The sequence below is a fragment of the Pseudenterobacter timonensis genome (assembly GCF_900021175.1).
GTDB lineage: Bacteria > Pseudomonadota > Gammaproteobacteria > Enterobacterales > Enterobacteriaceae > Enterobacter > Enterobacter timonensis.
Genome location: NZ_FCOP01000011.1, coordinates 344,952 through 575,637 on the forward strand (window position 1 = coordinate 344,952; position 230,686 = coordinate 575,637).

At 57.6% G+C, this 230,686-nt stretch carries 201 protein-coding genes, 3 tRNA genes, 2 pseudogenes, 1 riboswitch and 1 other annotated feature (2 of these 208 only partly in view); of the genes and pseudogenes, 116 read left to right on the forward strand and 90 right to left on the reverse strand.

The window, feature by feature from the left end:
* Positions 1-2,786: the 3' portion of a trifunctional serine/threonine-protein kinase/ATP-binding protein/sensor histidine kinase gene (locus tag BN3796_RS07980; protein WP_061707836.1), read on the forward strand. It extends 2,800 nt beyond the left edge of the window; the window shows 2,786 of its 5,586 coding nt (coding positions 2,801-5,586); the start codon falls outside the window, past its left edge; its stop codon occupies positions 2,784-2,786.
* Here BN3796_RS07980 and BN3796_RS07985 read toward each other — a convergent pair.
* Positions 2,783-3,397 (reverse strand): response regulator transcription factor, encoded by a 615-nt coding sequence (locus BN3796_RS07985; RefSeq protein WP_061707837.1) that lies wholly within the window; start codon positions 3,395-3,397, stop codon positions 2,783-2,785. The genes BN3796_RS07980 and BN3796_RS07985 overlap by 4 nt on opposite strands.
* Before the next feature lie 241 nt (positions 3,398-3,638).
* Between BN3796_RS07985 and BN3796_RS07990 the strand changes: the two genes are divergently transcribed.
* On the forward strand, positions 3,639-4,238 hold the full coding sequence (locus BN3796_RS07990; RefSeq protein ID WP_061707838.1) for an ATP-dependent Clp protease proteolytic subunit: 600 nt from the start codon (positions 3,639-3,641) through the stop codon (positions 4,236-4,238).
* Between the two features lie 126 nt (positions 4,239-4,364).
* Positions 4,365-5,486, forward strand: a complete 1,122-nt coding sequence (locus tag BN3796_RS07995) for a ribosomal protein uL16 3-hydroxylase (RefSeq protein ID WP_061707839.1) — start codon at positions 4,365-4,367, stop codon at positions 5,484-5,486.
* A gap of 37 nt (positions 5,487-5,523) precedes the next feature.
* On the opposite strand, the gene BN3796_RS08000 is transcribed toward BN3796_RS07995, so the two are convergent.
* Entirely contained in the window at positions 5,524-5,709 is a 186-nt protein-coding gene (locus tag BN3796_RS08000; RefSeq protein ID WP_061707840.1) for a hypothetical protein, read from the reverse strand.
* A 222-nt stretch (positions 5,710-5,931) separates the two neighbouring features.
* Here BN3796_RS08000 and BN3796_RS08005 point away from each other — a divergent pair, with 222 nt between their 5' ends.
* Entirely contained in the window at positions 5,932-6,165 is a 234-nt protein-coding gene (locus BN3796_RS08005; protein ID WP_061707841.1) for a DUF2171 domain-containing protein, read from the forward strand.
* A gap of 298 nt (positions 6,166-6,463) precedes the next feature.
* On the opposite strand, the gene BN3796_RS08010 is transcribed toward BN3796_RS08005, so the two are convergent.
* On the reverse strand, positions 6,464-7,735 hold the full coding sequence (locus BN3796_RS08010) for a DUF445 domain-containing protein (RefSeq protein ID WP_061707842.1): 1,272 nt from the start codon (positions 7,733-7,735) through the stop codon (positions 6,464-6,466).
* A gap of 143 nt (positions 7,736-7,878) precedes the next feature.
* Between BN3796_RS08010 and BN3796_RS08015 the strand changes: the two genes are divergently transcribed.
* Entirely contained in the window at positions 7,879-9,237 is a 1,359-nt protein-coding gene (locus BN3796_RS08015) for an esterase-like activity of phytase family protein (protein WP_061707843.1), read from the forward strand.
* A 113-nt stretch (positions 9,238-9,350) separates the two neighbouring features.
* Here BN3796_RS08015 and yjiA read toward each other — a convergent pair whose 3' ends face one another.
* From yjiA to hpaG, 12 genes are all read right to left on the reverse strand, one after another.
* Positions 9,351-10,304 carry a GTPase gene (yjiA, locus tag BN3796_RS08020; RefSeq protein WP_061707844.1) on the reverse strand — a complete coding sequence of 318 codons (954 nt, stop codon included), beginning with the start codon at positions 10,302-10,304 and terminating at the stop codon, positions 9,351-9,353.
* A 237-nt stretch (positions 10,305-10,541) separates the two neighbouring features.
* A complete protein-coding gene (locus BN3796_RS08025; protein WP_061707845.1) occupies positions 10,542-12,695 on the reverse strand; it encodes a carbon starvation CstA family protein in 2,154 nt (717 codons plus the stop codon).
* Between the two features lie 592 nt (positions 12,696-13,287).
* Positions 13,288-13,797: a 4-hydroxyphenylacetate 3-monooxygenase reductase subunit gene (locus BN3796_RS08035; protein ID WP_061707847.1), complete on the reverse strand. Its 510-nt coding sequence runs from the start codon at positions 13,795-13,797 to the stop codon at positions 13,288-13,290.
* 17 nt (positions 13,798-13,814) lie between these two features.
* Positions 13,815-15,377: a 4-hydroxyphenylacetate 3-monooxygenase, oxygenase component gene (hpaB, locus tag BN3796_RS08040; RefSeq protein ID WP_061707848.1), complete on the reverse strand. Its 1,563-nt coding sequence runs from the start codon at positions 15,375-15,377 to the stop codon at positions 13,815-13,817.
* A 225-nt stretch (positions 15,378-15,602) separates the two neighbouring features.
* The gene (hpaA, locus tag BN3796_RS08045; RefSeq protein WP_061707849.1) at positions 15,603-16,493 is read right to left on the reverse strand and encodes a 4-hydroxyphenylacetate catabolism regulatory protein HpaA; all 891 of its coding nucleotides are present in this window, start codon (positions 16,491-16,493) and stop codon (positions 15,603-15,605) included.
* Positions 16,494-16,506: 13 nt separating this feature from the next.
* Positions 16,507-17,883 (reverse strand): 4-hydroxyphenylacetate permease, encoded by a 1,377-nt coding sequence (hpaX, locus tag BN3796_RS08050; protein ID WP_061707850.1) that lies wholly within the window; start codon positions 17,881-17,883, stop codon positions 16,507-16,509.
* Positions 17,884-17,950: 67 nt separating this feature from the next.
* On the reverse strand, positions 17,951-18,742 hold the full coding sequence (gene hpaI / locus BN3796_RS08055; protein WP_061707851.1) for a 4-hydroxy-2-oxoheptanedioate aldolase: 792 nt from the start codon (positions 18,740-18,742) through the stop codon (positions 17,951-17,953).
* A 10-nt stretch (positions 18,743-18,752) separates the two neighbouring features.
* Positions 18,753-19,556 (reverse strand): 2-oxo-hept-4-ene-1,7-dioate hydratase, encoded by an 804-nt coding sequence (gene hpaH, locus BN3796_RS08060; RefSeq protein WP_061707852.1) that lies wholly within the window; start codon positions 19,554-19,556, stop codon positions 18,753-18,755.
* 106 nt (positions 19,557-19,662) lie between these two features.
* Positions 19,663-20,043, reverse strand: a complete 381-nt coding sequence (locus tag BN3796_RS08065; protein WP_061707853.1) for a 5-carboxymethyl-2-hydroxymuconate Delta-isomerase — start codon at positions 20,041-20,043, stop codon at positions 19,663-19,665.
* 9 nt (positions 20,044-20,052) lie between these two features.
* On the reverse strand, positions 20,053-20,904 hold the full coding sequence (gene hpaD, locus BN3796_RS08070) for a 3,4-dihydroxyphenylacetate 2,3-dioxygenase (protein WP_061707854.1): 852 nt from the start codon (positions 20,902-20,904) through the stop codon (positions 20,053-20,055).
* A gap of 1 nt (position 20,905) precedes the next feature.
* Positions 20,906-22,372, reverse strand: a complete 1,467-nt coding sequence (gene hpaE / locus BN3796_RS08075; protein ID WP_061707855.1) for a 5-carboxymethyl-2-hydroxymuconate semialdehyde dehydrogenase — start codon at positions 22,370-22,372, stop codon at positions 20,906-20,908.
* Complete coding sequence (gene hpaG / locus BN3796_RS08080) at positions 22,369-23,658, reverse strand: 4-hydroxyphenylacetate degradation bifunctional isomerase/decarboxylase (protein WP_061707856.1); 1,290 nt, start codon at positions 23,656-23,658, stop codon at positions 22,369-22,371. The genes hpaE and hpaG overlap by 4 nt, the downstream gene beginning before the upstream one ends.
* 265 nt (positions 23,659-23,923) lie before the next feature.
* Here hpaG and hpaR point away from each other — a divergent pair, with 265 nt between their 5' ends.
* Positions 23,924-24,364 carry a homoprotocatechuate degradation operon regulator HpaR gene (gene hpaR / locus BN3796_RS08085; RefSeq protein WP_061707857.1) on the forward strand — a complete coding sequence of 147 codons (441 nt, stop codon included), beginning with the start codon at positions 23,924-23,926 and terminating at the stop codon, positions 24,362-24,364.
* On the opposite strand, the gene BN3796_RS08090 is transcribed toward hpaR, so the two are convergent.
* Genes BN3796_RS08090 through BN3796_RS08105 form a run of 4 tightly spaced genes read right to left on the reverse strand, consistent with a single transcriptional unit; the run spans position 24,365 to position 27,906 of the window.
* On the reverse strand, positions 24,365-25,621 hold the full coding sequence (locus tag BN3796_RS08090; protein WP_061707858.1) for an NAD(P)/FAD-dependent oxidoreductase: 1,257 nt from the start codon (positions 25,619-25,621) through the stop codon (positions 24,365-24,367).
* Positions 25,602-25,862: a (2Fe-2S)-binding protein gene (locus tag BN3796_RS08095; protein ID WP_061707859.1), complete on the reverse strand. Its 261-nt coding sequence runs from the start codon at positions 25,860-25,862 to the stop codon at positions 25,602-25,604. The genes BN3796_RS08090 and BN3796_RS08095 overlap by 20 nt, the downstream gene beginning before the upstream one ends.
* A complete protein-coding gene (locus BN3796_RS08100) occupies positions 25,859-26,962 on the reverse strand; it encodes an NAD(P)/FAD-dependent oxidoreductase (RefSeq protein WP_061707860.1) in 1,104 nt (367 codons plus the stop codon). The genes BN3796_RS08095 and BN3796_RS08100 overlap by 4 nt, the downstream gene beginning before the upstream one ends.
* A complete protein-coding gene (locus BN3796_RS08105) occupies positions 26,959-27,906 on the reverse strand; it encodes a 4-hydroxyproline epimerase (RefSeq protein ID WP_061707861.1) in 948 nt (315 codons plus the stop codon). Before BN3796_RS08105 ends, BN3796_RS08100 begins: the two co-directional genes overlap by 4 nt.
* A gap of 308 nt (positions 27,907-28,214) precedes the next feature.
* Between BN3796_RS08105 and BN3796_RS08110 the strand changes: the two genes are divergently transcribed.
* The 6 genes from BN3796_RS08110 to tsr all read left to right on the forward strand — a co-directional run bounded on the left by BN3796_RS08110 (position 28,215) and on the right by tsr (position 36,128).
* On the forward strand, positions 28,215-29,051 hold the full coding sequence (locus tag BN3796_RS08110) for an AraC family transcriptional regulator (protein ID WP_061707862.1): 837 nt from the start codon (positions 28,215-28,217) through the stop codon (positions 29,049-29,051).
* Positions 29,052-29,201: 150 nt separating this feature from the next.
* The gene (locus BN3796_RS08115; protein WP_061707863.1) at positions 29,202-30,122 is read left to right on the forward strand and encodes a dihydrodipicolinate synthase family protein; all 921 of its coding nucleotides are present in this window, start codon (positions 29,202-29,204) and stop codon (positions 30,120-30,122) included.
* Positions 30,123-30,138: 16 nt separating this feature from the next.
* Positions 30,139-31,740 (forward strand): aldehyde dehydrogenase (NADP(+)), encoded by a 1,602-nt coding sequence (locus BN3796_RS08120; protein WP_061708822.1) that lies wholly within the window; start codon positions 30,139-30,141, stop codon positions 31,738-31,740.
* Between the two features lie 18 nt (positions 31,741-31,758).
* Positions 31,759-33,360: an APC family permease gene (locus BN3796_RS08125; protein ID WP_061707864.1), complete on the forward strand. Its 1,602-nt coding sequence runs from the start codon at positions 31,759-31,761 to the stop codon at positions 33,358-33,360.
* A gap of 11 nt (positions 33,361-33,371) precedes the next feature.
* Positions 33,372-34,397: an Ldh family oxidoreductase gene (locus BN3796_RS08130; RefSeq protein ID WP_061707865.1), complete on the forward strand. Its 1,026-nt coding sequence runs from the start codon at positions 33,372-33,374 to the stop codon at positions 34,395-34,397.
* A 69-nt stretch (positions 34,398-34,466) separates the two neighbouring features.
* A complete protein-coding gene (gene tsr, locus BN3796_RS08135) occupies positions 34,467-36,128 on the forward strand; it encodes a methyl-accepting chemotaxis protein (RefSeq protein ID WP_061707866.1) in 1,662 nt (553 codons plus the stop codon).
* A 47-nt stretch (positions 36,129-36,175) separates the two neighbouring features.
* Here the strand turns inward: tsr and opgB are convergent, their stop codons facing one another.
* From opgB to BN3796_RS08170, 7 genes are all read right to left on the reverse strand, one after another.
* The gene (gene opgB, locus BN3796_RS08140) at positions 36,176-38,467 is read right to left on the reverse strand and encodes a phosphatidylglycerol--membrane-oligosaccharide glycerophosphotransferase (protein ID WP_061707867.1); all 2,292 of its coding nucleotides are present in this window, start codon (positions 38,465-38,467) and stop codon (positions 36,176-36,178) included.
* A 268-nt stretch (positions 38,468-38,735) separates the two neighbouring features.
* On the reverse strand, positions 38,736-39,215 hold the full coding sequence (locus BN3796_RS08145; protein ID WP_061707868.1) for a DUF2501 domain-containing protein: 480 nt from the start codon (positions 39,213-39,215) through the stop codon (positions 38,736-38,738).
* Between the two features lie 84 nt (positions 39,216-39,299).
* Entirely contained in the window at positions 39,300-40,037 is a 738-nt protein-coding gene (dnaC, locus tag BN3796_RS08150; RefSeq protein ID WP_061707869.1) for a DNA replication protein DnaC, read from the reverse strand.
* On the reverse strand, positions 40,034-40,579 hold the full coding sequence (gene dnaT / locus BN3796_RS08155) for a primosomal protein DnaT (RefSeq protein WP_061707870.1): 546 nt from the start codon (positions 40,577-40,579) through the stop codon (positions 40,034-40,036). Before dnaT ends, dnaC begins: the two co-directional genes overlap by 4 nt.
* 106 nt (positions 40,580-40,685) lie before the next feature.
* Positions 40,686-41,327 carry a TetR family transcriptional regulator gene (locus BN3796_RS08160; RefSeq protein WP_061707871.1) on the reverse strand — a complete coding sequence of 214 codons (642 nt, stop codon included), beginning with the start codon at positions 41,325-41,327 and terminating at the stop codon, positions 40,686-40,688.
* A gap of 66 nt (positions 41,328-41,393) precedes the next feature.
* The gene (locus tag BN3796_RS08165) at positions 41,394-41,867 is read right to left on the reverse strand and encodes a threonine/serine exporter (protein ID WP_061707872.1); all 474 of its coding nucleotides are present in this window, start codon (positions 41,865-41,867) and stop codon (positions 41,394-41,396) included.
* Entirely contained in the window at positions 41,858-42,634 is a 777-nt protein-coding gene (locus BN3796_RS08170; protein ID WP_061707873.1) for a threonine/serine exporter family protein, read from the reverse strand. Before BN3796_RS08170 ends, BN3796_RS08165 begins: the two co-directional genes overlap by 10 nt.
* 387 nt (positions 42,635-43,021) lie before the next feature.
* Here BN3796_RS08170 and BN3796_RS08175 point away from each other — a divergent pair, with 387 nt between their 5' ends.
* Positions 43,022-43,759 (forward strand): helix-turn-helix transcriptional regulator, encoded by a 738-nt coding sequence (locus tag BN3796_RS08175; protein WP_061708823.1) that lies wholly within the window; start codon positions 43,022-43,024, stop codon positions 43,757-43,759.
* A complete protein-coding gene (gene bglJ / locus BN3796_RS08180) occupies positions 43,756-44,391 on the forward strand; it encodes a DNA-binding transcriptional activator BglJ (protein ID WP_061707874.1) in 636 nt (211 codons plus the stop codon). The genes BN3796_RS08175 and bglJ overlap by 4 nt, the downstream gene beginning before the upstream one ends.
* Before the next feature lie 31 nt (positions 44,392-44,422).
* Here the strand turns inward: bglJ and BN3796_RS08185 are convergent, their stop codons facing one another.
* Positions 44,423-44,881 (reverse strand): YbaK/EbsC family protein, encoded by a 459-nt coding sequence (locus BN3796_RS08185; protein ID WP_061707875.1) that lies wholly within the window; start codon positions 44,879-44,881, stop codon positions 44,423-44,425.
* A gap of 328 nt (positions 44,882-45,209) precedes the next feature.
* On the opposite strand from BN3796_RS08185, the gene BN3796_RS08190 reads away from it, so the two are divergent.
* Positions 45,210-46,556: a PTS sugar transporter subunit IIC gene (locus tag BN3796_RS08190; RefSeq protein WP_061707876.1), complete on the forward strand. Its 1,347-nt coding sequence runs from the start codon at positions 45,210-45,212 to the stop codon at positions 46,554-46,556.
* Between the two features lie 90 nt (positions 46,557-46,646).
* Here BN3796_RS08190 and fhuF read toward each other — a convergent pair whose 3' ends face one another.
* Positions 46,647-47,435, reverse strand: coding sequence for a siderophore-iron reductase FhuF (fhuF, locus tag BN3796_RS08195; protein WP_061707877.1), 789 nt, complete (start codon positions 47,433-47,435; stop codon positions 46,647-46,649).
* Between the two features lie 94 nt (positions 47,436-47,529).
* Positions 47,530-48,594, reverse strand: a complete 1,065-nt coding sequence (locus BN3796_RS08200) for a GGDEF domain-containing protein (RefSeq protein WP_061707878.1) — start codon at positions 48,592-48,594, stop codon at positions 47,530-47,532.
* 215 nt (positions 48,595-48,809) lie between these two features.
* Here BN3796_RS08200 and BN3796_RS08205 point away from each other — a divergent pair, with 215 nt between their 5' ends.
* On the forward strand, positions 48,810-49,079 hold the full coding sequence (locus BN3796_RS08205; protein WP_061707879.1) for a DUF1435 domain-containing protein: 270 nt from the start codon (positions 48,810-48,812) through the stop codon (positions 49,077-49,079).
* Between the two features lie 37 nt (positions 49,080-49,116).
* Here the strand turns inward: BN3796_RS08205 and BN3796_RS08210 are convergent.
* The 4 genes from BN3796_RS08210 to rsmC all read right to left on the reverse strand — a co-directional run bounded on the left by BN3796_RS08210 (position 49,117) and on the right by rsmC (position 50,619).
* Positions 49,117-49,203, reverse strand: a tRNA-Leu gene (locus BN3796_RS08210).
* A 31-nt stretch (positions 49,204-49,234) separates the two neighbouring features.
* A tRNA-Leu gene (locus tag BN3796_RS08215) sits at positions 49,235-49,321 on the reverse strand.
* A gap of 27 nt (positions 49,322-49,348) precedes the next feature.
* Positions 49,349-49,435 (reverse strand) — tRNA-Leu (locus BN3796_RS08220).
* A 152-nt stretch (positions 49,436-49,587) separates the two neighbouring features.
* Positions 49,588-50,619 (reverse strand): 16S rRNA (guanine(1207)-N(2))-methyltransferase RsmC, encoded by a 1,032-nt coding sequence (gene rsmC / locus BN3796_RS08225; RefSeq protein WP_061707880.1) that lies wholly within the window; start codon positions 50,617-50,619, stop codon positions 49,588-49,590.
* A 102-nt stretch (positions 50,620-50,721) separates the two neighbouring features.
* Here rsmC and BN3796_RS08230 point away from each other — a divergent pair, with 102 nt between their 5' ends.
* The 8 genes from BN3796_RS08230 to BN3796_RS08265 all read left to right on the forward strand — a co-directional run bounded on the left by BN3796_RS08230 (position 50,722) and on the right by BN3796_RS08265 (position 57,165).
* Entirely contained in the window at positions 50,722-51,135 is a 414-nt protein-coding gene (locus tag BN3796_RS08230) for a DNA polymerase III subunit psi (protein WP_061707881.1), read from the forward strand.
* Positions 51,104-51,547: a ribosomal protein S18-alanine N-acetyltransferase gene (gene rimI, locus BN3796_RS08235; RefSeq protein ID WP_061707882.1), complete on the forward strand. Its 444-nt coding sequence runs from the start codon at positions 51,104-51,106 to the stop codon at positions 51,545-51,547. Before BN3796_RS08230 ends, rimI begins: the two co-directional genes overlap by 32 nt.
* A gap of 17 nt (positions 51,548-51,564) precedes the next feature.
* Positions 51,565-52,242 carry a pyrimidine 5'-nucleotidase gene (gene yjjG / locus BN3796_RS08240; protein ID WP_061708824.1) on the forward strand — a complete coding sequence of 226 codons (678 nt, stop codon included), beginning with the start codon at positions 51,565-51,567 and terminating at the stop codon, positions 52,240-52,242.
* A gap of 92 nt (positions 52,243-52,334) precedes the next feature.
* Positions 52,335-53,924, forward strand: a complete 1,590-nt coding sequence (gene prfC, locus BN3796_RS08245) for a peptide chain release factor 3 (protein WP_061707883.1) — start codon at positions 52,335-52,337, stop codon at positions 53,922-53,924.
* Positions 53,925-54,230: 306 nt separating this feature from the next.
* Positions 54,231-54,854 (forward strand): molecular chaperone OsmY, encoded by a 624-nt coding sequence (osmY, locus tag BN3796_RS08250; RefSeq protein WP_061707884.1) that lies wholly within the window; start codon positions 54,231-54,233, stop codon positions 54,852-54,854.
* A gap of 182 nt (positions 54,855-55,036) precedes the next feature.
* A complete protein-coding gene (locus BN3796_RS08255) occupies positions 55,037-55,198 on the forward strand; it encodes a DUF1328 domain-containing protein (RefSeq protein ID WP_003856556.1) in 162 nt (53 codons plus the stop codon).
* A gap of 126 nt (positions 55,199-55,324) precedes the next feature.
* Positions 55,325-56,386: a patatin-like phospholipase family protein gene (locus BN3796_RS08260; protein WP_061707885.1), complete on the forward strand. Its 1,062-nt coding sequence runs from the start codon at positions 55,325-55,327 to the stop codon at positions 56,384-56,386.
* A complete protein-coding gene (locus tag BN3796_RS08265; protein WP_061707886.1) occupies positions 56,383-57,165 on the forward strand; it encodes a TatD family hydrolase in 783 nt (260 codons plus the stop codon). The genes BN3796_RS08260 and BN3796_RS08265 overlap by 4 nt, the downstream gene beginning before the upstream one ends.
* Here the strand turns inward: BN3796_RS08265 and BN3796_RS08270 are convergent.
* The gene (locus BN3796_RS08270; protein ID WP_061707887.1) at positions 57,160-58,020 is read right to left on the reverse strand and encodes a YjjW family glycine radical enzyme activase; all 861 of its coding nucleotides are present in this window, start codon (positions 58,018-58,020) and stop codon (positions 57,160-57,162) included. The genes BN3796_RS08265 and BN3796_RS08270 overlap by 6 nt on opposite strands.
* A complete protein-coding gene (locus BN3796_RS08275) occupies positions 57,992-59,542 on the reverse strand; it encodes a YjjI family glycine radical enzyme (protein WP_061707888.1) in 1,551 nt (516 codons plus the stop codon). The genes BN3796_RS08270 and BN3796_RS08275 overlap by 29 nt, the downstream gene beginning before the upstream one ends.
* A 262-nt stretch (positions 59,543-59,804) precedes the next feature.
* Here BN3796_RS08275 and deoC point away from each other — a divergent pair, with 262 nt between their 5' ends.
* The 4 genes from deoC to deoD all read left to right on the forward strand — a co-directional run bounded on the left by deoC (position 59,805) and on the right by deoD (position 64,114).
* Entirely contained in the window at positions 59,805-60,584 is a 780-nt protein-coding gene (deoC, locus tag BN3796_RS08280; protein ID WP_061707889.1) for a deoxyribose-phosphate aldolase, read from the forward strand.
* 109 nt (positions 60,585-60,693) lie between these two features.
* Complete coding sequence (gene deoA, locus BN3796_RS08285) at positions 60,694-62,016, forward strand: thymidine phosphorylase (RefSeq protein WP_061708825.1); 1,323 nt, start codon at positions 60,694-60,696, stop codon at positions 62,014-62,016.
* A gap of 53 nt (positions 62,017-62,069) precedes the next feature.
* Positions 62,070-63,293, forward strand: coding sequence for a phosphopentomutase (gene deoB, locus BN3796_RS08290; protein WP_061707890.1), 1,224 nt, complete (start codon positions 62,070-62,072; stop codon positions 63,291-63,293).
* Between the two features lie 101 nt (positions 63,294-63,394).
* Complete coding sequence (gene deoD, locus BN3796_RS08295) at positions 63,395-64,114, forward strand: purine-nucleoside phosphorylase (RefSeq protein WP_061707891.1); 720 nt, start codon at positions 63,395-63,397, stop codon at positions 64,112-64,114.
* A gap of 87 nt (positions 64,115-64,201) precedes the next feature.
* Here deoD and lplA read toward each other — a convergent pair whose 3' ends face one another.
* Both lplA and BN3796_RS08305 read right to left on the reverse strand, forming a co-directional pair.
* Complete coding sequence (lplA, locus tag BN3796_RS08300) at positions 64,202-65,218, reverse strand: lipoate--protein ligase LplA (protein WP_061707892.1); 1,017 nt, start codon at positions 65,216-65,218, stop codon at positions 64,202-64,204.
* A 59-nt stretch (positions 65,219-65,277) separates the two neighbouring features.
* Entirely contained in the window at positions 65,278-65,925 is a 648-nt protein-coding gene (locus BN3796_RS08305; RefSeq protein ID WP_061707893.1) for a YtjB family periplasmic protein, read from the reverse strand.
* A gap of 117 nt (positions 65,926-66,042) precedes the next feature.
* Here BN3796_RS08305 and serB point away from each other — a divergent pair, with 117 nt between their 5' ends.
* The 4 genes from serB (at position 66,043) to BN3796_RS08325 (ending at position 71,061) form a co-directional block, all read left to right on the forward strand.
* On the forward strand, positions 66,043-67,011 hold the full coding sequence (serB, locus tag BN3796_RS08310) for a phosphoserine phosphatase (RefSeq protein ID WP_061707894.1): 969 nt from the start codon (positions 66,043-66,045) through the stop codon (positions 67,009-67,011).
* A gap of 74 nt (positions 67,012-67,085) precedes the next feature.
* Positions 67,086-68,468, forward strand: a complete 1,383-nt coding sequence (gene radA / locus BN3796_RS08315) for a DNA repair protein RadA (protein WP_061707895.1) — start codon at positions 67,086-67,088, stop codon at positions 68,466-68,468.
* Positions 68,469-68,500: 32 nt separating this feature from the next.
* The gene (nadR, locus tag BN3796_RS08320; protein ID WP_061707896.1) at positions 68,501-69,736 is read left to right on the forward strand and encodes a multifunctional transcriptional regulator/nicotinamide-nucleotide adenylyltransferase/ribosylnicotinamide kinase NadR; all 1,236 of its coding nucleotides are present in this window, start codon (positions 68,501-68,503) and stop codon (positions 69,734-69,736) included.
* A gap of 425 nt (positions 69,737-70,161) precedes the next feature.
* Positions 70,162-71,061 carry a LysR family transcriptional regulator gene (locus BN3796_RS08325; RefSeq protein WP_061707897.1) on the forward strand — a complete coding sequence of 300 codons (900 nt, stop codon included), beginning with the start codon at positions 70,162-70,164 and terminating at the stop codon, positions 71,059-71,061.
* A gap of 92 nt (positions 71,062-71,153) precedes the next feature.
* Here BN3796_RS08325 and ettA read toward each other — a convergent pair whose 3' ends face one another.
* On the reverse strand, positions 71,154-72,821 hold the full coding sequence (ettA, locus tag BN3796_RS08330; protein WP_061707898.1) for an energy-dependent translational throttle protein EttA: 1,668 nt from the start codon (positions 72,819-72,821) through the stop codon (positions 71,154-71,156).
* A 226-nt stretch (positions 72,822-73,047) separates the two neighbouring features.
* Here ettA and sltY point away from each other — a divergent pair, with 226 nt between their 5' ends.
* A complete protein-coding gene (sltY, locus tag BN3796_RS08335; protein WP_061707899.1) occupies positions 73,048-74,985 on the forward strand; it encodes a murein transglycosylase in 1,938 nt (645 codons plus the stop codon).
* Between the two features lie 56 nt (positions 74,986-75,041).
* Entirely contained in the window at positions 75,042-75,368 is a 327-nt protein-coding gene (gene trpR / locus BN3796_RS08340; RefSeq protein WP_061707900.1) for a trp operon repressor, read from the forward strand.
* Between the two features lie 114 nt (positions 75,369-75,482).
* Here the strand turns inward: trpR and yjjX are convergent, their stop codons facing one another.
* Entirely contained in the window at positions 75,483-75,998 is a 516-nt protein-coding gene (gene yjjX / locus BN3796_RS08345) for an inosine/xanthosine triphosphatase (protein ID WP_061707901.1), read from the reverse strand.
* A 49-nt stretch (positions 75,999-76,047) separates the two neighbouring features.
* Here yjjX and gpmB point away from each other — a divergent pair, with 49 nt between their 5' ends.
* On the forward strand, positions 76,048-76,695 hold the full coding sequence (gpmB, locus tag BN3796_RS08350; RefSeq protein WP_061707902.1) for a 2,3-diphosphoglycerate-dependent phosphoglycerate mutase GpmB: 648 nt from the start codon (positions 76,048-76,050) through the stop codon (positions 76,693-76,695).
* Here the strand turns inward: gpmB and robA are convergent.
* A complete protein-coding gene (gene robA, locus BN3796_RS08355; protein WP_061707903.1) occupies positions 76,692-77,561 on the reverse strand; it encodes an MDR efflux pump AcrAB transcriptional activator RobA in 870 nt (289 codons plus the stop codon). The genes gpmB and robA overlap by 4 nt on opposite strands.
* 212 nt (positions 77,562-77,773) lie before the next feature.
* On the opposite strand from robA, the gene creA reads away from it, so the two are divergent.
* A complete protein-coding gene (gene creA, locus BN3796_RS08360) occupies positions 77,774-78,244 on the forward strand; it encodes a protein CreA (protein ID WP_061707904.1) in 471 nt (156 codons plus the stop codon).
* A gap of 91 nt (positions 78,245-78,335) precedes the next feature.
* Here the strand turns inward: creA and arcA are convergent, their stop codons facing one another.
* On the reverse strand, positions 78,336-79,052 hold the full coding sequence (gene arcA, locus BN3796_RS08365) for a two-component system response regulator ArcA (protein ID WP_045911291.1): 717 nt from the start codon (positions 79,050-79,052) through the stop codon (positions 78,336-78,338).
* A 95-nt stretch (positions 79,053-79,147) separates the two neighbouring features.
* Here arcA and yjjY point away from each other — a divergent pair, with 95 nt between their 5' ends.
* The 7 genes from yjjY (at position 79,148) to BN3796_RS08390 (ending at position 85,977) form a co-directional block, all read left to right on the forward strand.
* Positions 79,148-79,288 carry a YjjY family protein gene (gene yjjY, locus BN3796_RS20695; protein WP_001541509.1) on the forward strand — a complete coding sequence of 47 codons (141 nt, stop codon included), beginning with the start codon at positions 79,148-79,150 and terminating at the stop codon, positions 79,286-79,288.
* 399 nt (positions 79,289-79,687) lie between these two features.
* Positions 79,688-80,374: a tRNA/rRNA methyltransferase gene (locus BN3796_RS08370; RefSeq protein WP_061707905.1), complete on the forward strand. Its 687-nt coding sequence runs from the start codon at positions 79,688-79,690 to the stop codon at positions 80,372-80,374.
* A gap of 210 nt (positions 80,375-80,584) precedes the next feature.
* Complete coding sequence (gene thrL, locus BN3796_RS20700) at positions 80,585-80,653, forward strand: thr operon leader peptide (RefSeq protein WP_148381800.1); 69 nt, start codon at positions 80,585-80,587, stop codon at positions 80,651-80,653.
* Positions 80,592-80,709: a sequence feature (Thr leader region), on the forward strand. It overlaps the preceding gene by 62 nt.
* Before the next feature lie 25 nt (positions 80,710-80,734).
* The gene (thrA, locus tag BN3796_RS08375; protein WP_061707906.1) at positions 80,735-83,197 is read left to right on the forward strand and encodes a bifunctional aspartate kinase/homoserine dehydrogenase I; all 2,463 of its coding nucleotides are present in this window, start codon (positions 80,735-80,737) and stop codon (positions 83,195-83,197) included.
* Position 83,198: 1 nt separating this feature from the next.
* Positions 83,199-84,128 carry a homoserine kinase gene (thrB, locus tag BN3796_RS08380; RefSeq protein WP_061707907.1) on the forward strand — a complete coding sequence of 310 codons (930 nt, stop codon included), beginning with the start codon at positions 83,199-83,201 and terminating at the stop codon, positions 84,126-84,128.
* A gap of 3 nt (positions 84,129-84,131) precedes the next feature.
* On the forward strand, positions 84,132-85,418 hold the full coding sequence (gene thrC, locus BN3796_RS08385) for a threonine synthase (protein ID WP_061707908.1): 1,287 nt from the start codon (positions 84,132-84,134) through the stop codon (positions 85,416-85,418).
* A gap of 247 nt (positions 85,419-85,665) precedes the next feature.
* Positions 85,666-85,977 carry a DUF2502 domain-containing protein gene (locus tag BN3796_RS08390; protein ID WP_061707909.1) on the forward strand — a complete coding sequence of 104 codons (312 nt, stop codon included), beginning with the start codon at positions 85,666-85,668 and terminating at the stop codon, positions 85,975-85,977.
* Between the two features lie 45 nt (positions 85,978-86,022).
* Here BN3796_RS08390 and yaaA read toward each other — a convergent pair whose 3' ends face one another.
* Both yaaA and BN3796_RS08400 read right to left on the reverse strand, forming a co-directional pair.
* Entirely contained in the window at positions 86,023-86,796 is a 774-nt protein-coding gene (gene yaaA / locus BN3796_RS08395) for a peroxide stress protein YaaA (protein ID WP_061707910.1), read from the reverse strand.
* A 66-nt stretch (positions 86,797-86,862) separates the two neighbouring features.
* The gene (locus tag BN3796_RS08400; protein ID WP_061707911.1) at positions 86,863-88,293 is read right to left on the reverse strand and encodes an alanine/glycine:cation symporter family protein; all 1,431 of its coding nucleotides are present in this window, start codon (positions 88,291-88,293) and stop codon (positions 86,863-86,865) included.
* Positions 88,294-88,549: 256 nt separating this feature from the next.
* On the opposite strand from BN3796_RS08400, the gene tal reads away from it, so the two are divergent.
* From tal to BN3796_RS08415, 3 genes are all read left to right on the forward strand, one after another.
* Positions 88,550-89,503, forward strand: coding sequence for a transaldolase (gene tal, locus BN3796_RS08405; RefSeq protein WP_061707912.1), 954 nt, complete (start codon positions 88,550-88,552; stop codon positions 89,501-89,503).
* 106 nt (positions 89,504-89,609) lie between these two features.
* The gene (mog, locus tag BN3796_RS08410) at positions 89,610-90,197 is read left to right on the forward strand and encodes a molybdopterin adenylyltransferase (protein ID WP_061707913.1); all 588 of its coding nucleotides are present in this window, start codon (positions 89,610-89,612) and stop codon (positions 90,195-90,197) included.
* Positions 90,198-90,314: 117 nt separating this feature from the next.
* On the forward strand, positions 90,315-91,622 hold the full coding sequence (locus BN3796_RS08415) for an MFS transporter (RefSeq protein ID WP_061707914.1): 1,308 nt from the start codon (positions 90,315-90,317) through the stop codon (positions 91,620-91,622).
* Positions 91,623-91,661: 39 nt separating this feature from the next.
* Here the strand turns inward: BN3796_RS08415 and satP are convergent, their stop codons facing one another.
* On the reverse strand, positions 91,662-92,228 hold the full coding sequence (gene satP, locus BN3796_RS08420; protein WP_061707915.1) for an acetate uptake transporter: 567 nt from the start codon (positions 92,226-92,228) through the stop codon (positions 91,662-91,664).
* Positions 92,229-92,521: 293 nt separating this feature from the next.
* On the opposite strand from satP, the gene dnaK reads away from it, so the two are divergent.
* From dnaK to nhaR, 4 genes are all read left to right on the forward strand, one after another.
* Positions 92,522-94,435 (forward strand): molecular chaperone DnaK, encoded by a 1,914-nt coding sequence (dnaK, locus tag BN3796_RS08425; RefSeq protein ID WP_061707916.1) that lies wholly within the window; start codon positions 92,522-92,524, stop codon positions 94,433-94,435.
* Between the two features lie 85 nt (positions 94,436-94,520).
* A complete protein-coding gene (dnaJ, locus tag BN3796_RS08430) occupies positions 94,521-95,663 on the forward strand; it encodes a molecular chaperone DnaJ (protein WP_061707917.1) in 1,143 nt (380 codons plus the stop codon).
* 170 nt (positions 95,664-95,833) lie between these two features.
* Positions 95,834-97,009 carry a Na+/H+ antiporter NhaA gene (gene nhaA, locus BN3796_RS08435; protein WP_061707918.1) on the forward strand — a complete coding sequence of 392 codons (1,176 nt, stop codon included), beginning with the start codon at positions 95,834-95,836 and terminating at the stop codon, positions 97,007-97,009.
* Positions 97,010-97,066: 57 nt separating this feature from the next.
* Positions 97,067-97,966 (forward strand): transcriptional activator NhaR, encoded by a 900-nt coding sequence (gene nhaR, locus BN3796_RS08440; RefSeq protein WP_061707919.1) that lies wholly within the window; start codon positions 97,067-97,069, stop codon positions 97,964-97,966.
* 58 nt (positions 97,967-98,024) lie between these two features.
* Here the strand turns inward: nhaR and rpsT are convergent, their stop codons facing one another.
* Positions 98,025-98,288, reverse strand: coding sequence for a 30S ribosomal protein S20 (gene rpsT / locus BN3796_RS08445; protein ID WP_002887965.1), 264 nt, complete (start codon positions 98,286-98,288; stop codon positions 98,025-98,027).
* Between the two features lie 108 nt (positions 98,289-98,396).
* Between rpsT and BN3796_RS21175 the strand changes: the two are divergent.
* The 6 genes and pseudogenes from BN3796_RS21175 to ispH all read left to right on the forward strand — a co-directional run.
* A pseudogene (locus BN3796_RS21175) lies at positions 98,397-98,465 on the forward strand (DUF2575 domain-containing protein); the annotation flags it as partial.
* Between the two features lie 151 nt (positions 98,466-98,616).
* Positions 98,617-99,555 carry a bifunctional riboflavin kinase/FAD synthetase gene (gene ribF, locus BN3796_RS08450; protein ID WP_061707920.1) on the forward strand — a complete coding sequence of 313 codons (939 nt, stop codon included), beginning with the start codon at positions 98,617-98,619 and terminating at the stop codon, positions 99,553-99,555.
* 33 nt (positions 99,556-99,588) lie between these two features.
* Positions 99,589-102,405 carry an isoleucine--tRNA ligase gene (gene ileS, locus BN3796_RS08455; RefSeq protein ID WP_061707921.1) on the forward strand — a complete coding sequence of 939 codons (2,817 nt, stop codon included), beginning with the start codon at positions 99,589-99,591 and terminating at the stop codon, positions 102,403-102,405.
* Complete coding sequence (lspA, locus tag BN3796_RS08460; RefSeq protein WP_061707922.1) at positions 102,405-102,905, forward strand: signal peptidase II; 501 nt, start codon at positions 102,405-102,407, stop codon at positions 102,903-102,905. The genes ileS and lspA overlap by 1 nt, the downstream gene beginning before the upstream one ends.
* 84 nt (positions 102,906-102,989) lie before the next feature.
* Positions 102,990-103,460: an FKBP-type peptidyl-prolyl cis-trans isomerase gene (fkpB, locus tag BN3796_RS08465; RefSeq protein ID WP_061707923.1), complete on the forward strand. Its 471-nt coding sequence runs from the start codon at positions 102,990-102,992 to the stop codon at positions 103,458-103,460.
* Positions 103,441-104,391 carry a 4-hydroxy-3-methylbut-2-enyl diphosphate reductase gene (gene ispH / locus BN3796_RS08470; protein ID WP_061707924.1) on the forward strand — a complete coding sequence of 317 codons (951 nt, stop codon included), beginning with the start codon at positions 103,441-103,443 and terminating at the stop codon, positions 104,389-104,391. The genes fkpB and ispH overlap by 20 nt, the downstream gene beginning before the upstream one ends.
* A gap of 52 nt (positions 104,392-104,443) precedes the next feature.
* On the opposite strand, the gene citB is transcribed toward ispH, so the two are convergent.
* The 6 genes and pseudogenes from citB to citS all read right to left on the reverse strand — a co-directional run bounded on the left by citB (position 104,444) and on the right by citS (position 111,720).
* Positions 104,444-105,133 carry a citrate response regulator transcription factor CitB gene (citB, locus tag BN3796_RS08475; RefSeq protein WP_061708826.1) on the reverse strand — a complete coding sequence of 230 codons (690 nt, stop codon included), beginning with the start codon at positions 105,131-105,133 and terminating at the stop codon, positions 104,444-104,446.
* 10 nt (positions 105,134-105,143) lie between these two features.
* Positions 105,144-106,755, reverse strand: a pseudogene (citA, locus tag BN3796_RS08480) (citrate sensor histidine kinase CitA).
* Between the two features lie 142 nt (positions 106,756-106,897).
* The gene (locus tag BN3796_RS08485; RefSeq protein WP_061707925.1) at positions 106,898-108,199 is read right to left on the reverse strand and encodes an oxaloacetate decarboxylase subunit beta; all 1,302 of its coding nucleotides are present in this window, start codon (positions 108,197-108,199) and stop codon (positions 106,898-106,900) included.
* Positions 108,200-108,210: 11 nt separating this feature from the next.
* Complete coding sequence (gene oadA, locus BN3796_RS08490) at positions 108,211-109,971, reverse strand: sodium-extruding oxaloacetate decarboxylase subunit alpha (RefSeq protein ID WP_061707926.1); 1,761 nt, start codon at positions 109,969-109,971, stop codon at positions 108,211-108,213.
* 17 nt (positions 109,972-109,988) lie between these two features.
* The gene (locus BN3796_RS08495; protein ID WP_061707927.1) at positions 109,989-110,222 is read right to left on the reverse strand and encodes an oxaloacetate decarboxylase subunit gamma; all 234 of its coding nucleotides are present in this window, start codon (positions 110,220-110,222) and stop codon (positions 109,989-109,991) included.
* A 157-nt stretch (positions 110,223-110,379) separates the two neighbouring features.
* Positions 110,380-111,720 carry a citrate/sodium symporter CitS gene (gene citS, locus BN3796_RS08500; protein WP_061707928.1) on the reverse strand — a complete coding sequence of 447 codons (1,341 nt, stop codon included), beginning with the start codon at positions 111,718-111,720 and terminating at the stop codon, positions 110,380-110,382.
* 254 nt (positions 111,721-111,974) lie between these two features.
* On the opposite strand from citS, the gene citC reads away from it, so the two are divergent.
* The 11 genes from citC to BN3796_RS08555 all read left to right on the forward strand — a co-directional run bounded on the left by citC (position 111,975) and on the right by BN3796_RS08555 (position 125,212).
* Complete coding sequence (citC, locus tag BN3796_RS08505; RefSeq protein WP_061707929.1) at positions 111,975-113,006, forward strand: [citrate (pro-3S)-lyase] ligase; 1,032 nt, start codon at positions 111,975-111,977, stop codon at positions 113,004-113,006.
* A 30-nt stretch (positions 113,007-113,036) separates the two neighbouring features.
* Positions 113,037-113,330 (forward strand): citrate lyase acyl carrier protein, encoded by a 294-nt coding sequence (gene citD / locus BN3796_RS08510; protein WP_061707930.1) that lies wholly within the window; start codon positions 113,037-113,039, stop codon positions 113,328-113,330.
* A complete protein-coding gene (gene citE / locus BN3796_RS08515; protein WP_061707931.1) occupies positions 113,327-114,196 on the forward strand; it encodes a citrate (pro-3S)-lyase subunit beta in 870 nt (289 codons plus the stop codon). The genes citD and citE overlap by 4 nt, the downstream gene beginning before the upstream one ends.
* A 10-nt stretch (positions 114,197-114,206) precedes the next feature.
* A complete protein-coding gene (gene citF, locus BN3796_RS08520) occupies positions 114,207-115,727 on the forward strand; it encodes a citrate lyase subunit alpha (protein ID WP_061707932.1) in 1,521 nt (506 codons plus the stop codon).
* Positions 115,727-116,263 carry a citrate lyase holo-[acyl-carrier protein] synthase gene (gene citX / locus BN3796_RS08525; RefSeq protein ID WP_061707933.1) on the forward strand — a complete coding sequence of 179 codons (537 nt, stop codon included), beginning with the start codon at positions 115,727-115,729 and terminating at the stop codon, positions 116,261-116,263. The genes citF and citX overlap by 1 nt, the downstream gene beginning before the upstream one ends.
* Before the next feature lies 1 nt (position 116,264).
* Positions 116,265-117,161 carry a triphosphoribosyl-dephospho-CoA synthase CitG gene (gene citG, locus BN3796_RS08530; RefSeq protein WP_073885199.1) on the forward strand — a complete coding sequence of 299 codons (897 nt, stop codon included), beginning with the start codon at positions 116,265-116,267 and terminating at the stop codon, positions 117,159-117,161.
* A 146-nt stretch (positions 117,162-117,307) separates the two neighbouring features.
* Positions 117,308-118,966 (forward strand): M14 family metallopeptidase, encoded by a 1,659-nt coding sequence (locus BN3796_RS08535; RefSeq protein ID WP_061707935.1) that lies wholly within the window; start codon positions 117,308-117,310, stop codon positions 118,964-118,966.
* 169 nt (positions 118,967-119,135) lie between these two features.
* Positions 119,136-119,957, forward strand: coding sequence for a 4-hydroxy-tetrahydrodipicolinate reductase (gene dapB / locus BN3796_RS08540; RefSeq protein ID WP_061707936.1), 822 nt, complete (start codon positions 119,136-119,138; stop codon positions 119,955-119,957).
* Between the two features lie 452 nt (positions 119,958-120,409).
* Entirely contained in the window at positions 120,410-121,558 is a 1,149-nt protein-coding gene (gene carA, locus BN3796_RS08545) for a glutamine-hydrolyzing carbamoyl-phosphate synthase small subunit (protein WP_061707937.1), read from the forward strand.
* Between the two features lie 17 nt (positions 121,559-121,575).
* Positions 121,576-124,797, forward strand: coding sequence for a carbamoyl-phosphate synthase large subunit (carB, locus tag BN3796_RS08550; protein WP_061707938.1), 3,222 nt, complete (start codon positions 121,576-121,578; stop codon positions 124,795-124,797).
* A gap of 181 nt (positions 124,798-124,978) precedes the next feature.
* Positions 124,979-125,212, forward strand: a complete 234-nt coding sequence (locus BN3796_RS08555) for a YgdI/YgdR family lipoprotein (protein WP_061707939.1) — start codon at positions 124,979-124,981, stop codon at positions 125,210-125,212.
* A 49-nt stretch (positions 125,213-125,261) separates the two neighbouring features.
* On the opposite strand, the gene BN3796_RS08560 is transcribed toward BN3796_RS08555, so the two are convergent.
* The gene (locus BN3796_RS08560; protein WP_061707940.1) at positions 125,262-127,871 is read right to left on the reverse strand and encodes an autotransporter family protein; all 2,610 of its coding nucleotides are present in this window, start codon (positions 127,869-127,871) and stop codon (positions 125,262-125,264) included.
* A gap of 745 nt (positions 127,872-128,616) precedes the next feature.
* On the opposite strand from BN3796_RS08560, the gene kefF reads away from it, so the two are divergent.
* From kefF to folA, 3 genes are all read left to right on the forward strand, one after another.
* Positions 128,617-129,147 (forward strand): glutathione-regulated potassium-efflux system oxidoreductase KefF, encoded by a 531-nt coding sequence (gene kefF, locus BN3796_RS08565; RefSeq protein WP_061707941.1) that lies wholly within the window; start codon positions 128,617-128,619, stop codon positions 129,145-129,147.
* Entirely contained in the window at positions 129,140-131,005 is a 1,866-nt protein-coding gene (kefC, locus tag BN3796_RS08570; RefSeq protein WP_061707942.1) for a glutathione-regulated potassium-efflux system protein KefC, read from the forward strand. The genes kefF and kefC overlap by 8 nt, the downstream gene beginning before the upstream one ends.
* A 114-nt stretch (positions 131,006-131,119) precedes the next feature.
* Positions 131,120-131,599, forward strand: coding sequence for a type 3 dihydrofolate reductase (folA, locus tag BN3796_RS08575; RefSeq protein ID WP_061707943.1), 480 nt, complete (start codon positions 131,120-131,122; stop codon positions 131,597-131,599).
* 39 nt (positions 131,600-131,638) lie between these two features.
* Here folA and apaH read toward each other — a convergent pair whose 3' ends face one another.
* The 6 genes from apaH to lptD are packed head-to-tail and all read right to left on the reverse strand — an operon-like array spanning position 131,639 to position 138,364.
* Entirely contained in the window at positions 131,639-132,487 is an 849-nt protein-coding gene (gene apaH, locus BN3796_RS08580) for a bis(5'-nucleosyl)-tetraphosphatase (symmetrical) ApaH (protein ID WP_061707944.1), read from the reverse strand.
* Between the two features lie 3 nt (positions 132,488-132,490).
* Entirely contained in the window at positions 132,491-132,868 is a 378-nt protein-coding gene (gene apaG, locus BN3796_RS08585; protein WP_061707945.1) for a Co2+/Mg2+ efflux protein ApaG, read from the reverse strand.
* 3 nt (positions 132,869-132,871) lie between these two features.
* Positions 132,872-133,693, reverse strand: a complete 822-nt coding sequence (gene rsmA / locus BN3796_RS08590; RefSeq protein WP_061707946.1) for a 16S rRNA (adenine(1518)-N(6)/adenine(1519)-N(6))-dimethyltransferase RsmA — start codon at positions 133,691-133,693, stop codon at positions 132,872-132,874.
* The gene (pdxA, locus tag BN3796_RS08595; protein WP_061707947.1) at positions 133,690-134,676 is read right to left on the reverse strand and encodes a 4-hydroxythreonine-4-phosphate dehydrogenase PdxA; all 987 of its coding nucleotides are present in this window, start codon (positions 134,674-134,676) and stop codon (positions 133,690-133,692) included. The genes rsmA and pdxA overlap by 4 nt, the downstream gene beginning before the upstream one ends.
* Positions 134,676-135,962, reverse strand: coding sequence for a peptidylprolyl isomerase SurA (surA, locus tag BN3796_RS08600; protein WP_061707948.1), 1,287 nt, complete (start codon positions 135,960-135,962; stop codon positions 134,676-134,678). Before surA ends, pdxA begins: the two co-directional genes overlap by 1 nt.
* Before the next feature lie 53 nt (positions 135,963-136,015).
* Positions 136,016-138,364: an LPS assembly protein LptD gene (lptD, locus tag BN3796_RS08605; protein ID WP_061707949.1), complete on the reverse strand. Its 2,349-nt coding sequence runs from the start codon at positions 138,362-138,364 to the stop codon at positions 136,016-136,018.
* Between the two features lie 238 nt (positions 138,365-138,602).
* Here lptD and djlA point away from each other — a divergent pair, with 238 nt between their 5' ends.
* On the forward strand, positions 138,603-139,418 hold the full coding sequence (gene djlA, locus BN3796_RS08610) for a co-chaperone DjlA (protein WP_061707950.1): 816 nt from the start codon (positions 138,603-138,605) through the stop codon (positions 139,416-139,418).
* 76 nt (positions 139,419-139,494) lie between these two features.
* Here the strand turns inward: djlA and rluA are convergent, their stop codons facing one another.
* From rluA to araB, 6 genes are all read right to left on the reverse strand, one after another.
* Positions 139,495-140,154, reverse strand: coding sequence for a bifunctional tRNA pseudouridine(32) synthase/23S rRNA pseudouridine(746) synthase RluA (gene rluA, locus BN3796_RS08615; protein ID WP_061707951.1), 660 nt, complete (start codon positions 140,152-140,154; stop codon positions 139,495-139,497).
* Between the two features lie 12 nt (positions 140,155-140,166).
* On the reverse strand, positions 140,167-143,073 hold the full coding sequence (rapA, locus tag BN3796_RS08620) for an RNA polymerase-associated protein RapA (RefSeq protein ID WP_061707952.1): 2,907 nt from the start codon (positions 143,071-143,073) through the stop codon (positions 140,167-140,169).
* Between the two features lie 129 nt (positions 143,074-143,202).
* Positions 143,203-145,554, reverse strand: a complete 2,352-nt coding sequence (gene polB, locus BN3796_RS08625; protein ID WP_061707953.1) for a DNA polymerase II — start codon at positions 145,552-145,554, stop codon at positions 143,203-143,205.
* Between the two features lie 155 nt (positions 145,555-145,709).
* Complete coding sequence (gene araD, locus BN3796_RS08630; protein WP_061707954.1) at positions 145,710-146,405, reverse strand: L-ribulose-5-phosphate 4-epimerase; 696 nt, start codon at positions 146,403-146,405, stop codon at positions 145,710-145,712.
* A gap of 86 nt (positions 146,406-146,491) precedes the next feature.
* Positions 146,492-147,994, reverse strand: a complete 1,503-nt coding sequence (gene araA / locus BN3796_RS08635) for an L-arabinose isomerase (RefSeq protein WP_061707955.1) — start codon at positions 147,992-147,994, stop codon at positions 146,492-146,494.
* A 10-nt stretch (positions 147,995-148,004) separates the two neighbouring features.
* Positions 148,005-149,714 carry a ribulokinase gene (gene araB / locus BN3796_RS08640; protein WP_061707956.1) on the reverse strand — a complete coding sequence of 570 codons (1,710 nt, stop codon included), beginning with the start codon at positions 149,712-149,714 and terminating at the stop codon, positions 148,005-148,007.
* Positions 149,715-150,049: 335 nt separating this feature from the next.
* Between araB and araC the strand changes: the two genes are divergently transcribed.
* Both araC and BN3796_RS08650 read left to right on the forward strand, forming a co-directional pair.
* The gene (araC, locus tag BN3796_RS08645) at positions 150,050-150,895 is read left to right on the forward strand and encodes an arabinose operon transcriptional regulator AraC (protein WP_061707957.1); all 846 of its coding nucleotides are present in this window, start codon (positions 150,050-150,052) and stop codon (positions 150,893-150,895) included.
* A gap of 127 nt (positions 150,896-151,022) precedes the next feature.
* Positions 151,023-151,790, forward strand: a complete 768-nt coding sequence (locus tag BN3796_RS08650) for a DedA family protein (protein WP_061707958.1) — start codon at positions 151,023-151,025, stop codon at positions 151,788-151,790.
* Here BN3796_RS08650 and thiQ read toward each other — a convergent pair.
* From thiQ to sgrR, 4 genes are all read right to left on the reverse strand, one after another.
* A complete protein-coding gene (thiQ, locus tag BN3796_RS08655; protein ID WP_061707959.1) occupies positions 151,787-152,497 on the reverse strand; it encodes a thiamine ABC transporter ATP-binding protein ThiQ in 711 nt (236 codons plus the stop codon). The two genes, BN3796_RS08650 and thiQ, sit on opposite strands and share 4 nt — an antisense overlap.
* Entirely contained in the window at positions 152,481-154,091 is a 1,611-nt protein-coding gene (gene thiP, locus BN3796_RS08660; RefSeq protein ID WP_061707960.1) for a thiamine/thiamine pyrophosphate ABC transporter permease ThiP, read from the reverse strand. The genes thiQ and thiP overlap by 17 nt, the downstream gene beginning before the upstream one ends.
* Entirely contained in the window at positions 154,067-155,050 is a 984-nt protein-coding gene (gene thiB / locus BN3796_RS08665; protein ID WP_061707961.1) for a thiamine ABC transporter substrate binding subunit, read from the reverse strand. The genes thiP and thiB overlap by 25 nt, the downstream gene beginning before the upstream one ends.
* 31 nt (positions 155,051-155,081) lie before the next feature.
* Positions 155,082-155,182, reverse strand: a riboswitch (TPP riboswitch).
* A gap of 36 nt (positions 155,183-155,218) precedes the next feature.
* Positions 155,219-156,874, reverse strand: a complete 1,656-nt coding sequence (gene sgrR / locus BN3796_RS08670; RefSeq protein WP_061707962.1) for an HTH-type transcriptional regulator SgrR — start codon at positions 156,872-156,874, stop codon at positions 155,219-155,221.
* An 86-nt stretch (positions 156,875-156,960) separates the two neighbouring features.
* On the opposite strand from sgrR, the gene sgrT reads away from it, so the two are divergent.
* Together sgrT and BN3796_RS08680 are read left to right on the forward strand one after the other, a co-directional pair.
* Positions 156,961-157,113 carry a glucose uptake inhibitor SgrT gene (gene sgrT / locus BN3796_RS08675; protein WP_061707963.1) on the forward strand — a complete coding sequence of 51 codons (153 nt, stop codon included), beginning with the start codon at positions 156,961-156,963 and terminating at the stop codon, positions 157,111-157,113.
* Positions 157,114-157,231: 118 nt separating this feature from the next.
* Positions 157,232-158,410 carry a sugar efflux transporter gene (locus BN3796_RS08680; protein WP_061707964.1) on the forward strand — a complete coding sequence of 393 codons (1,179 nt, stop codon included), beginning with the start codon at positions 157,232-157,234 and terminating at the stop codon, positions 158,408-158,410.
* A 39-nt stretch (positions 158,411-158,449) separates the two neighbouring features.
* Here BN3796_RS08680 and leuD read toward each other — a convergent pair whose 3' ends face one another.
* From leuD to leuL, 5 genes are all read right to left on the reverse strand, one after another.
* The gene (gene leuD / locus BN3796_RS08685) at positions 158,450-159,055 is read right to left on the reverse strand and encodes a 3-isopropylmalate dehydratase small subunit (RefSeq protein ID WP_061707965.1); all 606 of its coding nucleotides are present in this window, start codon (positions 159,053-159,055) and stop codon (positions 158,450-158,452) included.
* 10 nt (positions 159,056-159,065) lie between these two features.
* Positions 159,066-160,466, reverse strand: a complete 1,401-nt coding sequence (leuC, locus tag BN3796_RS08690; protein ID WP_061707966.1) for a 3-isopropylmalate dehydratase large subunit — start codon at positions 160,464-160,466, stop codon at positions 159,066-159,068.
* 2 nt (positions 160,467-160,468) lie between these two features.
* Positions 160,469-161,560 (reverse strand): 3-isopropylmalate dehydrogenase, encoded by a 1,092-nt coding sequence (gene leuB / locus BN3796_RS08695; protein WP_061707967.1) that lies wholly within the window; start codon positions 161,558-161,560, stop codon positions 160,469-160,471.
* Positions 161,560-163,131, reverse strand: coding sequence for a 2-isopropylmalate synthase (gene leuA / locus BN3796_RS08700; protein WP_061707968.1), 1,572 nt, complete (start codon positions 163,129-163,131; stop codon positions 161,560-161,562). The genes leuB and leuA overlap by 1 nt, the downstream gene beginning before the upstream one ends.
* A gap of 91 nt (positions 163,132-163,222) precedes the next feature.
* On the reverse strand, positions 163,223-163,309 hold the full coding sequence (gene leuL, locus BN3796_RS21180; RefSeq protein ID WP_073885160.1) for a leu operon leader peptide: 87 nt from the start codon (positions 163,307-163,309) through the stop codon (positions 163,223-163,225).
* A gap of 636 nt (positions 163,310-163,945) precedes the next feature.
* On the opposite strand from leuL, the gene leuO reads away from it, so the two are divergent.
* From leuO to mutT, 23 genes are all read left to right on the forward strand, one after another.
* Positions 163,946-164,890, forward strand: a complete 945-nt coding sequence (leuO, locus tag BN3796_RS08705; protein ID WP_061707969.1) for a transcriptional regulator LeuO — start codon at positions 163,946-163,948, stop codon at positions 164,888-164,890.
* Positions 164,891-165,202: 312 nt separating this feature from the next.
* Positions 165,203-166,927: an acetolactate synthase 3 large subunit gene (gene ilvI / locus BN3796_RS08710; RefSeq protein WP_061707970.1), complete on the forward strand. Its 1,725-nt coding sequence runs from the start codon at positions 165,203-165,205 to the stop codon at positions 166,925-166,927.
* Positions 166,927-167,418, forward strand: a complete 492-nt coding sequence (gene ilvN / locus BN3796_RS08715) for an acetolactate synthase small subunit (protein ID WP_061707971.1) — start codon at positions 166,927-166,929, stop codon at positions 167,416-167,418. The genes ilvI and ilvN overlap by 1 nt, the downstream gene beginning before the upstream one ends.
* A 176-nt stretch (positions 167,419-167,594) precedes the next feature.
* Positions 167,595-168,599 (forward strand): catabolite repressor/activator, encoded by a 1,005-nt coding sequence (gene cra / locus BN3796_RS08720; protein WP_061707972.1) that lies wholly within the window; start codon positions 167,595-167,597, stop codon positions 168,597-168,599.
* Between the two features lie 625 nt (positions 168,600-169,224).
* On the forward strand, positions 169,225-169,683 hold the full coding sequence (gene mraZ / locus BN3796_RS08725) for a division/cell wall cluster transcriptional repressor MraZ (RefSeq protein WP_061707973.1): 459 nt from the start codon (positions 169,225-169,227) through the stop codon (positions 169,681-169,683).
* Between the two features lie 3 nt (positions 169,684-169,686).
* Positions 169,687-170,628 (forward strand): 16S rRNA (cytosine(1402)-N(4))-methyltransferase RsmH, encoded by a 942-nt coding sequence (gene rsmH / locus BN3796_RS08730; protein ID WP_061707974.1) that lies wholly within the window; start codon positions 169,687-169,689, stop codon positions 170,626-170,628.
* A complete protein-coding gene (gene ftsL / locus BN3796_RS08735; RefSeq protein ID WP_061707975.1) occupies positions 170,625-170,990 on the forward strand; it encodes a cell division protein FtsL in 366 nt (121 codons plus the stop codon). The genes rsmH and ftsL overlap by 4 nt, the downstream gene beginning before the upstream one ends.
* Before the next feature lie 15 nt (positions 170,991-171,005).
* Positions 171,006-172,772: a peptidoglycan glycosyltransferase FtsI gene (ftsI, locus tag BN3796_RS08740; RefSeq protein ID WP_061707976.1), complete on the forward strand. Its 1,767-nt coding sequence runs from the start codon at positions 171,006-171,008 to the stop codon at positions 172,770-172,772.
* A complete protein-coding gene (gene murE / locus BN3796_RS08745) occupies positions 172,759-174,246 on the forward strand; it encodes a UDP-N-acetylmuramoyl-L-alanyl-D-glutamate--2,6-diaminopimelate ligase (protein WP_061707977.1) in 1,488 nt (495 codons plus the stop codon). Before ftsI ends, murE begins: the two co-directional genes overlap by 14 nt.
* The gene (murF, locus tag BN3796_RS08750) at positions 174,243-175,601 is read left to right on the forward strand and encodes a UDP-N-acetylmuramoyl-tripeptide--D-alanyl-D-alanine ligase (RefSeq protein WP_061707978.1); all 1,359 of its coding nucleotides are present in this window, start codon (positions 174,243-174,245) and stop codon (positions 175,599-175,601) included. Before murE ends, murF begins: the two co-directional genes overlap by 4 nt.
* Positions 175,595-176,677, forward strand: a complete 1,083-nt coding sequence (mraY, locus tag BN3796_RS08755; RefSeq protein WP_061707979.1) for a phospho-N-acetylmuramoyl-pentapeptide-transferase — start codon at positions 175,595-175,597, stop codon at positions 176,675-176,677. Before murF ends, mraY begins: the two co-directional genes overlap by 7 nt.
* A gap of 2 nt (positions 176,678-176,679) precedes the next feature.
* The gene (gene murD / locus BN3796_RS08760; protein WP_061708827.1) at positions 176,680-177,996 is read left to right on the forward strand and encodes a UDP-N-acetylmuramoyl-L-alanine--D-glutamate ligase; all 1,317 of its coding nucleotides are present in this window, start codon (positions 176,680-176,682) and stop codon (positions 177,994-177,996) included.
* A complete protein-coding gene (ftsW, locus tag BN3796_RS08765) occupies positions 177,996-179,240 on the forward strand; it encodes a cell division protein FtsW (protein WP_061707980.1) in 1,245 nt (414 codons plus the stop codon). The genes murD and ftsW overlap by 1 nt, the downstream gene beginning before the upstream one ends.
* Complete coding sequence (gene murG, locus BN3796_RS08770; RefSeq protein WP_061707981.1) at positions 179,237-180,301, forward strand: undecaprenyldiphospho-muramoylpentapeptide beta-N-acetylglucosaminyltransferase; 1,065 nt, start codon at positions 179,237-179,239, stop codon at positions 180,299-180,301. Before ftsW ends, murG begins: the two co-directional genes overlap by 4 nt.
* 55 nt (positions 180,302-180,356) lie before the next feature.
* Positions 180,357-181,832: a UDP-N-acetylmuramate--L-alanine ligase gene (murC, locus tag BN3796_RS08775; RefSeq protein ID WP_061707982.1), complete on the forward strand. Its 1,476-nt coding sequence runs from the start codon at positions 180,357-180,359 to the stop codon at positions 181,830-181,832.
* Positions 181,825-182,745 carry a D-alanine--D-alanine ligase gene (locus BN3796_RS08780; protein WP_061707983.1) on the forward strand — a complete coding sequence of 307 codons (921 nt, stop codon included), beginning with the start codon at positions 181,825-181,827 and terminating at the stop codon, positions 182,743-182,745. The genes murC and BN3796_RS08780 overlap by 8 nt, the downstream gene beginning before the upstream one ends.
* A gap of 1 nt (position 182,746) precedes the next feature.
* A complete protein-coding gene (gene ftsQ / locus BN3796_RS08785) occupies positions 182,747-183,580 on the forward strand; it encodes a cell division protein FtsQ (protein WP_061707984.1) in 834 nt (277 codons plus the stop codon).
* Between the two features lie 2 nt (positions 183,581-183,582).
* A complete protein-coding gene (gene ftsA / locus BN3796_RS08790; RefSeq protein WP_061707985.1) occupies positions 183,583-184,839 on the forward strand; it encodes a cell division protein FtsA in 1,257 nt (418 codons plus the stop codon).
* Positions 184,840-185,022: 183 nt separating this feature from the next.
* Positions 185,023-186,174: a cell division protein FtsZ gene (gene ftsZ, locus BN3796_RS08795; RefSeq protein ID WP_061707986.1), complete on the forward strand. Its 1,152-nt coding sequence runs from the start codon at positions 185,023-185,025 to the stop codon at positions 186,172-186,174.
* A 101-nt stretch (positions 186,175-186,275) separates the two neighbouring features.
* Positions 186,276-187,193, forward strand: a complete 918-nt coding sequence (gene lpxC, locus BN3796_RS08800; RefSeq protein ID WP_061707987.1) for a UDP-3-O-acyl-N-acetylglucosamine deacetylase — start codon at positions 186,276-186,278, stop codon at positions 187,191-187,193.
* A 261-nt stretch (positions 187,194-187,454) separates the two neighbouring features.
* Complete coding sequence (secM, locus tag BN3796_RS08805) at positions 187,455-187,958, forward strand: secA translation cis-regulator SecM (protein ID WP_061707988.1); 504 nt, start codon at positions 187,455-187,457, stop codon at positions 187,956-187,958.
* Positions 187,959-188,017: 59 nt separating this feature from the next.
* Positions 188,018-190,723, forward strand: a complete 2,706-nt coding sequence (secA, locus tag BN3796_RS08810; RefSeq protein WP_061707989.1) for a preprotein translocase subunit SecA — start codon at positions 188,018-188,020, stop codon at positions 190,721-190,723.
* 56 nt (positions 190,724-190,779) lie between these two features.
* Complete coding sequence (gene mutT / locus BN3796_RS08815) at positions 190,780-191,181, forward strand: 8-oxo-dGTP diphosphatase MutT (protein ID WP_061707990.1); 402 nt, start codon at positions 190,780-190,782, stop codon at positions 191,179-191,181.
* On the opposite strand, the gene yacG is transcribed toward mutT, so the two are convergent.
* Genes yacG through coaE form a run of 3 tightly spaced genes read right to left on the reverse strand, consistent with a single transcriptional unit; the run spans position 191,182 to position 192,749 of the window.
* Complete coding sequence (gene yacG, locus BN3796_RS08820) at positions 191,182-191,376, reverse strand: DNA gyrase inhibitor YacG (RefSeq protein ID WP_061707991.1); 195 nt, start codon at positions 191,374-191,376, stop codon at positions 191,182-191,184.
* Positions 191,377-191,385: 9 nt separating this feature from the next.
* The gene (zapD, locus tag BN3796_RS08825) at positions 191,386-192,129 is read right to left on the reverse strand and encodes a cell division protein ZapD (protein ID WP_061707992.1); all 744 of its coding nucleotides are present in this window, start codon (positions 192,127-192,129) and stop codon (positions 191,386-191,388) included.
* Positions 192,129-192,749 (reverse strand): dephospho-CoA kinase, encoded by a 621-nt coding sequence (gene coaE / locus BN3796_RS08830; protein WP_061707993.1) that lies wholly within the window; start codon positions 192,747-192,749, stop codon positions 192,129-192,131. Before coaE ends, zapD begins: the two co-directional genes overlap by 1 nt.
* A 225-nt stretch (positions 192,750-192,974) precedes the next feature.
* Here coaE and BN3796_RS08835 point away from each other — a divergent pair, with 225 nt between their 5' ends.
* Positions 192,975-194,018 (forward strand): GMP reductase, encoded by a 1,044-nt coding sequence (locus BN3796_RS08835; protein WP_061707994.1) that lies wholly within the window; start codon positions 192,975-192,977, stop codon positions 194,016-194,018.
* Positions 194,019-194,047: 29 nt separating this feature from the next.
* Here the strand turns inward: BN3796_RS08835 and hofC are convergent, their stop codons facing one another.
* From hofC to nadC, 4 genes are all read right to left on the reverse strand, one after another.
* Positions 194,048-195,241, reverse strand: coding sequence for a protein transport protein HofC (gene hofC, locus BN3796_RS08840; RefSeq protein ID WP_061707995.1), 1,194 nt, complete (start codon positions 195,239-195,241; stop codon positions 194,048-194,050).
* Entirely contained in the window at positions 195,231-196,616 is a 1,386-nt protein-coding gene (gene gspE, locus BN3796_RS08845) for a type II secretion system protein GspE (protein ID WP_061707996.1), read from the reverse strand. The genes hofC and gspE overlap by 11 nt, the downstream gene beginning before the upstream one ends.
* A 12-nt stretch (positions 196,617-196,628) precedes the next feature.
* The gene (ppdD, locus tag BN3796_RS08850) at positions 196,629-197,066 is read right to left on the reverse strand and encodes a prepilin peptidase-dependent pilin (RefSeq protein ID WP_061707997.1); all 438 of its coding nucleotides are present in this window, start codon (positions 197,064-197,066) and stop codon (positions 196,629-196,631) included.
* A gap of 163 nt (positions 197,067-197,229) precedes the next feature.
* Complete coding sequence (gene nadC, locus BN3796_RS08855; protein ID WP_061707998.1) at positions 197,230-198,123, reverse strand: carboxylating nicotinate-nucleotide diphosphorylase; 894 nt, start codon at positions 198,121-198,123, stop codon at positions 197,230-197,232.
* Positions 198,124-198,210: 87 nt separating this feature from the next.
* Here nadC and ampD point away from each other — a divergent pair, with 87 nt between their 5' ends.
* Together ampD and ampE are read left to right on the forward strand one after the other, a co-directional pair.
* Entirely contained in the window at positions 198,211-198,774 is a 564-nt protein-coding gene (ampD, locus tag BN3796_RS08860; RefSeq protein ID WP_061707999.1) for a 1,6-anhydro-N-acetylmuramyl-L-alanine amidase AmpD, read from the forward strand.
* Positions 198,771-199,625, forward strand: coding sequence for a beta-lactamase regulator AmpE (ampE, locus tag BN3796_RS08865; RefSeq protein WP_061708000.1), 855 nt, complete (start codon positions 198,771-198,773; stop codon positions 199,623-199,625). Before ampD ends, ampE begins: the two co-directional genes overlap by 4 nt.
* Before the next feature lie 18 nt (positions 199,626-199,643).
* On the opposite strand, the gene BN3796_RS08870 is transcribed toward ampE, so the two are convergent.
* From BN3796_RS08870 to aroP, 3 genes are all read right to left on the reverse strand, one after another.
* Positions 199,644-200,594, reverse strand: coding sequence for a glycoside hydrolase family 43 protein (locus tag BN3796_RS08870; RefSeq protein ID WP_061708001.1), 951 nt, complete (start codon positions 200,592-200,594; stop codon positions 199,644-199,646).
* Positions 200,595-200,604: 10 nt separating this feature from the next.
* A complete protein-coding gene (locus BN3796_RS08875) occupies positions 200,605-202,002 on the reverse strand; it encodes a glycoside-pentoside-hexuronide (GPH):cation symporter (protein WP_061708002.1) in 1,398 nt (465 codons plus the stop codon).
* Between the two features lie 161 nt (positions 202,003-202,163).
* Complete coding sequence (gene aroP, locus BN3796_RS08880) at positions 202,164-203,534, reverse strand: aromatic amino acid transporter AroP (RefSeq protein ID WP_061708003.1); 1,371 nt, start codon at positions 203,532-203,534, stop codon at positions 202,164-202,166.
* Positions 203,535-204,070: 536 nt separating this feature from the next.
* Between aroP and pdhR the strand changes: the two genes are divergently transcribed.
* From pdhR to BN3796_RS08910, 5 genes are all read left to right on the forward strand, one after another.
* Complete coding sequence (gene pdhR, locus BN3796_RS08890; RefSeq protein ID WP_061708005.1) at positions 204,071-204,835, forward strand: pyruvate dehydrogenase complex transcriptional repressor PdhR; 765 nt, start codon at positions 204,071-204,073, stop codon at positions 204,833-204,835.
* Between the two features lie 120 nt (positions 204,836-204,955).
* Positions 204,956-207,619, forward strand: coding sequence for a pyruvate dehydrogenase (acetyl-transferring), homodimeric type (gene aceE, locus BN3796_RS08895; protein ID WP_061708006.1), 2,664 nt, complete (start codon positions 204,956-204,958; stop codon positions 207,617-207,619).
* Positions 207,620-207,633: 14 nt separating this feature from the next.
* Positions 207,634-209,532, forward strand: coding sequence for a pyruvate dehydrogenase complex dihydrolipoyllysine-residue acetyltransferase (gene aceF, locus BN3796_RS08900; RefSeq protein WP_061708007.1), 1,899 nt, complete (start codon positions 207,634-207,636; stop codon positions 209,530-209,532).
* Positions 209,533-209,729: 197 nt separating this feature from the next.
* Positions 209,730-211,154, forward strand: coding sequence for a dihydrolipoyl dehydrogenase (gene lpdA, locus BN3796_RS08905; RefSeq protein ID WP_061708828.1), 1,425 nt, complete (start codon positions 209,730-209,732; stop codon positions 211,152-211,154).
* Between the two features lie 210 nt (positions 211,155-211,364).
* A complete protein-coding gene (locus BN3796_RS08910; protein ID WP_061708008.1) occupies positions 211,365-211,649 on the forward strand; it encodes a hypothetical protein in 285 nt (94 codons plus the stop codon).
* A gap of 76 nt (positions 211,650-211,725) precedes the next feature.
* Here BN3796_RS08910 and BN3796_RS08915 read toward each other — a convergent pair whose 3' ends face one another.
* Both BN3796_RS08915 and BN3796_RS08920 read right to left on the reverse strand, forming a co-directional pair.
* On the reverse strand, positions 211,726-212,517 hold the full coding sequence (locus tag BN3796_RS08915) for a DUF2950 family protein (protein WP_061708009.1): 792 nt from the start codon (positions 212,515-212,517) through the stop codon (positions 211,726-211,728).
* Positions 212,518-212,526: 9 nt separating this feature from the next.
* Positions 212,527-214,083, reverse strand: coding sequence for a DUF3300 domain-containing protein (locus BN3796_RS08920; protein ID WP_061708010.1), 1,557 nt, complete (start codon positions 214,081-214,083; stop codon positions 212,527-212,529).
* Between the two features lie 368 nt (positions 214,084-214,451).
* Here BN3796_RS08920 and acnB point away from each other — a divergent pair, with 368 nt between their 5' ends.
* The 6 genes from acnB to BN3796_RS08950 all read left to right on the forward strand — a co-directional run bounded on the left by acnB (position 214,452) and on the right by BN3796_RS08950 (position 221,789).
* Positions 214,452-217,049: a bifunctional aconitate hydratase 2/2-methylisocitrate dehydratase gene (gene acnB, locus BN3796_RS08925; protein ID WP_061708011.1), complete on the forward strand. Its 2,598-nt coding sequence runs from the start codon at positions 214,452-214,454 to the stop codon at positions 217,047-217,049.
* 182 nt (positions 217,050-217,231) lie between these two features.
* Positions 217,232-217,594 (forward strand): protein YacL, encoded by a 363-nt coding sequence (gene yacL, locus BN3796_RS08930; RefSeq protein ID WP_061708012.1) that lies wholly within the window; start codon positions 217,232-217,234, stop codon positions 217,592-217,594.
* Between the two features lie 181 nt (positions 217,595-217,775).
* A complete protein-coding gene (locus BN3796_RS08935) occupies positions 217,776-218,768 on the forward strand; it encodes a 2-keto-3-deoxygluconate permease 1 (protein WP_061708013.1) in 993 nt (330 codons plus the stop codon).
* Entirely contained in the window at positions 218,765-220,036 is a 1,272-nt protein-coding gene (dtnK, locus tag BN3796_RS08940; RefSeq protein WP_061708014.1) for a D-threonate kinase, read from the forward strand. The genes BN3796_RS08935 and dtnK overlap by 4 nt, the downstream gene beginning before the upstream one ends.
* Positions 220,026-221,009, forward strand: a complete 984-nt coding sequence (locus BN3796_RS08945; protein WP_081430648.1) for a D-threonate 4-phosphate dehydrogenase — start codon at positions 220,026-220,028, stop codon at positions 221,007-221,009. Before dtnK ends, BN3796_RS08945 begins: the two co-directional genes overlap by 11 nt.
* A 9-nt stretch (positions 221,010-221,018) precedes the next feature.
* Positions 221,019-221,789 (forward strand): DeoR/GlpR family DNA-binding transcription regulator, encoded by a 771-nt coding sequence (locus BN3796_RS08950; protein ID WP_061708016.1) that lies wholly within the window; start codon positions 221,019-221,021, stop codon positions 221,787-221,789.
* A gap of 20 nt (positions 221,790-221,809) precedes the next feature.
* Here BN3796_RS08950 and speD read toward each other — a convergent pair whose 3' ends face one another.
* From speD to BN3796_RS08965, 3 genes are all read right to left on the reverse strand, one after another.
* Positions 221,810-222,604: an adenosylmethionine decarboxylase gene (gene speD / locus BN3796_RS08955; RefSeq protein WP_061708017.1), complete on the reverse strand. Its 795-nt coding sequence runs from the start codon at positions 222,602-222,604 to the stop codon at positions 221,810-221,812.
* Between the two features lies 1 nt (position 222,605).
* Positions 222,606-223,460: a polyamine aminopropyltransferase gene (gene speE / locus BN3796_RS08960; protein WP_407681204.1), complete on the reverse strand. Its 855-nt coding sequence runs from the start codon at positions 223,458-223,460 to the stop codon at positions 222,606-222,608.
* Positions 223,461-223,591: 131 nt separating this feature from the next.
* Complete coding sequence (locus tag BN3796_RS08965; RefSeq protein ID WP_061708019.1) at positions 223,592-223,939, reverse strand: YacC family pilotin-like protein; 348 nt, start codon at positions 223,937-223,939, stop codon at positions 223,592-223,594.
* Between the two features lie 143 nt (positions 223,940-224,082).
* On the opposite strand from BN3796_RS08965, the gene cueO reads away from it, so the two are divergent.
* On the forward strand, positions 224,083-225,636 hold the full coding sequence (gene cueO / locus BN3796_RS08970) for a multicopper oxidase CueO (protein ID WP_061708020.1): 1,554 nt from the start codon (positions 224,083-224,085) through the stop codon (positions 225,634-225,636).
* A gap of 84 nt (positions 225,637-225,720) precedes the next feature.
* Here cueO and BN3796_RS08975 read toward each other — a convergent pair whose 3' ends face one another.
* The gene (locus BN3796_RS08975) at positions 225,721-228,111 is read right to left on the reverse strand and encodes a glucose/quinate/shikimate family membrane-bound PQQ-dependent dehydrogenase (RefSeq protein ID WP_061708021.1); all 2,391 of its coding nucleotides are present in this window, start codon (positions 228,109-228,111) and stop codon (positions 225,721-225,723) included.
* Positions 228,112-228,317: 206 nt separating this feature from the next.
* Between BN3796_RS08975 and hpt the strand changes: the two genes are divergently transcribed.
* Positions 228,318-228,854 (forward strand): hypoxanthine phosphoribosyltransferase, encoded by a 537-nt coding sequence (gene hpt / locus BN3796_RS08980; protein ID WP_061708022.1) that lies wholly within the window; start codon positions 228,318-228,320, stop codon positions 228,852-228,854.
* An 85-nt stretch (positions 228,855-228,939) separates the two neighbouring features.
* Here hpt and can read toward each other — a convergent pair whose 3' ends face one another.
* The gene (gene can / locus BN3796_RS08985; protein WP_061708023.1) at positions 228,940-229,602 is read right to left on the reverse strand and encodes a carbonate dehydratase; all 663 of its coding nucleotides are present in this window, start codon (positions 229,600-229,602) and stop codon (positions 228,940-228,942) included.
* A gap of 108 nt (positions 229,603-229,710) precedes the next feature.
* On the opposite strand from can, the gene BN3796_RS08990 reads away from it, so the two are divergent.
* Together BN3796_RS08990 and BN3796_RS08995 are read left to right on the forward strand one after the other, a co-directional pair.
* The gene (locus tag BN3796_RS08990) at positions 229,711-230,637 is read left to right on the forward strand and encodes an ABC transporter ATP-binding protein (RefSeq protein WP_061708024.1); all 927 of its coding nucleotides are present in this window, start codon (positions 229,711-229,713) and stop codon (positions 230,635-230,637) included.
* Positions 230,634-230,686: the beginning of an ABC transporter permease gene (locus tag BN3796_RS08995; RefSeq protein ID WP_061708025.1), read on the forward strand. 718 nt of this gene lie beyond the right edge of the window; only the first 53 of its 771 coding nucleotides appear in the window; it begins with the start codon at positions 230,634-230,636; its stop codon lies off the right edge, out of view. The genes BN3796_RS08990 and BN3796_RS08995 overlap by 4 nt, the downstream gene beginning before the upstream one ends.

Genomic DNA, 230,686 nt, shown 5'->3' on the forward strand with positions numbered 1-230,686 from the left:
TGATGCACCTTACCCTCGATCACGGCATTTCCGGCGCGTCCACCACCGCCATGGCCTGGTTTGGCGTGCTGATTGGTCATCGCTACGCCGAGTACCGGCTGGGGTTTGAGTACGGCACGCTGGCTCGCGAGCTGGTGACGCGGCACGGCTACGATGCGTTTGAGGCCAAAACGCTACTCCCGCTCGACCAACTGAGCGTCTGGACCCAGCCGCTCTCCTGGACCATCGACTGCGCGAAAGCCTGTTTTACCACCGCCGTCACCCACGGGGATACGACGATCGCCTGCTTCGCTATCTGTCACCAGATTATCAACTTCCTCTCCCGGGGGGATCACCTCGACGGCGTCCTGACCAGTATTGAACGCGGGCTGGCCTTTGTGCGTAAAACCCATTTTCAGGATGTGGAGAGCATTCTCACGGTGCAGCGCCGCTACGTGGAGTTTCTGCGCAGGCCGCCGGGCGGCGACTGGAGCGCGGCGAACATTCTGCCTGACACTCTGCTGGCCGTCTCGCCGGAGCAGAACGCCACCATGCTGTTCTGGTTCTGGCTCTACAGAGGGATGGCTCATTTTGCCTGCGGCGAATATGGCGAGGCGCAGGCGGAGCTGGAGCATGCCGGGCACTATGCCTGGTCGGCCCCCGGCCATATTCATCTGCTGGACTACCATCTCTACAGCGCGCTGGCGCTCTCCCGGCAGCTGACGCCGGAGACCTTTTCGGCCGATCTTCGCCGCCGTATCCATCAGCATTACGACAAAATCGCCCTCTGGGCGCGGATAAACCCCACCACCTTTGCCGACAAAGAGGCGCTGATCTATGCCGAAATTGTCCGGCTGGACGGCATGAACAGCATCGCGCTGGAGCAATATGAGAAAGCGGTCAGGCTGTCGCGCGAGGGGGGCTTTAACCCCCTTAACGCGCTGGCTCACGAGCTGGCCGGGCGGTTTGCGCTGGCCTGCGGCTACCAGACCGCGTCGGACGCCCATTTTCGCGGCGCCATCGCCGCCTGGGGACGCGCCGGGGCGCAGGCGAAGGTGCGCCAGATCGAGCAGGATTTCCCGCATCTGCAGGCCTCCGGCCAGGCCAGCCCTTACGACACGCTGGCTTTCGCCCGGGATGAAACCATCCGCGATCTGCAAAGCGTGATTAAAGCCTCGCGCGCCCTCTCGGAGGAGATCAACCTTGAGCGGCTGATCAAAAACCTGATGACCATTCTGCTGGAGCGAGCAGGCGCGCAACGCGGCCTGCTGCTGCGCGTCAGCGAGAGCGCGGTGCCGGAAATCGAGGCCAGCGCCTGGACCAGCACGGAAGGGGTGCGGGTGCGCATTATGAAAGAGACGCCGATGGCGACGGATATGCCGCTGTCGGTGCTTTGCGCCGTGATCCGAACCGGGCAGGAGATCCGCACCGGCAGGCCGGAGGCGTTTCACCCCTTCAGCCAGGATCCCTATCTGGTCACCTCCGGCGCGGCGGTGATGTGCGTTCCGATGTTTAAGCAGGCGCGGCTGGTGGGAGTGCTCTACCTTGAAAACCGGCTGATGCCGGAGGTCTTTACCGCAGAACACTCCCGCGTGGTCAGCCTGCTGGGGGCGCAGGCGGCGATCTCCCTCGAAACCGCCCGTCTCTACGCCGAACTGCTCGCGGAGAACCTTCAGCGTCGCCGGGTGGAGAAAGAGCTGCGCGCCAGCCAGACCTCCCTGATGCTGGGGGAGCAGATCAGCCATACCGGAAGCTGGCGCTGGGAGCTACAGCAGGATCTGATGTTTATCTCGGAGGAATACGCCCGTATTCTCGGCCTGCCCGAACAGCAAAAGATGATCTCCATGGCGGAGTTTTTGACCTTCGTCCATCCGGACGACTATGCCCGCATCAGCGCGCTGGTGACGGAGAGCGTGCGCGAAGGCCTGACCATGCGGGCGGAGTTTCGCATCATCCGCGCCGACGGTACCCCGCGCTACATTCTGGGCATTGGCGATCCGGTGGGAGTGGGCAGCGAAGTGAACGAGTACTACGGCATCATCACCGATATCACCAGCCAGCGGGCGGCGGAGGATGCGATGCGGGTGGCGCAGGCTGATCTGGCCCGCGTCTCGCGCGCCACCACGGTGGGGCAACTGACTTCCTCCATCGCCCATGAGATCAACCAGCCGCTGATGTCCATTGTCTCGAACGCCGGGGCGAGCCTGCGCTGGCTAAACCGCGATCCGGCCCGGCTGGATAAGGTACGCGACGGGCTGAAGGAGATTGTCGACGAAGGCGAACGCGCCGGGGAGATTATCCGCAGCCTGCAGGCCCTGACGCGCAAACAGGATCCGGCATTTTCGCGCATCGATCTGCATACTCTCATCCGCCATATTCTCTCTCTGTCGCGTAGCGAGCTGGAGCAGCGGCGCATTGTCGTCAACTATTCGCTGGCGGCCAGCCGCAGCGTTATCACCGGCGACAGCGTGCAGATCCAGCAGGTGCTGCTGAACCTGGTGATGAACGCCGTGGAGGCGATGGCGGAGATTGTAACAAGGCCGTGCGCGCTGGTGCTTTCAACCCGCAACGACGGGGCGGAGACGATCGCCGTGGAGGTCGCGGATACCGGCACCGGGATTGAACCTGGGCAGCTGGAGCGGATCTTTGATTCGTTTTACTCGACCAAAGCGCAGGGAATGGGGATGGGGCTGGCGATCAGCACCACCATTATCGAGCGGCACCGGGGCAAGCTCAGCGTGCGTCCGAACGCCCCCTTTGGTTCCGTGTTCTCCTTCACGCTGCCGCTGGCGCAGCCGGAGGATTAACGGTCAGGGCTGTGGATCAGGCGCTCCACAGCCCTGACCAGCTCGGCGACAGAGCGCACCTGCATCTTCTCCATTACCCGTCGGCGATGCACCTTCACGGTGATTTCGCTGACGCCCAGTTCGGCGGCGATCTGCTTGTTCAGCAGCCCACTGATCGCCAGCTGCAACACCTCCTGCTCACGCGGGGTAAGCGACTGATAGCGTTGTTTAAGGGCGTAATATTCCCGCAGCCGCGCACCGTTTTCCGCCGCCAGCGCCAGCGCCGTTTCGGTAGCCTCAATCAGCGCGTCCGCTGCTACCGGCTTGGTTAAAAACTCGCAGGCGCCCCCCTTGATGGCCCGTACGGACATGGGAATGGTGCCGTGGCCGGTCAGAAAAATGACCGGAATGTCGCGCCCGTTGGCCTTAAGGGCGTCTGCCACCTCAAAGCCGTTGATGGCGGGAAGTTGCATATCGAGGATCACGCAGGAGGGGATATCGGCAAAAGCGTGTTGAAGAAATGTTTCGGCCGAGGAGAAGCCCAGCGCGTTCAGGCCCGCCGACTCCAGCAGCCCGATAACGGATTGCCGCACCGCGCGATCGTCATCAACCACATATACAATGTGTTCCATTCATCGCCCCGGGAAGAGATCAATAAGGTAAAAAGTTGTCCTGCCGTCAGGGCAGGGTAAACCAGAATATATCCTGATGGTAACACACTCATTATCATTATTATTTAACAATATGGTAACTTTTTAGTGACGATTATCGACAGGAACGCCCTGCCGGCGAACGATGCGCACGGCAGATGGCTTTTCAGGAAAAAAACAGGCTACACTCTGGTTTTACGCGCTAATCGCTGAGGCAACACCTATGTACTACACCATGAAAGATAACGACACGGATAAAGCTGAATCCACCCCTGGCGCGGCGCTGCAGCAGAAGCTGCTGGAGTCACACTCGATTGTGATCTCCGGGGAGATCAACCAGGCGCTGGCAGAGAAAGTGATCACCCAGATGATCCTGCTGCAAAGCGTCAGCAACGATCCGATCAAACTCTACATCAATAGCCAGGGCGGCCACGTGGAGGCGGGCGACACCATCCACGACTTTATCAAGTTCATCCGCCCGGAAGTGCATGTGATTGGCACCGGCTGGGTCGCCAGCGCCGGGATCACCATCTTCCTTGCCGCGAAAAAAGAGCACCGCTACGCGCTGCCGAACACCCGCTTTATGATCCACCAGCCGCTGGGCGGCGTGCGCGGCCAGGCGACGGACATTGAGATCGAAGCCCGCGAAATCATCCGTATGCTTGAGCGCGTGAATAAGCTGATCGCTGACGCCACCGGCCAGCCGCTGGAGAAAGTGAAAAAAGATACCGATCGTAACTTCTGGATGTCTCCTGCCGAGGCGCTGGATTACGGGATCGTCGGCAAGATCATCAGCCACTACGACGAGCTGAAAATCGACTGACGCTCTCTGGCTGGCGTTCGCGCCAGCCATTTACTGACGCCCGCGCGCCGCGTTGACCCACGACAAAGTGACCGCTCTCCCCCTCTCTTATAATCGCGCCTGTCTACCCTCATACTGGTGTAACCCATGGCGTATCAACTCAATATAAACTGGCCGGAATTTCTTGAAAAATACTGGCAAAAGCAGCCTGTCGTGCTGAAAAACGCATTTCCCGACTTTGTCGATCCGATCACCCCGGATGAGCTTGCCGGCCTGGCGATGGAGCCGGAGGTGGATAGCCGCCTGGTGAGCCACGTGAACGGCCAATGGCAGGCCAGCCACGGCCCGTTTGAACATTTTGATAACCTGGGGGAGAGCGGCTGGTCCCTGCTGGCGCAGGCGGTCAACCACTGGCATCTCCCTGCCGCCGAGCTGGTGCGTCCGTTCCGCGTGCTGCCGGACTGGCGTCTCGACGATCTGATGATCTCTTTCTCAGTACCGGGCGGCGGCGTGGGGCCGCATATCGATCAGTATGATGTCTTTATCATTCAGGGGATGGGCCGCCGCCGCTGGCGCGTGGGCGACAAGCTGCCGATGCGCCAGTTCTGCCCGCATCCGGCGCTGCTGCATGTCGACCCCTTTGAGCCGATCATTGAAGAAGAGATGGCGCCGGGGGATATCCTCTATATTCCGCCGGGATTCCCCCACGACGGCTTCACCTTTGAAGCGACGATGAACTATTCGGTGGGCTTTCGCGGGCCAAACGGACGCGATCTGCTGAGTAGCTTCGCCGACTACGCGCTGGAAAACGATCTGGGGGGCGAGCATTACAGCGATCCCGATCTCACCTGCCGCGAGCACCCCGGGCGCGTGGAGCGCCACGAGCTGGAACGCCTGCGCCAGATGATGATCGATACCCTTAGCGAGCCGGAAAACTTTAAGAAGTGGTTCGGCAGCTTTGTCACCACCCCGCGTCACGAGCTGGATATCGCCTCGGCAGAGCCGCCTTATACCGCGAAAGAGGTGCGCGACGCGCTGCAGGGGGGCGAAAGGCTGACCCGTCTGAGCGGGCTGCGGGTGATCAACGTGGAAGACAGCTTTTTCGTCAACAGCGAGCCGCTGGAGGTGAGCGATACCGCCGCCGCCGATGCGCTCTGCCGCTTTACGGAGCTGGGGAGCGATGAACTGGGTAAGGCGGTCGAAGACGAACGTTTTATTGATGAGCTGACCACGCTCATTAACCAGGGCTACTGGTATTTTGACGAATAAAATAGTGGCGGCGTCAGCGCAAGCTGACGCCGATTTTTTAGATCAGCAAATTGCAGGCTTTCCAGTAATTTAACAGCCGATCGTCATCACGTTCTCGCTCCGCTTTAAACTTCATGGTGCGCGCGATATTTTCCCGCGACACGTCCTGCCCTTTTTGCACGATATCTAATACCGCTTCACCAAGAGCTAATGAAATTTCAGTACGATTATCACGTATTTCCATTAATGCCTCCTTGTTGAGTGCGTGTATTAATTATATGCCCATAATTGCTGCCGGTAACTAAATTCATCTGATTCTTATTTTTGTGCCGGAAATATTTCAGCGCTTCGTTAGAGATGTTTCAAAATAATAACAACAAGGCTGCCCCGGAAAATATGGTCTACAGTTAATCCCGTGTCCCAAAATAATATGTCACACCTCAATAATCGAAAGAGGAGAAACATCATGGTAGATAAGAGCCAGATTAAAGAACATTCTGAAGTTATTGCCAGCTGCGGTACTCACGTCGGCACCGTTGACCATATTGATGGCGAACGCATCAAACTCACCCGCAGCGATTCCGCATCCGGCGGTAAACACCACTATCTGCCGCTGAGCTGGGTGGATAAAGTGGAAGGCAACAAAGTGACCTTGTCGAAGGATCACAAAGAGGTTATGGCCGGGTGGCAGGAGGCGTAATTAAGCGCCCTGGTTACACCTGACAGTACCCGCCCGGCGGCATAGCGTCCGTCGGGTTTTGTTATTTCGTTATTCCCCGAAGCATTAATAATTCTTTCCTCCATTCTCTCTCTGACATCACCACGAAGCGATACTAAATATCCCTTTTATGCCGGGTGGCGGCTGCGCCTTACCCGGCCTACAAGTGATGTAAGGCATTGAGTGGTCATGGCCTTTGTAGGCCTGATAAGCGTAGCGCCATCAGGCATTAACGTTATCGCAGTATTTCCTGGTAAAAACCACACCGCCTCGCCTTTGTTTACAGCGGCAGCAGGACAGGGATCTGCGACAGTAAAAAGAGGATCAGCCCGATCGTGCCGCCCACCAGGGTGCCGTTGACGCGAATAAACTGCAGATCCTTGCCGATATTGAGTTCGATCTGCTGCGACATCTCTTTGGCATCCCAGCTTTTCACCGTATCGCTGATATGGCGGGTTAAAAATCCGGCGAACTCCGGCGCCACGCGCTGCGCGGCCTGCTCCAGATGCTCGTTAAGGGAAGCGCGCAGGCTGGCGTCGGCGATAAGCGTTTCCCCAAACCACTGCCCGGCGCTGGCGATGCGCTGCTTAACGCGCGACTCGTCGCTCTGCATATCCGCTTTGAGCCACTGGCGCAGATCGCCCCAGATCTCTCCCAGGTAGCGGTTAAACGCCTCATCGTTTTTCAGATAGAGCTTGATGTTATCGGTTTTGGCCGCCATCTCCGGATCGTTTTTCAGGTTATCGATAAATTTTCCCATGGCGCGATCGAACGCCTGGCGGATCTGGTGCGTGCGATCGTGGCTGATGTCATCCAGCAGGGTATTCACCGCGTTGGAGACCATCTCAGCGCTCTGATCCCCCAGCCACTCGGTGGGCAGCAGCTTCGCCTTGCGCGGATGCTCGGTCTTAAGCCAGTGAACAATCTGCGCGGCGATAAACTCCCGGCTGCTCTCCCGCTGCAGCAGGGCGATGAGGCGATGGATAATGGCGTCGAGCAGTACCTGGTGGCGGTTATTTTTAGTCATGCTCTCCAGCATCAGGGCGCTGGTTTGGGTGAGATCGACCTTGTCGATAGCCTTATGCACCGCCCGCTTGAGCAGACGCTGGATGCGTCCGTCATCGGTCAGCTCCAGAAAACCGCTCATCACCTGCAGCAGATGCTGCCCGACGCGCCGGGCGTTATCGGGCTGGCTGAACCAGTTACCAATCAGCAGCGCCGGCTCGTGGCGGCGGATCAGCGCCACCAGCGACTGGGTATCCAGAAACTTCTCCTGCACAAACTGGCCGAGATTGTCGCCAATCCGGTCTTTATTGCGCGGAATAATTGCGGTATGGCGGGAGATAAAGGGGATCGGCACCCGGCGAAACAGCGCCACCACCGCAAACCAGTCCGCCAGCGCGCCGACCATCGCCGCTTCGGCTATCGCCTTCACGCCGCGCACCCAGAAGGTTTGCGGCAGGAAGAGGGTGGTGATGAAGGCCGCGGCGGCTATCAGCAGCAGCGACAGCGCCAGCCGCTTGGCGCGTTTGAGTTCAGATAATTTTTCCATAAGGGTAAGGATAGAGGGAAGCGGGGGGAAAGTGCAAAACCGTCAGCGGCAGAAGCATGATGCTCCGCCCTCTCTTGTTCATGTCATTTTCCTGACACGTTTATTCATTACGTTGTGGGCTTCACTTTATGGATGCTAACAACATGAAAAGAAAAATTATTCCTCTGCTGATCGGCTGTGCACTCTCTTTCTCTGCCCTGGCAGCGCAACCCACCGCGGAGCGCTATGTGGTCAGCTTTCCCGAAGGGACGCGCGTAAGCTACCACGGTGCGTTTGCCAGCGCCTTCCCGGATGGACTCCCGGTGGGGGTAGGCTCTGGGTTGCTGTTTCCCGGCAGGCAGGGCGATGACCTGACCTTTACGACCGTGACCGATCGCGGTCCGAACGCCGATTCGCCAAAAGCGGGTGAGAACGAAGCCAAAGTTTTCGTCGCGCCCGATTTCGCGCCGCTGCTGATGACTATTCGCCTGCGAAACGGCAAAGCGGAGGCGGTGGATGCCCGCCCGCTGCATGATGATAAAGGCAAAATCAATGGTCTGCCGCTGCAAAGCGGCGTGATCGGCTCCACGAATGAGGTGGCCTTCAGCGACGCCTTAAAGGTGCTGACGGGCGACAACCGGGGGCTGGATACGGAAGGCATCACGCCGGACGGGAAAGGGGGCTACTGGCTGTGCGATGAGTATGGGCCGTTCCTGATTAACATCGACAGCCAGGGGAAGATCCTGGCGATTCACGGGCCGCAGGCGGCGGAAGGGGAAAAATCGATCGCGGGCGGCCTGCCGAACATCATCAAATGGCGTCAACCGAACCGGGGCTTTGAAGGGCTTACCCGGATGCCGGACGGACGAATTATCGCCGCCGTACAGAGTACGCTGGATATCGACGGCAAGAGCAAAAAGCAGGCGCTGTTCACCCGTCTGGTGAGCTTCGACCCGGCGACCGGCAAAACGGCGATGTACGGCTATCCGCTCGACAGCGCGGCCTACGGCAAAAACAGCGACGCCAAAATTGGCGACATCGTGGCGCTCGATAATCAGCATATCCTGCTGATTGAGCAGGGCGAAGATAAAAACGACGCGATGCGTAACCTCATCTACAAAGTGGATCTGAGCAAGGCGAGCGATCTGGCCGCTTTCGATAAGCCGGGCGAGTATCCGGAGTTTGATGATGCGAAAACGCTGGCACAGCGCGGTATTACGCTTGCGTCTAAAACTCAGGTAGTCGATCTGCGCGCGCTTGGCTGGCAGCAGGAGAAGGCCGAAGGGCTGGCGCTGATCGACAGTAAAACGCTGGCGGTCGCGAACGACAACGACTTTGGGGTGAAAGCGGTGATGCAAAACCCGGTCGAGGGCAAAAAGCTGAAGGATTATCGGGTGAATGCGCAGGGCGCGCTGACGCTGGATGACAAACCGGTCGCTACCACTCTCGCCGTGAAGCCGCTGCAGAAGCCGGAGTCAGAGAGCGAACTGTGGGTGGTGACGCTGCCGGAGGCGCTGAAATAAGTTTTCCCCTCACCCTGACCCTCTCCCCGAAGGGGAGAGGGGACCGATCGAGCCTGCTGTCAGGTAGCCCGGGCCTGCTTTTCTCTCCCCGGGGGGAGAGGGGACGCTGGCGGTTATTTTCTCAGCCCCGCAAACGCTGCACGTATCTCCTCTTCCGGCAGCTGAATGCCGATAAACACCATCACGCTGCGCGGCTCTTCTTCGCCCCACGGGCGATCCCAGTCGGCGCTGTAGAGGCGCTGTACGCCCTGAAAAAGCAGGCGATTCGGCTCGCCGTCGATCCAGAGCATCCCTTTGTAGCGCAGCAGCTTGTCGGCAAACGACAGCAGCAGGTTTTCCATCACGCGTGACACTTCGCTGATATCCACCGGGTAGTCCAGCTCCACCACGATGGAGGCGACGTCGTTTTGCTTGTCGGCCATAAAGTGGAAGCGCGGCCTGGAGGTGACATTCTCTTCCAGCATAAAGCCGTTGGTATCAAAGAGCTGCGACAGGTCGATATCCCCGTGCGTCACGGTGTAAATCGGCGCGCGGGCGTTGATGCGGCCCAGACGCTCGCGCAGCTTTTCGCTTTCGCCCGCCACGTCGGTTTTAGTCAGCAGAATGCGGTCGGCGTAGCCCACCTGCGACTGGGCGATAGTGAACTGGTCCATCTGCTGGTCCGCATGTACCGCGTCGACCAGCGCAATCACGCCGTCCAGCAGGTAGCGCTGGCAGAGGATCTCGTGGGAGAAAAAGGTCTGGATAATCGGGCCGGGGTCCGCCATGCCGGTACATTCGATGACCAGGCGGTCGAAGGCGATCTCGCCGCGATCGCGGCTCTCCAGCAGGTCGAGCAGGGCATCTTCTAATTCGTTAGAGCGGGTGCAGCAGATACAGCCGTTAGTCAGGGTCTTGATCTGCGTGGCGCGGTCGCCGATAAGCTGATCGTCCACGGAGACTTCGCCGAACTCGTTTTCAATCACCGCGATTTTAAAGCCGTGCTGTTCGTTCAGAATGTGGCGCAGCAGGGTGGTTTTACCGGCGCCAAGAAAGCCGGTCAGCAGGGTAACTGCGATAGGTCTCATATGCTCTCCTTTTTCGCTTCGCCTACGTTACCAGACATCACGCATTCTGATAAGGAAAAGGCCCAGCAACCTCTGGCCGGGCCTTTTCCCCTCACCCTAACCCTCTCCCCTTTGGGGAGAGGGGACCGATCGGGCTCGCTTTTCTCCCTCTCCCCAAAGGGAAGAGGGGACCGATCGGGCTCGCTTTTCTCCCTCTCCCCTTTGGGGAGAGTGCCGGGGTGAGGGGCAAAGCATGGATCAATGGTGTGAAGAGGTCTTCACGCCGCCTTCCGGAACCGGCACGTACGGCGTCTCTTTATCGGTACGGCCTTCGGCGTTACGCACCTTCATCCAGGTTTTAATGCCATAGAAGATGATGCTGTAAACCACGACCAGGAAGAGAATGCTCAGACCCGCGTTGGTATAGTTGTTCACCACGATATGGTTCATGTTCGCCATCTGCTGCGCGGTGAGATCCCCGCCGCCTGCAGCAATCTTCTCTTTGTACTGGTTAGCCATAAAGAAGAACCCTTCCAGCTGCGGATCGCTGCTGAAGAGCTTCATCCCCAGCGCCCAGGTGGTGCAGAGCAGCAGCCACAGCGCCGGAACGACCGTTACCCAGATGTATTGGGTGCGCTTCATCTTCACCAGCACCACGGTGGCAAGTACCAGCGCCACGGCAGCCAGCATCTGGTTGGAGATGCCGAACAGCGGCCACAGGCTCTTCACGCCGCCCAGCGGATCGACCACGCCCTGATAGAGCAGGTATCCCCACAGGCCGACGCAGCCCGCAGTGCCGAGTACGCCCGCCACCAGAGAGTCGGTTTTCTTGAGGAACGGAACAAAGTTGCCCAGCAGATCCTGCAGCATAAAGCGGCCCGCACGGGTACCGGCGTCCAGCGCGGTCAGAATGAACAGCGCTTCAAACAGAATACCGAAGTGGTACCAGAAGCCCATATCCGCCCACGGCAGCACTTTGTGGAACACGTGAGCGATACCCACAGCCAGCGTCGGCGCGCCGCCCGCACGGTTCAGTACCGATGGTTCACCGATATCTTTCGCGGTCTGCATGATCTGCTCAGGGGAGATGACAAAGCCCCAGGAGCTGACGGTCGCCGCCGCGTGGGCGCTGGCATCCTTCAGTTGCGCCATAATCAGCGCCGCGTTTTCGCCACCCATCTCATGCAGGTTCGGCATGGTGATGCCCAGGCCCGCAGGCGGGGTGTTCATCGCGAAGTAGAGGCCAGGTTCGATAATCGAAGCCGCCACCAGCGCCATAATCGCCACGAAAGACTCCATCAGCATGGCGCCGTAGCCGATAAAGCGGGCGTCGGTTTCATTCGCCAGCAGCTTCGGCGTGGTGCCGGAAGAGATCAGCGCATGGAAGCCTGATACCGCGCCACAGGCGATGGTGATAAAGAGGTACGGGAAGAGGGCGCCTTTCCACAGCGGGCCGGTGCCGTCGATGTACGGCGTGACCGCGGGCATTTTCAGATCCGGGTTGAGGATGACGATGCCCAGCGCCAGGCCGACAATCACGCCGATTTTCAGGAAGGTGGCGAGGTAGTCGCGCGGCGCCAGGATCAGCCATACCGGCAGCAGGGCGGAGACAAAGGCGTAGCCGATCAGAGTAAAGGTGATGGTGGTATCTTTAAAGGTCAGCGCCGGGCCCCAGTAGGGATCGTGGGCGATCACGCCGCCGAAGTAGATAGAAGCCACCAGCAGCACGATACCAATCACCGACACTTCACCCACGCGACCCGGGCGGATAAAGCGCATATAGATGCCCATCAGCAGCGCAATTGGCACCGTGGAGCAGACGGTAAAGACCCCCCACGGGCTTTCGGCCAGCGCTTTTACCACGATCAGCGCCAGCACCGCGAGGATGATGATCATGATAAGGAAGCAGCCAAAGAGGGCGATGGAGCCAGGCACGCGGCCCATCTCTTCTTTCACCATCTCGCCCAGCGACGAACCGTTACGGCGCGAGGAGATAAACAGCACCATAAAGTCCTGCACCGCCCCCGCCAGCACCACGCCCGCCAGCAGCCAGAGCGTACCCGGCAGGTAGCCCATCTGCGCCGCCAGTACCGGCCCTACCAGCGGGCCGGCGCCGGCGATGGCGGCAAAGTGGTGGCCGAACAACACGTAGCGGTTGGTTGGCACATAGTTGAGGCCGTCATTGTTAATGACCGCCGGGGTGGCGCGCGTCGGGTCGAGCTTCATCACCTTCTGCGCGATGTAAAGGCTGTAGTAGCGGTAAGCCACCAGATAGACGGAAACAGACGCCACGACAATCCACAGGGCGCTGACATGCTCGCCCCGTCGCAGCGCGACAACCGCCAGACAGAAAGCACCGATAATCCCGAGCGCCACCCAGGGAACGTGCTTGAGGAGTTTTTTCATATCCATATTAAGACCTGATTTGTACGTGTTAAAAGGGGTCAGCGTGTGTTGTTGAGGAGGTAATCGGTAATGCTACGGCGATCTTGCCAGATCCTCGCGCGCGTAAACGGGGCGAAATCGGTGAGTGGTTGTGTCGGGCGGTTGAGCGGTTAAAGAGGCGGGTAAGCGGTTTGTGCGGAGTGTGAGCGGGAGGAAATATGTGATTGAGATCACTGGTTTTCCCCTCACCCTAACCCTCTCCCCAAAGGGGAGAGGGGAATGATCGAGCCCGCTTTTCTCACCGTCCCCAAAGGGGAGAGGGGAATGATCGAGCCCGCTTTTCTCCCCATTCCCAAAGGGGAGAGGGGAACGATCGAGCCCGCTTTTCTCCCTATTCCCAAAGGGGAGAGGGGAACGATCGAGCCCGCTTTTCTCCCTATCCCCAAAGGGGAGAGGGGGACGATCGAGCCCGCTTTTCTCCCCATCCCCAAAGGGGAGAGGGGAATGATCGAGCCCGCTTTTCTCCCTTTCTCCTTTGGGGAGAGAGGATGTCCGGTGCGGTTTTCTCCCTCTCCCCTTTGGGGAGAGGGTCGGGGTGAGGGGATATAACGGGGCAGCGTTACACCACCACTTCCATCTCCATCATCACCGGATGGAAGCGGCGCTTAAAGTAGATCAGCCCATGCCCTTCCTGATTGAGGGTAATATCTTTAATCTCAACCAGATAGACCAGATGGGTGCCGATAGTCTGCACCTGGCTTATCTCACCCTCCAGGCTTGCCAGCGACCCTTTCAGCTGCGGTTGCCCTAGCGGGCCGCGGCTCCAGCAGGAGAGAGCAAAACGATCCTCCATCGCCATGCCGGTCATCCCGGCGAAGTGGCGGGCCATGAGCTCCTGCTCGTGGTTCAGCACGTTAATGCAGAGCCTGCCGTTACCCTGGAAAACCGGGTTCATGGCGCTGTTGGCATTGATGCAAACCATCACCGAAGGTGGCGTATCCGTCACCGAGCAGACGGCGGTGGCGGTAATGCCGCAGCATCCCGCTTCGCCGTCGGTGGTCACAATATTCACCGCCGCCGACAGGTGGGCCATCGCATCGCGAAAACTCAGGCGTTGTTGTTCTTGCATGGTCTCCTCCCGCCGCGTTATTTCAGCAGCTTATCAAGCAGGTTGATGTCGTTGTTGTTGTGCAGATGCGGAACGGTCCAGCCGTTCTGGTCATACTCGGAGAGGCAGCGATCCACCATCGCCATCATCTTGTCCATATTGCCGGAGGTCTGCGCCTGGCGCAGGCACTGCAGGCGGATCTCATCCTGGCTGCCGGAGTAGTTGATCTCATACAGCTCGTGGCGTCCGCCAAACTCGCTGCCGATGGCATCCCACATCAGCTTCAGGATCTTGATGCGCTCGACGTGATCCATGCCGTTGGAGCCGCGCACATATTTCGCCAGGTACTGGTCGATCTGCGGATTATTGAGATCGCGGGTGCTCGACGGCAGGTAGATCAGGCCGCTGGTAACGTTGCGCTCAATGATATTTTTGATCTTCGCGTAGGCCATCGGCGCCATGACGCGATAGGTTTGTAGCGCGGCGTGATCCGGCAGATATGCCCCGTTGATCCACGGCGTCGCTTCCGAACACATGGAGTCGCTCAGCGCCCAGAACATGTTGCGCCAGGCCACCACTTCCCCCAGATCTGCCTGCACTCCGCGGAAATCCACGGTGCCGGTGCATTCCAGCGATTTTTTCAGCAGGGCGGTGATAAAGTCGAGCTTCACCGCCAGACGTACGCAGGCCTGCAGCGGATACATGCGGGCAAAGCCCCCCTCCATCGTCCAGCGGCGGCAGCGGTCAAAATCACGGTAGATCAGCACGTTTTCCCACGGGATCAGCACATGATCCATCACCAGAATCGCGTCGTTCTCATCAAAACGGCTGGAGAGCGGATAGTCGAACGGCGAGCCGGTGGCACCCGCCACCATTTCGTAGGAGGCGCGGGAGATAAGCTTCACCCCTTCCGCATCCATCGGCGCGACGAACATCAGCGCAAAATCGGGGTTCTCGCCCATTACCTGCGCGGAGCCAAAGCCGATCATGTTGTAGTGGGTCAGCGCCGAGTTGGTGGCAACCACTTTCGCGCCGCTGACGACGATCCCGGCGTCGGTCTCTTTCTCCAGCTTGATGTAGACATCTTTCACCTCGTCCGCCGGCTTGTGGCGGTCGATAGGTGGGTTAACGATGGCGTGGTTAAAGTAGAGGCCCGACTCCTGAATGCGGGTGTACCAGTTGCGGGCGTTCTGCTCGAACTGGCCGTAAAAGGCCGGGTTGGCGCCCAGCGCGCAGCCAAAGGCCGCTTTGTAATCAGGGGTACGGCCCATCCAGCCGTAGCTTAAGCGCGACCACTCGGCGATGGCGTCACGCTGCTGGCGCAGATCGTCGGGGCTTTTCGCCACGCGGAAGAATTTATGGGTATAGCCGCCGTTGCCGGTATCGGTGTTCCAGCAGAGCTTATCCTGCATGTCAGGTTTGTGCAGCGCGTCGTAGAGCTGCGCCACGGAGGCCGCCGCGTTGCGAAACGCCGGATGGGTTGTGACATCTTTAACGCGCTCGCCGTAGATATATATCTCGCGGCCATCCTGAAGGCTTTTCAGGTACTCTTCGCCGGTCAGGGGGCGTTTAGCGTCGGCGCGGAAATCTTCAGGTTTCATGTTTACCTCTTTCAGTGTATTCGGAAGAACAATGTTAAATTTGTGTTTTTTTATTGTTGTGTAATTGAAGCGTGAGGAGAGGCTGCCGTGAAGGGACGATTGAGACAACGGCTGGTACTTTTCGGGCGGGATTTAGTTTTGTGATCGTTGCGGGATGTTGGCGGGTGGCCTGCGCTTACCCGCCCTGCGAACGTAGCCCCGGTAAGCGTAGCGCCACCGGGGAAATCACGACACCGGTACTTTTTGCGACCGGTAGGCGCTGGGCGAACAGCCTGACAGTCGGTTAAAGAACCGCGCGAAATAGGCCGGATCTTTAAACCCGAGCTGCCAGGCGATTTCGCTGACCGCATTGTCGGAAAAGAGCAGTAACCGTCTCGCCTCCCGCAGCTGCCGATCGAAGATCAGACGCTTCGGCGGGCGGTTGGCGAAGCGGCGGCAGATGTCGGTCAGGCGCGATTCGGTCAGATGCAACGCGCTGGCGTAATCCGGTACCGTCCAGTGCTGGTGGTAGTGCATATCGATCAGCTGGTTAAAGCGCTGGAAGAGCTTCAGCTCCCCGCGCATGCCGCAGGCTTCATGATCGTCAAGCTTCGCGTTACGCAGCAGCAGGGTGAACACCGCCTGTGCCAGCAGCACCAGCGTATGTTCCCCTCCCGGCAGCTGCGCGGTAGATTCCCGCTCGATCAGCTGCCAGTAGTGTTTCAGCGCCGCCAGCTCGTCCGGCTTATCCGCCAGCGACAGGCAGATCCCCGGCAGGCCAAACGTCTCCCGCGTGCCGGGATAGAGTACCTCCAGAAGCGGCCAGATCAGATCCTCGCGCACCGTGAGCACGTGGCCGTCGCTGTCCGATTCGGTGATAAAGGCGTGCGGCACCGAAGGGGGCGTCAGTACAAACAGCGGCGCCTGTACGGAATAGCGATGGTCGTCGAGCTGCAACTCGATTTGCCCGGTATCAAGAAAGTGCATCTGAAAGAACTGGTCGTGGCGGTGCGCCTGCATGTCGCGACCAAAAAAGGCCGCCATGCGGGAGAACGACTGGTAGTGCACGTCGTCGGTGCCCAGGCTTTCGTCATACTCTTTGCTGATATCGATGTTGGTGATAGGGCTCTGGCACATGCTTCCTCCTGACTTACGGCGTCGCCCGCGGGCGCGACATCTTCATTGGAATGGCCCAGATAGTCAGCGCACCCACCACCAGCAGCGCGGCGACAAACCACAGCCCGCTATTGAAGCTGCCGGTAATATCCTTCAGCCAGCCGATCATAAAGGGGCTTAAGGCTGAGCCGATATTGCCGGTGGCGTTGATCACTGCAATACCGATAGCGCGGGCGCGCAGGCTGATGGATTGATCCGGCGTGGTCCAGAAAATCGCCATCGCGCTGAATGAGCCGGTGGAGGCCATTATGATCCCCAGCATCTGGATCAAACTATGGCTGGTGGCGGAGGCCAGCAGCCAGCCCACCGCGGCAAACAGGAACGGCAGGGCGGTGTGGTGCTTGCGCTCCTGATGCTTATCGGAGTGGCGGCTCCAGTAGATCATACCGAGGATGGTGCAGATCTGCGGGATCGCCGCCAGCAGGCCGATGGTGATGTTGCTGCTACCCTCGTTAAAGCTTTTCAGGATCTGCGGCGTCCAGATGCTGATAGCGCTCAGGGTGTTGGTGAGGCAGAAGTAGGCGAAGGTGTACATCAGCACGATGGGTGTAAAGACCTCGCGCCAGAGGCTGCGCTGCTGCATGGCATGGTGGCTAATCGCTCCTTCCGGCTGCACCAGCGTCAGGCGATCGTTCTCCATCATCTCATGCAGGCATTTTTTATCCTCTGCCGTCAGCCATTTGGCCTTCGAGGGGGTGTCATCCAGATAAAACCAGACCATGATCCCCAGCAACACCGACGGGAAGCCCTCCAGCAGGAACAGCCACTGCCAGCCGTGCAGGTTCAGCATGCCGTCCAGCGACAAAACGTAGCCGGAAACGATGGAGCCGAGCGCGGTGGTGACCGGCATAGCGATCATAAACAAAGCGTTAGCGCGGGCGCGGAAAAAAGCCGGAAACCAGTAGGTTAAATAGAGCAGAATGCCCGGCAAAAAGCCCGCTTCGGTGATGCCTACCAGCATACGCAGCACATAGAGGCTGTTAGGACCGGTGGCGAACATGGTGGCGGTGGAGGCGATCCCCCACAGCACCATGATGGTGGCGATCCAGCGGCGGGCGCCCACGATGCTGAGCATCACGTTGCTGGGAATGCCGAAGATGACGTAGGTGGCGTAAAAGAGCGTCGTGGCGAGGCCGAACATGGTGGCGTTCAGCCCCAGATCCTGCCCCATCGTCAGTCCGGCGAAGCCGATGTTAATACGATCTAAAAACGAAAAGATAAACAGCACGAACAGGAACACAATCAGGCGGCGAAATAGCTTGTTGATCACCGACTGCTGCTGCGCCGTCAGCTCTTTGTGCTGATTCGCCGGATCGCGCGCGCCTGGGATGGCAGATGATGTGTCGCTCATTTTTTTTCCTCTGATGGGAATTTTGTAGGGTACTGCGGGTTGCCGGGTGGCGCTGCGCCACCCGGCGTTAGTAGACGCCTGACGAGCCGGAACGGGTTTCTTCCGCCCCAAACCGCGCCGCCAGCGCTTCCGCGCTGCGGGTGAGCAGGGTGGTGTCCACGCCGACGGCGACAAACAGCGCGCCAAGCTCCAGATAGCGCTTCGCCAGCTGCTCGTTTGCCATCAGGATCCCTGGCGCTTTCCCCGCCTGGCGGATCTGCGCGATGGCCTGTTCAATGGCGGCCTGCACCTGTGGATGCTGCGGATTACCGGCAAAGCCCATGTCGGCGCTGAGATCCGCCGGGCCGATAAACACGCCATCCACCCCTTCCACGTCCAGGATCTGCGGCAGATTTTTCAGCGCTTCCCGGGTTTCTATCTGCACCAGCACGCACATGGCGTCGTTGGCTTTATGCAGATAGTCCGGCACGCGGTTCCAGCGCGAGGCCCGCGCCAGGGCGCTGCCGACGCCGCGAATGCCGGCGGGCGGATAGCGGGTGGCGCTTACCGCCAGGCGGGCTTCATCAGCGTTTTGCACCATCGGCACCAGCAGGGTTTGCGCGCCGACGTCCAGCAGCTGTTTGATCTGCACCGGATCGTTCCACGACGGGCGCACCACCGGCTGGCTGGGGTAGGGAGCGATCGCCTGCAGCTGGGTTAAGACGGTCTGTACATTGTTGGGTGCGTGCTCGCCGTCAATTAAGAGCCAGTCGAAGCCTGCGCCCGCCAGCAGTTCAGCGCTGTAGCTGCTGGTGAGTCCGAGCCAGAGGCCAATCTGCGGTTTTCCGGCTTTCAGAGCCGCTTTGAACGCGTTTTGCATGGTTATCCCCTCAAACAAAGCGGCAGCTGATCGCGCCCATGTTGCCGTAGTCCACATGGAAAGTGTCGCCTTTGCGCGCTGGTACCGGACGGGTAAAGGAGCCGCCGAGAATGATCTGCCCGGCCTCAAGCTGCACGTCGTAGGGCGCCAGCTTGTTGGCGAGCCAGGCCACGCCGTTGGCAGGATGGTTTAAGACGCCTGCCGCCACGCCAGTTTCTTCGATCACGCCGTTGCGGTAGAGCAGGGCGGAGATCCAGCGCAGATCCAGTTCGTCGGGCTTAATCGGACGGCCGCCCAGGATCACGCCCGCGTTGGCGGCGTTATCGGAGATGGTGTCGAACACCTTGCGCGGACGCTGGGTTTCCGGATCGACGTTGTGGCAGCGGGCGTCGATCAGCTCCAGCGCCGGGATCACATAGTCGGTGGCGTTATAGACGTCGAACAGGGTGCAGTTTGGCCCGCGCAGCGGTTTCGCCAGCACAAACGCCAGCTCCACTTCGATGCGCGGCACGATAAAGCGGTCAGTGGGAATGTCGCTGCCGTCGTGGAAAAACATGTCGTCCAGCAGCGCGCCGTAATCCGGCTCGCTGATCTGCGAGCTGGCCTGCATCGCTTTGGAGGTGAGGCCGATCTTGTGGCCCTTCAGCACGCGCCCCTCGGCGATCTTCATTTTGACCCATTCGCGCTGGACGGCGTAGGCGTCTTCGATGGTGATCTCCGGGTGGTCGAGGGAGATCGCGCGGATCTGTTCGCGCTGTTTTTCCGCCTGGTCAAGCCGCTGGGCGATCAGGGTATGGGTGTGTTTGTCGAGCATGGCGTATCCTTCGTGCGGCTGTTGCCGGGTGGCGCTGCGCTTACCCGGCCTACGTTCGAGCCGTTGTAGGCCCGGTAAGCGAAGCGCCACCGGGCGAAAAAGATGTCTACTTAAACAACGCGTGCACGTTGTTCTGCTTGTAATTGAGCGTCGGGTGCAGCTCGTCGATCTCAAACGACAGCGCCAGATAGCGCGCTGCCATCAGATCAGCGAAGTGCGTTTTGATAAGCGAAAAGATCATCTCCCCTACCTCCTGACGGCTCTCCAGGCTGCGCCCCGCGCCAATCTTCAGCGTCATATGCACAAAGGCGTAGTCGTGCCTGCCGTCCGCCATCTGCCAGGTATCGAGCCAGTGGGCGCGGCTGCGGATGCCGCCGAGCGGGAAGATGCCCGTGGCGGCCAGCGCCTCGTTTATTTTGGCGAACAGCCCCGGCAGGTCGGCCTGCTCGCGGATGTTGTCGGTGCATTCAGCGATAAAATGCGGCATAACGGCTCCTTACGCGGGCAGCGGGAAAACGGCGTTAACCTGGCCGGTGCCGGAACTGGGGAACAGATCGGTGAGAAACTCCACCTTGCCGTCGTAGTGGTCCCAGCCGAGCATGCCGAGCAGCATCACCGTGTCGTGCATGTTGCCCTCGCCGTAGCAGTAGTCGGCGTACTCCGGCAGCATGCTGCAAAACTCTTTGAACTGGCCTTCCCGCCACAGTTTCACCACGCGCTCGTCCATCTGACGGTCAAACTCGCGGGTGTAGCTGTTCATTCCCTCTTCCGCACGCTGATCGTCAATAAAGCGATGTGACAGCGAGCCGCTCGCCAGCACCGCCACGGTGCCGTCATATTTCTCAATCGCCTTAACGATCGCCTCGCCCAGACGGCGGCTGTCGGCAAAGTCGTGCACGGTACAAAAGGCGGAGATCGAGACCACTTTGAAGTGCTTATCCGCGTTCATGTAGCGCATCGGCACCAGGGTGCCGTACTCCAGCTTCAGGCTCGGAATGTTGTGCGCTTTGGCGCGCACACCCATTTTGACCGCTTCGTCGGCGATCAGATGGCCCAGCTCCGGGTTGCCGTCGTAGTCGTAGGTCATGTCGCGGATAAAGTGCGGCAGCTCGTTGCTGGTGTAGACGCCGGAGAAATGGTCCGCACAGTTAATGTGGTAGGCGCTGTTCACCAGCCAGTGCGTGTCGAACACGATAATGGTATCCACGCCCATCTCGCGGCAGCGCTTGCCGATCTCTTTATGCCCGTCGATAGCCGCCTGGCGACAGCCGAAGTTTTTCCCCGGGATCTCCGAGAGATACATCGACGGAACGTGGGTGATTTTTGCCGCTAACGCTAACTTGCCCATATCAGACACCCCATTTTGGAATTGGATGGTCGCCCATGGAGATACAGACGTTTTTCATCTCCGCGAACACTTCGAAGCTGTACTCGCCGCCCTCGCGCCCGGTCCCGGAGGCTTTCACGCCGCCGAACGGCTGGCGCAGGTCGCGCACGTTCTGGGTATTCACAAACACCATGCCCGCCTCGATGCCGCGCGCCAGACGCAACACCTTGCTGACGTCCTGGGTCCAGATATAGGAGGCGAGGCCATACTCCACGTCATTGGCCAGACGCAGCCCTTCCGCCTCGTCCTTAAACGGCAGCAGGCAGGCCACCGGCCCGAAAATCTCCTCCTGCGCCACGCGCATGCGGTTGTCCACATCCGCCAGCACCGTCGGACGCAGGAAGTTGCCGCCCTTCAGATGCGCAGGCAGGTCGGTCGGTTTATCCGGGCCGCCCGCCAGCAGGGTCGCCCCCTCTTCAATGCCGAGGCGAATATAGCCGGAGACTTTTTCCCAGTGCTGCTGGCTGATGAGGGCGCCTATCTGGGTATTCGGATCGGTCGGGTCGCCCACCCGCAGGCGGTTGGCGCGCTCGGCAAAGCGTTTGACGAACTCCGGGTAGATGCTCTGCTGGATGAAGATGCGCGAGCCAGCGGTGCAGCGTTCGCCGTTGATGGAGAAGATGGTGAAGAGAGCGGCGTCGAGTGCGCGCTCGATGTCGGCATCTTCAAACACCAGCACCGGCGATTTGCCGCCCAGCTCCATGGAGTATTTTTTCAGCCCGGCGTTTTTCATGATGTTGCGCCCGGTGGCGGTGCCGCCGGTAAAGGAGACGGCGCGCACATCGTGATGACGCACCAGCGCGTCGCCCGCCGTGGCCCCATAGCCCTGCACCACGTTCAGCACGCCCGCCGGAATACCCGCTTCCAGCGCCAGCTCGCCCAGGCGGTCGGCGGTGAGCGGCGAGAGTTCAGACATCTTCAGCACCGCCGTGTTGCCCAGCGCCAGACAGGGGGCAACCTTCCAGGTGGCGGTCATAAACGGCACGTTCCACGGTGAGACCAGCGCGCAAACCCCCACCGGCTGCACCAGGGTGTAGTTGAGCATCTTGTCGTCGACCGGATAAGTTTTGCCGTTCATCTGCTGGCACACCTCGGCGAAGAACTCGAAGTTGTGCGAGGCGCGCGGAATGAGCACGTTTTTAGTCTGATGGATCGGCAGACCGGTGTCGGCGGTCTCCATGGCGGCGATCTCCGGGACGTTCTGATCGATCAGATCGCCGAGACGGCGCATCAGGCGCGCGCGCTCTTTCATCGGCAGGTTAGCCCACTTCGGGAACGCCGCTTTCGCCGCGTCTACGGCCTGGTTGATCTCCGCTTCGCCGCCGGAGGCCACTTCCGCCAGCACCTCGCCGGAGGCGGGGTTGGTGGTCTGGAAGTAGTCGTTTCCGGCCACGTTTTTGCCGTTGATCCAGTGGTTAATCTTTTTCATTTTGCTGTCTCCTCGCTGACAATCCGGTTCACCAGGCGGCCCACGCCTTCCACTTCCACCACCACTTCATCGCCCGGCACCACGTTGGCGAGCCCTTTCGGCGTGCCGGTGGCAATCATGTCGCCCGGCTGCAGGGTCATAAATTCGCTCAGGTAAGCGATCAGAAACGGAATACTGAAGATCAGATCGGCGGTCGATCCTTCCTGGCGCAGCTCGCCGTTGATCCAGGTACGCAGGGTGAGATTGTGCGGATCGGCGATCGCAGATTTATCGACGATCGTCGGGCCGATGGGGGTCAGCCCGTCGCGGCTTTTCACCCGCAGATTCGGGCGATAGTAGTTTTCCAGATAGTCGCGAATGGCGTAGTCGTTACAGACCGTGTAACCCGCCACATACTCCATGGCGTCGGCCTCGCTCACCTTGCGGGCGGTTTTGCCAATCACCACCACCAGCTCCGCTTCGTAGTGCATGTATTCGACGTTGTTCGGGCGCACCGAGGTCTGGCCGTCGCTGTTGAAGGTGTTTGGCGCTTTGATAAAGACCAGCGGCTCGGTCGGCGGTTTGAAGTCCAGCTCGCTGGCGTGGTCGGCGTAGTTGAGGCCGAGAGCGAAGAGGGTGTTATTGGGGGAGAGCGGCCAGACAAAGGTCTGGTTTTTGGTCAGCGTATCTTCACTGACCACCGGGTTTTCCAGCGCCGGGAACCCTTCGGCCATGATGCGCACGCGATCGCCGGGACGCAGCGCAACGCGTGACTGCGGCGTGCCGATCAGGATCGCGTCGCCGGGGTTGAGGGTGGCGAACTCGCTCAACGCGCTCAGCAGTTCGGCGGCGCTGCGCTGCAGATCCGCCGTGTTCCAGTGATCCGCCTCGCGGCCGTTGATCTCGGTGATCACGGTGAGGTTATCGACATTTTTCAGCGCCACCAGATCGCCCAGCGGGCAGAAGCCGTCGCGACATTTTGCCTTGATCGCCGGGCGGTAGAAGCTCTCTTCCGGCAGGCTCACTTCGTTGGCGAGGGCAAACCCCGCGATGTACTCCATTGCGTCGTCAACGGCGACGCGGCTGGCGGTTTTACCCACTACTAAGGCCACCGTTGCGCCGCTAAGGACCGTCTCCCCGGATGGATAAGGGATAGGCTCCCCGGCGCGAATCACGGTATTACGCGGTTTGATAAACCATACCGGGGTTTTCGGCGGCGCGTTGTAGGGAGCCTGCGTAAACGCATCGCGCCAGGCATCAAGCTGGCTACGATGGTTAAGCGCAACGGCAAAAACGGTACCTTTCATCCATCCACTCCTCTGACGATCATTTTCATTAACATATTAATGATCTGGTTTTATGCTTTTGCGGTACATTTGGCAAACAGAAGTGAAATTTTTGTGATATGAATAACAATATATTTACATTTTGATTTTAATATCATTAAAAAACATCAAGTTAAAAATTATGGTAACTTTCTGGTAGAATTTTTGGCGGAAAAAGAGTCGCTTATAAAAACAGCATATTACAATTGTTCATCTGTTAATGATTGAGAAGGCAGGGGAGAGAGTTATGCATGATTCACTGACCATTGCGCTGCTGCAGGCGCGGGAAGCTGCCATGGCCTATTTTCGGCCTATCGTTAAGCGGCATAACCTCACCGAACAGCAGTGGCGTATCGTCCGCGTGCTGGCGGAACATCCCTCGATGGATTTTCACGATCTGGCGTTCAGAACCTGCATTCTGCGCCCCAGCCTGACCGGGATTTTGACCCGTATGGAGCGCGACGGGCTGGTGCTGCGCTTAAAACCGGTTAACGATCAGCGCAAGCTCTACCTCTCGCTTACCCCCGAGGGGAATACGCTCTATGAACGCGCGCAGGCGCAGGTGGAGGAGGCCTACCGGCAGATTGAGGCGCAATATACGCCGGAGAAGATGGAGCTGCTAACCGCCCTGCTGGAGGAGTTTATCGCGCTCGGCAACCGGCATATCGCCGCGCGCGGTGAGGAGTAGCTAAGGCGCTGCTTTTGCCAGCGCAATCAACGTTTCAGTTCGGGCGGGGGAGAGCGGTTCGCGCGGCTGCGGCAGCGGCCAGCCGTAGAGCCAGCGCGCGCTGGCGGCGCAACTCCTGCCCTGGCAGGCGCCCATGCCGCAGCGTTGCGACAGTTTTGCCTCCTGCCAGCAGGTGGCATCCTGAACATCGCCGCAGCGGATATCTTCGCAGCGGCACAGTAGCGTCTGCGGTGTCACCACCTGCTTCAGCGCATCGGGCAGAATAAAAGTCCTGTTCAACGCGCTGGCGAAACGGCGCCAGCGTTGCCGGCGGGCGATTGCCTGGCGCGCCGCTTCCGGGCGCTCTGCGGCGACGTAACCGGCGATTTCCCCCTCCGCCAGTGCCAGCTCGCTGCCGCCAAAGCCGGTACACTCCCCGGCGGCAAAAATATTCTCCACGCTGGTGCGCTGCTGTTCGTCCACGCGCAGGGCGTCGTGGAGGGTGGCGCAGCCAAAGATCAGTCCCGGTTCGAGGTTGGGGATCAGGCCGTAGCCTGTCGCCAGGCGATCGCAGGGGATCTCCCGCGTCTCACCGGCGTGGCGTACCAGTACCGTTTGCAGACGATCCTCCCCGCGGGCTTCGATGACCTGGCTGGCGGTATGCAGGTGGCCCGGCATAAGCGTGCAGAGCTGGCGCAGTTTGTCAGGCCAGCGCCAGAGCCCGGCGGCAAAGCGCAGCAGCGCCGCGCGGGGGGCCTGCTCGATCACGGCGACCACTTTGCCGCCCGCCTTGCCAACCGTGCTGGCCGCTGCCAGCAGTAGCGGTCCGCTGCCCGCAATGACCACCCGTTCGCCGCGAAGCGTCAGGCCGTGTTTGATCTGCGCCTGTAGACCGCCCGCGCCGGTTACCCCCGGCAGCGTCCAGCCGGGGAAGGGCAGAAACAGCTCCCGCGCCCCGCAGCATAAAATCAGCCGCTGCCAGTGAACGATCCCGCTCTTTTCTGCCGTCTCATACAGCACGCTTTGCGCTGAGGGACGGGCAATCATTCGCGCGCCGCTTAACAGGCGAATATTCGGCGCGTTCGCCACCGCGCTTTGGTAGCGCCGGGCGAGGGCGGGGAGCTGAACCCCCGGCCCGTCGCGCCAGATTTGTCCGCCGGGACGCGGATTGTCGTCGAGGATAATGACCTGCCTGCCGCAGCGGGCGGCGGCCAGCGCGGCGGCGAGCCCGGCGGGACCAGCACCCAGAATTAACAGGTCACAATGGTGCGTATGCATGGCGGCTCCTTTCAATCGTCATTCCCTGCTGGCAAACCGTCTGGCAGGCCAGCATCCGGCGTCCGTTGACCGTCACCCGGCACTCCTGACAAACCCCCATTCCGCAAAACGGCGCGCGGGGCATATCGGTGACCGAGCGGCGCGTCTCCTCTCTGCCGGTAAGCGCCAGCGCCGCCGCCACGCTGATGCCGACAGGCACAGCGTGAGCTTCGCCGTCGATAGTGAGGGTGAGGATAGTCATGCGATAGCCTCCTGGTTATACAGCCGGGCGGGAAGCCAGGCAGCGGGAGAGAGCGGTGGACGCTCGCCGAGGATCTGGGCGGTAAGCAGTTCGGCCGTTGCCGGGGCGGTGGTCACGCCAAGCCCCTCGTGGCCCAGCGCCAGCCAGACGCCGGGGCGTGACGGGTGCGGGCCAATCAGCGGGTTGCCGTCGGCGGAGGCGGCGCGAAATCCGCTCCAGCAGCGAATAATGTTCAGGTCGTTGAGTACGGGCAGAAAGTGGCGCGCCCGTTCCAGCATCTGTGCCAGCAGCGGCAGATCCAGCGCGCGTTCCGTGGTGTCATACTGGCGCGACGAGCCAATCAGCAACTGCCCGGTCGGGCGCGGCTGAACGTTAAACGCCACGGAGGTACCGCCCGCATGGGCGCTGGCGCCGTATCCCAGCTCGACAAGCTGGTGGCGCAGCAGCGGGCCGTAGCGATCGGTGATCGCCAACTGCCCTTTTTTAGGCCGCAGCCACGGCTCCTGCAGTAGCGGCCCGGCGCCGAGCCCGCAGGCGACCACTACCGCGCGGGCCCGCAGGCGTTTGCCGCTTCTGAGCGCTACGTAAGGCGCATCGACGGCGATGGCGCCGTCGCGCAGGGGAGTGATGCCCGCATCCTCCATAAACCAGCGGGCGACGTTCGGGGCATAGACAATGCCATCCCCCGGTACCCACAGGCCGCCCGCCAGCTGGCGGGTCAGATGGGGTTCGCGGGCGGCGATCTGCGCGCGGGTTTGCAGCTCGCTTTCCGCCTGATACTGCGCCATCCGTTGCAGCTTTTCCTCCGCCAGCGCCAGCTCCTGCTCGTTTTCCGCCAGCCACAGGGTGCCGCAGCCACGCCAGGCGCAGCTCTCCGGCATACGGGGCGTAATGTCACGCCAGCGGGCCAGCGACCAGGCAGAAAGGGACAGCTCGGCGGGGTCGTCATCCATACAGACCAGATGACCCATCCCGGCGGCCGTCGCCCCCTGTTCCCCGTCGTCGATTAGCGTGACGCGTTGCCCGCGTTTCGCCAGTTGCCAGGCGCAGGCGGCGCCGACGATCCCGGCGCCGATGACAATGACGTCGCTTTCGATCACAGTCCGATCCCCCAGCGGAACGGATCCTGCGGGTGGAGGATCAGCCGGCTGTCGCCGCAAACCCAGGCTTCACCGCGGATCGTCGGAATAATGCGTTCGCCGTCGCGTGCATAGCTGGCGGTAAACTGGCTGCCGATGATGCTCGCCTGCCGCCAGATCTCGCCGGGCTGAAGCTTGTCGTCCCCGGCGAGGCAGGCGAGCTTGGCGCTGGTGCCGGTGCCGCAGGGCGAGCGATCCCACGCCTTGCCGGGACAGAGAACAAAGCTGCGGCTGTCGGCGCTGTCGTCATCCGCGAAAAGCTCGATATGGTCGATAATACCGCCATGTTCGCCGCGGATCCCGGCCGCTTCCAGCCCTTCGCGTATCGCCCAGGCGTAGTCGGTCAGGGCGGGGATTTGCGCGGGGGTAATGGCGAAAGGGTGATCGTTAACGAGAAAGAACCAGTTGCCGCCCCAGGCGATATCGCCGGTGACAATACCGTGTACAGTGGCGACGCGGACCTGTTTGCGAAAGCGGTATGCCGGGACATTTTCCACCGAGACGCTGCCGTCATCATGCAGTGTGGCGGTAACATCCCCGACCGGCGTTTCAATCAGGTGTCTGCCGGGTTCAATGCGCCTAAGCCAGGCGAGCGAGGCGATAAGCCCGATGGTGCCGTGACCACACATGTTGAGAAAGCCAGCGTTGTTAAAAAAGATCACCCCTGCCGTGGCGAGCGGTGAGACGGGCTCGCAGAGTAGCGCTCCCACCAGCACGTCGTTACCGCGCGGCTCAAGAATGATCGCTTTACGCCAGTCGTCGTAGTCGCGGGCAAAGCGCTCCCGCCTTTGCGCCATGCTACCGCCGCCCAGATCCGGAAAACCGGAGATAGCCAGCCGGGTCGGCTCTCCCCCGGTATGGGAGTCAATCACTCTCAGCTCAATCTCCTGTTGCGGTGCCGCCATACGCTCTCCAGAAAGTTAATAAATTGTTGTTAAATGCTGGCGCAACCGCGCCCATCCGGCTTGATCGCTTTCGCTACGTAAAATGACGAAATTAGCACAGTGACCGGTTACAGAGAGAGGCGCTAAATATAACTATTTCATATTAATTAACAGGTTAATGGTGTGCTAAACCAAAACTGGCATGTGCGCCAGCCGACGAAACGGTGAAAAATCTAAAGCTGTGGCAGGATCGCAAAACCGGACACTGGCGCTTGATGAGTTAATAAAAAGTTAATAAATATCCCCATCACCTGTCGGGAGGAAACACCATGTCCTGTTTTATTGAAGATGTGCCGGAACTGGAAGTGGCGGAACTGAGCCAGATTTGTGAAGGGCTGGCGCGCCAGCGTCCGGAAAATATCCAGACCCTGCTTAACGCCATTTCGCTGATTGCACCGCTGCTGAACGCCATTCCTAACGTTGTTTTCTTTGTGAAAGATTGCCAGGCGCGTTATCTGCTGGTGAATATGACCCTGGCCCGCCGCTGTGGATTTAAGCATGTCGCCTCCTTGCTGGGCAAAACCTCGGCGGATGTCTTTCCTTCTGCCCTTGGCCAGGGCTATACCGAGCAGGATCTGCGGGTGCTGCGGGACGGCGTAACATTGCGCGATCAGCTGGAGATGCACCTCTACAATGGCCGCGTGCGCGGCTGGTGCCTGACGCAAAAGCTGGCGCTGCGCGACAGCTATGGACGGGTGATTGGCATGGCCGGGATCTCCCACGATCTGCAGGAGGCCCAGGCCAGACATCCCGCCTGGCAGCGGCTGGCGATCGTGGACGATCATATTCGCAACCACTACCACCGCCCGATCGCCATGGAGGAGCTGACCGAACTGAGCGGGATGTCGGTGGCGCAGATCGAACGCTACTGCAAACGGATCTTTCACCTGACGCCGCGCCAGATGATCCACAAGGTGCGGCTGGAAAAAGCGACCGAACTGCTGGCGGGCGAGACTCCGATTACCGATATCGCCCTGCAGTGCGGCTATACCGATCACAGCGCGTTCAGCCGGCAGTTCAAGGCGATGACCGGTACCACGCCGCGCGATTTTCGCATGGCGCTGCTTTCCACCTCTGCACCACCAGTGGAGCACGAAACGGTTTAAGCGGAGGTAAGGCCACCGGGCACTATGCTAATTTCGTCATCGCAGGGGAGGAAAACGACCAAGCCGCCATCCTTCTGACGCGTCAATCTGTCAGTGAATATTCACCATTCATTCACTTTGATTTAACAAATTGACGACAAGGAACCGATGATGAGTACGAAAGCAATTCACTGGAGCGGCGTATTTCCGGCAGTCAGCACCCAGTTCCGCAGCGACTATTCGCTGGATCTGGATGCCACCCACGCGGTGATGAAAAATCTGGTCAGGGATGGTGTTTCAGGATTAGTCGTCTGCGGCAGCGTGGGTGAAAACACCTCGCTGACCACCGACGAGAAGCTACAAATTATTGAAGTAGCGAAGGATGCCGCAGGGGGCCAGATCCCGGTTATCGCGGGCGTAGCGGAGTTTACCACCGCGTTTGCACAAAAGATGGCGAAAGAGGCCGAGCGGGTCGGCGTGGATGGCATTATGGTGATGCCCGCGCTGGTCTACTCCTCTAAACCGCACGAAACCGCCGCCCACTTCCGCAGCGTGGCGACCGCTACCGACCTGCCGATCATGGTCTACAACAACCCCCCTATCTATAAAAACGACGTCACGCCGGACATTCTGGCGACGCTGGCCGACTGCGACAACATCGTCTGTTTTAAAGACTCCTCCGGGGATACGCGAAGGTTTATCGACCTGCGCAACGCCGTGGGCGATCGCTTCGTGCTGTTTGCCGGGCTGGATGACGTGGTGGTGGAAAGCATCGCCGTCGGGGCGGAAGGGTGGATCTCCGGCATGTCCAACGCCTTCCCGCGTGAAGGGGAGACGCTGTTCCGTCTGGCGAAGCAACAGCGTTACGAAGAGGCGATGGCGCTCTATCGCTGGTTTATGCCGCTGCTGCATCTCGATGCGCGCCCGGATCTGGTGCAGTGCATCAAGCTGTGCGAGGAGCTGCTGGGTCGCGGCAGCGCGGTGACCCGTCCGCCGCGTCTGGCGCTGGAAGGCGAAACGCGGGCGCAGGTGGTGGCCGTGGTTGAGCAGGCGCTGGCGACACGTCCGCAGCTGCCCGACGTCGGGCTGTGATCGCAGGAGGGTGATGATGACAGAATACGACAGCAATCCGGGACAGCAGTTTATCGCCGGGCAGCGGATCGGCAGTAGCGAGAAATCGCTGATTAGCCTGCGGGCGGAAGATGGCGAAGCCACCGGCTATCGCTTTATGTCCGCCACGCCTGAAGAGGTAAACCAGGCCGCGCTGGCGGCGCAGCAGGCCTTTGCCGACTACAGCCAGACCGCGCCCGACGTACGGGCGCGCTTTCTGGAGACTATCGCCGATGAGCTGGATGCGCTCGGCGAATCGTTCCTGAACCTTGCCAGCCAGGAGACGGCGCTGCCGCTGGCGCGTTTACAGGGCGAGCGGGCGCGCACCAGCGGGCAGCTGCGGATGTTCGCTGGGCTGGTGCGCCGGGGCGATATTTTTGGCGTGCGCATTGATACGGCGATGCCGGAACGCCAGCCATTGCCGCGGCCCGATTTGCGCCAGTATCTCACCGCCCTCGGCCCGGTGGCGGTCTTTGGCGCCAGTAATTTCCCGCTGGCTTTCTCCACCGCAGGGGGTGATACCGCGGCAGCGCTGGCCGCAGGGTGCCCTGTGGTGGTGAAAGCGCATCCGGGACATATGGCGACGGCGGAACAGACCGCTCAGGCGGTGGTGCGGGCAGTTGAAAAATGCGCCATGCCGCCGGGCGTATTTAACATGATATTTGGCAATGAGATTGGCGCCGAACTGGTGAAGCATCCTGCGATTCAGGCGGTGGGTTTTACCGGATCCCTGCAGGGCGGCAGAGCGCTCTGTCAGCTGGCGCAGCAGCGGCCACAGCCCATTCCGGTCTTTGCCGAAATGTCGGCCATCAATCCGCTGGTGATTTTGCCCCAGGCGCTTCGCCAGCAGCCTGAGTCGCTGGCGCAGGCGCTAACCGCCTCGTTTACGCTGGGCAGCGGGCAGTTTTGTACCAAGCCGGGTCTGATTCTGGCGCTGCGCGGCGAAGGCTTTTCGCGTTTTATTGCGGCGCTGAGCGACGCGGTAAACCAGGCGGCGGAGCAGGTGATGCTCAACGCACCGACGCTGGCCCATTTTCAGCAGGGAGTGCGCGCGCTGGAGACGCACGGACAGATCGCGCTGCTCGCCGGCAATCATCAGGTTTCGCCGGGACGGGTGCGGGCACGTCTCTACCAGGCGCCTGCGACGCTGCTGCTTGAAAAAGCGCCGCTGCTTCAGCAGGAGGTGTTCGGTCCGCTGGCGATAGTCGTGGAGGTGGCCGACGAAGCGGAATTACGGGCGGTAATGAACGCGCTGGGAGGGCAGCTCACGGTGACGGTGCAGGCCGATGGCGATGACCTGCCGCTGGCGCAGCGTCTCCTCCCTGTTCTGGCGGACAAAGCCGGGCGCGTGCTGTTTAACGGCTATCCCACCGGCGTGGAGGTGTGCGACGCGATGGTACACGGTGGGCCGTGGCCCGCCACCAGCGATGCGCGCGGTACCTCGGTCGGGACGAAAGCGATTGAGCGTTTTCAACGCCCGGTCTGTTTACAAAACCTCCCTGCCGCGCTGCTACCGCCTGCCGTGCAGGATGCCAACCCCTTAAACCTGCTGCGCCTTGTTAACGGCCAGTGGACCCGGGATGCGATCTCCTCCCGCTGATGACTGAAGGGTAACACTATGACGATTCACTCTACGCATCACACACAGACCCGCGTTGTGGAGTCGGGAAAATTTAAAAAGCAGCTCACCCTGACAGACCTGACCTTTATCGGTCTGGGAGCCATTTTTGGCTCCGGCTGGCTGTTTGCCGCCAGCCATGTTGCCTCTATCGCCGGACCCGCCGGGATCGCCTCCTGGGTCATCGGCGGTATTGCCGTTCTGCTGCTCGGGATTGTCTATTGCGAACTGGGGGCGGCTCTGCCGCGGGCCGGGGGCATTATTCGCTATCCGGTCTTCTCCCACGGCGAGCTGATGGGCTATCTGCTGGGCTTTATCACCCTGATTGCCTTTTCGAGCCTGATCTCCATTGAGATTGTCGCCGCCCGCCAGTACGCGGCCGCCTGGTTTCCGATGCTGACGCAGCCCGGCTCCAGCGCCCCGACGCTGCTCGGCTGGGTGGTGCAGTTTTTGCTGCTCTGCTTCTTCTTCGGACTGAACTACTACAGCGTTAAAACCTTCGCCCGCTCAAATAACATCATCAGTATTCTGAAGTTTCTGGTGCCGCTGGCGGTGGTGATTACCCTGTTCGCCTTCTTCAGGCCAGAAAACCTGCACGTGCAGGGGATAGCGCCGTTTGGTATGTCCGGCGTGGAGGCGGCGATCAGCGCGGGCGGGATTATTTTCGCCTATCTCGGGCTGACGCCGATCATCTCCGTGGCGAGTGAGGTACAAAATCCGCAGCGTACCATCCCCGTCGCGCTGATCCTGTCGGTCGTCCTCTCCACCATTATTTATGTACTGCTGCAGCTGGCGTTTCTCGGCAGTATTCCCACCAGCATGCTGGACGGCGGCTGGGCGGAGATCAGCAAGCAGTTCTCCCTGCCGTATCGCGATATCGCCATTACCCTGGGTATGGGCTGGCTGGCGTTTATGGTCATCTGCGATGCGATCGTCTCCCCCAGCGGCACCGGCAATATCTATATGAACGCCACGCCGCGCGTGATTTACGGCTGGGCCAAAGCGGGCACCTTTTTTAAATCTTTTACCCATATTGATAAGCAGTCGGGGATCCCCCGTCCGGCGCTGTGGCTGACCTTTGGCCTCTCTGTCTTCTGGACGCTGCCGTTTCCCTCCTGGGAGCAACTGATTAGCGTGGTCTCTGCCGCGCTGGTGCTGAGCTACGCCATTGCCCCCGTCACGGCGGCGGGGTTGCGCCGCAACGCGCCGGATTTGCCGCGTCCTTTCCGGGTGCGCGGCTTTGCGGTGATCGGGCCGGTGTCGTTTGTGATCTCCGCGCTGATCGTCTTCTGGTCAGGCTGGGGTACGCTGTCGTGGCTGCTGGGGCTGCAAATCGTCATGTTTGTGGTCTACATCCTCTGTAAATCAAAAGTGCCGGTCCATACTGTCAGCCTGGCGCAGCAGGTGAAATCCTCCCTGTGGCTTATCGCCTTCTACGCCCTGATTATGCTCTTTTCCTGGCTCGGCAGCTTTGGCGGCAGCGGCGTGATTGGCCACCCGTGGGATACGGTGGTGGTGGCGGTGATGTCGCTGGGCATTTACTACTGGGGCGAGCGCACCTGTCTGCCGCAGCCTAACTTTACCGGTGATGAAGAAGAGTAGAGGAGCCATAAATGGAGAAGGTTACGCTCACGTTAGCAGAGGCTTACGCGCTGGCCCGTCAGGTGCTGCGTGAAAATGGATTCAGTGAGGCGCACGCCTGCGTACTGGCGCGTAACGTCACCGACGGCGAGCGTGACGGCTGCCCTTCCCATGGGCTGTGGCGGCTGCTCGGTATCGTCAATACACTGCGCAAAGGGAAGGTCTCACCGGATGCGGAACCGACGATAACGGACCACGCGCCCGCCATTGTGAAGGCGGATGCGGGCGGCGGATTTTCGCTGCTGGCGTTTGAGCGGGCGTTGCCGCTGCTTATTGAAAAGGCGCGTCACAACGGCATCGCGGCGCTGGCGATTAACCGCTGCGTCCATTTTTCGGCGCTGTTCGCCGATGTGGAACCCCTTACGCAAGCCGGGCTGGTGGGGCTGACGACCACCCCCAGCCATGCATGGGTCGCCCCGGCGGGCGGCAGCGCGCCGCTGTTTGGCACCAACCCCATCGCCTTCGGCTGGCCGCGCGGCGACAAATCGCCGTTTATCTTTGATATGGCGACCAGCGCGGCAGCCCGGGGCGAAATCCAGCTTCATCAGCGGGCTGGCAAGGCGCTGCCGGAAGGGTGGGGAATCGACAGCGAAGGCAATCCGACTACTGACGCCCAGGCGGTGCTGAATGGCGCCATGCTGACCTTTGGCGGGTATAAGGGATCGGCGCTGGCGGCGATGGTGGAGCTGCTCGCCGGTCCCCTGATCGGCGACATGACCAGCATGGAGTCCCTGGCCTGGGATGACGGGGCGGGCGGCCTTCCCTACGGCGGCGAGCTGGTGCTGGCCCTCGATCCGACCCGGTTTCTGGGCACCGATGCTGCCGCGCATCTGGCGCGGGCAGAGACGCTCTTCACTGCCATGCAGCGTCAGGGGGCAAGGCTACCGGGCGAGCGTCGCTATCAGGCGCGTCAGCATGCTGGCGAGTATGGCATAACGATTACGCGATCGCTTTATGAGGAGATCGCAGCGCTGGACTGTAAAGTTCCCGGCGCGTAACGGAATTGCCATAAAGTTTTCCTTTTCCAGGCCGAAAATTCTGTTATCTGTCTGATGGAAAGAGAAAACATGTTAAATCGTATTAAAATCGTGACCAGTCTTATGCTGGTCCTGGCAATTTTTGGCCTTTTACAGCTCACATCCGGTGGTCTTTTCTTTAATGCCCTCAAGCATGACAAGGAGAATTTCACCGTCCTGCAAACCATTCGCCAGCAGCAGTCCACGCTGAACGGCAGCTGGGTGGCGCTGCTGCAAACCCGTAACACCCTCAACCGCGCCGGTATTCGCTACATGATGGATCAGAACAATATCGGCAGCGGCGCGACCGTGGCCGAACTGATGCAGATTGCCTCGGCGTCCCTGAAGCAGGCGGAGAAAAACTGGGCCGACTACGAGGCGCAGCCGCGCGATCCGCGCCAGAGCGACGCGGCGGCGATGGAGATCAAGCGTAACTATGATATCTATCACGGCGCGCTGGCAGAGCTGATTCAGCTGCTGGGCGCGGGCAAGATCAACGAGTTTTTCGATCAGCCGACCCAGAGCTATCAGGATGGTTTCGAGAAGCAATACGTCAACTATCTGCAGCAGAACGATCGTCTCTACCAGACTGCGGTTGAGGACAGCAATAGCTCCTATTCTCAGGCGATCTGGATCCTGGTGAGCGTGCTGGCGCTGGTGCTGCTGGTGATTGTCGGCGTCTGGCTGGGCATCCGTCAGGCGCTTATCTCTCCGCTTAACCGCCTCATCGACAGCATTCGCCATATCGCCAGCGGCGATCTGGTGAAGCGCATTGATGTGGAAGGGGCTAACGAGATGGGGCAGCTTGCCGAGACGCTGCGCCATATGCAGACCGAGCTGGTGCGTACCGTTGGCGACGTGCGTAACGGGGCGAACGCTATCTACAGCGGGGCGAGCGAAATCTCGATGGGCAATAACGATCTCTCCTCCCGCACCGAGCAGCAGGCGGCCTCCCTGGAAGAGACGGCGGCCAGCATGGAGCAGCTGACCGCTACCGTGAAGCAGAACGCCGAGAACGCCCGTCAGGCGAGCAACCTGGCGCTCAGCGCTTCTGAAACGGCGCAGAAGGGCGGCAAAGTGGTGGATAACGTCGTCCAGACGATGCGTGATATTGCCGGCAGTTCGCAGAAGATTGCCGATATTATCAGCGTAATCGACGGCATCGCCTTCCAGACCAATATTCTGGCGCTGAACGCCGCGGTCGAAGCGGCTCGCGCGGGAGAGCAGGGACGCGGTTTTGCGGTGGTGGCCGGAGAGGTTCGTAACCTGGCGCAGCGCAGCGCCCAGGCGGCACGGGAGATCAAGAGTTTGATCGAGGACTCCGTGGGCCGCGTGGAACTGGGCTCGACGCTGGTGGAGAGCGCCGGTGAAACCATGGGTGAGATTGTTAACGCCGTTACCCGCGTGACCGACATTATGGGCGAAATCGCCTCTGCCTCTGACGAGCAGAGCCGCGGTATTGACCAGGTGGGGCTGGCGGTGGCCGAGATGGATCGCGTTACGCAGCAGAACGCCTCTTTGGTGGAAGAGTCCGCCGCCGCCGCCGCCGCGCTGGAGGAGCAGGCAAGCCGCCTCACCCAGGCCGTAGCGGTGTTCCGCATTCAGCAGGAGCAGAGCCAGGCGCGCGGCGCGAAGCCGACGCCAACGCCAGCCCCGGTGATGACGCGTAAAGCGGTGACCGCCGACGCGGGCGATAACTGGGAAACCTTCTAAAAAAAAGCGCCCCGTTCAGGCGGGGCGCGTGCTGTTAGCCTTTCGAATTACCCTTCCGCTTTGACGATTTTAATCTCCACCATCCCAATGCCTAACTGACGCGGCGAATGGCCGAGGATATTCCCCTCGTTGGTGGACTGCGGGTCCGGCGGGACAATCACCAGCGTGTTGCTGCGCGACGGGTTATCGAAATGCAGCGTAGTGGTGGAGACCGCGTTGCCGAGCGTCAGCGTCTGCTCCATGTCACCTACGCGTACCGGAATTGGCTTATTAGCGTTCGGGCCGTAGGCTTTCGCGGTGATCACCAGATCGAATTTCTCCGGCAGCGGCTGGGTGTACTCGATTTTGACCTCTTTTCCGAGCTGGGCGTTGGACCAGCGTCCCCAGGTTTCCGGGCGGGAGATGCCGCTGAACTGCTTCACCTCTTCCGGCGCGCCGGCAACGTTAAAGACGAAGCTGTCGGCTTTATAACGAATGTCGTTATCGACAATTTTCAGCATATCCACGTTGCGTTTGTAGCGGTCGGTATCAATGACCGTATCCCTGAACGCGACTTTGCCCTGCCACTGGCTTTTATCAACCCGCTGCACCTTCTGTTCACCGCCGAGCTGTCCCTGGGAGACGCACCAGTCGGTGGAGAGCGCCAGCGGCTGCGACCAGAGCTGGCCCATCTTGTAGCAGCGATCGACCCAGACGAAGTTATCGCGCGGCGCGAAGTCCGCCAGCTGGAAACGCAGCGGCGCGGAGTATTCGCTCTCCGGCAGCGGCTCGACGCGCTTGTCGGAGACCCGCAGCAGCAGCGGCAGGCGGAAGTGAGTGCCGGAGAAGGCGATCATCCCTTTCTCCTCATCAATGGTGAAATCGTTGATCGCTTTCGGGAAGTTCCACAGGCGGATAATCTCCGGCTTCCAGGCCAGCACCTTCTGCTTCATGTTAAGGAAAACTTCCGACAGCGACTGGCCCGACAGGGTGCTGCGTCCCAGCCCGATAAAGTTGTCGCCGCCGAGGATATCCAGCACCGTCGCGCCGTTATCCATGGTGTTGCGCCGGGTGGCGATTGTCTCCTGCTGAGGTTTGTCGCCGCGCAGAATAAAGAACAGATTGTTGCGATCCTGCTTGTTCAGCGCCTCCCAGGCGGTGTTCTTCATCGCCAGATGATCTGAGGAGACGACAATCACCGTATTTTTAAAATAAGGCGAGGCTTTAATCTTTTCGATAAGCGCTGCGATATGCTGCTGACTGCAGGTGACGGCGCTAAAGGACTGGTTGGTTTTACCCTCCACCTCATAACTTTTACGCGTGCAGGTGCGGGAGATAAACCCGTCCGGGTGGTGAGTATCTACCGTCAGGGCAAAGAGCGAGAAGCGCTTGCCGGAGCGGGAGAGCGTCTCAAATTTTTTCCAGACCTCATCCAGCACCGTGTCGTCGTAAAAGCCCCAGTCGTTGCGATAGGCGGGATCGGCGACGGTGGTTTTCAGCTCCTCGGCGCCGTAGAGATGATCGAAGCCGTGGGACTTCAGAAAGACATCCTTACCGGCAAAACGCAGGTTGGCGCCCTGCATAAAGTAGTTTTCATAGCCGGAATTTTTCAGGATATCGCCCAGGCAAATATTGTGCGGGAAGAAGCTGGAGACCGACGCGGAGGCGTTCCCCTCGAAGGGGGCAAAGAGCGGAATGCCGCACTGAGAGGCCACCATCCCGGCAATAGTGTAATCGGTACCCGGTAGTTGAGCCGTATGGCTAAAATCCAGCCCCTGATTTTTCAGCGCGCCCAGCTCCGGCGTCAGGTCAGGGAAGGCGTCGTTATCAAAGTAGGTGCGTTCCAGACTCTCGCCGTAGATATAGACCAGGTTGAGCTTCGGAGCGGGGATCTGCTTTGCCGGCTCTTTATAATACGCGGCGAAATCGGGATCGCCGTCGCGCGACTGGGATTTCACCAGCTCGGTGATCTGATGAAACGCCGGGCTGGCATCTACGGAGCCCAGCGCCAATAGCAGGGCCAGCAGGCTGTAGCCCATATGGCAGGGATGATGGCGACGGCGGCGCAGCACCCAGCCCAGGGCGCCGAACACCAGCACCAGCGCGACAACCAGACCCAGACCAGGAAGTATGTACTTACTAACCCCGGCGCCGGTCAGGCTGTTGGTGAGAGTATAAAGTACCGCGTCGTTAATACCGTCGCCGGTAAAGTAGTCGCTGGCGTAAAGGGTGATGTTCAAAATAATAAAAATGCCCAATACCAGCAGCGTGGCGAGAAACCACCAGGTATTGCGGCCCGCTTTCCAGGCATAAATGCCGGCAGAGGCCAGAAAAAGGGCAAGGGAGAGAAATTCGGACAACAGATTATCCTCAACAACGCCAGTCGCTTAGCTGGCTTACTGATTATTTCAGGTAGACCAATTTAATGGCGATGCCATATTGCTGCAATTCTAGTGTCACGAAAATGTGCTGTTGTTAGGATTTGGTTTATAAATTGCAAACTTTGAAGGCGCTCGCATCCCGGAAGAGGGGAAAGCAGGCAGAGGCGGGCAGGGGAAATAACGCTTTAGCGCCGCGCGGGGCGGGTAACGCACAATACGCGGCGCAGAAAGCGGTAAACGTGCAGGATCAGGAGAGGAAGTTGACGCCCTGCTTAAGTACCAGATCGCAGGCTTTGGTTTTGACCTGTTTCGCCAGGGAGGAGTTGCCAAGCGTGGTGAGATTAAGCTGCTGGCCGTTCTGCGCGTTGAGCAGACCCTGGATCCCCTCCAGATAGTTGGTGTCCTCTTTTTGCTGCTGAGTGTCCATTCCCAGCTTGCCCAGCACCTGGTTTTTAACGTTTTCCGCATCGGTCACCGACGCGAGCTTCTGTTTTGCGCAATATTCCAGAATACCGGCGGCGTTGTTCATGGTGCCTGCGCTCAGGCTCTGGCTGCTGTTACCGAGCAGGCCGGCCAGGGAGGAGGCGCTCAATCCGCCGCTCTGGGCGCTGCTGCCGGAGAGTTCACTGGCGGCGCTGGAGAGAGATTCCTGCCAGGAGGCGGCGCTGGCGGCACCGGTGAGAAGCAGTGCGCCCAGTGTGGCGCTGAACAGAAAGGCTTTTTTCATAGTGACTACCCTGCGATGGCCCTTATGGGCTGAATAGAGCCTCAGTATATCCCGCGAACGGGACACGCTATCCCTGGAAATATCCTAATACTCTTTGCCCGTTACGCGGCTGCGGTAGCTCTCCCAGTCAAAAATCACATACAGGCTGTTGCCAAGCTTCATGCGATCCATTACGCGTTCGCCCAGCAGACGGGTCATCTCCTCGATGTTGTGGTTGGTCAACATCCCGGTGGGGCGTTTGGAAGAGGAGCGACGATCGACGATCTGGTTGATGATCACCTTTTCGTAGCGCGATTCGGTTTGTACGCCGATTTCGTCAATGACCAGCAGGTCGACGTTACTGAGATCGTTCAACAGCTGCTCTTCGCTGGTCTCCCGGTTGCCGAAGGTATCTTTCATGGCTGACATAATATCCGCCACGGTGATAATCAACACCGACTTGCCGCGCAGCAGCAGCTCGTTGCAGATAGCGGCGGCGAGGTGATTTTTACCGGTGCCCGGTTTGCCGCTGAAGATAAAGCTGGCGATATTGCCGTCAAACTCATCCACATACTGACGGGCGGCGGTCAGGGCATTCATCTGCCCCTGCGTCTCCACCTTGTAGTTATCAAAGGAGCAGTTCTGATGCAGCGGTCGGATACCCGAGCGGTTAAAGGTGCGCTGCATTTTCATGGCGCGGTTTTCACGCGCCAGGGCGGCGGCGCGGATAGCCCCCTGTTCTTTCTGCCAGGCCAGCAGCTCTTCGCCGGTGGTAAAGGCGGGCTTAACGTTGGGGGGCATCATCTTTTGCAGACGTTTCATTAAATCGCCGACATTTTTCATTTAGCACCTCGGAACCCCTGGGGGATCTCTCTGTCCGGTTGTGAAAAAGCGTTGATATCGCGTTTAGGCTGGCCGCCATTGCCGGCGCGCCCTATCTGCACGCTGCGGGCCAGCTTTTGCTGCCACTGGACGTGATGGAACACTTTGCCTTCCGCCTGCCAGTAAGCGACAAACGCCGCCAGCTCCTCAGGGGTGACCGGCTGCGTCAGGGCGATGCCCCACAGCCCCGCCAGGCGGATAAAATCATCGTCCGGCTTCCAGCCCGCGTACATGGCAAATTTGCCCATCGGCACGGCGACAGGGACGGCGGCTGGCTCTTCATAGAATTGCGTATCCAGCGTCACGTCGCTGGCCGGACGGGCGAGACGCGCCTCCAGCTCCAGAAGCGTTGCCAGTCGTTCGGGCGTGATGGCGTAAAACGCGGGCGCATTGTCGGCAAAGACGGCAACGGTGCCGCCTTCGGCATGGGACAGCGCGCCGCGCGGATCGCGCATAAAGGCATCAATACCGACGACGGTTGGGGTCAAGATTCTGGAAGACATAAGACGTTCTCTGCTGAATTACCGGGGGCATACCTGGAGATTAGGATACCACAGAGAGGCGAGGGATCGCAGGAGAGATCCCGCGCGGTTTACCCCGGATACCACACTAAGGACAGGTATAACGCAGAGCCACCTGAACCGCCATTTTTCGGTAATGCTGGCGCTGGGCCTGCTCATCCGCCCCCTCCTCAAACAGCAGGGTAAAAGTGTAGCTGTTGGCGACGTAGTGGAAGCTAAAGCTGCTGATGAGACGATGCAGGTCGCGCGCATCCACGCTCTGATTAAAGAGCTGCTTCTCTTTACCCCGGCGCAGGATCGCCTCCAGCAGCTCCAGCGCGCTGCGGTTGACCTGGCGTAAGGTGTCCGACTGCTGCATAAAGCGGCCCCGCTGCATGTTCTCCATGCAGATAATGCGAATATAGTCGGGGTGATCCGCATGATAGTCGAACGTCGCCTCGACCAGTTGTACCAGCGCTTCCACCGGTGGCATACCGGCAAGGCTGAGACGTTTTTCGCTGGCGCGGATCTGGGTGTAAACATACTCCAGCGCCTGCAGATAGAGGTTCTCTTTGCTCTTGTAGTGATAGACCACCATCCGCTTGGTGGTGCCCGCCTGTTCGGCGATCTGCTCCATGCGCGCGCCGTTCAGCCCGTATTCGGCGAACTGCGCGATGGCGCTGTGAAAAATTTTTTCCTTCAGGCTGGCATCGTTGTTATGGCCGGAAAGTTCGCTGCCGGGGTTCGCCACATTCGCTCCTTACGTCATCAGACGGCATGAGGCGATTATCTCCACGGCAGCGGAAGAACACAAATTTCAGACGCGGGGACGTTTACGATAGAGCCAGAGTCCCGGAATCGACAGGCCGACGGAGAGCGCGCCGACGATGGAGGTTGCCTTTAGAAAATTGCTTAGCAGCAGGATCATCTGCGGCTCGCTATAGCCGAAGTGGCTGATTTTTACCGCTGAGATCATGGCGGTATAAGCCGATATGCCCGGAAACATCGGGATAACCGCGGCGACGGTAAAGACTTTCGGATGCGCCAGATACCATCGCGACCACTGAATGCCGATGGTGCCCACCAGCATGGCGGCGATAAAGGTCGCCCACTCTACGTTAAAGCCGGCGGTCATCATCACCATGCGCGAGCCATGGCCAATTGCCCCCAGCAGAGCGCACCAGGGCAGGGCGCGTTGCGGCACGTTAAAGACCATCGCAAAGCCGACGGCGGGTATGGCGGCCAGCACCATATCCTGCGCCAGCGCCAGGAGAACAGAGGTTATGCCCATCCGCGCAGCCCCCAGAGCGTCATCGCCATTACCACCCCGATGCAGGTGGCGAGGGTTAACATGCTGGCGATCGCCCAGCGCGCCAGCCCGGTATTAATGTGGCCCTTAAACATATCGGCCACCGCGTTAATCAGCGGAAAGCCCGGCACCAGCAGCAGCACGCTGGCGGCCATGGCGATAGTCGGCGTCTGGGCGAAAACGGGCAGCCGCAGCAGCAGGCCGGAGAGGGTAGTGGCGACAAAGGCGGCGAGGCAAAAGTTGATCTGCGGGTGCATCTGGCGCTGGGTCAGAAGCTGGCGCACATACATGGCGACAGCGCTGGCGCAGAAGGCGACCAGCGCACCGTCCCAGCCGCCGTTATTAAGCTTGCAAAAGCAGGCGCAGGAGAGCCCGACCATCAACACGACCAGCCAGCGCGGATACCGCAGCGGCTTAATACTGGCAAAGCGTTTTTCCACCTCCCTGATATCCAGCAGCTTATGTTCCGCCATGATGACGATGTGCTGAACTTCGGTTACCACGTGCATATTGATGCCGCGATCGTGGTTCTTACGGGTGGAGGTAAGGCACTGGCCGTTCTGAATGGTGGTCAGGACAATGGCGTTCGAGGAGATGGCGCTCTCCACGCTATCCATCCCCAGCGCCAGCCCCAGCCGGGTAGAGAGTTCGTCCACCAGCGCACTCTCCGCGCCGTGCTGTAAAAGAAAAAGGCCACACTGGATGCAAAGCCGCGTGACGGCGCGCTGTGTTGACTGATCTGCCTGCATAAATAGCCCTGTAGTGAGAACGGCCAAACGATCCGTAGGGGTACTTGTAACATAAAGCGGGGCTGCTCTTGCCCCGGGCCAGATCAAGATTTATGCACTCTGCCGTGGCGGGCAAAACGACAAAGAATGATTGAATTAATGAATGATTCAGAATGAATAATTGAATTTTAGTATTTAGTTTTGCTTATTTTAATTTTAAATGAGTATTGTTTAAATAATGCTGTCAATTATGAGATATTAACCCTCGACTTGGGCGATTCTTAGCTTAACCACTAATTGCTGAGGGAATACCTTTTTAAAGAATTAACGTTAAGGGAAGAGGCCCGTTTTTATAAGATTGCTTCAGACATGAACGGCTGGAAAAATAAGAAAGGATTCGGAGAAACCATGTTATCAGCTAAAGGGAAATACGGCATTATTATTAGCAAAGTACCCGTTATGCAAAGCGGCCTGGCCGGGCTCGTAACGCGGCATTTTCCTGATTATGAAGTTTCTTTTTGCCGTTCTCAGGAGGAGCTGACGCTGCTGCAGTTACGCCGAGCAAACGTCGTTATTGCCGATGTATCGGGTGACTTTCGTAATCCTCGCGGCTCCATCGAACACTATTATTCATTGCTTGGCCAATATCGGGATATCCACTGGATTTTTTTAGTCTCCCGTCCGCTTTATCCCCTTGCGGTAGAGCTGTTAATGCGCCCGGAAAGCACGCTACTTTCTGACAGAGAGCCTGTCGAAGGCGTTATCAACGCCATTCGCGCCGGTAGCGAACGTGCGGAGCGGATCAGCCAGACTCTGCTGACGCCTGAGTTGCAGGAGTTTGATGAAGAGAATGAATCGCCGGTCGTACTGACGCTATCTGAACGCAAAGTATTACGTCTGATGGGTAAAGGTTGGGGAATTAACCAAATTGCCGCCTTGCTTAAGAAAAGCAATAAAACGGTCAGCGCGCAGAAAAATAGCGCTATGCGACGTCTGTCACTGCGTAGCAATGCTGAGATGTACGCATGGATCAATAGTACTCAGGGTATGCGTGAGCTGAACTTAATTTCAGCCTATGGAGAGGCAGAAGAATGGAAAAGAACGCCACAAAGAGAGATATCGCCGTCATCGAAAAATGCTTCATGAGCGCTACGGGGCTGGTGAATCTATTTAACCAGCCTCCACTCAATCAATATCGCGTGCATTTATTTAATGATTTTTCATCTTTTAAGGTCGCGCTGTCAGAGACGCCTTTTTTCTCGCTGATCTATTCCCTGTCAGATGAGCGGGAAGAGCGGCGAAATTGTTTGGTGGCGTTTCGCGAAATGTCACTCGCGCACGGGGCAATTCAGCGTATTGTGATGGCGTCCAATGAAATTGAAGCGCGGCTGGTAAGCCATCTTTCGCCCTCTCGCCTTCACGGCATTATCAGTAAATCCGCCTCCCTGAGCAGCTTGCAGTCTGAGCTGGCGACATTGCTGAGTGAAACGCGTCGGGTGAACGATAATATGCTGAACAACTGGAACGTCAGCCAGAACCGAATGCTGAGTCCCACCGAACGGGCTATCCTGCGCTATATGTCGTCCGGCTATTCGATACCCGAGATAGCCACCCGGCTTGAGCGCAACATTAAAACCATTCGCGCCCATAAGTTTAACGCGATGGTTAAGCTGGGAGTGAACTCAGACGTGGGGCTACTTGATGCGGCAGATATTCTTAAATATCTGCCTGCTACCGATCCGCGTCGCTGCCTGATTGCGGCTCAGGTCTATTCGTAATTCCGGTCGCGCCAGTCAGGCTGGCGCCCAGTCAGCTACAGACATCTATCCATTTAGCGGCCGTTAGCTCTGCCATGCGTTCAGGTGAGATGCGCACGGCGCTGTGGATAGCGCCCGCGGCGGGCAGCACTTCGTCAAACGCTTTCAGCGAGACGTCGCAGTAGACGGCGAGCGGCGTTTCCAGCCCAAACGGGCAGACGCCGCCGACAGGATGACCGGTGAGCGTAACGACCTCGTCGCAGCTCAGCATTCTCGCTTTGGCGCCAAACGTCTCTTTAAGCTTTTTGTTATCCAGGCGCGCGTCGCCTTTTGCCACGACCAGCACCACCTCGTTTTTAATCTTTAACGACAGGGTCTTGGCAATTTGTCCCGGCTCAACCTGATGAGCGGCGGCGGCCAGCGCAACGGTGGCTGTACTTTGACTCAGTTCGATAACCTCGATATCCGGGGCGTGCTCGGCAAAAAATTGCCGTACAGACTGCAAACTCATTATCTTCTCCTGGCAGATTTCCTGCGTAATCTGTCATAACAATTTATGCGCTGTAAATATCTTCTCGTTAACAAATCGCCTTGCACAGAATTTCTGGATCGCCTTCACATTCACAGAAACCGGTTACAGTAACCGGTTGCAGAATCCTGAGCAGGCGATTAATACTGACTTGGTAACTTCCCTGTATCCAATAATAAGAGTCCCCTTATGAAACGATTATTTTCGGGTTGTACTGCTGGGATACGAACCAGCAAGGTTGTGAAGCTAAGTTATGGAATAACGTCTGGCGCCGTAGCGTCTGTAATGAAAGTCTGACAGGAGAGCCGCTATGTCTGCCAACCATGCTGCGTTTAATTTAATATTTCGCTTTGTAGAAAACTACGTCAGCCCCATCGCCGGGCGAATCTCTTCCCAGCGCCACGTTATGGCGATCCGCGACGGCTTCATTTCGGCCATGCCGTTCATGATTGTCGGCTCGTTTCTGCTGGTCTTTGCCTATCCGCCGTTTTCGCCCGATACCACCTGGGGTTTTGCCCGGGCGTGGCTGGACATGGCAAAACAGTTTGAAGGCCAAATTCTGACGCCGTTCGATATGACGATGGGGATCATGTCCATCTACATCTGCGCGGCAATTGCCTATAACCTTGGCAAACACTACGTCAAATCCCATCAGCTCGACCCGTTTATGTGCGCCATGCTTTCGCTGATGGCCTTTTTGCTGGTGGCGGCGCCGAAAACCAAAGGCGCGATGCCGGTAGACAGCCTGGGAGGGACCGGGATTTTCACCGCCATTCTGGTGGCGATCTACTGCGTAGAGATGATGCGTTTTCTGAAGGCGCATAATATCGGTATCCGCCTGCCGGACCAGGTGCCGCCGATGATCAAAAACTCCTTCGATCTGCTGATCCCGGTACTGGTGGTGGTGTTGACGCTCTACCCGTTAAGCCTGTTCATTCAGTCCCAGTTCGACATGCTGATCCCCCAGGCGATCATGTCCATCTTTAAGCCGCTGGTCTCTGCCGCCGATTCGCTGCCTGCTATTCTGCTGGCGGTGCTGATCGGGCATCTGCTCTGGTTTGCGGGTATTCACGGCGCGGCCATTGTCTCCGGCATGTTGCAGATGTTCTGGCTGACCAACCTCGGCGCTAACCAGACTGCCCTGGCGCAGGGCGCGCCGCTGCCGCACATCTTTATGGAAGCGTTCTGGACATTCTTTATCGTTATCGGCGGGTCCGGGGCGACGATGGGTCTGGTTTTCTGCTATCTGCGCAGCCGCTCCGCCCATCTGCGCTCCATCGGGCGACTCAGCGTGGTGCCGAGCATCTTTAACATCAACGAGCCGGTCATTTTCGGTACGCCTATCGTGATGAACCCGGTGTTCTTTATTCCTTTCCTGCTGGCGCCGATGGTTAACGCTGTGCTGGCCTGGGCGGCGATGAAATTTGACCTGATTGGTCGGGTGATCTCTGTTGTGCCCTGGACCGCACCTGCACCGGTGGGCGCTGCCTGGGCTTTGGGCTGGGATTTCCGCGCGGCGGTGCTGGTCGTTGTACTGGCGCTGGTATCGGCGGTGATCTACTTCCCGTTCTTTAAAGTCTATGAAAAACAGCTGCTGGCGCAGGAGGCGGAAGAAGCCCAGCGTAATGCGGAAGAGGAAAGCCAGCAAATCGCATAGGGAATATTTGCCGGGTGACGCTGATGCTTGCCCGGCTTGTTTCAGCGATGTTGGCCGGTTGTGCCGGGTGACGGCTTCGCCTTACCCGGCCTACTTTAGCGTGCAGTCGCCACACTGCTGTACGTCCGGCAGGCGGTAGCGCTGGCAGCAGGTACGGCGCACGAGCAGGCCGTCGCGCGGCACCACGGTGCGGAATAGCGGATTATCGCGCCCGTCAGAGAGCGTGCTGGCGAAAAAGCATGACTGGCGCAGCGCATCGACCGTCTCTTCCCCAACCAGCGACTTCATCTCGTTCAGATACCAGTGGATAAGATAGCCGGTATTACTCCAGATAAGCTTTCCGTTAATCTCGCCGGTCTCTTCCAGCGCTTTTACCACCGGTATCAGCGCCTGGGTGACCAGTCTTTCCATGCGTGCCACCGGGGTGGCATTCCTTGCAGAGCTATCTTCATGCAGATCGATCCAGAAACAGGCGGCGCGGCCCGTCTCATGAAACTCAACGTGGAAGTACTCCGGGGAGAGGTCCAGGGCGATATCCTGAGTCAATTGCGCCAGCATTAATGGCGGCACCATCAGCCCGATATACCACTGTGCCCAGAGGGAGAGCAGGGGCTTATTTTCGCGCGCAAGGCCGGGCTGGTTGCGATAGATATGGTCAGAGTAGGTGGCGAGCAGGCCCTGCAGCGTTGCAGGGCGGCGCCATTGCGCCAGCGTCATCGCCTGATGCGGATGCGGCTCGTCCAGCCGGATAAACTCCAGCAGGTGCGCGCGCGTGGCGGCGATAGCCTCCCGCAGCTCATCCGCCAGCGAGCGATGAGCGTCGCTGACAGGTGTTTGCCAGATTACTGAATCAACGGCAGGTGCGGGACGAATAGCCATATCGGTAGCGGATAGAAATCTAAATGATAATGATTGCCAATCCTAACTATAGATAAAACCGATCGCAAGCCTTTTGTCTGCCGCAGAGCGGGGGTTATATCGCCTGTAGCTCGCGGCTTAAGAAAATATTGTTACGCCCGCGGTGTTTGGCCTCATAGAGCGCTTTATCCGCCTTTTCAATCGCGCTATCCGTATTTTCGGTATCGAAAATACCCATCCCGATACTAACGGTAATGGTAGTGGAGGTGCTCTCATTCAGGCTGTGCGGTATTTTCAGATCGATAATCTGCTGGCGGATACGCTCCGCCGTCTGGCGCGCCTGATCGCGCGTGAGGCTGGTGAGCAGCACCAGAAACTCCTCCCCGCCAAAGCGCGCAACGATATCGCGTGAACGCACCGTATCACGAATGGCGGCCGAGACGCGGGTCAGCGCCTGGTCGCCCATCATATGGCCGTAGCGATCGTTATAGGCTTTAAAATGGTCGATATCCAGCAGCAGAATAAAATGTTCATGGTGCTCCGCCGCCGGCAGGTTCTCAATGCGATTTTGCAGCCCGCGCCGGTTATAAACGCCGGTTAAAGGGTCGATCATGCTGAGATCGGTCAGCGTTTCGCGCTCCTCCAGCAGCTGGTAAAGCAGCTGTTGGGCAAACCTGTCGTTACGCTTCTGGATCACCTGATGGATGGCTATCGCCGCCAGGGGGAGGGCAAACGAGTAGAATATACGCGGCCAGTGCTCATGGCTGCTCAGGCCGATACAGACCAGAAAGGCGGGTAACGAGTGCAGGGTGAACGCTTTGATATCGGTGGCAAAGGCCAGGGCGCCGATAAAAATGACGCTTACAAAAGCGAGCAGCAGCCAGGTGAAAGGATCATAGGTTACCTGTCTGGTTTTAATGACGATATGCCAGGCCCAGAGACTGCCAAAGAGCAGCGAGGTAAGCGGGATATTGATTTTGTGCGTTTCAAATTTCCAGTGCCAGAGCAGCAGCGCCAGGCTCAGGAGGAAGATGACGACCACAGGAAATGTCAGCGCGCTAACGTAATAGAGCGGACTAAAGATACTAAACAGTGCGGAAAAGGCATTAAGTAACAGAAATAAGCGCAGGGAGAACTGATATTTTTTATGGCGTAGCGCATGCCAGGATTGTGCTGTCATTTTCGTGGTTTTATCTGAATACGTAATAATATCAAAAAGTTGCCGCCAACGTACAACAAGTGCCCTTAAAAAGGCAGAGCTAAAGTATCAGGAAAAAACGAGTTTTAGTTAACAGTTGCACAATTTATCACCTTACAGAATGAATGTCATTAAGTGAGGCTGAAAAGCGCAAAGAAAGGGACGTGGGGAGGCTGACAAACGAGAAATAGTATCATATGATAGTGGTTATCATTATCGTTATGACGGGTGAAACCATGTTAAGCAGAGCGCTGGGCAGCGGCTGGGGCATACTTCTGCCGGGAGTGATTCTCGTCGCGCTGGCCTGTATCGATCTCTCAACCGATATCTGGAAGGCAATCATTGTCACGGGTCTGCTGGCCACGTCGGGCATGATCTGGCACAAACAGTTGCGTCACTTTGTTCTGCTGCCATCGTGCGTGGTGCTGATTAGCGGAATGCTGCTGATAATAATGAGTATGAAATAACGGGGAAGAGAGAAGCATCAGAAGGGGGCAAGATAATTGGTGCGAGGGGGGGGACTTGAACCCCCACGTCCGTAAGGACACTAACACCTGAAGCTAGCGCGTCTACCAATTCCGCCACCTTCGCACAGTTATCTTACTTTTTGATATCGCCTCGTTGGTGCGAGGGGGGGGACTTGAACCCCCACGTCCGTAAGAACACTAACACCTGAAGCTAGCGCGTCTACCAATTCCGCCACCTTCGCCCAGTGCGAGCAATATCAACGTGGTTTTGGTGCGAGGGGGGGGACTTGAACCCCCACGTCCGTAAGGACACTAACACCTGAAGCTAGCGCGTCTACCAATTCCGCCACCTTCGCATACCATCGACACTTAAAAAGTATCGTTACCACGGAGGCGCATTCTAGTGGTTTTCAGCTTTACGTCAACAGAAAAATGCGCACACTGTTTTGATTGCTGCAAAAATGGCCGCAGGCCAGATGGCGACTACGCCTTATCCGGCCTGCAAGGGTCAGGCTTTCTTCGCCTGACGCGTCATCACGGTGCGGTACACCTTGAAACGCCCGGTCTGCGCGATCACCTCGTGGAAGCCGAAAGTCTCATCCAGCACTTTCGGATAGGGCAGGAAGGCGTTAGCGACAATGCGCAGCTCGCCGCCGCTGTTCAGATGGCGCACCGCACCGCGGATCAGGGTTTGCGCCGCCTCAAGGCTGGTCTCCATGCCGTCGTGGAAAGGCGGGTTGGATATGATCATATCGAACCGCCCGTTCACCTCGGAAAAGACGTTGCTGGCAAACACCTCGCCCTCAAACCCGTTGGCGGCGAGGGTCGCACGACTGGCCTCTACCGCCGCGGCGCTGACGTCACAAAGCGTCAGGCGCACCTTCGGCGAGTGGCTGGCTAATACGGCAGAGAGCACGCCCGCGCCGCAGCCGACATCCAGAATTTTGCCTTTGGTGTGCGGCGTCAGAGTGGAGAGCAGCAGCTGGCTGCCCACGTCCAGCCCGTCGCGGCTAAAGACGCCCGGCAGCGTTTTGATGGTCAGGCCATTAAGAGCGTATTCGCCCCACTGTTTTTCTGCGTCAAAGGTGGCCTGTTTTTCCAGCCGACCGTGATAAAGCCCGCAGCGGCGCGCGCTGTCGATCTTATTCAGCGGGGCCAGCTCTGCCAGCATCTGCTCGGCGCTGCGCACGCCGCTGCGGTTTTCACCCACCACAAAGATGTCGGTACCCACCGGCAGCAGAGAAAGCAGGTTCATCAGCTGGAACTGCGCTTCCGGTTTGTTCTTCGGCCAGTAGTAGATCAGCGTATCGCAGTCGGCTACGTCGTTCTCCTCCGCCACCAGGCTAAAACGCGCGTTTTCGCCCATCTGGCGGCTTAATACCTGCCAGTGGTGGTAAAACTGCGTGTGGGCGCGGCGGGCGGCGCAGTCGAAACGCGCGGGCAGGTCATCCTGCATATCTCCGGCAAACAGAATACGGCTTTGTTCGAAATCATCACTGTGACGCAGCAAGACTTCACTTGCCGGGGTAAATGCAGACATGAAAGGTTCCTCAATTAACTCAGGCGGCGATTATAGTAGTTTGTTGGCGCAGATACGACGAATTTGCTATATTTGCGCCCCTGACAGACAGGAGTTTTCGCTATGACATCCCGACGAGACTGGCAGCTTCAGCAGCTGGGCATCACCCAGTGGGCCCTGCGCCGCCCGGCGGCATTGCAGGGCGAAATCGCCATCTCCCTTCCCGCGCATATTCAGTTAGTGATGGTGGCGCAGACGCTGCCCGCGCTTGACGATCCGTTGATTGGTGACGTGCTTAATGCGTTGCACCTGAGCCCCGATCGGGTGATGGCGCTCACACCCGACCGCGTTGCCATGCTGCCGCCTGAGAGCCGCTGCAACAGCTGGCGTCTGGACGTGAACGACGAGATCGCCCTTGAAGGCGGCCAGCTTTGCTCGCCGGCGCTGGAAGAACTCAAAGCAAACCCAACGGCGCGCCGCGCGCTCTGGCAACAAATCTGCGAACATGAACACGATTTCTTCCCTCACGACCTCTGATCTTGCCAGCGCGTATCAGATTGAGGCCCGCGCCCACGCCTTTCCGTGGAGCGAAAAGACCTTTGCCAGCAACCAGGGTGAACGCTATCTCAACTACCGTCTGGATGTGGATGGCGTCATGGCGGCGTTTGCCATTACCCAGGTGGTGCTGGATGAAGCGACGCTGTTTAACATCGCGGTGGATCCCGCATTTCAGCGCCGGGGGCTGGGAAGGGCGTTGCTCGATCACCTGATAGGCGAGCTGGAAGCGCGAGATGTGATGACGCTGTGGCTGGAAGTTCGCGCTTCTAACGCGGCCGCCATCGCGCTTTATGAAAGCCTGGGATTTAACGAGGCGACCATCCGTCGTAACTATTATCCCACCGCCGAAGGACGTGAGGACGCCATTATCATGGCGCTGCCGCTTGGATAACGAAGAAGGTTGTAATGATGAAATGGGACTGGATTTTCTTTGACGCCGACGAAACGCTCTTTACCTTCGATTCGTTTGGCGGCCTGCAGCGGATGTTTTTAGACTATAGCGTCACCTTTACCGCGGAAGATTTTCAGGACTACCAGGCGGTGAATAAGCCGCTATGGGTGGATTACCAGAACGGGGCGATCACCGCCTTACAGCTTCAGCACCAGCGTTTTGAAAGCTGGGCGGAGCGGCTGAAGGTGTCGCCGGGCGCGCTTAACGACTCCTTTCTCAACGCCATGGCGGAAATCTGTGCTCCCTTGCCAGGCGCGGAGTCGCTGCTCAATTCACTGAAAGGAAAAGTGAAGATGGGCATCATCACCAACGGTTTTACCGCGCTACAGCAGATTCGTCTTGAGCGTACCGGCCTTCGCGACTATTTTGATGCTTTAGTGATCTCTGAACAGGTGGGTGTGCCCAAGCCCGATCCGCGTATTTTTGATTATGCGCTGGCGCAGGCGGGCCATCCCGATCGCGAACGGGTGCTGATGGTGGGCGATACCGCCGAGTCAGATATTCTGGGCGGCATGAATGCCGGGCTCGCCACCTGCTGGCTGAACGCCCACCAGCGCGCGCTGCCGGAGCATATTCATCCTACCTGGACCGTAACGTCATTAAGCGAGCTGGAGCAACTCCTGTGTAAACATTGATTGTCTGCCCCCCGTTGATGGGTAAAATAGCCGCATTTCTCCCGTTCCATAATGCGCGGCCTGCTGTCGCGCTGATATAAGAAGATTTGATTATGACGTTGTCTCCTTATCTGCAAGAGGTGGCCAAGCGCCGTACTTTTGCCATTATCTCTCACCCGGACGCCGGTAAAACGACCATCACTGAAAAAGTGCTGCTGTTCGGACAGGCGATCCAGACTGCCGGTACGGTAAAAGGCCGTGGCTCCAGCCAGCACGCGAAATCGGACTGGATGGAGATGGAAAAGCAGCGTGGGATCTCCATTACCACCTCCGTGATGCAGTTCCCCTATCATGACTGCCTGGTCAACCTGCTGGACACCCCGGGGCACGAGGACTTCTCCGAAGATACCTACCGTACCCTGACGGCGGTGGACTGCTGCCTGATGGTGATCGACGCCGCGAAAGGTGTTGAAGATCGTACCCGTAAGCTGATGGAAGTGACCCGTCTGCGCGATACGCCGATCCTCACCTTTATGAACAAACTCGACCGTGACATCCGCGATCCGATGGAGCTGATGGATGAAGTGGAGAACGAGCTGAAGATCGCCTGTGCCCCTATCACCTGGCCTATCGGCTGCGGCAAGCTGTTTAAAGGGGTTTACCACCTCTATAAAGATGAAACCTATCTCTATCAGACCGGTAAAGGGCACACCATTCAGGAAGTGCGTATCGTTAAGGGGCTGGATAACCCGGAACTGGACGCCGCCGTGGGCGAGGATCTGGCGGCGCAGCTGCGCGACGAGCTGGAGCTGGTGCAGGGTGCGTCTCACGAGTTCGATAAGGAACTCTTCCTGAGCGGCGAGATCACCCCGGTCTTCTTCGGTACCGCGCTGGGTAACTTCGGCGTGGATCATATGCTGGACGGGCTGGTGGAGTGGGCGCCGCAGCCGATGCCGCGCAAAACCGATACCCGCGAAGTGGAAGCCAAAGAAGAGAAGTTCACCGGCTTCGTCTTTAAAATTCAGGCCAACATGGATCCGAAACACCGCGACCGCGTGGCCTTTATGCGCGTCGTCTCCGGCAAGTATGAAAAAGGAATGAAGCTGCGCCAGGTGCGTATCGGCAAAGATGTCGTCATCTCCGACGCGCTGACCTTTATGGCGGGCGATCGTTCGCACGTTGAAGAAGCCTATCCGGGTGACATTATTGGTCTGCATAACCACGGCACCATCCAGATTGGCGATACCTTCACTCAGGGCGAAATGATGAAGTTCACCGGCATTCCGAACTTTGCGCCGGAGCTGTTCCGCCGTATTCGCCTGAAAGATCCGCTGAAACAGAAACAGCTGCTCAAGGGGCTGGTGCAGCTCTCCGAAGAGGGGGCTGTACAGGTGTTCCGTCCCATCGCCAATAACGATCTGATTGTCGGCGCGGTTGGTGTGCTGCAGTTTGACGTGGTGGTGGCGCGCCTGAAGAGCGAATATAACGTCGAGGCGATTTACGAATCGGTCAACGTGGCGACGGCTCGCTGGGTCGAGTGCAGCGACGTGAAGAAGTTCGAAGAGTTCAAGCGCAAGAACGAAGTGCAGCTGGCGCTGGACGGTGGCGATAACCTTACCTATATCGCTCCGACCATGGTCAACCTGAACCTGACGCAGGAACGTTATCCTGACGTGCAGTTCCGTAAAACCCGCGAGCATTAATCCCTTCTCAGAGCACGGCAGACGCCGTGCTCCTCTTATTTCCCTGCCTTTTTAGTCCCTTGCGGAATGTTCTTAAATCATCCTCTTTTTTTTATTATTGCGCGTTTTTTAAACGATTCGCCCTGCGGCTTCGTAATTGTGATCTATATTTAACTCAGTGTTTAACACCGGGTACGGATGAAAGTCCTGTTCAATGCGTGTTGAAACAACGCTCATCCCGACTGTGTGTTTATTCGCAAGATTAAAAACTAGTTTGAAGGGAAGTTTTCTCGCTCAAATAATGGGCAAACTGACAGGAATATATCGATGAATATGACAAGACTGAAGATTTCTAAAACTCTGCTGGCTGTCGCTTTAGGCGGCGCTCTGGTAAGCGGTTCCGCGCTGGCGGAAACCTCCGCTACAGATAAAGCGCAATCCACCGCCGACACGGCAGGGCAGAAAATCGATAGCTCTATGAATAAAGTCGGTGATTTCATGGATGACAGCTCTATCACAGCAAAAGTGAAAGCGGCTCTGGTGGATGATGAAAACATCAAGAGCACCGATATTTCCGTTAAAACTGAGAAAAACGTCGTAACCCTGAGCGGCTTTGTAGAGAGCCAGGCGCAGGCGGAACAGGCGGTTAAAGTCGCGAAAGGCGTTGAGGGTGTAACCTCAGTCAGCGACAAGCTGCACGTTCGCGACGGCAAAGATAAAGACCAGTCGGTGAAAGGTTATGCCGGTGATGCGGCTACAACCAGCGAAATCAAAGCTAAACTATTAGCAGATGACATCGTACCGTCACGTAAGGTGAAAGTGGAAACGACCGATGGCGTCGTGCAGCTTTCCGGTACGGTAGATTCTCAGGCGCAGATTGATCGCGCAGAAAGTGTTGCCAAGGCCGTTGATGGCGTGAAAAGCGTTAAAAACGATCTGAAAACGAAGTAAGCGTACCAATCGTCCTTCTGGCTTCGGCCAGAAGGCGACAGAAAAAAGAAATACACCTGGAAATACGCCGGTGAGCAACGTGAGCGCTCACTTATGTTCGCAATGATTCACGTTGTCGAAAAACAGCCTGAACGCTGATGAGCATAAAGCGGCCGACATTAACTATGGTAAAGGAGAGTTCTATGTTTCGTTGGGGCATTATATTTCTGGTTATCGCGTTAATTGCCGCCGCTCTGGGCTTTGGTGGTCTGGCTGGTACTGCCGCCTGGGCTGCGAAAATTGTCTTTGTGGTCGGTATTATCCTGTTCCTGGTCAGCCTGTTTACAGGTCGACGCCGTCCATAGCCCATTAAAGGCAGCAAAATTTGCATGTAATTCGAAGCCAGTCTTAATGACTGGCTTTTGCAGTTTTCGTCACCGATAAATTGCGTTAGGTTGGTGGCTTCCAACGATAAAAACAGGAAAGCAGAGGTGGGACAGAGAATCCCGGTCACGCTCGGCACTATCGCGCCGCTGGCAGTGAAACCCTTTCGTCCCGGACGGCTGGCGCTGGTCTGCGAAGGCGGGGGGCAGCGAGGCATTTTTACGGCCGGGGTACTGGACGAATTTCTGCGCGCGCAATTCAACCCTTTCGACCTCTTTTTCGGCACCTCTGCCGGGGCGCAAAATCTTTCCGCCTATCTCTGCAACCAGCCGGGCTATGCGCGCAAAGTGATCATGCGCTACACCACCTCGCGGGAATTTTTTAACCCGGTGCGCTTTGTGCGCGGCGGAAACCTGATCGATCTCGACTGGCTGGTGGAGGCGACCGCCCGTGAAATGCCGCTGGCGATGGACACCGCCGCGCGACTGTTCGACAGCGGCAAAGGGTTCTGGATGTGCGCCAGCCGGGGAGATGACTATACGCCGGGCTACTTTGCGCCGCAGAAAGAGAATTGGCTGGATATTATTCGCGCCTCCAGCGCCATTCCCGGCTTTTATCGCAGCGGCGTGGCGCTGGACGGAATCAACTATCTCGACGGCGGCATTAGCGACGCGGTGCCGGTGCAGGAGGCGGCGCGGCGCGGAGCTGAGACCATCGTGGTGATCCGCACCGTGCCTTCTCAGATGTATTACACCCCCCAGTGGTTTAAGCGCATGGAGCGCTGGCTTAGCGAAAGCAGCCTGCAGCCGCTGGTTAATATTGTCCAGCAGCATGAAACCACCTACAGCGCGATGCAAAATTTTATTGATAAACCGCCGGGCAAACTGCGGATCGTGGAGATCTACCCGCCGAAGCCGCTCCTCAGCATGGCGCTTGGCAGCCGACTGCCCGCCCTGCGTGAAGATTATAAAACCGGGCGGCTGTGCGGGCGCTATTTCCTGGCGACGATGGGGAAACTGCTGGCGGAGCGTCCTCCGCTGCGCCGCCATACGCCGCGGCCCTCCATCGTGGTGCCACCCGCGGCGGTGGCTAACGATGCGGTGCCCCGTCCGCTTGTCGACATTCCTCAGGCGAACGATATCCCCTTCGACAACGAGGATCTGGCGTGACATACCGTTTTATCGACACCCACTGCCACTTCGATTTTCCCCCCTTTGCAGGGGAGGAGAGCTCCGCTATCGCCCGCGCGGCGCAGGCGGGGGTGAAGGCGATTATCGTCCCCGCTATTGCGCAGGCGTACTTTGACCGCGTCCTGCGGCTCGCCAGCGCCCATCCGGCGCTTTATGTTGCGCTGGGGCTGCACCCTATCGTGATTGAGCAGCACCGGGATGCGCATCTGGAAAAGCTGGATGACGCGCTCGCACAGGCGGGGGAAAAGCTGGTGGCGATAGGCGAGATCGGCCTCGATCTTTATCGTGACGACCCACGCTTTGCGCGCCAGGAGGCGATACTGGACGGTCAGCTCACGCTGGCAAAACGTCACGATCTGCCGGTGATCCTCCACTCACGTCGCACCCATGACAAGCTGGCGATGCATCTTAAGCGCCACGATCTTCCGCGTACCGGCGTGGTGCACGGTTTTGCCGGTAGCCTGCAACAGGCACAGCGGTTTGTCGGGCTGGGCTATAAGATTGGCGTCGGCGGCACCATTACCTACCCGCGCGCCAGCAAAACCCGTGACGTGATGGCCCGTCTGCCGCTCTCAGCGCTACTGCTGGAAACCGACGCCCCGGACATGCCGCTCAACGGGTTTCAGGGGCAACCGAACCGTCCGGAACAGGCGGCCCGCGTCTTTACCACACTCTGCGAACTGCGCGATGAACCAGCGGATGAGATCGCCGACGCGCTGCTGCGTAACACCCGCGATCTGTTTGGTATCGCGCTATAGGTAGAGCGGCGGACGAATGACGTTAATCTGCCGCGCCTCCAGCTCCTGCGCCAGCGGCTCGATGTCTTCCGCCGTCGCGCTGCGCCAGCCTGCCGCCTCACCCACCACACCATGATGATGAAAGGCGTTGATGCGCACCGGCACACCCCCTGCGGTATGGATAAACGCCGCCAGCGCCGGAAGATGCGTCAGATAATCGCTGCGATCCGGGATAACCAGCAGGCGCAGCTCCGTTAAGCGCTGATGCTGCCCCAGCCAGCGGATGCTCGCTTTGACCGGTCCGTTGTCGCGCCCGGTGAGAAGGCGATGATGCTCGTTGTCCCAGGCTTTCAGGTCAATCATCGCACCGTCCATCACGGGCAGCAGCTTTTGCCAGCCGGTTTTGTTAAGCAGCCCGTTACTGTCTACCAGGCAGGTCAGGTGGCGTAGCGCCGGATCGCCTTTCATCGCATGAAACAGCGCCAGCAGAAACGGCAGTTGGGTGGTTGCCTCGCCGCCGCTCACCGTTACCCCTTCTATAAATGGCGCGGCGCGGCGAAGCTGATCGATTATCGCCTCGACGCTCAGACGTTGCGCCATCGGCGTAGCCCGCCGGGGACAGAGATGCAGGCAGGTATCGCACTGCTGGCAGCGATCTTCCCGCCACCCGACGCGCCCGTCCTGGAGTGTCAGGGCCTCGTTGGGGCAGGCGGCTACGCAATCGCCGCAGTCGTTGCAGCGGCCTATCGTCCACGGATTGTGGCAGGTTTTGCAGCGCATATTGCACCCCTGCAGGAAGAGAACCAGGCGGCTGCCCGGTCCGTCCACGCAGGAGAAGGGGATGATTTTACTGACTAAAGCGCATCTGCTGTTCATGGCTTACCACGCGCGGCTGGCGCTCCAGAATTCGGGTGTTGCGCGCGGCTTCTTCTCCCAGCCATGTGGTATTAAGACGCGAGCCCTCGGCGCGATATTTTTCCAGATCCGACAGGCGCACCATATAACCGGTCACGCGTACCAGATCGTTACCCGCCACGTTAGCGGTAAACTCGCGCATTCCTGCTTTAAAAGCACCGAGGCAAAGCTGAACGACCGCCTGCGGGTTGCGTTTGATGGTTTCGTCCAGCGTCAGAATGTCGCTGATCCCGGCGTGATAGTAAGCGTGATGTGGCGCTACGGCGAGCAGATGGGTAATTGGATCCGGTTCGTTGCCGTAGGGTAGCCGTGCGCCCGGAGTGGTCCCGCTATCGGAGCTGATGCCTGACTGGGCGTGCAGCAGGGCGCGCTGCTTCCAGCCGTGTTTCACCGGATGCTGCTCAACAAAGGCGGCAAGCTGCCCGCTGATGCGATAGCCCAGCGCGTTGGCCTGTGGATCCTGGCCGTAACGCCCCTTCAGCCCCGCCTTTTCGCAGAGCAGGTTGACCGCCTCAGCAAGGCCGTACATGCCAAACATCGGTACAAAACGATCGGCGGAGATCAGCCCCTCTTTCATCAGAAAGCTATGCTCAAAGAAGCCGGACTGCTGATAAAGAAAGTCGCAGCGGGCATCGATAATGGCGATCTGCTGTCGGCAGTAGTGGGGAAGCTGACGATCGAAAAAATCTTCTGGCGAGGCGCTGCGTTCGGCGATGGCCTTCAGATTGAGGCGCACCAGCGTACTGCCGCCGCCGCCCAGCGGCAGGGAGTTGTAACAGCTCACTACCCCATAGCCGCCTTTTGTGAAAATTTTATCATTTATCGGGCCGTTGGAAATATGCGGTTTACTGCATGCGCAGATGTTTTTGGCTACCTCCAGCAGCAGCTCATCCGGGGTAATCTCGGGATCGTAAATAAAGGTGAGATTAGGCGACACCTGCTTTAACTCGGCGTCAGCGCGTAAAATTGCGCGGGTAACGGGGCCATCCGCCGGGCCGATATTGGCATGAACAAAGGCGTCCGGCAGCGTTCTGTCGAGGTAGCGCCAGAAACGTTTTATTCGAATATCGATCGCCTCTTGTGTTAGAATTTTAACATAAGGCTGCAGCAATGTATCCAGATGACCGAGAAAGACCGGCAGGGATGTAACAGAAGGAACATGATGGTAAAGGATAGTGAGCAGAGAGAGCGCGTCATCCAGATCCTTTGCCCCTTCCAGCTCCAGCCATTCGGACCCCTTCGCCAGAAATCGGGCGTAGTCGGGCAGTACGTAGCGCGGTTTGTACGGGGCGTGGCCCTCGAACATATCGCAGATGACCCCCTCATCAAGCGCGGCGCGGGCCGCCTGGGGGAGCTCAGGGTAGGGGAGCGCGTTTTCCGCTTCCAGCGCCAGGAAATGGCGTTTCTGCGCGGGCGTCAGCGCCGGGCTGGTCACAATCTGCTGGCAACGTTGTTGCAAGGCGTCGGGTTGAGAGAGGGGCATATCAGCCTCCTTAAACGATCGGCGAGAAGGGCGCAGATTGTAAAAAACGATCCCGCTGCGGCTTTTGATCCGGCGCGGGAGAAGCGCAATTGTTCGTCTGTTTAGACGTAAAAGTTTGACGAATGTCTCGTTACAGTAATGCAAAGTTGTATGAAGTTTTCATTAACTGTGATGAATGTCGAAGTGCTGGTGCGGGTAAATGTTAAAATAGTCACAGACCCGCAAGGTGAAAATTTATACGGCAATGCCGTTGGAGAATGTTATGACCGACTTAACTGCAAGCAGCCTGCGCGCATTAAAACTGATGGACCTGACCACGCTGAACGATGATGACACCAATGAGAAAGTCATCGCCCTGTGCCATCAGGCTAAAACGCCGGTGGGCAACACCGCGGCTATCTGCATTTATCCGCGCTTTATCCCGATTGCCCGTAAGACGCTGAAAGAGCAGGGCACGCCGGAAATCCGCATCGCCACCGTTACCAACTTCCCGCACGGGAATGACGATATCGAGATCGCCCTGGCGGAAACCCGCGCGGCGATCGCCTACGGCGCGGATGAAGTGGATGTGGTATTCCCGTATCGCGCGCTCATCGCGGGCAACGAGCAGGTCGGTTTTGACCTGGTGAAAGCCTGTAAAGAGGCCTGCGCGGCGGCAAACGTGCTGCTTAAAGTGATCATCGAAACCGGCGAGCTGAAAGAAGAGGCGCTTATCCGTAAAGCGTCTGAAATCTCTATCAAAGCTGGCGCTGATTTTATTAAGACCTCTACCGGTAAAGTGCCGGTTAACGCCACGCCGGAAAGCGCGCGCATCATGATGGAAGTGATCCGCGACATGGGCGTTGAAAAAACCGTGGGCTTTAAACCGGCGGGCGGCGTACGTAGCGCCGAAGATGCGCAGCAGTTCCTGGCGATTGCCGACGAGCTGTTCGGCGCAGAGTGGGCGGATTCCCGCCACTACCGCTTCGGTGCATCCAGCCTGTTGGCAAGCCTGCTGAAAGCGCTGGGTCACGGCGACGGTAAGAGCGCCAGCAGCTACTGATTGCCAGTCAATGCCGGATGACGCTTCGCTTATCCGGCCTACAGGATCGTAGGGCGGGTAAGCGTAGCGCCACCCGCCACAATTCACCTGATTCCTCATGGGGGTTACCGTGTTTCTCGCACAAGAAATTATTCGTAAAAAACGTGATGGTCTTGCCCTGAGCGACGAAGAGATCCGCTTCTTTATCAACGGCATTCGTGACAACACCGTCTCTGAAGGACAGATTGCTGCCCTGGCGATGACCATTTTCTTCCACGATATGGCGATTGAGGAGCGAGTCTCGCTGACCATGGCGATGCGAGATTCAGGAACTGTTCTGGACTGGAAAAGCCTTAACCTCAACGGCCCGATTGTGGACAAGCACTCCACCGGTGGCGTGGGCGATGTGACCTCGCTGATGCTTGGCCCCATGGTGGCAGCCTGCGGCGGCTATATTCCGATGATCTCCGGGCGCGGCCTGGGGCATACCGGCGGTACGCTCGACAAACTGGAAGCGATTCCGGGCTTCGATATCTTCCCGGACGACAACCGCTTCCGCGACATTATTAAGGACGTGGGTGTAGCGATTATCGGGCAGACCAGCTCGCTCGCACCGGCGGACAAACGTTTTTACGCCACCCGCGACATTACCGCGACGGTGGACTCCATTCCGCTGATTACCGCCTCGATTCTCGCCAAAAAGCTGGCGGAAGGGCTGGATGCGCTGGTGATGGATGTGAAAGTGGGCAGCGGCGCCTTTATGCCGACCTACGAGCTTTCTGCCCAGCTTGCCGAAGCCATTGTCGGCGTGGCGAATGGCGCCGGCGTGCGTACTACCGCGCTGCTCACCGATATGAATCAGGTGCTGGCCTCCAGCGCCGGTAACGCGGTGGAAGTGCGCGAAGCGGTGCAGTTCCTGACAGGCGAATACCGTAACCCGCGCCTGCTCGAGGTCACGATGGCGCTCTGCGTGGAGATGCTCATCTCCGGCAAGCTGGCCCGCGACGATGCGGAAGCCCGCGCGAAGCTCCAGGCGGTGCTGGATAACGGTAAAGCGGCGGAAATTTTTGGCCGCATGGTGGCCGCGCAGAATGGCCCGACTGATTTTGTCGAAAACTACGCGAAATATCTGCCAACCGCGACCCTCAGCAAGGCGGTCTACGCCGATAGCGAAGGCTTCATAAGCGCGATGGATACCCGCGCGCTGGGAATGGCGGTGGTCTCCATGGGCGGCGGACGTCGTCAGGCATCGGACACTATTGATTACAGCGTCGGCTTCACCGATATGGCCCGTCTGGGCGACAGCGTTGATGGCCAACGTCCGCTGGCGGTCATTCATGCGAAAGATGAGGCCAGCTGGCAGGAGGCGGCGAAAGCGGTGAAAGCGGCAATATCTCTTGACGATAAAGCACCGGAAACCACGCCGACGGTCTATCGTCGTATCACCGAATAGCGGTATACTGATCTGATCGCATTTTTATGAAGCACTACGTACGGAGAAAAATTATGAAACGTGCATTTATTATGGTGCTGGACTCATTCGGCATCGGCGCAACCGAAGATGCAGAACGTTTTGGTGACGTGGGTTCCGATACCCTGGGTCATATCGCGGAAGCCTGTGCTAAAGGCGAAGCGGATAACGGTCGTAAAGGCCCTCTGAACCTGCCAAATCTGACCCGCCTCGGGCTGGTAAAAGCGCATGAAGGCGCTACCGGTAAAATCGCAGCCGGTATGGACGGCAACGCGGAAGTGGTGGGCGCTTACGCCTGGGCGCACGAGCTCTCCTCCGGTAAAGATACCCCGTCTGGTCACTGGGAAATCGCCGGTGTGCCGGTGCTGTTCGACTGGGGCTACTTCTCCGATCACGAGAACAGCTTCCCGCAGGAGCTGCTGGATAAGCTGGTAGAGCGCGCTAACCTGCCGGGCTACCTCGGTAACTGCCACTCTTCCGGCACCGTGATTCTGGACCAGCTCGGCGAAGAGCACATGAAAACCGGCAAGCCGATTTTCTACACCTCCGCAGACTCCGTGTTCCAGATCGCCTGCCACGAAGAGACGTTTGGCCTGGATAAACTCTATGAGCTCTGCGAAATCGCCCGCGAAGAGCTGACCGAAGGCGGCTACAACATCGGCCGCGTTATCGCGCGTCCATTTGTGGGCGACAAGGCGGGTAATTTCCAGCGTACCGGTAACCGTCACGACCTGGCCGTTGAACCGCCGGCGCCGACCATTCTGCAAAAGCTGGTTGATGAAAAAGCGGGGCAGGTGGTATCTGTCGGTAAGATCGCGGATATCTACGCCAACTGCGGCATCACCAAAAAAGTGAAAGCGACCGGCCTGGACGCGCTGTTTGACGCCACCATCCAAGAGATGAAAGAGGCGGGCGACAAGACCATCGTCTTCACTAACTTCGTTGACTTCGACTCCTCCTGGGGCCACCGTCGCGACGTAGCGGGCTACGCTGCTGGTCTTGAGCTGTTTGACCGCCGTCTGCCGGAGCTGATGGAGCTGGTGGGTGAAGATGATATCCTGATCCTCACCGCCGACCACGGCTGTGACCCGACCTGGACCGGGACCGATCATACCCGCGAACACATTCCGGTGCTGATCTACGGCCCGAAAGTGAAACCAGGTTCGCTCGGTCATCGCGAAACCTTCGCGGATATCGGCCAGACGCTGGCGAAGTACTTTGGTACGTCTGATATGGAATATGGCAAGGCCATGTTCTGATGTCATTGCCCGGGTCGCACAGCGATCCGGGCTTACGGTCTTGTAGGCCGGGTAAGGCGCTGCCGCCACCCGGCAAAAACAATAATGAAAAGGAACTGAAGATGGCAACTCCTCACATTAATGCAGAAATGGGCGATTTCGCTGACGTCGTTTTGATGCCTGGCGACCCGCTGCGCGCGAAGCACATTGCAGAAACTTTCCTTGAAGATGTCCGTGAAGTGAATAACGTGCGCGGCATGCTGGGCTTCACCGGGACCTATAAAGGCCGCAAAATCTCCGTGATGGGCCACGGCATGGGTATCCCTTCCTGCTCCATCTACACCAAAGAGCTGATCACCGATTTCGGCGTGAAAAAGATCATTCGCGTCGGCTCCTGCGGCGCAGTACGCGCTGACGTGAAGCTGCGCGACGTGGTGATCGGCATGGGCGCCTGCACCGACTCGAAAGTGAACCGTCTGCGCTTCAAGGATCATGATTTCGCGGCGATCGCTGACTTTGGTATGGTGCGTAACGCGGTAGACGCGGCCAAAGCGCTGGGCGTGGAAGCCCGCGTGGGCAACATCTTCTCCGCCGATCTCTTCTACACCCCGGACCCGCAAATGTTCGACGTGATGGAGAAATATGGCATCCTGGGCGTGGAGATGGAAGCGGCGGGGATCTACGGCGTGGCGGCGGAGTTTGGCGCGAAGGCGCTGACCATCTGCACCGTCTCTGACCATATCCGTACCCACGAGCAGACCACGGCGGCGGAACGTCAGACGACCTTTAACGACATGATCAAAATCGCGCTGGAATCCGTTCTGCTGGGCGATAAAGAGTAAGATCTTCTGTATGCCGGGGGGCGGCTTCGCCTGACCCGGCCTGTAGTTTTCCAGGCCCGCTAAGCGCACCGCCAGCGGGCTTTGTTATTAGCGCACCGCCCTGGCTATCCACGCCGACAGCTCCCGCAGCTCTTTTTCCTGTTCCGGGAAGTCAACCAGCAGCGCATCGCACGCCTGTTGCAGCATATCCGACCGGTATAAACAGCCCTGCAAACGACCAGCAAGCGCCTCCAGCGGCCCAGGATTGAGGCTGTCGGTAAAGATCTGCGCACGGGTGATATGCCCTTTCTCCACGTCAAAATGGAGTTCGACGCCGCCCCAGGTAAAGCGCTCGTCCAGCAGATGAGAGAAGGCAGGCGCCTGGCCGAAATTCCACTCCCAGCTGCTCTGGCGGGCGAAGGTCTGCGCGAAGTTCGGCAGATCTGGGGCTTTATCCGGGGAGATCACCTCCGCCTCAACGCGCTCGCCATAATAGTCAAAAAAGGCGTCGCGTACGGCCGCGCAAACCTGTTCATGGGTGATGCCCGGCAGCAGGTCGACAAGATTGGCGACGCGGCCACGTACGGAGGTAATGCCTTTGGCCTGCAGTTTTTTCTTATCCGGGTTGAGATAGTTCGCCAGCCGGCTGAGATCTGCATTAAGCAGCAGCGTACCGTGATGGAAGCCGCGATCGTTGGTTTCGCGATAGGCGGAACCGGAGACTTTTCGGTCGCCCTCTGGCGTTTTTACCACCAGATCGTTACGCCCGGAGGCCTCTGCCGTCACGCCGAGCGCGTTCAGCGCGTTCAGTACAATAGTCGTGGAGATCGTTTTGTCATACTCCGGCTTGCCCGCCATAAAGGTAAAGCAGGTGTTGCCGAGATCGTGAAACACCGCGCCGCCGCCGCTGCTGCGACGCGCCAGCCGCACGTTATCTTCCTCCATGCGGCGGGTATTGCACTCTTTCCACGGATTTTGCGCCCGGCCTATCACCACCGTATCGGCATTGCGCCACAGGAACAGTACGCGCTGGGTGGCGGGCATCTGGCGGAAGATGCACTCCTCTACCGCGAGATTGAACCAGGGATCGTAAGAGTCAGAAATAAGCAGGCGTAATGTGGTCATGAGGTTTCCTTTTTACCGTCTGCCCCCATATTAACGACAAAGCCGCGAACGTGCAGCGCTTACGGCTCTTTCTTCTCGCTCTCTTCCTCTTCCGGAACCGAGCGGCTGGCGGTCAGGAGGAAAGGGGACTGCTGCCAGCGGGTACGCTTGCCCTGCAGCAGCGTGCGGGTCAGCACCACGCCAATCGCCAGCGACAGGAGCAACATCAGGCGAAGAATATTGGTGGTGTTATCGACCTGCCTGGCTTCAGTGGGCAGGGTATGGGTATCCAGCGTCAGGCGAAGATAGCCGAGCGGGCCGCTTTTCCCGGCGATGGGCTCGACCAGCTGCTGATTAAAGTAGCCGCCCGCTTTTTTACCGTCCAGCGCCAGGCGATCGCGCACGTTGACATGCTCGCCCGCGCGGGCGATGAGGCTGCCCTCTTCGTCATAAACGCCAGCGTCGAGGATACGGCTTTCATCCGTTAACTGTTTGAGAATAGTGCCGATGCGTTTTTCATCCGGCGTTTCGCTGCGCATCAGCGGCGCAAGACTCAGCGCCACCTGACGCGCCAGCGTGTGGGCTAACTCCTCAAACTGCGGATTACGCTGCCTCTGGTGGTTCTGGCTGAACCACGATGCGCCCTGCATTAACAGCACCAGTAATGCGAGGCAGGATAAGACAATCACCGCACGGTGAAGCCGGAATTTCAGTTTTGCGCGAGCCATATTCCACCTGCTGAAAATTTACGGCTTAATGTTGCCAGAAGTGATGGTTACAAGGTAGCCTCATGCGTTATTTTCACCCTGGACTCTTCCGGCACGAACGAACTTACAGGAGCTTGAATGCCGAACATTACCTGGTGCGACCTGCCCAACGACGTCTCTTTATGGCCAGGATTGCCGCTCTCTTTAAGTGGTGATGAGGTGATGCCTCTCGACTACCACGCGGGTCGTAGCGGCTGGCTGCTGTATGGCCGCGGGCTGGACAAGCAGCGCCTGACCCAGTATCAGACGAGCCTTGGCGCGGCGATGGTTATTGTCGCCTCCTGGTGCGTGGAAGATTATCAGGTGATCCGTCTGGCGGGCTCCCTGACCCAGCGTGCGACCCGGCTGGCGCACGAGGCGGGACTGGATGTGGCGCCGCTTGGCAAAATCCCGCATCTGAAAACGCCGGGCCTGCTGGTGATGGACATGGACTCCACCGCCATTCAGATCGAATGTATCGATGAAATCGCTAAACTTGCCGGTACCGGCGAGATGGTGGCGGAAGTGACGGAGCGCGCCATGCGTGGCGAGCTGGATTTCACCGCCAGCCTGAAGCAGCGCGTGGCGACGCTGAAGGGGGCCGACGCCAACATCCTGCGCCAGGTTCGCGATGAGCTGCCGCTGATGCCGGGGCTGACCCAGCTGGTGCTCAAGCTGGATGCGCTGGGCTGGAAGGTAGCGATCGCCTCTGGCGGTTTTACCTTTTTTGCCGACCATCTGCGCGACACGCTGCGCCTGACCACCGTGGTGGCGAACGAGCTGGAAATCCGGGACGGCAAGCTCACAGGCCAGGTGATTGGCGATATCGTCGATGCGCAGTTCAAGGCGAATACGCTGCTGCGGCTGGCCAATAAATATGAGGTGCCCCTCGCTCAGACGGTGGCGATTGGCGATGGCGCCAACGATCTCCCGATGATCAAGGCCGCGGGGCTCGGCATCGCGTATCATGCAAAACCGAAGGTGAACGAAAAGACGGAAATCACCATCCGTCATGCTGACCTGATGGGGGTGTTCTGCATCCTCTCGGGCAGCCTTAATCAGAAATAGTGATATGCGCCTGCAGGCCGGGTAAGCGACAGCGTTATCCGGCACACAGGCCGCACTGAAATAACGAGGTAAACGTGGCGAAAGCTCCAAAACGCGCATTTGTATGTAATGAATGTGGTGCGGATTATCCGCGCTGGCAGGGGCAGTGCAGCGCCTGCCATGCCTGGAACACCATCACGGAAGTGCGTGTCGCCGCATCACCCACCGTCGCCCGCAACGAACGCCTGAGCGGATATGCAGGCAGCGCGGGCGTCCCGAAAGTCCAGAAACTCTCGGAAATCAGCCTGGAGGCGCTGCCGCGCTTCTCCACCGGCTTTAAAGAGTTTGACCGCGTGCTCGGCGGCGGCGTTGTGCCGGGCAGCGCGATTCTGATTGGCGGTAACCCCGGCGCGGGGAAATCGACGCTGCTGCTGCAAACGCTGTGCAGGCTCGCCGAACAGATGAAAACCCTCTACGTGACAGGGGAAGAGTCCCTGCAGCAGGTGGCGATGCGTGCGCACCGCCTCGGGCTGCCGACCGCCAATCTGAATATGCTTTCAGAAACCAGCATCGAGCAGATCTGCATGATTGCAGAAGAGGAGCAGCCGAAGCTGATGGTGATCGACTCTATCCAGGTGATGCATATGGCGGATATTCAGTCGTCGCCGGGTAGCGTCGCCCAGGTGCGCGAAACCGCCGCTTACCTTACGCGCTTCGCCAAAACGCGCGGCGTGGCGATTGTGATGGTCGGCCACGTCACCAAAGATGGCTCCCTGGCGGGGCCGAAGGTGCTAGAGCACTGCATCGACTGTTCGGTACTGCTGGATGGCGACGCCGACTCCCGTTTTCGAACCCTGCGCAGCCACAAAAACCGCTTCGGCGCAGTGAATGAGCTGGGCGTATTCGCCATGACCGAGCAGGGGCTGCGTGAGGTGAGCAATCCGTCAGCCATCTTCTTAAGCCGCGGCGACGAAGTGACCTCCGGCAGCTCGGTGATGGTGGTCTGGGAGGGCACCCGTCCGCTGCTGGTGGAGATTCAGGCGCTGGTGGATCACTCCATGATGGCGAACCCGCGTCGCGTGGCTGTGGGTCTGGAACAGAACCGCCTGGCGATCCTGCTGGCAGTGCTGCATCGTCACGGCGGTCTGCAAATGGCCGACCAGGATGTCTTTGTAAACGTGGTAGGCGGCGTGAAGGTCACCGAAACCAGCGCCGACCTGGCGCTGCTGCTGGCGATGGTTTCCAGCCTGCGCGATCGCCCGCTGCCGCAGGATCTGGTGGTCTTTGGCGAGGTGGGGCTGGCGGGGGAGATCCGTCCGGTGCCGAGTGGCCAGGAGCGCATCTCCGAAGCGGCGAAGCACGGCTTTAAGCGCGCGATTGTACCGGCGGCGAATGTGCCGAAAAAGGTCCCGGAAGGGATGCAGGTTTTTGGCGTGAAAAAGCTGGCGGATGCGCTAAGCGTCTTTGACGACTTATAATTACTCATTCGATTTTGCAGGAGGCACCGTAATTGACGTCGTCATTTGACTATCTGAAAACCGCTATCCGTCAGAAGGGCTGCACCCTGCAGCAGGTGGCGGACGCCAGCGGCATGACCAAGGGCTACCTGAGCCAGCTGCTGAACGCCAAGATCAAAAGCCCCAGCGCGCAGAAGCTCGAAGCGCTGCACCGGTTTCTGGGGCTTGAGTTTCCGCGCCTGCACAAAAACGTGGGGGTGGTATTTGGTAAGTTCTATCCGCTGCATACCGGCCATATCTACCTGATTCAGCGCGCCTGCAGCCAGGTGGATGAGCTGTATATCATCATGGGCTATGACGAGAAGCGCGACCGCGCGCTTTTTGAAGAGAGCGCCATGTCGCAGCAGCCCACGGTGCCGGACCGTCTGCGCTGGCTGCTGCAGACCTTTAAGTATCAGAAAAATATCCGCATTCACGCCTTCAATGAAGAGGGGATGGAGCCCTACCCGCACGGCTGGGATGTCTGGAGCAACGGCATAAAAGCGTTTATGGAAGAGAAAGGGATCCAGCCGAACTGGATCTACACCTCTGAAGAGTCCGATGCGCCGCAATATCTGGAACATCTCGGGATCGAAACGGTATTAATCGATCCTAAGCGTACTTTTATGAACATCAGCGGCGCGCAGATCCGCGAAAACCCGTTCCGCTACTGGGAATACATTCCTACCGAAGTGAAGCCGTTTTTCGTGCGTACGGTGGCGATACTGGGGGGCGAGTCGAGTGGCAAATCGACGCTGGTCAATAAGTTAGCCAACATCTTCAACACCACCAGCGCGTGGGAGTACGGGCGCGACTATGTCTTTTCCCACCTCGGCGGCGACGAGATGGCATTGCAGTATTCCGACTATGACAAAATTGCGCTGGGCCACGCCCAGTATATTGATTTTGCGGTGAAATATGCCAATAAGGTCGCTTTCGTCGATACCGACTTCGTCACTACCCAGGCGTTTTGTAAAAAATATGAAGGGCGCGAGCACCCCTTTGTGCAGGCGCTGATTGATGAATATCGCTTTGATCTGGTGATTTTGCTGGAAAACAACACGCCGTGGGTGGCTGACGGGCTGCGAAGCCTGGGCAGCTCGGTGGACCGGAAAGAGTTCCAGACCATGCTGGTGGAGATGCTGCACGCCAACAACGTGGAGTTTGTGCACGTGGAGGAGTCCGATTACGACGCGCGTTTCCTGCGCTGCGTGGAGCTGGTGAAGGCGTTAATGGGAGAGCAGAGGTGAGCGCTTTTTCCCCCTCACCCTAACCCTCTCCCCGGAGGGGAGAGGGGAGAACCTGTGCTTAGACTGCTTTCTCCGCTCCCCCTCACCCTAACCCTCTCCCCGGGGGGGAGAGAGGATAGCCTGTGCTTAGACAGCTTTCTCCGCTCCCCCTCACTCTAACCCTCTCCCCGGGGGGAGAGGGGATAGCCTGTGCTTAGACAGTTTTCTCCGCTCCCCCTCACCCTAACCTTCTCCCCGGGGGGGAGAGGGGAGAGCCTATGCTTAGACAGCTTTTCCCCGCTCCTCTTTGGGAAAGGGCCGGACAGTTTTTCCCCGCTCCTCTTTGGGAAAGAGCCGGACAGTTTTTCCCCCTCTCCCCTCTGGGGAGAGGGCCGGGGTGAGGGGCATTCCATCCAGCAAAACAACCTCCGCACAGGGTGAACAATATGTTTAAACAGCTTCAGGATATGGCGCTTTTTGCGCTGGTGGCGGAGTGCGGCAGTTTTACGGCTACGGCGCAAAAGGTCGGGCTGCCGAAATCGAGCGTCAGCCAGCGCATCAGCCAGCTTGAGCAGCAGGTGGGGATCCGCCTGATTAATCGCACCACGCGCAGGCTTAACCTGACCTTCGCCGGGGAGCACTATCTGGTGCACTGTCGCGAGATGCTGGCGGCGAGCGAACGTGCGGAGTATGCCATTCAGCGCCTGCGGGATAACCCCAGCGGGCGGCTGAGGATGACCTGTCCGGCGGGCATTGGCGCGACGCTGCTGGCACATCTGAACGCCAGCTTCCAGCGCCACTACCCGGACGTCTCGCTGGAGGTCAATATCTCTGACGACGTGCTGGATCTGGTCAAGACGGGATTTGATATCGCCTGGCGTACCGGCAAGCCGCAGGATTCCTCCCTCATTGGTCGCAGGATTGGCTACTGCCCGCGCTTTATGCTCGCCTCTCCCGACTACCTGGCCCGCTTTGCGCCGCTGGAGCATCCGCGCCAGCTGGTGGAGCATCGCTTTATCACCCATAAATCCTGGTCTGAATGGCTGTTGCAGCGTGATGATGAAAACTATCGCCATTTAGCCGATAACGCCCATTTTACCGATAACCTGGTCTATGCCCGGGAGAGCGCCCTTGCCGGAGCCGGAATCACGCTGCTGCCCGCGTTTATGCTGGAGGATAAGGTGGAGCAGGGCGCGCTGGTGCCGGTAATGCCTGAATGGAAGGTGGAAGGCAATGAGCTATGGCTGGCCTACCCGAGCCGCAAACTGAACTCGCCTGCGCTGATGAGCTATATCGACTTTGCGATGCAGTCTGATGAGGTGAAGCGGTATTACGTGGACAGGTAAAAAAGCCGGGTGGCGCTCACGCTTACCCGGCCTACAGTTTCGTGCAGTTTCCAGGCCGGGTAAGGCGAAGCCGCCACCCGGCACTCGGGCACTTACTTAGCGATACGCTTGTACTTGATACGCTTCGGCTCCAGCGCATCGGCGCCGAGGGTGCGTTTCTTGTACTCTTCGTACTCGGTAAAGTTACCTTCAAAGAACTCCACTTTCCCTTCATCCTGATAATCCAGAATGTGGGTGGCGATACGGTCGAGGAACCAACGGTCGTGCGAGATAACCATCGCGCAGCCAGGGAACTCCAGCAGGGCGTTTTCCAGCGCGCGCAGGGTTTCGATATCCAGGTCGTTGGTCGGTTCATCAAGCAGCAGCATGTTGCCGCCAACCTGCAGCAGCTTCGCCAGATGCAGACGGCCACGCTCCCCGCCGGAGAGCTCGCCCACGCGTTTGCCCTGATCGACGCCCTTGAAGTTAAAGCGGCCCACGTAGGCGCGGCTTGGCATCTCGGTGTTGCCGATCTTCATGATGTCCAGCCCGCCGGACACCTCTTCCCAGACGGTTTTGCTGTTGTCCATTGCGTCACGGAACTGGTCAACGGAGGCCAGCTTGACGGTTTCACCGAGGGTGATGGTACCGCTGTCCGGCTGTTCCTGCCCGGACATCATACGGAACAGGGTCGATTTACCCGCGCCGTTCGGACCGATGATCCCGACGATAGCGCCCTTTGGTACGGAGAAGCTCAGATCGTCGATCAGCACGCGATCGCCGTAGGATTTCCGCAGGTGGCTCACCTCAACGACCTTATCGCCCAGACGCGGTCCAGGCGGAATAAAGAGTTCGTTAGTTTCGTTACGCTTCTGGTATTCGGTGTTGTTCAGCTCTTCAAAGCGTGCCAGACGGGCTTTACCCTTGGACTGACGGCCTTTAGTGCCCTGACGCACCCACTCCAGCTCCTTCTCAATGGATTTACGGCGAGCCGCTTCCTGAGAGGCTTCCTGCGCCAGACGCTGATCTTTCTGCTCCAGCCAGGAGGAGTAGTTACCTTCCCATGGAATACCTTCCCCACGGTCAAGCTCGAGGATCCAGCCCGCCACGTTGTCGAGGAAGTAACGGTCGTGAGTGATCGCCACGACGGTACCTTCGAAGTCGTGCAGGAAGCGCTCCAGCCAGGCCACGGACTCAGCGTCCAGGTGGTTGGTCGGTTCGTCCAGCAGCAGCATGTCCGGTTTTTCCAGCAGCAGGCGGCAGAGCGCTACGCGGCGACGTTCACCCCCGGAGAGATTCGCTACTTTAGCGTCCCAGTCCGGCAGGCGCAGCGCGTCGGCGGCGCGCTCCAGCTGCACGTTCAGGTTATGGCCATCGTGGGCCTGGATAATCTCTTCCAGCTTGCCCTGCTCAGCGGCCAGCTTGTCAAAGTCCGCATCCGGATCGGCGTAGAGCGCATAAACTTCGTCCAGACGTTTCAGGGCGCCAACCACTTCTGCCACCGCCTCTTCGATCGACTCGCGAACGGTATGCTGCGGGTTCAGCTGCGGCTCCTGCGGTAGGTAGCCGATTTTAATGCCGGGCTGCGGGCGCGCTTCGCCTTCGATATCTTTATCGATACCGGCCATGATGCGCAGCAGGGTGGACTTACCGGCACCGTTGAGGCCCAGAACGCCGATCTTGGCGCCCGGGAAGAAGCTCAGCGAGATATTTTTAAGAATATGACGTTTCGGCGGAACCACCTTGCCGACACGATGCATGGTATAAACGAATTGAGCCACGTTGGACTTCGCCTCTTTTATCGTAAAAAAATAGTATTCAGCTGCGAAGTGTAGCCTTTTTCCCGGGCTAATCCCAGCCAGGAACCGCGCGAGTGTTAACGGGCGCAGGAATGGTAAAAAAATATGCAGAACGTGGCGCGTTGCGCGATGTCTGGTTAGCATAAAGTAATTAGACGTTATGGCGGCACGATGCTGCATTTGATGAAAAAACAATGAGGGAGAGCGTGTGAGAAAAGCCAAACAGGTAGCCTGGCGACTGCTGGCGGCGGGCGCGTGCGTGCTGGCGATGAGCAACGCCGTGCGGGCCGATTCACTGGATGAACAGCGTAGCCGCTATGCGCAGATCAAGCAGGCGTGGGATAACCGGCAGATGGAGACCGTACAGGCGCTAATGCCGACCCTGAAGGAATATCCGCTTTACCCCTATCTGGAGTACCGTCAGATTACCGACGATCTGATGAACGAACCGACAATCACCGTCAGCAATTTTATCCAGGCTAACCCGACGCTGCCTCCGGCGCGCACGCTGAAGTCCCGCTTCGTCAACGAGCTGGCACGGCGCGAGGACTGGCGCGGCCTGTTGGCCTTCAGCCCCGATAAGCCGGGCACCACCGAGGCGCAGTGCAATTACTATTATGCGAAATGGGCCACCGGTCAGCAGGAAGAAGCCTGGGCGGGCGCTAAAGATCTGTGGCTGACCGGTAAAAGCCAGCCTAACGCGTGCGATGCGCTGTTCAGCGCGTGGCGTGCCTCCGGCAGACAGGATCCGCTGGCGTATCTGGAGCGGATTCGTCTGGCGATGAAGGCGGGAAATACCCGTCTGGTGACCGTGCTGGCAGGGCAGATGCTGCCAGACTATCAAACCATCTCCACTGCCGTTATCCAGCTGGCAAACGATCCTGAGACCGTGTTGACCTTCGCCCGTACCACAGGGGCAACCGATTTTACCCGCCAGATGGCGGCGGTCGCCTTTGCGAGCGTGGCGCGTGACGACGTAGAAAACGCGCGGCTGATGATCCCGCAGCTGGTGCAGGCTCAGCAGCTTAATGAAGATCAAACTCAGGAGCTGCGCGATATCGTCGCCTGGCGGCTGATGGGCAATGATGTCACTGACGAACAGGCGCGCTGGCGCGACGATGCCATTATGCGTTCGAACTCCACCTCGTTGGTTGAACGCAGGGTGCGCATGGCGCTGGGCGCTGGCGATCGCCGTGGTCTCAACACCTGGCTGGCCCGTCTGCCGATGGATGCCAAAGAGAAAGACGAATGGCGCTACTGGCAGGCCGATCTGCTGCTGGAGCAGGGGCGCGAGGATGACGCGAAAACGATCCTCCACGCCCTGATGCAGGAGCGCGGCTTCTACCCGATGGCGGCCGCTCAGCGTCTCGGCGAGGCCTATACGCTGAAAATCGACAAAGCGCCTGCGGGCCAGAACCCGGCGCTGGTAAACGGGCCGGAGATGGCGCGCGTACGCGAGCTGATGTACTGGAATCTGGATAACACCGCGCGCAGCGAGTGGGCTAACCTGGTAACCAGCCGGAGTAGCGCCGAAAAAGCGCAGCTGGCCCGCTATGCGTTTGATAATCGCTGGTGGGATCTGAGCGTGCAGGCGACCATCTCCGGCAAGCTTTGGGATCAGCTTGAAGAGCGTTTCCCGCTGGCCTACCGGGATCTCTTCGAACGATACACCCGCGGGAAAGATATTCCGCCGAGCTACGCGATGGCCATCGCCCGTCAGGAGAGCGCCTGGAATCCGAAAATTAAATCACCGGTCGGGGCCAGCGGCCTGATGCAGATTATGCCCGGAACCGCCACCCATACGGTGAAGATGTTCAATATCCCCGGCTACAGCAGCTCGTCACAGCTGCTCGATCCTGAGACCAATATCAACATCGGCACCAGCTATCTGCAGTATGTCTACGAGCAGTTCGGCAATAACCGGATCTTCGCCTCGGCGGCCTATAACGCAGGACCGGGACGCGTGCGCACCTGGCTTGGCAACAGCGCCGGGCGTATTGATGCCGTGGCGTTTGTCGAGAGCATCCCCTTCTCGGAGACGCGCGGTTATGTGAAGAATGTGCTGGCCTATGACGTCTATTATCGCCACTTCATGGGAGAGAAAGAGCCGCTGCTGAGCGATGCCGAGTGGCAGAGACGTTACTGATAATGCCGGGTTGTGGTATTATTGTACTCGTTTAAGAGTACAACAGGCGGCATACCATGACCCAGCATTCCCCTTATTCCTCGGCGATGGCCGAACAGCGCAATCAGGAGTGGCTTCGTTTTGTGGAGTTGCTCCGTCACGCTTACGAACAGGATCTGCATCTTCCTCTTCTGCAGCTTATGCTCACGCCCGATGAGCGCGAGGCGCTCGGTACGCGGGTGCGTATTATCGAAGAGCTGCTGCGGGGGGAGATGAGCCAGCGGGAGCTCAAAAATGAGCTTGGCGCGGGCATCGCGACCATCACTCGCGGCTCAAACAGCCTGAAATCGGCGCCGGTGGAGCTGCGCCAGTGGCTGGAATCGGTTCTGCTGAATAATAGCTGACAGCGGCCCGGCTTTTACGCCCGGAGGCGCTTCGCTTACCGGGCCTGTGCCAGCCCTAACCGCAGGCCGGATAAGGCGCAGCCGCCATCCGGCTTTTAACACCGATGTGATGGCCTACCGGTAAATCGCGTTATGAAACGGACTCAGCGCCAGGATCACCGCCTGGTGATAGACGCTGGCGCGGGTTAAAGCACCGGCGGTAAAGACGCCGATTGCTCCCTCTTTGCGGCCTATCTCGTCGATGCCGGTATAGCGCGACATCACCGGCCCCAACGCCTCGCCCGCCCGCACGCTGTCGAGAATAACGGCTGGCAACGGGAGCGTGGCGGAACGCGCTTCGCCGCGCTGTTCACGGCTTTCGATCACCACCCAGCTAAAGGTGGCGTCGCCATCGATCCCGGCTTCGATCGCTACCCAGAAATCGGCCTGCGGACGCAGCGTTCTGGCGTGCCCGACGCGGTTGCGTGCGCCCTCTCGCGTTTCATCGCTACCAAATGGCTGCTCAGGCACGCCGCTCTCGACGGCGACTGCTTCTATATGGCAGGATCCTTCGCCGTAAATCTCTTCAAACGCCTGTAGAATTGCCTGAATTTTGGCTGGATTGGTGGTGGCAGAGACAACATGGTGCATAATTAAGCTCGATTAAAAAAAACTCATCGCAGTATAACGGAAAAAACGCATGTTACAGGTATACCTTGTTCGCCACGGTGAAACGCAGTGGAACGCCGAGCGACGTATTCAAGGCCAGTCAGACAGCCCTCTTACCGCCAAAGGCGAAAAGCAGGCGATGCAGGTGGCGGAACGGGCCAGAACGCTTGGCATCACCCATGTTATCGCCAGTGATTTAGGCCGCACCCGGCAAACGGCGCGCATTATCGCCGATGTCTGCGGATGCGAAGTGACGCTGGAGCCGCGCCTGCGCGAGCTGGATATGGGCGTGCTGGAAAAACGTCACGTGGATTCTCTTACCGAAGAAGAAGAGGGCTGGCGCCGTACGCTGGTCAACGGCACTGAAGGGGGCCGTATTCCCGAGGGCGAGTCGATGCTGGAGCTGAGCCAGCGTGTACATGCGGCGCTGGCGGAGTGCCTGAAGCTGCCGGAAGGGAGCCGTCCGCTGCTGGTGAGTCACGGCATTGCGCTCGGCTGTCTGGTCAGCACTATTCTGGGGCTACCGGCATGGGCCGAACGACGTCTGCGTCTGCGTAACTGTTCTATCTCCCGTATCGACTATCAGGAGAGCCCGTGGCTGGCATCGGGTTGGGTGGTGGAGATGGCGGGAGATGTGTCGCATCTGGACGCTCCCGCACTGGATGAGTTGCAGCGTTAACGACGAATGGGAACCAGATATTCCATTCGCAGATCGATAGGGCCTTGTTCCGTTCTTGCTTCATTGACCGGATAGTAGCGCTCAATATCCTGACCTTTACGGCGGTTGAGATTCAGCATCGGCATACAGGTACCGTAAACGGTCAGGATAAACTCCTGAACTCCCGTTCCCAGCCCTTCATAGGTGAACATCACATAGTCGCCGCCTTCCAGCACAACAGGCTTGGCGCCCTGAATGTAGCCGTTCGCCAGCTCAGGAGGCAGAGCGGTGGTATAGAACACCTCCTGCTCGTCATCTTTCTCCAGGCTCGGGCGCGTTTCGTTCAGACCATAAAGCAGCGGCGGGATTTTCGGCGCATGGCTCAGGAACTCTTGCCAGAACTGCTTACGCATCTGGTGACGGAACTCGGAAATCTGCTCCAGCGAGCAGGCATAGCTCTGCGTGGTCCCGACCAGGCGCGTCTCAGGCAGAGTGATAAATTCATGTTTCGGCATCACAAATTCGCCCAGACGCAGCGGCGGGCGCATGCCAAACGAGCTCCAGTCTGGGGCGCGACGATAAAGCGCCGGCGTCAGCGAAAACTGTTTCTTAAACGCGCGGGTAAAAGTCTGCTGAGAGTCGAAACGGTACTGAAGCGCAATGTCCAGAATCGGACGAGCTGTCAGGCGCAGCGCAACGGCTGATTTCGACAAACGACGCGCGCGGATATAGGCACCGATAGCATGACCGGTAACATCTTTAAACATTCTTTGCAGGTGCCACTTGGAATAGCCCGCTTTTGCCGCCACATTATCAAGTGACAACGGCTGGTCCAGATGGCCTTCAAGCCAGTTAAGCAGGTCGCGAATAATCCCAGCCTGATCCATATATTATCCTCATCCTTTACACAGCAGGTGCCTGATGACAGGTTAGCGGATGATAGCATTTTTTGGCATTTTAGCATTCAGTGTTTTTTTTGCGCATAAGTGCTTTTTCTGCTCTCTGTTTTTCCGGTATTTTCTAATCCTGTGATCTTGTTAGGGTTTTTTCTTTAATTGTTGAATAATGACCCTTAGCGACATTTAAATATGGTAACAATATGAAATACAAGACTTTAATCGCTACAGCCCTGCTGCTGCTCGCTGGCCGCGCCGTACAGGCGGAAGAGATTGGCTCTGTCGATACGGTGTTCAAGATCTTCGGCCCGGATCATAAAATTGTGGTTGAGGCATTTGACGATCCCGACGTTAAAAACGTCACCTGCTATATCAGTCGGGCGAAAACAGGCGGCATTAAAGGCGGGTTGGGACTGGCGGAAGATACCTCCGACGCGGCCATCTCCTGTCAGCAGGTTGGGCCAATTGAGTTAAGCGATAAGATTAAGAACGGTAAGGCGCAGGGAGATGTGGTGTTCCAGAAACGGACCTCGCTGGTATTCAAAAAGCTCCAGGTGGTGCGTTTTTACGATGCGAAGCGCAATACGCTCGCCTATCTTGCCTATTCAGATAAGGTTGTGGAAGGCTCACCGAAAAATGCCCTGAGCGCGGTACCGATTATGCCGTGGCGTTGATTTTCAGGCTCTGCGTGGCGCCGCACCTTAAGGTTTTGGCGCAAAAAAAACGGCGCGAAAGCGCCGTTTTTTTCATCCGTACCGGGCGGAATTACTCTTGCAGGTCGCCACAGAAGCGATAGCCTTCACCATGAATGGTGGCGATAATTTCCGGCGTGTCCGGCGTGGATTCGAAATGTTTACGAATACGACGAATGGTCACGTCAACGGTACGGTCGTGCGGCTTCAGCTCGCGGCCGGTCATTTTCTTCAGCAGTTCTGCGCGGGACTGAATTTTGCCCGGGTTTTCACAGAAGTGCAGCATGGCGCGAAATTCGCTGCGCGGCAGTTTATACTGCTCACCGTTCGGACCAATCAGCGAGCGGCTATTAATATCCAGCTCCCAGCCGTTAAACTTGTAGCTGTCAACGCTACGACGCTCTTCGCTGACCGTACCCAGATTCATGGTGCGGGAGAGCAGGTTGCGCGCGCGAATGGTTAATTCGCGAGGGTTAAACGGCTTGGTGATGTAGTCATCCGCGCCGATTTCGAGGCCCAGAATTTTATCAACTTCGTTATCACGGCCCGTCAGGAACATGAGCGCGACGTTCGCCTGTTCACGCAGTTCGCGCGCCAGAAGAAGGCCATTCTTGCCCGGCAGGTTGATATCCATAATAACCAGGTTGATATCATTTTCAGAAAGGATCTGATGCATCTCTGCGCCATCGGTCGCTTCAAAGACATCGTAGCCTTCTGCTTCGAAAATGCTCTTTAACGTGTTGCGTGTTACCAACTCGTCTTCAACGATAAGAATGTGCGGGGTCTGCATGTTTGCTACCTAAATTGCCAACTAAATCGAAACAGGAAGTACAAAAGTCCCTGACCTGCCTGATGCATGTTGCAAATTAACATGACCAGGCTAACGTGACTAAAGTACGTAATTGCGTTCTTGATGCACTTTCCATCAACGTCAACAACATCATTAGCTTGGTCGTGGGCACTTTCCCTCTGGACCCGACAGTGTCAAAAACGGCTGTCATCCTAACCATTTTAACAGCAACATAACAGGCTAAGACGTTCCGGACACCCAATAAAACTACGCTTCGTTGACATATATCAAGTTCAATTGTAGCACGTTAACAGTTTGATGAAATCATCGTAGCTGAATGATAGCCTTTTTAACAAATTTACAATAAACCAAGTGGTTGCAAACATTAATTAATAAACGAAATGAATCCAAACAAAAAAAGCGAATTGACAGCTTATTATCATTAGTAAACATAGGGATAAGTTATGTTTACCCGTAGCTGAACGGATAGTTCATCTGCAAAACAGTTTAGCTTTTTTAATTCATTGTGGGGCATCATTTCGGTGATTTGTGTTGCAATTTTGTAAATTCGCGCTGCGTAATATGTTGACGGGCATCACATTTTTTTACTGTAACTGATTAAAAAGAGAGCAGAAATGCATTTGTCGATAGTGCTGGTTTCGCCAGCGAGAGCCGAAAATATTGGCGCCGCCGCGCGGGCCATGAAAACGATGGGCTTTACCGATTTACGGATTGTGGCGAGCGAGGCGTATCATGAACCCGCGGCGCGCAGGGTGGCGCATGGTTCTGGCGATATCATTGATAATATTACACATTATGAGACGCTGGCCGACGCGCTTCACGATGTCTCCTTCACGGTCGCTACCACCGCGCGCAGCAGGGCGAAGTTTCATTACTACGCGACCCCGGAAGAACTGGTGCCGCTTCTGGCGGAAAAAAGCCAGTGGCTGGGCAGGGCGGCACTGGTTTTTGGCCGGGAAGATTCAGGTCTCACCAACGAAGAGCTGGCGCTCGCCGACGTGCTGACAGGGGTGCCGATGGCGGCGGATTATCCTTCGCTTAATCTGGGGCAGGCGGTGATGGTCTATTGCTATCAATTAGCATCCTTAATGCAAATTTCCGCGCCGCAGGCCGCTGGCGCTGATGAACATCAGCTTGTCGCCCTGCGCGCCCGCACGCAAAGCTTACTGTCGCGGCTGGGCGTGGCGGACGACATTAAAATGGCGGACTGGCTGGATCAGCGCCTTGGGCTGCTTGAGCAGCGCGACACCGCCATGCTCCATCGGTTGCTGCACGATATCGAAAAAAAACTGGCAGAGTAAAACGCTGCGATAAGTTTTTATGATGGCGAAAATGACTGGTGATAAGGTTGTCCATGGTCTGACAGGTTGGAAGTGAAGCGTCAGACAGCGGGTCGCCAGTGTAGCGCAAATTGTGATCAAATTAAAAATTCATTGACTTACGGTGCCCGATCCTTTAACCCTAAAAGAATAGAGCACAGACAGATAATAATGACAGAGTACACAACATCCATGACACGCATCAGCATCACCACCATTACCACAACCATCACCATTACCACAGGTAACGGTGCGGGCTGACGCGTACAGGAAAAACAGAAAAAAGCCCGCACCTGAACAGTGCGGGCTTTTTTTTCGACCAGAGATCACGAGGTTAAGACCATGCGAGTGTTGAAGTTCGGCGGTACATCAGTGGCAAATGCGGAGCGTTTCCTTCGCGTTGCCGATATTCTGGAGAGTAATGCCAGGCAGGGACAGGTCGCGACCGTGCTCTCTGCCCCGGCGAAAATCACGAACCACCTGGTGGCGATGATTGAAAAAACCATCGGTGGCCAGGATGCCCTGCCGAACATCAGCGACGCCGAGCGCATTTTCGCCGATCTGCTTCAGGGGCTGGCCGATGCGCAGCCGGGTTTTCCGCTGGCGCAGCTTAACGCATTCGTCGCGCAGGAATTTGCGCAAATCAAACACGTTCTGCATGGTATCAGCCTGCTCGGTCAGTGCCCGGACAGCATTAACGCGTCGCTGATTTGCCGCGGCGAGAAACTCTCCATTGCCATTATGGCAGGCCTGCTGGAAGCCCGTGGTCATCAGGTCACCGTTATCGACCCGGTCGAAAAATTGCTGGCGATGGGCCATTACCTCGAATCTACTGTCGATATCACCGAATCCACCCGACGCATCGCCGCCAGCCAGATCCCCTCGGACCATATGATTCTGATGGCGGGCTTTACGGCGGGCAATGAGAAGGGCGAACTGGTGGTGCTGGGCCGTAACGGTTCTGATTACTCCGCCGCGGTGCTGGCCGCCTGCCTGCGCGCCGACTGCTGCGAAATCTGGACCGACGTTGACGGTGTTTATACCTGCGATCCGCGCCAGGTGCCGGACGCCAGGCTGCTGAAGTCGATGTCTTACCAGGAGGCGATGGAACTCTCCTATTTTGGCGCGAAAGTGCTTCATCCGCGCACCATCTCCCCCATCGCCCAGTTCCAGATCCCCTGTCTGATTAAAAATACCGGTAACCCGCAGGCGCCAGGCACGCTGATTGGCGGCAGTCACAACGAGGACGACCTGCCGGTGAAGGGGATTTCCAACCTGAATAATATGGCGATGTTCAGCGTCTCCGGTCCCGGTATGAAAGGGATGGTAGGCATGGCGGCGCGCGTCTTTGCCGCCATGTCCCGCAACGGTATCTCCGTGGTTCTGATTACCCAGTCCTCCTCTGAATACAGCATCAGCTTCTGTGTGCCGCAGGCCGACTGCCTGCGCGCCCGCCGCGCGCTGGAAGAGGAGTTCTATCTGGAGCTGAAAGAGGGGTTGCTGGAGCCGCTCTCGATCCAGGAACGTCTGGCGATTATCTCGGTCGTGGGCGACGGTATGCGCACCCTGCGCGGCATCTCCGCGAAATTCTTCGCTGCTCTGGCACGCGCCAATATCAACATTGTGGCGATCGCCCAGGGCTCCTCCGAGCGCTCTATTTCGGTAGTGGTCGACAATGAGGATGCCACCACTGGAGTGCGTGTCACCCATCAGATGCTTTTCAATACCGATCAGGTGATCGAAGTCTTTGTGATTGGCGTCGGCGGCGTCGGCGGGGCGTTGCTGGAACAGCTTAAGCGCCAGCAGGCCTGGCTGAAGGACAAACATATCGACCTGCGCGTCTGCGGCGTGGCGAACTCAAAGGCGCTGCTCACCAGCGTTCACGGCCTGAATCTGGAGAACTGGCAGGCGGAGCTGGCAGAAGCGAAAGAGCCCTTTAACCTGGGCCGCCTGATCCGGCTGGTGAAGGAGTATCACCTGCTGAACCCGGTGATAGTCGATTGCACCTCCCATCAGGCGGTAGCCGACCAGTACGCCGATTTCCTGCGCGAAGGGTTTCATGTGGTAACGCCCAACAAAAAGGCCAACACCTCGTCGATGGCGTACTACCACCAGCTGCGCGCGGCGGCGAGCAAATCACGCCGCAAGTTCCTCTATGACACCAACGTGGGGGCCGGGCTGCCGGTGATTGAAAACCTGCAAAACCTGCTGAACGCGGGGGATGAGCTGCAGCGTTTTTCCGGCATCCTCTCCGGTTCGCTGTCGTTTATCTTCGGTAAGCTCGACGAAGGGGTAAGTCTCTCTGAAGCGACCCGGACGGCCCGCGAGCTGGGCTATACCGAGCCGGACCCGCGCGACGATCTTTCGGGCATGGATGTGGCGCGCAAGCTGCTGATCCTCGCCCGTGAAACCGGGCGTGAGCTGGAGCTTTCTGACATCGTCATTGAGCCGGTACTTCCCGCCTCCTTTGATGCCAGCGGCGACGTGGAAAACTTTATGGCCCGACTGACGCAACTGGATGACGACTTTGCCGCCCGCGTGGCACAAGCCCGTGATGAAGGGAAGGTATTGCGCTATGTGGGCAACATCGAAGAGGATGGTACCTGCTGCGTAAAAATTGCTGCGGTTGACGGCAACGATCCGCTCTTTAAAGTCAAAAACGGCGAGAACGCGCTGGCCTTTTACAGCCACTACTACCAGCCGCTGCCGCTGGTGCTGCGCGGCTATGGTGCCGGCAACGACGTCACGGCGGCGGGCGTGTTTGCCGATCTGCTGCGTACCCTGTCATGGAAGTTAGGAGTTTAAGATGGTGAAAGTATATGCCCCCGCCTCCAGTGCCAACATGAGCGTCGGGTTTGATGTGCTGGGCGCGGCGGTCACGCCAGTCGATGGTTCCCTGCTGGGCGATACGGTAACGGTGGAGTCTGCTGAGAGCTTTACGCTGCATAACGCAGGGCGCTTCGCCAGTAAACTCCCCCCCGAACCGCGAGAGAATATCGTCTACCAGTGCTGGGAGCGCTTTTGTCAGGAGATCGGCAAAACGGTTCCCGTCGCCATGACGCTGGAAAAAAGCATGCCGATTGGCTCCGGGCTGGGGTCCAGCGCCTGTTCAGTAGTGGCGGCGCTGGTGGCGATGAATGAATATTGCGGTAAGCCACTGAATAATACCCGTCTGCTGGCGCTGATGGGCGAGCTGGAAGGGCGTATTTCCGGTAGCATTCATTACGATAATGTCGCGCCCTGTTTCCTGGGCGGTATGCAGCTGATGATCGAAGAGAATGGCATCATCAGCCAGCAGGTGCCGGGTTTTGACGAGTGGCTGTGGGTGCTGGCCTACCCGGGGATCAAGGTCTCCACCGCCGAGGCGCGCGCCATCCTGCCTGCGCAGTATCGTCGGCAGGAGTGCATTGCTCATGGCCGTCATCTGGCGGGCTTTATTCACGCCTGCTACACCCGTCAGCCTCAGCTTGCGGCGAAGCTGATGAAAGATGTGATTGCCGAGCCGTACCGCATGAAGCTGCTGCCGGGCTTTAACAAGGCACGCGAGGCGGCGCTGGATACCGGAGCTCTCGCCTGCGGTATCTCCGGCTCAGGCCCGACCCTGTTTGCCCTTTGCGATAAACCGGAAACCGCGCAGCGCGTGGCTGACTGGCTGACTACACACTACCTGCAAAATCAGGAAGGCTTTGTTCATATTTGCCGCCTGGACACGGCAGGCGCACGAGTACTGGGATAAATCATGAAACTCTACAATCTTAAAGATCACAATGAGCAGGTCAGCTTTGCGCAGGCGGTGACTCAGGGGCTGGGTAAAAACCAGGGGCTTTTCTTTCCGCACGATCTGCCGGAATTTAGCCTGACCGACATCGATGAGATGCTGAAGCAGGATTTCGTCAGCCGCAGCGCGAAAATCCTCTCCGCCTTTATCGGCGATGAAATTCCGCAGGAGCTGCTGGAGGAGCGCGTACGTGCGGCCTTCGCTTTCCCTGCGCCGGTTACCCAGGTGGAGCCGGATATTGGCTGTCTGGAGCTGTTCCACGGCCCGACGCTGGCGTTTAAAGATTTCGGCGGCCGTTTTATGGCGCAGATGCTGACCCATATCAGCGGCGATAAGCCGGTGACAATCCTGACCGCCACCTCCGGGGACACGGGCGCCGCGGTGGCTCACGCCTTCTACGGCCTGAAAAACGTGCGCGTGGTGATCCTCTATCCGCAGGGTAAAATCAGCCCGCTGCAGGAAAAACTCTTCTGCACCCTCGGCGGCAACATTGAAACCGTCGCTATCGACGGCGATTTCGACGCCTGCCAGGCGCTGGTGAAACAGGCGTTTGACGATGAAGAGCTGAAAGTGGCGCTGGGCCTCAACTCCGCCAACTCCATCAACATCAGCCGCCTGCTGGCGCAGATCTGCTACTACTTTGAAGCCGTCGCGCAGCTGCCGCAGGAGGCGCGTAATCAGCTGGTGATCTCCGTGCCGAGCGGCAACTTCGGCGATTTAACCGCAGGCCTGCTGGCAAAATCACTCGGCCTGCCGGTGAAACGCTTTATTGCCGCCACCAACGCCAACGACACCGTGCCGCGCTTCCTGAAAGAGGGGAACTGGGCGCCGAACGCGACCCAGGCGACACTCTCCAACGCGATGGATGTGTCGCAGCCCAACAACTGGCCGCGCGTGGAGGAGCTGTTCCGTCGTAAAATCTGGCGCCTTGGCGATCTCGGTTACGCGGCGGTGAGCGATGAAACCACGAAAGCGACCATGCGCGAGCTGAAAGCGCTCGGCTATACCTCCGAGCCGCATGCCGCGGTGGCGTACCGCGCGCTGCGCGACCAGCTTAATCCTGGCGAGTATGGCCTGTTCCTCGGCACCGCCCATCCGGCGAAGTTTAAAGAGAGCGTGGAGGCGATTCTGGGCGAAACGCTGCCGCTGCCGAAGGAGCTGGCGGACCGTGCAGATCTGCCGCTGCTGTCGCATGAACTGCCTGCTAATTTTGCCGCGCTGCGCAAGCTAATGATGACCCGAGCGTAAGTTTATCGCCCGGTGGCGGCAACGCCTTACCGGGCCTGTAACACCCTCAATCACAGGCCGGGTAAGGCGCAGCCGCCACCCGGCTTTTTTATGGAGGAAATAAGGAGGAAATAAGCAGAGAAAAAGCAGAAATTCCCAATAAATGCGGTAACTTAGCGTTTAGGATTGCAGAGAATAACATCCTCCGTTCCTCTCGCGTACGCTTCTTACATCGGCCCACGTTGGGCAAGCATGAAAGGAGTTACCTATGTCTAAACTGAAACCTGCGCTGCTCGCACTTTCGCTGATGCTGGTCGCTCCCATGGCGGTACAGGCCGCTGAGATCACCCTCGTACCCGCGGTTAAATTACAGATTGGCGATCGCGATAATAACGGACACTACTGGGATGGCGGCCGCTGGCGCGACCATGACTGGTGGAAGGCGCACTATGACTGGCGTGATAACCACTGGCGCCCGCATGACAACCACCATGACCACCATCCTGATAAGCATCATGACGATCATCATAACGATCGCCACGGCGATCCTCATCATGGACCGGGCGGAAAACATCACTGATCTTTCGCCCCTTTTCCCGCCTGGAGAGGGGCAAGTCAGCGGGATTTACTGCTCGTGACGCTTAAATACTAATTCCCCGTTCCCTGAAGCTGCGGCATCAAAGACATACCCTTCGCTGTTAAAGCCGGTCAGCTGTTCCGGCGTTGTCAGGCGATTCTGGATAATGTAGCGGCTCATCAGACCGCGCGCTTTCTTGGCGTAGAAGCTGATCACTTTGAATTTACCGTTCTTTTCATCGAGGAAAACTGGCTTAACGATCTCCGCGTTCAGCTTTTTCGGCTTCACGGAACGGTAATATTCATCGGAGGCCAGATTTACCACCACGTTATCACCCTGCGCCGCCAGCGCCTCGTTCAGCGTGTCGGTAATGATATCGCCCCAGAACTGATAGAGATCGCCGCCTTTTGCATTAGCCAGGCGAATACCCATCTCGAGACGGTAGGGCTGCATTAAATCCAGCGGACGCAGAACGCCGTAAAGGCCGGAAAGCATGCGCAGATGCTGCTGGGCGAAATCAAAATCGGCCTCGCTGAAGGTCTCGGCCTGCAGACCGGTATAGACATCGCCTTTAAAGGCGAGCAGGGCCTGGCGGGCGTTGTCGGGGGTAAAGTCCGGCTGCCAGTCATGGAAGCGGGTCGCATTCAAATCGGCAAGCTTATCGCTGATCCCCATCAGGCGGGCGATCTGCGGCGCCGACAGCTTGCGCGCCTCATGAATTAATTGCTGCGAGTGGTCCAGCAGTTCGGGCTGGGTATAACGTTCGGTCGCAAGCGGGCTCTGGTAATCGAGCGTTTTTGCAGGAGAAATCAGAATCAGCATATCCAGTCCTTGCAGAAAATGGAGAACGACTTTATCAAAAAAGAGCCCTGAAAAGATCGATAGCTGCTATTGTCGCGGCAAATCATCCCAGCTTCCCGGCGCGACTTGCGATTCGATTTCCGGGTAGCGGGCAGGGTCAAACACGGGCTTCACCCCCAGCCTGCGCTGGCGCAAATAGTCGCTGGCGATGAGCCTCACCGTTGGCGACAGCAGCAGAATGGCGGTGAGATTGGTAATGGCCATCAGCGCCATAATCATATCGGCAAGCTGCCAGAGTAGCGGCAGGCTCATAACCGAGCCGATAACCACCATCAGCGCGATGCCCGCCCGCAACAGCCAGCGTGAGCGATAAGAATCAACGCCCAGAAAAATAAGATTATTTTCGGCGTAAATATAGTTCGCCACAATCGAGCTGAAGCCGAACATCACCATGATTAGCGAGACAAAGCCGCAGCCCCAGGGGCCAATCATTTTCGCCAGCGCCTGCTGCATTAGCTGAATGCCGGCCATCTCGGTTGCATGTCCCACCGGGCCTGCCAGCAGCACAACCATGGCACTGGCGGAACAGATGACAATGGTGTCGATAAAAATGCCGATCATCTGCACAATGCCCTGCGCCGCCGGATGGGGCGGATATGACGAGGCCGCCGCCGCGATGTTTGGCGTTGAGCCCATTCCCGCTTCGTTAGAAAACATGCCGCGCTGGAAACCCGCCGTCAGCGCCTGGCTGAGGGTATAGCCCAGCGCCCCGGCCGCCGCTTCGTGCCAGCCAAAAGCGCACTTAAAAATTGTCGCGATGACGTTCGGCAAGGCATCAATATGCAGGGCGGTGATAGTCAGGCTCGTCAGGATCCACAGCAGCGCCATGAGGGGAACCAGCCACTGCATCAGGCGCGCCACTCCGCGGATCCCGGTGATGATGACGAGTAGCGTAAAAGCGGCAAGCAGGATGCCCGTCAGCCACCCGGGAACGTCCCAGGCGTAGCGCAGCGCGTGAGAGATAGCGTTGGCCTGGACCGTATTAAAAATAAGGCCATAGGCAAAAAGCAGCAGCAGGGAGAAGAGGACCCCCATCCAGCGCATGCCGAGGCCGCGCGCCATATACCATGCGGGGCCGCCGCGAAATTGCCCATGCGCATCCCGCTCTTTATAGAGTTGCGCCAGCGAACTTTCTGCAAACGAAGTGGCCATGCCCACAATGGCGGCGACCCACATCCAGAAAACCGCCCCGGGGCCGCCGGCGCCGATCGCCAGCGCGACACCCGCCAGATTGCCGCTGCCGACGCGTGCCGCAAGGCTGGTACAGAGCGCCTGAAAGGCGGTCAGCCCGCCGGGCTGAGGCGTTACGCTGTTTTTAAGACTAAGGCCAAAATCGCGAATATAGCGAAACTGAACAAATCCGCTGCGCACGGTGAACCAGATCCCCGCGCCAAGCAGCAGATAGATCATGACCGAGCCCCAAAGGATTTCATTAATAAACAAAAAGAAATCAGGCATTAACTTCCCTCTTGTTGATGCCGAATAAGCCGCCCGTCGCTGGCAGATGTGCAGCGATCTGTTAATTAGCAAGCTCTTAATATTGCGAGTTTATCATACTATCGTTGAGTGCACTGTCTGCGGTTGCGCTGGTATTCCGTCGTGTTATCATCAGGGCAGACCGGTTACATCCCCCTAACAAGTAAACCTGTCATTTTTCCGCGGCTGACTGTCGGTCGCGTGAATTATCCAGGGTAAGTTAAAGAGAAACACTACTATGACGGATAAATTAACCTCCCTTCGTCAGTTCACGACCGTTGTTGCTGACACCGGAGATATCGCGGCAATGAAGCTGTACCAGCCGCAGGACGCCACAACTAACCCTTCTCTCATCCTTAACGCCGCACAGATCCCTGAATACCGTAAACTGATTGACGACGCCGTTGCGTGGGCGAAAAGCCAGAGCAGCGATCGTGCGCAGCAGATTGTGGATGCGACCGATAAGCTGGCCGTGAATATCGGTCTTGAGATCCTGAAGCTGGTTCCGGGCCGTATCTCGACTGAAGTTGACGCGCGTCTCTCTTACGACACCGACGCCTCCATCGCGAAAGCCAAACGTCTGATCAAACTCTATAACGACGCGGGCATCAGCAACGATCGTATCCTGATCAAGCTGGCTTCTACCTGGCAGGGCATCCGCGCCGCCGAGCAGCTTGAGAAAGAGGGCATCAACTGTAACCTGACGCTGCTCTTCTCCTTCGCTCAGGCGCGCGCCTGTGCCGAAGCGGGTGTCTACCTGATCTCCCCGTTCGTCGGCCGTATTCTCGACTGGTACAAAGCCAACACCGACAAGAAAGAGTACGCGGGCGCAGAAGATCCGGGCGTGGTCTCCGTTACCGAGATCTACGAGTACTACAAACAGCACGGCTATGAAACCGTCGTGATGGGCGCCAGCTTCCGTAACATCGGCGAAATCCTTGAGCTGGCGGGCTGCGACCGTCTGACTATCGCACCTGCGCTGCTGAAAGAGCTGGCGGAAAGCGAAGGCACCGTGGAGCGTAAGCTGAGCTACACCGGTGAAGTGAAAGCGCGTCCTGAGCGTATCACCGAGTCCGAGTTCCTGTGGCAGCACAACCAGGATCCGATGGCAGTCGATAAACTGGCGGACGGTATTCGCAAGTTTGCCGTTGACCAGGAAAAACTGGAAAAAATGATCGGCGACCTGCTGTAATCATTCTGCGTGGCCGGTTTCCGGCCACGCTCTCTTCGCCTGGCCCTGTCTGTTCCTCCCTTCTGCGTGTATCATTCTCCTCCAGTATTGTTTGAACGGAATGACTATGAATACCTTACGCATCGGCCTCGTTTCGATTTCTGACCGCGCCTCCAGCGGTATCTATCAGGATAAAGGCATCCCTGCGCTGGAAGCGTGGCTTACCCGCGCGCTGACCACCCCGTTTCAGCTGGAAACCCGCCTTATCCCGGATGAGCAGCCCATCATTGAACAAACCCTCTGCGAGCTGGTGGATGAGATGAGCTGTCACCTGGTGTTGACCACCGGCGGAACCGGGCCTGCCCGCCGTGACGTGACGCCTGACGCCACGCTGGCGGTGGCCGATCGTGAAATGCCGGGCTTTGGCGAGCAGATGCGGCAGATTAGCCTACACTTTGTGCCAACGGCGATCCTCTCCCGCCAGGTCGGGGTGATCCGCAAGCAGGCGCTCATCCTTAATTTGCCAGGCCAGCCAAAATCCATTCAGGAGACGCTGGAAGGGGTTAAAACCGAGGAAGGGAAGGTTGTCGTGGCGGGTATCTTCGCAAGTGTACCGTATTGTATACAGTTACTGGATGGCCCTTATATCGAGACCGATCCGCAGCTCGTAGCAGCTTTTCGGCCGAAAAGCGCAAGGCGTGAAACGATCTCCTGAAATTTGCCCTTTTGTGACATAAGCTACAGACCCGGTAGCGTACGAAGGGTTTTACGGTATAGTAATTTTTTCTTTACGGAAGCTGTAAAACTATAACTACGTTTGCAAGGGTACCCTATGTCACATTACGCCCGACCTCTGAATCGTCAGGATTACAAGACGCTCTCCCTCGCGGCGCTCGGCGGCGCGCTGGAGTTCTATGATTTCATCATCTTTGTCTTTTTTGCCGCCGTAGTGGGGGAGCGCTTCTTCCCGGCGGATATCCCCGACTGGCTGCGCCAGCTCCAGACCTTCGGTATTTTTGCCGCAGGGTATCTGGCGCGCCCCCTCGGCGGCATTGTCATGGCCCATTTCGGCGATCTGGTGGGACGTAAAAAGATGTTTACGCTCAGCATCCTGCTGATGGCGGTCCCGACGCTGGCCATTGGTCTGCTCCCTACCTATGAATCGATGGGCATCGTGGCTCCGCTGCTGCTGTTGCTGATGCGTTTATTGCAGGGGGCGGCAATTGGCGGCGAGGTGCCGGGCGCCTGGGTATTTGTCGCCGAGCATGTCCCGGCTCGTCGCATCGGCATCGCCTGCGGCACGCTGACCGCCGGGTTGACCATCGGCATTCTGCTGGGCTCGGTGGTCGCCACCCTGGTGAACACCAGCCTGACGCCGCAGGCGGTGCATGAATGGGGCTGGCGGATCCCGTTTTTGCTCGGCGGAGCCTTCGGGCTGGTAGCGATGTACCTGCGTCGCTGGCTGCAGGAGACGCCGATCTTCCTTGAGATGCAGCAGCGTAAGGCGCTGGCGCAGGAGCTGCCGGTTAAGGCCGTAGTAGTGCATCACCGCAAAGCGGTGGTCATCTCGATGCTGCTGACCTGGCTGCTCTCCGCCGGGATCGTGGTGGTGATTCTGATGTCCCCGGTCTGGCTGCAAAAGCAATATGGCTTTGCGCCTGCGGTAACGCTGCAGGCGAACAGCGTGGCAACCATCATGCTCTGCTTCGGCTGCCTTATCGCCGGCGTGGCGGCGGATCGTTTTGGCGCCAGCCGCACTTTTATTATCGGTAGCCTGCTGCTGGCGGCCTCGAGCTGGGCCTTTTATCACCTTTCCGGCAGCCACCCGGAGCATCTTTTCTTATTGTATGGTGTCGTCGGGCTGTGCGTGGGCGTCGTGGGGGCGGTACCCTATGTGATGGTGCGTGCCTTCCCGGCGGAAGTGCGCTTTACCGGCATCTCTTTTTCCTACAACGTCTCTTACGCCATTTTCGGCGGTCTGACGCCGGTGGCCGTGGCGCTGCTGATGGGGGTCTCGCCCATGGCGCCCGCCTGGTATGTACTGGCGCTGTCGCTGATGGGGCTGGGGATAGGTTTCTGGTTGCGCCGGGAGCCGGCTGAAGAGAGAGGAGCGGCGCTGGTTAATCCTGCCCAGCCCTGAGAGGAAAGGTCGTGCCTGCTTCGCAGGCACGACACACGATTAGTGCTTCTCGCCAATCGGCAGAACGGTACGACCATACTGCTCGTTCAGCACTTCACCCATCGCCAGATAGATCGCGCTGGCACCACAGATAACACCTACCCAGCCTGCGACGTGGATAACGCCGACATTATCCGTCAGGTTACCCACCGCCAGCAGGGCGAAGAGCACCGTCAGGCTCAGGAAGACGAACTGCAGCGCACGGTTAGCCCCCAGGGTACCAAAGAACATGAACAGGGTGAACACGCCCCACAGCCCCAGATACGCGCCCAGGAAATGCGCGTCAGGCGCGCCGGTCAGACCCATGTTTGGCATCAGCAGGATCGCTACCAGCGACAGCCAGAAAGCGCCGTAAGAGGTAAACGCGGTTAAACCAAAGGTGTTGCCTTTCTTATATTCCAGCAGACCCGCAAAAATCTGTGCCAGACCGCCATAAAAAATGCCCATCGCCAGGATAACCCCATCCATCTGAAAGAGCCCCATATTATGCAGGTTAAGCAGAATGGTGGTCATGCCGAAACCCATCAGGCCCAGCGGAGCCGGATTAGCCAACTTAGTGTTGCCCATATGTCCTCAAAAATCGTCATTAAAAGGATGAAACATTGAAACCCGCGCCTGACCTCCCAGACGGGGCGCGGCATCATAAGGGGCGCAATCGACTGCGTCTATGATCTGAACGGGGGGAAATTAAAATATTTTTTATGTCGCCCCCTTGATGGAATCCGTTGCGACCCCATCTTGTAGTCAACCGCAGTGTGTGGACCTGAAAAAAATCAATCAGGGCAGTTGAAAAAGCACCTTCTGCCCTTATTACAGGTACACAACCACATGTTGACCGAATTTTTAGTGGAGACGTTTAGATGGGTAAAATTATTGGTATCGACCTGGGTACGACCAACTCTTGTGTAGCGATTATGGACGGCACTCAGGCACGCGTGCTGGAGAACGCCGAGGGCGATCGCACCACGCCTTCTATTATTGCTTATACCCAGGATGGTGAAACTCTGGTTGGTCAGCCGGCTAAACGTCAGGCAGTGACAAACCCGCAAAACACCCTGTTTGCAATCAAACGCCTGATTGGCCGCCGCTTCCAGGATGAAGAAGTTCAGCGTGACGTTTCCATCATGCCGTACAAAATTGTTGCAGCCGACAACGGCGACGCATGGCTTGATGTGAAAGGCACCAAAACGGCACCGCCGCAGATCTCTGCTGAAGTGCTGAAGAAAATGAAGAAAACCGCTGAAGATTATCTGGGCGAACCGGTAACCGAAGCTGTTATCACCGTACCGGCTTACTTTAACGATGCTCAGCGTCAGGCGACTAAAGACGCAGGCCGTATCGCTGGTCTGGAAGTCAAACGTATCATCAACGAACCGACCGCAGCAGCGCTGGCTTACGGTCTGGATAAAGAAGTCGGCAACCGTACTATCGCGGTTTATGACCTCGGCGGCGGTACTTTCGATATCTCTATTATCGAAATCGACGAAGTTGACGGTGAAAAAACCTTCGAAGTACTGGCAACCAACGGTGATACCCACCTGGGTGGTGAAGACTTCGATACCCGTCTGATCAACTACCTCGTTGACGAGTTTAAGAAAGATCAGGGCATCGACCTGCGTAACGACCCGCTGGCGATGCAGCGCCTGAAAGAAGCGGCAGAAAAAGCGAAAATTGAGCTCTCTTCTGCGCAGCAGACCGACGTGAACCTGCCGTACATCACCGCAGACGCGACCGGTCCGAAACACATGAACATCAAAGTGACTCGCGCGAAACTGGAAAGCCTGGTCGAAGATCTGGTGAACCGTTCCATCGAGCCGCTGAAAGTCGCTCTGCAGGACGCTGGCCTCTCCGTGTCTGATATCAACGACGTTATCCTCGTTGGTGGTCAGACCCGTATGCCAATGGTTCAGAAGAAAGTGGCTGAGTTCTTTGGTAAAGAGCCGCGTAAAGACGTTAACCCGGATGAAGCTGTGGCGATCGGTGCTGCGGTGCAGGGCGGCGTGCTGACGGGTGATGTGAAAGACGTACTGCTGCTGGACGTTACCCCGCTCTCTCTGGGTATCGAAACCATGGGCGGCGTGATGACTCCGCTGATCACCAAAAACACCACGATCCCGACCAAGCACAGCCAGGTGTTCTCTACCGCTGAAGACAACCAGTCTGCGGTAACCATCCATGTGCTGCAGGGTGAGCGTAAACGTGCGTCCGATAACAAATCTCTGGGTCAGTTCAACCTGGATGGTATCAACCCGGCGCCGCGCGGCATGCCGCAGATCGAAGTGACCTTCGATATCGATGCTGACGGTATTCTGCACGTTTCCGCGAAAGACAAAAACAGCGGTAAAGAGCAGAAGATCACCATCAAGGCCTCTTCCGGTCTGAACGAAGAAGAGATCCAGAAAATGGTGCGTGAAGCGGAAGCGAACGCAGAGTCTGACCGTAAGTTCGAAGAGCTGGTTCAGACCCGCAACCAGGGCGACCATCTGCTGCACAGCACTCGCAAGCAGGTTGAAGAAGCGGGCGATAAACTGCCGGCTGACGACAAAACGGCTATCGAGTCTGCCCTGAGCGCGCTGGAAACGTCTCTGAAAGGCGAAGACAAAGCGGATATCGAAGCGAAGATGCAGGCCCTGGCGCAGGTTTCCCAGAAGCTGATGGAAATCGCTCAGCAGCAGCATGCACAGCAGCAGGCAGGCGCTGACGCTTCCCAGAGCAACGCGAAAGATGACGATGTTGTCGACGCCGAGTTCGAAGAAGTTAAAGATAAAAAATAATCGCCCTTTGAACGGGTAATTACTGGCACGGGCGAAGAGGTTTCCTCTCCGCCCGTGCACGCATGTTAGGGGCAGATAAAAAAAGATGGCAAAGCAAGATTACTACGAGATTTTAGGCGTTCCGAAAACCGCGGAAGAGCGTGAAATCAAAAAGGCGTACAAGCGCCTGGCCATGAAATATCACCCTGACCGCAACCAGGGTGACAAAGAGGCCGAAGCGAAATTTAAAGAGATCAAAGAAGCCTACGAAGTCCTGACCGATGCGCAAAAACGCGCCGCTTACGACCAGTATGGCCACGCGGCGTTTGAGCAGGGCGGTATGGGCGGCGGCGGTTTCGGCGGCGGCTTTGGCGGCGGTGCGGATTTCAGCGATATCTTTGGCGACGTCTTTGGCGATATCTTTGGCGGCGGACGTGGCCGTCAGCGCGCGGCGCGCGGCGCCGATCTACGCTACAACATGGAGCTGACGCTGGAAGAAGCGGTTCGTGGCGTGACCAAAGAGATCCGTATCCCGACGCTGGAAGAGTGTGACGTTTGCCACGGCAGCGGCGCAAAAGCGGGAACGCAGCCGCAGACCTGTCCGACCTGTCACGGCTCCGGTCAGGTGCAGATGCGCCAGGGCTTCTTTGCGGTGCAGCAGGCCTGTCCGCACTGTCATGGGCGCGGTACGCTGATCAAAGATCCGTGCAACAAGTGCCACGGTCACGGTCGCGTTGAGAAAACCAAAACTCTCTCCGTTAAAATTCCGGCAGGCGTGGACACGGGCGACCGCATCCGTCTGGCAGGCGAGGGGGAAGCGGGTGAGCATGGCGCACCGGCAGGCGATCTCTACGTTCAGGTGCAGGTTAAACAGCACGCGATCTTCGAGCGCGAAGGGAACAACCTTTATTGTGAAGTGCCGATTAACTTCGCGATGGCCGCGCTCGGCGGTGAAATCGAAGTACCGACGCTGGACGGCCGCGTTAACCTGAAAGTGCCTGGCGAAACCCAGACCGGCAAGCTGTTCCGCATGCGTGGGAAAGGCGTTAAGTCGGTACGCGGCGGCGCGCAGGGCGACCTGCTCTGCCGTGTGGTGGTTGAAACGCCGGTGGGTCTGAACGACAAGCAGAAACAGCTGCTGAAAGAGCTGCAGGAGAGCTTTGGCGGCCCGACGGGCGAGAAAAACAGCCCGCGTTCCAAAAGCTTTTTCGACGGCGTGAAAAAGTTTTTTGATGACCTGACCCGCTAAGCTGCTGCCCTTTCTGTCAAAAAGCCTGGAAGCGATTCCGGGCTTTTTCATTTTTATCGTTATGCCTCGGAAAAACTGAATATATAGCCAATATTAATCTGTTTTTGCCGAGTTTTTTACGTTGGTATTATGGTTTTCTCGAGGTATGGTAGGTTAAAGAGAGAGCTAAAGTGAAACTACTACAGCGTTTTTTCAAAAGTGAGGCTGCCGGCGGGATCGTACTGATTGTGGCCGCCGCGCTGGCAATGGCACTGGCGAACCTGGGAGTGACGCAGGGGAGTTATCACGCGTTCCTGCAAACGCCGGTTGAATTGCGCGTGGGCGCGCTGGAAATCAATAAAAACATGCTGCTCTGGATTAACGATGCGCTGATGGCGATCTTTTTCCTGCTGGTGGGGCTGGAGGTGAAGCGCGAACTGGTTTTAGGCTCCCTTGCCAGCCGCCAGCGCGCGGTTTTTCCGATTATTGCCGCGCTGGGGGGAATGGTGGTTCCTGCGCTGCTCTATCTGGCGTTTAACTATAATGATCCGATAGCGCGCGACGGCTGGGCGATCCCCGCCGCGACCGATATCGCCTTTGCGCTGGGCGTGCTGGCGCTGCTTGGTAACCGCGTGCCGGTCGCGCTGAAGATCTTCCTTATGGCGCTGGCGATTATCGACGATCTCGGCGCTATCGTGATTATTGCCCTGTTCTATACCAGCGATCTGTCGGTTATGTCGCTCAGCGTGGCGGCGGCAGCGATCGCGGTGCTGGTCTTGCTGAATCTGAGTGGCGTACGCCGTACCGGGATTTATCTGCTGGTGGGCGCAGTTCTCTGGACGGCGGTGCTGAAGTCCGGTGTCCATGCCACCCTGGCGGGCGTTATCATCGGCTTCCTGATTCCGCTGAAAGAGCAGAATGGCAAATCGCCGGCGAAACAGCTTGAGCATGTCCTGCATCCGTGGGTGGCGTTTCTGATCCTGCCGCTGTTCGCCTTTGCCAATGCGGGCGTATCGCTGCAGGGCGTTACGGTGGAGGGGCTGACCTCCATGCTGCCGCTGGGGATCGTCGCCGGGCTCTTTATCGGTAAGCCGCTGGGTATTTCGCTCTTCTGCTGGCTGGCGCTGAAGCTGAAGCTGGCGACGCTGCCGCAAGGCACTACGTTCCGGCAAATCATGGCGGTGGGCGTGCTGTGCGGGATCGGCTTTACCATGTCGATTTTTATCTCGACGCTGGCCTTCGCATCACAGGATCCGCAGCTTATCGTATGGGCTAAGCTGGGTATTCTGCTCGGGTCGCTGCTTGCGGCGTTTACCGGATACGCCTTACTGAAAGTGAAACTGTCGGGGCAAGCGCAGCCGACATAACAGGAAACGGGGCGGGGGCTGAGTCCCTCGCCCGATATCAGGATCAGGGAGAGAGTCATGCCTCATATCAACTATAACCATCTCTATTATTTCTGGCACGTCTATAAAGAGGGCTCGGTCGTGGGTGCCGCCGAAGCGCTCTACCTGACGCCGCAGACGGTGACAGGGCAGATCAAAGCCCTGGAAGAGCGCCTGCAGGGAAAACTGTTCAAGCGTAAAGGGCGCGGCATTGAGCCGAGCGAGCTGGGGGAACTGGTCTTTCGCTATGCCGATAAGATGTTCACCCTCAGTCAGGAGATGCTTGATATCGTCAACTACCGCAAGGAGTCCAACCTGCTGTTTGACGTTGGCGTGGCGGATGCGCTGTCAAAGCGTCTGGTCAGCGGCGTGCTGGATGCGGCGGTGGCGGAGAATGAGCAAATCCATCTGCGCTGTTTCGAGTCCACGCATGAGATGCTGCTGGAGCAGCTTAGCCAGCATAAGCTTGATATGATTATTTCCGATTGCCCCATCGACTCCACCCAGCAGGAAGGACTCTTCTCGGTGAAGATTGGCGAGTGCGGCGTAAGCTTCTGGTGCATCAACCCGCCGCCGGAAAAACCCTTTCCTGCCTGCCTGGAAGAGCGGCGCCTGCTTATTCCCGGACGGCGTTCCATGCTGGGGCGTAAGCTGCTGAACTGGTTTAACTCCCAGGGCCTGCAGGTGGAGGTTTTAGGCGAGTTCGACGACGCGGCGCTGATGAAAGCGTTTGGCGAAGCGCATAACGCCATTTTTGTGGCGCCGACGCTCTACGCGCACGATCTCTATCTTGACGATAAGGTTACCGAGGTAGGCAGGGTGGAGAACGTGATGGAGGAGTATCACGCGATATTTGCGGAACGTATGATCCAGCACCCGGCGGTGCAGCGCATCTGCAATCGCGACTACTCGGCGCTCTTTACGCCACCCGCGCGCTAAGGATATAAAAAAACCCGCGTTAAGCGGGTTCTTTCAAACAAGCAACAACAAGCGGCGATTAAGCCAGTTTGTTGATCTGCGCAGTCAGGTTAGCCTTATGACGCGCTGCTTTGTTTTTGTGGATCAGGCCTTTAGCAGCCTGGCGATCCACGATCGGTTGCATTTCGTTAAATGCTTTCTGTGCAGCAGCTTTGTCGCCAGCTTCGATTGCTGCGTATACTTTCTTGATGAAGGTACGCATCATAGAGCGACGGCTTGCGTTGTGCTTACGAGCCTTTTCAGACTGAACGGCACGTTTCTTAGCTGATTTGATATTAGCCAAGGTCCAACTCCCAAATATGATCTATGTGGACAATTCAAAGGCCGAGGAATATGCCCTCTGTGCCCTCTTTTGTCAATGGATTTGTGCAAATAAGCGCCGTTAATGTGACGACGCTCGTTACGTAGTGATGGCGCAGGATTCTACCAGCTTGTGGCGGCTGAATACAGCTTTTCGGCATAAAAAACGCAGTTTAACGGCAGTTTTTTTCGCCAGCAAAGCCAACGCTGATGAAATCATTAAGGCTTTCTGTTTTGAGGCTTCAATCGTCGGTTAACCTTAACCGTTGTACAAGGTATACTCTGACGATTTTCACTGTTTTGAGCCTGTCATGAAGCTGATACGCGGCATACATAATCTCAGCAAAGCCCCGCACGGGTGCGTGCTGACCATTGGTAATTTCGACGGCGTGCATCGTGGGCATCAGGCGCTGTTGCAGGGATTGCGTAAAGAAGGGCAGGCTCGTGGGCTGCCGGTTGTTGTTATGATTTTCGAGCCGCAGCCGCTGGAGCTGTTTGCTGGCGAAAAAGCGCCCGCTCGCTTAACGCGGCTGCGCGATAAGCTGCGCTACCTGGCCGAGTGCGGCGTGGATTACGTACTTTGCGTGCGTTTCGATCGCCGTTTCGCCGCCCTGACGGCGCAAAATTTTGTCGGCGATCTGCTGGTCAAACGCCTTGGCGTGCGCTTTTTGGCGGTGGGCGATGATTTCCGCTTTGGCGCTGGTCGTCAGGGGGATTTCTTGTTATTACAGAAGGCTGGCCTGGAGTATGGCTTTGAGGTCACCAGCACCCTGACTTTCTGCGAGCGCGGCGTGCGCGTGAGCAGCACGGCGGTGCGCCAGGCGCTGGCGGATGACCAGCTTGATATGGCTGAAACACTCTTAGGACACCCTTTCTCCATCTCCGGGCGCGTCGTTCATGGGGATGAGCTGGGGCGTACCATCGGTTTTCCGACGGCGAATGTACCGCTGCGTCGTCAGGTTTCCCCGGTAAAAGGGGTCTATGCGGTGGAAGTGACCGGTCTGGGCGATAAGCCTTTACCCGGCGTGGCGAACATCGGCACCCGGCCAACGGTGGCGGGGGTACGCCAGCAGTTAGAAGTTCATCTGCTGGATATTGCAATGGACCTGTATGGTCGCCATATAGATGTAATCCTGCGTAAAAAGATACGCAACGAGCAGCGATTCGCCTCGCTTGACGAGCTGAAGGCGCAAATCGCGCGTGATGAATTAACGGCCCGGCAGTTTTTTGGGCTATCAAACCCGGCTTAACGCCTGAGTGATCAATACGGAAACGAAAATCTGATGAGTGACTATAAATCAACCCTGAATTTGCCGGAAACAGGGTTCCCGATGCGCGGCGATCTCGCCAAGCGCGAACCGGGAATGCTGGCGCGTTGGACCGATGATGACCTGTACGGCATCATTCGTGCAGCCAAAAAAGGCAAAAAAACCTTCATTTTGCATGATGGCCCTCCATATGCGAATGGCAGCATTCATATTGGTCACTCAGTCAACAAAATTCTGAAAGACATTATCGTCAAGTCCAAAGGGCTGGCGGGCTTTGATTCGCCTTACGTGCCGGGCTGGGACTGTCACGGTCTGCCGATCGAACTGAAGGTAGAGCAGGAGTTTGGCAAGCCGGGCGAGAAATTCACCGCCGCCGAGTTCCGCGCGAAGTGCCGCGAGTATGCCGCGACTCAGGTTGAAGGGCAGCGCAAAGACTTTATCCGTCTGGGCGTACTGGGCGACTGGTCTCATCCGTATCTGACCATGGACTTCAAAACCGAAGCCAACATCATCCGCGCGCTCGGTAAGATCATCGGTAATGGCCATCTGCACAAAGGGGCCAAGCCGGTGCACTGGTGCGTGGACTGCCGCTCTGCGCTGGCGGAAGCGGAAGTGGAGTATTACGACAAAACCTCTCCTTCCATCGACGTCGCGTTTGAAGCGGTCGATCAGGATGCGCTGAAGGGCAAATTCGGTCTGCCGGGCGTCAGCGGTCCGATCTCGCTGGTTATCTGGACCACCACACCGTGGACCCTGCCGGCGAACCGCGCTATCTCTCTCTCTGCCGAGTTTGACTACGCGCTGGTGCAGGTTGAGGGCAAAGCGCTGATCGTGGCGAAAGATCTGGTGGAGAGCGTGATGAAGCGCATCCACGTCAGCGACTACACCGTGCTGGGTACCGTCAACGGTGCCGAACTGGAACATCTGCGCTTTAAGCATCCGTTCCTCGACTTCGACGTGCCGGCGATTCTGGGTGAGCATGTTACCCTCGACGCCGGTACCGGCGCGGTCCATACCGCAGGCGGTCACGGTCCGGACGACTACAACATCAGCCTGAAATATGGTCTGGAAATTGCGAACCCGGTTGGACCGGACGGCGCCTATCTGCCTGGCACCTATCCGACGCTTGACGGCGTGAATGTCTTTAAGGCAAACGACATCATCGTCGATATGCTGCGCGACAACGGCGCGCTGCTGCACGTTGAGAAGATGCAGCACAGCTACCCATGCTGCTGGCGCCATAAGACGCCGATCATCTTCCGCGCGACCCCGCAGTGGTTCGTCAGCATGGATCAGAAAGGGCTGCGCGAGCAGTCGCTGAAAGAGATCAAAGGCGTGCAGTGGATCCCGGACTGGGGCCAGGCGCGTATCGAATCGATGGTGGCCAACCGTCCTGACTGGTGTATCTCCCGTCAGCGCACCTGGGGCGTGCCGATGTCCCTGTTTGTGCATAAAGAGACGCAGGAGCTGCACCCGCGTACGCTGGAGCTGATGGAAGAGGTCGCGAAGCGTGTGGAAGTTGACGGCATCCAGGCCTGGTGGGATCTCGATTCGCGCGACATCCTGGGCGATGATGCTTACAGCTACGAGAAAGTGCCTGATACCCTGGACGTATGGTTTGACTCCGGTTCTACCCACGCTTCCGTGGTTGACGTGCGTCCGGAATTTGCCGGTCACGCCGCCGACATGTATCTGGAAGGCTCTGACCAGCACCGCGGCTGGTTCATGTCCTCCCTGATGATCTCTACCGCCATGAAGGGCAAAGCGCCGTACCGTCAGGTGCTGACCCACGGTTTCACCGTGGATGGTCAGGGTCGTAAGATGTCCAAGTCTATCGGCAATACCGTGTCGCCGCAGGACGTTATGAACAAGCTGGGCGCGGATATTCTGCGTCTGTGGGTCGCTTCCACCGACTATACCGGTGAGATGGCCGTTTCTGACGAGATCCTCAAACGTGCCGCCGACAGCTATCGTCGTATCCGTAACACCGCGCGCTTCCTGCTGGCTAACCTGAACGGTTTCGATCCGGCGAAAGATATGGTCAAACCGGAAGAGATGGTAGTGCTGGATCGCTGGGCGGTGGGCTGCGCGAAAGCGGCGCAGGAAGATATCCTGAAAGCCTACGAGTCTTACGATTTCCACGAAGTGGTGCAGCGCCTGATGCGCTTCTGCTCCATCGAGATGGGTTCGTTCTACCTCGACATCATCAAGGACCGCCAGTACACCGCGAAAGCGGAAAGCCGGGCGCGTCGCAGCTGCCAGACCGCGCTCTATCATATCGCGGAAGCGCTGGTGCGCTGGATGGCACCGATCATGTCCTTCACTGCCGATGAGATCTGGGGCTATCTGCCAGGCGATCGCGAGAAGTATGTCTTTACCGGCGAGTGGTATGAAGGGCTGTTTGGCCTTGCAGAGACCGAGCCGATGAACGACGCCTTCTGGGACGAGCTGCTGAAAGTGCGTGGCGAAGTGAACAAGGTGATCGAGCAGGCGCGCGCCGACAAGAAAGTGGGCGGCTCGCTGGAAGCGGCGGTAACCCTGTACGCAGAACCGGAGCTGGCGGCGAAACTGACCGCGCTGGGCGATGAATTACGATTTGTCCTGTTGACCTCTGGCGCGAAAGTTGCGGATTATGCCGACGCAAGCGCCGACGCCCAGCAGAGCGAAATGCTCAAAGGGCTGAAGGTGGCGCTGAATAAAGCCGAAGGGGAGAAGTGTCCGCGCTGCTGGCACTACACCACCGATATCGGCCAGGTGGCGGAACACGCAGATATCTGCGGACGCTGTGTGAGCAACGTCGCCGGTGATGGCGAAAAACGTAAGTTTGCCTGATGAGTAAATCGTTGAGTTCAACAGGGCTACGCTGGCTGTGGCTGGTGGTAGTCGTGCTGATTATCGATTTGGGCAGTAAATTCCTGATCCTCCAGAACTTTGCTCTGGGGGATACGGTATCGCTGTTCCCGTCGCTTAATCTTCACTACGCGCGCAACTATGGCGCGGCGTTTAGCTTCCTCGCCGACAGCGGCGGCTGGCAGCGCTGGTTCTTCGCAGGGATCGCCATCGGCATCTGCGTGATACTGGCTGTGCTGATGTACCGCTCGAAGGCGACGCAGAAGCTGAACAATATCGCTTACGCGCTGATCATTGGCGGCGCGCTGGGCAACCTGTTTGATCGCCTGTGGCACGGCTTCGTGGTCGATATGATCGACTTCTACGTCGGCAACTGGCACTTCGCTACTTTCAACCTTGCCGATAGCGCCATTTGCATCGGCGCGGCGATGATTGTGCTGGAAGGCTTCTTGCCTAAGCCCGCAGCGAAAGAGCAGGCGTAAAACCCGCCGGGCGGCGCTGCGCTTACGATTAATGTAGGCCCGGTAAGCGCAGCGCCACCGGGCAAAAAAAAGCGAGCAATTTGCATGTCTAAATCCGTACAGAGCAACAGCGCGGTTCTCGTTCATTTCACGCTGAAGCTGGACGATGGCTCTACCGCCGAATCCACCCGCAATAACGGCAAACCCGCGCTGTTCCGCCTTGGCGATACTTCCCTTTCGGAAGGTCTCGAGCAGCAGCTTCTTGGGCTGAAAGAGGGGGAGAAAAAAGCCTTCTCGCTGGAGCCTGATGCGGCGTTCGGCGTGCCAAGCCCGGACCTGATCCAGTATTTCTCCCGCCGCGAGTTTATGGATGCGGGCGAGCCGGAAGTGGGGGCGATTATGCTCTTCACCGCAATGGATGGCAGCGAAATGCCCGGCGTGATCCGCGAAATCAGCGGTGATTCCATCACCGTTGACTTCAACCATCCGCTGGCGGGCCGTACCGTCCATTTTGATGTTGAAGTGCTGGAGATCGACCCGGCGCTGGAGGGTGTAAATGCAGATTCTGTTGGCTAATCCGCGCGGCTTCTGCGCAGGCGTAGACCGTGCAATCAGCATTGTTGAAAACGCGCTGGAAATTTACGGCGCGCCGATTTATGTACGTCATGAAGTGGTTCATAACCGCTACGTGGTGGATAGCCTGCGCGAGCGCGGGGCCATTTTTATCGAGCAGATTAGCGAAGTGCCGGACGGCGCGATCCTGATTTTCTCCGCCCACGGTGTCTCCCAGGCGGTGCGCAACGAAGCGAAAAGCCGCGATTTGACCGTCTTCGATGCGACCTGCCCGCTGGTGACCAAAGTGCATATGGAAGTTGCCCGTGCCAGCCGTCGCGGTGAAGAGTCGATTCTCATCGGCCACGCGGGGCATCCCGAAGTGGAAGGCACCATGGGACAGTACAGCAACCCGGCTGGGGGGATGTACCTGGTGGAGTCGCCGGAAGATGTCTTTAAGCTGACGGTGAAAAACGAAACGAAGCTATCGTTTATGACCCAGACCACGCTCTCGGTTGACGACACCTCCGATGTCATTGACGCCCTGCGTACCCGCTTCCCGAAAATCGTCGGGCCGCGTAAAGATGATATTTGCTACGCCACGACCAACCGCCAGGAGGCGGTGCGCGCGCTGGCGGAGCAGGCGGATGTGGTGCTGGTGGTGGGCTCGAAAAACTCCTCTAACTCCAACCGTCTGGCGGAGCTGGCCCAGCGGATGGGTAAAGCGGCGTTTCTGATCGACGATGCGACCGATATTCAGGAAGAGTGGGTGAAGACGGCGGCGTGCGTCGGCGTCACCGCAGGCGCTTCCGCCCCGGATATCCTGGTGCAGAACGTGATTGCCCGCCTGCAGGAGCTGGGTGGCGGCGAAGCGGTGCCGCTGGAAGGCCGTGAAGAGAACATTGTCTTTGAGGTGCCGAAAGAGCTGCGTATCGACGCGCGCGAAGTCGAATAATCGCCCCACTTATCAAATGCCGGTTACTGTGTGACCGGCATTTTTCCTCTTGTTAACCGTTTTTCCCGCGATAGATACGCTCCGGCCTGCCGACCTTGCCGTAGAGTATTTCTGCCTCAAGAAATCCCTCCCGTACCCCTTGTTCCAGATAGCGACGGGCGGTAGTTTTGCTACTGCCGAGCAGACGAGCCAGTGAATCGGTAGTGTGGACGTTTTCCGGGTTCAGAAAACAGTCGCGTACCCGGGCGAGCGTGTTTTCATCGATTCCGCGCAGGGCGGAGGATCCCGTGGTTTCCTGCTCTTTCGCCAGCATATTAAAAAGCGCATCCACATGGTTCTGGTTGGCCTGCTCGCTGGAGCGCAGCGAACTGCGATAGCGGCTAAATCTCTCCAGCGTTTGCTGCAGGCGCTGGTGATGAACCGGTTTGATAAGGTAATCAAAAACGCCCAGACGGATAGCCTCGCTAATGGTATCCATATGGTTGTCTGCGGTGATAAAAATGATGCGTCCTTCGTAGTTGTTGCTGATGGTGTGCCGGATAAAATCGATGCCTTTGCCATCCGGGAGAAAGTTATCCAGCAGGATAAGCTGGGGCTGGTATAGGCGGAGATATTTTTTCGCGGTTTCCAGCTTATCGGCGACGGCGATAACGTTATAGTGCGGAAACTGCCTGATGGTATCTACCAGTATTTCTGCCAGTAAAGGTTCATCTTCAACAATGAGCGTTGCAATACTGTCCATGATCTTCATCTCAGTCATGAGGGATGTATAAAGTAAAAATCGTGCCTTCGGGGATATTGTTATCAACAACAATCACTCCCCCGGCCTGGTTGACATAGCTTTTGACCAGCCATAAACCAATACCATGATCGCCGTTCTCGCTGCTGGTAATACCCCGCTCAAAAATACGCTCACGAATGTTTGCATCGATGCCGCAGCCGTGATCGGCTACCTCTACAATCACCTCTTTGCCTTCGCTATTGATAAGACAATCAATCTGGCGCGAGCCCGAAGGCTGGCGCAGCGAGGCGTTATAGGCGTTGTCGAGCAGGTTGCCGACGATAGATATCCATTCGTTCTGGGTCAGCGAGGAGGGAAGGCGATCAACGTAGCAGGCGGGATCGAACACCAGCTCCAGCCCCAGCTCTTTCGCGCGGTAGTATTTACCAATCAGCAAACCGGCAAGATGGTGGTTTTTGACGTTTTCGACTATAAAATCCAGCACCTTCTGATGACTCTCAGACTGTTGCTGAATAAGAGCGAGGGCGTTGTCATAGCGTTTCAGATAGAGCAGCCCGGCAATGGTGGAAATGCGGTTGCGATACTCATGCTGTACGGCGCGGAGGTTGTCGGCATACTGCTGGATCTGGCTTAGCTGCAGGCTCAGCGTGTTGATATCATCTTTGCTGCGAAAACTGATCACCCATCCTCGCGGCTCCTGATCGATAATCACCGCCATCCGGCTGGCGATCACCTTAATCTGGTTGAAGGTAACGATCTCATCTTTTTTATTTTCCTGCGGCGAGGAGTAAAAAAAAGTCTTCCGGGGTAACGACCTGATTAATGGCGTTGCCAATCAGCATCGGCTCCGGCTGGCTGAGGTTCAACATCCGTCTTGCGGTCTGGTTGATGGCGGTGATGCGGTGATCGGAGTCAATGGCAATAAGGCCTTCAAAGACCGACTCGAACAGCACGCTCTGTTGAATCAGCAACTGCGCCAGCTGCTGAGGCTCCATATTAAACATCTGTTTTTTGATATGGATTGAAAAGAGGCGGGCGCAAAGCATCAGAACACAGAGCAGGATCCCCATCGGGATCAGCAGGGAGCTAAGCTGCAGGCTGAGCCAGTTTTCCAGCTGTTCCAGGGTATAGCCAACCGAAACAATTCCCAGCACTTTACCTGACGCATCCTGAACCGGGGATTTACCCCGCAGCGACGATCCGAGCGATCCCTTACGCACAGAGACATAGCTTTTGCCTTTATAGAGCGCGTCGTAGCTATCGCCCCCCTCCATCAGCTTGCCGATTTCGCCTGGGTTCACATGGTAGAGGCGGCGTCCGTTTGCATCGCCAACGGTAATGTAGGTGGCGTCGGAAAAGGAGCGCATAGGATCGATAAGCGCCTTAATACGCGGTAAATCGTGATTGCGTACCGCCTTCACCAGTTCGGGCATGGCGGAGATTTGCATCGCCTGGATCAGCGCCCGTTGTCCCACCTGATAATGCAGGCGCTTCTCGGTTATGCTGGTGAGGTACCACGATAGCGCCAGCATCACAATCGTCGACGTAAAGAGGATGAGCAGGAAGATGCGATTCTGAAACGAGCGTCGTGCGAACCATTGCGTCATTTTTCGGGTAAACATAAGATCCGTGCCAGATTAATCACGATATTGTCTCCTCTTTGCCGCATCGATAAGCAGATGTAACGCAGGATTACGGCATTAATTACATCCTGAGCGGATTCGTAATCACGGGATACAGCCCGCAGGCTGCATCCCGTTTGGGCTACATGGAAAGAACGTACTTCAGCATCACCCCGGCGGCGATAGCGGAGCCGATCACCCCCGCGACGTTAGGCCCCATGGCATGCATCAGCAGGAAGTTTTGCCCGTCCGCTTCGAGGCCAACTTTATTGGAAACGCGAGCGGCCATCGGCACAGCAGAGACCCCCGCGGAGCCGATAAGCGGGTTGATAGGTGTTTTGCCAAAGCGGTTTAACAGCTTCGCCATCAGCACGCCAGCCGCAGTGCCAATCCCGAACGCAACCACCCCCAGCAGCAGGATCCCCAGCGTTTGCGGCTGCAGAAACTTATCCGCCACCAGCTTGGCCCCCACCGATAACCCCAGAAAAATGGTCACGATATTGATAAGGGCGTTCTGCACGGTATCGCTCAGCCGCTCCACGACGCCGCTTTCCCGCATCAGGTTGCCAAAGCAGAACATCCCCAGCAGCGGCGCGGCATCGGGCAGCAGCAGCGCGACCAGCAGCAGCAACACCACCGGAAACAGCATCTTCTCCCGCTTGCTGATGGCGCGCAGCTGAACCATACGGATTTTGCGCTCTTTCTCGGTGGTCAGCAGCTTCATGATCGGCGGCTGGATCAGCGGAACCAGCGCCATATAGGAGTATGCTGCCACCGCAATCGCGCCGAGCAGCTCCGGCGCAAGCTTGCTGGAGAGGTAGATCGCCGTCGGGCCATCCGCGCCGCCGATAATGCCGATCGCCGCCGCCTGCGGTAAGGTAAAATGGATAAAGCCGAAGTAGTTCAGCGTCAGCGCGCCGAGCACCGTGGCGAAGATGCCGAACTGGGCCGCTGCGCCGAGCAGCAGCGTGCGCGGGTTCGCCAGCAGCGGACCGAAGTCCGTCATGGCGCCCACCCCCATAAAGATGACCAGCGGCGCAACCCCAGAACCAATCGCGACCTTGTAAAAAAGCGCCAGCACTCCCGGCGTATAACCCATATCCACCGCCAGGGTTTCCATCTGCGACTGCACAGAAGGCAACGCCAGCGCCAGCGCCTCTTTTATGGCATGGACGTCGGGCGTGCAGTGGAGCCTGGCCGCAATAACCGCCAGTTGCGCCGGGTCGTGATGCGCCAGCAGATTTTCCAGTGCCGTCAGCGCCAGGCCCGCCTCCGGAATATTGGATAACAGGCCGCCAAAACCGATTGGCAGCAGCAACAGCGGTTCGAATTTCTTCGCAATCGCCAGCCACAGCAGTAACAGGCTGACTATCAGCATCACCGCCTGGCCCGCCTGCAGGTGCATTAGCCCCATACCTTCGAAAAGGGCGTTCATACTCTCCATCGTTCTCTCCGTTACGCCAGCTGCAACAGGGTATCGCCAACCGCAACGGCGTCACCGGCTTTAACCGCGATGTTGCGTACCGTACCGGCCTGCGCGGCGCGGATTTCCGTCTCCATTTTCATCGCCTCCAGAATCAGCAGCACCTCTCCCTCCGCCACGGTCTGGCCTTCCGACGCCACCACTTTCCAGATGTTGCCTGCGAGCGGGGCGGTGACCGGTGCGCCGCCTGTCGTGGCGACTGGCGCGCTTGCCGGTGCCGCAGGCGCACTGGTCTGGGCGATCTCTCCTCCTTCGCTCACCTTCACGACAAAGGCTTTACCTTCCAGTTCGACGGTATAGACGCCGGAGGTAGCGCGGGGTGCTTTTGCCGGTTCGGCGGCGGTTACCGTCGTGTCAGGGGTCGGTTCAAAGGCTGCCGGATTATTGCGATTTTCGAGGAATTTCAGCCCAATCTGCGGGAACAGCGCGACGGTTAACACATCGTCGATGGCGTTGGCAGCAAGCGCGATCCCTTTTTCCTGCGCCTGCTGTTTAACGTCGATCTCCAGCTGTGCCAGCTCAGGCTGGAGCAGATCAGCGGGACGGCAGGTGACGGGCTCGCCGCCCTCCAGCACACGCGCGCGCAGCGCCGGATTGACCGGGGCAGGGGTGTGGCCATATTCGCCTTTCAGGATCCCGGCGGTCTCTTTTGCGATGCTCTTATAGCGCTCGCCGGTAAGTACGTTCAGTACCGCCTGGGTGCCGACAATCTGCGAGGTAGGGGTAACCAGCGGAATAAAACCAAGATCTTCGCGCACCCGGGGGATCTCTTGCAGTACCTCATCCAGCCGGTCGACGGCGTTTTGCTGCTTGAGCTGGCTCTCCAGGTTGGTCAGCATGCCGCCGGGCACCTGCGCCACCAGAATGCGGCTGTCACTCCCCCGAAGCTGGCCTTCAAAGGCGTGATATTTTTTACGCACCGCGCGAAACCACGCGGCGATTTTCTCCAGATGCGCAATGTCCAGCCCGGTGTCATGCGGGGTGCCGGCAAGGCTTGCGACCAGCGCTTCGGTCGCCGGATGGCCGTAAGTGGCGCTCATGGAGGAGATAGCGGTGTCAACGCCGTCGACGCCCGCTTCAATGGCCTTCAGCAGGGTCATTTCAGCCATGCCGGTGGTGGCGTGGCAGTGCAGATGCAGTCGCACGTCATAGCGCTTTTTAATTTCGCTGACCAGCTCAAACGCCGCCATGGGGGTGAGAATGCCGGACATATCTTTAATCGCGATGGAATCGACGCCCGTCTCAAGAAGTTGTTCCGTCAGATCCAGCCAGGTTTGCAGCGTGTGGGCCGGGCTGGTGGTATAGCTCAGCGTGCCCTGGGCATGGGCGCCATGGCTGCGTACCGCCCGCAGCGCGCAGGCCATATTGCGCGGATCGTTCATGGCGTCAAAGACGCGGAAGACATCCATACCATTTTTCACGGCGCGTTCGACGAAACGCTCCACCACATCGTCGGCGTAGTGGCGATACCCCAGCAGGTTCTGACCGCGCAGTAACATCTGCAACGGGGTTTTCGGCATCGCCTTTTTCAGCTCGCGCAGGCGCACCCACGGATCTTCCCCCAGAAAACGGATACAGGCGTCAAACGTAGCGCCGCCCCAGCATTCGAGAGACCAGTATCCGGCACCGTCGAGCTGCTCCGCGATGGGCAACATATCCGCCAGGCGCAGGCGCGTGGCGAATAATGATTGATGGGCGTCTCGCAGGACGACGTCAGTAATGGCTACGGTCATACTTTGCTCTCCTTGAATCAGGGGTTAAGTTTGCGGTGATGGCAGATAGCGGCGGCAATCACCGGCTTCAGACGAATAAAGTCCGACTCCGCGGGTGGGCTCGGTTGCGTGACAGGTTGTGGGAAAAGGCGGTTTATGGCGGCGGACATCCCCTGAATGGCAAAAATCAGTACCAGCAAAAAGACCAGTACAAAGCCCATGCCGAGAAACATCAGCGTGAGGCCTTCGCTAAGAAGCACTGCTTCGGTCATATCAATATCTCAATATTCAGGTGCACGGTGGCGGGTCCGGCCGTTTACGCTGACGCCCCGGCTAAGGAACAGGGTGGATTTCACATTGGCCGCTCCTGGCCCGGTGCCCCTGTAAAGCGCTAAGCGTGACGCCCTTCGCCGCCCCCGTGCGTTTTCGTTAAACCATCATGCCAAAGACAACGCTGGCGATAATGAGCACAATGCCGCCGCCCAGACGGGAGGAGATTTGCGCATAGGAGATCAGGTTCATACGGTTACAGGCAGAGAGCACTTCCAGGTCGCCTGAGCCGCCGCGGTTAGCCATGCAGAGCCCGGCGGTAATAGCCGACTCCACAGGAAAGAAGCCAATCAGCCAGCCGCCGATAGCCGCGCCGATAATGGCGCCGATAACAATTACCGCCGCGATGACAATGTTGGCGAAGGTCAGGGCGTCGATGATCTCCTGCAGGTCGGTGTAGCAGACGCCAACACCCACCATCAGTACCCACAGCAACTGTTTGGAGAAGAAATCGGAAAGGCGTTTAGCCCCCGCTTTGATCTCCGGCGAGCAGATCCCGGAAGCGTTCAGTGCCGCGACAATCAGCACCATCCAGGCGAAAGTGTGGATGGCGACGCCGCCGATAGTTGGCAGAATGGCTTTTGCCATGACGTAGGCCAGCAGGAAACAGGTGGTCGCCAGCACCAGGCCGACCGCCGTTTCGCGGTGCGTGACAGGCCCTGCCTGCTCATCATCTTCCGCACGGAAAGAGGCTTTGCGCACCAGCTCGCCGTTGCCGGTCAGCGCCGGGTACTTTTTGCCAATAACATCCAGCACCGCCGCGAAAATAATGGCGAAGATGTTGGCGATGGTCAGAATGGCGATGGCGGTGGAGTAGTACTCTTCCCGCGGACGCCCGGTCACAGAGTGATAAATTTCGGAGAGCGGTACCGCGCCCGCGCCGTTGCCGCCGCCCATAATCGGCAGGACATAGAGCATCAGGATGCGATCGACCGGAATGCCGAAGCAGAGACCGATGGCGATGCCGAAGATGGCGGCGCCAATAATCCCGATTAGAATGGTGGGAATATAGCCTAACAGGGACTTCAACAGCAGCTTGCGGTTAACCGAAAGGATCGCGCCGGTAATCAATACTGAAATAAAAAGGTTCAGGAAATTACTTTTATCCATAACGTTAGTAATGGCGTCAATTTCCTTCTGGGTAAAAATGCCCGCATAAACAAAATAAGCGGCAACCAGAAAGATCATAACTGGCGCACCACCGATATATTTATTAAATAAAGGCAGACGTTTGCCGATTTCGCCAAATATCGCGCCAATAATAAACATTAATGCGAGACCGCCAACCATATCGACGGGTAATGCGTTATTAAAATGTGAAAGTAAAAGCGTAATTAACGCCAGCGCGTAAAGCGGAAGCGGCATACCAAATATTTTAAAATCCAGTAGGGACGCTACGCCTTTCTTCTCCTGTACCGGAGCCTGGCTTATGTTGGTCATAAACACCATCCTGTGCGTAATTAATGTAGTGAGGCGAGGCGAATAATAATGAACTTAACTGGCGAAATGATGTGATAATCCTCACCGAATGACCGGGTTTTTTATTAACTTAATTGGTTTTATTTCTTTGATTTAATTAAATAAATAAACCACATAAACGTAGTTAAATTAGCCGGGGAAATGTGACGAATATTAAAGAATGAAAAGGGGAAGGGTGGCGAGAATAAAATAAGTTATTTAAGGATAGCGGAATAATGAATATTCTCTTCAGACGGATAGACCCGTCCGCTGACGTAGCCCGGCGCAGCGCCGTGGCGCGTTTTCTTCAACATGCCGGGCTGGCGCTGGAGCCAGATTGCGAGACGGTTATCGTTGCCGAGGCGCAGGGCGCTATTGTCGGCTGCGGCGCGATAGCGGGCGAAGTGCTGAAATGTATCGCCGTAGCGCCAGGGCTGCATGGACAGGGGCTCAGTCTGCGGCTGCTGACCGAACTGGTGACGCTGGCGTTTGAAAAAGGGCGCAGCGAACTCTTTCTTTTCACCAAACCGGAAAATATCGCGCTCTTTTCCGGGGCCGGTTTTTGGCCGATTGCGGAAGCGGGCGAACGCGCGGTGCTGATGGAAAACAGCCGGGAAAGGCTGGGACGCTATTGCCGTCAGCTGACGCTCTATCGCCAGCCCGGCGAAAAGATTGGCGCGATTGTGATGAACGCGAACCCCTTCACGCTCGGACACCAGTGGCTGATTAAGCAGGCGGTTGAGCAGTGCGACTGGCTGCATCTGTTCGTGGTGAAAGAGGATGCCTCTTTTTTCCGCTATCAGGATCGCTGGGCGCTTATTCAGCAAGGCATTACGGACATTCCCCGCGTCACCCTCCATCCTGGCTCCCGCTACCTCATCTCCCGCGCCACCTTTCCGGGCTATTTCCTCAAGGATAAAGGGGTGGTGGACGACTGCCACAGCCAGATCGATCTGACGCTGTTTCGCCAGTACCTGGCCCCCTCGCTCGGCATCACCCACCGCTTTGTCGGCAGCGAGCCGCTCTGCCCGCTGACCCGCGCCTATAACCAGCGCATGAAAGCGGCGCTGATCTCGCCCACGCTTCCCGGCCCGGTGATAGAGGTGGTTGAGCTGGAACGGATCGGACAGGGCGGCGCGGCGATCTCGGCATCGCGGGTGCGCAAACTTTACTCACAGCGGGACTGGCCGGCCATTGCCGCGCTGGTGCCATCCTCCACGCTTGCCTTCCTGATGCGTCTCGCGGCGCAGGTTGGCGAGACGGCGTGAATTATCTCTCTTGATGAAGGAACAGAGCTTATGGAAATGAAAAAAGAGGCCCTGGCCGGCACGCTGGAATCCAGCGATGCCATGGTCAGGATTGGTCCATCGGACGAACCGGGGATCCAGCTTGAACTGGAGAGCCTGGTGAAGCAGCAGTTCGGCGCGGCTATCGAGCTGGTGGTACGCGAGACGCTGGCAAGCCTTGGCGTAACCCGGGCGAGAGTCGCCATTGATGACAAAGGCGCGCTGGACTGCATACTTCGCGCCCGTGTTCAGGCCGCGGCGCTCCGTGCCGCCGGACAGGTTCATTTTCCATGGAGCCCACGATGAAAACACGTCGCAGTATGTTGTTTATCCCGGGCAGCAATGCCGCCATGCTTAGCACCTCCTTTGTCTACGGCGCCGATGCCGTGATGTTCGACCTTGAGGATGCCGTTTCGCTGCGTGAAAAAGATACCGCCCGTCTGCTGGTACACCACGCGCTTCAGCATCCGCTCTACCAGGATATCGAAACCGTGGTGCGTATTAACCCGCTTAATACCCCTTTCGGCCTGGCCGATCTTGAGGCGGTGGTGCGCGCCGGCGTGGATATCGTCCGTTTACCGAAAACGGATCGCAAAGAGGATGTGCACGAGCTGGAGAATCACATTGCACGTATCGAACAGGAATGCGGGCGCGAGCCCGGCAGCACCAAAATCATGGCGGCCATTGAGTCGGCGCTGGGCGTAGTGAATGCCCTCGAAATCGCGACCGCCAGCCCGCGCATGGTGGCGATTGCGCTGGCGGCGTTTGATTACGTGATGGATATGGGCACCTGCCGCGGTGACGGAACCGAACTCTTTTACGCCCGCTGCGCCGTACTGCACGCCGCCCGCGTGGCGGGGATCGCCGCCTATGACGTGGTCTGGTCCGATATCAATGATGAAGAGGGCTTCCTGAAAGAGGTCAGTCTGGCGAAAGGGCTAGGGTTTAACGGCAAATCGCTGGTTAACCCCCGGCAGATCGAGCTGCTGCACCGCGCCTATGCGCCGAGTCGCAAGGAGGTTAACTACGCGCATGAGGTGATCGCGGCGGCAGAAGAGGCGGAAGCCAACGGGCTAGGCGTAGTCTCGCTTAACGGCAAGATGATCGACGGGCCGATTATCGATCATGCCCGCAAGGTGGTGGCGCTGTCCGCCTCCGGTATTCGTGACTAAGGGGGGGAAAATGAATAAGACCGTGGAAATGTTAAAACAGCAGTACACCGTGCCGCAGGATCTCCGCCCCTTTGCTGGCGTAACGGCGCAAAGCCCGTGGCTGGCGAGCGAAACTGAAAAACGTCAGCGTAAGATCTGCGACTCGCTGGAAGAGGCGATCCGCCGCTCCGGCCTGCAAAACGGCATGACCATCTCTTTTCACCACGCGTTTCGCGGCGGTGACAAGGTAATCAACATGGTTATGGGGAAGCTGGCGGAGATGGGATTTCGCGATTTAACCCTCGCCTCCAGCTCGCTTATCGACGCTCACTGGCCGCTGATAGAACATATACGCAACGGCGTAATCCGCCAGATCTATACCTCTGGTCTGCGCGGCAAGCTGGGCGAGGAGATCTCCGCCGGGCTAATGGAGAATCCGGTACAGATCCACTCCCACGGCGGGCGCGTCCACCTGATCCAGAGCGGTGAACTTAACATCGACGTCGCTTTTCTCGGCGTTCCCTGCTGTGACGAAGCGGGTAACGCTAACGGCTTTAGCGGCAAGTCGCGCTGCGGTTCGCTGGGCTACGCTCGCGTGGATGCGGAGTATGCGAAATGCGTGGTGTTGCTTACCGAAGAGTGGGTGAGCTATCCCAATTATCCTGCCAGCATTGCCCAGGATCAGGTCGATCTGATCGTACAGGTCGATGAGGTGGGCGATCCGGCGAAGATCACCGCAGGCGCGATCCGCCTTTCCAGCAATCCGCGCGAGCTGCTCATCGCCCGGATGGCGGCGGATGTGATCGAACATTCCGGCTATTTCAAAGAGGGTTTTTCGCTGCAAACCGGTACCGGCGGCGCGTCGCTGGCGGTGACGCGTTTCCTGGAAGAGAAGATGCGTCGCCACGATATCCGGGCTGGCTTCGGGCTGGGGGGAATTACCGGCACGATGGTCGACCTGCATGAAAAAGGGCTGATCAAAGCGCTGCTGGACACCCAGTCTTTTGACGGCGACGCCACCCGTTCGCTGGCGCAAAACCCGCACCATATTGAAATTTCTGCCAATCAGTACGCCAGCCCCTCCTCAAAAGCGGCCTGCTGCGAACGTCTGAACGTGGTCATGCTGAGCGCGCTGGAGATTGACGTTGGTTATAACGTCAACGTGATGACCGGCTCGAACGGCGTGCTGCGCGGCGCTTCGGGTGGACACAGCGACACCGCCGCCGGGGCGGATCTCACCATCATCACCGTACCGCTGGTGCGCGGTCGCATTCCCTGCGTGGTGGAAAAGGTGCTGACTAAAGTGACCCCTGGCGCAAGCGTGGATGTGCTGGTTACCGATCACGGTATCGCCGTTAACCCGGCGCGCCAGGATCTGATCGATAACCTTCGCCAGGCGGGGATCCCGCTGATGACCATCGAACAGCTTCAGCAACGTGCAGAGATGCTGACGGGCAAACCGCAGCCGATCGAATTTACCGATCGGGTGGTGGCGGTGGTGCGCTACCGCGACGGTTCGGTGATCGATCTCATTCGTCAGGTAAAAGCGTAATGCAAGGCGCAGATCGGCTTTCTGACGGCCAGGCCGTGACGCTGGAGGCGCTGTTAAACGCCCGCGAAAAAAGGCTATCACGGCAGCGTCACGCGCTGACCTGCTATCGCCTGCCGCTGGTTTCCCTCACCCTGGTCACCCCGGGGCCGGTTAAAAACAACCGGACCTGGCGGCGGCTGGCGGCTAACGCCCGTAAAGAGGTACTGCGCCTGTGTGCGGTGCATAGCTGGGCCTGCGCCTGGGAACAGAGCGTGGATGCGGTCAGCGGCCCTGAATGGATGGCGGCAATCTGCGCCCCTGCAAAAACGTTGAAACGGGCAATGGTGCATCTGGAGGAGAACCATCCGCTGGGCAGACTCTGGGATATCGACATCATCGACAGCGATGGCCGCTCCCTGTCGCGTAGGGAATTTGGCTTTCCGCCGCGACGCTGCCTGGTTTGCGCCGAAGCGGCGCACATCTGCGCCCGCGCGCGACGCCACACTATCGACATGCTACTGGAAGAAATCGCACGAAGGATTGAAGATGAAAAGTGAGATGACGCTGTATAGCGAAGAGACAACGGGCGACGACCTGGATGTTGACGATCTTATCGCGCGGGTCTCCCGGGCACTGCTGACGGAAGTCCATCTGACCCCCAAACCGGGGCTGGTGGATATCCGCAATAGCGGCGCCCATCAGGATATGAATCTCGCGACGTTCGAAAAAAGCATCGCCACTATCGCCCCCTGGATGGAGAAGTTCTACCTGATGGGCTTTAACACCGCAGGCCTGGAGGCGGAGTCGGTGATGGTCATGCTGCGCCCGATTGGGATCGCCTGCGAAGCGGAGATGCTGCTGGCGACGGGGAGCGTGAACACCCATCGTGGCGCAATTTTCGCTTTTGGCCTGCTCAGCGCTGCCGTCGGACGTCTGAAGGCACTCGGCCTGCCGGTGGAGCAGAACCGCCTGTGCGATCAGGTTGCCCGCTTCTGCCGCAAACTGGTGGCGAATGAGCTGGCGCACAACGCCGCAAAAAATCCTTCAAAAGGGGAGCTGCAGTTTTTGCGTTATGGCCTGACGGGCGCGCGCGGGGAGGCGGAGAGCGGGTTTAAGACCGTCCGCACTCTTGCGTTGCCGGTCTTTAAGCGCGTGCTGGCCGACCGTAACGACATGCAGCTTGCCCTGCTGCAAACCCTTCTGCATCTGCTGGCCTGGAACGACGATACCAACCTGGTGGCGCGCGGCGGGCTGGAGGGGCTTTACTACGTGCAAAGCCAGGCGCAGAAGCTGCTCTGGGAAGGCGGCGTACTGGCCCCGGGAGGAATGACCGCCCTGCAACGGCTGGATGATGACCTGATCGCCCGCCATTTAAGCCCGGGCGGGAGCGCCGATCTGCTGGCCGTCACCTATTTTCTGAGCGCTTTCCCGGAGGGGACGCTGGTTGTCTGTTGAGCGCAGCCCTACGCCATGGCGGGCGCCGGGATTCCCGTCTCGCTTGTAATCATATATATCGGGTCTGGTTGATTAATAGCCAGCATAAGTGAAGGCAGGGAAAGCGCGCATTCTTCCCGCTTCTGTAAAACGCTAATGGAGTGAACATGGTCCACTTACCTTTTCGTTATCCGCGTTTGCTGCTTGCAGGTCTGCTTGTTAGCGCGCTCTCACCTGCCAGCGCCAAATTTGACGCCGCGGAGGTCTACACAGAATCACCTGGCGTCGCCGCCCATTTTCCGGTGCCGAAAGAAGTCAGTTTCACCACGCCCGCCTTCGCGAAGGGAAAGAAAGATTTCACCTCCCAGCGGGAGATGGAAAACTTTATTCGTGAAATGGCCGCCTCGTCGCCCACGCTTAAGGTGCGCGTGGTGGCGCAGTCGCAGGAAGGGCGCGCCATCCCGCTGCTGATCTTTACCCGCGAAGGGTATGATTCCCCGCAATGGCTCGCGAAAAACGGCAAACCGACGGTACTCATCGTAGCCCAGCAGCATGGTAACGAACCTGCGGGGGGAGAGGCGGCGCTAATGTTTGCCAAAAGCCTTGCAGACGGGAAAGAGGGCGATGTGCTGTCGCGGGTGAACGTGCTGATTATCCCGCGCGCTAACCCGGACGGCGCGGAGCACTTTACCCGCGATTTAGCCAACGGCGTTAACCTTAACCGCGATCATCTGCTGCTGGCCTCGCCGGAAGGTCGTGCCATTGCGCAGGTACTGAACAGTTACCTCCCAGATGTCACCCTGGATGCCCATGAGTTTAGCGTCGCCGGACGCTGGGTAAAGAAATTTGACGCCGTGCAGGGCTATGATGGGCTGGTGCAACATGCCACCACCCTCAATCTCTCCCGACCGCTCTACCAGGCGATGGCCGGCGCGTGGAACACGGCGCTGTCGCAGGCGTTTAAAGCGCATGGCCTGCGTGACTCGGTCTACTACACCACCGATCAGATCCATCTGGAGGACAAAACGTTATCCATGGGCGGCACCGGGCCGGATGCGCTCCGCAACATGGCCGGGCTTCGCAACAGCATCGCCTTTTTGCTTGAAACGCGTGGCGTCGGTATCGGCAAAGCGCATTTTGAACGACGCGTCTGGACGCAGTTTGTCGCCATGCAGGCGATGGTGAAGCAAGCGGCATTAGATTCGCAGGCGCTAATGACCCTGACCCGAGACGTTCGCAGCGAGGTGGCTGCCTCCGCCGGGAAAGGGGAGCTGATGGTGAAAGGGAAGGCGACCCGGGGCAAGCACGAAGTGACTTTGCTTAACGCCCGGACGGGCGCCCCGATGACCTTCGAGGCTGACTGGCGCTCCTCGTTGCAGATCGCGGCCGAAATCGTCCGCTCCCGGCCGTGGGGCTACCTGCTGGCGCCGGAGCAGCAAGCCGCCGTCGATAAGCTGCGCGAGCTGGGCGTGGAGGTCTATCGTCTTAAACAGTCGCGCGCGATCCCGGTGGAGCGTTATATGGTAGCTTCCCTTGAGCAGGGAGAAAAATTTGACGTCACCGGCAAGGTGGGGGCGACCGGAAACAAAATGACGAAAGTGACGACGACACTGGTCAAAACGGAGCTCACCGGGACGGCGGGCTACTGGTACGTGCCGCTTAGCCAGCCGCTGGCGAACCTGATTGTCGCGGCGCTTGAGCCGGAGACGCAGAGCAGCTTTGTGGCCAACGGCGTCATTACGCTGCCTGCCGCCAGCGAGAAGGCTGCCAGCCTGCCACTCTGGCGGGTAACGGAGAATATTTCCACTCTGCCCGATCTTTTCTGATACGTTCCTCTGAACCTGCGGCGATGCCGCAGGTTGATCATATAGCTTTTACTGATATTCCCGCCTGTTTATCATTAAATTCTAATTATTGGCGTTTTCAGATGGCAGCCCCGGCAAAGGCTGGTTACTCTGAAAACGATTTACCTCATTTTAACGTAAGAGAATAACTATGCATGATGCAGAGATCCGCGTCGCTATTGCGGGCGCGGGCGGACGTATGGGGCGACAGCTGATTCAGGCCGCGCTGCAAATGGACGGCGTGACGCTGGGCGCGGCGCTGGAGCGAGAAGGCTCGTCGCTGCTGGGGAGCGACGCGGGAGAACTGGCCGGCGCTGGGGCTACAGGCGTGACGGTACAAAGCAGCCTGGAAGCGGTAAAAGATGACTTCGATGTCTTTATCGATTTTACGCGCCCGGAAGGGACCCTGAACCACCTGGCTTTTTGCCGTCTGCATAAAAAAGCGATGGTTATCGGGACTACCGGTTTTGACGAGGCCGGAAAGCAGGCGATTCAGGCGGCTTCAAACGATATCGCTATCGTCTTTGCGGCAAACTTCAGCGTAGGGGTTAACGTCATGCTGAAGCTGCTGGAGAAGGCGGCAAAGGTGATGGGCAACTACACCGATATCGAAATCATTGAGGCGCATCACCGCTATAAAGTGGATGCGCCGTCAGGTACCGCGCTGGCAATGGGCGAGTCGATTGCTCAGGCGCTCGGTAAGGAGTTAAAAACGTGCGCGGTCTATGCGCGTGAAGGCCACACCGGCGAACGCGTACCGGGGACTATCGGTTTCGCCACCGTGCGGGCAGGCGATATCGTGGGCGAGCATACCGCAATGTTCGCCGATATTGGCGAGCGTGTAGAGATCACCCACAAAGCCTCAAGCCGCATGACGTTTGCTAACGGCGCGGTCAGATCCGCTGCGTGGCTTAAAGCGAAGAAAAATGGCCTTTTTGATATGCGAGATGTGCTGGATCTCAACAATTTATAAAAGTTGTTACCTTCGTGATGTGGTTATTGCAGTCATAATGTATTGATTGCACAGGGCAATATTTTATTGCCCTTTTATTTTTCCTGTCTTGTGTGGTTTTATTCCTATAACCCATAAAAAAATAACTTTTATGGCTAAAATGCGTCGGAAAAATGTAAATTTTGACCAAATGGTCAACTTTTTTAGCCGGTAAAGCTATTTTTCTTTTTTACTTCGTGGCGCAAGCGTTTTCTGACCCTGTTTTTCCGATCTTTTTGATGGTTAAGCATCAAAATAGTCTTGGGTATGGTAAAAGAATAAGAAAAATAGCGCTTTTAAGTTGACTTTTGACTGACCAGTCTCCAGAATGCCGCCGTTTGCCAAAAATCCGCGGGCAAAAATTTGCATTGATCTGGCACATGCTTGTGAATTAATATGCAAATAAAGTGAGTGAATATTCTCTGGAGGGTGTTTTGATTAAGTCAGCGCTATTGGTTCTGGAAGACGGAACCCAGTTTATCGGTCGGGCCATAGGGGCATCAGGTTCGGCGGTTGGGGAAGTCGTTTTCAATACTTCAATGACCGGTTATCAAGAAATCCTCACTGATCCTTCCTATTCCCGCCAAATCGTTACTCTTACTTATCCCCATATCGGCAATGTCGGCACCAATGCTGCTGACGAAGAATCTTCCCAGGTCCACGCGCAAGGTCTTGTCATTCGCGACCTGCCGCTGATTGCCAGCAACTACCGCAGCACGGAAGATCTCTCCTCTTACCTGAAGCGCCATAACATCGTGGCGATTGCCGATATCGACACCCGCAAGCTGACGCGTCTGCTGCGTGAAAAGGGTGCGCAGAACGGCTGCATCATTGCGGGCGATAACCTTGATCCACAGCTGGCGCTGGAAAAAGCCAAAGCCTTTGCTGGCCTGAACGGTATGGACCTGGCGAAAGAGGTCACGACCTCAGAAACCTACACCTGGACACAGGGAAGCTGGACGCTGGCGGGCGAACTGCCGGAAGCCAAAAAAGAGGACGACCTGCCGTTTCACGTGGTGGCTTACGACTACGGCGCCAAGCGTAACATCCTGCGTATGCTGGTGGATCGCGGTTGCCGCCTGACGGTGGTTCCGGCGAAAACGCCTGCGGACGAAGTGCTGAAGATGAACCCGGACGGCATCTTCCTCTCAAACGGCCCCGGCGACCCGGCACCGTGTGACTACGCCATCAAGGCGATTCAACAATTTCTGCAAACCGACATCCCGGTATTCGGCATCTGCCTCGGCCATCAGCTGCTGGCGCTGGCAAGCGGAGCGAAAACCGTCAAGATGAAGTTTGGCCATCACGGCGGCAACCATCCGGTGAAAGATATCGATAACAATACCGTGATGATCACCGCCCAGAACCACGGCTTTGCGGTGGATGAGGCGACTCTTCCGGCGAACCTGCGCGTCACGCATAAATCGCTGTTTGACGGCACGCTGCAGGGCATTCATCGCACCGATAAACCGGCCTTCAGCTTCCAGGGGCACCCTGAAGCGAGCCCGGGTCCGCACGATGCCGCACCCCTGTTCGACCATTTCATCGAGCTTATCGAGCAGTACCGTAAAACCGCTAAGTAATCAGGAGTATTAAGAGAATGCCAAAACGTACAGATATAAAAAGTATCCTGATTCTGGGCGCGGGCCCGATTGTTATCGGCCAGGCGTGTGAGTTTGACTACTCCGGCGCGCAGGCGTGTAAGGCGCTGCGTGAAGAGGGCTATCGCGTAATCCTCGTCAACTCCAACCCGGCAACGATTATGACCGACCCGGAGATGGCCGACGCGACCTACATCGAGCCGATTCAGTGGGAAGTGGTACGCAAAATCATCGAAAAAGAGCGTCCGGACGCGGTACTGCCGACCATGGGCGGCCAGACCGCGCTGAACTGTGCGCTGGAGCTGGAGCGCCAGGGAGTGCTGGAAGAGTTCGGCGTGACGATGATTGGCGCCACCGCCGACGCGATTGATAAAGCGGAAGATCGCCGCCGTTTCGACGTGGCGATGAAGAAAATCGGCCTCGACACCGCGCGTTCCGGTATCGCGCATACCATGGAGGAGGCGCTGGCGGTGGCCGCTGATGTCGGCTTCCCGTGCATTATCCGCCCCTCCTTCACCATGGGCGGCACCGGCGGCGGCATCGCTTACAACCGCGAAGAGTTTGAAGAGATCTGCGAGCGTGGGCTGGACCTGTCGCCGACCAACGAGCTGCTGATTGACGAATCCCTGATTGGCTGGAAAGAGTATGAGATGGAGGTGGTGCGCGATAAGAACGACAACTGCATCATCGTCTGCTCTATCGAAAACTTTGACGCGATGGGGATCCACACCGGCGACTCCATCACCGTGGCCCCTGCCCAGACGCTGACCGATAAAGAGTACCAGATCATGCGTAACGCCTCGATGGCGGTGCTGCGTGAAATCGGCGTGGAAACCGGCGGTTCCAACGTGCAGTTTGCGGTGAACCCAAAAAACGGTCGCCTGATTGTTATCGAAATGAACCCGCGCGTCTCCCGCTCCTCGGCGCTGGCCTCGAAAGCGACCGGCTTCCCGATTGCCAAAGTGGCGGCAAAACTGGCGGTGGGTTATACCCTCGACGAGCTCATGAACGACATTACCGGCGGGCGTACTCCGGCATCGTTTGAACCCTCTATCGATTACGTGGTCACGAAAATTCCGCGCTTTAACTTCGAGAAATTTGCTGGCGCCAACGACCGTCTTACCACCCAGATGAAATCCGTTGGGGAAGTGATGGCGATTGGCCGCACCCAGCAGGAGTCGATGCAGAAAGCGCTGCGCGGCCTGGAAGTGGGCGCCACCGGCTTTGATCCGAAAGTCAGCCTCGACGACCCGGAAGCGCTGACCAAAATTCGCCGCGAGCTAAAAGACGCGGGCGCCGAGCGAATCTGGTATATCGCCGACGCTTTCCGCGCGGGCCTCTCCGTTGACGGCGTCTTCAATCTGACCAATATCGACCGCTGGTTCCTGGTGCAGATTGAAGAGCTGGTGCGTCTGGAAGAGAAAGTGGCGGAGCTGGGCATTAACGGCCTCGACGCGGACTTCCTGCGCCTGCTGAAACGTAAAGGTTTTGCCGACGCGCGTCTGGCGAAGCTTGCCGGCGTGCGCGAAGCGGAGATCCGCAAGCTGCGCGACCAGTATGACCTGCACCCGGTTTACAAGCGTGTGGATACCTGCGCGGCGGAATTTGCCACCGACACCGCCTATATGTACTCCACCTATGAAGATGAGTGCGAAGCGAATCCTTCCGATCGCGACAAGATTATGGTGCTCGGCGGCGGTCCTAACCGTATCGGCCAGGGCATTGAGTTTGACTACTGCTGCGTACACGCCTCGCTGGCGCTGCGTGAAGATGGTTACGAGACCATTATGGTCAACTGTAACCCGGAAACGGTCTCCACCGACTACGACACCTCCGACCGCCTCTACTTCGAGCCGGTTACGCTGGAAGATGTCCTGGAGATCGTGCGCATCGAGAAGCCAAAAGGGGTTATCGTGCAGTACGGCGGCCAGACGCCGCTGAAGCTTGCCCGCGCGCTGGAAGCGGCAGGCGTGCCGGTTATCGGCACCAGCCCGGATGCGATTGACCGCGCCGAAGACCGCGAACGTTTCCAGCAGGCGGTTGACCGTCTCAAGCTGAAACAGCCGGCGAACGCCACCGTGACCGCGATTGAAATGGCCGTTGAGAAGGCGAAAGAGATTGGCTATCCGCTGGTAGTGCGCCCGTCCTACGTGCTGGGCGGCCGTGCGATGGAAATCGTCTACGACGAAGCCGACCTGCGTCGCTACTTCCAGACGGCGGTGAGCGTCTCCAACGATGCGCCGGTGCTGCTCGACCGCTTCCTCGATGACGCGGTGGAAGTGGATGTGGATGCCATCTGCGACGGCGAAACGGTGCTGATTGGCGGCATCATGGAGCATATCGAGCAGGCGGGCGTGCACTCCGGCGACTCCGCCTGTTCTCTGCCCGCCTACACCCTGAGCCAGGAGATTCAGGATGTGATGCGCCAGCAGGTGCAGAAGTTGGCCTTTGAGCTGCAGGTGCGCGGCCTGATGAACGTCCAGTTCGCGGTGAAAGATAACGAAGTTTATCTGATTGAGGTCAACCCGCGTGCGGCGCGTACCGTGCCGTTCGTCTCCAAAGCCACCGGCGTACCGCTGGCGAAAGTGGCGGCGCGCGTGATGGCTGGCAAAACGCTGAATGAGCAGGGCATCACCAGAGAGGTGATCCCGCCGTACTACTCGGTGAAAGAGGTCGTGCTGCCGTTCAACAAGTTCCCGGGCGTTGACCCGCTGTTAGGGCCAGAAATGCGCTCCACCGGGGAAGTGATGGGCGTGGGCCGCACCTTCGCCGAAGCGTTCGCCAAGGCGCAACTGGGCAGTAACTGCACCATGAAAAATTCTGGTCGCGCGCTGCTTTCGGTACGCGAAGGGGATAAAGAGCGTGTGGTGGATCTGGCAGCGAAGCTGCTCAAGCAGGGATTTGAGCTGGACGCGACCCACGGCACGGCGATTGTGCTGGGCGAGGCGGGCATCAACCCTCGCCTGGTGAACAAGGTGCATGAAGGGCGTCCGCATATTCAGGACCGCATCAAGAATGGCGAATACACCTACATCATCAACACCACCGCGGGCCGCCAGGCGATAGAGGACTCCAAGCTGATTCGCCGCAGCGCGCTGCAATACAAGGTGCATTACGACACCACCCTGAACGGCGGCTTTGCCACCGCGATGGCGCTGAATGCCGATGCTACCGAGAAGGTGATTTCAGTGCAGGAGATGCACGCGCAAATTAGCAAGTAATCTGCACAGGCCCGGCAAGCGTTAGCGCAGCCGGGCAAATGGCGGGTGGCGCTTCGCTTACCCGCCCTGCGGTTTCCTTTACCCATCTTCAGAACCTTCTGCTTTTCCACTCTCCATCAGTTGCTTAGCCTAAAATGATTAAGTCAATAACGAAATTCAACTGAGAGCAGGGGAAAACACCATGCAAAATAAACTACTGATTGCTTCCATTCTGGCTACGACTGCAATGTTTACCCTGGCGGGCTGCTCGTCTAATCAGGCGGTGAAAACCACCGACGGTAAAACCATTATTACCGACGGCAAACCGCAGGTGGACGACGATACTGGCCTGGTCTCCTATGAAAATGCGGAAACCGGTCAAACGGAGCAGATTAACCGCGATCAGGTTAAATCTATGGGTGAGCTGGATAACTAAAAAAATGCAGTGGCTCAGGCCACTGCATTTTGCGTGATGCGCAAAAGGGTTACCAACGGTGGTTAAGCAGGATATGACCGCCGTAAGCGGCATAGCTGTTTTCACCCCATTCGCCGCTCGCGCGCAGGGAGAGGGTTGTTGTGTCGTTCAGATTGCCGGTGATGCCCAGCTCTAACTGACCACGATCTTCCGGCGTATCGTTGCTGACGGTTTCTTCGTTGAAGGCGAGATCGTTTTGGCCTGCGCCTTTCAGCCAGTTAACCGCCACGTAAGGCTGCCAGGCCTTCACATCTTTTTGCTGGAAGTAGCTCGATTTCACACCGAGACGGCCGAACACGCTGTCGTTATCCAGAGTCGAAATACGCACCCCGTCGCGGTCGGTGTGATTCTCCTGATCGAGATAGCTGTAGATCACCTGCGCCTGCGGCTCGATCTTCCAGGTGCGATCGTTTTCAGAAGGGATGATCCAGGCATGTCCCACCTCTAAAGAAGCGGCGAAACCTTCGCTGTCATAATCCTCATCGTTACGGTTGCTGGTCACCTTGTTGTTATACCAGCTGTAGGATGCCCAGGTATCAACGTAGCTGCCGAGGCGCAGATTTTCATCTTCCTGCCAGGTGGCATACAGGCCAACGTTAAAGCCGTCCACTTTACCCTGCGCGTCGCGCTTGTTGTGGCGGGCGCTGGCGTCGGTTTTCGCCTGACCTGCGCCAAACATGCCGCCCGCATGCAGCACGCCTTTCTCCATCGGCTTGCTCAGAAAATCGCTACCTACCTGAATCACCGTTGTGGTGGTGTCGTAGTTAACCCGATCGCCGCCGGCATTATTTTCATGATAGCGGCCTTTGACGTACATCCAGGTGTTCAGATCTTCCGGGTTACGGAAAGTGATCTGATCGCGGTCGTCGCGTTTATGCAGGAACATACCCTGCGCGGCGAGGTAGTTCCCCAGATAGGCGCCGACTTCCGGGGCCATCACTTCAGGGGCGTTATTACCGCCATTACCGCCATTACCGCCGTTATCAGGATTGCCGCCATTATCGGTATTGCCACCGTTGTCGGTGTTGCCGCCATCGTCGGTGTTGCCGCCGTTATCGGTATTGCCGCCATCGTCGGTGTTGCCGCCGTTATCGGTGTTGCCGCCATCATCGGTATTGCCGCCGTTATCGGTGTTGCCGCCGTCGTCGGTATTGCCGCCATCGTCGGTATTATCACCGCCATCGGTATCATCCGCCGGATCGTCGGAAGGGATCGCTTTAGATTCCAGATACCAGTTGCCGTTGCTGTGCTGGTTAAGGTTGTATTCCCATGCACCGGCCACTACCGGCCGGGAGAGGCTCAGGGTCGCTTCGGAACTGCCGCCGACGCTAACCACTTCCATACCGTTAACCGTTTCTGCACCCAGTCCGCCAATGTTGGTGATGCTCAGATCCGACTGACCAAAGCTGCTGCCGGTGATAGTCAGATGATCGGTCGGCGAGCTATCGTCGCCCAGCACGCTGTTCATCACAATCAGGCTGCCTTCGGAGCCGGTATAGTCGCCATTAATAGTAAAATCATTGCCGACGCTCTTATCGTAGGCGGCAATCTGTAACGTCCCGCCATTGGTAACATTACCGTTGATGGTATCAACCCCTGCGGCGGATGATGTGCTATTACCGCTAACGGCATTCCATGCCGCCAGCGTACCGCCGCCAAGAATATCCACGTTGTTGTTCACTTCCCCTGCGCTGGCAAACTGCGCGCCATTCTGGATGGTGATTCTGGCATTGCTGCCCTTTACTCCAAGCGTGGCGCCCTCCGCTACCAGCGTCGTGCCGCTGTGCAGGGTCGTATTTCCGGTATAGCTATTATTGCCGGTCAGGGTCAGCGTATTGGCATCTTTTTTCTCGACGCTGCCGCTACCGGTTATCTCATTAGTGAAGGTAAAGTCCTGGCCCTGGTTAAAAATAAAGGTGCCATTATTGGTCACATTGCCGCTCAGGGAGGCGTTGGTGATACCCTCGCCAAGTTGCAGAGTGGCATCCTTAGCGATAAGCGTTGAGCCGCTATTGGCGACGTCGCCGGTCAGCGTCAGTTTGCCGCTATTTACCGCCAGCGCATTGCCAGAGCCGATAAGATCAATATCGCCGGTTAACGTCCACTCGGCGCCGTTCATCGTCAGCGAGGCGAAGCCGTCGCCGTCGTTCAGACCGACGAAATTGCTGTCCTCGGTACCCGTACCAACCAGCGTTACCGTATTGCCTGTTGAACCGGTTGAAACCACGTCGCCGTTTAACATGGAGCCGGTATTCAGTGCGAGAGTATTATTTCGGTTGCTGGCAAAAAATATGGCTTTTTCACCGCCATTCACGATACCGGTGTTGGTAATATCGACTTTCGCATCGCCTGTCGCCACGATACCATTTTGCGTACCGTCTACGGTTCCGCTGTTAATAAGTTTGGTATTGCCACTGGTTAATGCGATGCCATCACCTTTAATTCCGGAAATGGTGCCTTCGTTGTTAATCGCAACGCCTGTTTCTGTTATCAGACCGTTTTTACCTTTAATAATACCGGAGTTGGTGTTATTAATTTGGAACGTAGAGGCATCCCGACTAACAAAAACACCACTTTCAAGACCAATGATTTTTCCCTGATTATTTAAAACGCCTTGCATAGAGCTAATATTTACAGCGTTTCCAGAAGTTGACGATATGGCCGCCTCGGCTTCGTTCACGATTTCCACAGGTTGTGCCCCGGTATTGATCTCAAGACCATTACCCTTGCCGGAAATATTTCCTTTATTAGTTAGCGTTGAGACAGTAATACCATTGAGCGTGACGGCAGGCGTATCATCAGCCGAAGAAATAGTGACATCTTTATTAATAACATACTCTGTATCAGTGGAGAGTTCCTGCGGTACAGAGGTGGATTGATCAATAGTTCCAGCAGAACTAATTATTGGTGTGAATATTAATAGCGCGGGGAAAAGTCTGCCCAACGTTTGCGTGGTTATGTTTAATTCAAAGCGTTTGGTACTCATACACACATCCATTTGAAAGAAAAGATATTGCTCTTTGAGAATAAGAGTTGGTTGTTCTTACTCCATGAAGGGTCTGATTAACAGCGAGGAGCGTAAAATTATTCTTCCTCTCTACGGTTGTGTATACTTTATTTTATTAAAGTCATATTTTAATAATTCTTAATATGTATAGTATTTTTATCTGTTGATCATTAATAACCCTGTTTTTTGCGAGGGAATAGAGGGTTGTATCTGAATTATTTATGGGTGAGCGTGATGTCGCTTGTAGACATGTCAGCACAACATTCATCAGGAAAACGCGTAAAAGCAACTTTAAGCGAGTAGGGCAACTGTTTACACTCTCAGCTACTCGTGACAATGACTAAAAACAGGCCACGCCATGATTCTTATTATTTACGCGCATCCTTATCCGCAGCATTCGCATGCGAACAGGTACATGCTTGAGCATTTAAACACTCTGGATGGGGTAGAGGTTCGTTCTCTTTATCAGCTATACCCTGACTTTAATATCGATATCGCCGCTGAACAGGAGGCGCTCTCTCGTGCCGATCTGCTTGTCTGGCAACATCCGATGCAGTGGTACAGTACGCCGCCGTTGCTCAAGCTGTGGATCGACAAGGTTCTCTCACACGGCTGGGCGTACGGTCATGGCGGGACGGCGCTGAAGGGAAAAAGCCTGCTCTGGGCGGTCACTACTGGTGGCAGCGAGCACCATTTTGAGATTGGCGCTCACCCGGGATTTGAGGTACTGGCGCAACCGTTACAGGCTACGGCGCTTTACTGCGGGCTGGAGTGGCTCGAACCCTTTGTTATGCACGATACCTTTATTAGTGATGATGAAACGCTGCAGGCTGAGGCCCGCCGTTATAAACGACGTTTAGTTGACTGGCAGGAGAGACAAGATGGATAGCCATACCCTGATACAAGCGCTGATCTACCTTGGCGCCGCTGCGCTGATCGTGCCTGTTGCGGTGCGCCTGGGGCTGGGATCGGTGCTGGGTTATCTCATTGCCGGTTGCGTGATAGGACCGTGGGGATTGCGTCTGGTTACCGACGCGGAATCAATCCTTCACTTTGCCGAGATTGGCGTGGTGCTGATGCTGTTTGTGATTGGACTGGAGCTGGATCCGCAGCGCCTGTGGAAGCTTCGTGCCTCGGTCTTCGGCGGCGGCGCGTTACAGATGGTGGCCTGTGGCGTGTTGCTCGGCGGTTTCTGTATCCTGCTGGGGATGGCGTGGAAAGTGGCGGCGCTTATCGGCATGACGCTGGCGCTCTCCTCCACGGCTATCGCCATGCAGGCGATGAATGAACGCAACCTGACGGTTACGCAGATGGGGCGAAGCGCCTTTTCGGTGCTGCTGTTTCAGGATATCGCCGCCATCCCGCTGGTGGCGATGATCCCGTTGCTGGCCACCTCCGGCGCCGCAACTACCCTCGGCGCCTTTACCCTCTCAGCGCTGAAGGTGGCAGGCGCGCTGGCGCTGGTGATCCTGCTGGGGCGCTATGTGACCCGCCCGCTGCTGCGCTTTGTCGCCCGCTCAGGCCTGCGCGAAGTCTTTAGCGCCGTGGCGCTATTTCTGGTCTTTGGTTTTGGCTTGCTGCTGGAAGAGGCGGGCTTATCCATGGCGATGGGGGCCTTTCTGGCAGGCGTTCTGCTGGCAAGCTCCGAATACCGCCACGCGCTGGAGAGCGATATCGAGCCGTTTAAGGGGCTGCTGCTGGGGCTCTTTTTCATCGGTGTGGGAATGTCCATCGATTTCGGGACGCTGGTTACCCATCCGCTGCGGATCCTGTTGTTGCTGGCCGGTTTCCTGGTCATCAAAATGGTTATGCTCTGGCTAATCGCCCGCCCGCTCCAGGTACCTGGCAGACAGCGCCGCTGGTTCGCCGTCCTGCTGGGGCAGGGGAGTGAATTTGCGTTCGTGGTATTTGGCGCGGCGCATATGGCGAACGTGCTTGATCCCGAGTGGGCAAAAGCGTTAACCCTCGCGGTGGCGCTCTCTATGGCGGCGACGCCGATTCTGCTGGTGGTGCTGACGCGCCTTGAGGCAGCGGGAAAAGAGCAGGCGCGGGAAGCGGATGAAATTGACGAGGAGCAGCCGCGCGTTATCATCGCCGGGTTTGGCCGATTCGGGCAGATCGCCGGGCGACTGTTGCTCTCCAGCGGTGTAAAAATGGTCATTCTGGATCACGATCCAGACCACATTGAAACCCTGCGCAAGTTTGATATGAAGGTCTTTTATGGCGACGCGACGCGGGTGGATCTGCTGGAGTCCGCCGGAGCGGCGAAGGCGGAAGTATTGATTAACGCCATCGACGATCCGCAGTCCAGCCTCCAGCTCACCGAACTGGCGCAGACGCATTTCCCGCATCTGCAAATCATCTCCCGGGCGCGCGATGTCGATCACTACATCAAGCTGCGTCAGGCAGGGGTTATCGCGCCGGAACGTGAAACCTTCGAAGGGGCGCTCAAGTCAGGCCGTATGGCGCTGGAACGCTTAGGCGTCGGGGCGTATGAAGCGCGTGAGCGCGCCGACCGTTTCCGCCGCTTCAATACCGATATGGTAGAGGAGATGGTCGGAATGGCGGAAAACTCCGCCAGGGCGCGTGCGGCGGTGGTTAAACGCACCAGTGCCATGCTGACCGAGATCATCAATGAGGACCGTAACCATCTGTCACTGACCCAGCGCCATGGCTGGCAGGGAACGGAAGAGGGCAAACATACCGGCGACCGGCAGGACGAGCCGCAGAGTAAACCTTCAGTGTGAAGAGGGGTTGCCAGCAATAATAAAAAATTTCCGCTTCTTTACTCTGTGGCTTGTCGACGAAAGATTAAGCTTTACGTATAGTGGCGGCAATTTTTTGCATCCAGGAAATATTCAATGATCAGTCTGATTGCAGCGCTGGCGGTCGATCGCGTTATCGGTATGGAAAACGCCATGCCGTGGAATCTGCCTGCCGATCTCGCATGGTTTAAACGCAATACCTTAAACAAACCGGTAGTGATGGGCCGCCTGACCTGGGAGTCTATCGGGCGTCCCCTGCCGGGCCGTAAAAATATTGTGATCAGCAGCCAGCCGGGGAGTGACGATCGCGTTGAATGGGTAAAATCGGTCGACGAGGCGATTGCTGCCTGCGGCGACGCGGAAGAGATTATGGTGATCGGCGGCGGGCGCGTTTACGATCAGTTCCTGCCGAAAGCGCAAAAGCTCTATCTGACGCATATCGATGCTGAAGTGGAAGGCGATACCCATTTTCCGGATTACGATCCTGACCAGTGGGAGTCCGTGTTCAGTGAGTTTCATGATGCGGATGCCCAGAACTCGCACAGCTACTGCTTCGAAATTCTGGAGCGTCGTTAAGCGATCTCCTCTCCCCGTCGGGGAGAGGGATCTCAATTCTTACGAGGCCACCGCCTCTTCATCGCCCAGACTCTGCTGCCGGTTCGATGGCTGTACAAAGTACGCCTTATCCTCCCAGCGCAGACAGGTTAACTCCCCGCCCCAGCAGCAGCCGGTATCCAACGCGTAGACGTTTGGCGGCGTGCCTTTACCTTCCAGAGAGGCCCAGTGGCCAAAGACAACGCTGTACGCCTCCGTCACCGGACCGGGTATAGCGAACCATGGTTTGAGCGGTGCGGGCGCGTTGATCGGCGTATCTTTGCAGTACATATCAAGCTGGCCGTTCGGAAAGCAGTAGCGCATCCGGGTAAAGGCGTTAGTGATAAAGCGCAGGCGCGCCAGACCGCTCAACTCCGGGCTCCAGTTGTTGGGCATATCGCCATACATCGCGTCGAGGAAAAAGGGATAGGAGTCGCTGGCCAGCACCGCCTCGACGTCGCGAGCGCACTCTTTTGCCGTCGCCAGATCCCACTGCGGGGTGATCCCGGCATGCGCCATCACCAGCTTTTTCTCTTCATCAATTTGCAGCAGCGGCTGGCGACGCAGCCAGTTGAGCAGCTCGTCGGCGTCGTCCGCCTCAAGCAGCGGCGTCACGCGATCTTTGGGTTTATTGCGGCTGATACCGGCAAAAACCGCCAGCAGATGCAGATCGTGATTGCCAAGCACCATGCGCACGCTGTCGCCCAGTGATTTGACGTAGCGGAGCACCTCCAGCGAACCGGGGCCGCGCGCCACCAGGTCGCCCGTCAGCCAGAGCGTATCTCTCCCTGGCGTAAACTCTACCTGTTTTAATAACGCGATCAGTTCATCGTAGCAACCGTGAACGTCGCCAATAAGATATGTAGACATGTTTTAGTGTATGCGTGTAGGAACAGAGAGACGGAAAACGGGAATAGCAATGCGGAACGCGTTGCCGTCAGCATCGACCATTTCGTAATGGCCCTGCATGGTGCCCAGCGGCGTCTCAATGATGGCGCCGCTGGTATATTGATACTCTTCGCCAGGGGCGATATGAGGCTGCTCGCCTACCACACCCTCTCCCTGGACTTCAATCTCACGGCCATGGCCGTTAGTGATAAGCCAGTAGCGCCCCAGCAGCTGCACGGGCACCCGCCCCAGGTTGCGAATGGTCACGGTATAAGCAAAAACAAAACGTTCTTCATCCGGTGTGGACTGGGATTCGATGTAGACGCTCTGGACCTGAACACATACGCGGGGCGAATCATACATGGCTTAGTTCTCCTTCGGCGGCCTGCTTTCGCTGATGAAATTCGCCATCCTGCAGTACTGTTCAACGGAGATATTCTCCGCTCGCATCGCCGGATCGATACCGAGTTCGGTTAACGTTTCGACGGAGAACAGATTGCCCAGGCTGTTGCGAATCGTTTTGCGGCGCTGGTTAAAGGCTTCTGTGGTAATGCGGCTCAGCACGCGCAGATCCTTCACCGGATACGGCATCGTTTTGTGCGGCACCAGGCGCACCACTGCAGAGTCGACCTTAGGCGGCGGCGTAAATGCCGTCGGCGGGACTTCCAGCACAGGGATAACGTTGCAGTAATACTGCGCCATCACGCTCAGTCGACCATACGCTTTACTGTTCGGGCCTGCAACCAGTCGATTGACGACCTCTTTTTGCAGCATAAAGTGCATGTCGGCAATGGCATCAGTATAGCTAAACAGATGGAACATTAGCGGGGTGGAGATGTTATACGGCAGGTTGCCAAAGACGCGCAGCGGCTGACCCAGCTTCTCAGAGAGCTCGCCGAAGTTCATGGTCATGGCATCCTGCTGATAAATAGTCAGCTTAGGACCAAGGAACGGATGCGTTTGCAGACGTGCCGCCAGATCGCGGTCCAGCTCAATCACGGTGAGCTGGTCGAGGCGTTCGCCGACCGGCTCGGTCAGCGCGGCAAGACCCGGGCCGATTTCGACCATGGCCTGGCCTTTCTGCGGATTGATGGCCGCAACAATACTGTCGATCACAAATTGATCGTTGAGGAAGTTTTGCCCGAAGCGTTTACGGGCTAAGTGGCCCTGATGGACTCGATTAGTCATTGAGTATTAACAATCATTTTGATGGCGAGGTTAAGCGCCGTAATAAAACTGCCGACATCCGCTTTTCCCTGGCCTGCCAAATCGAGAGCAGTGCCGTGGTCAACGGAGGTGCGAATAAAGGGTAAACCGAGGGTGATATTCACGCCGCGGCCAAAGCCCTGGTATTTTAGCACGGGTAGGCCCTGATCGTGGTACATCGCCAGCACGGCGTCTGCATTATCCAGATATTTGGGCTGAAAGAGGGTGTCCGCCGGTAGCGGCCCGCTAAGATTCATCCCTTTGGCGCGCATTTCTTCAAGCACCGGAATGATAGTATCAATCTCTTCGGTACCCATATGTCCGCCTTCGCCCGCGTGGGGGTTCAGCCCACACACCAGCACGTGCGGGCGGGCAATGCCGAACTTAGTCTGCAAATCATGATGCAGAATAGTAATGATTTCGCGAAGCAGTTCAGGCGTAATGGCTTCAGGGATCGCTTTGATCGGCAGATGGGTGGTTACCAGGGCGACGCGCATCGCCTCTGTCGCCAGCATCATCACCACTTTCGGGCTCTGCGAGCGCTCCTCAAAAAACTCTGTGTGCCCGGTAAAGGGAATGCCCGCCTCGTTGATAACGCCTTTATGCACCGGTCCGGTAATCAGCGCGGCAAACTCCCCCGCCAGGCAGCCGTCGCAGGCGCGCGCCAGCGTCTCCACCACGTAAGAGCCATTTTCCACGCTGAGCTGGCCCGCGACCGCGGGGACCCGCAGGGAGACGGGAAGCAGCGTCAACGTTCCGGCCTGCTGCGGGGCAGGGGCGCGGGAGGCATCATAGGGAAGAAGCGTCAGCGGCAGGCCGAGCAGAGCGGCCCGCTCCTGTAACAGCGAGGCATCCGCACAGACAACCAGCTCCACGGGCCAGCTGCGCTGGGCAAGCTGGACCACCAGATCCGGGCCAATCCCGGCAGGTTCGCCGGGCGTGATGACGACACGGTGCTGTTTCATTAGTTGCTCAGCACTTTCACATAAGCACTGGCGCGCTGCTCCTGCATCCAGGTCGCCGCTTCTTCAGAGAATTTACGGTTGAAGAGCATGCGGTAAGCGCGATCTTTCTGCGCCGCATCGGTTTTATCCACGTTACGGGTATCCAGCAGCTCGATCAGGTGCCAGCCAAACGAAGAGTGAACCGGCTCGCTGATCTGGCCCTTGTTCAGCTTCATCAGCGCATCGCGGAAAGCAGGATCGTAGACCGCAGGCGCTGCCCAGCCCAGATCGCCGCCCTGATTGACGGAGCCCGGATCCTGAGAGAACTCTTTTGCGGCGGCGGCGAAGGTGGTTTTGCCGCTCTTGATATCCGCAGCGATTTGCACAAGCTTAGCGCGGGCCTGGTCGTCGGTCATAATCGGCGACGGTTTTAACAGGATGTGGCGAGCATGGACTTCCGTAACGGAGACGCTTTTGCTCTGCCCGCGCAGATCGTTCACCTTCAGGATATGGAAGCCTACGCCAGAGCGGATTGGGCCGATGATATCGCCTTTCTTCGCGGTGCTCAGCGCCTGAGCGAAGATAGAAGGCAGCTCCTGAATACGGCCCCACCCCATCTGACCGCCTTTCAGAGCCTGCTGGTCGGCAGAGTAGGTGATAGCCAGTTTGCCAAAGTCCGCGCCGTTACGTGCCTGGTCGACAATGGAACGCGCCTGGTTTTCCGCTTCAGCCGCCTGATCGGAGGTCGGGTTTTCCGGCAGCGGGATCAGAATGTGGCTCAGGTTCAGCTCGGTGCTGCCGTCGTTCTGGTTGCCTACCTGCTGCGCCAGCTGATCGACCTCCTGAGGCAGAATGGTGACGCGGCGACGTACCTCGTTGTTACGCACTTCCGAAATCAGCATCTCTTTGCGGATTTGATTACGGTAGGTGGCGTAATTGATGCCGTCATAGGCCAGACGGCTGCGCATCTGATCCATCGTCATGTTGTTTTGTTTTGCGATATTGGCGATGGCCTGATCGAGCTGTTCGTCAGAGATCTTCACGCCCATTTTCTGGCCCATCTGCAAAACAATCTGATCCATGATCAGGCGTTCAAGGATCTGATGACGCAGCGTGGTGTCATCAGGAAGCTGCTGACCTGCCTGGCCCGCGTTGAGCTTGACGGATTGCATCAAACCATCAACGTCGCTTTCCAGCACGACGCCGTTATTTACAACGGCGGCGACTTTGTCGACAACCTGCGGGGCAGCGAAGCTGGTATTCGCAACCATGGCGATACCGAGCAGCAGCGTTTTCCAGTTCTTCATACTTTTTCCATTTCAATTAACCGCACAGCGGATTACGTGGTAAATCAGGCACATTACAAGGAACTACGGTACGGCAGAATATTCGAACGCAGCATCTGCTGAGTGCCCAGACCGTAGTTGGAACTCAGGCCGCGCAGTTCGATATTAAAGCCAATCACGTTATCGTACTTGCTCTGAACGTTTTGTGTATCCCAGCCGTTAAGCTTACGCTCGTAGCCGACGCGAATGGCGTAACAGCAGGAGTTATACTGCAGGGCCAGCATCTGATCGGCAGGCTTATTGACGTTGGTGTCATAGTAATAAGCGCCCACCACAGACCAGCGATCGGCCAGCGGCCAGCTGGCTACGCCGCCGACCTGCGAGATACCATCTTTGTACTGCTCACCGCGGGAATAGTTAGGCAGCGTCGCCTGGATGTACTCCGGGCTGGCGTAGCGGTAGGTCAGCTGTAACAGACGATCCTCATCACGACGATACTCGATCGCGCCGCTGCCGGTCGCGATGTTGTCGAGACGGGTATCGTACTGCACGCCACCGCGCAGGCCCCAGCGATCGGATATACGCCAGTAGGTATCACCCGCCCAGACCAGCGAACCGGTATCGTTATCTTTCTCCCAGTTGATGTCATCATCACCGGTGCGCGACTCGGTGAAGTAGTAGATTTGACCAATGGAAGCGTTAAAACGTTCAACCGCCGCGTCATCATAAATGCGGGTTGTGACGCCGGTCGTCACCTGGTTGGCAGAGGCGATACGGTCAAGGCCGCCGTAGGTCCGATCCCGGAACAGGCCGCTGTAGTCCGACTGCAGCAGCGACGAGTCGTAGTTCTGAATTTTGCTCTGATCGCGATAAGGCACGTAGAGATACTGCACGCGCGGCTCCAGCGTCTGGGTATACCCTTCAGCCCAGTTCATGTCGCGCTCGAAGGTCAGCTTGCCGTCCACCTTAAACTGCGGCAGTACACGGTTAACGGAATCCTCCAGGTCGGTTCCATATCTGTTGTTATACCAGTCGAGATTTTTCTGCTGGTAGTGGGTCGCCATCAGCTTGGCTTCGGTATTCAGACTCGCCCAGTCGTTGGAGAGAGGCAGGTTGATAACCGGTTCCAGATGCACACGCGTCGCTTCCGGCATGTCGGAATTGGTGTTAACAAAATGGACCACCTGACCATAGACGCGGGTGTCAAACGGACCCACGTCGTTCTGGTACCAGTTAATATCGAGCTGCGGCTCCGCGCCGTAAGTGCTGGTCGACTGGGTATCAAAGACCTGGAACTGCTTGGTCGACACGGTGGCGTTGAAGTTTTCAATCGCGTAGCCAACGCTAAATTTTTGCGTGGCGTAGCCGTCGGTACTGGAGCCGTAAGTAGAGTCGAAATCGTTAAAATAGTAAGGGTCGCTGACCTTGGTGTAGTCAATGTTGAAGCGCCACACCTGATCCAGCACACCTGCATGCTGCCAGTAGAACATCCAGCGATGTTCATCCCCTTCGGTCGGATGCTCATCCTGGAAAACCTTATCTGACGGCAGGTAATCAAACTCCATCAGCCCCGCGCCTGCCTGAGTCAGATAGCGGAATTCGTTTTCCCACATGATATTGCCGCGCTTGTGGATGTAGTGCGGCGTGATGGTGGCGTCCATGTTGGGCGCGATATTCCAGTAATACGGCAGGTAGAACTCAAAGTAGTTCGTGGTGCTGTATTTGGCGTTCGGGATCAGGAAGCCTGAGCGACGCTTATCCCCCACCGGCAGCTGCAGGTAAGGGCTATAGAAGACCGGTACCGGGCCGAGCTTGAAGCGGGCGTTCCAGATCTCCGCGACCTGCTCTTCACGGTCGTGGATCACTTCGCTCCCCACCACGCTCCAGGTATTGGAGCCGGGCAGACAAGAGGTAAAGGAGCCGTTTTCGAGGATCGTATAGCGATTTTCGCCGCGCTGCTTCATCAGGTCCGCTTTACCGCGGCCCTGGCGATCTACCATCTGATAATCACCATCCCAGACGTTAGTGTCTTTGGTGTTCAGATTTGACCACGCTTTCGGACCTTTCAGGATGACCTGATTGTCGTCATAGTGCACATTGCCGAGAGCATCAACCGTACGAACCGGCTCTGCCGCGCCGTCGGGCTGTTTCTGGTGCAGCTGAACTTCATCAGCCTGCAGGCGGCTATTACCCTGGTTGATATCCACATTACCGGTAAAGGTCGCGTCGTCAGGATAATTTCCCTTCGCATGATCGGCATTGATAGTGACAGGAAGATCGTTAGTATCACCCTTCACCAACGGGCGATTATAGCTGGGTACGCCAAGCAGACATTGCGAGGCGAGATCGGCTGACAGTCCCTGTTGGCTGTACAGCGCAGTACCGATCATTGTGGCCAGGAGGGTGGGAATACGTTTTTTCATACGTTTTTATATTGTTCCGTCATCAGTGGCGTTACAGCTTGCAAGCTGTCAGAGACTAACGTACTCATCAATGCAGTGCCAGCGTTAATCTGCCGTTTGCGAACCAGAGTGTTAGGCGCGCTATCGAATGACGAGTATGATAATGCAAATTATAGGCGATGTCCCTCAATTGACCGTGGCGTGACCACCGTTTTGAAGGCGCTACGCTGGACCAGGAAGATGACCATTCGGGGAGTATATGCAGTATTGGGGTAAAATTATCGGCGTTGCGTTCGCATTAATCATGGGCGCTGGATTTTGGGGTGTCGTGCTTGGCCTGATTATCGGCCATATGTTTGATAAAGCCCGCAGCCGAAAAATGGCCTGGTTTGCCAACCAGCGCGAGCGCCAGGCGCTCTTCTTCGCCACCACTTTTGAGGTGATGGGGCATCTGACTAAGTCAAAAGGGCGGGTGACCGAGGCGGATATTCAGGTGGCGAGCGTGCTGATGGATCGCATGAACCTGCACGGCGACTCCCGCGCCGCGGCGCAAAACGCTTTTCGTGTCGGTAAAGCGGACAACTATCCGCTGCGTGAGAAGATGCGCCAGTTCCGCAGCGTCTGTTTTGGCCGCTTCGATCTGATTAGGATGTTTCTGGAAATTCAGATTCAGGCGGCGTTTGCCGACGGTTCGCTGCATCCGAACGAGCGCGCGGTGCTCTACGTCATTGCCGAGGAGCTGGGGATCTCCCGCACCCAGTTCGATCAGTTCCTGCGGATGATGCAGGGGGGCGCGCAGTTTGGCGGCGGCTATCAGCAGCAGTCGTCCGGCGGCGGCTGGCAGCAGGCGCAGCGCGGCCCAACGCTGGAAGATGCCTGTAACGTGCTGGGCGTAAAGCCCACCGATGACGCCGCCACCATTAAACGCGCTTACCGCAAGCTGATGAGCGAGCATCATCCGGATAAGCTGGTGGCAAAAGGGCTGCCCCCGGAGATGATGGAGATGGCGAAGCAAAAAGCGCAGGAAATTCAGAAAGCCTACGAGCTGATTAAAGAGCAGAAAGGGTTTAAGTAAGGTATGGCGCCTTATCCGGCCTGTACAGTGCTGTAGGCCGGATAAGCGCAGTGCCCCCGGCACCGTTGCCGGGGGCTTAAAAGTCCACCGGTGCGTTAAAGGTCATCGAATTGCCAAACTTCGGATGGGTAATGGTCAGCGTCTGGGCATGCAGCAGCAGGCGTGGCGCCATCGCCAGCGCCTGCGGCGTGGCGTAGAAGCGATCCCCCAGAATCGGGTGCCCCAGCGCCTGCATATGCACCCGCAGCTGATGTGAACGTCCGGTAATCGGTTTAAGCAGCACGCGCGCGGTATTATCCGGCGCGTACTCCAGCACCTCGTAGTCGGTCTGGGCCGACTTCCCCGTCTCAAAACAGACTTTTTGCTTCGGACGGTTAGGCCAGTCGCAAATCAGCGGCAAATCCACTTGCCCCTCCGCTTTTTCCGGGTGCCCCCAGATGCGCGCCACGTACTGTTTCTTCGGCTCACGCTCGCGAAACTGGCGCTTAAGCTCCCGTTCTGCCGCTTTGGTCAGCGCTACCACAATCACGCCGCTGGTGGCCATATCCAGGCGATGGACCGATTCCGCCTGCGGATAGTCGCGCTGAATGCGCGTCATCACGCTGTCTTTATGCTCCTCCAGACGCCCCGGCACGGACAACAGGCCGCTTGGCTTGTTGACCACCATAATATGTTCATCCTGATAGAGGATAACCAGCCAGGGCTCCGTTGGCGGATTGTAGGATTCCATCACCATGTCGCGCTCCGTTTACTGATGCGTAACCACGATAAGACGCAGCGCGTCCAGTCGCCAGCCCGCCTGATCCAGACTCTCCAGCACCTGCTGGCGATTGGTTTCGATCGCCGCCAGCTCGTCATCGCGAATGTTCGGGTTGACCGCCCTGAGCGCCTCCAGACGCGAGAGCTCGGCAGAGAGTTTCTCGTCAGCCTCGCTGCGCGCCGCGTCAATCAGGGCGCGCGCCGCTTTCTCAATCTGCGCTTCGCCCAGCTGGAGAATAGCGTGAACGTCCGGCTGCACCGCATTCACCAGCTTGCTGCCCGTATGACGATTGACCGCGCTGAGCTGGCGGTTAAAGCTCTCAAACTCGACCTGCGCGGCGAGGTTGGTGCCGTTTTTATCCAGCAACAGGCGCACCGGCGTCGGCGGCAGGAAGCGGTTAAGCTGCAGCTGCTTCGGCGCCTGCGCTTCGACCACGTAGATCAGCTCCAGCAGCAGGGTGCCCACCGGCAGGGCTTTGTTCTTCAGCAGGGAGATGGTGCTGCTGCCGGTATCGCCGGAGAGGATTAAATCCAGGCCGTTGCGGATCAGCGGATGCTCCCAGGTAATGAACTGGGCATCTTCACGTGAGAGGGCCACGTCACGCTCAAAGGTGATGGTGCAGCCATCTTCCGGCAGCCCCGGGAAATCCGGCACCAGCATATGATCGGACGGGGTAAGCACAATCAGGTTCTCCCCGCGATCGTCCTGGTTAATCCCCACGATATCGAACAGGTTCATCGCGAAGCTAATCAGGCTGGTGTCGTCATCCTGCTCTTCGATGCTTTCCGCCAGCTTCTGCGCCTTCTCGCCGCCGTTGGAGTGGATCTCCAGCAGGCGGTCGCGCCCCTGCTCCAACTGCGCCTTCAGCGCATCGTGCTGCTCGCGGCAGGATTTGATCAGCTCGTCAAAGCCGTCACTGTTTTCCGGCGCGGCCAGGTAGCCAATCAGCTCGCTATGCACCCGATCGTAGATGGCGCGGCCGGTCGGACAGGTGTGTTCGAAAGCGTCCAGACCTTCGTGATACCAGCGAACCAGCACCGACTGGGCCGTCTTTTCCAGGTACGGCACGTGGATCTGAATATCGTGCGCCTGGCCGATACGGTCCAGACGGCCGATACGCTGCTCCAGCAGGTCCGGGTTGAACGGCAGATCGAACATAATCAGGTGGCTGGCAAACTGGAAGTTGCGGCCTTCGGAACCAATTTCCGAGCAGAGCAGCACCTGCGCGCCGGTATCTTCTTCGGCAAACCAGGCGGCGGCGCGGTCGCGCTCAATGATCGACATTCCCTCATGGAAGACGGCGGCGCGGATACCTTCGCGTTCGCGCAGCACCTGCTCCAGCTGCAGGGCGGTAGCTGCTTTGGCGCAAATCACCAGCACCTTCTGCGAACGGTGGCTGGTGAGGTAGCCCATCAGCCACTCCACGCGCGGATCGAAGTTCCACCAGGTTCCGCTATCGCCTTCAAACTCCTGGTAAATCTGCTCCGGATAGAGCATATCGCGTGCGCGTTCTTCCGCGCTTTTGCGCGCGCCCATAATGCCGGAGACCTTGATGGCGGTCTGATACTGCGTCGGCAGCGGCAGTCTGATGGTGTGCAGCTCGCGTTTCGGGAAGCCTTTCACGCCGTTACGGGTGTTGCGGAACAGCACGCGGCTGGTGCCGTGGCGATCCATCAGCATGGCGACCAGCTCCTGGCGAGCCGCGTCGGCATCGTCACGATCGCTGTTAGCCGCCTGCAGCAACGGCTCAATATCCTGCTCGCCAATCAGCTCGCTTAAGGTGTTGAGTTCGTCGTTGGAGAGATGTTTGCCTGCCAGCAGCAGGGCAACCGCGTCAGCCACCGGACGGTAGTTTTTCTGCTCTTCAACGAAGAGATCAAAGTCGTGGAAGCGGCTGGGATCGAGCAGACGCAGGCGTGCGAAATGGCTCTCCATGCCCAGCTGTTCCGGCGTGGCGGTCAGCAGCAGGACGCCCGGCACCCGCTCGGCCAGCTGTTCAATCGCCAGATACTCCCGGCTTGGGGCATCGACGCTCCAGACCAGATGGTGCGCTTCGTCCACCACCATGATGTCCCATTCGGCGTCGCACAGATGCTCCAGGCGCTGCTTGCTGCGGCGCACAAAGTCCAGCGAGCAGATCACCAGCTGTTCGGTCTCAAACGGGTTATCGGCGTCGTGCTGCGCTTCGGCGTAGCGCTCATCGTCAAACAGCGAGAAGCGCAGGTTGAAGCGGCGCAGCATCTCCACCAGCCACTGGTGCTGGAGCGTTTCCGGGACGATAATCAGCACGCGCTCGGCGGCACCGGAGAGCAGCTGCTGATGCAGGATCATCCCCGCCTCGATGGTTTTGCCAAGGCCTACCTCGTCCGCCAGCAGCACGCGCGGCGCATGGCGGCGGCCCACTTCATGGGCGATGTTAAGCTGGTGAGGGATCAGGTTGGTGCGCTGCCCGCGCAGGCCACTCCAGGGCATACGGTACTGCTCGCTCTGAAATTTACGCGCGCGGTAGCGCAGCGAAAAGCGATCCATCCGGTCAATCTGGCCCGCAAACAGGCGATCCTGAGGCTTGCTGAAGGCGAGCTTGCTGTCGAGCAGCACTTCGCGCAGCATCACGTCGGTTTCACTGGTATCGAGTCGGGTGCCGATGTAGGCGAGCAGGCCGTTCTCTTCTTTTACCTCTTCAACCTTGAGCTGCCAGCCTTCATGGCTGGTCACGGTATCGCCCGGGTTAAACATCACGCGAGTCACAGGGGAGTCATTGCGAGCGTACAGACGGTTTTCACCCGTAGCAGGGAAAAGGAGAGTCACCATACGCGCGTCCAGCGCTACTACCGTTCCTAATCCAAGTTCGCTTTCTGTATCGCTGATCCAGCGTTGACCAAGTGTAAAAGGCATAGTTGTTCGGCTCTAATCTCAAATTGCAGGCAATAGTTCGACCGCCGTCGTTAAATGACGGCCATCAAATAATGGGTCCGGGGATGGAAAGGGCGCTATGGTACTGGATGCCAGCGTTTTCGTCACGCGTCAAAATAGCCCCAGTTGCCCTGTCATCAGTGTAGCAAAGTCATCGTCCATGAAAGGTAAAATTCCTTCCGCCACCGGCTGGAGCTGACGCGTCAGATAGTGCTCATAGTCCAGCGGCGAGCGTTGATAATCCAGCGGTTCCGGGCCGCTGGTGGTCCAGACATATTTTATGGTGCCGCGATTCTGGTATTGCGGCGCGCGCCCCCGTCGCGCGTTCTCTTCATCCGCCAGCCGCGCGGCCCGGGCGTGAGGCGGCACGTTACGCTGGTAGTCGGCCAGCGGACGGCGCAGGCGTTTTCGGTAGACCAGCTGGCTGTCCAGCTCGCCCGCCATCAGGCTGGCGATGGTCTCCCGGATATAGTCCTGATACGGCTCGTTACGAAAGATGCGCAGGTAGAGCGACTGCTGGAACTGCTGCGCCAGCGGCGTCCAGTCGGTACGTACCGTTTCCAGCCCCTTAAAGACCATACGCTGCTGATCTCCATCCTGAATCAGTCCCGCGTAGCGCTTTTTACTGCCCTGGTCGGTCCCACGAATGGTGGGCATTAAAAAGCGGCAGAAGTGGGTTTCAAATTCCAGCTCCAGCACGCTGGTTAACTGCTTATCTTGCAGATGGTTGCGCCACCAGTCGTTCACAAATGCCACCAGTCTCTTACCGATCGCTGCCGCTTCCGCTTCGCTGTGGGGAAGTTTCAGCCAGACAAAGGTGGAGTCGGTATCGCCGTAAATGACATCGAAGCCCTGCGATTCGATCAGCGCTTTAGTCTGGAGCATGATCTCGTGTCCGCGCAGGGTGATCGAGGAGGCCAGACGGGGATCGAAGAACCGACAGGCGCTGGTGCCGAGCACGCCGTAAAAGGCGTTCATAATGATCTTCAGCGCCTGGGCGAGCGGCTTATTTCCCTGACGTTTGGCCTCGTCGCGCCCGCGCCAGATCTGGCTGACGATCTCCGGCAGGCAATGAGTTTCGCGGGAGAACCGCGCCCCCAAAAAGCCTTCGGTGCTTTGATCATCGTCGGGATGCGCCAGACCTTCCACCAGCCCTACCGGATCGATAAGGAAGGTGCGGATAATGGACGGGTAGAGGCTTTTATAGTCGAGCACCAGTACCGAGTCGTAGAGCCCGGGGCGGGAGTCCATCACGTAGCCGCCGGGGCTCGCCTGCGGCGGCACGTCGCCGAGGTTGGGCGCAACGTAGCCCGCCCGATGCATGCGGGGAAAATAGAGATGGCTGAAGGCGGCGACCGATCCGCCGTGGCGATCCACCGCCAGCCCGTTGACGGCGGCGCGCTCCAGCAGAAAAGGCATTATGTCCGTCTTGTGGAAAATCTGCGTGACCAGCTCGCAATCCTTCAGGTTATAGGTGGCGAGCGCCGGTTTATCCTGCCCGAAGCGCCGTTCGATCTCATCCATTCGGTCCCACGGGTTATCAATCGCTTTCCCTTCGCCCAGCAGTTCGCGGGCGACTGACTCCAGGGAAAACGATGAAAAGTTCCAGAACGCCGATTTGAGCGCTTCAATACCGTCGATAATCAGCCGGCCTTTGGCCTGTGCGAAGAAGACGTTGTTTTTAAAGCCGTGCTCACGCCATTCCAGCTCGCTGCCCGCGCGCCCCAGCCGCAGCGGAATGCGGTAACGTTCGGCATGCTTTTGCAACACACGCAGATCAAACTGCACTACATTCCAGCCAATCAGCACGTCGGGATCGTGTTCGGCAAACCACTGGTTCAGCTTCTCCAGCAGTTGCGGGCGGCTGTTGACATACTCAAGCTGAAAATCGAGCGCCGTGGCGTCGCCGTTGGGCGGTCCCAGCATATAGACGACGCGCTGCCCGCACCCTTCCAGACCGATACAGTACAGCTCGCCGTGGCGGGTGGTTTCAATATCCAGCGATACCCACTTCAGCGGCGGGCGATAATGCGGGTGAGGCTTCAGGCGGGCGTTAATGAGGCGGCCATTGTGCGCGGTGCCGTCAACCCAGACGGGGGCGGTAATAAACCGCTCCATCAGAAAACGCTCAGGGGGGCGAATATCCGCTTCATACAGCGTAATACCCGCTTCGCGCAGCCATTTTTCGTAGCGCATCAGCTGGCGATGCGTACGGCAGTAAAGGCCGTAAACCGGCTGGCGATGAAAATCTTTCAGTTCAAGAGGGGTAAGACGCCATTCGCTTTCGTCGCGCAGCAGCAGCCTTACCTTTTCGACATGCGCTTCAGGGATAAAGGCTACGGACTCCTGCGGCGGCAGCGTGACGTTCAGCGGGCCGTTGTCCGTCGCCAGCCAGAACTCCACTTCTGTCCCGAGAGGCGTATCCCGCCAGTGCCGGGTCAGTAAAAAGCCTTCTTGCGCCACGCCGTTCTCTCATACAACAAAACCAGGCGTGATTATAGCCTGGTTGAAGGTATTACGCTGGAGTTTTATACAGGTATGGTGTGCCGGATGGCGCTGCGCTTATCCGGCCTACAGTTCCCGCAGGCCGGATAAGCGCAGCGCCACCGGGCTATGAGCTACTGCCCGTAATAGGCTTTCGCGCCATGCTTGCGCAGATAATGTTTATCCAGCAGCGTCTGCTGCATATCCGGCAATTGCGGCGCCAGCTGACGGCAGAAGATGCCCATATAGGCGACCTCTTCCAGCACGATGGCGTTATGCACCGCATCTTCGGCGTTTTTACCCCAGGCGAAGGGGCCGTGGGAGTGAACCAGCACCCCCGGCATTTGCGCGGCGTCGATCCCCTGCTTTTTAAAGGTCTCGACAATGACGTTGCCGGTCTCCCACTCATACTCGCCGTTAATTTCCGCATCGGTCATCAGACGGGTGCAGGGGATGGTGCCGTAAAAATAGTCGGCGTGAGTGGTGCCCGTCGCCGGGATGGATTGTCCGGCCTGCGCCCAGATGGTCGCGTGGCGGGAGTGGGTGTGCACGATGCCGCCGATTGCGGGAAAAGCCTGATAGAGCAGGCGGTGGGTCGGCGTATCTGACGACGGTTTTTTCGTCCCCTCCACCACCTCGCCGGTTTCAAGGCTCACCACCACCATATCGTCTGCGGTCATCACCGTATAATCCACGCCGGATGGCTTAATGACGAACACCCCTTTTTCGCGGTCAACGGCGCTGACGTTGCCCCAGGTCAGAGTAACCAGATTATGTTTCGGCAGCGCCAGGTTGGCTTCGAGAACCTGACGTTTGAGATCTTCTAACATTGTTATCTCCTGCCGGATGGCGCTTCGCTTATCGGACCCACAGAACCGCAGGCCCGGTAAACGTAGTGCCACCGGGCACTTCGTACTTAACGTTTTAAACCGTAATAGACTTCGTTCCAGCGCAGCGCGTCTTTGAAGGCGGGCAGGCGGGTTTCGTTATCAATAACGGTCAGTTCAATATCGTGAAGCTCAGCGAACTGGCGCATGTCGTTCAGATCCAGCGCGTGGCTAAAGACGGTGTGATGCGCGCCGCCCGCCAGGATCCAGGCTTCTGACGCGGTAGGCAGATCCGGCTGCGCTTTCCACAGGGCGTTCGCCACCGGCAGCTTCGGCAGATCGTGCGGGGTTTTCACCGTTTCGATGGTGTTGACCAGCAGGCGGAAGCGATCGCCCAGGTCGATCAGGCTGGCGACAATGGCCGGGCCGGTCTGGGTGTTGAAGATCAGGCGGGCCGGATCGGCTTTGCCGCCGATGCCCAGATATTGCACGTCGAGGATCGGTTTCTCCTCTACGGCGATGGAAGGACAGACTTCCAGCATATGCGAGCCCAGCACCAGGTCGTTGCCGTTCTCAAAGTGGTAGGTGTAATCCTCCATAAAGGAGGTGCCGCCCTGCAGACCGGTTGACATCACCTTCATGATGCGAAGCAGGGCGGCGGTTTTCCAGTCGCCTTCACCCGCAAAGCCATAGCCCTGCTGCATCAGACGCTGTACGGCCAGGCCAGGAAGCTGTTTCAGCCCGTGAAGATCTTCAAACGTGGTGGTAAAGGCGTGGAAGCCGCCCTGTTCCAGGAAGCGTTTCATCCCCAGCTCAATGCGAGCGGCATCCAGCACGTTCTGGCGTTTGTCGCCGTTGATCTGCGCGGCCGGGGTCAGGCGGTAGCTGCTCTCATACTCATCGACCAGCGCATTGATGTCCCCATCGCTGATTTCATTCACCACCTGCACCAGGTCGCCCACCGCCCAGGTATTCACCGAGAAGCCGAACTTGATCTGTGCGGCGACTTTGTCTCCGTCGGTCACCGCCACTTCACGCATATTGTCGCCGAAGCGCACCACTTTCAGTTGGCGGGTGTCCTGTTTAGAGACCGCCTGGCGCATCCAGGAGCCGATCCGTTTTTGCGCCTGGCCATCCTGCCAGTGGCCGGTAACCACCGCGTGCTGCTGGCGCATACGGGCGCCGATGAAGCCGAACTCGCGGCCGCCGTGCGCGGTCTGGTTCAGGTTCATAAAGTCCATGTCGATGCTCTCCCACGGCAGGGAGGCGTTGAACTGGGTATGGAATTGCAGCAGCGGTTTGTTAAGGATAGAGAGTCCGTTAATCCACATTTTGGCCGGAGAGAAGGTGTGTAGCCATACCACTAAGCCGGCGCATTTATCGTCATAGTTGGCGTCGCGGCAGATATGGGTAATCTCATCCGGGGTGGTGCCGAGCGGCTTCAGCACCAGCTTACAAGGCAGTTTTGCCTTTGCGTTCAGTTCATTAACCACATGTTCCGCATGTTGCGTCACCTGCCGCAGCGCTTCTGGCCCATAGAGATGCTGGCTGCCAATAACAAACCACACTTCATAATTATTAAAAATCGTCATTGTTAAATCCTTAATGAGTCAGGGTAGCCGTCGTTTCCGGGCTGTTCTTTGCCGGGGCGGAGACAGGGAGATAGTGAAGTTCTGCGCTTTTTGACCATTGCAGGTAGCGCTGATAAAGCTGTTCGAAGCGCTGAGCCTGCTGCGGGCGCGGCTGTAGCGTGCTTTCAACGGCGCTCGCCATCGCGCGCTGCGCCGCAGGAATATCGGCATGAACGCCCGCCGCTACGGCGGCGAAAATCGCGGCCCCCAGCGCGCAGCACTGGTCAGAGGCGACAATCTGCAGCGGCCGGTTAAGCACGTCGCAGCAGGCCTGCATGATGACCGGGTTCTTACGGGCGATACCGCCCAGCGCCATCACTTCATTTACCGCGATCCCCTGGGAGGTAAAGCACTCCATAATGGCGCGTGCGCCGAAGGCGGTAGCGGCAACCAGCCCGCCGAAGAGGGTCGGTGCGTCGGTGGCGAGATTAAGATCGGTAATCACCCCTTTCAGACGCTGGTTGGCGAAGGGGGTGCGGCGCCCGTTAAACCAGTCGAGCACCACCGGGAGGTGATCGAGAGAGGGATTTTGCGCCCACGCCTCGGTCAGCTGCGGCAGGAGCGCTTTTTTGCTCTCCGCAATCTGCGTTTTAAGTTCTGGATGGGTGGCTGCCAGCTGGTCCAGCGGCCAGCCGAGCACGCGGCCAAACCAGGCGTAGATATCGCCAAAGGCCGACTGACCCGCCTCCAGGCCGATAAAGCCGGGCACGACGCTCCCGTCAACCTGGCCGCAGATACCTTTCACCGCGCGGTCGCCCACGGTGGCGTTGTCCGCCGTCAGGATGTCGCAGGTGGAGGTTCCGATTACTTTTACCAGGGTGTTGGGCTGTGCTCCCGCGCCGACCGCTCCCATATGGCAGTCAAACGCGCCGCCGGAGAGGGTGATGGTCTGCGGCAGGCCCAGACGCTGCGCCCACTCTTCGCAGAGGGTGCCCACCGGGAGATCGGCGGTCCAGGTGTCGGTAAAGAGCGGATAGCGCAGATGCTGGTTGATAATGGGGTCCAGTTCATCGAAGAAAGCGGCAGGCGGCAGGCCGCCCCAGCTTTCATGCCACAGCGACTTGTGTCCGGCGCTGCAACGGCCACGGCGAATATCCGCCGGACGCGTGGTCCCGGAAAGCAGAGCCGGGATCCAGTCGCACAGCTCTATCCAGGAGACCGCGGCCTGCGCCACGGCGCGGTCGGCGCGGGTGACGTGCAGAATTTTGGCCCAGAACCATTCGCTGGAGTAGATGCCGCCGATGTAGCGGGAATAGTCGGTTTTACCCGGCTGATGGCACAGGCGGGTGATCGCTTCCGCCTCTTCAACCGCGGTGTGATCCTTCCAGAGCACAAACATGGCGTTCGGGTTGTCGGCAAATTCCGGGCGCAGCGCCAGCACGCGGCCTTCTGCGTCAATCGGCGCCGGGGTTGAGCCGGTGCTGTCGACGCCGATGCCAACGATCTGCGCGCGCTGCTCGTCGCTCAGCTGCTGGAGCACCGCCTTAATGGCCGCCTCCATCGACTCGATGTAATCGCGCGGGTGGTGGCGGAACTGGTTATTGGGCGCGTCGCAGTAGCGCCCCTCCTGCCAGCGGGGATACCACTCTACGCTGGTTGCTATCTCCTGGCCCGTCTTACACTCCACCGCCAGGGCGCGAACCGAGTCACTGCCAAAATCGAGGCCAATCGCAATTGCCATTGTCTTGCTCCATCCAAAATCAGGTATGAGTGAACATTAGAGATTGAGGGGAAAAATCGTCAGGCAGGATCCGCTAATCTTATGGATTAAATTGCTGTTACGCTCGAAAGTGTGACGCCGTGCAAATATTCAATGTGGACATTTCTGCCGTGGTTATAGACACTTTTGTTACCGCTTAACGGGGGAGAGTAGCAGGTAAATCGCGTAGAAAGGCTGAAATAAGGCGAACCTGCGCCAGCCCTTATAACGGCGGGTTCTCTGCCGTACCCGTTTTTATGGCGTAAATAACGATATGGACAATTGGTTTCCTTCTGACTGCCGGGGAGGCAGGTAATATGGCTGAAACGCAAAACGATCCGCTGCTGCCGGGCTATTCGTTTAACGCCCATCTGGTGGCCGGTTTAACGCCGATTGAAGCCGACGGCTATCTCGACTTTTTTATCGATCGTCCGCTGGGGATGAAAGGTTATATCCTTAATCTGACGGTGCGGGGCGAGGGTGTAATCAAAAACGGCGACCAGCAGTTTGTCTGCCGGCCCGGGGATATGCTGCTCTTTCCGCCGGGGGAAATTCATCACTATGGCCGCCATCCCGACGCCAGCGAGTGGTATCACCAGTGGGTCTATTTTCGACCGCGCGCCTACTGGCAGGAGTGGCTGACGTGGCCGTCGATTTTCGCCCATACCGGTTTTTACCGGCCGGACGATGCGCATCAGACGCTGTTTCGCGAGCTGTTTGCGCAGATTATCGAGGCGGGCCAGGCGGGAGGACGCTACGCCGAGCTGCTGGCGATCAACCTGCTGGAGCAGCTTCTGCTGCGGCGTATGGAGGCGATCAACGAATCGCTGAACCCGCCGCTGGATAACCGGGTGCGGGATGCCTGCCAGTACATCAGCGACCATCTGGCGGACAGTCAGTTTGATATCGCCAGCGTCGCCCAGCATGTCTGTCTGTCGCCGTCGCGTCTGTCGCATCTGTTCCGCCAGCAGCTCGGCGTCAGCGTGTTGAGCTGGCGCGAGGACCAGCGCATCAGCCAGGCCAAGCTGCTCCTCAGCACCACCCGGATGCCGATCGCCACCGTGGGCCGTAACGTCGGATTTGAGGATCAGCTCTATTTCTCGCGCGTATTTAAAAAGTGCACCGGTGCCAGCCCGAGTGAATTTCGCGCCGGATGTGAATAATGCGTAAAAAAAGATAAACCTGAAGGTGAAGTTAAGCGGCAGCCTGTAAACTACTCAGACAATTGTTCCCCTGTGCAGCAGGGGAACATTCTCAGAACCCCCGCTTCGTTAACTGGCCGGAATTTTTATGCAGGCATTGCTGGAACATTTTATTACGCAGTCCGTGGCGTATTCCCTGATCGCCGTTGCGCTGGTCGCCTTTCTGGAATCGCTGGCGCTGGTGGGGCTGATTTTACCCGGTACGGTGATGATGGCCGGACTGGGCGCGCTGATTGGCGGCGGCGAGGTTAACTTCTGGCAGGCCTGGCTGGCGGGCATCATCGGCTGCCTGATGGGGGACTGGATCTCCTTCTGGCTCGGCTGGCGCTTTAAAAAGCCGCTTCACCGCTGGTCGTTTATGAAAAAGAACAAGGCGCTGCTGGATAAAACCGAGCACGCCCTGCATCAGCACAGCATGTTTACCATCCTGGTGGGGCGCTTCGTCGGCCCGACGCGACCGCTGGTGCCGATGGTCGCGGGGATGCTCGACCTGCCGGTCAGCAAGTTTATCCTGCCCAATATTATCGGCTGCGTATTCTGGCCGCCGTTCTACTTCCTGCCCGGTATTCTGGCTGGCGCGGCGATCAATATTCCCGCCGATGAACAGAGCGGCCATTTCAAATGGCTGCTGTTAGCGACGGCGCTACTGCTGTGGCTGGCGGTCTGGCTCTGCTGGCGACTGTGGCGCAGCGGGAAATCGGGTACCAGCCGCCTGACGCGCTATCTGCCGCGCGGTCGCCTGCTGTGGCTTGCGCCGCTTATGCTGGCGGCTGGGGTGGCGCTGCTTGTGATCCTCATTCGCCATCCGCTGATGCCGGTCTATGGCGAAATTCTGCTGAAAGTGGTGAGCCGCTAAACGTCAGTTGCGGGGGCGATGCCCAGCAGGGCTGACGCGCTCGCTCTGCCGCTCAAAAGCGCCTGCGTCGGGCCATCCCAGGCGATACGCCCGTCGGCGATGACCACCGAACGCGGGGCGATACGCGCCGCATCGTCCACGCTATGCGACACCATCAGCAGGGTGAGTTGCTGCTGACGACAGACCCTGTCCACCAGCGTCAGCATCTCCTGGCGCAGGGCGGGATCGAGCGCTGAAAAAGGTTCATCCAGCAGCAGGACCGGCTGGCCGCGCACCAGACAGCGCGCCAGCGCCACCCGCTGACGCTGGCCGCCGGAGAGCGCCCCGGGCAGCCTGTCGAGAAGATCGTCCAGCCCCATCTGCCGGGCGATTTCATCCAGCTTCCCGCGCTGGGCGTGGTTGAGCCGCAGCCCCGGATCCATCCCCAGCGCGATATTCTGGCGCACCGTCAGGTGGGTGAAGAGGTTATTTTCCTGAAACAGCATCGAGACGGGGCGACGGGCAGGCGGCGTGCGGGTGCACTCCTGGTTATTGATGGTCATGCTGCCGCTGGCCGGGAGCAAAAAGCCCGCTATCAGATTGAGTAGCGTACTCTTGCCCGCGCCGCTGGGACCCAGTACCGCAATCCGTTCCCCCGGCGCGACGGAGAGGGTAAAGCGCATCGGCAGATGGTGATAAAGCCAGGTGATATCAGTCAGAGTTAACATGGCGTCCCGGGAGTTTTTCGATAACGGTAAACAGGGTAAAGCAGAGCAGTAACAGCAGCAGCGCGGTAACGGCGCCATCCTGGCTGCGGTAAGAGCCGATCTGCTGATAAAGCCAGAAGGGGAGGGTGCGGAAATCGTCATTGCCGAACAGCGCCACCACTCCAAAATCGCCTATCGACAGCACGCAGGCGAACGCCAGCGCCTGCGCCAGCGGACGCCTCAGCGCCCGCAGCTCAACCACCTTCAGCCGCCGCCAGCCGACAATGCCCAGCGAGTGGCAAAGCAGCGTATAACGCGCGCTGATGTCACGCATCGGGTTTTCCAGCACCTTCATGGCGTACGGGATCGCCATCAGCGCATTGGTGAAAATCACCACCCCGTCGGCGCGCTCGGGGAGTCCGGAGGTACTGTTAAAAAGTAAAAAGAAGCCGGTGGCCAGCACAATGCCGGGCATCGCCAGGATCAGCATGCCGCTGATCTCCAGCGCCTGCCCCGCCAGCCGCTGCTGCCGGGCGTAAAGCTCGCGGCTGCTCCAGAGCAGCATCAGGGTGAGCAGCACGCAGAGAAGCCCCGCGCCGAGGGCGATGCGCAGGGAGGTCCAGAGCGCCTGCCACAGCACCGGCTGGCGCAGCACATGCAGCAGGCTGGCGTTGAGCCCGTCCACCACCACCGCCAGCAGCGGCGGCAGCAACAGCAGTAGCGCCAGCGCGATGAGGAGCGTATCGCCCGCCCGGCTGCGCAGACTGTCCTGCGGATCGCGCCAGCCTGAAATCTGATGGCTGCCCACCGGGATCGCCTTGCTTAAGCGCTGGCTCAGCAGTACCAGGCCCAGGCAGCACGCCATCTGCACCATCGCCAGCAGCGCCGCCCGACTAGGATCGTAGTCGTAGCTCAGCGCCTGGTAGATAGCCAGTTCAATGGTGGTCGCCTGCGGGCCGCCGCCCAGCGACAGTACCGTGGCGAAGCTCGCAAAGCAGAGCATAAAGATGAGCGCGGCGGCGGGAGGGATCTGTCGGCGCAGCCAGGGCCACTCCACCAGCCGGAAGAACGACCAGCCGCGCATGCCAAGCTGAGCTGCCAGCTGGCGCTGCTCGCCGGGAATGCTCTCCAGCGCCTGGAGAAGCAGCCGGGTCGCCATCGGCAGGTTAAAAAAGATATGCGCCAGCAAAATTCCCTGCAACCCATAAGGGGAGAAACGCCATTCGATCCCCCATGCCTGCAGCAGGGTGGCGAGCCACCCCTGGCGGCCATAGACGCTCAGAATGCCGAACACCGCCACCAGTACCGGCAGGATAAGGGTCATCGCGCACAGGCGCAGCAGCGCCGTCCTGCCCGGGAAACGGCGACGGTAGAGCGCCCGGGCAAGGAAAATGGCCGGGACAACCGACAGCAGGGCAGAGAGAAACGCCTGCCAGAAGGAGAAGCGGACCACATGCCAGAGGTAGCTGTCGTGCCAGAGGGCGAGAAGATCGCTTCCCGGCGCGTTAAGCCAGAGCGCGCAAAACGCCCCGACGCAGACCACCACCATCAGCGTGGCGGCGCATAGCCCGGGAACAAGCCAGCCGGGGATCAGCGGCTGACGGCGCGTTGCCATTCACCGATCCAGGCTGCACGCTGGCTGGAAACCTGCTGCGGAGTAAATTCCAGCGTGGTTTGCGGTTTCGGCAGCGAAGCAAAGCCCGCCGGCAGCGTCACGTCGCTGACCGGATACATCCAGTTGCCGGTGGGGATCGCATTCTGAAACGCGGGCGAAACCATAAACTTAAGGAACTTCTCCGCCAGCTCGGGCTGTTTGCTGCCCGCGAGACGGGCGGCGACTTCCACCTGCAGATAGTGGCCTTCGGCAAAATTGGCCGCCGCGTAATTCTCTTTTTTCTCTTCAATAATATGGTAAGCCGGGGAGGTGGTGTAGCTCAGCACCAGGTCGCTCTCCCCTTTCAGAAAGAGGCCGTAGGCTTCGCTCCAGCCTTTGGTGACGGTGACGGTTTTCGCCGCCAGCTTCTGCCACGCCTGCGGGGCGTTATCACCGAAGACTTTTTGCATCCAGAGCAGGAGTCCGAGGCCTGGCGTGCTGGTCCGCGGATCCTGATAGATCACGCGCCATTTCTGGTCGCTTTCCACCAGCTCTTTCAGGCTTTTCGGCGGATTTTTCAGTTTGTTTTTGTCATAGACAAAAGCGAAATAGCCGTAGTCGAAGGGGACAAAGGTGTCGTTTTTCCAGCCGCCAGGCACCTTCACCGCGCTGTCAGGAACGCCGCTTTTGGCGAACAGCCTGGTCTGCGTGGCCGCTTCCAGAAGATTGTTATCCAGACCCAGCGCCACATCCGCCTTGCTGTTTTTCCCTTCCATGCGCAGACGGTTCAGCAGAGAGACGCCATCCTCCAGGGCCACGAACTTCAGTTCGCAGTTGCAATCAGCTTCGAACGCCTTTTTCACCACCGGGCCGGGGCCCCAGTCGGCGGCGAAAGAGTCGTAGGTATAGACCGTCAGAACGGGCTTTGCGAAAGCGGGCAGCGCCATCAGCGCCAGCAGGGGAATTACTTTTTTTAACACTTTGCACCTCAAAGTTGAGTGGCAAAGGATTTTGAGATAGAGCCTCAAATCCCTTCGCCGGCGTTATCCGGATCAGGTTCGACGGGTATTATCTCAGCGCACATCAGTGATGCAGCACCCCGTTGAGAACGGCGCTATTGTAATGATTTGGTGAATATTACGAAAGCGTTATGGCTCCGGCGGCGCAAACCAGGCCGATTTAAAATCAAACCAGCCCAGGGTATTCATCCGCAGGCCGCGCATGCTGCGCTGTCCCTGGATCATCAGCCAGTGGTGGATCAGCGGCACCATCGCCTGCTCCGCGAGCAGCTGCTGGCACCAGGCGGCCAGGTTCATCTCTCCCGCACGCCAGCGGGTGGCGTCCTCCTGCCAGTCGCGGGGAATGCAGTGCTGGATCAGCGGCACTTCATAGAGATGCGAGAAAAGGGAAAAATCGAGCGGCAGGGTAAAGTTAGCGCTATTGAGCCAGATGTCGCTGACCGTCTCGCCGCGATGCCACTCGTCATAATCCACCTCCACAATCTCCAGCCTCACCTGCTCTGCGGCCAGTAGCGTACTCATAAGCCGGGCGATAACGCGGTGCTCCACATGGTCGCGGTAGAAGGTGAGGGTTATCGACTCCAGCCCGGCGGGTTTCTCCACGCGCCGCGGACGGGCATGGTGCCAGCGGGGGAGCAGCCCGTAGGCCGGGAACCAGTAGGCCTGGTACAGCTCTTCCGCCTGATAGATCAGGTTGGAGGGTGAGAGCACATGGCTTATCCACTGGCGCACCTCCGGGCTGGCGCCGCGTCGCGAACGGGCGTCAAATAGCAGGTAGTAACACCCCTCTTCAAGACGGCTTTCCACCGCGGTTTCGTCGCCCGTTGCGCCTTCCAGCGTCAGGCCGCAGCTTAGCTCTTCGTTGATATCGGGCAATACCCAGACGTTCACCTCGTCAATCAGGGCGCGATAGCCGAAGTAGTCATCAAAGGCGCGGATCTTCAGCTGATTGCGGGTATTACGCACCACCGCATAGGGCCCGGTGCCCACGGGCTGGCTGGAGAAGTCCGGTAGCGACGCCCACTCCTGCGGCAGGATCATGGAGGGCAGAGAGCCCATCAGCCACGGCAGCCACTGATCCGGTTCGTGAAGTTCAATATCCAGCGTCCAGGCGGTAGGGGAGTGGATGCGCGCGATATGGGAATAGAGCGGGAGCGTGCGGGCGCGTTCCAGCGTGGCGATAGCATCCGCCATCTCCAGTTCGCGGCCGTGATGAAAATGGATACCGGGGCGTAAAAAAAAGCGCCAGTGCAGGGGAGAAAGCTGCTGCCAGTGATGGGCGATGTCCGCCTCCAGTTCCCCATTTTCCTCATTTATGCGCGTCAAACCGCTGAAGATCTGACGGGCAATATGCGTTTCCGAGCGGCGCAACGCGCTGCCCGGCAGCAGGTTTTTCATTGGACGATAGTAGAGCACGCGCAGGATATGGCGCCCCTGGCGGAAGCTGCGTCCGAGGCGGGAGATAAGCATCTGACGCACCGCCGCCTTATCCCCGACCAGCTGCACCAGCTGGTCAATGCTGTCCTGTTCCAGCAGATCTTCGGCACGCTGCTGCTGCAGCGCCAGCCCGGTATAGAGAAAGGTGAGACGCGAGCGTTTGCCGCGACCCGCTTCCGCTTCCCAGCTTAGCCAGCCCTGCTGCTGCATGGCGTTCAGCAGCGTGCGCATATGGCGACGCGAACAGCTCAGCAGTTCCGCCAGCGCGCTGAGCGTGGTCTCCCGGGACTGGCCTTCGCAGCACTGCCAGAGGCGGATAAATTGTTGTTGCAGACGACCAGAGGGCATAAAAGGGGAACTCCTCACGAAAAATCAGCAATTTATTAATCCCTATATTATGCCAAAATTTTGTTCGATGAAGCGAGGAGGTGTCCATGAAGAGGTCAACTGCACGTCATTTCTATCAACAGTACTTTTTGGCGACCCGGGGAGCGTCCTGGCTGGCCCGTCAGTGCGCAGAGTTACGGCTGAAAATACTGGACGATCTGATGCAGTGGGAAGTTACGAACCCGACCTCGGAGGGCTGAATCGCCTCGATCATGTGTGACTGAGTATTGGTGCTAATCACCCGCCAGCAAAATGTTTTTGCTGGCTTTTTTCGTTTACTATCCACCCACTTCGATTCGTTTTGACAAGGAACTGCAGATGCTCTGGTTGATGACGATGGGGCGCCGCCTGAACGGCGTATATGCCGCTTTTATGCTGGTGGCCTTTATGATGGGTGTCGCGGGCGCGCTACAGGCGCCGACGTTAAGCCTGTTTTTAAGCCGTGAGGTAGGCGCGCAGCCTTTTTGGGTGGGGCTGTTTTATACCGTCAACGCTATTGCCGGTATCCTGGTGAGCCTCTGGCTGGCAAAACGTTCCGACAGCCAGGGCGATCGGCGCAAGCTGATCCTTTTTTGCTGCGCCATGGCGATTGGCAATGCGCTGCTGTTCGCCTTTAACCGCCACTATCTGACCCTCATCACCTGTGGCGTGCTGCTGGCGTCGCTGGCCAATACCGCCATGCCGCAGCTTTTTGCGCTGGCGCGTGAATACGCTGACCACTCCGCCAGAGAGGTGGTGATGTTCAGCTCGGTAATGCGCGCCCAGCTTTCGCTGGCGTGGGTTATCGGCCCGCCGCTGGCCTTTATGCTGGCGCTCAACTATGGCTTTACCACCATGTTTACCATCGCGGCGGTGATTTTTGGTGTCAGCCTGGTGCTGATTGCGCTTGTGCTGCCCTCGGTAGAGCGGGTAGAGCAGCCAGCCGACCAGCCCGTGACCCGGGTGAGCGGCTGGCAGGATAAAAACGTGCGCATGCTCTTTATCGCCTCCACGCTGATGTGGACCTGCAACACCATGTATATCATCGATATGCCGCTCTGGATCAGCAGCGATTTGGGGCTGCCGGACAAGCTCGCCGGGATCCTGATGGGGACCGCCGCCGGGCTGGAGATCCCGGCGATGATCCTGGCGGGCTACTTTGTGAAACGTTTTGGCAAGCGGCGGATGATGGTGACCGCCGTAGCGGCGGGAGTGCTCTTTTACGTAGGCCTGATTTTCTTTCATAGCCATACGGCGCTGCTGGCGCTGCAGCTCTTTAACGCGGTATTTATCGGTATCGTCGCGGGAATTGGTATGCTCTGGTTTCAGGATCTGATGCCGGGGCGGGCAGGGTCGGCCACCACGCTATTCACTAACAGTATCTCCACGGGAGTGATTCTGGCGGGGGTGATTCAGGGCGCGGTTGCCCAAAGCTATGGCCACTTTGCGGTTTACTGGGCGATCGCGGTGATTTCGCTGGTCGCGCTGGTGATGACCGGGCGGGTGAAAGACGTTTGAGCATAATGCCGGATGCGCAACGCATCCGGCGTTGTAGAATCAGCCCATAAACGCCGGCTGTTTTTGCTCGTAGGCGGCAATCGCCTCTTCGTGTTGCAGCGTCAGGCCGATGCTGTCCAGGCCGTTCAGCATACAGTGGCGGCGGAAAGCATCGATAGTAAAGCTGTAGCGCTTGTCGCCCGCTTTAATCACCTGCGCTTCCAGATCCACCTCAAAGCGAATGCCCGGATTCGCCTGCACCAGCCTGAATAACTCATCAACCTCTTCATCGCTCAGCTTCACCGGCAGCAGCTGGTTGTTAAAGCTGTTGCCATAGAAGATATCGGCGAAACTCGGGGCGATAACAACTTTAAAACCGTAATCGGTCAGCGCCCATGGGGCATGTTCGCGCGAGGAGCCGCAGCCGAAGTTTTCCCGCGCCAGCAGGATCGAGGCGCCCTGATATTCGGGGAAATTGAGCACAAATTCCGGGTTCGGCACCTGGCCTTTATCGTCCAGAAAACGCCAGTCGTTGAAGAGATGCGCCCCGAAGCCGGTGCGGGTCACCTTCTGTAAAAACTGTTTCGGGATGATGGCGTCGGTATCGACGTTCGCCGCGTCCAGCGGAACCACCAGGCCGGTATGTTGGGTAAATTTTTCTGCCATGATGGTCTCCTTATTTCAGTGCGCGAATATCAGCAAAGTGGCCGGTCACCGCGGCGGCGGCGGCCATCGCCGGGCTCACCAGATGCGTGCGTCCGCCACGCCCCTGACGGCCTTCAAAGTTACGGTTGCTGGTGGAGGCGCAACGTTCGCCCGGGTTCAGACGATCGTTGTTCATCGCCAGGCACATGGAGCAGCCAGGCAGACGCCACTCAAAGCCCGCTTCGATAAAGATCTTATCCAGACCCTCTTCCTCCGCCTGCGCCTTCACCGGGCCGGAGCCTGGCACCACCAGCGCCTGTACGCCGGGCGCGACCTTGCGGCCTCTGGCAATCTCTGCCGCCGCGCGTAAATCTTCAATGCGCGAGTTGGTGCAGGAGCCGATAAAGACCTTATCGATAGCCACTTCGGTCAGCGGTACGCCGGGTTGCAGCCCCATATAGGCGAGCGCTTTTTCGGCGCTGGCGCGCTCCACCGGATCGGCAAACGACATCGGATCGGGAATGGCATCCGTCACGGAGATGACCTGGCCCGGGTTGGTCCCCCAGGTTACCTGCGGCGCAATCTCCTCGGCCTGCAGGGTGACGACGCTGTCAAACGTTGCGCCATCATCCGTTTTCAGGGTTTTCCAGTAGGCGACGGCCTCCTCGAAATCCTGACCTTTTGGCGCATGGCGACGCCCTTTCACGTAGTTAAAGGTGGTTTCGTCTGGTGCGACCAGCCCTGCCTTGGCACCCATCTCAATCGCCATATTGCACAGGGTCATACGGCCTTCCATGCTCAGGGCGCGGATCGCGTCGCCGCAAAACTCCACTACGTGACCGGTGCCGCCAGCGCTGCCGGTTTTACCGATGATCGCCAGCACGATATCTTTGGCGGTGATCCCCGGCGCGGCGGTGCCTTTCACTTCGATCTTCATGGTTTTGGCGCGCCCTTGTTTCAGGGTCTGCGTCGCCAGCACGTGTTCCACTTCGGAAGTGCCGATGCCAAACGCCAGCGCGCCGAATGCGCCGTGGGTCGCGGTATGGGAGTCGCCGCAGACGATGGTCATTCCCGGCAGGGTGATCCCCTGTTCCGGCCCCATCACGTGCACAATGCCCTGATAGGGGTGGTTCAGATCGTAGAGCTCAACGCCGAACTCGTTGCAGTTCTTAATCAGCTCCTGCATCTGGATACGCGCCATTTCGCCGGAAGCGTTGATATCTTTCGTCTGGGTAGAGACGTTATGGTCCATGGTGGCGAAGGTTTTACCCGGCTGGCGCACTGGACGGTGGTGGGCGCGCAGGCCGTCAAACGCCTGCGGGGAGGTCACTTCATGCACCAGGTGGCGATCGATGTAGATCAGCGGCGTTTCGTCGGGCGCTTCATAGACCACATGCGCATCGAATAATTTCTCATATAAAGTCTTTGCCATGATTACGCCCCTTCAGCGACATAGCGGGCGATAATGTCGCCCATTTCATCAGTACTGACTGCCGCCGCACCGCGCGCTAAATCGCCGGTGCGGATCCCCTCTTCTAATGCGCGATTGATGGCGCGCTCAATGGCGTCCGCCGCGTCGCTGGCGTCCAGGCTGTAGCGCAGCAGCAGCGCCAGAGAGAGGATCTGCGCGATCGGGTTGGCGATATTTTTGCCCGCGATGTCCGGGGCGGAGCCGCCGGCAGGTTCATACAGGCCAAAGCCCTCCTCGTTCAGGCTGGCGGAGGGGAGCATGCCCATGGATCCGGTGATCATTGCGCATTCGTCAGAAAGAATATCGCCAAACAGGTTAGAGCAGAGCAGCACGTCAAACTGGGACGGATCCTTGATCAGCTGCATGGTGGCGTTATCGATGTACATATGCGCCAGCTCAACGTCCTGGTAGTCGCGGGCGACTTCGTTGACGATTTCGCGCCACAGAATGGAGGATTGCAGCACGTTGGCTTTATCAATCGAGGTGACTTTGTGGCGGCGCTTGCGGGCAGATTCAAAAGCGATGCGCGCAATACGCTCGATCTCAAAGCGATGATAGACCTCGGTATCAAAGGCTTTCTCATGCTGGCCGCTCCCTTCGCGGCCTTTCGGCTGACCGAAGTAGATGCCGCCGGTCAGTTCACGTACGCAGAGGATATCGAAGCCGTTGGCGGCGATATCGGCACGCAGCGGACAGAACTCCTCCAGTCCCTGATAGAGCTTTGCCGGACGCAGGTTGCTGAAGAGTTTAAAATGTTTACGCAGCGGCAACAGGGCGCCGCGCTCCGGCTGTTCCGTCGGCGGCAGATGCTCCCATTTCGGGCCGCCCACGGAGCCGAACAGTACCGCATCCGCATTTTCACAGCCTTCAACGGTGGCCTGCGGCAGCGGTGTGCCGTGGTGATCGATGGCGATCCCGCCCACATCGTAGTGGCTGGTGGTAATTTTCATCGCAAAACGGTTACGTACCGCTTCCAGAACTTTCAGCGCCTGTGCCATCACTTCCGGGCCAATTCCATCGCCCGGCAACACGGCAATATGGTAATTCTTCGACATTACACGGTTTCCTTATTGTTCTCTTTATTCTGAGCTTTGCGTTGCAACTCTTTTTCAACTTCGGCGGCGCGCCAGATGTTGTTCAGTACGTGAACCATCGCTTTGGCGGAAGATTCGACGATATCGGTCGCCAGACCCACGCCGTGGAAGCGACGGCCGTTGTAGTTAACGACGATATCCACCTGACCCAGCGCATCTTTGCCGTGGCCCTTGGCGCTCAGGTCATATTTCACCAGCTCCACGTCATAGTCAGTGATACGGTTGATCGCCTGGTAGATGGCATCCACCGGACCGTTACCGTTTGCCGCTTCCGCTTTAACATCGTTACCGCAAATCAATCTGACGGAGGCGGTGGCGATATCGCTGGAGCCCGACTGCACGCTGAAGTAGTCCAGGCGGAAATGCTCCGGCTCTTCCTGCTGTTTATTAATAAACGCCAGCGCTTCCAGATCGTAATCAAATACCTGGCCTTTTTTATCCGCCAGCTTCAGGAAGGCGTCATAGAGATGGTCCAGGTTGTAATCGCTCTCCTGATAGCCCATCTCTTCCATACGGTGTTTCACCGCCGCGCGGCCAGAGCGGGAGGTCAGATTCAGCTGCACCTGATTCAGGCCGATCGATTCCGGGGTCATGATTTCGTAGTTTTCGCGGTTTTTCAGGACACCATCCTGATGAATACCGGAGGAGTGGGCGAAGGCGCCGGTGCCCACAATCGCCTTGTTCGCCGGGATCGGCATGTTGCAGATCTGGCTTACGGTCTGGCTGGTGCGCCAGATTTCGTTGTGATTGATACGGGTGTTCACGTTCATGATGTCTTTACGCACCTTAATCGCCATGATCACCTCTTCCAGCGAGCAGTTGCCTGCGCGCTCGCCGATACCGTTCATGGCGCCTTCTACCTGGCGTGCGCCGGCGTGGACGGCGGCAATGGCGTTGCCGACCGCCAGCCCTAAATCGTCATGGGTGTGGACGGAGATAATCGCCTTATCAATATTGGGAACGCGCTCATACAGGCCGGAAATGATGCCGGAGAACTCAAACGGCATGGTGTAGCCCACGGTATCGGGGATATTGATGGTGGTCGCCCCGGCGTTGATCGCGGCTTCCACCACGCGCGCCAGATCGGCAATCGGGGTGCGTCCGGCATCTTCACAGGAAAATTCCACATCATCGGTATAGTTGCGGGCGCGTTTCACCATGTAGACCGCACGCTCAATCACCTCATCCAGAGTACTGCGCAGCTTGGTGGCGATATGCATGGGCGAGGTGGCGATAAAGGTATGAATACGGAACGCTTCCGCTACCTTCAGGGATTCTGCCGCTACGTCGATATCTTTCTCTACGCAGCGGGCGAGGGCGCAGACGCGGCTGTTTTTAATGGTACGGGCAATGGTCTGGACAGATTCAAAATCGCCCGGGGAAGAGACAGGGAACCCAACCTCCATCACGTCAACGCCCATACGTTCGAGGGCCAGCGCAATCTGCAGTTTCTCTTTCACACTCAGGCTTGCCTGTAACGCCTGTTCACCGTCACGTAAGGTGGTATCGAAAATAATGACTTGCTGGCTCATGGGTTAGGTCCTTGTTTTTCCTGGGGCGCCTTGCTACGAGCATAAAAAAACCCGCGCAGTGGCGCGGGCTTTTAGTCTTACTGGTGACGATTCAACGCTGAATTTCGCCCGCCAGTCTACCGCGCACAGTGAATGCGTTTAGTAGTAGTAGACCGGTGAAACGAACGGTGCGAATCATGAATCAGCTCCAGTGAATAACGATATGCTTTTAGTGGTACTGGATGTGGTGACGCAAGTCAACCCTTCTGTGGCAAAACGGCAACGATAAGAGGTTCGGGGCGGCTTGTCGCTTTAGCTAATTGTGCTGGTTTTCTGCCTGAAAAGCATTTTAATTGTCTTATATCGGATCGTGTATTCACTTATAGAATATGATAAATATAATTTGTTTCATTTAAACGCAATTTGTAGCGAAGCGAGGTGCCAGGACGTATCGATAATTAATTCATAGAGTTATAATTCTTATGAATGTAATCAGAATAAGAAAAATCGCGGGGATGATAAGAAATTGTTAATTATTCCCGGGGTTTTGTATTTAATATTTTAGTTTTACTTAAATTCCTTTTTACTATGCATAGAGTTGTCTATTCGTCAAATTTATGGTTTCATTGAAACTATAATGTTTTGCATATCATTTATCGCTCCGGAAAGCCATGTCGGACGTAGCTGAGTTTGCGTTTTGTACTCTATGAATCTTTATATTTTCTGAATTTTAAATATTTTCCTTTTGCTGCTTTTATATGCGTGGTAAATGATATTTTTAGAAGTTATTACTGCGTTGTGGCAAAGGGAGTTTAGCGTGGCAGTGGAGTCAGGAATGCTGGAAAAGAATATTGAAGATCCTCATGTAAACGAGGGGGTAAAACCTCAGCTGCGTACGGTCGATCTTAATTTATTGACTGTCTTTGACGCGGTTATGCAGGAGCAGAATATTACCCGTGCGGCGCAGGCGCTCGGTATGTCTCAGCCGGCGGTGAGTAATGCCGTGGCGCGTCTTAAAGTCATGTTTAATGACGAGTTATTTGTGCGTTACGGTCGGGGTATTCAGCCAACGGCCCGCGCTTATCAGCTGTTTGGCGCCGTCAGGCAGGCGCTGCAGCTGGTGCAAAATGAGCTACCCGGCTCCGGTTTTGAACCGCTGAGCAGCGAGCGCGTGTTTCATCTCTGCGTCTGCAGCCCGCTCGATAATTATTTAACGTCCGTTATCTATAATAAAGTCGAAGAGATCGCGCCTAATATCCATCTCGTATTTAAATCATCCCTTAATCAGAATACCGAGCATCAGTTACGTTATCAGGAGACGGAATTTGTCATCGGTTATGAGGAATTTCGTCGTCCTGAATTTTCATGTGTGCCGCTGTTTAATGATGAAATGGTCTTAGTTGCCAGTAAAAAACATCCTCGCATGAATGGCTTATTCCGGGAAAACGATGTCTATAACGAGCAGCACGCGGTAGTGGCGCTTGACCGTTACGCCTCATTTAGCCAGCCGTGGTATGAGACGCCGGATAAGCAGGCAAGCATCGCCTATCAGGGCATGGCGATGGTCAGCGTGTTGAATGTTGTCTCGCAGACGCAGCTGGTTGCCATTGCGCCGCGCTGGCTGGCGGAAGAGTTCTCCTCCCAGCTTGAGCTGCAAATTTTACCGCTGCCGCTGAAGTTAAATAGCCGCACCTGCTATCTCTCCTGGCATGAGGCCGCTGGCCGGGATAAAGGGCACCAGTGGATGGAAGAGCTGTTAATTAACGTCTGCCGCCGCTAATCGGTATCAGGATAAACAGTAGCGTCGCATTCTGTTTATCCTGATATTTCTTCTTAACATGAAATTATCTCCTGTTTTCTCTTCTTTATTGCCCTCTGTCTCTGATGAAAATAGATAAATTGCTGACTATCATGGCTTTTTAGCGACGATTTTTTATCACGGCCGGTAATAACAGACGAATCCCCTTCATCCTTAATCAAAACCTTTGTTTTCTGCTTTTTATGCCCTTATGACGGAGAGGTTTGCCAATTGCCTGACTTATGACGAGCGGGTAAGGTGAATATCACTTCGCAAAAATCAAAGAGGCAGATCATGGAGATGTTGTCTGGCGCCGAAATGGTCGTCCGATCGCTTATCGACCAGGGCGTGAAGCACGTATTCGGCTACCCCGGGGGGGCGGTCCTCGATATTTATGATGCGTTACATACCGTGGGCGGGATCGATCATGTGCTGGTACGCCATGAGCAGGCCGCCGTCCATATGGCTGATGGTCTGGCTCGCGCCACAGGGGAGGTAGGCGTGGTGCTGGTCACCTCCGGTCCGGGAGCGACCAACGCTATTACCGGTATCGCGACCGCCTATATGGATTCCATTCCGCTGGTGATCCTCTCCGGCCAGGTCGCAACATCGCTGATTGGCTACGATGCGTTCCAGGAGTGCGATATGGTCGGCATCTCCCGCCCGGTGGTGAAGCACAGCTTTCTGGTTAAGCAGACGGAAGATATTCCCGGCGTGCTGAAAAAGGCGTTCTGGCTGGCGGCCAGCGGGCGTCCCGGCCCGGTGGTGGTCGATCTGCCAAAAGATATTCTTAATCCGGCGAATAAGTTGCCCTACGTCTGGCCGGAGTCGGTCAGCATGCGCTCCTATAATCCGACCACTCAGGGTCATAAAGGGCAAATCAAGCGCGCCCTGCATACGCTGCTCGCCGCCAAAAAACCGGTGGTATATGTAGGCGGCGGCGCGGTCAACGCCCGCTGCGATACCCAGCTTCGCGAACTGGTGGAAAAATTAAACCTGCCGGTCGCTTCCTCTCTGATGGGGTTAGGCGCTTTCCCGGCCACGCACCGTCAGGCGCTGGGCATGCTGGGGATGCATGGCACCTATGAAGCCAATATGACGATGCATAACTCCGACGTGATATTTGCCGTCGGGGTGCGCTTTGACGATCGCACCACCAATAATCTGGCAAAATATTGCCCTGATGCAACGGTACTGCATATTGATATCGATCCCACCTCGATCTCCAAAACCGTGGCCGCCGATATTCCTATCGTTGGCGATGCGCGTCTGGTGCTGGAACAGATGCTGGAGCTGCTGGCGCAGGAGGGCGGTGAGCAACCGCTGGACGATATACGCGACTGGTGGCAGCAGATAGAGCAGTGGCGCGCGCGCCACTGCCTGAACTACGAGACCGGGAGCGAAAGCATCAAACCGCAGGCGGTAATCGAAACCCTCTGGCGCCTGACTCACGGCGAGGCCTACGTCGCCTCAGACGTGGGCCAGCATCAGATGTTTGCCGCGCTTTATTATCCTTTCGACAGGCCACGCCGCTGGATCAACTCCGGGGGCCTCGGGACGATGGGCTTCGGTTTGCCCGCTGCGCTGGGGGTGAAGCTGGCGCTGCCGGATGAGATGGTCGTCTGCGTGACGGGCGATGGCAGCATTCAGATGAATATTCAGGAACTCTCCACCGCATTGCAATACAACCTGCCGGTGCTGGTGCTCAACCTGAATAATGGCTATCTCGGCATGGTGAAGCAGTGGCAGGATATGATCTATTCTGGCCGTCACTCCCAGTCCTATATGACGTCGCTACCCGATTTTGTGCGTCTCGCCGAAGCGTACGGCCATGTCGGCATGCGTATCAGCAATCCGGCGGAGCTGGAGGAGAAGCTTGGCGAAGCGCTGGGCCATGTTAAAAACCAGCGGCTCGTTTTCGCCGATATCCTGGTTGACGGCAGCGAGCATGTCTATCCGATGCATATTCGCGGCGGGGGCATGGACGAAATGTGGTTAAGCAAAACGGAGAGAACCTGATGCGCCGGATATTATCTGTATTACTGGAAAATGAGTCGGGAGCGCTGTCGCGCGTTATCGGCCTCTTTGCGCAGCGCGGGTATAACATCGAAAGCCTGACCGTTGCCCCTACCGACGATCCGACTCTCTCCCGGATGACCATTCAGACCGTTGGCGATGAGAAAGTGCTGGAGCAGATTGAAAAGCAGCTGCACAAGCTTATCGACGTGCTGCGCGTCAGCGAGCTGGGGCAGGGAGCCTATGTGGAACGCGAAATCATGCTGGTCAAAATTCAGGCCAGCGGATTCGGACGTGAAGAGGTTAAGCGCAACGCTGATATCTTCCGCGGGCAGATTGTCGACGTTACCCCTTCTATATATACCGTGCAGCTGGCGGGAACCAGCGACAAGCTGGATGCTTTTCTGGCCTCGGTGCGCGACGTTGCCCGGATCGTTGAGGTGGCGCGCTCCGGCGTCGTCGGACTCTCCCGCGGCGATAAGATTATGAAGTAGCCAAAAAGGCTTCTCTCTCCAGTCCCGGCCGCTCTGGCCGGGCTTTTTTTTGACAATCGGCAGGTTGCGCAAATAAAAGCGGTTGCCGCGGTGACTATTCTGCGCTTAGATGTTAAAAGATTTAACCATAACCCTGACAAGGCCATGGGTTCTCTTTTCTCTTTTAAGGGGCAATTGTGAAACTGGATGAAATCGCCCGGCTCGCCGGCGTGTCACGAACCACGGCAAGCTATGTGATTAACGGTAAGGCAAAGCAGTATCGCGTCAGCGACAAGACCGTTGAAAAAGTAATGGCGGTGGTGCGTGAGCATAACTACCATCCGAATGCCGTCGCGGCTGGCCTGCGTGCCGGCCGGACCCGCTCCATTGGTTTGGTGATCCCGGATCTGGAAAATACCAGCTACACCCGTATCGCGAACTATCTTGAGCGGCAGGCGCGCCAGCGCGGCTACCAGCTGCTGATCGCCTGCTCAGAAGATCAGCCCGATAACGAGATGCGCTGCATTGAACACCTGCTGCAACGTCAGGTCGACGCGATCATCGTTTCCACTTCTCTGCCGCCGGAGCATCCCTTCTACCAGCGCTGGGCCAACGATCCTTTCCCGATCGTCGCGCTTGACCGTGCGCTGGATCGCGAACATTTCACCAGCGTGGTGGGCGCAGATCAGGACGACGCCGAAATGCTGGCGGCGGAGCTGCGTACCTTTCCGGCGGAAACGGTGCTCTATCTGGGGGCGCTGCCGGAGCTTTCGGTCAGCTTCCTGCGCGAGCAGGGGTTCCGCGCCGCCTGGAAAGAGGATCCGCGCGAGGTGCATTTCCTCTATGCCAACAGCTATGAGCGGGAAGCCGCCGCGCAGCTCTTTGAGAAATGGCTGGAAACCCATCCTATGCCGCAGGCGCTGTTTACCACCTCGTTTGCCCTCCTGCAGGGGGTAATGGACGTCACCCTGCGCCGTGACGGCAAGCTGCCTACCGATCTGGCGATCGCCACCTTTGGGGATAACGAACTGCTCGACTTCCTGCAGTGTCCGGTGCTGGCTGTCGCCCAGCGTCATCGCGATGTGGCCGAACGCGTGCTGGAGATTGTGCTGGCGAGCCTGGACGAGCCGCGCAAGCCGAAGCCCGGCCTGACGCGCATCAAGAGAAACCTCTATCGTCGCGGCGTGCTAAGCCGCCACTGATTGTTCATCCGCGGCGCCGTCAACGCGCCGCTGTTATTAAAAGCGCGATAAATGCCGAACGTTTAGCGCCCTATTAATAATTGCCTTATTGAAATTAAGATAATTCCTTAAAATCGTTTGCGTCCGCCATTTTTTAATTCATTTCGTTATTTAAAATCCTTTTTAAGGCTATTTAAGAGTCAATAACCGCCCGCTTCTTGTATTGTTTTGTTACAAACTCTATTCAGATGCTGAATTGTCTGTCGTTCTGTGTAGGGGTTGTTGTCGCCCGGTCAGGCGCTGCTGGCTGTGTAGCGGCCCCGCCTGTCATCTGCTGCTGTTATCCCTGTCCGATATGGCTTAAAATGCCGCCCGCGTCGCAAACTGACACTTTATATTTACCCGCGACGAGCTGAGTGATTTTTAACGCTATTGGACATATTTACTTTTTTTCTTGCAAGTATTCATAACGTTAATTTTGCCTCGCCGGTTGTGCAGTTATTGTTCGGGTCGGGTTACGTTCGTAAACAGCTGAATTTCAAATCTCTGTCGCGAAAGTCCTGGCTTGACAAGCTTTTCCCTCGCTCCGTAAACTCCATTCTGTGGGAATTTGTGGGTTAAAGTGGCGAGAAAGGGTGAGGCTGGCATGTTTCGTGGAGCAACCTTAGTCAATCTCGACAGTAAAGGACGATTATCGGTGCCAACCCGATACCGCGATGAGCTGATCGAGAGCGCTTCCGGTCAAATGGTCTGCACCATTGACATCAGCCACTCCTGCCTGCTGCTTTACCCTTTGCCTGAATGGGAAATCATCGAGCAAAAACTGTCACGACTGTCGAGCATGAACCCGCAGGAACGCCGCGTGCAGCGGCTGTTATTGGGCCATGCCAGTGAATGTCAGATGGATAGCGCGGGGCGCCTGCTGATTGCGCCCGTGTTACGGCAGCATGCCGGTCTGACGAAAGAAGTGATGCTGGTCGGGCAGCTTAACAAGTTTGAGCTGTGGGATGAAACGACCTGGTATCAACAGGTCAGGGAAGATATCGACGCTGAACAGTCTGATTCCGACACGCTCTCGGAAAGGCTACAGGATTTGTCACTATAAAAGATGATGGAAAATTATAAACATACGACGGTGCTGCTGGATGAGGCCGTAAACGGTCTGAACATTCGTCCTGACGGCATCTATATTGATGGGACTTTTGGCCGTGGTGGCCATTCGCGCTTGATCCTCTCCCGCTTGGGAGCGGAAGGGCGCCTGCTGGCGATCGATCGCGATCCGCAGGCGATCGCCGTGGCAAAGACCATCGACGATCCTCGCTTTTCCATCGTACATGGCCCTTTCTCCGCGCTGGCTGACTATGTGGCCGAGCGCGATCTCACCGGTAAGATCGACGGCATTTTACTCGATCTTGGTGTCTCCTCTCCCCAGCTTGACGATGCTGAACGCGGCTTCTCCTTTATGCGCGACGGTCCGCTGGATATGCGCATGGACCCCACCCGCGGTCAGTCTGCCGCCGAGTGGCTGCAAACCGCAGACGAAGCGGACATCGCCTGGGTCATCAAAACCTTTGGTGAAGAGCGTTTCGGTAAACGCATCGCCCGCGCCATCGTAGAGCGTAACCGCGTTGAGCCGATGACCCGCACCAAAGAGCTGGCGGAAGTGATCGCGGCAGCCACGCCGGTGAAGGATAAGCATAAACATCCGGCGACCCGTACCTTCCAGGCGGTGCGCATCTGGGTGAACAGTGAACTGGAGGAGATAGAGCAGGCGCTAAAAAGCTCGCTCAGCGTGCTGGCCCCGGGCGGGCGGTTATCCATCATCAGCTTCCATTCGCTGGAAGACCGCATTGTGAAGCGTTTTATGCGCGAGCAAAGCCGCGGCCCGCAGGTTCCTGCCGGGTTGCCGATGACAGAAGAACAGCTCAAAAAACTGGGCGGCCGTCAGCTACGGGCGCTCGGAAAACTCATGCCGGGCGAAGAAGAGGTGGCTGAAAATCCACGTGCCCGTAGTTCAGTTCTGCGTATTGCAGAGAGGACGGATGCATGATTAGCAGAGTGACGGAGACCCTCAGCAAAGTTAAAGAGTCGTTAGGAAGTAACGAGCGCCACGCTTTGCCCGCAGTGATCGGCGACGACCTGTTGCGGTTTGGGAAACTGCCGCTCTGCCTGTTTATTTGCATCATTGTTACGGCGATTTCAGTAGTGACTACCGCGCACCATACCCGTCTGCTCACCGCCCAGCGCGAGCAGCTGGTGCTGGAGCGCGACGCGCTGGATATCGAATGGCGTAACCTGATTCTGGAAGAGAACGCCCTCGGCGATCACAGCCGGGTAGAACGCATCGCAACGGAAAAGCTGCAGTTACAGCATGTTGATCCTTCGCAGGAAAATATCGTAGTACAAAAATAAGGGATAACGCGACGCATGAAAGCAGGGGCAAAAACGCTCAAACCGAAACGTCAGGAAGAACAGGCCAGCTTTATCAGCTGGCGTTTTGCGTTGCTTTGCGGCTGTATCCTGCTGGCGCTCGGTTTTCTGCTGGGGCGCGTGGCCTGGTTGCAAATTATCGCCCCGGATATGCTGGTTCGTCAGGGGGATATGCGTTCCCTGCGCGTACAGGAGGTCTCGACTTCGCGCGGCATGATCACTGACCGTTCGGGTCGACCGCTGGCGGTGAGCGTACCGGTAAAAGCGATCTGGGCCGATCCGAAAGAGCTCCATGACGCAGGCGGTATTACGCTGGATAACCGCTGGAAAGCGCTGGCTGACGCCCTGAAGATGCCGCTCGATCAGATGGCGGCGCGCGTTAACGCCAACCCGAAAGGACGCTTTATCTATCTGGCGCGCCAGGTTAACCCGGATATGGCCGACTACATCAAAAAGCTGAAGCTGCCGGGGATCCATTTGCGGGAAGAGTCTCGCCGTTACTACCCTTCTGGCGAAGTGACCGCTCACCTTATCGGCTTTACCAACGTCGACAGCCAGGGGATTGAAGGGGTTGAAAAAAGCTTTGATAAGTGGCTGACCGGCCAGCCGGGCGAGCGCGTGGTGCGTAAAGACCGCTATGGTCGCGTGATCGAAGATATCTCTTCCACCGACAGCCAGGCGGCGCACAACCTCGCTCTCAGCATCGACGAACGTCTGCAGGCGCTGGTCTACCGCGAGCTTAATAACGCCGTCGCGTTTAACAAAGCGGAGTCGGGCAGTGCGGTGCTGGTGGATGTTAATACGGGCGAAGTGCTGGCGATGGCCAACAGCCCCTCCTATAACCCGAACAACTTTAGCGGCACGGCGAAGGATGCCATGCGTAACCGCGCCATTACCGACGTGTTTGAGCCGGGTTCCACGGTGAAACCGATGGTGGTGATGACTGCCCTGCAGCGCGGTATCGTCAATGAAAACACCGTGCTCAACACCATTCCTTACCGAATTAACGGCCACGAAATCAAAGACGTGGCGCGCTACAGCGAATTGACCCTTACCGGGGTATTACAGAAGTCGAGTAACGTCGGTGTTTCCAAGCTGGCGTTAGCGATGCCGTCCTCAGCGTTAGTAGAAACTTACTCACGTTTTGGGCTGGGAAAAGCGACCAATTTGGGGTTGGTCGGAGAACGCAGTGGCTTATATCCTCAAAAACAACGGTGGTCTGACATAGAGAGGGCCACCTTCTCTTTCGGCTACGGGCTAATGGTAACGCCGTTACAGTTAGCGCGAGTCTATGCAACGATTGGCAGCTATGGCATCTATCGCCCGCTGTCGATCACCAAAGTTGATCCTCCCGTTCCGGGCGAGCGCATCTTCCCGGAATCCATCGTGCGTACCGTTGTTCACATGATGGAGAGCGTGGCGCTGCCGGGCGGCGGCGGCGTGAAAGCGGCGATTAAAGGCTATCGCATCGCCATTAAGACCGGTACGGCAAAAAAGGTTGGCCCGGATGGTCGCTATATCAACAAATATATTGCTTATACCGCAGGCGTGGCGCCTGCGAGCAATCCGCGTTTTGCGCTGGTGGTCGTCATTAACGATCCGCAGGCGGGTAAATATTACGGTGGCGCCGTCTCCGCGCCGGTGTTTGGTGCCATCATGGGCGGCGTTCTGCGCACCATGAACATTGAACCCGATGCGCTGGCGACGGGCGATAAAAGTGAATTTGTAATTAATCAAGGCGAGGGAACAGGTGGCAGATCGTAATTTGCGCGACCTACTCGCTCCGTGGGTAACCGGGTTACCTGCGCGAGCACTACGCGAGATGGTACTCGACAGCCGGGTGGCTGCATCGGGCGATCTCTTCGTAGCAGTTGTCGGTCATCAGGCGGACGGGCGTCGGTATATCCCGCAGGCGATTGCGCAAGGTGTAGCTGCCGTTATTGCTGAGGCAAAAGATGAAGCAACCGATGGTGAAATCCGTGAGATGCACGGCGTACCGGTCATCTACCTTAGCCAACTGAACGAGCGACTCTCCGCCCTGGCGGGACGCTTCTATCACGAGCCTTCTGACCGGCTGCGCCTGATTGGCGTGACCGGCACCAATGGTAAAACCACGACCACGCAGCTGATTGCGCAGTGGAGCCAGCTGCTGGGCGAGACCAGCGCGGTGATGGGCACCGTGGGCAATGGTCTGCTCGGGAAGGTAAGCCCGACGGAAAATACCACCGGATCTGCGGTGGATGTGCAGCACGTGTTGGCCGGCCTTGTCGGGCAAGGCGCGACGCTGGCCGCTATGGAGGTCTCCTCCCACGGCCTGGTGCAGCATCGAGTGGCGGCGCTCAAATTTGCCGCCTCCGTGTTTACCAATTTAAGCCGCGACCATCTCGACTATCACGGCGATATGGAACACTACGAAGCGGCGAAATGGCAGCTTTATGCCTGTCATAATTTTGGCCAGGCGATTATCAATGCCGACGACGAGGTAGGCAGCCGCTGGCTGGCCAGCCTGCCGGACGCGGTGGCGGTATCGATGAACAACCAGATCAACCCTGACTGTCATGGCCGCTGGCTGAAGGCGACAGGGGTGAACTATCACGACAGCGGCGCGACGATCCGCTTTGCTTCCTCATGGGGCGAGGGCGAAATTGAAAGCCGCCTGATGGGGGCGTTTAACGTCAGCAACCTCCTGCTGGCGCTGGCGACTCTGCTGGCGCTGGGCTATCCGCTGAGCGAACTGCTGAACACCGCCGCGCGTTTGCAGCCGGTGTGTGGACGCATGGAAGTCTTTAGCGCGCCGGGCAAACCGACCGTGGTAGTGGATTACGCCCACACCCCGGACGCGCTGGAAAAAGCGCTGGAAGCGGCGCGTCTGCACTGTACCGGCAAGCTATGGTGTGTCTTTGGCTGCGGCGGCGATCGCGATAAAGGCAAACGTCCGCTCATGGGCGCCATTGCCGAGCAGTTTGCCGATATTCCGGTGGTGACCGATGACAATCCGCGTACCGAAGAGCCGCGCGCCATTATTAACGACATTCTCGCCGGTATGCTGGATGCAGGTCGCGCCCGCGTGGTGGAAGGCCGCGCGGAAGCGGTGACCAGCACCATTATGCAGGCGCATGAAAACGACGTGGTGCTGCTGGCAGGTAAAGGGCATGAAGATTATCAGATCGTGGGCACACGCCGTCTGGATTACTCCGACCGCGTGACCGCCGCACGTCTGCTGGGAGTGGTGGCATGATTAGCGTAACGCTGGGCCAGCTTGCAGGGATCCTGCGCGGGGAGTTGCACGGGCAGGATATCGTCATTGACGAGGTCACCACCGACACCCGAAAAATCACCTCCGGCTGCCTGTTTGTGGCGCTGAAGGGCGAGCGTTTCGACGCACATGATTTTGCCGACAAGGCAAAGGAGAGCGGCGCGGGGGCGCTGCTGGTTAGCCGCAAGCTCGATATCGATCTGCCGCAACTGGTGGTGAGTGATACCCGCCAGGCCTTTGGCGAACTGGCGGCGTGGGTTCGCCAGCAGGTGCCCGCGCGCGTCGTGGCGCTGACCGGCTCCTCGGGTAAAACGTCGGTTAAAGAGATGACCGCCGCCATTCTGAGCCAGTGCGGCAACACGCTCTATACCGCGGGCAATCTGAATAACGACATCGGCGTGCCGATGACGCTGCTGCGCCTGACCAAAGAGTATGAGTACGCCGTCATTGAGCTTGGCGCCAATCACCAGGGCGAAATCGCCTGGACGGTCAGCCTGACGCGTCCTGAGGCGGCGCTGGTTAATAACCTTGCCGCCGCACACCTCGAAGGCTTTGGCTCGCTGGAAGGGGTCGCGAAGGCGAAAGGCGAAATCTATACCGGCCTGCCGGAAAACGGCATCGCCATTATGAACGCCGACAATAACGACTGGCTGAACTGGCAGAGCGTGATCGGTTCGCGCAAAACCTGGCGTTTTTCACCGAACGCGGCCAACAGCGATTTTACGGCGGACAACATTCACGTCACCTCCCACGGTACGGAGTTTACCCTCCGGACCCCGACGGGCGGCATTGACGTGCTGCTGCCGCTACCGGGTCGTCACAATATCGCTAACGCCCTGGCGGCGGCGGCGCTCGCGACGGCGGTGGGCGCTTCGCACGAGGCGATCAAAACCGGTCTGGCAAATTTAAAAGCTGTGCCAGGGCGTCTGTTCCCGATCCCACTGGCTGAAAACAAGCTGTTGCTTGACGACTCCTATAACGCCAACGTGGGCTCGATGACTGCGGCGGTACAGGTACTCTCCGAGATGCCGGGCTACCGCGTGCTGGTGGTCGGCGACATGGCGGAGCTGGGTGATGAGAGCGAAGCGTGTCATATCCAGGTGGGGGAAGCAGCGAAAGCCTCCGGTATCGATTGCGTTCTGAGCACCGGCACGCTGAGTCAGGCCATCAGCCAGGCGAGCGGCGTGGGCGAGCATTTCGCCGATAAAGCAGCCCTGATTACGCGCCTGAAGGCGCTGACAAAAGAACATCAAATTGTGACAGTTTTAGTGAAAGGTTCACGTAGTGCCGCCATGGAAGAGGTAGTACACGCATTACAGGAGAACGGGACATGTTAGTTTGGCTGGCCGAGCATTTGGTCAAATATTATTCCGGCTTTAACGTCTTTTCCTATCTGACGTTTCGCGCCATTGTCAGCCTGCTGACCGCGCTGTTCATCTCCTTGTGGATGGGCCCGCGCATGATTGCCCGTCTGCAAAAACTCGCATTTGGTCAGGTTGTCCGTAACGACGGCCCGGAGTCGCATTTCAGCAAGCGCGGCACCCCGACCATGGGCGGCATTATGATTTTAACCGCCATTGTTGTCTCCGTGCTGCTGTGGGCTTACCCCTCTAACCCGTACGTCTGGTGCGTGCTGGTGGTGCTGGTGGGCTACGGGATCATCGGCTTTGTCGATGATTATCGCAAAGTGGTGCGCAAAGACACCAAAGGGCTGATTGCGCGCTGGAAATATTTCTGGATGTCGGTGATTGCGCTGGGCGTCGCGTTTGCGCTCTATCTCGTCGGAAAAGATACGCCCGCCACCGAACTGGTGGTGCCGTTCTTTAAAGATGTGATGCCGCAGCTCGGCATTTTCTACATTCTGCTGGCCTACTTTGTGATTGTCGGCACCGGCAACGCCGTTAACCTCACTGACGGCCTGGACGGGCTGGCGATTATGCCCACCGTCTTTGTGGCGGGCGGCTTCGCGCTGGTGGCCTGGGCGACCGGCAACATGAATTTTGCCAACTATCTACATATCCCTTACCTGCGCCACGCGGGCGAGCTGGTCATCGTCTGTACCGCCATTGTCGGCGCCGGATTGGGCTTCCTGTGGTTTAACACCTACCCGGCGCAGGTCTTTATGGGTGACGTCGGCTCCCTGGCGCTGGGCGGCGCGCTCGGCATTATCGCCGTGCTGCTGCGCCAGGAGTTCCTGCTGGTGATTATGGGCGGCGTGTTCGTGGTCGAAACCCTGTCGGTTATTCTGCAGGTTGGCTCCTTTAAGCTGCGCGGCCAGCGCATCTTCCGCATGGCGCCGATTCATCACCACTATGAACTGAAAGGCTGGCCGGAGCCGCGCGTCATCGTGCGCTTCTGGATTATTTCGCTGATGCTGGTGCTGATTGGCCTGGCAACGCTGAAGGTACGTTAATGATGGCTGATTACCAGGGCAAAAAAGTCGTTATCATCGGGTTGGGGCTGACCGGCCTCTCCTGCGTGGACTTTTTTCTGGCGCGCGGCGTAACCCCGCGCGTTATGGACACACGCGTGACGCCGCCGGGTCTGGAGAAGCTACCGCCGGAGGTAGACCGCTATCTGGGGGGGCTCAATGATGAGTGGCTGCTGACCGCCGATCTGATTGTCGCCAGTCCCGGCATCGCCCTGGCGCATCCTGCTCTTGGCGCCGCGGCTGAGGCGGGCGTCGAGATTGTGGGGGATATCGAACTCTTCTGTCGTGAAGCGCAGGCACCGGTCATTGCGATTACCGGCTCTAACGGGAAAAGCACCGTCACTACCCTGGTGGGGGAGATGGCGAAGGCGGCAGGCGTCAAGGTCGGCGTGGGCGGTAATATCGGCCTGCCGGCGCTCATGCTGCTGGACCCTTCCCGCGAGCTCTACGTGCTGGAGCTCTCCAGCTTCCAGCTGGAAACCACCTCCAGCCTGCGGGCGGTAGCTGCCACTATTCTTAACGTTACCGAAGATCATATGGATCGCTATCCGCTTGGCCTGCAGCAGTATCGCGCCGCCAAGCTGCGCATCTATGAAAACGCCCGCGTGTGCGTGGTGAACGCCGACGACGCGCTGACTATGCCGGTGCGCGGCGCGGATGAGCGCTGCGTCAGCTTTGGCATCAATATGGGCGACTATCACCTGAACCGCCAGCAAGGGGAGACCTGGCTGCGGGTGAAAGGTGAAAAGGTGCTCAATGTGAAAGAGATGAAGGTCACCGGTCAGCACAACTACACCAACGCGCTGGCCGCGCTGGCGCTGGCGGATGCTGCCGGCCTGCCGCGCGCCACCAGCCTGAAGGCGCTGACCACCTTTACCGGCCTGGCGCACCGTTTCCAGCTGGCGCTGGAGCATAACGGCGTGCGCTGGATTAACGACTCGAAAGCGACCAACGTCGGCAGTACGGAGGCAGCGCTGAACGGCCTGCAGGTCGACGGGACGTTACATCTGCTGCTTGGCGGCGACGGTAAATCCGCCGACTTTTCGCCGCTGGCGCGCTATCTCTCGGGCGATAACATTCGCCTCTACTGCTTTGGCCGCGACGGGGCGGAGCTGGCCGCGCTGCGACCGGAGATTGCAGAACAGACCGGGACCATGGAGCAGGCGATGCGTCTGCTGGCGCCGAAGGTCAGGCCTGGCGATATGGTGCTGCTGTCGCCCGCCTGCGCCAGTCTCGATCAGTTTAAGAATTTCGAACAGCGCGGCGATGAATTTACGCGTCTGGCGAAGGAGTTAGGCTGATGCGCTTCTCTCTCCCTCGCCTGAAGGTACCGCGCCTGCCGGGGTTAGGTATTCTGGTGTGGATCTTTTCGGCGCTGAAGGGCTGGGTGATGGCCTCCCGGGATAAAGATTCCGACAGCCTGATTATGTACGATCGCATGCTGCTCTGGCTGACGCTGGGGCTGGCGGCTATCGGCTTTATCATGGTGACCTCCGCCTCCATGCCGGTTGGTCAACGCCTGGCGAACGATCCCTTCCTGTTCGCCAAGCGTGATGGCATATACATCATTCTGGCGTTCTGTCTGGCGATGATTACGCTGCGTCTGCCGATGGAGTTCTGGCAGCGACACAGTACCGCCATGCTGATCGCCTCGATTGTCATGCTGCTGATTGTGCTGGTGGTGGGTAGCTCCGTTAACGGGGCGTCGCGCTGGATTGCCCTCGGCCCGCTGCGTATCCAGCCAGCGGAATTTACCAAGCTGTCGCTGTTCTGCTACCTCGCCAACTATCTGGTGCGAAAGGTTGACGAGGTGCGTAATAACCTGCGCGGCTTCCTTAAGCCGATGGGGGTTATTCTGGTGCTGGCGGTGCTGCTGCTGGCGCAGCCTGACCTTGGTACAGTGGTGGTGCTGTTTGTCACCACGCTGGCGATGCTGTTTTTGGCCGGTGCGAAGCTGTGGCAGTTTATCGCCATTATCGGCATGGGGATTTCGGCGGTTGTCCTGCTGATTCTGGCGGAACCCTACCGTATTCGCCGCGTGACCTCCTTCTGGAACCCGTGGGAAGATCCCTTCGGCAGCGGCTACCAGCTTACCCAGTCTCTGATGGCCTTCGGTCGCGGTGAGATGTGGGGGCAGGGATTAGGCAATTCGGTGCAAAAACTGGAGTATCTGCCCGAAGCGCACACCGACTTCATCTTCTCCATCATTGGGGAAGAACTGGGTTATATCGGTGTGGTATTGGCGCTTTTAATGGTATTCTTCGTCGCTTTCCGCGCCATGTCGATTGGCCGTAAAGCGCTGGAGATCGATCACCGTTTTTCAGGCTTTTTAGCCTGCTCAATTGGTATCTGGTTTAGCTTCCAGGCGCTGGTTAATGTGGGTGCGGCGGCAGGTATGTTGCCGACCAAAGGCCTGACATTGCCGTTAATCAGTTATGGTGGTTCGAGTCTGCTGATTATGTCGACCGCCATCATGTTGTTGTTACGTATAGATTATGAGACGCGTCTGGAGAAAGCCCAGGCGTTTACACGAGGTTCACGATGAATCAACCGAAGCGGTTAATGGTGATGGCGGGCGGGACCGGCGGACACGTTTTCCCCGGGCTCGCGGTAGCGCACCATTTAATGGATCAGGGCTGGCAGGTACGCTGGCTGGGAACCGCAGACCGCATGGAGGCCGATCTGGTGCCGAAGCATGGGATTGAGATCGACTTTATTCGTATCTCCGGCCTGCGCGGGAAAGGCATAAAAGCGCTGCTGCTGGCCCCGGTGCGTATCTTTAACGCCTGGCGGCAGGCGCGCGCCATTATGAAACGCTTTAAGCCGGATGTGGTGCTGGGCATGGGCGGGTATGTTTCTGGCCCTGGAGGGCTGGCTGCATGGTCGCTGGGGATCCCCGTCGTTCTCCATGAACAAAATGGCATTGCAGGCTTAACCAATAAGTGGCTGGCGAAGATCGCCACTAAAGTGATGCAGGCATTTCCGGGCGCATTTCCCCATGCGGAAGTGGTGGGTAACCCGGTTCGCGTGGATGTGCTGGCGCTGCCTCAGCCTGAAACCCGCCTTATGGGTCGTGAAGGGCCGGTGCGCGTGCTGGTGGTGGGCGGCTCCCAGGGGGCGCGTATTTTAAACCAGACGATGCCGCAGGTTGCGTCAAGACTTGGCGACTCCGTCACCATCTGGCATCAGAGTGGAAAAGGCGCGCAGCAGACGGTGGAGCAGGCTTACGCCGAAGCAGGGCAGCCGCAGCACAAGGTGACCGAGTTTATCGACGACATGGCCGCCGCGTATGACTGGGCCGATGTCGTGGTCTGCCGCTCTGGCGCGCTGACGGTGAGTGAAATTGCCGCCGCCGGTCTGCCCGCGCTGTTTGTGCCGTTCCAGCACAAAGACAGACAGCAGTACTGGAACGCGTTGCCGCTGGAGAAAGCGGGCGCGGCCAAAATATTTGAACAGCCACAGTTTACCGCTGAGGCGGTCGCCACCACCCTGGCGGGCTGGAACAGAGAGACGTTGCTTGAGATGGCGCAGCGCGCTCGCGCCGCCGCTATCCCGGACGCAACGGATCGGGTGGCAAACGAAGTGAGCCTGGCAGCTAAGGCTTAACCCTCGCAGCGCCTGTTGCGCTGCATGAATTTGAAGTATCGATGGCGTTTAGAGAATGAATACACAACAACTGGCGAAACTGCGTTCAATCGTGCCCGAGATGCGTCGCGTCCGGCACATTCACTTCGTTGGCATCGGCGGCGCCGGTATGGGCGGTATTGCCGAAGTTTTAGCGAACGAAGGTTACCAGATCAGCGGTTCCGATCTGGCACCGAACCCGGTTACCCAGCAGTTGGCATCGCTTGGGGCGACCATCTTTTTCAACCATCGCCCGGAAAACGTTCGCGATGCGAGCGTGGTGGTGGTCTCCAGCGCCATCGCCGCCGACAACCCGGAGATTGTAGCCGCGCATGAGGCGCGCATCCCGGTGATCCGTCGCGCGGAGATGCTGGCGGAACTGATGCGTTTTCGCCATGGCATCGCCGTTGCCGGCACGCACGGTAAAACCACGACCACGGCGATGGTCTCCAGCATTTACGCCGAAGCGGGGCTGGATCCCACTTTCGTTAACGGCGGGCTGGTGAAGGCGGCTGGGGTACATGCCCGTCTGGGACATAGCCGTTATCTGATTGCAGAAGCAGATGAAAGTGACGCATCCTTTCTGCACCTGCAACCGATGGTGGCCATTGTGACCAATATCGAAGCCGACCATATGGACACCTATCAGGGCGACTTCGAAAATCTGAAGCAGACGTTTATAAACTTTCTGCACAATCTGCCGTTCTATGGACGCGCGGTGATGTGTGTGGACGATCCGGTGATCCGCGAGCTGCTCCCGCGCGTGGGACGCCAGACAACTACCTACGGCTTCAGCGAAGATGCTGACGTACGCGTGGAAGATTACCGTCAGACTGGCGCGCAGGGTCACTTTACTCTGGCGCGACAGGATAAAGAGCTGCTGCATGTGACGCTCAACGCGCCGGGCCGTCATAATGCGCTGAACGCGGCGGCGGCGGTAGCGGTAGCCACGGAGGAGGGCATCGACGATGAAGCCATCCTGCGCGCGCTGGAGAGCTTCCAGGGAACCGGGCGCCGCTTTGACTTCCTGGGGGAGTTTCCTGTAGAACCGGTAAATGGGAAAAGTGGCAGCGCGATGCTGGTGGATGACTACGGCCACCACCCGACGGAGGTGGATGCCACTATCAAGGCGGCACGCGCGGGCTGGCCGGATAAAAATCTGATTATGCTGTTTCAGCCGCACCGTTTTACCCGTACCCGCGATCTCTACGACGATTTCGCAAACGTTCTGTCTCAGGTGGACTCCCTGCTGATGCTGGATGTCTATGCGGCGGGTGAAGCGCCCATTCCGGGAGCGGACAGCCGGTCGCTGTGCCGTACCATCCGCGGGCGCGGTAAAATCGATCCGATCCTGGTCTCCGATCCGGCTCAGGTTGCTGAAATGCTGGCGCCAGTATTAACGGGTAACGATTTGATTCTGGTGCAAGGCGCGGGAAACATCGGGAAAATCGCCCGCAATCTGGCTGAAATCAAACTGAAGCCCCAAACCACGGAGGAGGCGCGCCATGGCTGATAAAATTGCTGTTCTGGCTGGCGGTACCTCTGCTGAGCGCGAGGTATCGCTTAATTCCGGCGCTGCGGTGTTGGCCGGGCTGCGTGAGGGCGGCGTGGACGCACATCTGGTCGACCCGAAAGAGGTGGATGTCACACGCCTCAAAGAGCAGGGCTTCGATAAAGTCTTTATCGCCCTGCACGGTCGCGGCGGGGAAGATGGCACCCTGCAGGGGCTGCTGGATCTTGTCGGCCTGCCTTACACCGGCAGCGGCGTGATGGCCTCGGCTATCTCCATGGATAAACTTCGCAGCAAACTGCTGTGGCAAGGGGCAGGGCTCCCCGTGGCGCCCTGGGTGGCGCTCACCCGCCGCGAGTTCGAAACAGGCCTTGAAAATAGCGTTAATGAGCGTATTACAGCACTGGGGTTACCGGTTATTGTTAAGCCCAGCCGCGAAGGCTCAAGCGTGGGAATGTCTAAAGTTGACGAGGCTGCGGATTTGCAGGCGGCCTTAGCGCTGGCATTTCAACATGATGAAGAAGTATTGATTGAAAAATGGCTCAGCGGTCCGGAATTTACGGTAGCAATGCTCGGGGAAGAAATTTTACCCTCAATTCGCATTCAACCCGCCGGAACCTTCTATGATTATGAAGCAAAATATCTCTCTGACGAGACGCAATATTTTTGCCCAAGTGGTCTGGAAGCAGCCCGTGAGGCGCAATTGAACGCTCTGGTGCTCAAAGCCTGGTCAGTTTTAGGCTGTCGCGGGTGGGGCCGCATCGACGTGATGCAGGACCGCGACGGGCAATTTTATCTGCTGGAAGCCAATACCTCACCCGGTATGACCAGCCATAGCCTGGTGCCGATGGCGGCGCGTCAGGCGGGCATGAGCTTCTCGCAGCTGGTGGTAAAAATTCTGGAGCAGGCGAGCTGATATGTCTCAGGCTGCGTTGAACACGCGCAACCGCGATGAGGAAGAAGAGCACTCCTCACGGCGGAATAATGGAACGCGACTGGCAGGCATCCTGTTTCTGCTTGGCGTGCTGTGTACCGTGTTTATTAGCGGCTGGATGGTGCTGGGCTGGATGGAAGATGCGCAACGGCTACCGCTGTCAAAACTGGTGGTGACCGGAGAGCGTCACTATACGCGTAACGACGACATCCGCCAGTCTATTCTGGCGCTGGGCTCGCCGGGTACGTTTATGACCCAGGATGTCAACATTATCCAGAGCCAGATCGAACGTCTGCCCTGGATCAAGCAGGCAAGCGTAAGAAAGCAGTGGCCTGATGAATTGAAGATTCATCTGGTTGAATATGTGCCGATAGCGCGATGGAATGATCAGCACATGGTGGACGTTGACGGCAATGCCTTTAGCGTCCCGGCCGATCGCGTGAATAAGCAGAATTTACCCATGCTGTATGGGCCGGAAGGCAGCGAAAACGAAGTGCTGCAAGGTTTCCGGGAGATGGGGCAGGTGCTGGCCAAAGACCGCTTCACGTTAAAAGAGGCGGCCATGACGGCGCGTCGTTCATGGCAACTGACCCTGACGAACGGGATTAAGCTCAACCTTGGCCGGGGTGACACCATGAAGCGTCTGGCGCGTTTTGTAGAACTTTATCCCGTTTTACAACAGCAGGCGCAGACTGACGGCAAGCGGATAAGCTACGTTGATCTGCGCTATGACTCAGGCGCTGCGGTCGGTTGGGAGCCGGCTCCGGTTGAGGAACCTAATCAGCAACAGAATCAGGCACAGGTACAGGCAGAATAACAATGATCAAGTCGACGGACAGAAAACTGGTGGTTGGACTGGAGATTGGCACCGCGAAGGTAGCCGCTTTAGTAGGGGAAGTTCTGCCTGACGGTATGGTCAATATCATTGGCGTGGGCAGCTGCCCGTCCCGTGGTATGGATAAAGGTGGGGTAAACGATCTTGAGTCGGTGGTGAAATGCGTCCAGCGCGCCATCGATCAGGCCGAATTGATGGCGGATTGCCAGATTTCCTCCGTCTATCTGGCGCTTTCTGGTAAACATATTAGCTGTCAGAATGAGATTGGCATGGTGCCCATCTCCGAAGAGGAAGTGACGCAGGAGGACGTGGAAAACGTCGTCCATACTGCGAAGTCCGTACGCGTACGCGACGAACATCGTGTGCTGCATGTTATTCCGCAGGAATATGCGATCGACTATCAGGAAGGAATCAAGAATCCGGTCGGCCTTTCCGGGGTACGCATGCAGGCAAAAGTGCACTTGATCACATGTCACAACGATATGGCGAAAAACATTGTTAAAGCCGTTGAACGTTGTGGCCTGAAAGTTGACCAACTTATTTTTGCAGGGCTGGCCGCAAGCTATTCCGTCCTGACTGAGGACGAACGCGAGCTGGGCGTCTGTGTGGTTGATATCGGCGGTGGTACAATGGATATGGCCGTCTATACCGGCGGCGCGTTGCGCCACACCAAAGTGATCCCTTACGCGGGAAATGTGGTGACCAGCGATATCGCTTACGCCTTCGGTACGCCGCCGAGCGATGCCGAGGCCATTAAGGTGCGCCACGGCTGTGCGCTGGGATCTATCGTCGGCAAAGACGAGAGCGTTGAGGTGCCAAGCGTGGGCGGTCGTCCGCCGCGCAGCCTGCAGCGCCAGACGCTGGCAGAGGTCATTGAGCCGCGTTACACGGAGCTGCTTAACCTCGTCAACGAGGAGCTCTTGCAATTACAGGAACAGCTTCGCCAGCAAGGCGTAAAACATCATCTTGCGGCGGGGATTGTATTAACCGGCGGCGCGGCGCAAATTGAGGGGCTTGCAGCCTGTGCGCAGCGGGTGTTCCATACGCAGGTGCGTATCGGCGCTCCGCTCAATATTACCGGTTTAACGGATTACGCTCAGGAGCCTTATTATTCAACGGCTGTGGGCCTGCTTCACTACGGGAAAGAGTCCCATTTGAGTGGTGAAGCGGAAGTGGAAAAACGCACATCAGTGGGTTCGTGGGTCAAACGAATCAATAACTGGCTGCGAAAAGAATTTTAATTTTTTAAAGAGACCGCACAAAATTAGCGGTTTCAGGCGACAGGCACATACGCAGAATCGGTTAAGATGCGTTGTGGCGGCGACGAAGAGTTCCTTTCACGCTTGCGGATACAGGCAGTGAAGCGAACAGCGGCCGCCATCAAAGGCAGCTTAAAGGATGAAGCGTGAAAACGGAGAGAAACTATGTTTGAACCTATGGAACTGACCAACGACGCGGTGATTAAAGTCATCGGCGTCGGTGGCGGCGGCGGTAATGCCGTAGAACACATGGTGCGCGAGCGCATTGAAGGGGTGGAATTTTTCGCGGTTAACACCGATGCGCAGGCGCTGCGTAAAACGGCGGTAGGCCAGACCATTCAGATCGGCGGTGGCATCACCAAAGGTCTGGGCGCTGGGGCTAACCCGGAAGTCGGCCGTAACGCGGCGGAAGAGGACCGTGAAGCGCTGCGCACCGCGCTGGAAGGCGCGGACATGGTCTTTATCGCAGCGGGCATGGGCGGCGGTACCGGTACGGGTGCGGCGCCGGTGGTGGCTGAAGTGGCGAAAGACCTGGGTATTCTGACTGTTGCGGTCGTGACCAAGCCTTTCAACTTTGAAGGCAAAAAACGTATGGCGTTCGCAGAGCAGGGGATCACTGAGCTCTCCAAGCATGTGGACTCCCTGATCACCATCCCGAACGACAAGCTGCTGAAAGTGCTGGGGCGCGGTATCTCCCTGCTGGACGCGTTTGGCGCGGCTAACGACGTGCTGAAAGGCGCGGTACAGGGCATCGCCGAGCTGATCACCCGTCCGGGTCTGATGAACGTTGACTTCGCTGACGTGCGCACCGTAATGTCCGAAATGGGCTACGCGATGATGGGCTCTGGCGTGGCGAGCGGTGAAGATCGTGCGGAAGAGGCGGCGGAAATGGCTATCTCCTCCCCGCTGCTGGAAGATATCGACCTCTCTGGCGCGCGTGGCGTCCTGGTCAACATCACGGCTGGCTTTGACCTGCGTCTGGACGAGTTTGAAACCGTGGGTAACACCATTCGTGCGTTCGCCTCTGATAACGCGACCGTGGTTATCGGTACCTCTCTGGATCCAGAGATGAACGACGAACTGCGCGTAACCGTTGTGGCCACCGGTATCGGTATGGACAAGCGTCCTGAAATCACCCTGGTGACCAACAAACAGACTCCGCAACCGGCGATCGATCGTTACCAGCAGCACGGTATGTCTCCGCTGAGCCAGGAGCAAAAACCGGCGGCGAAAGTGGTTAACGATAATACGCCGCAAACTGCGAAAGAGCCTGATTATCTTGACATTCCTGCGTTCCTGCGTAAGCAAGCTGATTAAGAATTGGCTGGAATTTGGGGATTTGCGCTCTTTGTGCTAAACTGGCCGCCCGTTAGTGATGTACACTTTCGGTTGGATAAGTAATTTGGCGAGATTATACGATGATCAAACAAAGGACACTTAAACGTATCGTTCAGGCGACGGGTGTCGGTTTACATACCGGCAAGAAAGTCACCCTGACGTTGCGCCCTGCGCCGGCCAATACCGGGGTCATCTATCGTCGCACCGACTTGAATCCACCGGTAGATTTCCCGGCCGATGCCAAATCTGTGCGTGATACTATGCTCTGTACTTGCCTGGTTAATGAGCATGACGTGCGGATTTCTACCGTAGAGCACCTGAACGCCGCCCTGGCGGGTCTGGGTATCGACAACATTATTGTTGAAGTCGATGCGCCGGAAATCCCGATTATGGACGGCAGTGCTGCGCCGTTTGTTTATCTTCTGCTGGATGCAGGCATTGATGAACTGAACTGCGCCAAGAAATTTGTTCGTATCAAAGAGACCGTTCGCGTCGAAGATGGCGACAAGTGGGCCGAATTTAAGCCGTACAATGGTTTTTCGCTGGACTTTACCATCGATTTTAACCATCCGGCCATCGACTCCAGCAGCCAGCGTTACGCGATGAACTTCTCTGCTGATGCGTTTATGCGCCAGATCAGCCGTGCGCGTACCTTCGGTTTCATGCGCGATATCGAATATTTACAGTCCCGTGGCCTGTGCCTGGGCGGTAGCTTCGATTGTGCCATCGTTGTTGACGATTATCGTGTACTGAACGAAGACGGGCTGCGTTTTGAAGACGAATTTGTTCGTCACAAAATGCTGGATGCCATTGGCGACCTGTTCATGTGCGGTCACAATATCATCGGTGCATTTACCGCCTTTAAATCGGGTCATGCATTGAACAACAAATTGTTGCAGGCCGTTCTTGCGAAGCAGGAAGCCTGGGAATATGTGACCTTCGAGGACGAAGCAGAACTGCCGCTGGCATTCAAAGCGCCGAGCATGGTTCTGGCCTGATAGCACACGCTATGTAAATCGACTGGTTAACCTGGTACTCTCTCCGGCCAGGGGAACCAGTCGTTTTTGTATTCTCTGCAGCAATTTCGCCCGCTCTTTCCAGAAGTGTACGTATTCACAACGCGTTCGCTCTATTCTTGACCGTTTTTATCCGTTGCGTTACCTCATTCCTGCTGCTGTTAATTCGCTTTAGTGGTAATATCGACAGGTTAAATACTCTCTTAATGCGAGTCCGTTTGGGCTGATTGCTATGGTGGCTTGGTGAGCGGAATACTGACGCGCTGGCGACAATTAGGCAGACGTTACTTCTGGCCGCATCTCTTACTGGGGATGGTCGCGGCGAGCCTTGGCCTGCCTGCGCTCAATAACAGCGCCGAAGCGGCGACACCCGCAAAAACCACCACTACGAATCAGGATCTCTCCACCCGGGTTAATTTCAGCAACCTCGCGCTGCTGGAGGCAAATCGTCGTCCAAGCTTTACGGTAGATTACTGGCATCAGCACGCTATCCGCGTGGTGATCCGCCACCTCTCTTTTGCTATGGCGCCGCAAGCCATGCCCGTGGCCGAAGCCTCCCTGCCGGTGCAGGTTCATCATCTTGCGCTGCTCAATACCCTTAACGCGCTGCTGACGCAGGAGAGTAAACCGCCGGTCATTGTGCGTCAGGTGACTGCCACTGCGTATATTCCGCGCGCGACCTTTTCTGTCTCCACCTGGTTAAGCCAGGTCCAGGGCATCCGCGCCGGGCCTCAACGCCTCAGCTAAATTAATGGTTTTTCACTTTTTTAATTTATCTGCCCATGAGGGGCGTTTGAGAATTTATCATGCTAATCAAGTTATTAACTAAAGTATTCGGAAGCCGTAACGATCGTACCCTGCGCCGTATGCGCAAAGCGGTCAGCCTCATTAACGCCATGGAACCGGAGATGGAAAAACTCTCCGATGAAGAGCTGAAAGGTAAAACCGCCGAGTTTCGCGCCCGTATCGCGAAAGGCGAGACCGTTGAGAGCCTGATTCCTGAAGCCTTCGCCGTTGTGCGTGAGGCGAGCAAGCGCGTGTTTGGTATGCGTCACTTCGACGTGCAGTTGCTGGGTGGTATGGTCCTGAACGACCGCTGCATCGCCGAGATGCGTACCGGTGAAGGTAAAACCCTCACCGCAACCCTGCCTGCTTACCTCAACGCGCTCTCCGGTAAAGGCGTGCACGTTGTTACCGTCAACGATTATCTGGCCCAGCGTGACGCCGAAAATAACCGTCCGCTGTTCGAATTTCTGGGCATGACCGTCGGCATCAACATGTCCGGCCTGCCGGCGCCAGCGAAGCGTGAGGCCTACAACGCCGACATCACCTACGGTACCAACAACGAATATGGCTTCGACTACCTGCGCGATAACATGGCGTTCAGTCCGGAAGAGCGCGTGCAGCGTAAACTGCACTATGCGCTGGTGGATGAGGTGGACTCCATCCTGATCGACGAAGCGCGTACGCCGCTTATCATTTCTGGTCCGGCGGAGGACAGCTCCGAACTCTATCGCAAGGTCGATAAAATTATTCCGCACCTGCTGCGCCAGGAGAAAGAGGACTCCGACACCTTCCAGGGTGAAGGGCACTTCTCCGTTGACGAAAAAGCGCGTCAGGTTAACCTGACCGAACGCGGTCTGGTGCTGATCGAAGAGCTGCTGGTGAAAGAGGGCATCATGGAAGAGGGCGAGTCGCTCTACTCTCCGAGCAATATTATGCTGATGCACCATGTTACCGCCGCGCTGCGCGCCCATGCGCTCTTTACTCGCGACGTGGATTACATTGTCAAAGATGGCGAAGTGATCATCGTCGATGAGCACACCGGCCGTACCATGCAGGGCCGCCGCTGGTCTGACGGTCTGCACCAGGCGGTGGAGGCGAAAGAGGGCGTTGAGATCCAGAATGAGAACCAGACGCTGGCTTCCATCACCTTCCAGAACTACTTCCGTCTCTACGAGAAACTGGCCGGTATGACCGGTACAGCGGATACCGAGGCGTTCGAATTTAGCTCTATCTATAAGCTGGATACCGTGGTTGTGCCGACCAACCGTCCGATGATCCGTAAGGATATGCCGGACCTGGTCTATATGACCGAAGCGGAAAAAATTCAGGCGATCATCGAAGATATTCGTGAGCGTACCGCGGCGGGCCAGCCGGTGCTGGTAGGTACCATCTCCATTGAAAAGTCGGAAGTGGTCTCTAACGAACTGACGAAAGCGGGCATCAAGCACAACGTGCTGAACGCCAAGTTCCACGCGAAAGAGGCAGACATCGTCGCCCAGGCGGGCTATCCGTCGGCGGTGACCATCGCCACCAACATGGCGGGTCGTGGTACCGATATTATGCTGGGCGGTAGCTGGCAGGCGGAAGTGGCCGCGCTGGAAAACCCGACACCGGAGCAGATTGAAAAGATCAAAGCCGACTGGCAGGTGCGTCACGATGCGGTTCTGGCGGCAGGTGGTCTGCATATCATCGGTACAGAGCGTCATGAATCCCGTCGTATCGATAACCAGCTGCGTGGCCGTGCGGGCCGTCAGGGTGATGCCGGTTCTTCCCGTTTCTACCTCTCCATGGAAGATGCGCTGATGCGTATTTTCGCCTCGGATCGCGTATCGGGCATGATGCGCAAACTGGGTATGAAGCCGGGCGAAGCCATCGAGCACCCGTGGGTGACCAAAGCGATTGCCAACGCGCAGCGCAAAGTAGAGAGCCGCAACTTCGATATTCGTAAGCAGCTGCTGGAATATGACGATGTTGCCAACGACCAGCGTCGCGCAATTTATACCCAGCGTAACGAACTACTGGATGTCTCCGACGTGAGCGAAACCATTAACAGCATTCGTGAAGATGTCTTTAAAGCGACCATTGATGCGCACATTCCGCCGCAGTCGCTGGAAGAGATGTGGGATATCGAAGGGTTGCAGGAGCGTCTGAAAAATGATTTCGATCTGGATCTGCCGATCAAAGAGTGGCTGGATAAAGAGCCGGAGCTGCACGAAGAGACGCTGCGCGAGCGCATCTACTCTACCGCAGTAGAGGTTTACAAGCGTAAAGAAGAGGTGGTTGGCGCTGAAATGATGCGTCACTTCGAAAAAGGGGTGATGCTGCAAACGCTCGACTCCCTGTGGAAAGAGCACCTTGCAGCGATGGACTACCTGCGTCAGGGTATCCACCTGCGCGGCTACGCGCAGAAAGATCCGAAGCAGGAGTACAAGCGTGAATCTTTCGCCATGTTCGCCTCCATGCTGGAGTCGCTGAAGTATGAAGTCATCAGTACCCTGAGCAAGGTTCAGGTGCGTATGCCGGAAGAGGTGGAAGCGATGGAACAGCAGCGCCGCGAAGAGGCGGAGCGTCTGGCGCAGATGCAGCAGCTGAGCCACAAGGATGACGAAACCGCAGCGGCTGAAGCGCTGGCGGCGGAAACGGGCGAGCGCAAGATTGGCCGCAACGATCCGTGCCCGTGCGGTTCCGGTAAAAAATATAAGCAGTGCCATGGCCGTCTGAGCTAAGCACAACGAAAATGAAAAGGCGCAGAACTCTGCGCCTTTTTTATGGGAGTCAGCCTGTGAAAATATTAAACATCGCCGTCGGGATTATTCGCAATCCACTCAATCAGATCTTCATTACCCGGCGCGCCGCCGACGCACATATGGCCAATAAGCTGGAGTTTCCCGGCGGGAAAATCGAAGCGGGGGAAACGCCGGAACAGGCGCTGGTGCGAGAGCTGCAGGAGGAGGTAGGCATCACCCCTTCCGGCGCGACGCTGTTCGAAAAGCTTGAGTATCAGTTCCCCGATCGCCACATTACGCTCTGGTTCTGGCTGGTGGAGAGCTGGGAAGGGGAACCGTGGGGGAAAGAGGGGCAGCCAGGCAGCTGGATGGCGCTGGCTGCGCTGGACGTCGGGCAATTTCCGCCCGCCAACGCCCCCGTTATTGAGAAGCTGAAGCAGCAGTACCCTGCCAGCTAATTATTCTTTCTCTTCGCTCCAGTCGTCGCTCTCTGAGCTGTCGCCCGCGCTGGGAATGCGCTTCTCTTCAGCGGCCCATTCGCCCAGGTCGATAAGCTGGCAGCGTTTAGAGCAGAAGGGGCGCCAGGGGCTGATTTCGGCCCAGACGACGGTTTTCCCGCAGGTAGGGCAGTTTACGGTGGTCACTTCAGACATGATGGCTCCTTAACAGCAGGCCAGTTCGAAATCGAGACGTTCAGGGACGGTCCCGTTTTCACTATCCAGCGGCATAAATCGGATGGCGAAACGGCTCTTATGGCCCGAAATCTGTGGGTAGAGCTGTTCCGTGAGAGAGAGGTGCAGACGCAGGAGATCGGCGTCATCGCCGTTGTCCTGGTAAAAACCGTTCAGGCTGGTTTGCTTACGGAACGGCGCGGAGTTGCGGATCAGATCGAGCACCAGCGTCAGCGACTGGGTCAACGGCTCAAGGCTCGCCAGCCAGCTTTGCACCTGCACGTCGCGCTGGGCCTGCGGCATATGCAGCCAGATATGCAGCGTGGGCAGGTCAAAACCACAGCAGCCACCGGGAATACTCAGGCGCTGGCGAACGAGGCCGATCAGACGGTCTTCACGCAAAAACTGCCCGATACGCGGCGCTGACATTAGCGTGCTGCCGCACTGCTTAAGCTGCTGGCGCAACGCATCGATCCGCGCCCTGTCGACCCCCGGCACTTCGACCCAGGCCTGCAGCTTACGCTGCTGACGATCCAGCTCTTTGAGCAATTCCGTACGTACTTCGCCGCGCTCCAGCACATCCAGCAGATCGCCCGTATTACGGAAAAAATGTAGCGCGGTGGCGTAGGAGTCGACGGGAAGATGGCTGGAAAGCTGCTGAATCAGAAACTCTATGCGCAGCCAGGTACGCATCTTTTCATTAAGCGGGTGCTCGAAGAGAACATAGTTATTCATTACGGTTTTTCCTGTGCTACAGCCTGCGCGGCGTAGGTCAGATAGCGCGCATGCAGGCGGGCAACATCCGATGCGATGGCATCCGGTGCGCCGTTATTTTCAATAACATCATCCGCGACGGCCAGCCGCGATTCGCGCGTGGCCTGAGCGGCAAGGATCTGTTGTGCATGTTCCCGCGACACCTTATCACGGGCCATCGTCCGCTGAATTTGCGTTTCCACTTCCACATCCACCACCAGCACCCGATCCGCTTTGTGGTGGAGCTGATTTTCCACCAGCAACGGAACAACCCACAGCACATACGGGGATGCAGCCTGTGCAATCTGGCGCTGGGTTTCCTGATGGATGATGGGATGAAGCAGCGCGTTAAGCCAGCGCTTTTCCTGCGCATCGTTAAAGATACGCTCGCGCAGTCGCCGCCGGTTGAGCGTGCCGTCAGCGTGAAGAATATCCTCGCCAAAATGCGCTTTGATGGCGTTTAACGCAGCTGTATTTGGTTCTACCACCTGACGCGCAATAATGTCAGCGTCAATTACTGTGACACCCAGACGTGCGAACGCGGTGGCGACGGTGCTTTTCCCACTACCGATACCGCCCGTTAATGCAACGATGTAACCCATTAAACCAGATCCTGGGAATTATTCATTTTTTAAATCAATTGCTTAAAATATAGACTGAAGGCGCCCGTTGTTTTGCGGTATTTACCCGCTTTTGCACAGGTAAATTTATAGGATTGTAGCGTAAAAAAAGAGAAATTCGCAGTCTTGCGGAGCACGTATTAGTGCGTATGATAGCGTCACTGGAGTTGTGAGTATCGTTTTCGACATTAACCCCAGGAATCCGCAATGCGTATCGAAGAAGATCTGAAGTTAGGTTTTAAAGACGTTCTTATCCGCCCTAAACGTTCTACCCTTAAGAGCCGCTCAGACGTTGAACTCGAACGTCAATTCACCTTTAAACACTCGGGTCAGTCCTGGTCTGGTGTACCCGTTATTGCCGCCAACATGGATACCGTAGGTACCTTTGCCATGGCGAAAGCGCTGGCGGCGTTCGATATCCTGACCGCAGTGCATAAGCACTACACCCCAGACGAATGGAAAACCTTCGCGGATTCCGTCTCTGAAGATGTGCTCCGGCATGTCATGGTCTCCACCGGCACCTCTGACGCCGATTTTGAAAAGACCAAACAGATCCTGACCGCTATCCCGGCGCTGAACTTTGTCTGCATCGACGTGGCGAATGGCTACTCTGAGCACTTCGTTCAGTTTGTCAGCAAGGCGCGCGAAGCGTGGCCGACCAAAACCATCATCGCGGGCAACGTGGTGACCGGCGAAATGTGTGAGGAGCTGATCCTCGCAGGGGCCGATATTGTGAAGGTCGGTATCGGGCCGGGTTCCGTCTGTACCACCCGCGTAAAAACCGGCGTCGGCTATCCGCAGCTCTCCGCCGTGATCGAGTGTGCTGACGCGGCGCACGGTCTGGGCGGACAGATTATCAGCGACGGCGGCTGCACCACGCCCGGCGACGTGGCGAAAGCCTTCGGCGGCGGCGCGGACTTAGTGATGCTTGGCGGTATGCTGGCGGGTCACGAAGAGAGCGGCGGCACCCTCGTAGAAGAGAATGGCGAGAAGTTTATGCTGTTTTACGGCATGAGCTCTGAGTCCGCCATGAATCGCCACGTAGGCGGCGTTGCGAAATACCGCGCGGCAGAAGGGAAAACCGTGAAGCTGCCGCTGCGCGGTCCGGTGGAAAACACCGCGCTCGATATCCTCGGTGGCCTGCGCTCTGCCTGTACCTATGTCGGCGCTTCCCGCCTGAAGGAGCTGACCAAACGCACCACCTTTATCCGCGTGCAGGAGCAGGAAAACCGCATTTTCAATAGCCTCTAATCTCCCGGCGCTGGCAGGTTACGCCAGCGCTACCCCATGCTGATGGCATCGCCCAGATGAAAAATCGGCAGGTACATCGCAATGACCAGCGTGCCGATAATCAGCCCCGTCACGATCAGCAGTAGTGGCTCCAGAATGGCTGCCAGGCTGTCCGCCTGCTGAAAGGTCTGCTCATGGTGATGGCGCGCCAGGTTGGCCAGCATTAAATCGAGCGAGCCGGAGGCCTCTCCCGTTCGGACAAGCTGAATGCAAAGCGGCGTAAAGACGCTATCGTCCAGCGATGACCAGATCGTCGCACCCTGGGTGATACGTTCCCTCATTTCAGCCAGACGGTCCTGCCAGAAGCGATTTTCCAGCGTCGCCTGCGTGCTTTCCAGCCCCTCTAAAAACGCGATCCCCGCCTGCTGAGTAAGCGAGAGCACGGTAAAGATGTGGCTTAGCTTTTGACCGCGAACCAGTGTTCGAATGACAGGTAACCGTAGCAAGATTTTCTGGTTAAGACGCTGCCAGCCGGGATGGCCACGCAGGCTGTGCATCGCTATCACTGGCAACAGCAGGGCAGCGGTAAGAAGAAGAGCCCACACTTGGATAAAGGCAGCGAAGCGAATCACCCCCCGGGTGAGCAGCGGAAGCGGAGTGTTGAACGTTTTATAGATGGCGGCAAATTCCGGCAGCACCAGCGTTACCATCGCCATTACCACACCCATCGCCAGCGTCAGCACCAGCAGGGGATAACGCAGCGCTTTTTTCACCTTCGCGGTGAGCTGGCGCTGTCTTTTTTGCTGTTCTGCCAGCTGGCGGCAGCAGACCTCCAGCTTTCCGGTCAGCTCGCCCGTTTTTATCATTGCAATGGCGAGAGGCGAAAAAACATCGGGCCATTTTTGTAACGCGGCTGAGAAGGTGCTGCCGTCGTTAAGATCTTCCGCCAGGCTGACAAGCAGGGCACGCCACTGGGGAGCCGGGTGCTGTTCAGTCAGCAATGGCAGGCTTTGCGCCAGCGTGAGCCCGGCGCCCAGCAGCACGGCAAGCTGATAAAAGAGATCGCAGGCGTGCTCAGGCCGCCACCGCTTTTGCAGCCAGCAGCGGGATAGTGAGAGCGGGAAGATCGCTTTTTTCATTAACCGATCGCACGCCGCCTGACGGCTGGCAGCCCAGATCGTTCCGTGCTCTATCACCCCTTCCTGCGTCAGGGCGCGCCAGCGCCAGAGCTGGCTAGCACCCATCAGGCAGCCCCAGCACGCGCAGCAGTTCGTTAAGCGTCGTGTGTCCCAGCTCCACCGCCATGCAGCCATGTTCGAAGAGGGTATTCATGCCCGCCTGCCTGGCGCTTTTTTCTATCGCCTTTACCGGCGCGCCGCAGGCGATCTCTTCGCGTATCGCCTCGTTGATATGCAGCACCTCAAATAGCGCGACGCGACCATAAAAGCCGTGGTAGCAGCGATCGCAGCCGATCGGTTTCCAGCCGGGCAGCTTGCGTGGCCATAGAGCGGCGGGCAGCGCGGGAGAGTGCGCCGTCTGTTCACGACAGTGCGGGCAGAGGCGGCGCACCAGCCGCTGAGAAACGACCAGCGAAAGGGCGGAGGAGAGCATCCAGCGAGGCACGCCCATCTGCTGAAGGCGAATCAGCGTTTCCGCCGTCGAGTTGGTGTGCAGCGTGGAGAGCACAAGGTGGCCGGTCTGCGCCGCGTTGATGGCGATTTCCGCCGTCTCGCCGTCGCGAATTTCGCCCACCATCATGATATCCGGATCCTGTCGAAGCAAAGCGCGCAGCACGCTCTGAAAGGTGAGTCCCGCACGCGGGTTGATCTGCGTCTGATTGAGCCCGGGCAGGGGAATTTCCAGCGGATCTTCGACGCTACAGATATTGACCTCCGGCGCGTTACGGGTCTGCAGCGCGCTGTAAAGCGTTACGGTTTTGCCGCTGCCGGTCGGGCCGGTCACCAGGATTAACCCCTGCGGCTGGCGCAGGGCGCTCTCGAAGAGGGCGAGCTGGGCGGGCGACATGCCGAGCGTGCTGAGCTCCAGCGGCTGTTGCACCTGATGCAGCAGCCGCAGCACGATTTTCTCCCCCCCGCGGCAGGGGAGCGTAGCGATGCGAAATGAAACCGGCGACCCGGCCAGCTCTATGGTGAACTGACCATCCTGCGGGAGACGGCGCTCGGCGATGTCGAGATTGCCGAGCACCTTTAGCCTGGCGGTGAGCGTGGGGGCGAGCGCCGAGGGGAGCGGCGGCTGGGGAGAGAGTACGCCATCAATGCGCAACCGGATCTGCCAGTCAGGCTCTGCCGGCTCGATATGGATGTCGGAGGCGCGGCGGTTGAGCGCCTCCAGCAGCATCTTGTTGAGGATGTCGCTCGCGGATGCCGAGGCCGCCGTGACCGCGGGCAGCGCAGAGGAGACGGCGTGCGGCTGGTGTTTCTCCATCCGCTCCGCGCTCCAGCACTCAATATCGATGCGTTTTTGCGTGGCGAAACGCAGCGCTTCCATCAGGGCGGAAGAGGGCGCGTCGACGACGGCGATGCTGACTTTCCCGGCATCGCAGCCAATCAGATGGGCGTGGTGACGCTGGCAAAGGATGCTGAGTTGTTCGGCGTTCATCTTGCGCACCTCTTATTTGCCGTCAAAGCGAAACACATCTTCGCATGCCTGTTTCAGCGCCCCCTCGCCGCTGATATTGCATGCGCGCGTCCAGCCGGTGACCCCTTCGTTGTCGCTCCAGGTCGGCGTCATGATCACCTCGAGACCGGTAAGACTCTCCTGGCCGGTAAGTCCGACCACCCCTTTCGCGATGCTCATGGCGGAGACATAGCGGGATGTAGTCGCAGAAGGGATACCGTTGCTGCCGCCGTCGCATGGCGTCAGACCACCGCGATCCAGCGCGCACAGTTCGATAGCGGTACGGTAGGGGATGAAAGTTTGCAGCATATCGGTGAGCGCCGCTTTGCGCAGATAGTTCTGGTAAGCGGGTACTCCGATAGCGCTAAGGATGGCGATGATGCCAATCACCACCATCAGTTCGATCAGCGTAAATCCATGTTCTCGGTTCATAGCAGCTCCTTATATGTGTGGCGCTACTGTGGCAGGCGGCAATAAAGGCGGCGAGCGACAAAAACAGGATCGTGGAAGAGGATTCAGGGAATTGTGGCGGGGTTACAGTCACGCACGTTCCGTTTGCGAGGATGATCGCAAACGGAACGTGCTGGCCGCGTTTTTATTTAAAGCGCATGGAGAGATCGAGGGCGCGCACGTGCTTGGTCAGCGCGCCGACGGAGATGTAATCTACGCCGGTTTCGGCAAACTCACGGATGGTATCGAAGGTCACGTTACCGGAGACCTCCAGGCGCGCCTGCCCCTGCGTGCGTTTTACCGCCTCGCGCATCTGCTCTGTTTCGAAGTTATCGAGCATGATGATATCGGCTCCGGCCCTGAGCGCGTCGTCAAGCTCCTGCAGGCTTTCCACTTCGACTTCCACCGGCACGTCCGGATGCAGCCAGAAGGCTTTTTCCACCGCCTGGCGGATGGAGCCGGAAGCGATAATGTGGTTCTCTTTGATCAGAAACGCGTCGGACAGTCCCAGACGATGGTTAGCCCCGCCGCCGCAGAGCACCGCGTATTTCAGCGCCGTGCGCAGGCCCGGCAGCGTTTTGCGGGTATCCAGCAGCTGCGTGCGGGTGCCGTCGAGCAGGTCAACGTAGCGACGGACCTCGCTCGCCACGCCGGAGAGCGTCTGCACAAAGTTAAGCGCGGTGCGTTCCCCGGTGAGCAGCACCCGGGAAGGACCCGCCAGCTCAAACAGCGGCTGGTTGGCTTTGATGCGATCGCCATCGTCCACGTGCCACGTTACCACCACCTCATCCCCTGCAAGCTGGGTAAAGACCTCTTCTACCCAACGCTTGCCGCAGAAAACGCCATCTTCACGGGTAATGACTACCGCGTGGGAGCGCGTCTCCTGGGGCAGAAGTTGGGCGGTAATGTCGTTATCGGCGCTGACGTCGCCGCCCAGGTCTTCGCGCAGCGCATGGGCGACGCTTGCAGGGATATCCAGGTTAATACGTTCCAGAAGCGCTTCACGTCGGTGGTCGGGGTTGTAGCGGCGAGGCGGCATGATAAAACTCCAAATTGATAACGAATCATAAGGTTGAAACATGCTACTCTGAACCGGGTATCAGCACCATATATAAGGAGAACCGGCATGCAGTTAGAGAACGGATGGCTGGTCAATGCGCGACGTGTGCCTTCGCCGCACCATGATTGCCGCCCGGAGGACGAAACGCCCTCGCTGCTGGTGGTTCATAATATCAGCCTGCCGCCCGGAGAATTTGGCGGTCCGTGGATCGATGCATTATTCACCGGGAAAATCGATCCTACCGCGCATCCCTTTTTTGCCGACATCGCGCATTTACGCGTTTCCGCCCATTGTCTGATTCGCCGCGACGGGGAGATCGTTCAGTATGTTCCTTTTGACAGGCGCGCCTGGCATGCGGGCGTTTCATCCTACCGGGGACGCGAGCGGTGCAACGATTTCTCTGTCGGCATTGAACTGGAAGGGACAGATACGCTTCCTTATACCGATGCGCAGTATCAGGCGCTGGTGGCGGTAACGCGTACGCTGATTGAACGTTATCCGTCGATTGCCGACAATATCACCGGCCATAGCGACATCGCGCCGGCGAGAAAAACCGATCCGGGTCCCGCCTTTGGCTGGGCCCGGTTTTGCGCCATGCTTACCGCGTCGTCAGATAAGGAGAGAACATGACGTTGTTTACCATGCTGCTGGTATTAATTTCCGAGCGGCTGTTTAAACTGGGCGAACACTGGCACCTGGACCACCGGGCGGAGTTTTTTTTCCGCCGTATTAAGCGCTTCTCGCTGCTGCGCACGCTGTTGATGACGGCGGGCGTCATGCTGGTGGTATTCCTGCTGCTGCGTGGTGTCTACGGCCTCTTCTTCAACGTGCCACTGCTGATTATCTGGATCCTGCTCGGCGTACTCTGCATCGGGGCGGGTAAAGTTCGGCTGCACTATCACGCCTATCTGAGGGCGGCCTCTCACAATGATTCCCACGCGCACGGCGCGATGGCGGCGGAGCTGACGATGATCCACGGCGTGCCGCCAGACTGCGACGAGCGTGAGTTTCTGCGCGAGTTGCAGAATGCGCTGCTGTGGATTAACTTCCGCTACTATCTGGCTCCGCTGTTCTGGTTTGTGGTGGGTGGCCCGTGGGGGCCGGTGCTGATGATGGGGTATGCCTTCCTCCGCGCCTGGCAGAGCTGGCTGGCGCGCTACCTGACGCCGCATGAGCGCTTGCAGTCCGGCATCGACGCCATTCTGCATATCGTGGACTGGCTACCGGTGCGGCTGGTGGGCGTGGTGTATGCGCTGATCGGTCACGGTGAAAAGGCGCTTCCGGCGTGGTTTGCTTCGCTTGTCGATCGTCATACCTCCCAGTATCAGGTACTGACGCGCCTCGCGCAGTTTTCGCTGGCGCGGGAGCCGCATACCGATAAGGTTGCCACGCCGAAAGCGGCGGTGTCCATGGCCAAGAAAGCGTCGTTTGTGGTGGTGGTTATCGTGGCGCTGCTGACGATTTACGGTACGCTGGTTTAACCCGGCGTACCGCAGATTTTAAAGCGTATCCGCAGGCGGGATGCCGAAATCAGGCATCCCGTTTTCATTCCAGCGAACGGTTTTCAGGCGGGTATGGCGGTTTGGATCGTAGAGCGGATCGCCCTCAATTTCGGTGTAGTTGCGGGCGTGATAGACCAGCACGTCATCCCCCTCCGGGGTTTGCGTAAAGCTGTTATGCCCCGGCCCGTACTGCCGATTTTCATAGCTGGTGGTAAAGACCGGCTGCGGTGATTTATGCCAGTTCGCCGGATTGCGCGGATCGGCGTTCATATCGATCCACAGCAGGCCCATGCAGTAGTTTTCATCCGTGGCGCTGGCGGAGTAGCTTATAAAAAGCTTATCGCCGTGGGTTAATACCGCCGGTCCTTCGTTAACCCAGAATCCGCGGCACTCCCACTCATATTCCGGTTTGCTGAGCATCACCGGCTCGCCCTTGAGCGTCCAGGGATTTTCCATTTCGCACAGATAAAGGTTGGAGTTGCCGGTAATGTCGGGCGCCTTTTGCGCCCACAGATACCAGCGCTTGCCCTGGTGGACAAAGGTGGTGGCATCCAGCGCGAAGGTATCAAAGGGCGTTTTAATCTGCCCTTTTTCCACCCACGTTCCGGTCAGCGGATCGCGGTCGCCGCATTCCAGCGCGAACATTCTGTGCTGGAACATATTTAACTCATCCAGCGCCTGGGTGTGCGTGGCGGCGAAGTAGATGTACCACTTGCCGTCGATAGCGTGCAGCTCTGGCGCCCAGATCAATTTGCTCATCGGGCCGGTATCCGGTTTACGCCAGACCACAATCTCCTCAGCGTTGCGCAGGCCTTCAAGCGAGTCGGCGCGGCGGATCGCCAGCCTGTCATACTCCGGCACGGAGGCGATAAAGTAGTATTGCCCCTCGTGGCGCAGGATATAGGGGTCGGCACGTTGTTCGATAAACGGGTTGGGCCAGTTTTGCATTTGGCTTTCCTTATTTCGTCTCGACGACTTTCAGTTCCTGATAGTCGCTTAGCTCACGGTAGTTGGAGCGACGTTTTTCAAGGTCGCTCTGGATCTGTTTCATCGTTTCGCGGTCTACCTTCAGCAGACGCACCACGCCCGCCGTAATCAGGTAGCCGACGCCCGGGATGATGGTAAAGAGCATCACGATGCCGTTGATGGCCTCTGCGCTTTGTGCTTTTGCGCCTGCGTCATAACCATACCAGGAGAGGAGGAAGCCGACCATCGCACCGGCAATCGCCAGCCCCAGCTTCAGGAAGAAGATGTTGCCGGAGAAGCTGATCCCGGTGATACGTTTACCGGTTTTCCACTCGCCATAGTCATCCACATCCGCCATCAGGGACCAGTGCAGCGGGGAAGGGATCTGGTGGAGGATATTGAGCAGGAAGTAGAGCACGACGATGGTGACGGTCGCTTTTGGATCAAAGAAATAGAAGGCGCAGGAGAAGACCGCCAGCACGATGTTGGTCCAGAAAAAGACCTTCAGCTTGCACCAGCGGTCGGTCAGTACTTTCGCCAGCATGCTGCCGAGCATCATACCCACCACGCCAAGGCTGATAAATAGCGTGGCGAAATGGGTGCTTTGCCCCATAACCCAGGTGACGTAGTACATGGTTGCCGCCATACGGATAAAGCCGGGGCAGACGTTACAGAGCGTCAGCAGCAGAATGCGCACCCACTGGTCGTTCTTCCAGACATCTTTCAGGTCATTTTTCAGATCGTCATGAGTCTGTACCGCCGGGCGCACGCGCTCGCGCACGGTGGCGAAGCAGAACAAGAACATGCAGGTGCCAATCAGCGCCAGCACGGTCATCGCCATCTGATAGCCTTTAGCCTTGTCATCCCCGCCGAACCAGTCGGCCATGGGCAGAAGCGTTAAGGAGAGCAGCAGGGTGGCGATGCCGACCAGCACAAAACGGTAGGACTGGCAGGCGACGCGCTCTTTCGGATCGTTGGTGATGACGCCGCCCAGCGAGCAGTAGGGAATGTTAATGGCGGTGTAGGTGAGTGACAGCAGGAAGTAGGTGACAAAGGCATAGATAACTTTGCTGTTATAAGTCCACTCCGGGGTGGTAAACATCAGAATGCTGAAGATAGCGTAAGGGAACGCGATCCAGAGCAGCCATGGACGAAATCGGCCATATTTGCTGCGAGTCCGGTCGGCAATCGCCCCCATGATTGGGTCGGTTACCGCGTCGATAACACGTACCGACAGTAACAGCACGCCCACCAGCGCGGGTGCCAGACCGAAAATATCGGTATAAAAATAGTTAACAAACAACATAATGGCACCGAAGATGATATTGCATCCTGCGTCGCCCATGCCATAGCCGATCTTTTCTCTCACTGACAGTTTCTGGTTATCCATCGACATTTCTCCGGTTTACGGTATGGAGAGAATTATTCGCTGGCAAACGGTTTAATGCGTAGCAGTATAAAGGCGCTGATATGGATGAAATGGCTATCAAAAGGAATTTGTGAGGGAGGTAACACGCTCTGCGCCTCTTCTTCAGGCGCAGAGCGCGGGGATTAATGCGCTTTCACCGCTTTTGCGTTTTTCTGTTTACACATAAAGCCGATGCCAAGGATCACCAGCCAGACCGGGATCAGGTAGACGGAGATCGCCATGCCCGGCGTCATCAGCATAATCACCAGCACCGCGGCCATAAACAGCAGGCAGAGCCAGTTGCCAAGCGGATAGAGCAGGGCGGGGAAGCGGGTGGTGGCTCCCTGCTGCTGCTTAGCGCGGCGGAATTTGATGTGCGCCAGGCTAATCATCGCCCAGTTAATCACCAGCGCGGAGACCACCAGCGCCATCAGCAGGCCAAAGGCGGATTCCGGCGCCAGGTAGTTAATCAGCACGCACAGGGCGGTCACAACCGCCGAGACGATAATGGTATTTACCGGCACGCCGCGCTTATCGACATTCATCAACGCTTTCGGCGCGTTGCCCTGCTGCGCCAGGCCAAACAGCATACGGCTGTTGCAGTAAACGCAGCTGTTATAGACCGAGAGCGCCGCGGTGAGTACCACCACGTTCAGGGCGTTGGCGACAAAGGTGTCGCCCAGCTCGTGGAAAATCAGCACGAACGGACTGGTGTCGGCGGTGACGCGCGTCCATGGCAGCAGGGAGAGCAGCACCGCCAGCGAGCCCACATAGAAGATGAGGATGCGGTAGATAACCTGGTTAGTCGCTTTCGGGATGCTCTGCTCCGGGTTGTCCGCTTCGGCGGCGGTGATCCCCACCAGTTCCAGCCCGCCGAAGGAGAACATGATAATGGCCATCATCATCACCAGCCCGGTAAAGCCGTTCGGCAGAAAGCCGCCCTGCTCCCAGAGGTTACGCACGGTCGCCTGCGGGCCGCCGTGACCGCTGAACAGCAGCCAGCCGCCGAAGAGGATCATCGCTACAACCGCGATCACTTTGATAATGGCAAACCAGAACTCCATCTCGCCAAACACTTTTACGTTGGTCAGGTTAATGGCGTTGATAATGACAAAGAAGGCGGCGGCAGAGGCCCAGGTCGGGATTTCCGGCCACCAGAACTGGATATATTTGCCGACGGCGGTCAGCTCTGCCATCGCCACCAGCACATACAGCACCCAGTAGTTCCAGCCGGAAGCGAAGCCGGCAAAACTGCCCCAGTATTTATAGGCGAAGTGGCTGAATGAACCGGCGACCGGCTCCTCAACCACCATTTCGCCCAGCTGGCGCATGATCAAAAAGGCGATGAAACCGGCGATAGCGTAGCCGAGGATAATGCCCGGTCCCGTTGACTGAATAACGGATGCGCTGCCCAGAAAGAGTCCTGTACCAATAGCGCCACCCAGAGCGATGAGCTGAATATGGCGGTTTTTAAGGCCGCGCTTGAGCTTATCGCCATGCTGTTGAGCTTCCATCTGAAACCTCGTGTGTGGTTGTTATGTTCACGCTGCGCGTGTGTAATTATGAAAGTCCATTTCCTGTATTAATTTCTTTACGGGTAACTATCCCTAAAAATTGCCGCCTGGCTTCCGTAACGGCAAGAATAGTGATAAAGGGGCGCGAATGCACCTGCTTTATGAAGGGACGATGTCTGGTTGAATAAAAAGAAACCATTTGTAAATCGGCCCGGTTAACTCTTTTTCTCTACCTATAGAATAAAAATGCGCCTTAAGCGGGCGTTTTCTAATTTTTTCGCGCGTTGAATCGGTTCAGATCTCAATTTCATGCGTTTCATGAACGTTAAACCTGCCTCTTTCTGGGTAACTGTTTCATTTGCACAAAGTTACATTCCTGAAACCTAAGTTCTGTAGAGTTGTTAAAAAGTGTTCCCTTTACTGATTTCGGTCAAAACCAATATGGACAGAAGGTGAATACTTTGTTACTTTAGCGATACGAACTTGAAATTGGTAAGACCAATTGACTCCGGGCAAAAAGGCGTAAGACAGGGAATATGGCCTACAGCAAAATTCGCCAACCAAAACTCTCCGATGTGATTGAGCAGCAGCTGGAGTTTTTGATCCTTGAGGGGACTTTGCGCCCCGGTGAAAAACTCCCGCCAGAGCGCGAGCTGGCAAAACAGTTCGACGTCTCTCGCCCCTCTCTGCGCGAGGCCATTCAGCGTCTCGAAGCGAAAGGTTTGCTGCTCCGTCGCCAGGGCGGCGGAACCTTTGTTCAGACCAGCCTGTGGCAGAGCTTTAGCGACCCGCTTGTGGAGCTGCTCTCCGACCACCCAGAATCCCAGTTTGATCTGCTTGAGACCCGTCACGCGCTTGAAGGCATCGCGGCCTATTACGCGGCGCTGCGCAGCACCGATGAAGATCGCGAGCGTATTCGCGAACTGCATCAGGCCATTGAACGGGCACAAGAGTCCGGCGATTTAGACGCCGAGTCCGATGCCGTCCTCCAGTATCAAATCGCCGTCACCGAGGCGGCGCACAACGTAGTTCTGCTCCATCTGCTACGCTGCATGGAGCCGATGCTGGCCCAGAATGTTCGTCAGAATTTTGAATTGTTGTATGCCCGACGGGAGATGCTCCCGCTGGTCAGCAACCATCGCACCCGAGTTTTCGAGGCGATAATGGCCGGGGAGCCGGAGCAGGCGCGCGCTGCGTCGCACCGTCACCTGGCTTTCATTGAGGAAATTTTGCTGGACCGCAGCCGTGAACAGAGTCGTCGAGAACGTTCACTCCGCCGCATACAGCAACGAAAGGATTAAGCGCCGGTTTTTAGAGCGCGGCAACTAAACGCAGAACCTGTCTTATTGTGTTTTCTGGCGAAAATACAATGGGACAGGTTCCAGACAAATCAACGTATTAGATAGATAAGGAATACCCCCATGTCAGAACGTCTCCAAAATGACGTGGATCCGATCGAAACTCGCGACTGGCTACAGGCGATCGAATCGGTTATCCGTGAAGAAGGTGTTGAGCGCGCTCAGTATCTGATTGATCAGCTGCTTTCTGAAGCGCGCAAAGGCGGCGTGAAAGTGGCGGCAGGTACCGGGGCTAGCAACTACGTCAACACGATTGCCGTTGAGGACGAGCCGGAATACCCGGGCAATCTGGATCTGGAACGCCGTATCCGTTCTGCTATCCGCTGGAACGCCATCATGACCGTTCTGCGCGCATCCAAGAAAGATCTGGAACTGGGCGGCCACATGGCTTCCTTCCAGTCTTCCGCGACTATTTACGAAGTGTGCTTTAACCACTTCTTCCGCGCGCGCACCGAGAAAGATGGCGGCGATCTGGTCTACTTCCAGGGTCACATCTCTCCGGGCGTGTACGCGCGTGCTTTCCTGGAAGGCCGTCTGACCGAAGAGCAGATGAACAACTTCCGCCAGGAAGTTCACGGTAACGGTCTGTCCTCTTACCCGCACCCGAAACTGATGCCGGAATTCTGGCAGTTCCCGACCGTCTCCATGGGTCTGGGCCCGATTGGTGCGATCTACCAGGCTAAATTCCTGAAGTATCTGGAACACCGCGGCCTGAAAGATACCTCCCAGCAGACCGTTTACGCCTTCCTGGGCGACGGCGAGATGGATGAGCCGGAATCCAAAGGTGCGATCACCATCGCGACCCGTGAGAAGCTGGACAACCTCTGCTTCATCATCAACTGTAACCTGCAGCGTCTGGATGGCCCGGTCACCGGTAACGGCAAGATCATCAACGAGCTTGAAGGCATCTTCGCCGGCGCTGGCTGGAACGTTATCAAGGTTATGTGGGGTTCCCGTTGGGACGAGCTGCTGCGTAAAGATACCAGCGGCAAGCTGATCCAGCTGATGAACGAAACCGTTGACGGCGACTACCAGACCTTCAAATCCAAAGATGGCGCTTACGTGCGTGAGCACTTCTTCGGTAAATATCCTGAAACCGCAGCACTGGTCGCTGACTGGACTGACGAGCAGATCTGGGCGCTGAACCGTGGCGGCCACGATCCGAAGAAAATCTACGCTGCACTGAAAAAAGCGCAGGAGACCAAAGGCAAAGCGACCGTTATCCTGGCCCACACCATCAAGGGCTACGGTATGGGCGACACCGCCGAAGGGAAAAACATCGCTCACCAGGTGAAGAAAATGAACATGGACGGCGTACGTTATATCCGCGACCGTTTCAATGTGCCTGTCACCGACGAGCAGGTGGAAAAACTCTCCTACATCACCTTCCCGGAAGGGTCTGAAGAGTACAACTACCTGCATGGCCAGCGTCAGAAGCTGAACGGTTACCTGCCGTCTCGCCAGCCGAAGTTCACCGAGAAGCTGGAGCTGCCTGCGCTGGAAGATTTCTCCCAGCTGCTGGAAGAGCAGAGCAAAGAGATCTCCACCACGATCGCTTTCGTGCGTGCCCTGAACGTGATGCTGAAGAACAAGTCGATCAAAGATCGTCTGGTGCCGATCATCGCCGACGAAGCGCGTACCTTCGGTATGGAAGGTCTGTTCCGTCAGATCGGTATCTACAGCCCGAACGGCCAGCAGTACACCCCGCAGGACCGTGAGCAGGTTGCATACTACAAAGAAGACGAGAAAGGCCAGATTCTGCAGGAAGGGATCAACGAGCTGGGCGCAGGCGCATCCTGGCTGGCTGCGGCGACCTCTTACAGCACCAACAACCTGCCGATGATCCCGTTCTACATCTACTACTCCATGTTCGGGTTCCAGCGTATCGGCGACCTGTGCTGGCAGGCGGGCGACCAGCAGGCGCGCGGCTTCCTGATCGGCGGGACTTCCGGTCGTACTACCCTGAACGGCGAAGGTCTGCAGCACGAAGATGGTCACAGCCACATTCAGTCGCTGACCATCCCGAACTGTATCTCTTACGATCCGGCATACGCTTACGAAGTGGCGGTCATCATGCATGACGGTCTGGTACGTATGTACGGCGAAGCGCAAGAGAACGTGTACTACTACATCACCACGCTGAACGAAAACTACCACATGCCGGCGATGCCGCAGGGCGCCGAGGAAGGTATCCGTAAAGGTATCTACAAACTCGAAACCGTTGAAGGCAGCAAAGGTAAAGTTCAGCTGCTGGGCTCCGGCTCTATCCTGCGTCACGTCCGTGAAGCCGCGCAGATCCTGGCGAAAGAGTACGGCGTAGGCTCTGACGTCTACAGCGTGACCTCCTTCACCGAGCTGGCGCGCGACGGTCAGGATTGCGAGCGCTGGAACATGCTGCATCCGATGGAAACGCCGCGCGTACCGTACATCGCTCAGGTGATGAACGACGCACCGGCCGTGGCCTCTACCGACTATATGAAACTGTTTGCTGAGCAGGTTCGTACTTACGTACCGGCTGATGACTACCGCGTGCTGGGTACCGATGGCTTCGGTCGTTCCGACAGCCGTGAAAACCTGCGTCACCACTTCGAAGTGGACGCATCCTACGTAGTGGTAGCGGCTCTGGGCGAACTGGCTAAACGTGGCGAAATCGATAAGAAAGTGGTTGCTGACGCAATCGTCAAATTCAATATCGATGCAGAAAAAGTTAACCCGCGTCTGGCGTAAGAGGTAAAAGAATAATGGCTATCGAAATCAACGTACCGGACATCGGGGCTGATGAAGTTGAAATCACCGAGATCCTGGTCAAAGTGGGCGACAAAGTTGAAGCTGAACAGTCGCTGATCACCGTAGAAGGCGACAAAGCCTCTATGGAAGTGCCGTCTCCTCAGGCTGGTATCGTTAAAGAGATCAAAGTCTCTGTTGGCGATAAAACCGAGACCGGCAAACTGATTATGATTTTCGATTCCGCCGACGGTGCAGCAGCTGCTGCACCGGCGAAGGCAGAAGAGAAGAAAGAGGCGGCGGCTCCGGCTGCAGCCCCTGCTGCTGCGGCGGCAAAAGAGGTTAACGTACCGGATATCGGCGGCGACGAAGTGGAAGTCACCGAAATCATGGTCAAAGTGGGCGACAAGGTGGAAGCCGAGCAGTCCCTGATCACCGTAGAAGGTGACAAAGCCTCTATGGAAGTCCCTGCGCCGTTCGCGGGTACCGTATCCGAGATCAAAATCAGCACCGGCGACAAAGTCTCTACCGGGTCGCTTATCATGATCTTTGAAGTGGCGGGTGCTGCACCTGCTGCTGCGCCTGCACAGGCTGCCGCTCCGGCTCAGGCTGCTGCACCGGCTGCGGCTGGCGGCACGAAAGAGGTCAACGTACCGGATATCGGTGGTGACGAAGTTGAAGTGACCGAAGTGATGGTGAAAGTGGGCGATAAAGTTGCCGCTGAACAGTCACTCATCACCGTGGAAGGCGACAAGGCTTCCATGGAAGTTCCGGCACCGTTCGCTGGTACCGTATCCGAGATCAAAATCAGCACTGGCGACAAAGTCTCTACCGGGTCGCTGATTATGATCTTCGAAGTGGAAGGCGCTGCGCCTGCCGCAGCTCCGGCTGCCGCGGCTGCACCAGCACCGGCTGCTGCACCGGCGGAGAAGGCGAAACCTGCTGCGGCTCCAGCTGCAAAAGCAGAAAAATCTGAGTTTGCTGAAAACGACGCTTACGTCCACGCGACCCCGCTGATTCGCCGCCTGGCGCGCGAGTTTGGCGTTAACCTGGCGAAAGTGAAGGGCACCGGTCGTAAAGGCCGTATCCTGCGCGAAGACGTTCAGGCCTACGTGAAAGACGCGGTGAAACGCGCCGAAGCTGCACCAGCTGCAGCCGCTGGCGGCGGTATCCCTGGCATGCTGCCGTGGCCGAAAGTGGACTTCAGCAAGTTCGGCGAAATTGAAGAAGTGGAACTGGGCCGTATCCAGAAAATCTCGGGTGCTAACCTGAGCCGTAACTGGGTGATGATCCCGCACGTTACCCACTTCGATAAGACCGATATCACCGATCTGGAAGCGTTCCGTAAACAGCAGAACGCCGAAGCTGAGAAGCGTAAGCTGGATGTGAAATTCACCCCGGTGGTCTTCATCATGAAAGCGGTTGCGGCGGCGCTGGAGCAGATGCCACGCTTCAACAGCTCTCTCTCCGAAGATGGCCAGAAGCTGACGCTGAAGAAATACATCAACATCGGTGTTGCGGTGGATACGCCAAATGGTCTGGTTGTTCCGGTCTTTAAAGACGTGAACAAGAAGAGCGTCACTGAGCTCTCCCGTGAACTGACCACCATCTCCAAAAAAGCGCGTGATGGTAAGCTGACTGCCGGCGAAATGCAGGGCGGCTGCTTCACTATCTCCAGCATCGGCGGCCTGGGTACCACCCACTTCGCGCCGATTGTTAACGCGCCGGAAGTGGCGATCCTCGGTGTCTCCAAGTCCGCGATGGAGCCGGTCTGGAACGGTAAAGAGTTCGTGCCGCGTCTGATGATGCCGATCTCTCTCTCCTTCGACCACCGCGTGATCGACGGTGCTGATGGTGCACGTTTCATCACCATCATCAATAACATGCTGAGCGACATTCGCCGCCTGGTGATGTAATCGAAAAGCCGGCCTGACGGCCGGCTTTTTTCTGGTAATCTCATGCATAATATGAGGTTATGAGAGCGAGCGATATTCGTGAGCCGTTTGTTGTTTCAAAATTGTTAACAATTTTGTAAGATACGGACGGATAGAACGTCCCGGTGGAGGATGGGCGACAAGACCAGGGACCGCCGGAAAAACACATAGAGGTCATGATGAGTACAGAAATCAAAACTCAGGTCGTGGTACTTGGGGCAGGCCCGGCAGGTTACTCTGCAGCCTTCCGTTGCGCTGATTTAGGTCTGGAAACCGTCATCGTAGAACGCTACAACACCCTCGGTGGTGTATGTCTGAACGTCGGTTGTATCCCTTCTAAAGCGCTGCTGCACGTAGCAAAAGTTATCGAAGAGGCCAAAGCGCTGGCTGAACACGGTATCGTTTTTGGCGAGCCGAAAACCGATATCGACAAGATTCGTACCTGGAAAGAGAAAGTTATCACCCAGCTGACCGGCGGCCTGGCCGGTATGGCGAAAGGCCGTAAGGTCAAAGTGGTTAACGGTCTGGGTAAATTTACCGGGGCAAACACCCTGGAAGTGGAAGGCGAGAACGGCAAAACCGTTATCAACTTCGACAATGCTATCATCGCGGCGGGTTCCCGTCCGATCCAGCTGCCGTTCATCCCGCATGAAGATCCGCGCGTATGGGACTCTACCGACGCCCTGGAGCTGAAAGAAGTGCCTAAGCGTATGCTGGTGATGGGTGGCGGTATTATCGGTCTGGAGATGGGTACCGTTTACCACGCGCTGGGTTCAGAGATCGACGTGGTTGAAATGTTCGACCAGGTTATCCCGGCTGCTGACAAAGATATCGTTAAAGTCTTTACCAAACGCATCAGCAAAAAATTCAACCTGATGCTGGAAACCAAAGTGACCGCCGTTGAAGCGAAAGAAGACGGCATCTATGTTTCCATGGAAGGCAAAAAAGCGCCGGCTGAAGCGCAGCGTTACGACGCGGTGCTGGTGGCTATCGGCCGTGTGCCGAACGGTAAAAACCTCGACGCCGGTAAAGCGGGCGTGGAAGTGGACGATCGCGGCTTTATCCGCGTTGACAAGCAGCTGCGCACCAACGTGCCGCACATCTTCGCTATCGGCGATATCGTCGGTCAGCCGATGCTGGCGCACAAAGGCGTTCACGAAGGTCACGTTGCCGCTGAAGTTATCGCCGGCATGAAACACTACTTCGATCCGAAAGTGATCCCGTCCATCGCCTACACCGAGCCAGAAGTGGCATGGGTGGGTCTGACCGAGAAAGAAGCGAAAGAGAAAGGCATCAGCTACGAAACCGCCACCTTCCCGTGGGCAGCTTCTGGCCGTGCTATCGCTTCCGACTGCGCAGACGGTATGACCAAGCTGATCTTCGACAAAGAGACTCACCGTGTAATCGGTGGGGCGATTGTCGGTACCAACGGCGGCGAGCTGCTGGGTGAAATCGGTCTGGCTATCGAAATGGGTTGCGACGCGGAAGATATCGCGCTGACCATCCACGCACACCCGACTCTGCACGAGTCCGTGGGCCTGGCGGCAGAAGTGTTTGAAGGTAGCATCACCGACCTGCCGAACGCGAAAGCGAAGAAGAAATAAGCGCAGCAGCGTACATTCTCGAAAAAGCGGCCAGTGGCCGCTTTTTTATTGTCCTGAATTTGCCGTTACGGGTAGTAAAATAACCATTATTTAATAAAGGCTATTTATACAACACTTTGTTTCTGAAGAAATAAATCTCAGCATCTTGTCATCCCTTGAAATTAATAACGCATTAAACTAATAGCGTGTTAACTAACTAGTGGGAATAAGATGAAACACCTTTTAAAGACTGCGGCAACGCTCGCTGTACTGGTATCAGGCATCGCCAGCGCCAGCGATTCCGTCATTCCCTGGGCGGCCAACACCGGCCTGCCGGAGAGCAACCATATTGCCGCCATGGGGCAAGATCTGAACGCGCAGCACCAGAACATTACCCGTACGCAGGAAGGCGTTTGGGCTGCCAATACTGGCAGCATTAGTGCTGACGAAGCGACATTAAGCAGCAAGAAACCGGCATTTAAGGGCTATCCTGAGCTGATGCCGCACCAGGGTTAATATCCCACCGCCCGCTTTCATCCGCTGAACGCGGGATAAAAAAACGGTAACCCGGTTACCGTTTTTTATTATCTATTCAGGGGGCGACCCGTTGCCAGTTTTGACCGGTTTCAAAGAGCGCGATCTGCTGCGCTTTGGCTGAAGAATCTGCACCCAGGTTTTGCTGCCAGACCCTGTCATCCTGATTAATCATAAAGCTCATTACCCCCGTCTGACCGTAACTGACCGGCCAGGCGATCATCGCGAAGCCTGTTTTGTCGGGAAGGATGCGGAAATGGTAGCCATGATAACCAGCGCCCGGCTCCGGGGGGCTGAATGCCGGCCCCAGGGGGCTGGGCGCTTCGCCAGGGGCGGCGGGCCAGTAAAGGCCATCTTTTGTGCCCGCCGTGCTGACAATCTTTTGCGCATAGCGGTGGTAAAGCGCGTAATAGCTTTGCTGTGCATCCACGTAGGCATGCAGCGCTTCCATGGCCGCCAGCTCGTTACGGCCAATTTCGCGTGTCGCAATCTCCCGCGACGCTCCCTGTAGATCAAACTGCCAGCCCTGCGCTGTTTTCACTACCGGTATTGGAAGTTGCCAGCCGTTGTTGCCCACGACGAGATGGGCGACATCGCCGTTGATATCCGTCTGATGATGCACTTTCCAGTCGCGCAGAAAGCGTTCCACCGCGCCGGGGTCCACCCCTTCCGGCGGCACCACCTCCCGCCAGTTATCGCCGAGCAGCGTGGTGAGGGCGCTTTCATTGTGCTCGCTTATGGCGTGGGCCAGCGCGTCGGTGGCTTGAACCGGGGTAGCGAAATGCTGCGCCGCGGTGGCGAGGGTCGAGACCATCAGCAGTATTGCTCCACCCATCAGTTTGTTTTTCATGGCTATTCCTTAACGATGGCGAAACTCACGGTGCTCAGGATGGCGTTCAGAGATCTGCTCCCTTAACCCGGCGCGGGGCGTCAGGTTAAGGCCGGCGTGCTGTCGACTCTCCAGCCCGCGCCGCTGCTGCGCCTGCCAGTTTGCCGAGCGGCTGTCGTTGCCGCTAAAGGCGTTGGCGCGCAGCGGCTGCTGATAAGGCTGCGCCAGGCGTTGTGTCTGACGATGCTCAGGCTGTGAACGGCGGGTCTGCTGCGCCTGATGGTGTTCAGGCTGCGTCCGGTTTATCCGGTGCGCAGGCGCGCTGTCATAGCCGCGAAAATTATTGCGCGTGGAGATCTGCTTAAGCTGCTGGCCGGAGAGGCGCTGCGAGGCGCTGTGAGGATGCTGAAGCTGCGAAAGCGATTTCCCGGTAGCGTGTTCCACCTGCGCCATCGCCGCCTGACGCTGGCTGTCACGGTTGACCGGCTGATGCGGCGTCGCGCTCAGTCCGCCCGCGGCCTGAGTCTGGTGAAAATGGCTGGCGACCTGCCCGCTGGAGTAAGGGACGCCGTTACGGTAAGCGGGGTTATGCTGCCAGACCATATGGCCGTCCGTACGGTGTTCGCCGGTGATTTTATTGTAGTTATTGACGTTGATATTGATGTTATCGCCGTTGTGCGAGTAGCCATCGTGGTGATGATCGTCATCATGATGATGGTCATCATCATGGTGGTGATGATCATCGTCGTCATCCCAGTCGATACTGCTGAACAGGGCATAGGTGGTCGCTACCCCCAGGCTGTAGCCGAAGCCGCGAACAAAGCTGCTGGTGAACTGTTCGCCCGGCGTTGGCGGCAGGTAGACCGGGGGATAGCTGGCGTTTGGCCAGCTGCCGTAGACGGTGGACGGATTATAGCTGGGCACATAGACCACCTGCGGATCGGCAGGCTCGATTTTAATTACCGTGCCGCTGGCCGGTGCAGTGGTTACCTGCGCGGTGCTATTTTTGGCCGGGGCAGGCTTGTTGACGACCGTGACCGTCTGCTGCGGCGAGGATTTAAGCGCGCCGGTTTGCTGCGCCAGCGCGCGCAACCGCTGTACGGAATCCATCACATCTTTGGGCTGGGCCAGGAAAGCGTCACCCAGATTCTGTACCCACTCGGGATTGCCCCCAAGTAAGGACATCAGCTGCGGGAAGGCGACGAGTGACTTTACGCTGGCGTCCCATGGCTGGCTGGAAACCGCCTGGATCGCGGCGTCGCCCTGCATGTTGGGGTTATCCTGCGACCACTGCGCGGCCTGAATCACGCTGGACGGGTAGGTCGATGCCATCAGGACCTGCGACAGCAACGGGTCGGGATAGAGCGCGACAGGGGCGGTCCACTGGTCGATCTGCGCCGCGCTGTAGGTGGGCGTTACCGCAGGCGCGGGTGGTGTGGTGGTGGCTGGTACGGCGCTCTGTACCGCTGGCGTCGACTCGCTCACGGCTTCGGGCGCACGGCTTTTGACATACAGCACGCCGGAAGCGGCAAAAAGTCCGGCGCTACAGAGCAGAGCAAGAAGGTGGGGCTTAAAGGGCAACTTCATAGATAACTCCAGGGGGAGCAGCGCCGTGAGGCATGTTATGCGGGAGTATTAGGCAAGCGGTTTTTACTTTTTTGACTTTAATGGTGGATCTGTTTCGCCTGTCTGAATAAAGAGTGTGACGGTTTATTACACAAATTATAGGCGGGGGTAATATCTGGCGTCTATAAACCAGGCAGAATGGGGCTATACCATTCTTAACGATTCAGCAAATATTTTAATGTTGCTTTTTTGTAAACGGATTAACACTGTGCAGAAATCCTGCTATGCTGCCCAGCGCGGTATCGGGCATTTACCCTACAAACTGCTGTCTCACAGGAGCGTGAAGAGAACGCCGGCCGCATATGACAATGAGAGCGAGGAGAACCGTCGTGCTAGAAGAATACCGTAAGCACGTAGCAGAACGTGCCGCCGAGGGAATTGTACCCAAACCGTTAGATGCAACCCAAATGGCCGCGCTCGTCGAGCTGCTGAAGAATCCGCCTGCGGGCGAAGAAGCATTCCTGTTAGACCTGTTGATTAACCGAGTTCCACCGGGCGTTGATGAAGCGGCCTACGTCAAAGCCGGTTTCCTTGCTGCGATAGCCAAAGGCGAAGCGACCTCCCCCCTGGTTACCCCTGAGAAAGCGATTGAACTGCTTGGCACCATGCAGGGCGGCTACAACATTCACCCGCTGATTGATGCACTGGACAACGACACGCTGGCACCGATTGCCGTCAAAGCGCTCTCCCACACGCTGCTAATGTTCGATAACTTCTACGATGTGGAAGAGAAAGCCAAAGCGGGCAACGTTTACGCGAAACAGGTTATGCAATCCTGGGCCGATGCGGAGTGGTTCCTGAGCCGTCCTCAGCTTGCCGAAAAAATGACCGTCACCGTCTTTAAGGTGACCGGTGAAACTAACACCGATGACCTCTCTCCGGCGCCGGATGCTTGGTCGCGTCCTGACATCCCGCTGCACGCCCTGGCGATGCTGAAAAACGCCCGCGAAGGCATTGAGCCGGATCAGCCGGGCGTGGTTGGCCCGATCAAGCAGATCGAAGCGTTAGCCCAAAAAGGTTTCCCGCTGGCCTACGTCGGTGACGTGGTGGGTACCGGATCTTCACGTAAGTCCGCCACCAACTCCGTGCTGTGGTTCATGGGTGACGACATTCCGCACGTGCCGAACAAGCGCGGCGGCGGCCTCTGCCTCGGCGGCAAAATTGCGCCAATCTTCTTCAACACCATGGAAGATGCGGGCGCGCTGCCAATTGAAGTGGACGTGAGCAACCTGAACATGGGCGACGTGATTGACGTTTACCCGTATAAAGGCGAAGTGCGCAACCACGAAACCAACGAACTGCTGGCGACCTTTGCGCTGAAAACCGACGTGCTGATTGACGAAGTGCGCGCCGGTGGCCGTATTCCGCTGATTATCGGCCGTGGCCTGACCACCAAAGCGCGTGAAGCGATGGGTCTGCCGCACTCAGACGTTTTCCGTCAGGCGAAAGATGTGGCTGAAAGCAGCCGCGGCTACTCGCTGGCGCAGAAAATGGTGGGCCGCGCCTGCGGCGTAGCCGGTATCCGTCCTGGCGCCTACTGCGAGCCAAAGATGACCTCTGTAGGTTCTCAGGATACCACCGGCCCGATGACCCGTGACGAGCTGAAAGACCTGGCCTGCCTGGGCTTCTCCTCCGATCTGGTGATGCAGTCCTTCTGCCACACTGCGGCCTATCCGAAGCCGGTTGACGTAACCACGCACCACACGCTGCCCGACTTCATTATGAACCGCGGCGGCGTCTCCCTGCGTCCGGGCGATGGCGTAATCCACTCCTGGCTGAACCGCATGCTGCTGCCGGATACCGTCGGTACTGGCGGTGATTCCCATACCCGTTTCCCTATCGGTATCTCTTTCCCGGCGGGCTCCGGCTTGGTGGCGTTTGCCGCTGCCACCGGCGTGATGCCGCTGGATATGCCGGAATCGGTGCTGGTGCGCTTTAAAGGAACCATGCAGCCGGGCATCACTCTGCGCGATCTGGTGCATGCGATCCCGCTGTACGCCATCAAACAGGGTCTGCTGACCGTGGAGAAGAAAGGTAAGAAAAACATCTTCTCGGGCCGCATTCTGGAAATTGAAGGTCTGCCGGATCTGAAAGTTGAGCAGGCGTTCGAGCTGACCGATGCCTCTGCCGAGCGTTCTGCGGCGGGCTGCACCATCAAGCTCAACAAAGAGCCGATTATCGAATATCTGACCTCCAACATCGTGCTGCTGAAGTGGATGATTGCAGAAGGCTACGGCGACCGTCGTACGCTGGAACGCCGTATTCAGGGTATGGAAAAATGGCTGGCGGATCCACAGCTGCTGGAAGCCGATGCCGACGCGGAGTACGCGGCGGTGATCGAGATCGATCTGGCGGATATCAAAGAGCCGATCCTCTGTGCGCCAAACGATCCGGACGACGCGCGTCTGCTCTCTGACGTACAGGGCGAGAAGATTGACGAAGTGTTCATCGGCTCTTGTATGACCAACATCGGCCACTTCCGTGCGGCGGGTAAACTGCTGGATACCCACAAAGGCCAGCTGCCGACCCGTCTGTGGGTGGCGCCGCCAACCCGTATGGATGCGGCTCAGCTGACCGAAGAGGGCTACTACAGCGTATTCGGTAAGAGTGGGGCGCGTATTGAGATCCCAGGCTGCTCCCTGTGCATGGGCAACCAGGCACGCGTGGCGGACGGTGCGACGGTGGTCTCTACCTCGACCCGTAACTTCCCGAACCGTTTAGGTACTGGTGCGAACGTCTATCTGGCTTCTGCGGAGCTGGCGGCGGTTGCGGCGCTGATCGGCAAACTGCCGACGCCGGAAGAGTACCAGACCTTTGTGGCTCAGGTAGATAAGACGGCGGTGGATACCTATCGCTATCTGAACTTCGACCAGCTTTCTCAGTACACCGAGAAGGCGGACGGGGTTATCTTCCAGACGGCGGTGTAAAACCAACCCCTCACCCTGGCCCTCTCCCCAAAGGGGAGAGGGAATACAGCCCCCCTCGCCCCTTTGGGGAGAGGGGCTGGGGGTGTGGGGGATTTTTTATTTTCATTCCTCCCACTTATCCCGCTTTTTTTCTCCCTCTCTGCTGCGATAATTACGCAATAAGCTTTGCAGAGGAAAATGCTATGGATTACGAATTTCTGCGCGACATCACCGGCGTGGTGAAGGTGCGCATGTCGATGGGCCACGAAGTGGTCGGGCACTGGTTCAATGAAGAGGTAAAAGAGAATCTCGCCCTGCTCGATGAGGTGGAACAGGCGGCGCGCACGGTCAAGGGCAGCGAACGTTCATGGCAGCGTGCAGGCCACGAATATACCCTGTGGATGGATGGCGAAGAGGTAATGATACGGGCCAACCAGCTGGATTTCTCGGGGGATGAGATGGAAGAGGGGATGAGCTACTACGATGAGGAGAGCCTGTCGCTATGCGGCGTGGAAGATTTTCTTCAGGTGGTGGAAGCCTATCGAAAATTTGTAGGTCAATCCTGAGCGGATTTACTCATTTCCAGAGCCGGACATCTATGTCCGGCTTTTTTTTATCCTGAATTGCCGTTATTGATTTTTATTAATCATTTTAAAACTGTGATCTGGCGCGTTTGTGATCTAAATTTGATTAAATATAATCTTTGTGATTTTATTTAATCACAGCATAACAACAGGCGGGAAGACCATGAACATCAAGAAGGCTATAGAACGTGTACCCGGCGGCATGATGGTTGTGCCACTGGTGATCGGCGCCATCATCAATACTTTTGCCCCGCAGGCGCTGGAGATCGGCGGGTTCACTACCGCGCTGTTCAAAAACGGCGCGGCGCCGCTGATTGGCGCCTTCCTGCTCTGTATGGGAGCGGGAATTAGCGTGAAGGCCGCACCACAGGCGCTGTTGCAGGGCGGTACGATCACCCTGACCAAACTGCTGATTGCCGTTGCGCTAGGCCTCGGCGTTGAACATCTGTTCGGCGCAGAAGGGATCTTCGGCTTAAGCGGCGTGGCGATCATTGCGGCGATGAGCAACTCGAACGGCGGGCTTTACGCGGCGCTGGTGGGGGAGTTTGGCAACGAGCGTGACGTGGGGGCAATCTCCATTCTCTCTCTGAATGACGGCCCGTTCTTTACGATGATCGCGCTGGGCGCGGCGGGGATGGCGAACATTCCGATTATGGCGCTGGTCGCGGTGCTGGTCCCGCTGGTGGTGGGGATGATCCTTGGTAATCTCGATCCCAACATGCGTGAATTTCTGACCAAAGGCGGCCCGCTGCTGATCCCGTTCTTCGCCTTTGCGCTGGGCGCGGGGATCAACCTTGAAATGCTGCTGCAGGGCGGTCTGGCGGGCATTCTGCTCGGCGTGCTGACCACCTTCGTTGGCGGTTTCTTTAACATTCGCGCCGACCGTCTGGTGGGCGGGAGCGGCATTGCCGGCGCGGCGGCCTCCAGCACCGCGGGGAACGCCGTGGCAACGCCGCTGGCGATTGCCCAGGCCGACCCGTCGCTGGCGACGCCGCTGGCGATTGCCCAGGCCGACCCGTCGCTGGCGGCGGTTGCCGCCGCGGCCGCCCCGCTGATTGCCGCATCGGTAATCACCACCGCGATTCTGACGCCTGTTCTGACCTCGTGGGTCGCGAAAAAGCAGGCCCGTCAGGTCGCTGAGGAGAAAAAAGCATGAAGATGATCGTTATCGCCGACGACTTTACGGGCTCTAACGATACCGGCGTGCAGCTGGCAAAGAAGGGGGCGCGCACGGAGGTGATGCTGACGCCGGAGCAAAAACCTTCCCGCCGCGCCGACGTGCTGGTGATCAATACCGAAAGCCGCGCGCTGCCCGCTGCAAAGGCCGCAAAAGCGGTAGATCAGGCGTTAGCGCCCTGGTGCGAAGGGGAGATGCACCCGCTGGTTTACAAGAAAATCGACTCCACCTTCCGCGGCAATGTTGGCGCTGAAGTGACCGCGGCGATGCGTGCTGCCAGCCGGACGCTGGCGGTTATCGCGGCGGCAATCCCCGCGGCCGGGCGTACTACACGCGACGGATTATGCCTGGTCAACGATACGCCGCTGCTGGAGACCGAATTTGCCAGCGATCCGAAAACGCCGATTCTCTCCTCGCGCATTGCGGAGCTGATCGCGCTGCAGAGCGATATCCCGGTGCATGAAGTGTCGCTTGACGACGTGCGTCGCGGGCAACTCAGCGCGTTACTGAGAGCCTTTGCCACCGAGGGGGAGTGCATGGTGGTGGTCGATGCGGTGGAAGATCGCGATCTCTCGCTGATTGCACAGGCTATTTGTGAACAAGAAACGCTGCCACTGCTGGTCGGCGCTGCCGGACTGGCGAACGCGCTGCCGGTCAGAATGTTCATGCAGGAGAAACAGGAGCTGCCGGTGCTGGTGGTGGCCGGATCGATGAGCGAAGCCACGCGGCGGCAGGTTGAGAAAGCGCTCTGCCAGGCACGCGCCAGCGTTGTGGATATCGATGCTTCGCGTCTGGCCTCAGCGCAGGCCGACCAGGAGATGGCCGCGGTAGTGGAGCAGGCATGCGCGCTGCTCAGCCGCCAGCAGCACACGATTTTACGCACCAGCCGGAGCGCGGACGATCGGCAGATGATCGACGCGCTGTGTACTGAAGCCGGCGTGAGCCGCCAGCAGCTCGGCGAAATGCTCAGCCAGCGCCTCGGGACCATTACGCTGCGCATTATCGAACAGGCGCGTATTGGCGGGCTGTTTCTGACCGGAGGGGATATCGCCACCGCGGTCGCCAGCGCGCTCGGCGCGGAAGGCTATCGCATTCAGAGCGAGGTGGCGCCCTGCATTCCCTGCGGGACGTTTGTGAACAGCGAAATCGACGATCTTCCGGTGATCACCAAAGCAGGCGGATTCGGTTCAGACAGCACCCTTTGTGATGCGCTTTATTTTATTGAGGAGATGTACAGTGGTAACTAAAACAATTGCGATTACGATGGGCGACCCGGCGGGTATTGGTCCGGAAATTATTGTCAAAGCGCTTGGTGAAGATGAGCTTAACGGCGCGCCGCTGGTGGTGGTGGGCTGTCTGCAAACTCTGAAACGTCTGCAGGCTAAAGGGCTGGCGGATGGGATGACGTTCCGCACGATTGACAGGGTCGCAGACGCGCAATTTACGTCGGGCGTGATTCACGTCATCGACGAGCCGCTGGCGCAGCCGGAGGCGCTGGAGCCAGGTAAAGTGCAGGCCCAGGCGGGCGATCTGGCCTACCGCTGCGTAAAACGGGCGACGGAGCTGGCGATGAAAGGCGACGTACACGCCATCGCCACCGCGCCGCTGAATAAAGAAGCGCTGCATCTGGCGGGACACAATTACCCGGGCCATACCGAACTGCTGGCGACCCTGACCGAAAGCCGCGACTACGCCATGGTGCTCTACACCGACAAGCTGAAGGTGATTCACGTCTCGACCCATATTGCGTTGCGCAAATTCCTCGACACCTTAAACGGACAACGCGTGGAGACGGTCATCAACATTGCGGATCGCTTCCTGAAACGCGTCGGCTTCGCCCAACCGCGCATCGCCGTTGCCGGGGTTAACCCCCATGCAGGTGAAAATGGTCTGTTTGGTGATGAAGAGATTCGCATCGTGTCGCCAGCCATCGAAAATATGAAGGCGAAGGGGCTGGACGTTTACGGTCCCTGCCCGCCGGATACCGTATTTTTACAGGCGTACGAAGGACAATATGACATGGTGGTGGCGATGTACCACGATCAGGGGCATATACCGCTCAAACTGCTCGGCTTCTACGACGGGGTGAATATCACCGCCGGTCTGCCGTTTATCCGCACCTCTGCCGATCATGGAACCGCGTTTGATATCGCCTGGACGGGAAAAGCAAAATCTGAGAGCATGGCCGTATCGATTAAACTGGCAATGCAACTGGCGTAATTTCCTGTTATGAAAGGACAACACCGTCTGGATAAGATTGTGGCGTATTTGAAAAATCATACGCTGGTGACCGTGGAACAGCTGGTGGATGCGGTAGAAGCATCGCCGGCGACGATCCGACGCGATCTGATCAAGCTGGATGAGCAGGGCGTGATCAGCCGCAGCCACGGCGGTGTTGCCCTGCGACGCTTTGAGCCTGCTCAGCCTACGACCAATGAAAAGCAACTCCGATCGCCTGCGGAAAAGCGGGCGATTGCGCGTTTTGCCGCCTCGATGGTGCAGGCGGGCGACGCGGTGGTGCTGGACGCCGGCACCACCATGCTGGAGCTGGCAAAATGCCTGACCCATCTGCCGCTCAGGGTGATTACTGTCGATCTGCATATTGCCCTGTTTTTATCCGAGTTCCGTCAGATAGAAGTGACCATTGTCGGTGGCCGCATCGATGACAGCAGCCAGTCCTGCATTGGCGAATTTGGCCGCAAAATGCTGCGAAGCGTCTACCCTGATATCGCTTTTATGAGCTGTAACACCTGGAGTCTGGAAAAGGGGGTAACGACCCCGACGGAAGAAAAGGCGGGACTGAAGCAGGAGATTATCGCCAATGCCCGGCGCAAGATCTTACTGGCCGACAGCAGCAAATATGGCGCCCATTCGCTATTCAATGTTGCGCCGTTGAGTCGCTTCACCGACGTGGTGACCGATGTGAGTTTGCCTCTTCCCGTTCAGGCTGAGCTGAAAGCGCATTCCGTTGCCCTTACGCTGGTACAGCCTGAACTTTAGTATCGTCAGACGATACGCCGTTACACGGCCGGAATATTGCGGCCGTAGTAGATTTCGCGCATCTCTCTCCAGAGCTGATCGGTAATGCTCTTGCGCTCTTCGGCCGTTAATTCCTCCGGCCGGGTATGGAACATGTAGTGCTTTAAGTCGAATTCTTTAAGCAACATCTTGGTATGAAAGATGTTTTCCTGATAAACGTTCACATCCACCATGTCATACAGCGACTTCATATCGTCAGACATAAAGTTCTGAATCGAATTGATCTCATGATCGATAAAATGTTTCATGCCATTGATGTCACGCGTAAAGCCGCGCACGCGATAGTCAATGGTGACAATATCGGATTCAAGCTGGTGGATAAGATAATTCAGCGCCTTGAGAGGCGAAATCACGCCGCAGGTGGAGACTTCGATATCGGCACGGAAGGTGCACAGCCCGCCTTCCGGGTGGCTTTCCGGATAGGTATGGACGCAGATATGGCTTTTATCGAGGTGCGCCACCACCGTCTCCGGCAGTGGGCCCGGGTGTTCGGTTTTGTCGATAAGTTTAGGATCGACCGGCTCCTCGCTCACCAGTATGGTGACGCTGGCGCCCTGGGGTTCATAATCCTGCCGCGCGATATTAAGGATATTGGCGCCGATGATGGAGCAGGTCTCTGACAGGATCTCGGTCAGACGGTTGGCGTTGTACAGTTCATCGATATAGGCGATATAACCATCGCGCTCTTCTGCCGTTTTGGCGTAACAGATATCGTAAATACAAAAACTCAGGCTCTTGGTCAGGTTGTTAAAGCCATGCAGTTTCAGCTTTTTCAATTTAGTCCACCTCCTTAGATGAGAGGGCGTCTTGCAGGTATTGAGGTAAGGCAAAGGCTGCCGTGTGGATTGCCGGGTTGTAGTAGCGGCATTTCAGACCGGCCTGATGGAAGCGGGCCTGAAGCAGCTCCGTCGACAGGTTGCGTAACGCTTCGTTATCGGTCGCCCAGGCGAAAGTCATGATCCCGCCATAGTAGGTGGGGATCGCCGCCTGGTAAAAGCTGACGTCGGCGAAGTAGCGGCTAAGCTTGCGGTGGCTGTCGATCGCTTCGTCCTGCTGGAGGAAGCAGACGCCGTTCTGCGCGACAAAGATCCCGCCCGGATTGAGGCAGCGCTTGCAGCCTTCGTAGAAGGCGGAGGTGAAGAGACTCTCGCCGGGACCAACAGGATCGGTGCAGTCGGAAATGATCACGTCAAAGGTTTGCGCGGTCTGGTTAACAAAATTGACGCCATCGTCAATGACCAGCGTAAAGCGCGGATCGTCATAGCTGCCCGCATTGTGATTCGGCAGATACTGACGGCAGAACGAGACGACCCCTTCGTCAATCTCCACCATGGTGATGCGCTCCACCGATTTATGACGGCTCACTTCGCGCAGCATGGCGCCGTCACCGCCGCCGATAATCAGCACATGCTTCGCCTGGCCATGCGCCATCAGCGGCACGTGGGTCATCATCTCATGATAGATAAATTCGTCGCGCTCGGTGGTTTGCACTACGCCATCAAGCGCCATCACCCGGCCAAAGGCGCTATTTTCGAAAATGATCAGATCCTGATGGTCGGTCTTTTCGTGATACAGCACGTTATCAACGGTAAAGTACTGTCCAAACTGGTCATGCAGCGTCTCATGCCACATCTCTTTTTCATTCACTGGCTGAACCCTCCTTCGTTAACATCCGTTATGCCCATGTTAAACAGGCGTAACATGATAGCCAACAGCCGCCGCGCATGCACGGCCATCATTTCAACAGAGGGGCGTCGGGAAGGTTATTTGACGTAGGCGAGCAGGCTAAGTGAGTCTCGGGCCAGCGCTTTGCATTTCTTTGCAACAGGAATGCCGATACCGCTTAAATCGCGATAGCTATCTTCACCGAGCGCCTTCATATCGAAGCTGTCGTAATTGCTGAGATCCCATTGATTTTGTTGGGCAAAAAAGACCAGCGCACGGCGGATCTGCCCGTTTGGCAGGTTCTGGTAGCCGCAGTCATTTTTCAGAAAAACGAAAACTGCCGTTAAATCGGCCATATCTTCCGCTTCATTTTCACTCAGCGCGTAACTGTTCGCACACATCGCCATCAGGCTGCTGAACAATATTGTCCTGAAAAAGATCTTCATTGCTTCTACCACTACATTACGGAAATTTAACGTTAGCATACCTCTGCCCCTTCGACGATCTTTATTATTGCTACTTCGCTTGACCTTCCGGTTAGGGGAGGGTTTAAGCTCAAAAGATCGCCGCTGGAAATAAGGAAATGAACATGCAACGTCGTGATTTTTTGAAATATTCCGCCGCGCTGGGTGTGGCCAGCGCGCTTCCGCTCTGGAGTCGCGCCGCGTTTGCCGCCGACCGACCCGCGCTGCCGATCCCCGATCTGCTGACTGCCGATGTGAAGAACAGCATAAAACTGGTGGTTCAGGCCGGGAAATCGACCTTCGGATCACATACCGCCACCACCTGGGGCTACAACGGCCGCCTGCTCGGTCCGGCAATTCAGCTTCACCGGGGTAAGGCGGTGACGGTCAATATTCATAACGCGCTGCCTGAAGAGACAACGGTGCACTGGCATGGGCTGGAGGTGCCAGGAGAGGTGGATGGCGGACCGCAGGGGATCATCAGGGCGGGCGGTACGCGCACCGTGACCTTTACCCCTGACCAGCGGGCAGCCACCTGCTGGTTTCACCCCCATCAGCATGGCAAAACCGGTCATCAGGTGGCGATGGGGCTGGCGGGGCTGGTACTGATCGAAGATGACGAAAGCCGTCTGCTGCGCCTGCCCGCACAGTGGGGGATCGACGATGTGCCGGTCATTATGCAGGACAAAAAGTTTACCGCCGACGGGCAGATCGACTATCAGCTGGATGTGATGAGCGCGGCGGTAGGCTGGTTTGGCGACACGCTGCTGACCAACGGCGCCATCTACCCCCAGCACGCGGCGCCTAAGGGCTGGCTGCGCCTGCGCCTGCTTAACGGCTGTAACGCCCGTTCGCTGAATATCGCCACCAGCGATGGCCGCCCCATGTATGTCGTCGCCAGCGACGGCGGGCTGCTGGCGGAGCCGGTGAAGGTAAGCGAGCTACCGATGCTGATGGGCGAGCGGTTTGAGGTGCTGGTAGAGACCCGCGACGGCAAGCCGTTCGATATCGTCACGCTGCCGGTGAACCAGATGGGCATGGCGGTTGCGCCGTTTGATAAATCGTATCCGGTACTGCGCATCCAGCCGCTGCTGGTTAACGCCTCCGGCACGCTGCCGGATACGCTGACAACCCTGCCTGCGCTGCCATCGCTGGAGGGGTTAACCCAGCGTAAACTGCAGCTCGCGATGGACCCGATGCTCGATATGATGGGGATGCAGGCGCTGATGCAAAAATATGGCGACCAGGCAATGACCGGGATGCATCATGGTGGCGGCCATATGAAGATGAATCATGGCGGCATGGGCAATATGCACCATGGCGGGCATGGTTTTGACTTCCACAACGCCAATACCATCAACGGCCAGGCCTTCAATATGGATAAACCGATGTTCGCCGCCGCGAAAGGGCAGCCGGAGCGCTGGGTGATTTCGGGTGTTGGCGACATGATGCTGCATCCGTTCCATATTCACGGCACTCAGTTCCGCATTCTCTCTGAAAACGGGAAAGCGCCGGAGGCGCATCGTGCGGGCTGGAAAGATACGGTAAGAGTGGAAGGCGGCGTCAGCGAGGTGCTGGTGAAATTTGACCACGACGCGCCGAAGGAGCACGCCTATATGGCCCACTGCCATCTGCTGGAGCACGAAGATACGGGAATGATGCTCGGTTTTACCGTATAAAAAAGCCGGGTGGCGGCTTCGCCTGACCCGGCCTGGATATGGCACTTATAGGCCCGGTACGCGTAGCGCCACCGGGCTTTTCAGTTACTTGTTTTCGTCCGGCAGAGCATAAGCAACGATGTAGTCGCCCATCTTCGTACCAAACGAACCGTGACCACCCGCGGAGATAACAACGTACTGCTTGCCATTCACCTCATAGGTCATCGGAGTTGCCTGTCCACCCGCCGGCAGACGGCCTTCCCACAGTTTTTCCCCGTTGCTCATGTTATATGCGCGCAGGTAGTTATCTGCGGTGGCGGCAATGAACAGGACGTTACCGGCCGTGGAGATCGGACCGCCCAGCATCGGCATACCCAGGTTGAACGGTACCTTGAACGGCATCGGGAACGGCAGGCTATCCTGCGGCGTACCGATACGTTTCTTCCAGACCACCTCGTTGGTTTTCAGATCCAGCGCGGAGATATAGCCCCAGGCAGGCTGTTTACATGGCAGACCAAACGGTGAAAGGAACGGGTTCAGCGTGACGCCGAAAGGTACGCCATACTGCGGCTGAATGCCCGCTTCTGTACCGGTGCCTTTAGCATCCTTCGGCTGCTCCATCGGGTTACCCGGGCCGCGTGGAATCAGCTTCGAGACAAACGGCAGCGCCATCGGGTTGGCAATCGCCACCTGACGGTTCGGGTCAACGGAGATCCCACCCCATTCGAACATCCCCAGGTTACCCGGGAAGACCAGCGTGCCCTGTTCAGACGGCGGTGTGAAGATACCTTCATAACGCATCTGATGGAACATCACGCGGCAGACCAGCTGGTCGAACATCGTGGCGCCCCACATGTCCGCTCCGCTCAGATCTTTCTTCGGACGGAAGCTCAGGTCGGAGAACGGCTGGGTTTTGGTGACGTAATCGCCTTCCGCCGCACCCTGCGGAACCGGTTTTTCCGGCGCCGGCACGACCAGCTCGCCGTTACGACGATCCAGCACGAAGATGTTACCGGTTTTAGCCGGGGCGTAGATAACCGGTACGGTTTTGCCGTTAACGGTAATATCGGCCAGCGTCGGCTGGGACGGCATATCCATATCCCACAGATCGTGGTGAACGGTCTGGTAACTCCATGCCAGTTTACCGGTGGTGGCGTTCAGCGCCAGGATTGAACTGGCATAACGCTCCTGTTCCGGCGTACGGTGGCCGCCCCAGATATCCGGCGTGCTTACGCCCATCGGCAGGTAGACCAGATCCAGCTTCGCGTCATAGGCGGCTGGCGCCCAGGAGTTAGGCGAGTTGAAGGAGAAGGTATGTTCATCCGACGGAATGGCGTTCGGATCTTTGGCACCCGGATCGAAGGCCCACAGCAGCTTACCGGTGTTAACGTCAAAGCCGCGGATAACGCCGGAGGTTTCACGGGTAGAGAAGTTATCGGTCACGGAACCGGCAATCACAATCACTTTATCCGTGATAACTGGCGGTGAAGTCGGCTCGTAGAGACCCGGAGTAGTATCCGGCATGTTGGTCTGCAGGTTCAGAATGCCTTTGTTGGCAAAGCTTTCGCACAGTTTACCGGTGTCGGCATTCAGGGCGAACAGGCGACCATCGTTGACCGGCAGGATGATACGGCGCGGGCAATCTGCGACCGATTCCGGGCTGGCGTTGTCGGCGGTCGCTTCATGATAAGAGACGCCACGGCAGGTCACATGCTGGAACGACGGAGTAGAGTTCAGCTGCGGATCAAAGTGCCATTTCTCTTTACCGGTTGCCGCGTCAAGCGCGAAGAGACGCTGGTGAGCGCTGCAAAGGTAGAGCATGTTGCCCACTTTGATCGGCGTGACTTCGTTGGTGACCTCACCCGAATCGTTCTCTTTTTTCAGATCGCCGGTACGGAATACCCAGGCTTCTTTCAGCTTGTGTACGTTATCAGCGTTAATCTGCTTCAGCGGGGAGTAGCGTTGCCCCTCCTGGTTACGACCGTAAGCCGGCCAGTCGCTGTCGGCAACCTGGGAGATCGGTGCCGCAGGCGTCGCGTCGGCGCGGAGCGTGCCGTTCACTTCCTGCGGATCGTTAAACCCGGCCCAGGTGAGGATACCGCCGCTGATCAGCAGTACCACCAGCAGAGCGGCAACCGCGCCGCTGGAAGGCACAATCAGGCGACGCCATACGAAGGGCAGGATCAGCCAGATGCCGAAAAAGACCAGGATATCGCTGCGTGGGGTTAAAGCCCAGAAGTCGAAGCCGACTTCCCAGACGCCCCAGATCATGGTGGCGAGAAGCATTGCTGCATAGAGCCACAGCGCCGAACGTTTGCTACGCCAGAGCAGGACCGCCACGCCAAGCATGACCAGACCCGCGATAGGGTAGTACCAGGAACCGCCAATTGCAGCCAGCCATACACCGCCGATTAACAGATATAGTCCGCAAAGTGCCGCGAACAGCGCTGTTAAGGTTACCAGCAGGCGTGGCTGACGAGTGTTTATTTCTGCCATAGAAAAGTACTCTTCAGTTTTGTTAAATTTTTATTCCCAATTAATTATAGGTATTAACAAGTGTGATAGAAATCACAAATTTTGCTTTTTAAAGCATATGCCCCAGGAAAATCAGAATGCTGGTATACTGCTGCCCTTGTGAATCAATGCCGGACGCAGAACCGTTGGCGTTGAAATATTTAGTTTTAAATCATATGGTTATAAATATGAAACATACAGTTGAAGTGATGATCCCCGAAGCGGAGATCAAAGCGCGAATTGCCGAACTGGGGCGCGAGATCACAGCGCGTTACAAGGAGAGCGGTAGCGAAATGGTGCTGGTGGGGCTGTTACGCGGTTCTTTCATGTTTATGGCAGACCTGTGCCGTGAGGTTCAGGTCTCCCATGAAGTCGATTTTATGACCGCCTCCAGCTACGGCAGCGGCATGTCCACCACCCGCGATGTGAAAATCCTCAAGGATCTGGATGAGGATATCCGCGGCAAGGATGTGCTGATCGTCGAGGACATCATCGACTCCGGCAATACGCTTTCAAAAGTGCGCGAAATCCTCAGCCTGCGCGAGCCGAAGTCTCTGGCTATCTGTACGCTGCTGGATAAACCTTCCCGTCGTGAAGTGGAGGTGCCGGTGGAGTTTGTCGGCTTCTCGATTCCGGATGAGTTTGTCGTGGGTTACGGCATCGACTATGCGCAGCGCTACCGTCATCTGCCCTATGTGGGCAAAGTGGTGCTTTTGGACGAGTAACATCTGTCTGTCGCCCGGTGGCGCAGCGCTTACCGGGCGTGTGGCTCAGAATGCAGGCCGGGTAAGGCGAAGCCGCCACCCGGCTTTATTTATGGTTAACGTGCTTGAGCTTTAGGTTGGCGATCCCCGATCGGTAGCGCTGTTCGAGGGTCTCGCGGTTGGTGGCGGTCACCTCCAGATCGCGCAGCAGGCCGTCGTGAATACCATAGGCCCACCCGTGGATAGTGACCTTCTGCCCTCGCTTCCAGGCTGACTGCATGATGGTGGAGTGGCCAAGGTTATACACCTGCTCCATCACGTTAAGTTCGCAAAGCGTATCTAAACGGCGTTCCGGCACCATTTCTCCCAGCAGTGAGCTATGTTTGAACCAGATGTCGCGGATATGCAGCAGCCAGTTATCAATGAGTCCCAGCTCGGTGTTTTCCACCGCCGCCTGCACGCCGCCGCAACCATAATGGCCGCAAATAATAATATGTTCGACCTCCAGCACGTCGACCGCATATTGCACAACGGAGAGACAGTTGAGATCGGTATGAATGACCAGGTTTGCCACGTTACGATGAACAAACAGTTCGCCAGGCTCAAGGCCTGTCAACCGCTCGGCGGGGACCCGGCTGTCGGAACACCCAATCCACAAAAAACGCGGTTTTTGTGCCAACGCCAGCTTTTCAAAGAAACCCGAATCCTCTTCTACCAGCATTTTTGACCATAGTGCATTGTTGCTGATGAGTGTATCTATGTCATTCATGGACGTTAGCGGCCTGTAACCAAGTAATTGCGTTGCGCTAATATAGGGCAACAAGATGTTTATTGAAACCCACACAACCTGTGGCAGAACTATAGGTAAAATTATTTAATGACAATCGCACTGGAGCTTGAGCAGCTTAAAAAAGTCTACCCGGGCGGCGTCCAGGCGCTGCGCGGCATCGACCTGCAAGTGGAGGCTGGGGATTTTTATGCCCTGCTGGGGCCAAACGGCGCGGGAAAATCGACGACTATTGGCATCATTAGTTCCCTCGTCAATAAATCCTCCGGCAAGGTAACGGTATTTGGCTACGATCTGGAAAAAGATGTGGTCAACGCCAAACGCCAACTGGGGCTGGTGCCGCAGGAGTTTAACTTCAACCCGTTTGAGACGGTGCAGCAGATCGTCGTAAACCAGGCGGGTTACTACGGCGTGGAGCGTAAAGAGGCGGTTGCCCGCAGCGAAAAATACCTTAAGCAGCTCGATCTGTGGGAAAAACGTAACGAACGCGCGCGGATGCTCTCGGGCGGGATGAAACGACGCCTGATGATCGCTCGCGCGCTGATGCATGAACCCAAGCTATTGATCCTTGATGAGCCTACGGCAGGCGTGGATATCGAACTGCGCCGCTCCATGTGGGGCTTTTTGAAAGATCTCAACGACAAAGGCACCACGATCATCCTCACCACCCACTACCTGGAAGAGGCGGAGATGCTCTGCCGCAATATCGGCATTATTCAGCGCGGCGAGCTGGTGGAAAATACCTCCATGAAAAACCTGCTTGCCAAGCTTAAGTCGGAGACTTTTATCCTCGATCTGGCGTCAAAAAGCCCGCTGCCGAAGCTGGAGGGTTATCAGTACCGGCTGGTGGATACCTCCACGCTGGAGGTGGAAGTGCTGCGAGAGCAGGGGATTAACAGCGTGTTTGCCCAGCTGAGCGCCCAGGGCATTCAGGTGCTGAGTATGCGTAATAAAGCTAACCGACTGGAAGAACTCTTTGTTTCGCTGGTCAATGATAAACAAGGGGATCAGGCATGATGCATCTCTATTGGGTGGCGCTGAAAAGTATCTGGGCCAAAGAGATAAA

Coding starts and splice junctions, on each gene's coding strand:
- rsmA (WP_061707946.1), bottom strand. CDS start 133,693: ATGACTAATCGAGTCCATCAGGGCCACTTAGCCCGTAAACGCTTCGGG.
- citB (WP_061708826.1), bottom strand. CDS start 105,133: ATGGACAGTATTGCAACGCTCATTGTTGAAGATGAACCTTTACTGGCA.
- ispH (WP_061707924.1), top strand. CDS start 103,441: ATGCAGATTCTGTTGGCTAATCCGCGCGGCTTCTGCGCAGGCGTAGAC.
- creA (WP_061707904.1), top strand. CDS start 77,774: ATGAAATACAAGACTTTAATCGCTACAGCCCTGCTGCTGCTCGCTGGC.
- dapB (WP_061707936.1), top strand. CDS start 119,136: ATGCATGATGCAGAGATCCGCGTCGCTATTGCGGGCGCGGGCGGACGT.
- tsr (WP_061707866.1), top strand. CDS start 34,467: ATGTTAAATCGTATTAAAATCGTGACCAGTCTTATGCTGGTCCTGGCA.
- serB (WP_061707894.1), top strand. CDS start 66,043: ATGCCGAACATTACCTGGTGCGACCTGCCCAACGACGTCTCTTTATGG.
- kefF (WP_061707941.1), top strand. CDS start 128,617: ATGATTCTTATTATTTACGCGCATCCTTATCCGCAGCATTCGCATGCG.
- ampE (WP_061708000.1), top strand. CDS start 198,771: ATGACGTTGTTTACCATGCTGCTGGTATTAATTTCCGAGCGGCTGTTT.
- BN3796_RS08130 (WP_061707865.1), top strand. CDS start 33,372: ATGGAGAAGGTTACGCTCACGTTAGCAGAGGCTTACGCGCTGGCCCGT.
- lptD (WP_061707949.1), bottom strand. CDS start 138,364: ATGAAAAAACGTATTCCCACCCTCCTGGCCACAATGATCGGTACTGCG.
- apaG (WP_061707945.1), bottom strand. CDS start 132,868: ATGTATGATTCGCCCCGCGTATGTGTTCAGGTCCAGAGCGTCTACATC.
- thiP (WP_061707960.1), bottom strand. CDS start 154,091: ATGGCAACGCGCCGTCAGCCGCTGATCCCCGGCTGGCTTGTTCCCGGG.
- gspE (WP_061707996.1), bottom strand. CDS start 196,616: ATGAACGCCGAACAACTCAGCATCCTTTGCCAGCGTCACCACGCCCAT.
- bglJ (WP_061707874.1), top strand. CDS start 43,756: ATGAGCGCTACGGGGCTGGTGAATCTATTTAACCAGCCTCCACTCAAT.
- araB (WP_061707956.1), bottom strand. CDS start 149,714: ATGGCAATTGCGATTGGCCTCGATTTTGGCAGTGACTCGGTTCGCGCC.
- mraY (WP_061707979.1), top strand. CDS start 175,595: ATGTTAGTTTGGCTGGCCGAGCATTTGGTCAAATATTATTCCGGCTTT.
- citE (WP_061707931.1), top strand. CDS start 113,327: ATGAAAACACGTCGCAGTATGTTGTTTATCCCGGGCAGCAATGCCGCC.
- BN3796_RS07985 (WP_061707837.1), bottom strand. CDS start 3,397: ATGGAACACATTGTATATGTGGTTGATGACGATCGCGCGGTGCGGCAA.
- apaH (WP_061707944.1), bottom strand. CDS start 132,487: ATGTCTACATATCTTATTGGCGACGTTCACGGTTGCTACGATGAACTG.
- BN3796_RS08935 (WP_061708013.1), top strand. CDS start 217,776: ATGAACATCAAGAAGGCTATAGAACGTGTACCCGGCGGCATGATGGTT.
- yjjX (WP_061707901.1), bottom strand. CDS start 75,998: ATGCACCATGTTGTCTCTGCCACCACCAATCCAGCCAAAATTCAGGCA.
- yacL (WP_061708012.1), top strand. CDS start 217,232: ATGGATTACGAATTTCTGCGCGACATCACCGGCGTGGTGAAGGTGCGC.
- rsmH (WP_061707974.1), top strand. CDS start 169,687: ATGATGGAAAATTATAAACATACGACGGTGCTGCTGGATGAGGCCGTA.
- djlA (WP_061707950.1), top strand. CDS start 138,603: ATGCAGTATTGGGGTAAAATTATCGGCGTTGCGTTCGCATTAATCATG.
- nhaR (WP_061707919.1), top strand. CDS start 97,067: ATGCCTCATATCAACTATAACCATCTCTATTATTTCTGGCACGTCTAT.
- hpaD (WP_061707854.1), bottom strand. CDS start 20,904: ATGGGCAAGTTAGCGTTAGCGGCAAAAATCACCCACGTTCCGTCGATG.
- ftsI (WP_061707976.1), top strand. CDS start 171,006: ATGAAAGCAGGGGCAAAAACGCTCAAACCGAAACGTCAGGAAGAACAG.
- rluA (WP_061707951.1), bottom strand. CDS start 140,154: ATGGTGATGGAATCCTACAATCCGCCAACGGAGCCCTGGCTGGTTATC.
- fkpB (WP_061707923.1), top strand. CDS start 102,990: ATGTCTAAATCCGTACAGAGCAACAGCGCGGTTCTCGTTCATTTCACG.
- thrC (WP_061707908.1), top strand. CDS start 84,132: ATGAAACTCTACAATCTTAAAGATCACAATGAGCAGGTCAGCTTTGCG.
- ftsL (WP_061707975.1), top strand. CDS start 170,625: ATGATTAGCAGAGTGACGGAGACCCTCAGCAAAGTTAAAGAGTCGTTA.
- BN3796_RS08005 (WP_061707841.1), top strand. CDS start 5,932: ATGGTAGATAAGAGCCAGATTAAAGAACATTCTGAAGTTATTGCCAGC.
- ilvI (WP_061707970.1), top strand. CDS start 165,203: ATGGAGATGTTGTCTGGCGCCGAAATGGTCGTCCGATCGCTTATCGAC.
- coaE (WP_061707993.1), bottom strand. CDS start 192,749: ATGGGTTACATCGTTGCATTAACGGGCGGTATCGGTAGTGGGAAAAGC.
- citF (WP_061707932.1), top strand. CDS start 114,207: ATGAATAAGACCGTGGAAATGTTAAAACAGCAGTACACCGTGCCGCAG.
- satP (WP_061707915.1), bottom strand. CDS start 92,228: ATGGGCAACACTAAGTTGGCTAATCCGGCTCCGCTGGGCCTGATGGGT.
- BN3796_RS08875 (WP_061708002.1), bottom strand. CDS start 202,002: ATGGATAACCAGAAACTGTCAGTGAGAGAAAAGATCGGCTATGGCATG.
- murF (WP_061707978.1), top strand. CDS start 174,243: ATGATTAGCGTAACGCTGGGCCAGCTTGCAGGGATCCTGCGCGGGGAG.
- BN3796_RS08680 (WP_061707964.1), top strand. CDS start 157,232: ATGCTCTGGTTGATGACGATGGGGCGCCGCCTGAACGGCGTATATGCC.
- BN3796_RS08975 (WP_061708021.1), bottom strand. CDS start 228,111: ATGGCAGAAATAAACACTCGTCAGCCACGCCTGCTGGTAACCTTAACA.
- yjjG (WP_061708824.1), top strand. CDS start 51,565: ATGAAATGGGACTGGATTTTCTTTGACGCCGACGAAACGCTCTTTACC.
- sgrR (WP_061707962.1), bottom strand. CDS start 156,874: ATGCCCTCTGGTCGTCTGCAACAACAATTTATCCGCCTCTGGCAGTGC.
- aceF (WP_061708007.1), top strand. CDS start 207,634: ATGGCTATCGAAATCAACGTACCGGACATCGGGGCTGATGAAGTTGAA.
- yjiA (WP_061707844.1), bottom strand. CDS start 10,304: ATGAGACCTATCGCAGTTACCCTGCTGACCGGCTTTCTTGGCGCCGGT.
- can (WP_061708023.1), bottom strand. CDS start 229,602: ATGAATGACATAGATACACTCATCAGCAACAATGCACTATGGTCAAAA.
- BN3796_RS08560 (WP_061707940.1), bottom strand. CDS start 127,871: ATGCAAGGCGTTTTAAATAATCAGGGAAAAATCATTGGTCTTGAAAGT.
- BN3796_RS08325 (WP_061707897.1), top strand. CDS start 70,162: ATGTTTAAACAGCTTCAGGATATGGCGCTTTTTGCGCTGGTGGCGGAG.
- lplA (WP_061707892.1), bottom strand. CDS start 65,218: ATGACCACATTACGCCTGCTTATTTCTGACTCTTACGATCCCTGGTTC.
- BN3796_RS08000 (WP_061707840.1), bottom strand. CDS start 5,709: ATGGAAATACGTGATAATCGTACTGAAATTTCATTAGCTCTTGGTGAA.
- BN3796_RS08915 (WP_061708009.1), bottom strand. CDS start 212,517: ATGAAAAACAAACTGATGGGTGGAGCAATACTGCTGATGGTCTCGACC.
- BN3796_RS08120 (WP_061708822.1), top strand. CDS start 30,139: ATGACAGAATACGACAGCAATCCGGGACAGCAGTTTATCGCCGGGCAG.
- BN3796_RS08125 (WP_061707864.1), top strand. CDS start 31,759: ATGACGATTCACTCTACGCATCACACACAGACCCGCGTTGTGGAGTCG.
- BN3796_RS08165 (WP_061707872.1), bottom strand. CDS start 41,867: ATGGGCATAACCTCTGTTCTCCTGGCGCTGGCGCAGGATATGGTGCTG.
- citS (WP_061707928.1), bottom strand. CDS start 111,720: ATGACCAACATAAGCCAGGCTCCGGTACAGGAGAAGAAAGGCGTAGCG.
- BN3796_RS08175 (WP_061708823.1), top strand. CDS start 43,022: ATGTTATCAGCTAAAGGGAAATACGGCATTATTATTAGCAAAGTACCC.
- hpaE (WP_061707855.1), bottom strand. CDS start 22,372: ATGAAAAAGATTAACCACTGGATCAACGGCAAAAACGTGGCCGGAAAC.
- citX (WP_061707933.1), top strand. CDS start 115,727: ATGCAAGGCGCAGATCGGCTTTCTGACGGCCAGGCCGTGACGCTGGAG.
- BN3796_RS08095 (WP_061707859.1), bottom strand. CDS start 25,862: ATGACTATCCTCACCCTCACTATCGACGGCGAAGCTCACGCTGTGCCT.
- murC (WP_061707982.1), top strand. CDS start 180,357: ATGAATACACAACAACTGGCGAAACTGCGTTCAATCGTGCCCGAGATG.
- gpmB (WP_061707902.1), top strand. CDS start 76,048: ATGTTACAGGTATACCTTGTTCGCCACGGTGAAACGCAGTGGAACGCC.
- yacG (WP_061707991.1), bottom strand. CDS start 191,376: ATGTCTGAAGTGACCACCGTAAACTGCCCTACCTGCGGGAAAACCGTC.
- BN3796_RS07990 (WP_061707838.1), top strand. CDS start 3,639: ATGTACTACACCATGAAAGATAACGACACGGATAAAGCTGAATCCACC.
- BN3796_RS08535 (WP_061707935.1), top strand. CDS start 117,308: ATGGTCCACTTACCTTTTCGTTATCCGCGTTTGCTGCTTGCAGGTCTG.
- BN3796_RS08495 (WP_061707927.1), bottom strand. CDS start 110,222: ATGACCGAAGCAGTGCTTCTTAGCGAAGGCCTCACGCTGATGTTTCTC.
- speE (WP_407681204.1), bottom strand. CDS start 223,460: ATGTGGCATGAGACGCTGCATGACCAGTTTGGACAGTACTTTACCGTT.
- arcA (WP_045911291.1), bottom strand. CDS start 79,052: ATGCAGACCCCGCACATTCTTATCGTTGAAGACGAGTTGGTAACACGC.
- BN3796_RS08170 (WP_061707873.1), bottom strand. CDS start 42,634: ATGCAGGCAGATCAGTCAACACAGCGCGCCGTCACGCGGCTTTGCATC.
- carB (WP_061707938.1), top strand. CDS start 121,576: ATGCCAAAACGTACAGATATAAAAAGTATCCTGATTCTGGGCGCGGGC.
- murG (WP_061707981.1), top strand. CDS start 179,237: ATGAATCAACCGAAGCGGTTAATGGTGATGGCGGGCGGGACCGGCGGA.
- BN3796_RS08400 (WP_061707911.1), bottom strand. CDS start 88,293: ATGCCTGATTTCTTTTTGTTTATTAATGAAATCCTTTGGGGCTCGGTC.
- BN3796_RS08950 (WP_061708016.1), top strand. CDS start 221,019: ATGAAAGGACAACACCGTCTGGATAAGATTGTGGCGTATTTGAAAAAT.
- BN3796_RS08035 (WP_061707847.1), bottom strand. CDS start 13,797: ATGCAAGAACAACAACGCCTGAGTTTTCGCGATGCGATGGCCCACCTG.
- yaaA (WP_061707910.1), bottom strand. CDS start 86,796: ATGCTGATTCTGATTTCTCCTGCAAAAACGCTCGATTACCAGAGCCCG.
- araA (WP_061707955.1), bottom strand. CDS start 147,994: ATGACGATTTTTAATAATTATGAAGTGTGGTTTGTTATTGGCAGCCAG.
- aroP (WP_061708003.1), bottom strand. CDS start 203,534: ATGGAAGCTCAACAGCATGGCGATAAGCTCAAGCGCGGCCTTAAAAAC.
- leuD (WP_061707965.1), bottom strand. CDS start 159,055: ATGGCAGAAAAATTTACCCAACATACCGGCCTGGTGGTTCCGCTGGAC.
- nadC (WP_061707998.1), bottom strand. CDS start 198,123: ATGCCGCCTCGCCGCTACAACCCCGACCACCGACGTGAAGCGCTTCTG.
- hpaR (WP_061707857.1), top strand. CDS start 23,924: ATGCATGATTCACTGACCATTGCGCTGCTGCAGGCGCGGGAAGCTGCC.
- ppdD (WP_061707997.1), bottom strand. CDS start 197,066: ATGAACCGAGAACATGGATTTACGCTGATCGAACTGATGGTGGTGATT.
- folA (WP_061707943.1), top strand. CDS start 131,120: ATGATCAGTCTGATTGCAGCGCTGGCGGTCGATCGCGTTATCGGTATG.
- BN3796_RS08115 (WP_061707863.1), top strand. CDS start 29,202: ATGAGTACGAAAGCAATTCACTGGAGCGGCGTATTTCCGGCAGTCAGC.
- BN3796_RS08370 (WP_061707905.1), top strand. CDS start 79,688: ATGCATTTGTCGATAGTGCTGGTTTCGCCAGCGAGAGCCGAAAATATT.
- surA (WP_061707948.1), bottom strand. CDS start 135,962: ATGAAGAACTGGAAAACGCTGCTGCTCGGTATCGCCATGGTTGCGAAT.
- BN3796_RS08910 (WP_061708008.1), top strand. CDS start 211,365: ATGAAACACCTTTTAAAGACTGCGGCAACGCTCGCTGTACTGGTATCA.
- ftsA (WP_061707985.1), top strand. CDS start 183,583: ATGATCAAGTCGACGGACAGAAAACTGGTGGTTGGACTGGAGATTGGC.
- pdhR (WP_061708005.1), top strand. CDS start 204,071: ATGGCCTACAGCAAAATTCGCCAACCAAAACTCTCCGATGTGATTGAG.
- pdxA (WP_061707947.1), bottom strand. CDS start 134,676: ATGAAACAGCACCGTGTCGTCATCACGCCCGGCGAACCTGCCGGGATT.
- prfC (WP_061707883.1), top strand. CDS start 52,335: ATGACGTTGTCTCCTTATCTGCAAGAGGTGGCCAAGCGCCGTACTTTT.
- citC (WP_061707929.1), top strand. CDS start 111,975: ATGAATATTCTCTTCAGACGGATAGACCCGTCCGCTGACGTAGCCCGG.
- BN3796_RS08015 (WP_061707843.1), top strand. CDS start 7,879: ATGAAAAGAAAAATTATTCCTCTGCTGATCGGCTGTGCACTCTCTTTC.
- kefC (WP_061707942.1), top strand. CDS start 129,140: ATGGATAGCCATACCCTGATACAAGCGCTGATCTACCTTGGCGCCGCT.
- dnaJ (WP_061707917.1), top strand. CDS start 94,521: ATGGCAAAGCAAGATTACTACGAGATTTTAGGCGTTCCGAAAACCGCG.
- thrB (WP_061707907.1), top strand. CDS start 83,199: ATGGTGAAAGTATATGCCCCCGCCTCCAGTGCCAACATGAGCGTCGGG.
- citG (WP_073885199.1), top strand. CDS start 116,265: ATGACGCTGTATAGCGAAGAGACAACGGGCGACGACCTGGATGTTGAC.
- thrA (WP_061707906.1), top strand. CDS start 80,735: ATGCGAGTGTTGAAGTTCGGCGGTACATCAGTGGCAAATGCGGAGCGT.
- dnaT (WP_061707870.1), bottom strand. CDS start 40,579: ATGTCTTCCAGAATCTTGACCCCAACCGTCGTCGGTATTGATGCCTTT.
- secA (WP_061707989.1), top strand. CDS start 188,018: ATGCTAATCAAGTTATTAACTAAAGTATTCGGAAGCCGTAACGATCGT.
- dnaC (WP_061707869.1), bottom strand. CDS start 40,037: ATGAAAAATGTCGGCGATTTAATGAAACGTCTGCAAAAGATGATGCCC.
- rapA (WP_061707952.1), bottom strand. CDS start 143,073: ATGCCTTTTACACTTGGTCAACGCTGGATCAGCGATACAGAAAGCGAA.
- ilvN (WP_061707971.1), top strand. CDS start 166,927: ATGCGCCGGATATTATCTGTATTACTGGAAAATGAGTCGGGAGCGCTG.
- BN3796_RS08305 (WP_061707893.1), bottom strand. CDS start 65,925: ATGGCTCGCGCAAAACTGAAATTCCGGCTTCACCGTGCGGTGATTGTC.
- hpaH (WP_061707852.1), bottom strand. CDS start 19,556: ATGCTCGACAAACACACCCATACCCTGATCGCCCAGCGGCTTGACCAG.
- BN3796_RS08110 (WP_061707862.1), top strand. CDS start 28,215: ATGTCCTGTTTTATTGAAGATGTGCCGGAACTGGAAGTGGCGGAACTG.
- robA (WP_061707903.1), bottom strand. CDS start 77,561: ATGGATCAGGCTGGGATTATTCGCGACCTGCTTAACTGGCTTGAAGGC.
- leuA (WP_061707968.1), bottom strand. CDS start 163,131: ATGAGCCAGCAAGTCATTATTTTCGATACCACCTTACGTGACGGTGAA.
- hpaB (WP_061707848.1), bottom strand. CDS start 15,377: ATGAAACCTGAAGATTTCCGCGCCGACGCTAAACGCCCCCTGACCGGC.
- trpR (WP_061707900.1), top strand. CDS start 75,042: ATGACCCAGCATTCCCCTTATTCCTCGGCGATGGCCGAACAGCGCAAT.
- ampD (WP_061707999.1), top strand. CDS start 198,211: ATGCAGTTAGAGAACGGATGGCTGGTCAATGCGCGACGTGTGCCTTCG.
- oadA (WP_061707926.1), bottom strand. CDS start 109,971: ATGACCGTAGCCATTACTGACGTCGTCCTGCGAGACGCCCATCAATCA.
- hpt (WP_061708022.1), top strand. CDS start 228,318: ATGAAACATACAGTTGAAGTGATGATCCCCGAAGCGGAGATCAAAGCG.
- hpaX (WP_061707850.1), bottom strand. CDS start 17,883: ATGAGCGACACATCATCTGCCATCCCAGGCGCGCGCGATCCGGCGAAT.
- leuB (WP_061707967.1), bottom strand. CDS start 161,560: ATGTCGAAGAATTACCATATTGCCGTGTTGCCGGGCGATGGAATTGGC.
- BN3796_RS08835 (WP_061707994.1), top strand. CDS start 192,975: ATGCGTATCGAAGAAGATCTGAAGTTAGGTTTTAAAGACGTTCTTATC.
- osmY (WP_061707884.1), top strand. CDS start 54,231: ATGAATATGACAAGACTGAAGATTTCTAAAACTCTGCTGGCTGTCGCT.
- cueO (WP_061708020.1), top strand. CDS start 224,083: ATGCAACGTCGTGATTTTTTGAAATATTCCGCCGCGCTGGGTGTGGCC.
- BN3796_RS08230 (WP_061707881.1), top strand. CDS start 50,722: ATGACATCCCGACGAGACTGGCAGCTTCAGCAGCTGGGCATCACCCAG.
- leuC (WP_061707966.1), bottom strand. CDS start 160,466: ATGGCAAAGACTTTATATGAGAAATTATTCGATGCGCATGTGGTCTAT.
- BN3796_RS08965 (WP_061708019.1), bottom strand. CDS start 223,939: ATGAAGATCTTTTTCAGGACAATATTGTTCAGCAGCCTGATGGCGATG.
- BN3796_RS07995 (WP_061707839.1), top strand. CDS start 4,365: ATGGCGTATCAACTCAATATAAACTGGCCGGAATTTCTTGAAAAATAC.
- BN3796_RS08270 (WP_061707887.1), bottom strand. CDS start 58,020: ATGAACAGCAGATGCGCTTTAGTCAGTAAAATCATCCCCTTCTCCTGC.
- lspA (WP_061707922.1), top strand. CDS start 102,405: ATGAGTAAATCGTTGAGTTCAACAGGGCTACGCTGGCTGTGGCTGGTG.
- dtnK (WP_061708014.1), top strand. CDS start 218,765: ATGAAGATGATCGTTATCGCCGACGACTTTACGGGCTCTAACGATACC.
- deoB (WP_061707890.1), top strand. CDS start 62,070: ATGAAACGTGCATTTATTATGGTGCTGGACTCATTCGGCATCGGCGCA.
- BN3796_RS08255 (WP_003856556.1), top strand. CDS start 55,037: ATGTTTCGTTGGGGCATTATATTTCTGGTTATCGCGTTAATTGCCGCC.
- BN3796_RS08275 (WP_061707888.1), bottom strand. CDS start 59,542: ATGCCCCTCTCTCAACCCGACGCCTTGCAACAACGTTGCCAGCAGATT.
- araC (WP_061707957.1), top strand. CDS start 150,050: ATGGCTGAAACGCAAAACGATCCGCTGCTGCCGGGCTATTCGTTTAAC.
- deoD (WP_061707891.1), top strand. CDS start 63,395: ATGGCAACTCCTCACATTAATGCAGAAATGGGCGATTTCGCTGACGTC.
- BN3796_RS08205 (WP_061707879.1), top strand. CDS start 48,810: ATGATAGTGGTTATCATTATCGTTATGACGGGTGAAACCATGTTAAGC.
- mog (WP_061707913.1), top strand. CDS start 89,610: ATGAATACCTTACGCATCGGCCTCGTTTCGATTTCTGACCGCGCCTCC.
- ftsZ (WP_061707986.1), top strand. CDS start 185,023: ATGTTTGAACCTATGGAACTGACCAACGACGCGGTGATTAAAGTCATC.
- BN3796_RS08990 (WP_061708024.1), top strand. CDS start 229,711: ATGACAATCGCACTGGAGCTTGAGCAGCTTAAAAAAGTCTACCCGGGC.
- BN3796_RS08415 (WP_061707914.1), top strand. CDS start 90,315: ATGTCACATTACGCCCGACCTCTGAATCGTCAGGATTACAAGACGCTC.
- ftsW (WP_061707980.1), top strand. CDS start 177,996: ATGCGCTTCTCTCTCCCTCGCCTGAAGGTACCGCGCCTGCCGGGGTTA.
- leuL (WP_073885160.1), bottom strand. CDS start 163,309: ATGATTCGCACCGTTCGTTTCACCGGTCTACTACTACTAAACGCATTC.
- sgrT (WP_061707963.1), top strand. CDS start 156,961: ATGAAGAGGTCAACTGCACGTCATTTCTATCAACAGTACTTTTTGGCG.
- lpdA (WP_061708828.1), top strand. CDS start 209,730: ATGAGTACAGAAATCAAAACTCAGGTCGTGGTACTTGGGGCAGGCCCG.
- BN3796_RS08090 (WP_061707858.1), bottom strand. CDS start 25,621: ATGCATACGCACCATTGTGACCTGTTAATTCTGGGTGCTGGTCCCGCC.
- ribF (WP_061707920.1), top strand. CDS start 98,617: ATGAAGCTGATACGCGGCATACATAATCTCAGCAAAGCCCCGCACGGG.
- araD (WP_061707954.1), bottom strand. CDS start 146,405: ATGTTAGAAGATCTCAAACGTCAGGTTCTCGAAGCCAACCTGGCGCTG.
- rimI (WP_061707882.1), top strand. CDS start 51,104: ATGAACACGATTTCTTCCCTCACGACCTCTGATCTTGCCAGCGCGTAT.
- BN3796_RS08870 (WP_061708001.1), bottom strand. CDS start 200,594: ATGCAAAACTGGCCCAACCCGTTTATCGAACAACGTGCCGACCCCTAT.
- hofC (WP_061707995.1), bottom strand. CDS start 195,241: ATGGGTGCTAGCCAGCTCTGGCGCTGGCGCGCCCTGACGCAGGAAGGG.
- zapD (WP_061707992.1), bottom strand. CDS start 192,129: ATGAATAACTATGTTCTCTTCGAGCACCCGCTTAATGAAAAGATGCGT.
- BN3796_RS08390 (WP_061707909.1), top strand. CDS start 85,666: ATGTCTAAACTGAAACCTGCGCTGCTCGCACTTTCGCTGATGCTGGTC.
- ftsQ (WP_061707984.1), top strand. CDS start 182,747: ATGTCTCAGGCTGCGTTGAACACGCGCAACCGCGATGAGGAAGAAGAG.
- mraZ (WP_061707973.1), top strand. CDS start 169,225: ATGTTTCGTGGAGCAACCTTAGTCAATCTCGACAGTAAAGGACGATTA.
- BN3796_RS08065 (WP_061707853.1), bottom strand. CDS start 20,043: ATGCCGCATTTTATCGCTGAATGCACCGACAACATCCGCGAGCAGGCC.
- fhuF (WP_061707877.1), bottom strand. CDS start 47,435: ATGGCTATTCGTCCCGCACCTGCCGTTGATTCAGTAATCTGGCAAACA.
- deoC (WP_061707889.1), top strand. CDS start 59,805: ATGACCGACTTAACTGCAAGCAGCCTGCGCGCATTAAAACTGATGGAC.
- BN3796_RS08190 (WP_061707876.1), top strand. CDS start 45,210: ATGTCTGCCAACCATGCTGCGTTTAATTTAATATTTCGCTTTGTAGAA.
- hpaI (WP_061707851.1), bottom strand. CDS start 18,742: ATGCAAAACGCGTTCAAAGCGGCTCTGAAAGCCGGAAAACCGCAGATT.
- BN3796_RS08105 (WP_061707861.1), bottom strand. CDS start 27,906: ATGGCGGCACCGCAACAGGAGATTGAGCTGAGAGTGATTGACTCCCAT.
- lpxC (WP_061707987.1), top strand. CDS start 186,276: ATGATCAAACAAAGGACACTTAAACGTATCGTTCAGGCGACGGGTGTC.
- aceE (WP_061708006.1), top strand. CDS start 204,956: ATGTCAGAACGTCTCCAAAATGACGTGGATCCGATCGAAACTCGCGAC.
- murD (WP_061708827.1), top strand. CDS start 176,680: ATGGCTGATTACCAGGGCAAAAAAGTCGTTATCATCGGGTTGGGGCTG.
- hpaG (WP_061707856.1), bottom strand. CDS start 23,658: ATGAAAGGTACCGTTTTTGCCGTTGCGCTTAACCATCGTAGCCAGCTT.
- BN3796_RS08145 (WP_061707868.1), bottom strand. CDS start 39,215: ATGAAAAAAGCCTTTCTGTTCAGCGCCACACTGGGCGCACTGCTTCTC.
- ileS (WP_061707921.1), top strand. CDS start 99,589: ATGAGTGACTATAAATCAACCCTGAATTTGCCGGAAACAGGGTTCCCG.
- BN3796_RS08025 (WP_061707845.1), bottom strand. CDS start 12,695: ATGGATATGAAAAAACTCCTCAAGCACGTTCCCTGGGTGGCGCTCGGG.
- dnaK (WP_061707916.1), top strand. CDS start 92,522: ATGGGTAAAATTATTGGTATCGACCTGGGTACGACCAACTCTTGTGTA.
- citD (WP_061707930.1), top strand. CDS start 113,037: ATGGAAATGAAAAAAGAGGCCCTGGCCGGCACGCTGGAATCCAGCGAT.
- hpaA (WP_061707849.1), bottom strand. CDS start 16,493: ATGTGCCAGAGCCCTATCACCAACATCGATATCAGCAAAGAGTATGAC.
- BN3796_RS08185 (WP_061707875.1), bottom strand. CDS start 44,881: ATGAGTTTGCAGTCTGTACGGCAATTTTTTGCCGAGCACGCCCCGGAT.
- tal (WP_061707912.1), top strand. CDS start 88,550: ATGACGGATAAATTAACCTCCCTTCGTCAGTTCACGACCGTTGTTGCT.
- rsmC (WP_061707880.1), bottom strand. CDS start 50,619: ATGTCTGCATTTACCCCGGCAAGTGAAGTCTTGCTGCGTCACAGTGAT.
- BN3796_RS08485 (WP_061707925.1), bottom strand. CDS start 108,199: ATGGAGAGTATGAACGCCCTTTTCGAAGGTATGGGGCTAATGCACCTG.
- BN3796_RS08650 (WP_061707958.1), top strand. CDS start 151,023: ATGCAGGCATTGCTGGAACATTTTATTACGCAGTCCGTGGCGTATTCC.
- BN3796_RS08780 (WP_061707983.1), top strand. CDS start 181,825: ATGGCTGATAAAATTGCTGTTCTGGCTGGCGGTACCTCTGCTGAGCGC.
- BN3796_RS08920 (WP_061708010.1), bottom strand. CDS start 214,083: ATGAAGTTGCCCTTTAAGCCCCACCTTCTTGCTCTGCTCTGTAGCGCC.
- BN3796_RS08010 (WP_061707842.1), bottom strand. CDS start 7,735: ATGGAAAAATTATCTGAACTCAAACGCGCCAAGCGGCTGGCGCTGTCG.
- BN3796_RS08555 (WP_061707939.1), top strand. CDS start 124,979: ATGCAAAATAAACTACTGATTGCTTCCATTCTGGCTACGACTGCAATG.
- leuO (WP_061707969.1), top strand. CDS start 163,946: ATGCTGGAAAAGAATATTGAAGATCCTCATGTAAACGAGGGGGTAAAA.
- BN3796_RS08200 (WP_061707878.1), bottom strand. CDS start 48,594: ATGACAGCACAATCCTGGCATGCGCTACGCCATAAAAAATATCAGTTC.
- thiQ (WP_061707959.1), bottom strand. CDS start 152,497: ATGTTAACTCTGACTGATATCACCTGGCTTTATCACCATCTGCCGATG.